Here is a 183028-nt window from a genome sequence, read left to right on the forward strand (position 1 = left end):
TATTTACACTGTAAGAAATTTTAGGAATACAGGATTAGTGCAACTACGCCTCTGCCTTCGCCTAAGAGCAGGGCTCGCCAATCGGCGAGCTACATCTTCTCATACATAGCGTAAAATAGGCTTTCGCGCCGCCTTCGTTTCGTCAAGACGCTTTACAACAGTCGTATGCGGCGCTTCCTGTACCATCTCTGGGTTTTCCTCTACTTCCTTCGCAATTTGGATCATCACATCAATAAACGCATCCAGTGTTTCCTTCGATTCCGTTTCCGTCGGTTCAATCATCATGCATTCCTCAACATTCAGCGGAAAATAGATTGTCGGCGGATGATAGCCGAAGTCTAATAAACGTTTGGCAATATCAAGCGTTCTTGCGCCAAGCTTCTTTTGCCGCCTTCCCGATAGCACGAATTCATGCTTGCAGTGCTGATCAAACGGCACATCATAATACGGGGCAAGCCGTCTCATCATGTAGTTAGCATTTAATACAGCATATTCTGTAACCTGACGCAAGCCTTCTGGCCCCATAGAGCGAATGTACGTATAAGCGCGAACGTTAATGCCAAAATTTCCGTAATACGGCTTCACGCGACCGATAGACGCTGGACGATCGTAATCAAATACATAGCCATCATCCGTTTTTTCTAATATCGGCTTCGGCAAAAACGGAATTAAGTCCGCCTTCACACCGACAGGTCCAGATCCAGGACCACCGCCTCCATGTGGACCTGTAAATGTTTTATGAAGGTTTAAATGCACAACATCAAAGCCCATATCTCCCGGGCGGGCCTTGCCCAGCACTGCATTTAAATTTGCGCCATCGTAATACAGCTTTCCGCCAGCTTCGTGTACAATGCTCGCCATTTCTAAAATATTCCGTTCAAATAATCCAAGTGTATTTGGATTTGTCAGCATTAAAGCTGCTGTATCCTGGCCGACATATCGCTTTAAATCGTCTAAGTCAACAAGACCGTTTTCATCAGATTTCACTGTAATGGTCTCAAACCCGGCTACTGTTGCAGAGGCAGGATTTGTCCCGTGCGCGGAATCTGGAACGAGCACCTTTGTGCGTGTATAATCGCCTCTTGCTTCATGATAGGCCCTTATTAACATGAGTCCTGTCCATTCCCCGTGGGCGCCGGCTGCTGGCTGCAGCGTCACCGCATCCATTCCTGTAATTTCCTTTAGACTCTCCTGAAGGTCATACATAAGCTCCATTGCGCCTTGCACTGTGCTTTCATCCTGAAGCGGATGGATATGAGAAAATCCTGCAAGACGAGCAACACTCTCGTTAATTTTTGGATTGTATTTCATCGTACAAGAGCCAAGAGGATAAAAGCCAGAATCTACACCGTGATTGCGCCGCGATAACGCTGTGTAATGACGCATAATATCAAGCTCCGATACTTCCGGCAGCTCAGCAGCTTCAGTGCGGACATATTCGGTGCCAAACAAAGCTGTCAAGTCCGCCTCCTCTACATCTAAAGGCGGCAGACTATATCCGATGCGTCCTCGCTTACTCATTTCAAAAATGAGCGATTGATCATGCGCTGTCATTGCATATCCCCCATTTCCTTTACAAGCGTGTCGATTTCCTCTTTCGTGCGAAGCTCTGTTATGGCAACGAGCATATGATTGGCAAACTCTTCCTCATATTTACCGAGATCATAGCCGCCGATGATCTTGCATTGCATGAGCGCCTTATTTACTTCCTCTACCGGACGCTTGCAATTAACAACAATTTCATTAAAAGCAGGTCCTGAAAACGCAACGGTAAAGCCGCTTTTTTCAAATTGTTTTTTCGTATACTGTGTTTTAGAAATATTCTGAAGAGCCATTTCCTTTACACCCTGTTTCCCGAGCGCTGTCATTGCGACTGCCGCTGCCAGCGCATTGAGCGCTTGATTCGAGCAAATATTCGATGTCGCTTTATCACGGCGAATATGCTGCTCACGTGCCTGTAAAGTTAATACAAAGCCTCTTTTCCCCTCTGAATCTGTCGTTTGTCCGACGAGGCGACCCGGAATTTTACGCATGAGCGCCTTTGTTGTAGCAAAATAACCGCAGTGCGGTCCGCCAAACTGAGTTGGAATACCAAATGGCTGCGCGTCACCTATGACAATATCTGCACCGAATTTGCCGGGAGGTGTTAACGCTCCGAGTGCCAGTGGATTAGCAGATACAATAAACAGCCCTTTATGCTGATGGGCGATTGTTTCAATGTCTGCCAATTTCTCTACTTGACCTAAAAAGTTGGGATATTGTACAACAACACAAGCAACGTCCTCAGTCATCGCGCTCTCAAGCGCCGCTAGGTCTGTTACGCCGTCCTTGCAGCCGATCTCTACCACCTCTAGGTTTTGGCCAGCGGCATATGTTTTAAGCACAGCCCTCGCTTCTGGATGAACAGCCTTTGATACAACAATTTTCTCCTTACGTGTATGCCCCGCTGCTAGCATAGCTGCTTCTGCAAGAGCTGTACCGCCGTCATACATAGAGGAATTGGCTACGTCCATTCCTGTTAATTCACAAATCATCGTCTGAAACTCGAAAATTGCCTGTAATTCACCTTGAGAAATCTCAGGCTGATATGGTGTATATGCTGTATAAAACTCCGAACGCGAGATAACATGGTCTACAATTACCGGAATATAATGATCGTACACACCAGCCCCAAGAAACGACGCATATTCCTTTGTGTTTGCATTTTTTCTTGCAAGCTCTGACAGTTCCTTTACCAATGCAGACTCAGCTTTTGCAGGCTTCACTCGCAAATCACCTTGAAATCTTACACGTTCAGGAACATCTGAAAACAATTCCTCAATCGACTCGACTCCAATTACTTCGAGCATTTGTTTTTTGTCGTCCTCTGTCATTGGCAGATAACGATGCAGCATCACGTATCCCCCCTATTTGGATCGTTTATAAAACGGGATAGGTACAACAACAGCCTTTACCCGTTTACCGCGAATTTCTACTTCAACGCCCGTACCAAGCGATACGAACGCTTCATCTAACAACGCCAAACCGATATTTTTCTTTAAGGTTGGTGATTGTGTCCCGCTTGTTACTTCACCGATTCTCTTCCCGTTTGCAAACACCGCGTAATGACTGCGCGGAATGCCCCGCTCTATCATCTCAATTCCTGCTAGCTTACGGGGGGCTCCCTGTTCCTTCTGCTCCTTTAGCACTTCTTTTCCTAGGAAATGCAGCTTCTTATTCGTTTTCACGGCAAAACCGATTCTAGCCTCAATAGGCGTAATCTCCTTTGTCAGTTCCTGGCCGTATAATGGAAGTGCAGCTTCAAAACGCAGAGTATCACGGGCTCCGAGACCACACGGCTTCAATCCATCAGCCTTCCCCGCCTGCATGATCAGTTCCCAAAGCCGGCATGCATCTTCGCTGTTACAATACAGCTCAAATCCGTCCTCTCCCGTATAGCCGGTTCGGGACACAAGAGTACGCACACCTTGTATTTCGACGTTATCTTTAAATGCAAAAAACGGAATAGCCTGCAAATTCTCCGCCGTTAAGGTTTGTAGGATATTTTCTGCCTTTGGCCCTTGCAGTGCAAGCTGTGCGGTGTTGGCCGAAACATTTTCAATTTGTACATCTTCTCTATCTGTGGCATGAGCAAGAAGCCACTCATAGTCTTTTTGAATATTGGCTGCATTTACAACAAGAAGATAATCCTGCTCTCCTTTTTTATACACAAGCAAATCATCTACTGTGCCGCCATCCTCATAACACATCGCTGTATATTGCGCACCGCCGCTTGACAACAAAGCAAGATCATTCGTCATCATAAATTGTAAAAAGTCAAAGCTGCCGCTTCCCTTTACTGTAATTTCTCCCATATGAGACACATCAAACAATCCTGCTGCTCTCCGCACTGCTTCATGCTCTTCCTTAATGCTGGAAAACTGAACGGGCAGCTCCCAGCCTCCGAAATCAATTGTTTTCGCTCCGTATGCTGCATACACGTCAAATAATGGTGTGCGATGTAATCCAACCATGTTTTCTCCCCCTCCTTACTATATTGGGCAAAACAACTGCAATACATTTTCACAAAAGTATACATAAAAATTACAAATTCAGGACAAAATACAAAAGATTTCATCCTCTTTATCCATATCCTAACATTTTTCATTTCATATCAGCAATATTGCTATTTAGAAATTGGATTCGTACTTTATAGAAAGGCAGGGCGCAGCACATGAATGTGGAAATGACGGCAAACCGGTCTTGGCAGGAAGAGTTTCTAAAGAAAATAGAAGACGACGGCCCGTGGTCTAATTGGGATTTATACAATCTTGCATACGAAACGGAAAAACAGCTGCTCATCCCTTCATTTGAAGGCTTGCAGGCGCCAAAATACTTGCCGCACTTAACACCACTGCCCCATCAGCTGGAAGCGGCAAAAACAGTCATTGAAGAAATGAACGGAAAAGCCATTTTAGCTGATGAAGTCGGACTTGGCAAAACGATTGAGGCTGGGCTGATTTTGAAGGAGTACATGATTCGCGGACTCGTTAAAAAGGTTCTTATTCTCGTTCCCGCCTCGCTCGTCTCCCAATGGGCATACGAGCTTAATACAAAGTTTTATATTCCTGCTACGGCCCAGCGAAAAAGCTATTCGTGGGAGCAGGCTGATGTAATCGTCTCTTCCATTGACACGGCAAAACGGACACCGCATCGGGATATTGTGCTTAATATGGAATACGATTTAATTATTATTGATGAAGCACACAAGCTAAAAAACAATAAGACAAAAAACTATGAGTTTGCACAACTACTAAAAAAGAAATTTTGCTTACTGTTGACGGCTACGCCTGTTCAAAATAAAATAGATGAAATCTTTAATCTCGTCTCGCTGTTAAAGCCGGGTCATCTTGGCAATCAATCCAACTTTGAGGAATATTACGCCTCTAAAAATAGAACGCTTGAGACCGACCAGCATTTAAAAGAGCTCATCAATAAAGTCATGGTTCGAAACCGCCGTCATAATACGGGCATCGAATGGCCAAAACGGCAGGTTCATACGGTGTTCATTGATTTGAACAAGCAAGAACGAGAGCTGTATGAAGCGATTCATAACTGGCGGACGGAAAATGCATTTACATCGGCCTTTTCTTCTTTAACCTTAAAACGGGAGGCATGCAGCAGCCGGGAGGCAGTTTATTTCTCGTTGAAGAAATACGTAGAAAAGCGGCAGCGGGACAATCCTAACTATATCATTGACCCCCACATTCACCGAATGATGGAGAAAATCAATGCAATTCCGTCTAACTCCAAAGCGACGAAAACACTGGAAATTATTAAAGGGATTAATGATAAAGTCATTATTTTTACAGAATACCGTGCCTCCCAGATGTATTTGCAGTGGTTTTTAAAGCAGCATGGCATTTCATCTGTTCCGTTTCGCGGGGGATTTAAACGCGGCAAAAAGGATTGGATGAAGGAATTATTCCAAAATCACGCACAAGTATTAATTGCGACAGAGGCCGGTGGCGAAGGAATTAACCTGCAGTTTTGCAACCATATGATTAACTATGATTTACCATGGAATCCAATGAGGCTCGAACAGCGCATCGGCCGTATCCACCGTCTCGGTCAGAAGCATGATGTTCATATTTACAATATGGCAACAAAAAACACGGTAGAAGAACATATTTTGAAATTGCTATATGAGAAAATCAATCTATTCGAGCGGGTAATCGGAGAATTGGATGATATTTTAACGCGAATTGATATGAAAAATATTGAGGATCATTTGCATGAAATTTTCGCCAGCTCTAAAAGTGAAGGCGAGATACGGATTAAAATGGATAATTTAACTTCTATCATCGAGCTTGCACAGCAAAGCGGAACAGGAGCGGATCATTATGCAGCAACATGAAATTCATAATTACCTGCACCGTTTTTTCACAGCAAATCAATGTGAAATTGGGACAGTTACAAACGCATTGCTAGATATACAGCTCACTGTTGAGATGGATAAATTACTTATGAACCGACCGTTTTATTGGCATTATCTAGAGAAAACAGGCGGCGTACCAAACCCGATGCGCATTACTTTTATTACAGACCCTCAGCGTGCGCCGGAAGATATAAAAGGGGAAGCGGTTCATTATGGATCTCCTCGCCTGCATCAAGTCTTCCGCGCGGCACAGGAGCTTGGCGCCTATATTCGTTTGTACGAGGGGGTTCATGCGAGCGGAAACGGAAATGTCCCTCTTCATCCATGGCTTGGCGTTAATTTGAAGGTATCTTATCAATGCGATCGAAAAAAAGAAACCTTGTATTCACTCGGTTTACATCTTATTACAGGAATGATGGTAAACAATTTCCATGAAACATTACAAACCATTCCGCTCACTCCGAAAATTCCTGACTTTTGCTTTACACTTACACCGATGATAAAGCCAAAAAGCGGATTAGTCCGAATTGAAGAAGCTGTAAAATCGCTTATTTCAAGAGAGGATCATACATGGGCAGAAGAAGCGCGCCTTAGATGGGCACATGACCTGCAACTTCTCGATCAATTTTATACAGATATGGAAGAAGTTCCTGATAACTACGAGATTGAAAAGCAAGCACTACAAGAACAATATGAACCAAAAATTGTGCTCGAAATCATTAATGGCGGATTGTTTTACTTAACGCCAAATCGCATCGAAACCTAAAAAAGCAGCGTCGCTCAAGGGACGCTGCTTTTTTAGGTTTGTTACTGCATATGGCCGTACGTTTCTGACCTAAATCTTGCCATTATACTTACGACCATCATTATGCTCTTCCTGCTGAATCTGCGTCATACGGCGCTGATGCGCTTTTGTACTCGCAGTCACCTGATTTGCATCGCTTTCTTGGTTCTTTTTAGAACCTCCAGATCCGTTACTCATATACTGCACCTCCTGCCAAAAGTGATTCCTTTGTAGCTTTTGTCAGAAGGATGAATTTATGCAATTGCCTGCGCTTTTAATGCTTTTCTACATATTTGCTAAACATATTATACAGACCTTGATTCACAAGATAAGAGATTTGCTCATCTGATTTCTCAGGATACATGTCCCTAAGGCGAATTGAAGCCTTCGCCATTAAGTTCTCCAACACAGAGCGACCTCCTGTTCCATAAATCACTTCCGCATACTCTACGAGCTTTACGTTTTCGATTTCAGCTGAATTTCGATCATAAAAAAATTTACTCATTTCTTCTTCCCTCCATTTTTGGCAACGTTTTCATTTCTATGAACAAGAATTATATGTTAGTCATTTCACAATTAATGTATGCTAAAGGTGTTGCATGGTTTCATTATAAAACAATATAAAAACCTTGCATACAATTATTTTACGAACATTTTGTGAACAAGTTTCATCTCTTAGACAAAGCTCGACTACTTCTCCCTTATTGTGCACATATTAAGAAAGAAATGCTTTAGAAAAGGAGTCTAATGCCAATGATCAATGAAGATTTCCATGCGGTTGTTCAAAACAATGATAGGGGCACTTATTTAGGATCTAACAAACAAAAGGTTAACGGAAATAACATTACGGCAGAGCGGAAACAGCAAGCGGAAGCCATTGCACCAAGATATAAGGACGGAGCCATTACTGAATAAAAAACGCTATCACTGTCAGGCCCCCTGCAGTATGAGGAAAAAGACCAAGCGCTGAAATAGCCACTCGGTCTTTTTCTTGTTCATTGTTCGTTTAATACACGACCAAGACGCTTACGAAGCATTTCCATGCCGCTTCCCCCTGCTTGGAAGTGACGAAGTACTCCTGTTTTCTCAAACACATAGTACGCTAGAACGTATTTGTTATCAAATGCATCCTTGACAATCCCACAGCTGAAGCAGCGGGATTCTAGACCCCACGCCGTTAGAAATAACGCTTTGTCGTACCGTAGTGGGCTTTCGCGTTCGGAAAGTCTGTAATTGTTAGCTTTATTGCTGTCCTTCCTTAAACCTATCAAGGCATTCTTTACATATACATGATTTTCTCAATTGATTAGCTGGTACTAAATCAAAAATGCCACTTGGAAAAACCTCTTTACTGCACCAGCATGAATGGCTGCCACAGTTATTGCTCTTACTACAGATTGGGCATTCAAATGATTTTTGAATTTCATTATTCAAGTTACTACACCCGCTTCCATATAAACGAAAAATTATATATTACTACTTTTTCTGTACAAAAAGACCCTCACCTTCTAACCATTCAGCTACAAACACATTTTTGTAATCAGAAATATCTTGAGATGTCAGTTGTGTTTTTAACCAAGATTCGTCAAAATTTAAATCTTTTAATTCATCCCATAAAACCTTGCCGTCACGTATAAGAGTGACAGGAACATAAACGGGTTTTGCAGGCATATTAAAATCTTCTTGGGTCGTTTTTTGATACTTTGTCTTTTTCAAAACACTGATCGAGCCGTTTGCTTCTAAATAACAAAAAGCAACCTCTCGAATAGAAAAGGTTTCACTTTGCCTAAGCAAGCTTTGCAATTGATTGATATTCATCCGGTTTTTTTTCAATTCTTCCCGATCGACTATCCCATTTTTAATAAGAGCAGATGGTTTTCCTTCAAAGATGCCACGAAACATTAAGTATTTTTGGCTAAGATATTCGACTATAAAAAGTAAGCTGCCCCATAATGTGATAGAGTAAATAACATAAAAAGTACCGATTTGATGGTCGTATACTGCGTTTCCTAATAATTCTCCCATCACTATAGAGGCAATAAAAGTAAAGGGCGTAATTTGATTAATGATTTTCTTTCCGACAAACTTAACGATTATAAACAGCAAAAAAAATCCGATAATAAGTTCAGTAGTTAAATACATGATTTTCATATGATGAATACTCCAATCTAATCATATATCATGGTGACATTACCATTTATAACCAATTATTATGCATTATATATCTTTATTTGCATTATCGGTGGTATATATTGATGAGGAAGGTATTTGAGCTATTACTTTTCATTGATGCTACTTGGGATTGTTCTCACTGTTACTGGTTTTAGTTTCTTCTCTGCGTCTGTGACAAAATCCAATGGGAGAGGAAAGAAGAACATTTTTGCATATATATTGGATGTTGTTGGGGTTTTTCTTAATATATGGAGTATATCCTTTAGCTTATTGCTTGTAGGGATTAGCAGGAGTAAGTTTGGTTATCTATTCTTTTCTGGAAATGATAGATATTTTATAGAGAAAGTATACATTTTCAGCTAGAAGCGAATTCGACGTATCGGGAAATTTTAAAAACAAAGTGTAAAGGTAAGAAAAAACGCCCATGAAAGCGGGCGCTTATGCATCCTTTTTCCTATTCTCCTGCTTCATCCGTAATTCCTTATACAGCAGTGCAAGACTAAGAGGCAAAATGCCAAACCATCTAACCAGAAAAGGATCCCTTACATTGCGGCGCTCTTCCCGCTTTTGCTTTCGCTCCTGCTTTGGACTATCCATATACGACACAAATTGCTGCGTCACAAACTTTACATAATCGTTAGTCGACATACTCTCACCACCTGTATGTTTCTAAATGGTTAGTATGCCCGCTCTCTTCATGTTTAATCACTACTGCTTGCTTTTTCATACTTTAATAAGGTATAAATCTCCGGACAGGAGCGACCTTGACGTATCAGGAAATTTTAGGAATAAAATGCAAGTGCAACTACGCCTCTGTCTTCGCCGAAGGGCATTACTTGCCAATCAGTAAGTTTTCTTTACCGCTCCTCCATCCAATTTGTTATCTGTTTGTTGTTCTTGTTATAGAGAAAACTGGCTGTATATGCTCTTCCCTCCTTCGTTACGCAATGAATCGAAACTTGCAGCAAACCTGATGAAGAAAAGGACTGCGCCAGACGTGCCGTTCCTTCCTCGTACTCATAGGCAGTTGGGATGCCGCTTGTCTGCACATCGCGCTGGAATTCCCGGATTGCATTTGTCATTATATTCTCCAGTAGAAAAAACTGCTCCGTCTCATGATAGAACCGCTTTTCTAGTAGAAGCAGATTTACCTGATGAAGAAACAACGCAAGAAATAAAAAGGTAAAGATAAGAACAGCCGGCATAGTTGCTCCTCGTTCATTCCGCATCTATGTTTCCTCCAACACGGACAAACGGGTTAAAATCCCTTTATGTATATTTCCATCTAGATCTTGTATATGGATCACAAGCTTGTTTGAGGATTGCTTGTAAAACACAGTCTTTACATTTTGTAATAAAATTTCGTTTCCACTGCCATTTACCTTTCGAATTAACTGTGCCCCGACCAGCGTATAAGTAACGAGAAGCCCGCTCGGATCCCTCATCATTAGTTTTTTATCAATAAACTGCACCGTTCCCGCCTCCCGATATTCCATTTGTGCTTGCTGCATAAAAATAATCCATTCAAATTCATTAAAGCTTCCTTGCTTAGGCAATCCAAAAAACAAAGGCTGCAGCCGCGGTGTGACCAGAAGCAGCGTTGACAGCAAACATATACAAAACATCACTTCAAGCAACGTGAAGCCATGTTCTCCGAGCGTGTTATTTCGCAACATAGCAACACTTGCTTTGCTGCTTATTGCGGGTATCCTTCCAAATTGCGCATACGCTGTAAGCATCCCCAACTTCGTTCCACATAGCTGTATACTGCGTACCCTTTATATTTTGAAGTGCCGAAGCCGGCGGATGTGCATCAAATTGGTACGATACAATCTGTTCGCGCAAAAATATATGCGCAGCCTGAGCCAAGCGGATGTTTTTTCTGTCTTGTATGACGATAATGCTATGCGGCAGCAAAAATGCAGCAATCATCAGCAAAACAGCAAGTGATATGAGCATTTCCAGCATAAGATACCCTCCTTCACTCCTCATGATAATACATCCTCCCTCTTCCTAGCTGAAACACAACGCGATATGTAACCTCTTGATGCTGAACATACATCGATCCCGCCTTGTTAATATTGCCGTCTTGACCATAGATAAGCGGATTAGGCATCGTATGGATATCAATTGATATTGCAGGATCATAGCTTCTCGACAGTACAATACCAACCTCCCCTGACTTTGTAATGACATATTTATGGTCTGTCGTATACATACGTAAGCTATAGCGGCTATTATTACTAATCGCAGCCTGCTGCATAAACGCAATATCCTGACGAAACTGTTCTACAAACTGCTCTGCTTTCCGGCTAGCGGAAAGCGGGAGCAAGGTAACGGAGGAAATCGAGATGAGGATCAATGTGATGAGCAAAACAAGCAAGGTTTCTAGAAAGGTAAAACCATTCTCCCCCCTTACAGTCTGTTGATTCATTGTACGTTAACCGAACCATCGTTTGCGGAAATCTGAATGATCTTTCCATTTGGGCATGTTTTTGAAGTAATGTATCCAGCTGTTTCTAATTCTTCCATAGTCGGTATTTTGTCATGCTCCAACTTATATGCCTGCACCTGTGCAGACACTGCCCGAAGCAACGCATCACAGCCTTTTCCTTCCACCATCTTTCGTTGATTAACAATGTTGGGCACAATCAATAGCAATAAAACAGAAATAATAAACATCACCAATAACATTTCAAGTAAGGTAAAGCCGTTTTCATTTTTCATATAAATTCTCCTCCTACATAGAACTCATCGTTTGAAACATAGGGAGTAAAATAGCTAAATACATCAAGACAACAATCAGGCCGATCACAGAAAATAACAGAGGCTGCATGATTAATACAAGCTTACTGACACGCGCTTCTAATTTCTCCACAACCATTTCGCTATAATCTGCCAGCTCGTTTGCCAAAGCTCCTTCCACCTGCCCATGCGTCACTACATAGGACAGCTCTCTCTCGTAGTACGGGCGCTCCTGTAAAATATGCTCAAGTGTATCACCTCCAACAAGCAAACGCTTCATAGCAGTAGCCTCACTTTGAAAGAATGGCTGATGACGCTGCTGCTCCATTAGTAAAAATGCCTCCAATACAGACAATCCACCTTGCAGCAAACTGCTCATTTGTACAGCAAAATAATGAGAGTTTAACGATAAACAAAAGGATTTGAGAATCGGGATCGAGAGAAGATAGTTCATTTTCGTGACCGGGTTCAGCTTTCGAAAGTACGTATAGTACAACACAATAGCGATTCCAACGAGGGAAAGGACAATTCCAAACATATAAGGGAGCAAGCGGATAAACAGTAAAATGGTATCCACCATCATAGAGGATTGAGAAGCGACAGAGCCATGAAGGCTTGCGAACTGAGGCAATAGCACGGTATTAAATAAGATAAGCATCCCGATTAAAAAGGAGAGTAAAAAGATGGGATAACGCAGCGTTTGCAGCAGCTTTCGATAATGCCTTTCCTTACGCTCTAGAAATATACTTCCTTGCCTTAAAGCAAAGGCAATATCGCCGTGCTGCTCTGCATAAAACAAATAGGCCAGCATATCACGATGGAATCTAAGGTCTGTAAATACACTGTACAAACTGCCGCCATTTTTCAGCTGCTCAACGGCTCGATGGAGCTGCTGTTGTTTTTCCTTTGTCGCATATAATTGAAGAAACTCGAGTGCATGCCAAAGCGAGTAGCCCTTTTCAAGCAAATTGCCCAGATGACGAAGCAACGTGACCTGCTCCCGCAACGTCCAACTTGTCATATTTCGCTTATACAAGAACATCCTCTTCTCCGATAAATCCGAGCGCATATCCTTTGTTCATCGCTTGCCGAAGCGTTGTGTAGTAATACGAAGCTGCTTCGCCCCTTGTCTCTCGAATGACTTCCTGCAAAGCTTGTCCATACAAAAGCTCATATACGCTAAGGCGCCGAAGACGACGCAGCTTTTTGCAAAGCGGTAAGCATTTTCCTTGGCAAAACGGACATTTCATTTCGACAAGCCTTTGCGCGGCAACCGCAAGCAGTGACTGTTCAATCTCTTCTAGAGTAATTCCATAATCAAGCAATCGCAGCACAGCTCCCTTTGCATCCTTTGTGTGAAGCGTTGTTAACACAAGATGGCCCGTTAAACTGGCACGAACTGCCACCTTTGCTGTTTGTGCATCACGAATTTCTCCTACCAAAATAATGTCAGGATCATGACGTAGCACGGCCTTTAACCCCGTTTCATACGTAATACCGGCGCGTTCGTTAATTTGAATTTGCAGCAAACCGTCATTGCGCTTTTCAATCGGATCCTCCAGCGTAACAATGCTCCGATTAAATGATGTTTTCGCTGTCTCTAGCAACGAATACATCGTGGTCGTTTTTCCTGAACCTGTTGGGCCTGTAAAAACAATAAGACCATGAGAATGATAAAGGAAGGAAAGCAGCGTTTTAGCGGAACTCGGGAAGAGGGACAATTCGGAAAGGGGCTGTACAGATGTTTGTAAATGAATTCGAATGACAAGACTTTCATTTTGAATGGTGGGCAAGGTTGACATACGCAAATGCATATCACCAAACTTCATTTGCAGTTCAAGTGAACCGTTTTGAGGCTTTCTTCTCTCACCAATATCCATTGCCGCCAAAAACTTAAAATGAGAAATCACTCGTTCACAAAAACCCTTAGAAATTCTATACTTTGTAACCAAATCCTTATCGACTCGCATCCGAAGTTCTGCTCCTTCTCTTGTTGGGACGAGATGAATATCCGATGCTTTTAGCTCATAGGCCTCCCTTAAAATTTTATCTGCAAATTGTTCTACACTTTGCATACCTACCACCTCCTCTCTTTTATATACCATAGAAGAGGCGGAAAGAAAAATGGCGATTTACGTCTTTTCCTTCTGCTAATTTCGCCTTTTCCCTTTCACATTTCGGACATATTCTAAGAGGAATATGAACAATTCATGAATAGTACTGCCATTCTGTTATTATGCAACATTGCCTATATTATAATGTTACTATCTTCCAATACAAGTAAAGGTGGCGACTAAAATGGAACAGGCATTAAAGATTACGAGCGTATTAGCAGATCCAACGAGATACTATATTTATCAATATATTTCTGAAAAACACAATCAGGTAACAGTGCAGGAGATTGCAGATAAATTCAGTATTCATCCTAACGTAGCCCGTCTCCATTTAACAAAGCTCGAAGACGTAAATATGCTTATTTCCGAAACACAAAAAACAGGCAAGGGCGGCAGACCGGGCCGTTTATACCGCCTCTCAGACGATGTTATTCAGCTGCAATTTCCGTTTCGTGACTATAAGATCCTATCTCAGATTGCCCTTGACGCATTGCTTCGCCTAGGCAGCATCGGTGAGCAGGCTCTCTTAGAAACAGGAAAACAGTTTGGTCGCGACTTGATGATGCGTCACGTAAAGCCGCTTGGCATTTCCGCCGAAGAGATCTCAAAACAGGATAAAGTCAAGATTGCCAAGGAAGCACTAACAGCAGCTGGGCTATCTCCTCAATTTGAATTAAGTAAAGATGAAACGAAGGTATTTTATCAAGTCCATAATTGTCCATTTAAGGAAATGCTGACAGAGCACCCACAGGTGATTTGCAATATGCACAATGCAATGATGCAAAGCATCTTTCAAGTTTTATTTTCGACTGTAGAGCTCATTCGGACAGAAAGTATGCTTACAGACTGCAACTCCTGCAATTATAAGGCTCATATTAGTTGATAAGAGAAGTGGAATAGGAGACAAGCTCTCAGAACCATAAGGTCGTTTTGCCCCCTGGTTCCGAGGTCTTTCCTCTACATCGGATAGACTGATGAAACTGCCCAAGTCCTTTTTCTATATTCAAGAAAACTTGCTGATTGACGAGCCCTGCCCCCCAGGCGAAGGCAGAGGCGTAGTGGCCTGTACTCCTAAAATTTCCGCCTACGTCGAATTTGCTTCTAGCTGGAAATTTATCCTTTCTTACAGTGGGACAAACAAATGATTTCTATATGTATTTTTGGAAACAATCAAGCCACAGCTCTTTTTCAACAAAACTCTTGTAAATGTTTACAATTCTGAGAACAGTCCTTTATAATGAAGATGGAGACACAAATTGTCCGAAGGGGAGGGATACGAATGGATCGTATGTTTCGCGTTTTAGGCTTTTGGACAGGAATTTTCGCTGTCATGTTTTATCTAGGTGATATGCCGCAAACAGCGCTACTGTTCTTTGGTCAAACTGGGTTCTTCGTCCTTTTAGGTTATTTGAAATTGTCGGAACGCATGTATATGTATGTTTTTGGTGCATATTTAGCAGTGTTCTTCATCGGCTTTACATACTACACAACGTTTCTGCTCGTTCCAAGCGTAGGTCATTAGAAAAGCTGGGGTTCCCTAGTTAGCCCAGACAGGCAAAAACCCACGCAAAAGAACGCGAGGGCTCAGTTCTGGAGTGGGCTAACACCCCGAAAAGTTATCCTTAAAGTATAGCAAAACGGCGGTTCCTCTGGGTCGCCTCTTTTTTCGTTTTCAGAAAATAGAAATTTTTAGCGGAAAGACCATTCGACACAGCGAGAAGTTGTAGGAATAAAGCGCAAGCTCGTAGATGCAAAGCTTGTCCGTTTCATCTGCCCTGTGTATGTTATATCATTATATGGCTGCGGGTACGCGCTAAAGAGGACATACTCCGTCCCCCTTAGATATATCCATTTCGTTCACACCAATCATGAAATTCTTTAAAATCAACGTCCACAAGCACTAAGTCTTGCAGCTCTACGTCCACATAAAGTTCTCCACCGATGATGAGGGTATATTCCGTTCCGCTCCCTGCGAAATTCCGTTTCACCATTCCAAGCTGATCCCGATGTGGACCATTTTTCATATAGGCCTTTTGCCCTGTAATGTCAAAATCCAAGCAATTCACCTCTTTTTCTTGTTCCATTTCTGTATGTATATGATGAAGTTTGAAAAATAGTCCCTTTCCTTCGTTGCACAATCTTAAAATTTATTACAATACCTTTACGATATTTCAATCTAATAAAAAGGACCTAAAAACCAGGCACAATTCCTTGAGTATTATCGCAAGGGACCTTACAATAAAGAAAGAACCAAGGTTCTAGAAAAAACTTCAAAAAGAGGGATTATTATGAAAAACCTGACGATTATGCAAATTGTACAGGCGTTGAAATCTTTCGGCTTTGAGGATGTTGAGTATTGCAAAAAAACAAAACAATTCACCTTCCATAATAACTCAGACATTATGAATAACTATGTGACGATTGTATACAGCAAAGCTTTTAAAAAATTCAATGTCTGCATGCATCCGATTGAAACCTCTAATGTTGTGGAATTGAAAGAGGTAGCAAGGCGATTGGAGATGTGTACATTACTTGTGGAAAGACTTAACCAGATTCTCAGCAAGCAGCTACAAATAGAAACAAAAAAACTCGTTATGCATCTATAACGAGTTTTTTGTTTCTAAATATCGAACACTTGCTGATTGGCGAAAATAGAAGCGTAGTTGCACCAGTTTCTTCTTCAAAATTCCCATTGCATCAAATCAACTTCTAGCTGGAACTTTATACTCTCTTACGGTATAACATTATCGAATCCTCACTGCTCCGTCCGTTACCCGCTCTAACAGCTCTATTGCTTCCCCAAACGTAACATCAAAAATGCTTGTTTCTCTATCGATGTATGGAAAGTGAGACAACCGCTTTTCCATTTTCTTCGTGGCCTCTCCTGTGAACTTTGTGCTGCTTACACCAAATTCTGTTTCCAGCAGTACAATCCAGTCAAGAAGATGAAAGCCTAAACCATTGATAAATGAAATGAGCTGCTGCCTTGGATGTTCAGCTGAAAAAACAGAGCGCTCTATGAGCTCCATCAGCTCCTCTCCTAATATATCCTCTAGCTCGTCATCATGTTCCCGCTCTAAAACAGCCTCGTAGCCATAGTCATCCATGAGCTCCTCTACTTCCTCACTATCCGGAAACAACAGCTGCTCTCGCGTCGCCCCACGCTTTAGCTCACTTTGACGGACAACATCCAAAAACTTTACGTCCCACTGATCTTGTATGTTCATTGACTTGTCTCCCTTATGTACATTCTTCGTGTATAGTGTAAACCATTTTTCCTTAATTATAAAGAAAACTCACCGATTGGCGAGCCCCGACCTTGGGCGAAGACAGAGGTGTAGTTGCACTTATACTGTATTCCTAAAATTTCCGGCTACGTCGAATGGACTTCCAGTTGGAAATTTATGCTTTCCTACAGTATAAAGAAAACTCACCGATTGGCGAGCCCCGACCTTGGGCGAAGACAGAGGTGTAGTTGCACTTATACTGTATTCCTAGAATTTCCAGCTACGTCGAATGGACTTCCAGTTGGAAATTTATGCTTTCCTACAGTATAAAGAAAACTCACCGATTGGCGAGCCCCGACCTTGGGCGAAGACAGAGGTGTAGTTGCACTTATACTGTATTCCTAAAATTTCCGGCTACGTCGAATGGACTTCCAGTTGGAAATTTATGCTTTCCTACAGTATAAAGAAAACTCACCGATTGGCGAGCCCCGACCTTGGGCGAAGACAGAGGTGTAGTTGCACTTATACTGTATTCCTAAAATTTCCGGCTACGTCGAATGGACTTCCAGTTGGAAATTTATGCTTTCCTACAGTATAAAGAAAACTCACCGATTGGCGAGCCCCGACCTTGGGCGAAGACAGAGGTGTAGTTGCACTTATACTGTATTCCTAGAATTTCCGGCTACGTCGAATGGACTTCCAGTTGGAAATTTATGCTTTCCTACAGTATAAAGAAAACTCACCGATTGGCGAGCCCCGACCTTGGGCGAAGACAGAGGTGTAGTTGCACTTATACTGTATTCCTAGAATTTCCGGCTACGTCGAATGGACTTCCAGTTGGAAATTTATGCTTTCCTACAGTATAAAGAAAACTCACCGATTGGCGAGCCCCGACCTTGGGCGAAGACAGAGGTGTAGTTGCACTTATACTGTATTCCTAGAATTTCCGGCTACGTCGAATGGACTTCCAGTTGGAAATTTATGCTTTCCTACAGTATAAAGAAAACTCACCGATTGGCGAGCCCCGACCTTGGGCGAAGACAGAGGTGTAGTTGCACTTATACTGTATTCCTAGAATTTCCGGCTACGTCGAATGGACTTCCAGTTGGAAATTTATGCTTTCCTACAGTATAAAGAAAACTCGCCGATTGGCGAGCCCTGCCCTTGGGCGAAGACAGAGGCGTAGTTGCCCTTACATTTTGTTCTTAAAATTTCCGACTACGTCGAATTTACTTCTAGCTGGAAATTTATACTTTCCTACAGCGCAAAACAAGGACTGATTCCAAAGGCGTAATATAATATGCCTTTGGAATCAGTCCTTTCATCACTTCGTTATTATTTTTTTAACTTCGCCCAAGTAGCGTCAAGAGCTTTTAGAGTATCTTCTTTAGATGCCTTTTTACCAACATATGTTTGCAAAGTTGCCCCGAATTGCTGACCTGCACCGTCTGGATATTTCGCGAACTGCCAAGAGAACGTTTTTCCTTCTTTAGAGTATTTCACAAGCTCCGCACCCAATGGTCCGATATCGGATTCTTTTGCCTCAATTGTTTTGAAGGCCGGGATGTATTTGAAGTCTTCAACCATTGCTTTCTTTCCTTCTTCAGATGTTACCAACCAATTTAAGAAATCCTTTGCTGCTTTTTTATCTGCGTCAGGTGCTCCATTGTAGACAACCCAGCTATTCGGTACATCAACTGCTAATTTATCCGCAGTTGCAGGGTCATCGCTAAGAGGCATTGGAATAAAGCCTACCTCCATATTTGGATTTAACTTATCAAGCATTGGTTGAATCCAGTTTCCTTGTTGAATCATTGCAGCCTCGCCGCCCGCAAAGAGTGTTACTTGCGTGTTGTAATCTGTTGTTAGCGGATTTGCATTGCCATACTTCACCGTCAAGTCTAATAGATCTAGATATTTTTGGAATTGTTCGTTTCCAGCAATTTTGGATGTTCCTGCATTTAATCCTTGCACGAATGCATCCGGGTCTTGTTGCGTTGCGAAAGCCATGTTCAGGCCGTGATTTCCTAGCACCCACCACTCTGCGTAGCCTACTGAGAATGGAGTGATTCCGGCAGCTTTAAGCTTTTTCGCTGCTTCCTCTAACTGTGTCATTGTTTTTGGTAATTCTGTAATACCGGCCTTTTTGAACAATTCTTTATTATAAGCAAAGCCATAGCCTTCAAGGTTAGCAGGCTGTCCGTAAATTTTCCCATCGAGTGTTGTTGGCTTTAATGCGCTCTCATATGCATCCTTCACCCACGGCTGATCTGATAAATCCTCTAGCTTGTCCTTCCATGTTACTGTGGATTGATAGCCTTCAATTGTAAAAAGATCTGGTGCGCTTCCAGAAGCAAATTTCGCCTTTAATGCCGCTGCACCATCTGCACCTCCGCCGACTGTTTGCAGATTAAAAGTTACATTTGGATGCTCTTTTGTATATTGGTCTGTTAATGCTTTCAATTGATCCGCAATTTCAACTTTTCCTTGGAAGATATCTACAACGACCTTACCGTTTTTATTGCCAGCTGTATCTGCTTTTTCCCCTGTTGTCTTATCGTTGGAACAACCTGCTGCTACAAGCAAAGATAATGATAATACACCTGCTGCCAATGGAAACTTTTTCATGTTTGTTTACCCCCTGTTAGATATCTTGCTAATTTATCTCTACCAGCTGTTCTTTCTCGTATAAAGAAACACATGGTATCAATTAGTTTAATATTAGAATTATTTGATAGATCCACTTGTAATGCCTTTGATAATGTGCTTCTGCATTGAGAAGAAGAAAATAAGTAACGGAATGATGCTAATCACGAGTGCTGCTAATGCTAAATCCCATTGCTTTGTATATTGACCGAAGAAGAAGAACGTCGCTAATGGTATTGTTCGTAATTCTGGATCCTGTAATACAAGCATTGGCAGTAAGAAGTCATTCCAAATCCATAAGCTGTTCAAGATCACAATCGTAACGGTAATCGGTTTTAGCAGCGGGAACACAATTCTCCAAAAGACGCCAAACGGTGAACAGCCGTCAATAATCGCCGCTTCTTCCAGCTCGACAGGAATTCCTTTCATAAAGCCGTGGTATAAGAAGATTGCCATCCCGGAACCGAATCCTAGATACATAAAGATCAATCCCCAAAGGCTATTAAGTAAGCCAAAATTCCCTGCCACCTTGACTAATGGAATCATAATCGATTGAAATGGAATTACCATCGCCGCTACAAACGTCATGAAGATGATATTGCTGATTTTCTTTTTTGTTCTCACAAGCATATAAGCTGCCATTGAACAAAACACGACAATCAGGATGTTGCTTGCCACTGTAATCATCAGTGAATTCATAAACACTTTTAGATAATCCATCTGCTGAAACGCATTTATATAGTTTTTAAACTGCAAGACGGATGGCAAAGCGGATGTATTCATCAAAATCTCAGAGAATGATTTTAAAGAGTTCGATACCACATAATAGAACGGAACAAGAAACACAAGACCGATCAAAATGGCAGCGATTTCGAGAATGAATAATTTTCCAGTATACTTATTTTCCATTATGATTCAATCTCCTTCCGTTTTGTATACGTAACCTGAATGATTGTAATTAATGCTACTACGATGAAGAACACTAATGCCTTTGCTTCCCCAAGACCATAGCGGTTGTTCACAAATGCTTCTGTATAAATATTAAGCGCTAACATTTCTGTTGATTTAAATGGACCACCGTTTGTCAACGATAGGTTCACATCAAAGATTTTAAATGATGATGAAATCGTTAAGAATAGACATACTGTCACAGCTGGAGCTACCATTGGCAATGTGATATGGCGCAATGTCTGCCATTTGTTTGCTCCATCGATTTTTGCTGCTTCAAGCAATTCCTGCGGTACGTTTTGCAGAGCCGCTGTGTAGATTAACATAATATACCCGGCACCTTGCCATACACTTACAATAACAATGCCCCAGAATGCTGTTTTCTCATCTCCAAGCCATGAAAGTTTGAAGAAAGAAAGACCTGTTAATTGTCCAATGGATGCGAAGCCTTTGATAAAAATAAACTGCCAAATGAATCCAAGTAACAAGCCGCCAATAAGGTTCGGCAAGAAAAAGACAGTTCGCAGTATGTTTCTTGTTTTTAACATTCTTGTCACAAGCAAAGCAAGCCCAAAGCCAACGCCATTCGTTAAGATAATAGCTACTACTGTATAGCGAAGCGTGAGCCAAAAGGATGCTTGGAACTGCTTGTCTTCTGTAAACAAATACGTAAAGTTATCGAGTCCGACCCACTTGATGTTACCTGTTACACCATTCCAATCGGTAAAGGCGTAATACATACCTGTAAAAAATGGAATCAATACGATGAGGGCAAAAGCTAAAAAGGCTGGTCCAACAAATAAGGCGAACAATCCTGCTTTTTTCAGCTTCCTTTGCTTGAGTAAGGTAGCTGCCTCAGAAGCCTTAGTATGCTTCTCGTTCTTCAAGGTTGTCACATTTACGTTTTCCAATTTACTTTGATTATTCATAAACTGCACCTCCGATATCTTTATTTTAAAGGATCACAAAAATAATGAAACGGCTTACATTGACCGATAGGGTGTAAAATATTGAACACACTACAAAATTGTTCTCTTGTTAGGTGTAATATGACCAAACTGTTTATTGTTAATGAAAAATATCATTCCGGTTTATGCTACAATGAAACAACATATGTATTCTGGAGATTGTTTAAAAAACTTACTAAGAAAGGGGGAGTGGTTAGTTTCGTATCATGTGTTATACAACGTAAACTAACTACAGTAGTATGGGATGGAGTATTCGTAAAAAGCTTATTATTTTTCTAATGATTGTAACGGTCCTTCCTTTTGGATCAGCTATTGCAATCACGTACTATCATACAAAGGAATCCCTTAAAGATCGCTTTGTTTCAACCAATCATGATGTGATTGAAAGTGGAAAACAAGATATTACAACTTATCTGACGGATATCTCACGAATCACATCAGCAATGTATACGTATAGTCCGCTTATGAATGCCTTAAAGGACGGAGTGTCAAGTGATTTAGAAAAAAACGAGCAGGAGGTAAAAAGGATACTCTTATACTTGTATGGTGCGCGTCCAGAAATTGAACAATTATATTTGTATATCCACGAAGGAAAGGACTCGTATACCAACTACCATTGGCATGTAAGCGGCCGTGGGAGAAATGAGGATATCTTCTCGAATCCGTACTATTTTCAGTTAATTACAGGTCGGAATTATACTGCCATTGAGCCGCCGCATGATATTTATAGCTATAACAACTTATCTTCTATTCCACAGTCAGAAAAGAAAAAAGTTATAAGTTTTCATAATATAATTAAAAACGTTCCAGCTGAAGATTTCTTAGGTTTTTTGTCTATTGATATTAATCTTTCGCAGCTCAGTGCGATTGCTGATCGTTTATATACAAAAGAAGCAGAAGATTTCTATATTATGAATGAAAATGGAGTTATCATGTACTCCTCTGAGGAAAAGCTAATCGGAACAGAAAATACTCAAACATGGTTTCAGCATGTGAAAAAGGCACCTTTGTCAAGTCATAGCTTGGAATGGAAAGATAAGCAGTTTTCTGGTGTGATTGTGTATGAGAGGTTTTCCGCACCATTTCAAGAATGGTATATTGTAAAAAGAATCCCTTATAATCTCCTATATCAAAGTGCTAGAGAAACAGCCTTTATTAATATTTTGATTGGTCTTGTTACATTGGTTATCGTTGTGTTGGCTACAATGTTCATTTCCTTCAAGTTCACTTCACCGATTAAAGTATTGATCGCAAATATGAAAAAGGTGGAAAAGGGTGAATTTCAAGCTGATTTTGATTCCTTAGGAAACGATGAATTTGGGATGCTAGGCAGGCATTTCAAATTAATGATTGCGACGATTAATGACTTGATTCAACGTGAGTATAAATTGGAGCTTGAAAATAAACGCTCACAATTACGGGTATTGCATTCACAAATTAATCCGCATTTTTTGTATAATGCCCTTCAGTCTATCGGTACGTTAGCTTTAAAGCATAAAGCAGTTCAAGTATACGCCTTGTTAACTTCTTTAGCGAAGATTATGAGATATAGCTTGAACATGAAAGACGATATTATGCCGCTCAAACAAGAAGTGCAGCATGTGAAGGATTACTTGGCTCTGCAAAAGCAGCGATTTGGTGAGCAGCTTCTATATGAACTGCATATACAGCCAGAATTAGAAGATGTTTTTGTGCCGAAAATGATATTGCAGCCAATTGTAGAGAATTGCTTCAAGCACGGATTTGATCAGCAAATAGAAACAGCTCTGATTCGTGTAGAAGCTCAGCTGCAAGATAATCAAATCGTTCATATCAATATAAGCGATAATGGAAAAGGAATGAACAACGAGCAGGTAATAAAGCTGCAACAAGAATTGCTGGAACAGCTTCCTGCTGATGCAAAGCAAGGTGAGTCTATTGGCTTAAAAAATATTTATGACCGATTGCAGATTTACTATAATTACGAAGCGAAAATGAGTATTACAAGCGATGAAAGCAGTGGATTTACGGTTACAATTGAACTGCCAAAAACCTTGAGCAAGGAGGTGCACTCTTCATGAAAGTATTAATTGTAGACGATGAACAACATGTACGAGAGGGGCTACGGTTGCTAGGAGATTGGGAGCGGTATGGCATTGATGAAATTTACGAAGCTGCAAATGGTGAAGAGGCACTCTCTCTCATTCAAACATATAAACCGGATATCATTTTTTCAGATATGAAGATGCCAAAGATGGATGGCATTGAGCTGCTAGAGAGAATCAAGAAACAGCACCCAACATGCAAGACCATTTTTGTAACTGGATATGATGACTATCACTATATGAGAAAAGCCATTCACTTTGGAAGCTTTGATTATATTTTGAAGCCCATTGACCCAGAAATTTTAAATCAAACGCTAGAACATGCAGTAATCGAATGGAAAAAAGAAGAGGCGGAGCGAAAGAAGCATCAAAGCAGTCATCAATTGATCAATGAAATGAAGCCAATATATCGGGATCGAATGCTTACTAAGTTTATAAACAACGATACAATTAAGGACAACCTGTATGAAGAGTTCGGATTTCATTTATCTCAGGACTATACGGCAGCTCTTGTTAGAGTCAGCGGCAAAAGCATCGCGAACTTTCAAGGAGATCGCGATTTAACCTACTTTACGATCTTGAATGTCATTAATGAAATCGTAACAAAATATGAATGCGGCATTGGTTTTCGTTACTTATCCAATAAAGGTGAAGCGGTTATTATATTTTGGGATAAATTTGCGCAAATAGACGAATTGCTCGTACATATCTATCAGACCTTAAAGACCGTACTTTCTGTGTCTTGTCCGATTGCTCTAGGAAACCAAGTAGATCAAAGCTCCAAATTGATTGATTCTTATCATCATGCCAAACAGCTTTTATTAAACAGTAATATCTTGAGTACAAATGAAGAAAAAATCTATATACACAAGCTTCCAGTTGATGCTGATGTAAAAAGTTTAATGGCGTATTCTTCTGATATTGAATTGGCGGTCCAAGCTGGCGAAATAAGTGCATTTCAGGAAGTCATTGAGCGCATTACAAAAGATTTTACGCAAGATGGTTTTTTATCATTCAAACAGCTTATCCATTTTGAAAAAGAATATCAAATTATCAGTAATACGTGGACTAAAAAATATGGACTTCCCTCCCCTGCAACAGATGATGTTGCCGAATACATTGATGTATTTTTCGACCAAAACGGTACCTTTCAATTAGAGAAGTATATTGCAAGGAAGACGCGGGAGGTTGCTCTCTTTTTAACTAGAGTAAAACGACGGTCAATCCCAAAAAACATCAACATTATTTACGACATTGAAAAATACCTTCAGGCTAACTTTGATCGAGATGTGAAGCTTCAGGAGATAGCTGAACGCTTTTACTTAAGCCGAGAGTATATCTCGAGGAAATTCAAGCAAGAATTCAAGGAAAATATTTCGGACTATATTGTAAAAATTCGAATGAATCGAGCAAAAGCCTTGTTAAAGAACAAGGACTTTAAAATTTATGAAATCGCCCATATGGTTGGATATCAAGACGATAAGTATTTCCGTAAAGTGTTTAAAAAGGTTGAGGGGATTACTCCAAACGACTATCGCTCACTTCTGTTTGAGTCCAAGTAACAGATACCACTAGAAAGAATAAAGAAAGCTTGCTGATTGGCAAGCTTTTATTCACAATTTGTTTCTAACTGGATGAAATATGAAAATGGACCATCATAGAAACGCTTCATGTTTGTCGCGTTCTCTATGGTGGTCCATTTTTTATGAGGCCGGCTTAAAGGGCCTTAGAACGGATTACTTCTTCAACTTAGCCCAAGTAGCGTCAAACGCTTTCAAAGTATCTTCCTTAGATGCTTTTCCAGCAATATATGTCTGCATGCTTGCAGCAAAGTCATGGTTTGCACCCTCTGGGAATTTTGCAAACTGCCAAGAGAATGTTTTTCCTTCCTTAGAGTATTTCACAAGCTCCGCACCTAATGGTCCGATATCAGATGCTTTTGCTTCAATTGTTTTAAATGCTGGGATATATTTAAAATCCTCCACCATTGCTTTCTTTCCTGCTTCAGATGATACTAACCAATTTAAAAATTCCTTGGCTGCTTTTTTATCTGCATCAGGTGCGCCTTTGTAAATTACCCAACTGTTTGGAACATCAACAGCCAATTTATCAGAAACTGCTGCGTCATCACTAAGAGGCATTGGAAGAATCCCTACATCCATATTTGGATTTAGCTTATCAAGCATTGGCTGAATCCAGTTTCCTTGTTGAATCATCGCAGTTTCGCCGCTCGCAAATGATGTAACTTCTGTGTTATAGTCTGTTGTTAATGGATTTACGTTTCCATATTTCACTGTTAGGTCTAGTAAATCCATAAATTTTAAGAACTGTTCGTTTCCGGCAATCTTAGCTGTACCTTCGTTTAATCCCTTAATGAAGGCATCAGGATCTTGTTGTGTTGCAAATGGAATATTCATACCGTGGTTCCCTAACACCCACCACTCCGCATATCCTACAGCGAATGGGGTAATCCCCGCAGCCTTCAGCTTCTTCGCCGCAGCCTCTAGCTGAGAATATGTTTTAGGTAATTCTGTAATACCGGCCTTTTTGAATAATTCTTTATTGTAAATAAAGCCATAGCCTTCTAGGCTCGCAGGCTGTCCATAAATTTTGCCGTCCATTGTCATGGGCTGCAATGCGCTTTCATACGCATCCTTTACCCACGGTTGATCGGAGAGGTCCTCTAATTTGTCCTTCCATGTTTGCGCTTGTTGATACCCTTCGTTCGTAAAAATATCCGGTGCGTTTCCGGAGGCAAATTTTGCTTTTAATGCCGCTGCCGCATCTGCGCCGCCGCCCACTGTTTGCAGATTGAACGTTACATTTGGATGCTCTTTTGTATATTGCTCTGTTAACGCTTTCAATTGATCAGCAATTTCAACCTTCCCCTGAAACAGGTCAATGACTACTTTATCACCTTTACTGCCTGCTGTATCTGCTTTCCCATTTGTTGTCTTACCGTTAGAACAACCTGCTGCTACAACCAAAGATAATGATAATACACCTGCTGCAAATGGAAACTTTTTCATAGTCATTCTCCCCCTATTTAGATATCTCTCTAATTTATCTCCACCCTATACCTAGATAGGCCAGGGTATCAACCAATGGAATGTGTTTGTTATTATTTAATGGAGCCACTTGTGATGCCTTTGATAATGTGCTTCTGCATGGAGAAGAAGAAAATCAGTAATGGAATAATGCTAATGACAAGTGCCGCCAGCGCCAAATCCCATTGCTTTGTATATTGACCGAAGAAGAAGAACGTCGCTAACGGTATTGTTCGTAATGCTGGGTCTTGCAGGACAAGCATTGGCAGTAAAAAGTCATTCCAAATCCATAAGCTGTTCAAAATGATGATTGTAACGGTAATCGGTTTTAATAACGGAAAGACAATTCTCCAAAAGACGCCAAACGGTGAACAGCCGTCAATAATCGCCGCTTCTTCCAACTCGACAGGAATTCCTTTCATAAAGCCGTGGTATAAGAAGATTGCCATCCCGGAACCGAATCCTAGATACATAAAGATTAATCCCCAAAGACTGTTAAGTAAGCCAAAACTCCCTGCTACCTTGACTAACGGAATCATAATCGATTGAAATGGAATTACCATCGCCGCTACAAACGTCATGAAGATGATATTGCTGATTTTCTTTTTTGTTCTCACAAGCATATAAGCTGCCATTGAACAAAACACGACAATCAGGATGTTGCTTGCCACTGTAATCAGAAGTGAATTCATAAACACTTTTAGATAATCCATCTGCTGAAACGCATTTACATAGTTTTTAAACTGCAAGACGGATGGCAAAGCAGATGTATTCATCAAAATCTCAGAGAATGATTTTAAAGAGTTTGATACTACATAATAGAACGGAACAAGAAAGACAAGACCAATCAAAATGGCAGCGATTTCAAGAATGAATAATTTTCCGGTATATTTATTTTCCATTATGATTCAATCTCCTTCCGTTTTGTATACGTAACCTGGATAACTGTAATTAATGCTACTACGATGAAGAATACTAATGCCTTTGCTTCCCCAAGACCATAGCGGTTGTTGACAAATGCTTCTGTGTAAATGTTAAGCGCTAACATTTCTGTCGATTTAAATGGCCCGCCGTTTGTTAACGATAGGTTAACATCAAAGATTTTGAATGATGATGAAATCGTTAGGAATAAGCATACTGTCACAGCCGGAGCTACCATTGGGAGTGTGATGTGGCGCAATGTCTGCCATCTGTTCGCTCCGTCAATGCGGGCTGCTTCAATCAGCTCCTGCGGTACGTTTTGCAGTGCCGCTGTGTAGATTAACATAATATAACCTGCACCCTGCCATACGCTTACAATGACAATGCCCCAGAACGCTGTTTTCTCATCTCCAAGCCATGGAAGTTTGAAGAAAGAAAGACCTGTTAATTGTCCAATGGATGCAAAGCCTTTGATGAAAATGAACTGCCAAATGAATCCAAGCAGCAAACCGCCGATCAAATTCGGTAAGAAAAAGACAGTCCGCAGTATGTTTCTTGTTTTCAACATTCTTGTCACAAGCAACGCAAGCCCAAAGCCAACTGCATTTGTTAAGATAATTGCTACTACTGTATAACGAAGAGTTAACCAGAAAGATGTTTGGAATTGCTTGTCTTCCGTAAACAAATACTTAAAGTTATCAAGTCCGACCCAATTGATAGTACCCGTTACACCATTCCAATCGGTAAAGGCGTAATACATACCTGTGAAAAATGGAATTAATACGATGAGAGCAAAAGCTAAAAAGGCTGGTCCAACAAATAAGGCAAACAATCCTGCATGTCTCATTTTTCTCTGCGTACTTGCGGTATTACGTAGTTCCGAGCTTTTCGCCTCCATTGGTTTTACACCATCAAACTTATTTTGGCTACTCACGAAGCATCCCCCCTATCACTTTATGAATCAACACTGAAATCTTTAGTTAGTCTTGTTGATTTTCGGATAACTAATTCCAAGGGGAACTGGATTTCATGCGGTGTGGATTCCTCTTTATGAGCAAGGCAACGGAGCATCTCCTCCATAGTATATTTTCCAATTTCATTGATAGGCTGCCTAATGGTGGTAAGGTCAACTACTTCAGCAATTTCTTGGTCATCAAAACCTATTACTGCAAGGTCCTTTGGAATATGTAAACCTTGTATCCTCGCTTCTAAAATAATGCCGGCTCCAACCTGATCACTTCCGGCAAAGATCGCATCTGGCCGATTTTCCATAGACACTATTCGTTTGACTACCTGCCTGCCATCCGCAATATCGAAAATATTTTGAAATACCCACTCTTCATATACAGGCAATCCAAATTCCTTCATAGCCCTTCGATATCCGATTTCCCTATCACTGGTTAACTCGCTGGCGCCTCCGCCTGAGCAGTATGCGATCCTTTTATAACCCTGCTCGATGAGATGGCGTGTTCCCGCGTAACTGCCGGCAATTTGATCGCCATATACTTTTGGAACCGATGCCGTTTTGACGTACTCATTGCATAATAAAATAGGACCAAACGATGTATAGGCTTTAATATCCTCCCAATCATTTTCTATCGCGGTTAAAATAACGCCATCCACTTGCTTGGTCTTTAACAAATCAAGAAATTGGAGTTCCTTTTTCTTATCGTTCCTTGTTTGGCAAACAAGAAGCTGCATATTATGTTCAGTTGCCGCTGTATCAATTCTTTCTAGAAGATGTGCGAAAAATGGGTTTGTTAATACCGGGATAAGCACGGCAATCATGTTTGTTTTTTGACTGCGTAACCGTTGTGCTGCAGAGTTAGGATAATAATTAAGTAGTTTCATAGCTTCATGTACACGTTTCTTCTTATCCTCTGATACATGAGGATAGTGATTTATCACTCTGGATACAGTTGATCTTGAGAGACCGGTCAATCGAGCAACATCTTCAATTGTAGCCAAGTTGTTCCCCTCCCTTCTTCTCGCATTCTCTAATTGAAATTATTTTTGAGATCGATTTCAATAAGATGCTTTTTATAATCGCTCCCGTTGAAAGCGATTACAAAAATATTGTAGTTGATTTTGAAATCAATTTCAAGATAATTATGTTAATAATTTTTTACTCTCTAAAAGATTTCTCTGTACGTGTATATCCTTACAATCTCCAATTGGATTCCAGTTGGAAATTTATCTTTCACTTTAAGAAAGTATAAATTCCCAGCAAGAAGTGAATTCGACGGAGTAGGGAGCTTTAGGAATACAGTATAAAAAATGCACCTCCAAGTACAGACTATGTTTATATTTGAATAGGGCTGTCTCAAAAGAGGAATACTATATCTTTTGAGACAGCCCTATTTGTTTTATTTTGCAATAGTTCGTTTATTTACGATGTTTCCATCACCTGTAATCTCAACATCATAGGAAATAGACTGTAAATATTGATACATCGCAGTCTTTTCTTGTCCATCAATTGGCTGAATCTGGTTGCCGCGAATGACGTACGGCGAGAACGACATTTTAATATCCTTCCCCTTAAGGGTAAGTGTTAACACACCTGTTTCAGCAGAATGTTCCTTTACATAATCTGGAAATAAGAAGTTTCCAAGCGAATACGCGACTGGAACCCCATTGTAGTATTCAAAGCCCTGCAGCCAGTGCGAATGGCTTCCCACAATTGCATTTGCCCCTGCTTCTGTCATCTTTGCGACATATTCCTTTTGATAAGCAGCTGGTGTATTTGTCCGCTCTACTCCCCAGTGCATATATACAATCAGATAATCCGCATCGCCTTTTTGTTCTTTAATTGTGTTTGTTACAACATTTAAATCGTAGCCGCCAGCCACGCCAGGAGTTGTGTCCGTTGCTGTCCAGTTTGCGAACGGCATAAAGCGGACAAACGAAAGAAACTTAATTTTCTTCCCCTTAATGGTAACTTCCTTCGCCGTATAGGCCTCCGCAGCATTCCGCCCTACTCCGACATACTGCAGACCAGCTCCTTCAACATTTGCAATAGAGTCAAGTAATCCTTCTCTGCCGTAGTCTAATGAATGGTTATTCCCTAAGGATACAATGTCATAACCTGTATTTTTAATGGCAGTAATGGTTGCTGGATCACTTTTAATCCAAAACTTTTGACCTGGTACTCTTTGATTGCGCGTAGTAAATGACGTTTCCAAGTTCACAAAAGCATAATCAGCACTTTCAATTTGCGGCTTGACATATTGAAAAGGAAAATCTGCTCCCTTTTGCGCTACAACAGAACGCAGTGCCCAATCAAACATCGTATCCCCTGAAAAGACGAGTTTAATTTCGGGCTCCTCTTGCACAACGGGGGGCTTAGGTACTGGTGCTTCTGTTTTTACTTCATTTACCACAGCTGTTGTACGCTCAACACCAGCCAGTTTCTTTCCGCCTGCACTATACCACCACGAAATTCCTCCTGCGGCAACAGCTATAGAAGTTAAAAAAATAGAAAGTAACAGCCCTATCTTCTTTTTCTTTCTCCTCTTCCTCGTTCTGCTTCGTCTCGGAATCATGTTCAATACCCCTTTTTTTATTCTTTAAAACTATTATTAGCATAACATAAAAGCGGGTAACAGAATACGAGCTTAATATTTCATATATGTAACAGAATATGGAAAAAACAAACTACTAACTGCATTTTCCGGCAGAAAATAGTAGAAGCGAAGAATACCATCTGAAAGGAACGATATGCAGCATATTGCGGCATATCGTTGAATGAGGAGGAATTCCACAAGCACTGATTAAAGCAGGGAAAAGCAAACTATTATAAACGATGTTCTCCTAGACTTTGCTTTCCATACAGCTTTTCTGATAAAATAGATAACTCTGCTGCAAGCTCTAATCTCTTTAGCTTTCTTTCATGTAAAAAAGGGCTGATTGTACAAAATAAAAAACTTCCAATATAAGTTAAAATGCATAAAACAACAATAATATTTTCAAAGAGATAAATTCCCATATCTTACACTCCTCTACACTCACCTAGGCCAGAAAACATTGAACAGACAAAAGGTGTCGATTCCATACTTTATTTATTCATGTATAGTACAATCGACTGTTCATCGCCCCTTGTCTCTGCATGATATCATGGTGAAATGAATCGGAATTCCCCATTAAATATCTTTATTGTAGCATACATCCTTGCACGGTTCGACTATTTTTTCCTTTTTACGACCCTTCCCTGTGCAGATGATATGAATTGGAACGGCTTATGAAATGTGAAATAAAAGAGCTAAAAACAGCGAAAACTCGCCAATTGGCGAGCCCTGCTCTTCGGCGAAGACAGAGGTGTAGTTGTACTTATAATATATTCCTAAAACTCCCATATATGTCGAACTCGCTTTCATCTGGAGTTTTATATCCTATCAAGGCACGAAAAAAATGACCTTTTAAAAGGTCATTTTTTTCGTGCTTTCTCCAGATAGCCCATAATCTCCTCTAGACAGTTTTCTGCAGAATAGCGGAGCATATTCTCTTTATAACGAAGTCGGTTTTTCTGAACATGCTGCACCGCTTCCAGTAGCGTATCCTTTTCCAGATTCTCCTCATACAGCACGTGGCAATATCCCATTTTCTCAAATGCCTGCGCATTTAAAATTTGATCTCCTCGGCTGGCCGCTTTTGAAAGAGGAATAAGGATCATCGGTTTCTTCAATGTGAGAAATTCAAAAATGGAGTTAGAGCCGGCGCGTGAAATCACGAGATCAGCTGCAGCCAATACGTCAGGGAGTTCGCTGCTTATGTATTCAAACTGCCGATAGCCCTCAGTTCCCTCTAAACTTTCATCCTTATTCCCTTTGCCGCATAAATGAACAACCTGATAGTGTTGTAATAAATCAGGCAAAGCCGCTCTAACTGCTTCATTGATTCGTTTTGCACCTAGGCTTCCGCCCATCACAATGATAATAGGCTTACGCATGGTAAAGCCAAGCAGCTCCAAGCCTGTTTCACGATGGCCTTTCAACAAATCCTCCCGAATAGGTGAGCCAGTGTAAATTACCTTTTCCTTTGGAAGATGCGCCTTCGCCTCCTCAAAAGTCACGAAAATTTTCGTCGCAAATCGAAGGGCAATTTTATTAGCTAACCCTGGTGTAATATCCGATTCATGCAAAAATACCGGCACCTTGTTAAGCCATGCACCAATTACGACCGGAACGGATACAAACCCGCCTTTCGAAAACACAACATCCGGCTTATGTTTTCGGATGAGGGCATATGATTCCATAACACCCATCATTACTTTAAATGGATCCTTAAAGTTCTTGAGATCAAAATATCTGCGCAGCTTTCCGCTTGAAATCCCTGTATACGGGATGCTCGCTCCTTCTACAATTCCTTTTTCAATGCCATCTTTTGAGCCGATATAATGAACGTCCCAGCTACGTTGCTGTAACTTCGGAATGAGCGCTAAATTTGGCGTTACATGCCCGGCAGACCCTCCGCCTGTAAACACGATTTTTTTCACGTTGGCAGCTCCTTTATGAACAGATTTCCTTCTCCATTATACTATATGGCGTCAACTTGCAAAGCTTTTATTCCTTCAAAGGACTTCCTTGAAGCGAAGACAGGAGCGCTTCTGCCTATTTTTTGCACTGTAGGAAAGGATAACTTTCCAGCTAGAAGTAAATTCGACGTAGTCGGAAATCCTAGGAATACAGTATAAGTAAGGCCCGCCAATCGGCGAGTTTTCTTTAATAAGATAAGAAAGTATAGCTTTTCGGGGAGATGTCTAGCTCCCAAGACCCAAAATGGCAGACCTCGGGCTGAACCTCTGCAAAAGGCAAAAAGCGCCTTTTACTCCGGCCCACCCCTACGCTGCCATAAAAGGCGGTCCTTGTCCGCTTTTCTTAATAAATGTACGATAAAACAAAAAGGCTTCGCAGGGGAAGCCTTTTTGTTTTATCTATGTTATAAATTGTATTCCGTTTAGATTACGCTGAAATAGCTAGCCTTCGGATGCGCAAATACCATCGCTGTAACAGATGCTTCTGGCTCCATCATATGTCCTTCCGTTAATTGAATTCCGATTTCCTCTGGTCGAATTAAGCGGAATAGCTTTTCTTGATCGGACAATTCTGGACAAGCCGGATAGCCGAATGATACACGAATACCTTGATATTTCGCACGGAAGCGCTCATCCATTGTCATGCTTGCCGGGTCTGGGAAGCCCCAACGGTCGCGAATAAGCATGTGCGTCCGTTCTGCCAGTCCTTCCGCTAGCTCAAGCGCCAATGATTGAATTGCATGGCTGCGTAAATAATCGCCTTTTTCCTTCCATTTGTCTGCCACTTCTCTTACTCCTGCTCCAACAGTTACAGAGAAAAATGCCACATAGTCCATTTCGTCTCCAACCGGGCGTAAATAATCGCCAAGCGTACGGTACGGTGCCTTCATTTGTCTTGGGAACGTAAATGTTTCAAGCACGCGAGACGTATCCTCTGGGTCATAAATAAGAATCTCCTGGCCGTTGCTTTGTGCTGGGAAGAATTGATACACAGCTTGCGGACGAAGCCAAGATTCGCCTTGCTGCAGCAATTCATCAATTAAATCGTTCAACTCATGCGTCCGCTTGTCGCCCTCTTTTAGCAGCTTTTTCACTTGGCCTTTCACACCAAGGTGGTGGCCAAGCAGCATTTGACGGTTCACAAACGGACCAACGTGAGATGCTGGAATATCACGAAGCACAACGCGCTTTGTAGAATCCGGAACCATCACTGGCGCTGGCGGAAGCTTCTCGATTTCCTTTGGAATTTCTACAACCTTTTCTTCCTTCACAACAATCGTCTGCAGCTTTTCCTGCTTTTGCTGCGCCATCTTCTCCCGCTCTTCCTCATGCTGCAGGCGATTCGCAAGATCCAAACCGTTCATCGCATCGCTTGCGTATAATACAAGACCTTCATAGGACGGAGAAATACGCGTTTCCGTAAATTTACGTGTAAGCGCCGCACCGCCTACTAAGATTGGGATATGAATATCAGCAGCCTTTAAGTCCTCCGCTGTTAATACCATCTGTTGTGCGGATTTTACGAGAAGCCCAGACAAGCCGATAATATCAGGCTTATGCTCCTTCGCCTGCTGCACAAGCTGATCAGAGCGGACGTTAATGCCAAGATTCACAATTTCAAAACCATTGTTAGCTAAAATAATTTCAACAAGGTTTTTACCGATATCATGAACGTCTCCCTTAACTGTTGCAAGCATGACCTTACCTTTTTTCGAAACCTCTGAAGTTTCCATATGCGGCTCTAAGTAGGAAACAGCTGCCTTCATGCTTTCCGCACTTTGCAATACCTCAGCAACAATCAGCTCGTTGTTATTGAATAAGCGGCCAACCTCGTCCATCCCTGTCATGAGCGGTCCGTTTACAATATCAAGCGGCTTACGGCCTTCATCAAGAGCGATTTGTAAATCATCATATAGACCTTGCTTCGTTCCTTCCACAATGTAGCCTGACAGACGCTCATCAAGCGTTAAGCTTTCACGAGAAACCTCTTCCTTTTTCTTAGCCACACGGTAGAATGCCGTAAACTCTTCTAGCGTTGGCGTGCTTGTTTCAAATAGAAGACGATCGCTTAGCACCTTTTCTTCATCTGGGATAGAAGCGAAACGCTCTAGCTTTTCGGTGTTAACAATCGCGTAGTCAAGTCCAGCCTTCGTACAATGATGCAAGAACACAGAGTTTAGTACTTCACGCCCAGCAGGAGGAAGACCGAAGGAGATATTACTTACACCGAGAATCGTTAAACATTCTGGCAAAGCTTCCTTAATGATGCGAACACCTTCTACTGTCGCATTTGCTGAACCAATATATTCCTCATCCCCTGTTCCAACTGGGAACACAAGCGGGTCAAAAATAATATCAGACGGACGGATGCCGTATTTAGTCGTTAATAAATCGTAGCTGCGCTTTGCAATTTCAAGCTTCCGCTCTGCGCTAACTGCCATCCCCTGCTCATCAATCGTACCGACAACAAGAGCAGCACCGTATCGTTTCGCAAGCGGCACAACCTTTTCAAAGCGTTCTTCCCCATTTTCTAGGTTAATAGAGTTGATAATCGCTTTTCCTTGTGAATACGTTAAGGCGCGTTCAATAACCGCTTCGTCAGTAGAATCGATCATAAGCGGGGCTTTGATCATTTTTGTGACATATTGCAAAAACGTCTCTATATCCTGCATTTCGTCACGGTCCGGGTCCGCCATACAAACATCGATTACGTGAGCATTTCGTTTCACTTGGGCGCGGGCAATTTCAGCTGCCTCCTCAAACTTTCCTTCCGCAATCATACGTTTAAATGCTCTAGATCCGATAACGTTTGTCCGTTCTCCAACAAATAAAGGACGCATAGAATCATCGTATTGCAATGACTCTAAGCCGCTGACAGCATGTCCGGGGCGAGTAGTTTTCTTGCGCGGCGCAGACTGCTCCAGCGCTTCCTTCATCGCACGAATATGGTCCGGCGTTGTACCGCAGCAGCCGCCAACAATATTTACCCAGCCTTCGTCCGCAAATGCTTTTACTTTATGAGCGAGTGATTGCGGCGACTCATGGTAATGTCCGTCCTCATCCGGCAAACCGGCGTTTGGATAACAAGAAATATAGCACTCGGAAAGCGTATCTAAGGAACGGATATGATCGCGCATGAATTCTGGTCCCGTTGCACAGTTCAATCCAACAGACAGCGGCTTTAAATGTTCAATGGAGAGATAAAACGCCTCAATCGTTTGACCCGCAAGCGTCGTTCCCATTGGCTCAATCGTTCCAGAAATCATAAGCGGAACTTTCACATCAAGCTCATCAAATGCTTTTTCAATACCGATGCAGGCAGCCTTTACGTTACGCATGTCCTGACATGTTTCAACTAAAAGCAGATCTACCCCGCCGCGCAATAAGCCGCGTGCTTGTCGATGATAGGCCTCGATTAGCTCATCAAATGTAACACCACCCGTTACGCTGATCGCCTTTGTTGTTGGGCCCATTGCACCGGCCACGTATGCTTCCTTGCCGCACTCTTCTACAGCTTGCTTTGCGAGCTTTGCTGCAATCACGTTCAGCTCTTCATCTAGGTGCTGCAGATTATAGTCGCTGAGTACGATATTTGTCGCACCAAATGTGTTTGTTTCAATGATGTCAGTGCCAGCTTCTATATATGCCTTATGAATATTGACAATCACATCAGGGCGCGTCATTACCAAATATTCGTTACATCCTTCATATTCCTCACCGCCGAAATCATCCGCGTTCAAGTCTGCGTCTTGAATCATTGTCCCCATCGCACCGTCTAATAGTAAAATGCGTTCTTCAAGCGCTTGTTCGATTGGTTTCATGCGTTCAATTCCTCTCTTTGCTCTTGTTTTTGTCTCACATAGCGGACGAGCGTTTCTGTCATTTCATATCGTAAGAAAGGCGTAATTAAATAAATGCCTTTAAACAGCTTCATTGCTTCCTCTACCAGCTCCTCTGAAAGACGGATGCCTTCCTTAGCAGCCTCCTGCGGCGTCGCATGACCATCCATGCGTTGTCGCACTTCCTCAGGTAATGTAATACCTGGTACTTCATAATGGAGAAAATCTGCATTTTTCTTGCTTACAAGCGGCATAATTCCAATATATATAGGCTGCTCGAGATGTTTTGTCGCTTCGTATGTTCGATGAAGCACATCCAGATCATAAACTGGCTGCGTTAAGAAATAATCCGCACCCGCTTCGATCTTCTTCTCCATTCTTCGTACAGCTGCATCCACATGACGTACATTTGGGTTAAAGGCAGCTGCTACTGAGAAGGTTGTCGCTTGTCCAATCGTTTTTCCTAACGGAGAACGTCCCTCGTTCATTTCCTTAATCATGCGAATCAGCTCAAAGGAAGAAACATCATATACAGATGTTGCTCCAGGAAAATCACCAACTCTCGCAGGATCACCTGTGAGCGCAAGCACTTCATTAAGGCCTAAAGCTGATAATCCAAGCAAATGGGATTGCAATCCGATTAAATTATGATCACGGCATGTTAAATGCGTCAGTACCGGGATATCGTTACGAGCCAAAAGCGCGCCCATCGCCATATTGGAAACACGCGGACTAGCTAGTGAATTATCAGCAAGCGTGACCGCATCCGCTCCTGCGCGTTTTAGTGCCTTCGCTCCTTCAAAAAAGGGCTGTGTATTCAGCGTTTTTGGCGGATCCAGCTCAACGATAATCGTCGTATCCTTTTTGGCCTTTTCTGCCAGTGTAGCCCTCTGGATTGAAGGCGCCTCTTTCACAACAACAGGAGCCGGACGAGCATGACGCTCTTTCTCAAGAACAGGCGCCGCAGTTGCAAGCACTTGCTTCATCGCTCTTATATGCTCAGGCGTTGTACCGCAGCAGCCTCCTAAAAGGCGCACTCCCTGCTTCACAAACTGCTCCGCTGTATCCTCAAAATATTTTACAGTTCCCTCGTAAGTGTAACGACCATCTGCATATTTCGGCAAGCCTGCATTTGGATATGCAGATAAATATCCTTTTTCTGGAATAGACATCAATTGAAGTGACTCGATCATATGAAGCGGGCCAAGGCGGCAGTTGAGACCTACCACATCTGCTCCTTGCTCAAGGAGCTCAGCTAGAATTGTTTCCGCATATGTTCCGCTTTGTGTAAGTCCCACTTCATGTAAAGCAAGTTGCGCGATAATCGGTACATTCGTTTCTTTTCGTAAAATACGAAGTGCGTGCAGCAGCTCTGTTTCATCGTAAAATGTTTCAAGCAGGAGGCCGTCTATACCTTCTCCAAGCAAGGCATTCGCCTGCTCCACAAGCATAAATTCACGCTCTACGTCATTAAGCGTAACGCCGCCGATATGCTTCATACCGCCGATCGTTCCAATAATCAACGTCTCTGCATTCGCTGCCCGTTTCGCATTTTGTACAGCTGCACGGTTGATGCGGGATACTTGATCTCCCAGACCATGCATACGAAGCTTGCCTTCGTTCGCTCCATACGTATTCGTTTGAATTACGTCCGCACCCGCTTCTACATATTGCCGATGAATATCGATAATACGCTCTGGATCTGTTACATTCAGCTCCTCAAAGCAGCTTTGCAGGCCACGCGAATATAAAAGTGTTCCCATCGCACCGTCACCAAGTACGACGCCTCCCTTTAATCTCTCTAACAACCTCATTCTCTTCCCCTTCTTTCTCTAATCAATGTATGTGTAGCTCCGTTCCCGGAAGGAAAATACTATAAGAAAAGCAGACGTGGTCCATCCCTGCTCCCGTAGCAAAACAGCCCAAGCGGTTCGGGTGGAGTTAACTGACGGAAATACTCCTTAAGCTCTTCTCTGCTACCAGTGCTTTTGTTCTTACTAGTAGAAGGATTATTTTGCAAAAAGAAGCAGACCGCAATAGCTTGAAAATACTCGAAACATATACTCTCGGATTTCAGTAAGAAACCCCCTCTTCAGACAGAAAGAGGGGGTTTGATGTCCCTCTTATCATCCAGAACAGATTCGTTCTGCAGGTGTTAGCACCGTTTCAAGCATACAAGCTTGAAGGTTGCCGGGCTTCATCGGGCCTTTCCCTCTGCCTCTCTCGATAAGAGCATTATATTTTCATCTAAGGTTATGATAACATAGAAACGGCATTATCGTCTTCATATAGCAAATCCCAATTTTCACTTAATTTAGCATGTGTACTGGAGTGAAGTCAATGGCATTTTTTGAAATCAAAGAATTTACGGAAGATTATAAAAAGGGAATTGATTTTTATGCTGTATTTAGTATAAATTATATAAGGGACTTACAATTTTATAATTTTTTCTCTTATCAAGAGAGGTCGAGGGAACTGGCCTGACGACGCCTCAGCAACCATTAACATGCAGTTAAAAAGGTGCTAACTCCAGCAAATTCTCACAGAATTTGAGAGATAAGAAGGTATTCGCGCCGAGCACAAAGCCTTCTTTTACAACAAAGAAGGCTTTTATTGTTTATTTAAGGAGGAACTGCACATGTATTCACAAGAAACGAAACTAGCTCAAATTGGAAACCGTAGCGAAACAGCTACAGGAGCGGTTAATCCGCCTGTTTATTTTTCTACTGCTTATCGTCATGAAGGAATTGGACAATCTACTGGCTTCGATTATATTCGCACAGGAAATCCAACAAGAAAAATTTTGGAGCGCGCCATCGCTGATCTAGAAGGCGGCGATCAAGGCTTTGCATGCAGCTCTGGTATGGCTGCGATTCTTGTTGTTCTCTCTCTGTTTAAAACAGGAGATGAAATGATTGTATCTAAGGATTTATACGGCGGAACGTACCGTTTATTTACAGAGCATGAAAACAAATGGGGTGTTCGCTTTAAGTATGTTGATACGCATAACCTAGCGGAAGTGGAAGCAGCAATTTCCGAGAACACAAAGGCTGTATTTGTGGAAACTCCTACCAATCCTTTAATGGAAGTAACTGATATCGCGGCTGTCGCGGAAATCACGAAAAAACACGATCTTCTTTTAATTGTAGATAACACATTCTATACGCCAGTGCTGCAACAGCCAATTTTACTTGGCGCAGATATTGTCATTCATAGCGGCACGAAGTATCTCGCTGGACATAACGATGTATTAAGCGGTTTGGTTGTAGCAAAAGGCGAGGAGCTATGTCAGCAAATTGGTTATTACCATAACGCCTCCGGTGCTGTATTAAGCCCGTTTGATGCTTGGCTTGTGATTCGCGGAATGAAAACATTGGCTCTTCGTATGAAGCAGCACGAAGCAAACGCAAAAGCGATTGCGGCATTTTTAGAAGATGCTGAAGGCATTACAGATGTCTTATATCCAGGACACGGCGGTATGCTTTCCTTCCGTGTAGCCGATGAAAGCTGGGTGAATCCACTCTTACAGTCCTTACAGCTTATTTCCTTTGCTGAAAGCTTAGGCGGTGTAGAAAGCTTGATGACCTATCCAGCTACACAAACACATGCGGAGATTCCAGAAGAAATTCGCTCTGCTCGCGGTGTTTGTAACCGCCTGCTTCGCTTCTCTGTCGGAATTGAAAGCGCAGAGGACCTCATTCAAGATTTAACGCAAGCTCTTGTCGCAGTGCGCGAAGGGGTGAAAGCATGACAAAGTACGAGCAAGATACACTGTTAATTCACAATGGCTTTAAATATGATGCAGGAACAGGGGCGGTCAGCGTCCCGATCTACAATTCCTCTACATTCCATCAGGTGGATGTAGACTCCTTTGGAAAATACGACTACAGCCGCTCCGGCAATCCGACGCGCGAAGTGCTAGAAGAAACAATCGCGCTTTTGGAAGGCGGCGTAAGAGGCTTTGCATTTGCATCCGGCATGGCGGCAATTTCGACTGCTTTTCTTCTCTTATCACAAGGAGACCATGTTGTGATTACTGAGGATGTATACGGCGGAACATTCCGTGTTGTAACAGAGGTGTTAACACGCTATGGCATCAGCCATACATTTGTTGATATGACTGATATAGCGCAGGTAGAGGCAGCAATCCAGCCGAATACAAAGGTCATCTATATGGAGACGCCTTCTAATCCGCTTTTGAAAATTACCGATATTCGCGCAATATGTGAACTTGCGAAAAAAGCCGGCGCGTTAACATTTGTAGATAATACCTTCTTAACGCCACTTTCGCAGAAGCCGCTTGAGCTAGGAGCCGATATTGTACTTCACAGCGCAACAAAGTTTCTTGCCGGACATAGTGACGTAATGGCAGGACTTGCAGTTGTAAAGGATGAAGAATTGGCAAAGCGCTTCTACTTTTTACAAAATGCGTTTGGCGCAATTCTTAGTCCACATGATTCCTGGCTTGTGCTGCGCGGCCTTAAAACACTTCATGTGCGTCTGCAGCACTCTGTTGCAGCAGCTGAGAAAATTGCCGAGTATTTACAAACTCATCCAAAAGTGAAGCGTGTCTACTATCCAGGTCTTGCTGACCATCCAGGGCGTGATATCCAGTTTGCGCAAGCAACGGATGGCGGTGCTGTTTTATCGTTTGAGCTTGAAAACGAAGAAGCGCTTCGTCAATTCCTGGCACACGTTAAGCTTCCTGTGTTCGCAGTCAGCCTTGGCGCTGTAGAATCAATTCTTTCCTATCCTGCTAAAATGTCGCACGCTGCGATGGGACAAGAGGAACGAGAAAAACGCGGTATCTCTGCTTCTCTTCTTCGCTTGTCTGCAGGACTTGAAAATCCAAATGATCTTATACGCGACATCGATCAAGCCCTTGTGGCAGTTGAAACTTCAGCTGTATCGCTTTAATCAAAAACCCGGGGAAACCCGGGTTTTTTTACGCACTTTAAGAAAGTATAAATTTCTAGCTGGAAGACAATTCGACGTAGTGAGAAATAAGTGCAACTACGCCTCTGTCTTCGCCTAACGGCTCGCCAATCGGCGAGTTTTCTTTATATTATCCTGCTTTAGGAATAGAGTAACAGGCAGAGAATACCCAACCTCTTTCCCGATATTCACAGCGGAAAGGTTAGAATGAGTAGATTTGGTTAGATTTATTTAAATTGTTTTTATATTCCTATTTTCCTAGTTTATATAAACTCTCTTTACAATTCTTTCTCTTTTTTTACTTTTTCTTTATTTTTAAATTTTTTTTTTGCAAAAACTATTTTTTTTATCGTAAAATTTTGTTATGTATATTCTATGCTGTACTTGCAGTATATCCGGAGGTGGACGAAATGTTAGAAATGTTTCAGGAAGAATTAGAAGTTTATGAAAATAATGCCGAGTTATTAAAGGTTCTTGCACATCCTGTACGTCTGTGCATCGTGAAGGGATTGATTGAGAGAGGTCCTAGCAATGTATCTACCATGTATACTTGTTTAAATATGCCGCAGTCTACAATTTCACAGCATTTAGCTAAGCTAAAAAGTGCTAAAATCGTGACAAGTGAACGAAAAGGGTTGGAAATTTACTATGATGTACAAAATGAAAAAGTACTTCAGCTCATTCAAGTAATGTTCCACTAAGAAAAACCAAAAAGACCATCTAGTTTTGTCTAGTCTTATTTTTTTATCTTAATGTACAGATGATTATAGTATAAAAGCGCAGAGCTCGTCTCTGCGCTTTTATTACGCTGTAAAAAAGTATAAATTCCCAGCTGGAAGTTCATTCGACGTAGTGGAGAATTTTAGGAATACAGTATAAGGGCAACTATGCCTCTTCTTTCGCTGGTTACACGATCAGAGAGAGGAGATTCTTGTACTTTAGCTACAACGATGCGGAGCAAACAGTAAAGTCCATATAACGCTCTAGCTCCAACTGCGGAATCCCCTTTTGCTGAATCATCACATCGAAGGCATCGCTCATTCCGCCGCTCAAAATTAAAGAACGAATGGCGCGATTTTGCTTGCTTGCTTCTGAAAAGGGATTTCTGTCCTGATGATTCACAAGATGCTGTAAAATCCCCGTGCTAAGGAGAAAGGAACGCTGTTTCATTCGCAGCATTGTATGCAATCCCGCTGTCTCCCCTGCAAGCTGCAACTCGTCCCAGTGAATATGAGCTGTCAAATCCATCTCTCCAGGACACTCAAGCGGATTGCGAACGAGCTGGTGTTCATAATATCCGCGTAAGCTGCCTTCTCTGCGGCTAGGATGCATCCATTCGTCATTTGTGTAACCATAATCAACAGTCACGAACACAGCCCGTTTTACGCGTCCGCTGAGCTCCTGTACAAATCGCCCCATCGCAAGTGGAATTTCAAAACGCTGCCCGTTTTTCAAATGCAAACGATGCCTCTCCAAATACTGAAGAATTTCTTTCTTCTGCAACGGATGGATGACCTCCTTCAAGTGTCGTTCCTTAAGGCTTACAGATACTTCGTACAGCATATCATTCTGCTGCTCTACCACATCTACAGGAAACGCATCATATAGCTCGTTGGCAAATACAACTCCTTCAAATTCCTTAGGTATATCGACAAAAGAAGCATACTGCGTTACATTCGCAAACTGTGACAGCATCTCTAGCTGTACCTTGCGATGATAAGGACTTGCTTCAATGATAAGATAGCGCAGCTTTGAAAAGGATTGAGGATCACTTGTCCTCCACTCGGTCAATACATCGCGGGCAAACCTGCCTGTGCCCGCTCCAATCTCGCAAATGATTGGCGGTACAACCCTATCTGATACAAGACGCATGAAAAACCGAGAAAACTGCTTAGCAAATAAAGAAGATACATTACTGCTTGTGAAAAAGTCTCCTGCTCTCCCTATCTTTTCCTTCTCTTTCATATAGTACCCGTATTCGGGATGATAAAGGGCAAGTTCGATAAACGTACTATAGGGAATCCTATTTCCTTCCTGCTCTCGTATCGCTTCCTTCAAAATCTCCTGCATCATGTCTCTCCTTATTTCAAAAACGGATTATTCGCTTTTTCAAAGCCAATGCTCGTCTTAGGACCATGGCCGCTCAGCACTGCTGTATCATCTGGTAATGAGAAAAGTTTATTTTCAATACTCATCATCAGTTCATTAAAGCTGCCTCCCGGTAAATCCGTTCGTCCAATACTCATTTGAAATAAAGCATCTCCGGAAAACACCGCACCGGCTTCTTTACAGTAGTACGAAACGCTTCCTGGAGAGTGTCCAGGTGTCTCTAGAATCGTAAACGTAAATGAGCCAATTGTGAGCTCTCCCTCCCTTTCAATCAGACGATCTGCGGGCTTTGCTGTAATCTCGCGGTTCGTCATAAATAGGTACGAGCCATTTAATTCGGGATCAGACAGCCAATATTGCTCTTCTTTATGTAAATAAACAGGAATCTTATAGGCGTCACGCACATCATCCACTGCGCCGATATGATCAAAATGGGCATGTGTTAATAAAACAGCAAGCGGTGTTAACCCCTCCTGCTGTAAGTAGCTAATAAGTTTTTCTCCTTCATGCCCTGGATCAAAGATAACGCACTCCTTTTTATCATTACGCAGCACATATGCATTTGTTTGCAGCGGTCCTAAGGGAAGCTGTCTCCATTTTAATTTCATGTATATTTCCTCCAAACCTATCTTTTACTCTCATGATACACCATTTTTTCTTTACATGGAACGACAGAGAAAAACGGAATTAATCCTGTTCGCTCATGTAGTAACAATAGTGCAGTTCGGACAGATTATTCCAGAAGGCTGTTTTTATATCACTTTAAGAGAGAGGATAAATTTCTAGCTGAAAGCCAATTCGACGTAGCGCAAAATTTTAGGAATACAGTATAAGTAGGGCTACTCCTCTGTCTTCGCCCAAAGGCAGGGCCCGCCAGTGACAATTACCAATTACCTCAAGGTCAAAAGTGCCCTGTGTGTAAGAGCTACATCATTGTTAACGGTTTCACCTCGACATTTTTTTGGAAACCATGTACAATGAAAAGAAAGGGAAGATTTTTACAGTTTTCATATGCAAAGAAGCGGAAGAGCAGAGGGGGATATATATGGGTCTCGTAGTGATTTTCGCGCTAGTAACATTACTGAGCGTGTTCTCGACGCTCAAAACCTTGAAAAACAAGAATATGCTGGGGATAGCATTCTCTGCGGCAACTCTTCTTGTTTTCGGCTGGTTTACTATCATGACTGTACTCAATAACGGTTACCCGCCGGCACATTAATGAGAAAGGCTCCCTGAAGCTGCCTATGAAAACCCTGCTTAGGAGCTGCACATTTCTTCAGCTATACGAAAAGGGCTCTGATTGAATCAGAGCCCTTTTCGTATAATGTTTTACGACTGCATGTTTGTTCCCTGTAAGAATGCCTCTATACATGATGTAAGTGTAACTACACATCCGTCTTCGCCAATCGGCGAGCGTTCGTTACAATTTTGCTATTTTTGTTTTTACTAACCAAGCGCCGCCAATCACACCCGCATCATTGCCAAGCGTAGCAATCGCTAACTTTGTACTTTTTGCAACGCGAGGAAATGCGTACTTTTCAAAGTATTTCTGTACCGGCTGCAGCAATACATCTCCAGCTTTTGATACGCCGCCGCCGATTACAACCTTTTCTGGATTTAAAGCATTGGAGAAGTTTGCAATAGCCAGTCCTAAGTAGAAGGCTACGTGGTCAAGGATGCTTTGCGCAAATGCATCTCCGTTCCGCGCAGCATCAAATACATCCTTTGCAGTGACTGTGCCCGCCTCATTCCATCTGTTGCGAAGCTCACCCTCTTCTTTGCTGTTTTGAAGCGCTTCCTTCGCTAAACGTACAATACCTGTTGCAGATGCGACTGTTTCTAAACAGCCAGTTTTTCCACAATTACATGGAGCCCCGCCTTCAGGAACAACAGTAATATGTCCAATCTCACCGCCTGCTCCGCTTACACCATGGACAACCTCTCCATTAGCGATTACACCGCCGCCGACTCCCGTACCAAGCGTCACACATACGATATCCTTCGCACCTTCTCCGGCACCTTTCCACATTTCACCGATAGCCGCAATATTTGCATCATTATCCACAACAACAGGAAGTCCTGTTTCTACTTCAAGCAAATCTTTGAGCGGATAATCCTTCCACCCTAAATTGATTGCCTCGTAAATCAAGCCTGTTGCCATATGTACTGGTCCTGGCGCTCCCATACCGAGACCTGCAAGTTTACTCTTTTGCTCTCCCAGTTCTTGCAGCTTTTCATCAATCGCCTTTGCGATATCAACAGTGATATACTTCCCCTTCTCGCTAATATTCGTCGGGATTTCCCATTTATGTAGAATCTCGCCATAGACGCTAATAAATGCTAACTTAATTGTTGTGCCCCCAAGGTCGACACCTACTAACCATTTCTCCTGCATAACGCACCCCTTAATGTAATTTGTCTTTTTGTTTTTGCATTTCCTGTCTGAGAACAAATGAAGCCGCTTCATAGATTGTTGCTTCAATAAGCTTCGCCTCATGCAGTTCATGTAATTCGTCCGCCATCAATTCTAAATCGGCAACACGGTCTCCGGTATAAATGATGGTCCCGAATTTCTTCAATAATTGTTGAATGTCGTAAATGGATGTCAACGCTTCACCTTCCTTCGTGCATCCTATTATAAGAAAACGTTCCCATACCCATTATAAAAAGAACAGCGGGAAGCGTCAATTTCCTCTATGTCCATTACGCACATTTATTTAAAATTCGACATTTTCTCTCTGTTTTCCTGCTTCCTTTACAGCACACCATTCCCTTTCAGGTGCAGACTATAAAACAGCAGAATGCTGACAAACAGAAGCGCAATGAGCATCGCGGCTGCTTTCTGAAGGAGCGATCCCTTTTTCCCTGGAACATGTACCATAACGGTTGCCAAAAATCCCCCGATTAAACCGCCGATATGCCCTGCATTATCAATGCCGGGAACAGCAAATCCAAATAACAGATTGATTCCAATGAGAGTTAGAACACTTTGCATCATTGTTCTAGAAAATACCTTAGCATACGATGCAGCAATATATAAGAGTGCCCCAAAACATCCAAAAATGGCTCCAGATGCTCCGGCAGCTACAGCGTTTGAAGATACAAAGCTCAAAAGACTGCCACAAAAGCCTGCAAATAAATACACAAATAAAAATCTTATATTTCCTAAAATCCGCTCAACCTGACTCCCCACATAATAAAGTGCCACTGTATTCATCAAAAGATGCAAGAGACCAATATGCAAAAACATCGGCGTAAAGAATCGCCACCATTCTCCTTGTAAAATAAGGGGATTATATTTGGCGCCAAACGCAATGAGCGTTGCTATATTTGTACTGCCGCCAGCATATTCCAATACTCCAAATAAAACAATTTGAATCGCTACAAATAGCTTGGTAATGAAGGGACGAGCATAATTTAAAATATACTGCTGCTTGTTCTTCAATTTCAAAAAGCCGTCTAGCTGAGACCGTAATGCCTCCGCCGGCTTCTCCTTCAAGGAATATATAATGGCAGCCTCTTCATCGCTCATTTTCAGTGACATCCGCATAAAATCAGCCTGGCGCTTTTCATTATATTCGGTAAAGAATACAGTTCTAATAAACACGCGGCTGTTTTCATCTGCAATTGCAGCCTGCCAATCATCCAATGGCTCAAATCGTGAAACATAAATGTTATATACCTTTTTCTTTCCTCGGAATCGTTGAGCCCTCATCCGCTCCAGATGTTTCAAATCCTCTCTCACCCAGCTGCTCCAATCCACATCATGGCGCTTCAAACGGACAATCACATTGCTTTTAAGCACTGGAGATTGCAGCCATGCTTCCCCTTGTTCCTCAGAGTTATGCAGGATTTCATACTTATGTAAACATACAAGACTATACAGAAGCGCCCAATATAAGGAATCCTGTTGTTGATGCAAGAAATCCCCTCCAATTCCTCTTTTTGTCCCACTATAGGAAAGTAGAAATTTCCAGCTAGAAGTAAATTCAACGTAGTCGGAAATTTTAAGAATACAGTATAAGGGCAACTACGCCTCTGTCTTCGCCTAACGGCTTGCCAATGGCGAGTTTTCTTTTCACTGTAGGAAAGATAAATTTCCAGCTAGAAGTAAATTCGACGTAGTCGGAAATTTTAAGAATACAGTATAAGGGCAACTACGCCTCTGTCTTCGCCTAACGGCTTGCCAATCGGCGAGTTTTCTTTAGTGTATTATAAAACGTATGCAAGATGTCTCTGAATCAGGCGCATGTGACAAAAAAAGACAAATCTCCTAGGTGATTTGTCTTTTTGAAATATTCTGTTGTAAAACAGGCACCATTGTCTAGTCCATGAGCAGCCCTTTTTCTAAAACATCTTTGGACCACTATCACCTACGCTGCACGAAATGGAAGTAGGGGTACTTTTTCAGCAGAAATCCTGCTTCGTTCTAAGTAAAGTAAGATATAGCTATTTCATATGATATTATAAGTGAATTAGAAGGGAGTCATACATTATAAGCTGCTGTATACTTGCGACTCTGTTACAATTTTCTGTACGCGTTTATCATGCTCATCCATTGGTATAGAAGGAACAAGCTGTGCAGAATAGGCAAGTGCGATCGTATGACCGCTGTAATGAGGTAAAAATCGGTCATAATAGCCTCCACCGTATCCTAAACGATCTCCTTTTTCCGTGAATGCGATGCCTGGCATAATGAGCAGTTCAATCTCATCAGCAGAGATTTCTTTCGTACGAGCTGGAATCGGCTCTCTTAGGTTCATATAGACTTTCTCCAAATCATCCCAGCTTCGTATTTCACGAAACGTCATTGTTCTAGAAAGCCGATCACATTTTGGTGCAGCAACTCTTTTTCCTTCCTGCCAAGCACGTTCAATCATCTCATATGTCGAAACCTCTTCATCCACAGAAATTGTAATCCCAATAGTGTGTGCATGCTGCCACTCATTCAGCTCATATAAACGACCGGAAATTTGCCCAGACCATCGCGCTCTCTCTTCTTCTGACATACACATGATGCGCTCCCTTATTTGCTTCCGAAGCTGTTGTTTAATCTCACTCATCTCGCACCTTCCTTTTGTAAAGAAAACTCGCCGACTGGCAAGCCCTGCTTTTGGGCGAAGACAGAGGCGTAGTTGCCCTTATACTGTATTCCTAAAATTCCCCGCTACGTCGAATGAACTTCTAGCTGGGAATTTATCTTTCCTACAGTGAAAAGAAAACTCGCCGACTGGCAAGCCCTGCCCTTGGGCGAAGACAGAGGCGTAGTTGCCCCTTATACTGTATTCCTAAAATTCCCCGCTACGTCGAATGAACTTCTAGCTGGGAATTTATCTTTCCTACAGTGAAAAGAAAACTCGCCGACTGGCAAGCCCTGCCCTTGGGCGAAGACAGAGGCGTAGTTGCCCCTTATACTGTATTCCTAAAATTCCCCGCTACGTCGAATGAACTTCTAGCTGGGAATTTATCTTTCCTACAGTGAAAAGAAAACTCGCCGACTGGCAAGCCCTGCCCTTGGGCGAAGACAGAGGCGTAGTTGCCCCTTATACTGTATTCCTAAAATTCCCCGCTACGTCGAATGAACTTCTAGCTGGGAATTTATCTTTCCTACAGTGAAAAGAAAACTCGCCGACTGGCAAGCCCTGCCCTTGGGCGAAGACAGAGGCGTAGTTGCCCCTTATACTGTATTCCTAAAATTCCCCGCTACGTCGAATGAACTTCTAGCTGGGAATTTATCTTTCCTACAGTGAAAAGAAAACTCGCCGACTGGCAAGCCCTGCCTTTGGCCGAAGACAGAGGCGTGTTGCCCTTATACTGTATTCCTAAAATTTTCCGCTATGTGGAACGATCTCCTAGCTAGAAATGTATACCAAAAGTGTAAAAAAAGAAGCAGTAGGAATCCCTACTGCTTACTTTGTTTCGCGGTGTACTGTCGCTTTTTTGTCTCTTGAACAATATTTTTTAAGCTCAAGACGCTCTGGATTGTTACGTTTGTTTTTCTTTGAGATATAGTTACGCTCGCCGCATTCTGTGCAAGCCAAAGTGATGTTTACGCGCATTCTTATTTCCCTCCAGTCATTGTGGCATAAATCAGACTTTACTATGATATCACCTTTTTTATAAAATTTCTAGACCTTTTGATATTGTCTTATTTTTTCAATTAAATGAGTATTTTTTTCCTTTGCCGCTTCTGGAGTGGAAGACTGGGAATACACGATGAGCTTCGGCTGACTGAGATCAGATACGATATAGGACCAGTCCCCATTTTCATACTGAAACCGAATTCCATCCATGACTTCCATCTCTTGATTCTGCATATCAGCTAGAAGCATACGCATGACTCTCCCTTTTTCTCCCCACGGACAAACGACCTCATCCCAAAATAAGTAGCATTGAGGATACGGCTCAAAAACTCCATGAAGCGGCTGTTTTCGAAAAGCGATAAGCTCCAATAGCTTTCCAATCCGGTATAAGGAATCGTGTTCAAACCTCTTATGCTTAAACTCTCCTTCTTGGCGTTCTTCTTTGACGGAGCAAATGACATAGCTTGCTCCATGTTTTAGTAATAAAGGATACAGTACTTCTTCTCCCTGGTGAAATAAAATATCCGGGATCGCAACATTCTCCTGCCCGATGCTTTTATATACGTTTCCAAATGAATCATATAGCTCAAACATTCTCCCTTGCTCATGAAATATAATACCGACATCTGCTTTGCTTGATTGCATGAGCGATTTAACATGACTCTCGTTCGCTTGTGAGTATACCCACGTAAGTGAGCAACCGAGAAGCTGCAGAAATGAAAGTACCATATTATGAAATGGATTCTCTGTTTTATTGACAAGAAGATGAAACTTCTCATTTCGGATGAGCGATCTATTTAAGGATTGCAGCAAAGAATATACATACTGCTCTTCGCTAATGTTTGCCTCGGCATTTATGCCAATGCTTGTTACGTTTACATGCCGATACAGCTCTGACATATATATAGATTCAATCTCTTTTTCCATCCGGACAGAAATAGGATAACCGTCTTGATCATAAAAACGAACAACCATTTTCTCTTCATCTTCATGCTGTAAGACAGATAGAAATACACCTCCTACCACATCTTCCATCAAGGCGGCGTAACGAAAGCAAGAATCGCTCACAGGCTGACATTCCATTGTATGAATACCTGCCGCATGCAGCCCGCTCATAAACGCTTGTTTCAGAAGCTGTGAATACGGGTTCCAATCGCCTCCGATTAAAATGGAGGAGTGAAGAGGGAAAATAGATCCATATGCCGCAGCCAACTTTACGATGAACTCAGGGGTAATATCTAAATTTGCGCGCCCAGCAACTGTGCCTCTTTGCAGCAGGGAGAGCGCGTTCTCCTGCTCGGACATAAGGGATGAGCTTAATACAGAGCTTCCTTCGATGACTTTTCCAGGTGCAACCTTTATCTTTGCCTTAACAACAGTGTTTTTCCCTAACTTACAGTGGTCCGCTACAATGCTTTTTTCAAACAATGTCGAGCCATCCTCGATCACCGTTCCGGATGCAATCGTCGTCCCTGTTAGTTCGCATTGCTTTCCAACATACACATCATTCCATAAAATTGTTTTTTGCACGTGCGTATTTTCGCCGATTATATTATTTTTTCCAATAATAGAATACGGCTCAATGAGTGCACCGCTTTTTACAACAGCACCATCTCCAATAAGAAGCGGTCCTTGTATTTTCGTTCCATCCTCAATTGTAACATCTGCCCCCATCCAGACCATTGGCAATACTTCCGTAAATGGAAGCTGCACACTCACCTTTTTCATCAATAAATCAAAATGCGCCTGTCTGTATTGGGGAAATGTCCCGATATCAAGCCAATACCCCTCACTTAAATAGCCATATATATTTTTCTTTTCCTTGAGCAATCTTGGAAAAATATCACGGCTGAAATCATAGAACATATGACGCTCCATATATGAAAAAATCTCTGGATTCATAATATAAATGCCTGTATTCACAGTATTAGAAACGACCTCATTCCAGCCTGGCTTTTCGATGTATTTCACAATGCGCCCATCTTCCTCTGTAACAGCAAGACCGAAGTCAAGCGGATGAGACACCTCTTTTAAAAAAATAGTTACCAAACGCTCTTCGCTTCGATGGAAATCCATCCCGCGAGATAATTGAAAATCCGTTAATGCATCACCGCTAATGACAACAAATGGTTCATCTAAAAAAGCTTCTGCCTGCTTTACACTGCCAGCGGTTCCAAGCGGGGGTGAATCTTCAAAATAATGAAGCTTCACTCCCCACTTGCTTCCATCCCCAAAATAATTTTGAATGGCATTGCCCATATATTGAACCGTAACAGCAATTTCTTCAATTCCATGCTGCTTTAGCAATTCTAGGCTGTATTCCATAACCGGCTTATTGAGCAGAGGCAGCATAGGCTTTGGGAGATTGCATGTTAATGGCCGTAAACGCGTTCCCTTTCCTCCTGCCAAAATGACTCCCTTCATTCCCCTCAACCCCCACTTTTAGAATGATGAACAGCTCCTCTATAAACACGAATTGTATTTTCTGCTATTGTTGTCCAATTGTATTTTTGCAAAACGTATTCCCTTCCATTTTCCGCTATTCTCGTTGCTTCCTTTGGATTTGTGACAATACGTTCAATCTGCTCTATTAAGCTCCCTACATCCCCAGGGTGCATCTTAAAGCCATTCTCACTATGAATGACAATCTCGCTTAAGCCCCCTACATCGGATACGATGGTTGGCTTTGCGGCCAGCATTCCTTCCAATGCTACGATGCCAAACGGCTCGTATAGGCTCGGAACGAGTACAATATCACTTTCCTGCAAAAACGCCCTTTGCTCCTCCTCGCTTATATGACCGACAAAGGAAATCACGTGTCCAAGCCCTCTTTCTGTAACGACTGAACGATAATAATCCAGCATAGGCCCTTTTCCCGCAACAATAAACATTAAACAAGAATAGCGTTTAGAAAGTTCAGGAGCGGCATCAATGACCGTTTGAAATCCTTTTTCATTTACAATGCGTCCAATTGAGAAAACAATGATCCGATCTTGCAGTGCATATGTGTTTCGTACACTTTGCCCCATGCTTAATTTAAAAAAGTTTGTATCAATTCCATTTGGAAATATGGCAATTTTAGACGGAGATGCATCTAAAATCAGCTCAATCTCATGCTTCATATATGTGCTGCATACGATTAAAACATCGGATTCTTTTACAAGTTCTTTTTCTGTCATATGTATTTCATATTGGAGTGATGTATGAATCCCATTATTGCGTCCATGCTCTGTCGCATGAATTGTAGTGAGAAGAGGGATGTGTTCCTGCCGCTTAATTGCTGTTGCGGCGCTGCATACGAGCCAATCATGTGCATGAATGAGGTCAAATGAAACTTCCTTACACAAAACCTGCGCATATTGCACAATTGCCTTGTTTAAGCCATCAATCCACGTATAAAAGTCTGCACGATTGTCATAGTGACTTTTCACACGATGTACATGTACATGATTAATTTGTTCATAAAACTTGAAGTCATCTACATGTGTAGTAATGACATGAACCGTATGACCTTTTGCAGCCACTGCCTTAGAAAGCTCATATACATGTCTTCCAAGACCGCCCACAAGCATTGGAGGATATTCCCACGCCAACAGAAGAATTTGCAACACTTTTCTACTTCCCTCCTGTCTCTACTAAAAGAGACTTATCTAATTATATAGACGTTGTAAGCACTTTCATGACAATAGTCAGAATAAATGGAATTCTCAATAAAATGATACCACCTGTGAATAAGAGTGACAACGTTGTAATTTGTCTAATTTTGGAACATAGCAAATAAAAAATCTGTATACCAGCAAAAAAACAAATTTCTGCTGATATACAGATTTTTTTGTTATATGATCACGGAGAATCTAAAGAGAGACCCATTCCTTCTTTTTACTCATTCAGTAAATAGTGCTTCCCTTTAACAAGATAAAACACATTTTCTGCAATATTTGTGATATGATCGGCAACACGTTCAATGTAGCGGGCAATCAAAGACATTTGTGTAATTTGTGCAATTTCCTGTGGATGCTCCGGAATATAGGCAATAAACTCCCGAATAGATTTTCCGTATAATTCGTCCACTGTATCGTCCATTTCTGCTACCTGCTTTGCTAATGTTAAATCTTCCTCTTTATAAGCTTGCATGACAGTAGATAACATTTCATAGGCATTTTGAAACATAGTCTCTAGATCTTCAAGTGTAACAGCCCGCTCTTTTTCGCCAAGACGAATTGTGGACTTCGCAATGTTCACTGCATGGTCGGCAATTCGTTCTAAATCTGTTGCAATTTTAATAGATACAAAAATCCGTCTTAAATCAACAGCAACGGGCTGCTGCTTTGTAATGAGCATTAATGCAAAATCGTTAATTTCTTCTTCCAAATCATCTGCCCGCTGATCATCATCGATAACTTGCAGCGCCAGTTCAATGTTTTTTGAACGTAAACCATTCATTGCTGTATTAAGAGCTTCCTTCGCTAATTCGCCCAGCTCCATAACTTTATCCTGTAGTGTATCTAAGTCGAAGTGAAACTGTCCACGTACCACCTTACCTGCCTCCTTGACGGTGAAAGTATCAACCGAAACGTCCTGTAATGTAATCCTCTGTTCTCTTGTCCTTTGGTGTTGTAAACAATTGATTTGTATTTGTATACTCGACAACTTCACCGCTTAAGAAAAATGCTGTACGATCAGAAACGCGAGCTGCCTGCTGCATATTATGTGTAACAATTACGATGCTAAAGTTCTTTTTCAGCTCTTGAATCAATTCTTCTACCTTTAACGTAGAAATAGGGTCTAACGCTGATGTTGGTTCATCCATCAAAATCACATCCGGCTCAATTGCCAAGCAGCGTGCAATACATACGCGCTGCTGCTGTCCGCCCGATAAACCATATGCGCTATCATGAAGACGATCCTTCAACTCATCCCAAATCGCTGCACCACGCAGGCTTTTTTCCACAATTTCATCGAGCTGCTTCTTATCACGAATACCATGAATCTTCGGACCGTATGCAATGTTCTCATAAATGGATTTTGGGAACGGATTCGGCTTTTGGAACACCATTCCTACGTGAGTACGCAGCTCTTCGACATGATAGGACTTATCGAAGATATTTCGTCCGCGATATTGAATCTCTCCCGTTGTACGAACAATCGGCACTAGCTCAACCATCCGGTTTAATGTTTTTAAATAAGTAGATTTTCCGCATCCGCTCGGTCCGATAATTGCTGTTACTTCATTTTCATAAATGCTGAAATCAATATCCTTTAGCGCATGATCTTCCCCATACCAAAGATTTAGTTTTTTCGTATCGAACACGATATTTTTCGGTGTCTCTATTTTTGTCGTCTCACCTTTTACTTTTACATTTATAGCAGTAGCTACCATTTTGAATTCCCCCTTCATCCATTTCTAACAGTCAATATCTTTTTTGCTTTCGGTTTCTTAGCAGTACAGCAATGGCGTTCATTGCGAGTAATAAAGCGAGCAGTACAAGAATTCCCGCGGCTGCTACAGAATGAAATTCCTCCTGCGGCCTGCTCATCCAATTAAAAATTTGAATAGGCAAAACGGTAAAGCCCTCCAGCGGATTAACAGGTATATAATGAATAAAAGCAAGCGCTCCAATTACGAGCAAAGGAGCCGCCTCTCCCACCGCGCGGGACAAGGACAGGATGCATCCTGTCAATATGCCCGGAAACGCTGCAGGGATTACAACAGATCGCAGCGTTCGCCACTTTGTAGCACCAAGCGCATAAGAGGCCTCCTGCAAGGAACGCGATACGGACCGCAATGCCTCCTGTGATGCTACTACGATGGTGGGAAGTACGAGTAAGCTCATCGTCAATCCGCCTGCTAACAGACTTTGCCCTAAACCCAGGCCATATACAAAAACGGTTAATCCGAGCAATCCAAAGACGATGGATGGAACACCAGCAAGAGTATGAATATTTAACTCAACAAACCTTGTAAATGCCGTTCTTGGAGCATATTCCTCCAAATATAATGCTGTTCCGACTCCGAGCAATAAGGAAACAGGGGTTACAATTGACATTAATGCTATTGTTCCCCAAAGAGCAGCAGCAATACCGGCATCCTCTGGTCTTCGTGACGAGAAATGTGTCACAAAGCCAAAATCTATATAAGAAATCCCTTGCTTCACAATTTGATATATCAGAAGCAGTAAAATCAGCAATGAGGCTACAGTAGCCAATACAAATAACAATCGCTGCAGCACATCGATTCGAAACCGTCTCTTCATCCGCTTCTGCATTGCTTTATGATCCAGCATATTCACGAATAGCCCCCCTTAAAGCGACGAGCGATGTGACGGGCAGCCATATTCATAAAGAATGTAAAGATAAACAGCACACTCCCCACCGCATACATGCTGTAATAAGCAATCGTGCCATGTGGTGCATCTCCAAGGCTGACCTGCACAATATATGCCGTTAAAGTCTGAATCGACTGCATCGGATTTATAGACAACACGGGTGTCGCTCCCCCAGCGATGACAACAATCATCGTCTCCCCCATTGCGCGGGAAACAGCGAGCACAATGGAAGCGAGAATGCCTGACAAAGCAGATGGCAGCACAACTCTAACAGTTGTTTCAAAGCGCGTAGCTCCCAGGCCGAGTGAACCTTCTCGAAAGGAAGACGGAACCGCATGGATCGCATCCTCTGAAAGAGAAGCAATTGTCGGAATAAGCATAATCCCAATGACAATGCCTGGACTTAGGGCATTAAAGAATTGCAGTTTTGGAATGATGGTTTGCAGCATAGGTGTAACGAATGTTAGTGCAAAAAATCCGTACACGATCGTCGGAATCCCTGCCAAAATCTCTAACAGAGGCTTAATAATCCTTCTGAGCCTATCCGAAGCATATTCGCTCAAATATACAGCACATCCCAGACCAATTGGAATAGCTACCATCATTGCGATAGCCGTCACGAGAAACGTACCGCATACAAGAGGAAGTATGCCGTATTGCGCATTTGTTCGAAAAAATGGCAGCCACTCTTTTCCTGTTACAAAATGGATAATCGATATGTGCTGAAAAAAAACTGTCGTTTCCGTTGCAAGCGTCCAGACAATCCCAATCGTTGTTAGGATCGATAGGCTTGCCGCGGTAAACAACAAAACTGGAACCGCTTTGCTGAGCAGCTGTTCTTTTCTGTGATGTTTGCGGTTACGCTGAATAAGCATACGAACCGAACCGACAGAACGACTGCGTTTGGACAAAGCCAAAGATGAAAACCCCTTTCCATCCTCCAGACAAGATTATGTTTTTTCTCTCTTTACACTGTAAGAAAGTATAAATTTCCAGCTAGAAGCTAACTCGACATAGTCGGAAATTTTAGGAATACAGTATAAGTGCAACTAGGCCTCTCTCTTCGCCTAACGGCTCGCCAATCAGCGAGTTTTCTTTATTTCATCCAATCGCCGCAGCTGCTGTTCATACTTTTGGCGCGGCAGCTGTACATAGCCAACCTCTTCCGCAAGCTGTCCGCCATACCGGAAAGCAAAACGCAGATAATCGTACACGCATTCCTTTTCACGGATCGATGCTTTGTTTACATACATGTAAAGCGGACGGGAAAGAGGTTTATATCGACCGGATTGAATCGTGTCCTTCGCAGGCAGCACTCCATTTACAGCCACCGCCCTCACCTTTTGCTCATTTAAGGAGTAGTATGCAAATCCTAAAAAAGCGATGGCATACGGATCACTCATGACTCCTCTGACAAGCACATTATCATCCTCTGAAAATGTAGCAAACCTTGTCATGTCGCGTTCTCCTAAAATGGTTTCCTGAAAGTAGTCGTATGTCCCGGAATCAATGCCTGGTGCGTAAAAGTGAATTGGCTGCTGCGGCCAGCTTGGATTAATATCAGACCATTTTTTTTGTTTGCCGCTTTCCGCCCAAAGCTGCTTCAGCTCGCTGTCTGTTATGTGCGTAAGCCAGGTATTGCGCTGATTGACAATAATGGTAAGCCCATCATACGCAATCGGAAACACAGCATATTGTATATCATTTTGTTTTGCAGCTTCCTGCTCTTCTCTTTTAATAGGGCGGGAGGCGTTAGTAATATCTATTTCTCCTTTGATAAATCGATTGAATCCTCCCCCTGTGCCAGAGATACTAATGGGTGTTTTCACATAGGACTGCTGATGCGCATATTCTTCTGATACGGCCTCCATAATCGGAAACACAGTAGAGGATCCGTCCATTGTCACACTTCCCCGTAAGTAGGGATTTGCATGCGCGTCGAACGCAAATACAGTACAAGCAAATAGCAAAGCAGCTATGCTTGTAAAGCCTGTTTTCATCGTTTCCTTCCTCCCATAAAAGTCCTGCGCACAGGACTACACGAATAAGGATAATACCTGACTATTAATGCGGTTTTAACCCTTTGTAAATCTTTTGTAAATGTCGACACCCTTCGATAAACACTGCACCTGTACAAGCAATCGGGCTATAGCTATATTATTATATGAAGCTTGTCCAAAAAAAAGCACACAATTCCTTCGATGGAATTGTGTGCTTTTTACTGTTTTTCGTCTAAAGTGAACTACAGAAGCGAAACAAGCGATGCCTGCTCTTTTTATTGGTTCTCAGCTTCTGCTCCTGTTCCTGTTTCTCCGTATAGAGACGGACTTACTTCCATTGCGACTTCTTCCTTTTTCAACTGAAAATAGGCATCTAAAATACGGCTTCCTATTTTTTTGTTTACAGCATTTGAGTCATTTTTCATCCAAGGTACAACAACAGAAAATGCCACTTCCGGGTTCTCATCCGGCGCATAGCCGATTAATGTTAAGTTATAGACAGGCGTTGTTCGTAATGAATCGATAGGACCATCATAGAAGGTTTCAGCCGTTCCCGTTTTTCCAGCCGCCTTATATGCTGCATATGGCGCCTTCATAAACAGGGAAGCCCCCGTTCCACTTGGTGTTTGCATAACCATACGGAAGCCCTCCTGCACAACCTTCAGATAGCTGTCATCCATATCAATACGGTTCAGCACAACCGGTTCAGTTGATTCTACTACTTTTCCGATTTCCCCAGTCGTTGTGCTTGGTTCACGAATTTCCTTCATGATTTGCGGCTTAATACGGTAGCCTCCATTCGCAATCGTAGATACATATTGCGCGAGCTGCAGCGGTGTATAGGTATCATACTGGCCAATCGCAAGGTCCAATAGGAGACCTGGCTGGTCAGCTGTCCCTTTAAAGCCGCTTGATTCATTTGGCAAATCAATGCCCGTCGGTACACCAAGACCAAACTGGCTAAAATATAAGCGCATTGTATCAAAGGCCTTTTGTTTAATATCAAGAGTCCCGCCCGGTACATATTGTACGCCTGCAATATTCATCGCTGTTTTAAACATAAATACGTTGGAGGATTGTTGCAGCGCCGTCTGAATTCCAATACGTCCCATGTTCTTCCATGATTTTTTGACAGGAGTTCCTTTAATTTTGATCGGCTCATCCACTAGCGTTGTATCCGGCTTAATGGCTCCTGTCTGCAAACCGGTCAGAACCGTCGCTCCTTTTACAGCAGATCCCATCGCATAGGAGCTTGTCATTGTGCCAAGCGCAAAGTCCTGTACTTCCTGCTTGCCGTCCTTGTTCACGAGCTGTTTGCCGGCCATGGATAATATCTCGCCATTTTTCGGGTTCATCATCACAACAAATGCACGGTCGAGCATTGTCTCGCCTGTAGCCTTTGCAGCCTTCAGCTCTTCCTCAATAATCTGCTCTACCCGCTTTTGCAGCTCCATGTCCATTGTTAAGATTAAATCTTTTCCTCGGGATCCTTTGGAAACATAGATTGTATCTAAAATATTCCCCTTTTGATCCGTAACATTCTTCACTTCCGCCTTGGTGCCATGCAGCATATCTTCATATTCTTGCTCAATATAGCTTTTTCCAACGCGGTCGTTGCGGTTATAATCGCGGACTAAATAGTAATTCAGCCGGTCTACTGGCAATCCTTCATCAGCGCTTGACACATTTCCAAGAACAGTCCGGAATAAATTGTCGTACGCATAATTTCGATCCCAATCTGTTGTTGTATCAACACCCGGCAGCTTGTCCAGATTTTCGCTGATTACCGCATACTCCTGAGGTGTCACATCTTTATTTTTAATAATTTGCGGTGTATTCGTATAGCCGCTATCCATTTGCCGTTTAATAGCTAAAACTTCTAACTGGGCCGGCGTCAACTCCTGCAGCTCGGCATCCGTAATTCGTGCCAGCTGCCGTTTATATACTTCAGCATCATCAATTTTTTTATCTTTAAGCTCTTGTCTATCTTTTGCTGTAATTTTCTTTTTAGCACGGTCCTCATTCAACAGCATCCAAAAATCTTTTTTATCACGCTCAGTGATTTTATCAGTCGGCATGTCGATGAGCTGTGCCAACTGCTGCGCCACTTTCAAACGCTCCTCACTTGTGGATCCGCTCATTCTTGTATACGTAATCGTTCGCAGAGGCGTATTATCAACAACAATGCGATGATAGCGGTCATAAATTTTCCCGCGCGGTACCGCTGTACTTACTGTTACGTTCTCGGTACGCTCTACTTCCTTTTTATAATCCTCTCCGTATACAATCTGCACAACACCTAAGCGCAGGATAAGCGCTGAAAACATAACAAACACGAGAAAGAATAATAGATTTAATCGGAGCGGCACAGGACTTTTTTTCTTTTTCTGCTTCTTTTTCATTCTTATAAGGGACATTCTTCTGAAAGAGCGATCTTCCCTTCTCCCTCCTTTCATTCAAACGCAGCGCGATAGCTTTTAGAAGCAAGCGCCGGAAAAAGGGACACCTTGTAAGCAAGGTGTCCTCACGTAGTTCTTATTTTACCATAAAGCATGCGAGAAGTTAACCTTCCCCTTCCGTAAGTTCCTGCCTTGTTCGCGATACTTGCAGTCCTGGTTTCGGCTGCACTGTTGTCCCATACGCTACATTGCGAACTGTAAAATATATAAGAAGATGTCCCATTCCTAAAATGCCAAGTAAAACGGGCAAGCTTTGCTGCGGCTGAAAAAAGCGAACAGCAATCAAAAAAGAGACGATAGAGCAAATTCTTCCAGCATTTAAGAATAGCTCGCGAACAACGATATACTCCACACGAAGCTCCTTTGCCTGACGAGCCTTGCCAATCACATCATATGTCATGGACATATACGGCACGAGCAAAATAGGATAGGCAACGGCAATGCAGGCCGCATAAATAAGGAGCTTCGGATAGGTGACATCAATGATAACAAGATACACTCCTACGTACAAAAGCAGGCCCCCAAGAAGAATTGCCTTTTTTCGATACGCATCCTTAATGAGGCGTGTTGCCAAATAGTAACAAAGAAATGAAATTGCTGAACTGACAAGCCCAAACTTCCCGATGGCAAGCTCACTTCCCGTTGTTATGTACACATAGACCGAGATGACAAATACGAAAGTCCCTTCTCGAAGTCCTTGGAAAAAGTGAGCCAGCGTCACTCGGTTCCAGTTTCGATTATGCCGTCGTTCTCGAATAATTTTCACAAGCTCATATTTCCCTTCACACTCCCTGCGTGACAAAAAAAAGCTCATGACAATCGCAATAGTAAATAAGGTTAATGAAAGAATGAAAATAAAAGTATATCCATTCCATCTTTTCATGTGAGAAATCACATATCCGGCCAAAATAGGACCGATCATGCCAGCAAGTGATGTTAGCAGCCCTAGAAAGCCATTGAAAAAATCTCTCGTTTCCGGCTCTGTAATTTCAAATGTAAGTAAATTAAATGCGAGCCAATAAAACCCATAGCCAATTCCAAGCATGCTTCCGATGAGTAAAATATATTGTGAGGCATTTGTTCCAGTCCATAAAACCGTAATAAAAAAAGCGGCAAGTGCGCTCATTCCTAAGCGCAAAATAATGATGCGATCCACATTTTTCGCCAGCTTCCCTGCACATGCGAACGTAATCGGCTGTGCTATCACAACAGCTAAATTATACAATCCAATGTTCAGAAAATCCTTCGTTTGCTTCCAAATGTAGATGTTCACGAACGTATTGGATAACGAAATAGCTAATGTGTACAACCCGCCGATTGTTAACAGCAACACGAGATCACGGTTGATTTCCACATCTCCAATTAAATGCTTTGTTTTCATCATTTAAAACTCCCCTTTACTTCAAAGCTTAGTCTTCCGAGTTAGGGGAGAATTATGTAAGAAAAAGGGGAGTTGATGCGGCGAAGACAGAGGCATAATTGTACTTATATTTAATCACTTAAATTACCAATTATGCAAGATTACCCTTTAACTAGAAATTTATACCTTCTTACAATAAAAAAACAGGCCGAATGAGCGGCCTGCTAAATCATTATTTTGCTTCTTGGTAACGTTTCTCAACAGCGTTCCAATCTACTACATTCCAGAATGCAGAAATGTAGTCAGGACGACGGTTTTGGTAGTTCAAGTAGTACGCATGCTCCCATACGTCTAATCCAAGAACAGGTGTTTTACCTTCCATTAATGGAGAGTCTTGGTTTGGAGTGCTTGTTACTTCGATTTCACCGTTGTTTACAACAAGCCATGCCCAACCAGAGCCGAAGCGAGTTGTAGCTGCTTTTGCAAACTCTTCTTTAAATGCAGCATAGCTGCCGAATTTTGCATTGATTGCTGCAGCAAGTTCGCCTACTGGCTCACCGCCGCCATTTGGAGAAAGAATTGTCCAGAATAAAGAGTGGTTTGCATGGCCGCCACCGTTGTTGCGAACTGCAGTACGGATTGCTTCTGGTACTTCTTCCATGTTAGAGATAAGTGCTTCTACACTTTTCGCTGCTAATTCTGGATAGCTTTCCAAAGCTGCGTTTACGTTTGTTACGTAAGTGTTGTGGTGCTTTGTGTGGTGGATGTTCATTGTTTCCTTATCGATATGAGGCTCTAATGCATCATAAGCGTAAGGTAATTGTGGTAATTCATATTTTGCCATTTTGTAATTCCTCCCGTATATATGTACTCGGACGTAAGCTCGTCTGCCTATAGCCCATACTTATTGTACACTATTTTTTCAAGATGGAAAATAAATCTGCTGCCGGTTTGTACAATTTGAAATACGAATCCCTCGTAAAAAGCATCTTGTACTAGGTAAAACAAAAACAGCTTTTATCGGCATCGCTGATTGGCGAAGACAGAGGCGCAGTTGCCCTTATACCGTACTCCTAAAATTTCTCGCTACGTCCAATGGTCTTCCAGCTAGAAATTATCCTTTCTTACAGTATAAAAAAGCCCCCAATTCGGGAGCTTGCGCTGTTAGATATATGTATGGCAGAACGGAAAAGGTAAGATTCGAACTCACGCACGCTTGCACGCCTACCACATTTCGAGTGTGATCCCTTGAAGCAATTGGATACTTTTCCAAAATGGACCCTGTAGGACTCGAACCTACGACCGGACGGTTATGAGCCGTCTGCTCTAACCAGCTGAGCTAAGGGTCCTTGATAGTAGCGGCGGAGGGGATCGAACCCCCGACCTTACGGGTATGAACCGTACGCTCTAGCCAGCTGAGCTACACCGCCATGAAAGCCTTCACACTTGAGACATATATAAATTTATCATATGTAAAACAATTGTGTCAATCGTAATTATTCCATATTCTTGTATATTTTTCCATAGCTATTCCTTGTTCTTCTTCTTCTTGCTGCGTTACAATAAAAGTGCTGAATTTTAAAATAATAAGGAAGTGAAATCATGTCAATATTCCAGCAGTTGTACAAAAGCTTATATTCTCCAAAAGTTATGGCACGCTATCGATTTCAAAAAATCGGAAAATCAATTTTATACATATTCCTCCTTTCTTTACTTATGCTTATTCCGGAAATGGTTCATTTGACAAATTTGGTACGTACAGAACTATCTCTTGTTGAACGAACTGTACAATCAGAAATTCCAGAATTTACAATCGAGCAAGGAGAACTAAAAGCGGATATACAGGAACCGATTCTAAAAAACGAAAATGATTTTGTATTCTTGTTTGACCCAAATAGCGAGGAACTTCCCTCTTCCCTCACACATCAGGATGGCTTATTTTTCTTAAAACATAAAGCCATTCTTGTCTCGGATACAAACAATGAAGCATATACATATTCGTTACTAAACGATACTACGATCTCGAAAACGGATGTAGAAGAATTTCTTAGCATGATTAGAAGCATTTATCCGATTGCCTTAGTCGTTTTAGGTGTGCTTTTGTATTTATTTGACAGTTTTATCATGTTATTTGGTGTGACCGCTCTTGCTTTCATTGGCAGGCTTATTGCTGCTCAAATGAATCGCAATGTTAACTATAAACAGGCATGGACGCTGACAGCTTACAGCTTTACAATCCCAATCGTATTTTTTATGGTTATGAAGTTTTTAAGTATAACGGTCCTACATTCGTTTTTAATCTTTGTCGTTGTTTCGTGTTTTGTTCTTTTCTTAACATTAAAAGAAATTCCTCCTATAAAAGAGAAAAAAAACTTGTAAAAATGCCGCCTATTGCGGCATTTTTTTATAGGACAAGCATATATTCTCTACAAAGAAGGAGGAGAATGCATGAAACGCATCGGCATAACACTGTTTGTTTTACTCATTGGATACTCTTTATTTTACGATATAACTGTTGGCACACTGCCGCTTCTCAAACCAAAAGCACAGGAAGCAACTGCAAAGCCTGCGATGGGTTCCAGCACAAGTGAACAAAAACAAGCCGATGCTGCATACAAAAAAATCGAGGTCAAAAGCGGCGATACCGTTCTGTCCATTGTAGAAGCCATTAGCAAAGAAGGAACGTTACCTTCTGTAGATATGATTACAAATGATTTTAAAAAGCTAAATACAAACGAATCCCCATCTAAGATAAGAATAGGAAAGACATATAAATTCCCATTATATAAATGAAGAACCTCTTACTTTTATCCTTTATGCCTAAAAAACAGACCTTTAAAGAAAACTCGCCGATTGGCGAGCCCTGCCCTTGGGCGAAGACAGAGGCGTAGTTGCACTTATACTGTATTGCTAAAATTTCCCGCTACGTCGAATTGGCTTTCAGCTGGAAATTTATACTTTCTTACAGTGCAAGAAATGTGAAAGGCGCAGCCTGATGAGCAGAAAGAGGCTGAGTCGCTCTTTTACGTAGCAAAACAGTTATTTCTATAGTAAAATTAACTAGAACGACTCTACTGTGGTAGTAGTTGCGTAAATAGCACTCGTCTGCTGGCTATCGTTCGCCTACAGCATACAAGAGTCGCAAAGGAAACCGCAAAAAACTGTGGCGCGAAACTAAAACAAGAGTACGGGCTAGAATTCTCTATCTTCAATCGAAGGAGCTTCCTTTGGGAAGGCAGAGAGCTTAAGACAGTATTCATATGATCAGGAAAGCAGCCATTACGGTTAACTCTTTTACAAGGAGAGCGATATGTTCGTGAATGAAATTACACATCGTACAAAAACCCGACCGGTGAAAGTCGGAAACTTAACAATCGGTGGAAATAATGAGTTAGTAATACAAAGTATGACAACAACGAAGACACATGATGTCGAGGCAACAGTGGCAGAAATTCTCCGTCTAGAGGAAGCAGGCTGCCAGGTTGTTCGTGTTGCCGTTCCAGATGAACGTGCTGCAAACGCCATCGCCGATATTAAAAAGCGCATTAATATTCCTCTTGTTGCAGACATTCACTTTGACTACCGCCTTGCTTTAAAGGCCATTGAGGGCGGCGTAGATAAAGTGCGTATCAACCCAGGAAATATCGGAAGACGCGAAAAGGTAGAAGCAGTGGTAAATGCCGCAAAAGCAAAAGGGATTCCAATTCGAATCGGTGTAAATGCTGGTTCTTTAGAGCGTCATATTCTCGAGAAATACGGTTATCCAACAGCGGACGGCATGGTAGAGAGCGCCCTTCATCACATTAAGATTTTAGAAGACCTCGACTTCCATGATATTATCGTATCCATGAAGGCATCTGATGTAAATCTGGCAATCGAAGCATATGAGAAAGCAGCGAAGGCCTTTCAATACCCGCTTCATCTTGGTATTACAGAATCAGGAACATTGTTTGCCGGAACGGTAAAAAGCGCAGCAGGTCTTGGTGCAATCTTAAGCAAGGGTATTGGCAATACATTGCGCATTTCCTTAAGTGCCGATCCAGTAGAAGAAGTAAAGGTTGCACGCGAATTACTGAAATCATTTGGCCTTTCTTCCAATGCTGCTACGTTAATTTCATGCCCAACGTGCGGCCGCATTGAAATTGATTTAATTAGCATTGCGAATGAAGTGGAAGAATATATCTCCAAAATAAAAGCACCGATTAAGGTAGCTGTATTAGGCTGCGCCGTAAACGGCCCGGGAGAAGCACGGGAAGCGGATATCGGTATTGCCGGCGCCCGCGGTGAAGGCCTCCTCTTCCGCAAAGGTGAAATTGTCCGTAAGGTACCGGAATCTGTAATGGTAGAGGAATTGAAAAAAGAAGTAGATAAGATTGCTGAGGAATACTACGCTGAAAAAGCAAAACAAGAAACAAAATAAACAGCGGACATCCAACATGATGTACAGACTAAACATAATCAATACAAGAAAAAGAGCTTGGAACGTCTTCCAAGCTCTTTTTCACACTTTAAGCAAAAGTCCCTTGTTTTATTTTACACAAACCGGACATTTCCCGTATATTTCGAATTTATGTCCTGTTACCTCAAAGCCTTCAAATCCCGACAAGGATACATCCATCGGGCAGAGGTGAACCTCCTTCGTTCGCCCACAGTCGAGACAAATAAAATGATGGTGGTGCTGTGTCGTTGAACATGTAAAGCGGAAATGCTTCTCCCCGTTCAATTCTGTTTGTTCTAAAATACCAAGCTTCACAAAAAGAGCTAAATTGCGATAGATGGTATCAAAACTTAAGCCCGGATAGGTATCCTTCATATTTTCCAACACGTCTTTTGCCGTTAAATATTTATTATGTGAAGAAAATAGATTCAGCATATCTTCACGCTTTCCCGTATGCTTGAAGCCTTTTTCCTTCATCAGCTTTAACGCTTCTGTCAGATTCATGTCCATCCCTACTTTACGCTGTTTTTTTCTTTTTCCACATGATCGCTCCTACCAAAATTGCAACAGCAATCATCACAATTGTCCCTCCTGGAGCCAAATCCAGTTGATATGAAGTGATAAGTCCTCCAACAACAGCCAGTTCTCCAAAAAGAATAGAAAAGAAGATAGTCTGTTTAAACCCTCTTGCAATGCGAATACTCGCCGCCACTGGTAAGGTCATGAGCGATGATACAAGTAAAATGCCGACAACTCTCATAGATGCAGCAATCACAAGAGCCACCAGTACAATAAAAATGAAATGAATCCATTTCCCACGCAGGCCCGTTGCAGTTGCATACTCCTCATCGAAGGAAAGTAAAAACAGCTCTTTATATAGGAGGAAAACTGTTGCAAGAACAAGAACAGCTATGCTGATAATAACCGTAAGATCTCCCTTGCTTACCGCACTGATGCTTCCGAATAAATAGGAGAATAAATCGGTATTAAATCCATTAGCCAACGAAATAAAAATCACACCAATACCGATGCCGCCCGATAAAATAATCGGCACTGCCAGCTCTTGGTAATGCTTATATACAGCCCGCAACTTTTCAATGAAAAGCGCTCCGCCAATCGAAAACACCATCCCCATATATAATGGATTGATAAATCCGCCTGGAAATAATGTTTTCTCCAAAAGTAAGCTTGCGGCAATACCAGAAAGCGTTACATGGCTAAGCGCATCGGCAATAAGCGACAATCGCCGAATGACAATAAACACGCCAAGTAGCGGGGCAACAAGACCAATAAGAACAGCGGCATATAGCGAATTACGCAAAAAATCATACTGCAAAAAATCTTGTATCATCTTGTCCCTCCGTGGTGCTCATGACTATGTTCAAGCAGATGAATATGATGTCCATAAAATGCCGACAAATCATGGTTCTTCCGCTCCTCAAACAGCTCCGTCTCTCCATGAAAATGCAAGTGCTTATTCAAACAAGCAACATGCGTTACCTTTTCTGTAATAGCTCCGATATCGTGTGTAACAAGAATTAGCGTAATTCCCAGCTCTGTATTTAAATGCTCCAGCATACTGTAGAAATTTTGCACATTCTCAGCGTCAACACCTACTGTCGGTTCATCCAAAATGAGCAGCTCCGGCTCACTTACAAGTGCTCTGGCAATAAAAACACGCTGCTGCTGTCCACCCGATAATTCTCCGATATTACGGTTCATAAATTCGCTCATCCCAACATCCGTAATGGCTTGTTTCACCTTTTTCTTTTGTGACTTATTCAAAAATCGAAACAAACCCGTCTTTGATACAAGCCCCATCGATACTACTTCAAATACAGTAGCTGGGAATCCAGAATTAAAGCTATTTGCCTTTTGTGATACATAGCCAATCTTATTCCAGTCTTTAAACTTACGGCTATCTATACCAAATAACCGAATCGTTCCCTGCTTTGGCTTTACAATCCCCAATATACATTTTAGAAGGGTGGATTTGCCGGATCCATTTGGGCCAACAAGCCCAAGAAAGGAACCCTTACGAACATGTAAATGAATATCCTCCAGCACCTTTTGATCCTCGTACTGAAACGATAAATGATCAATTTCTATAATATGATTCATCGTATCTCACCTTTATAATTCAGAATTCTTCCGATTTATATCTGTTCGAATTATAGTACAGTTCACACCAATTGTAAACTCATTTATCTTACACTAGACTAGATCTTTTCTATACTCCTGCCTGCCGCACGAAAAAACAAGAGATGGCACCATCTCTTGTTAATGAATTGCAGACTTAAACTTTGCACCTTTTGTTTCCTGCGTATTCATAATTGTAATAAATGCTTTTGGATCAATTTCGTGCACAATGCTTTTCAGCTTCGTTACCTCAAGGCGAGTAATAACCGCATAAATAACCTCTTTCTCTTTATCCGTGTATCCTCCCTTGCCAACAAGCTTCGTTGTACCGCGGCCAAGACGGTCCAAAATGGCATTTGACACATCCTCATAATAGTCTGAAACAATAATCACTGCCTTTGTTTCATCAAGACCTTGAATGACCGTATCAATGGTTTTAAATGCAATATAATATGTCATCACTGAATACATCGCCTGCTCAAGCCCAAACACAAATGCCGCCCAAGCAAAAATAAAGATATTCATAAACATCACGAACTCTCCAACAGAAAAGGGCAGCTTCTTTGTAAGCAGAATTCCTAAAATTTCCGTTCCATCCAAAGAACCCCCATGTCGAATGACAAGCCCAACGCCAACCCCAAGAGTTAAACCGCCAAATACAGTAGCTAAAATCGGATTTGTTGTGAATGGCTGAAAGTGATGAAGCACACCTTCAATAACAGCAAGGCAGATGACTGCAAAAATTGAAGAAAACATAAATGTTTTTCCGATTTGTTTGTACCCGGAGTACATAAAAGGTAAATTCAGGAGGATTACTAAAGTGGAAAAGTTAAGCCACCAGACACTTTGCGGTACAATAAAGTCCAAAATGAGGGAGATACCAATGATTCCGCCATCAATAATTTTATTCGGAATCAAAAATAGCTCAATCGCTACTGCTGCACAAGCCGCCCCAATCATAATCATCACTAAACGATATAAAATATGACCTAAGCTTTCTTTTTTATGTTGTTTATTCCCCATCGCTTCTCCTTTACAAGATTACTATTTTACGTCTACGTGTATACTGCTATTGTGACATTTTACACAAAGTTAGATAAACTTTATTATACCATACTTTTCTTCAAGTTGGGAAAACAAAGGAATATGAACAAGCTTCCTTTACATATATTCCGTTAGATAGCGGAAAAGGAGGAAGCGTATGAACTTCATTCAGCAAATTGTAAATAAAAAGCTAAACAACATCACAACGAATGAATTGCTGAAATTAAGCAAGGAGTATCAAATTCCCATTACGGAAGACCAAGCACAAAAAATTGTTTCCCTCATAAAAGGGAAGAATATTAACATTTATAGTCACATAGAGCGAATTGAACTTATCAAACAAATCGCACAGGTAACCTCACCATCAACAGCTCAACAAGTAAATACATTACTGCAAAATCTGCTAAACTAAAAAGGAGGAGTGAGCCCTCCCCCTTTTTAGTACATAAGGCTGTCTCCTCTTAAAAACTCGCCAATCGGCGAGTTTTCTTCACAACATGATTTTACTCAAAATCTCCGGGTCAAAGGTTCGGCTTTGCAGCATCTCAATTTCCTGCTTATATGGAGCTTTTTTATTATTTTTATCTTCTCCGACATAAGGTGTTTCAAGGATTTTGGGAATGTGCTGCAGCTGCGGGTGATGGACAATATAGCTAAGCGTTTCAAAGCCGATATGTCCAAATCCGATATTCTCATGACGGTCTTTATGCGTACCGCGTTCGTTTTTACTGTCATTAATATGCAGCACGCGGATGCGATCAATACCGATAATACGATCAAACTGCTCTAGTACCCCGTCAAAGTCATTTACAATATCATAACCGGCATCGTGTACGTGACATGTATCAAAACAAACAGACAGCTTCTCGTTATGCGTTACCCCTTCAATAATTTTAGCGATTTCCTCAAAACTTCTGCCGCACTCAGAGCCTTTTCCAGCCATTGTCTCCAAAGCAATTTGCACTGTTTGATCTGCAGTCAGCACTTCATTTAAACCTTCAATAATTTTAGCGATGCCAGCATCTGCTCCTGCTCCAACATGCGCTCCTGGGTGCAGGACAATTTGCTTCGCCGCTTGCAATGCCTCAGTCCGCTCAATTTCCAGACGTAAAAAATCAACCCCGAGCTGAAAGGTATCAGGATTTTGCGTATTGCCGATGTTAATAATATAAGGAGCGTGCACAACAATCTCCTCAATGCCATGCTCCTGCATATGAAGAAGCCCCGCCGCTATATTCAAGTCCGCAATTGGCTTGCGTCTCGTATTTTGCGGCGCGCCCGTATACACCATAAATGTCGTAGCTCCGTAAGAAACGGCTTCCTCACTAGATGCAAGCAGCATTTTTTTACCGCTCATTGATACGTGTGAACCTATTTTCAGCATATATATCACCTCATTTGTTTACTAAAGAAAACTCGCCGACTGGCGAGCCCTGCTCTTGGGCGAAGACAGAGGCGTAGCCCTACTTATACTGTATTCTTAAAATTTCTCGCTACGTCGAATTGTCTCTTAGCTAAAATTTACACTTTCTTACAGTATAAAAAACGAAACAAAGGAGCACGCCCCCTTATTTCGTTTTCTTACTGTATCTCCGTTTAATTTTCTCTCGTTCTTCATTTAATTTTTTCTTATATCCTGGCTTAACTTTAGTTGGCTTCTTGATAACCTTCTTCGCCATAACATCCATCTCATTTTCTTGCTTTTTGCGGCTTTGACGCTTTCTGCGCGGACCAAGGTCGACCCATTCACCGCTTCGTAAGTCAATATGACGGAATTCAATCTTGCGTTTCTCAAGCTTATCTAGTGCTTCTTCATCACTTGGTTCGTAAATTGTAATGGCGGTTCCAGAAAAACCAGCGCGTGCCGTACGGCCAACGCGGTGAATATAGAAATCCAGATCATCAGGCAGTTCATAGTTCACAACATGACTAACTCCTTCGATATCAATACCACGAGCCGCTAAGTCTGTCGCAACAATATATTGGTACTCTAATTCATGCACTTGCTTCATCATTTTCCGGCGTTCACGCGGTGCCAAATCACCGTGAATGCGGCCAACCTTTAATCCGCGCTCCGCTAGCGCCTGCGCAACTTCTTCTGCATTCTTTTTCGTATTTGTAAATATAATCGCCAAATACGGCTGATATTGCATCAGAATATCTTTCAATAGATCCTTCTTATTACGATGGCGCAGCGGTATAATCGCGTGCTCAATGTTTTGTGCGGCTGCCTGATTCGGATTGATATGTACATACTCTGGATTTTCCATATACTTTTTCAAAAACGGCTTAAGTTTTTCAGGAATCGTTGCTGAGAAAACGAGCATTTGTAATTTTTGCGGCATCCGCGCTGCAATTTTATCAACATCTTCAATAAATCCCATATCAAGCATTAAATCTGCCTCATCGACAACAATGGTCGAAGCTGTATGTACAAATAATGCCTGCTCCTCGACTAAATCGTGGATGCGTCCAGGTGTACCAACAACTATATGCGGCTGCTTTTTCAGCTTATCAATTGTACGCTGCTTGTCCGTTCCACCAACAAAGCAACGTGCGGTGATCAGCTGTTCCTCTTGGCAGAATTTCGTAAGCTTTAGAATTTCTTGATAAATTTGCTGCGCCAATTCACGTGTCGGCGCTGTAATTACAGCCTGCACTTCTTCCTGCTGTGGTTGAACTGCCTGTAAAATTGGAAGTAAGTACGCGTGTGTTTTACCGGAACCTGTTTGTGATTGACCGATAACACTATGTCCTTTTTTCGCAATCGGAAAAATTTTACACTGAATTTCAGTTGGCTCTAAAAAGCCCAGATCCTTCACAGCCTTTAATAAAAACGGCTGAAATGCAAACTGTTCAAATGATGCTGTCATCTGTTCCACCTTCTTTCTCCTTATTTAACGCACAAATCAGGCAAGTTATCATTATAACGAATTCTACATGGAAAAGCTATTATTAGTTTGATGCTATGCTTGGAAAACTAACCTCTTTTCTTGTTGCTGCATATGGTAGTGTATACACCAACAAGAAAGGAGTGCTTTTTATGAGCCAGCCACAAATACCTCCCCGCCAACCGATGATGTACATGCCGCAATCACACCCATATCCAGCTGGAGGAATGAGAAGGGATACGCAGCAAAGGCGAACGCAGCAAAGGCCGATGCAACAAATGCCGACGCAGCAAAGGCCGATGCAGCAAATGCCGATGCAGCAAATGCCGATGCAGCAAATGCCAATGCAGCAAAGGCCGATGCAGCAAATGCCAATGCAGCAAATGCCCATGCAGCAAATGCCGATGCAGCAAATGCCCATGCAGCAAATGCCAATGCAGCAAATGCCAATGCAGCAAATGCCCATGCAGCAAATGCCCATGCAGCAAATGCCAATGCAGCAAATGCCCATGCAGCAAATGCCCATGCAGCAAATGCCAATGCAACAAAAACGGCAAGGAGGAATTTTATCAAAGCTGTTTGGAAAGAAAAATAAAAATTCGCAAGATACCAGTTCACCCTTTATGCCAAACAACAACTACGGCTCCCAGACGCAGCAGCCTATGATGCATCCCCGTCAACAACCGGCAGCCCAGACGAATATCCGGATGATCCCGCAGGCTGCAGCAACAAGCGCTGCAACAGCAAGCAACACAGGAGGAATTGGCAGTTTTTTTTCTAACTTGGTCGCCAACCCTTCCGCTATCGTAGGAAATGTAGAAAAGATTGTGCAAGTTGCGCAAACTGTCACTCCCGTTGTGCAGCAATATGGCCCGCTTATGCAAAAATTCCCAAACTTGACGAAAATTTTAAGTGCACTTACCCCTAGCAGCAACAAGGAAACAACAACAGAGGCAGTAACAGAGGCAACAACAGAGAAAACAACAGAGAAAACAACAGAGAAAACAACAGAGAAAACAACAGAGGCGACAACATCGGCAGCACCAATAGCTGTACAAGAAGAAACGTCAAAACCAACAAAACCAACAGCTAAGAAAGAAGAGAAGAAACAGAATAATCCAACAGTAGAAGACACACAAACGCCGCCACAGCAGCCAGCTTCACCTGCTGCCACGAAAACATCATCACCAAAATTATATGTATAGCTTTGTCAAGGCTCCTCTCCTCCTTTATAATGAAGAAGACTAGCTGGTGAAAGTCCTTGCTAAAAAGGAGAGGAATACGATGAAGGTAATTAAAATTGCCCCACGCGGCTATTGCTATGGGGTGGTAGACGCGATGGTCATTGCGCGCAATGCGGCGCTTGATAAAGATTTACCACGACCAATTTATATATTAGGAATGATCGTCCACAACAAACATGTAACTGATGCATTTGAAGAAGAGGGCATTATTACATTGGATGGTCCAAACCGTCTTGAAATTTTAGAACAGGTAGAGTCTGGCACTGTAATTTTCACAGCGCATGGTGTATCCCCTGAAGTCAAAAGACGCGCGCAGGAGAAGGGGTTAACAACTATTGATGCTACATGCCCTGACGTCACAAAGACACATGATTTAATCCGCGATAAGAAGGAACATGGATACCATATTGTTTATATTGGCAAAAAAGGACATCCAGAGCCGGAGGGGGCAATTGGTATCGCACCTGATATTGTACATCTTGTCGAGAAGGAAGCGGACGTAACTGCTTTGAATCTGCCAACCGATCGAATTTTGGTTACAAATCAAACAACGATGAGCCAATGGGATGTACAAAATCTCATGAAAAAAATCCAAGAGCGTTATCCTACAGCAGAATTCCATAAGGAAATCTGTCTGGCAACACAAGTTCGTCAAGAAGCGGTGGCTGATCAAGCAAAAGAAGCAGACCTAACCCTTGTCGTAGGCGATCCAAAAAGCAATAATTCCAATCGGCTGGCTCAAGTTTCTATGGAAATTGCCGGAACAAATGCATACCGTATTTCAGATGTAAGCGAAATTCAGCTCGAGTGGCTTAAAGGTGTAGAAACTGTTGCGATTACAGCAGGTGCTTCTACTCCTACACCAATTACAAAGGAAGTCATTGCCTTCATTGAGCAATACGATCCATCCAATCCCGCAACATGGGAACGCAAGCGACAGGTACCGCTTTCTAAGATTTTACCCAAAGTGAAAACGAAGTGATCAGGAGCGCTAGCACACCTAGCCTTTGCTCTCGTAGTTGCCCTTATACTGTAGTCCTAAAATTTCTTGCTGCGTCGAATTGTCTTCCAGCTAGAAATTTATACTTTCTTACAGTGTAAAATAATCCACGTACAAAACGAGAGGTTCAGGAAAATTTGATTCATAGAAGCTTTCCATAGGGTTTTCACTGCTAACTGTTTTTTTCATAACACTGGAGAAGGGTATTCCGCGAAAGGGAATAGACCTTGGCTGTAGGGCGGCACCTAAAAAATTATATATAAAAAGCGGAAGAGAGGGCTCTTCCGCTTTTTAAGCTATTGAAAAACAAAATTGTTACAATTATGGTCGATAAAGCAATACGTAATCACCTGGACCTACTAACGCTACGCCAGCTGTCACCGCAATTAGGACCATGTTATACTCAAATCCATTATTTGTAAGCCAATAGCCATTGCGGCCATGCACTGTCACGATGGCATCAATCATAATGATAATGATAAGAATAGCCCCTAAGGAAGTGAGCTCTCCAGCAGCGAAAAGGATTCCTCCAACAAGCTCAAATGATCCAGCTAGAACAGCCCAAATCTTCCCTCCTGGCTTAATTCCGATAGATTCTAACCATTCTCCCGTATTGCTTACACCAGCCCCTCCAAACCATCCAAACAATTTTTGACAACCATGTCCAATAAATGTGATTCCCACTACTAATCGAATGATTAATAGTCCAAGATTTGCCATCGAATCGAAATGATCCATGCTAGCCCTTCTTTCCTTATTCTTTGGCAAGAATGCCCTCCCTGCGCTCGGCATCAATAAAAAGCAGGAACGGAGTATATCACTCGTTTTACTTCTTCCTAAAAAGGATTCTCTAGAGAAAAACCCCTACCCCCCTATCGAGAAAAGATTAGTCAACTTTATCTGTTTCTATAATGAGGGTACTTTTTGTTCATGGGTTCATTTTGCAACAGAGATTTGTTTTTTATGCATAACAAGAACTTTATATTGTAGTGATGAATGTAACAGCCCTGTCTATATAAATGTAAATGGCTCCGTATTAATCGTGGATGCGTGTACTGTAACAGCCAATTTCTTTTCTGTTGCTTTTTGCTGCAGCTGCTTCTGCACCCCTGCCTTCATAATTTTTTCTACATTATGTCCCGGATCCACAACATGTAACCCAAGCATCATGGCATCATGTGCGACGTGATAATACAAATCACCTGTAACATACACATCTGCGCCCTTAAACTTCGCTTGTTTGATGTATTTATTCCCATCTCCACCAACAACTGCCACCTTTTTCACTGTATCCTGCAGCGCTCCGACAACTCGAACAGCCGGGACGTCTAATCGTTCTTTTACATATCCGGAAAATTGCTCCAGTGTCATGGCCTCTGGTAAATATCCTATTTTTCCTAAGCCTAGCACATTTCCTTTATTCTCAAGCGGGTAGATATCGTACGCAACCTCTTCATATGGATGAGCCGCAAGCATGGCCCGTACCACTTTACGCTGCAGGGACGCTGGGAAAATGGTTTCGATCCGTACTTCCTCAACATGCTCAAGCTTCCCTGCTGTTCCAGTATATGGGTTGGTTCCCTCTAGAGGTAAAAAGGTTCCTGTTCCTTCCACATTAAAGGTGCAAGAGCTGTAGTTTCCAATATGTCCTGCACCGCTATCTCCCAAAGCTTGCTGCACTGATTCCCGATGCGAGACAGGGACAAAAACAACCAGCTTTTTCAAATTTTCCTCGTATGTCGGCACCAAAACCTCCGTTTGCATTAAACCGAGCGCTTCAGCTAATAAATCATTTACCCCGCCGCTTGCAATATCAACATTTGTATGAGCAGCATATACGGCAATATCATGCTTGATGCACTTTTCGATGATTCGGCCATAAGCGGTATCTGTGTGAATCGTTTTTAATGGGCGGTATACAAGCGGATGGTGCGCAATAATTAAACCTGCCTGTTTCTCAATCGCCTCATCCACAACCTCTTCTGTTACATCTAATGCGATTAGTACATTTGTAACAGGACGGTTTAAAGCACCGATATGCAAGCCAATAGGATCCCCTTCCATCGCAAAAGCTTTTGGATACATTGTTTCAAATAAGCTAATAATCTCATGACCGTTTGGAATTTTGCTCATCCTAACGCCTCCTCAATAAGAGCGATTTTCTCAAGCAGTTCCTGCCGCTTTCTTTCTGTTTCCTCTGTTTCAGCCGCTTTGTTCAGCTGTTCATAAATCATTTTAAGACTCTTTAACTCATGCTGCCACTTTTCTACAAACACGGTATTTTTCTCCGGCAATAAAAACGGCCCCATCAGTACTCCTGCTGTCTCTTGCTCCTCATAAGGCTGCATGGGATTTCCTTTTTCAGCACACAAAATTTCATAAATTTTTCCGTCCTCTTTTAAAATCTGTTCCTTTTTCAGCTCCCATCCATTTTCAATTAACCATTGGCGAATATTATGGGCTCCAATATTTGGCTGCAGCACGAGACGCTGCACCCCTTGCAGCTTCCCTTTCCCTCGCTCCAATATATCGCGAATGAGAGCACCCCCCATACCACAAATCGTAATCACATCTGCTTCCCCGCCAGCAAGAACTGACAGGCCGTCTCCTTTGCGTACGGAAATCTTATCTTCTAAATGAAGCTGTTCAACTGTCGTTTTTGCCGATTGATATGGTCCCTCTACCACCTCGCCAGCAATTGCAGAAACAATTCTGTTATGTAACACGCAATAACATGGCAAATATGCGTGATCCGATCCGATATCAGCTAAGACGGATTGCGGGATAATTTCTTCCGCAACGGCCTGCAGCCTCTTTGAAAGCTTTACCTCGTTCATTCTGTTCATCCTTTACTTGTTTTCTTCATCATAAGAATTTTTTTATACTGTTGCAAGCGACAGTAACGACTTATTTTAGCATAAGAAAGCCGGTTAGGTCATAATGAGGAAGGGAAATTAAACTCAACTGCTGCCCTTATACTGTATTTCTAAAATTTCTCGCTACGTCGAATTGTCCTTCAACTAGGAATTTATACTTAAAGTAAAAAAAAATCCCTTTGTAAACATGTACAAAGGGTCTAATATATTATTTTTTTTGTGACAGCCATTCTGCTACTTTGGAAGCCTGATCAGCCGGAAGTAACCCAGCTGGCATGTTTCCTCTACCATTTAGAATAACACCTTGAATATCCTCTTTAGACAGTTTGTCGCCAACCTTTTGCAAGTTTGGACCAATATTTCCTTGTAGCTGGTCCCCATGACAGCTTACACAAGTTTGCTTCACAATATCTTCTGGCTTCGCAGCAGCTGTTTGCGTTGTTGTGCCACCATTTTTCTCGGCATCCGCCAGTTGTTCCGCCTTGTATAACCCTTGGAATGAAAGCAGAAACGTTAAAGCAATCCCTAAAGCTGCAATCAATGCGAACGGAATTAACGGGTTGCGTTTCATTTCTTTTCTCCCCCTCTATGTACCCCATTAACTATTTTTGTATGAACAGTTCTATTGTACTTGAAAACGCTCTATCGGAAAAGCATAAACTCCAAAACGGGAGGAAAATCCCCTAATTTTTTTATTTTTTTCCATAATTTATAAAATATGTATTTTTATTTTGACAAATGAAAGAAATATCCTCTAAATTTTTTTGCTAAAAATCTTCGAGATGCAGCAAAAACTCCTACTATTCAACTTAAATATTGTAAACCAACACAGAATTTGCTCGAAAAATAATAAAATGAGCATTTGCAAATCAATAGACAATTCTGTAAAATAAATTACAAGAATTGTAACTGGTTAGCATTTCCTTTCTCTACAAAAGCATGAGAGAAGTTTTCGAGGCAACGACAGAGGCATAGCTGCACTTACACCTTATTCCTAGAATCCCCTGCCATGTCGAATGAACTCCTAACTGGAAATTTATCCTTTCTTAAGGCAGAAAAGAAAAAGTTTACTTCACCTGCAATGAAGTAAACTTTCTTAAACGGTTATTCTAAGAAATCCTTAAGACGTTTGCTGCGGCTAGGATGTCTTAATTTACGAAGTGCTTTTGCTTCAATTTGACGGATACGTTCTCGCGTAACACCAAATACTTTTCCTACTTCCTCTAGTGTGCGCGTACGCCCATCGTCTAATCCAAATCGAAGACGGAGCACATTTTCTTCCCGGTCTGTTAATGTATCAAGCACATCCTCAAGCTGCTCTTTTAGCAATTCGTATGCAGCATGATCAGCCGGTGAAGTAGCTTCTTGGTCTTCAATAAAATCACCTAAATGCGAATCATCTTCTTCGCCAATCGGTGTTTCTAATGAAACAGGTTCTTGTGCAATCTTTAAGATTTCGCGTACCTTTTCTGGTGCTAGATCCATCTCTTCACCAATCTCTTCTGGACTTGGCTCACGACCTAGATCTTGGAGTAATTGGCGTTGCACACGAATAAGCTTGTTAATCGTCTCAACCATATGCACAGGAATACGAATGGTTCTCGCTTGGTCTGCGATCGCACGTGTAATCGCTTGGCGAATCCACCATGTTGCATACGTACTGAACTTATAACCTTTGCGGTAATCAAACTTTTCGACCGCTTTAATTAATCCCATATTCCCTTCTTGAATTAAATCAAGAAACAGCATGCCGCGACCTACATAACGCTTTGCAATACTAACAACGAGACGTAAGTTTGCTTCAGCAAGACGGCGCTTTGCTTCTTCATCGCCCTCTTCAATACGTCTTGCCAATTGGATTTCATCTTCAGCGGAAAGCAAATCGACACGCCCGATTTCCTTTAAGTACATCCGAACCGGATCATTGATCTTCACGCCTGGAGGAACGCTTAAATCATTTAAATCGAATTCTTCTTCTTTTTCTAATTGATGAACATTTGGGTCTTCTTCAGCATCACCTATGAGTTCAATGCCTTGTTCCCCCAAGTATTCATAGTATTCATCCATTTGATCAGATTCGATTTCGAATCCGTTCATGCGTTCTGCAATCTCCTCGTATGTAAGAACGCCGCGTTTCTTGCCGAGCTCTGTAAGCTGTTCCTTTACCTGCTCGAAAGTCACATCAGTTTCCATTTCTTTAGAACGAGCTGATTTGTCAGCCATTTGTTCCCCTCCTTACGCGAGATACAAATAAAAATTATAACTTGTTATAATAGAAAAAGCTATTGTTTTGCTTTTCGCTTATTAATGATATGCTCTTGTGCGAACCTGGCTGCTGCTAAAGGATCTGTTCGTTCTAGGTTTCGCAGTTCAAAAACACGGTTCATTTGTTCTATCCTTTGCTTGTGCTTATAGAGAGAATCGAGATTCCCTTGAAGCAGCTCTTCGGAATACTCCGTATTAATCATTTCGTCTGTTGCGAGTTCTGCTACAATGTTTTTTAACGGCTCGTTCGAAAGCCAATTGAGAAAGTGACTGATGTCAGGTTCGCATCCTTTTTCATAATATGCATACAGTTCATATAAAATCCCTTTATGTTCCTCTGTATGAAAATATTCAATAAACGGTTGGACACGCTGAGTCACTTCTTCGCTTTGCAGCATATGGTAAATCAACTCTCGCTCAGCTCTTTCATAACCAGCAAACCTCGGCTTCGCCTTTACCGGCTGTGCGGCTTGCGCGATGGTATGGCGCTCCTTTTTTTGCTGCACTTGCTGCAGTTGGCGCAATTCATTTCGCAAGTCCTCAATATGGTATGGAAACTCTTTTGCAAGCAACTGTAAATAGGGCTGTGCTTGTACAAAAGTCGTTAACCTTCCAAGCTCTCGAACTGCGGCCTGTACATATTCTCCTTGCTCCTGCGGATCCTGCAAATTTCGTCCGAAGCGGAGATGCTGAAGCTTAAAGTCAATAAAGCTACCACTGTTCTCCACAAGATTCTGAAATGCAGCCTCACCGTGTGTTCGTACATATTCATCTGGATCAAGCTTGTCTGGAAGCATAACTACTCTTACTTGGCTACCAATGTTCAGCAAAACACGGCCGGCCTTTTCAGTTGCCTCTTGTCCAGCTTTATCTCCATCATAGCAAAGAACTACAGTTTCTGTATTACGGCGAAGAATCTTAGCCTGCTCTTCTGTTAATGCGGTTCCCATTGTCGCAACTGACTCCTCAAAGCCGCTGCGAATGGCAGCTAATACATCAGCATATCCTTCAAACAACAGCACTCGCTGCTGTTTCCGGATCGATGGACGCGCATAATGAAAATTGTAAAGCAGCTTGCTTTTTTGAAAAACAGGAGTTTCTGGACTATTCAAATATTTTGGATTATCTTGTCCGATTGCTCTTCCGCTAAACGCAACAGTCTTGCCTTGCATGTTCTGAATCGGGAACATGATGCGATTACGAAAGCGGTCATAATAGGAGCCGTCCTGTTCACTTTGTACGACAAGGCCGGCCTGTTCCATAAGAGGAAGTGAAAAGCCTCTTTTTTGCAGCACTTTAGCAGCATGATCTCGAGAAGAACTCGCATATCCGATTTCAAACCGAAGCATAATCTCTCTCGAAATCCCCCTGTCAAGCAAGTATTGAAAGGCTTCATTTCCTTCCCTTGTATTCACAAGAAGATGATGATAATATTTTTTGAGCAGTTCATGCGCTTCTACCATGCTGGAGGTGTAATCGGCTTGCGGCTGTTCTACCATACTGTCTTGTTCAGAAATATATTGTGTTACATCTACACCCGTTTTTTCTCCTAGCTTTTTCACTGCTTCTGTAAACGAAATACCATCCATCTTCATGAGAAATGATAAAGAATTTCCTCCTTCGCCACAGCCGAAACAGTGAAAAATTTGTTTATCAGCTGAGACGGAAAAAGAAGGTGTGCTTTCTCCATGAAAAGGACATAATCCAAAATAATTTCGTCCTTGCTTTCTTAATTGAACATATTCGCCTATAACGTCTACAATATCAACGGAACGACGAACTTGCTCTATTACTTCTTCAGGAATTCGGTTCGTCATAAGCTCCATCTCCGTATTGTATGTTGTATTCGATACAAATTAGTGAATTCCTTCATGATTCGACAATATTTTTTGTAAACTTTGTTGAAATTTCTTTTTGTCTTCTTTGGAAAATGCTTTTGGGCCTTTTAAAAAGGTTCCTTCTCTGCGCAATTTTGCAGATACATATCGGTTATATAAAATTGTATCCATCTGCTCATCCGTGATGATTGTTCCTCTTGGAGACAGAACATGTACACCTTTCTTCACGAGCAGGGATGCCAAACCCATATCCTGCGTTACGACAAGATCTCCTAGCTTCGCATGCTTGTAAATATGAAAGTCTGCTTCATCTTGAACAGAATCAACTTACATCCATGTTCCTCCGCCAAAGTTTGTTTGGTGGGCGTAAGATGCCACAAAGTAAATGGGAACATGAAATGCCTGACAGACTTGCACAATTTCCTCCTTAACGGGGCATGCATCCGCATCAACAAAAATCTTGCTGATTTTTGGCATATTTCTCTATTCTACATCCCTTCTTTGAATCCTTCCACAATCCATGTTTTCTTGTCTAGATTTTTGCTCAACTTCTTTAAAAAGATGCTTACATCATTCTACCCATAGTTTATTCGGAAAAAACAAAGTCTAAACGTAAAATATATTGTTTTTATCACAATTTTTTATTATAATACATTTCCCTCAATTTCGCTATAACCCTTTTTATTTTCCTTAAAATATTTTTATTAACCGAGAAACTTTTTTATTTTCTACTACCATCATTCCCATATTTGGGATTCGTTATGGCATCTTTATATTCCCACATCCAAAAACATCTCATTTTTTAGAAGATTTCATGCGCTAATCATTGCAAAACCTCAACAATATGACATTTGTCACCTGACATTCATGACATCCCTTACTAAAATTCACCAGCTTTGGATCATACAATGAAATCAAGAAAACCGGAGGTGATTTATACATGAACAAAGTTGTGAGCTTAAAAAATGTAACAAAGTCCTTTCAAAATAAAAAAGCCGTTAATGACGTCTCTTTTTCCATTAAAAAAGGAGAGGTAGTCGCGATTCTTGGTCCAAACGGAGCGGGAAAAATGACAACAATCTCAATGATTTTAGGACTCCTTACCCCAACAGCAGGTGAAATAAAGCTGTTCAATCACCAGCCTCGTGAAAAACAAGTGCGAGAGAAAATCGGTGTGATGCTGCAGGAAGTCAGCGTAATGCCTGGACTCATGGTACGAGAAATTCTTGAATTGATCCGAAGCTATTATCCCAATCCGCTATCGCTTCAGGAATTAGTGACCTTAACAGGACTCACAGAGAATGATTTAAAGACGATGGCTGAAAAATTATCTGGCGGACAGAAGCGACGACTGAGCTTCGCCTTAGCGCTTGCAGGGAATCCGGAGTTAATTATTTTTGATGAACCGACTGTCGGGATGGATATTACATCAAGAAATCGCTTTTGGCATACGGTCAAGGTACTTGCAGAGCAAGGAAAAACCATTATTTTCTCAACCCATTATCTGCAAGAAGCCGATGATGCGGCAGAGCGAATCTTACTTTTTAAAGATGGCGTAATTGTCGCTGATGGAACGCCTGAACAAATCAAATCGAGGATTTCGAAGCAGTCTGTCTCCTTTAAGGTCGATCCTGAAGTATCACTTGAAAATTTGTATCTCCATCCAGAAATCAATGATATCTTTCGGAAAAATGATCGTGTTTACATCCAAACCAATAATACAGATAAGGTACTGGAATTGCTGTTCCAAGAAAAAATTGGTACACGTGAGATTCAAATTGAAGGCGGTAAGCTAGAAGAGGCATTTAAGCAGCTGACGAGCGGACATAAGGAGGTCATATAAGATGAACACATTAAAATTGCAATGCAGGGCAGAAATTATCAAAGTGCTCCGAAATCGTTACTATGTCTTTTGGTCACTGTTAATGCCGATAATCTTTTACTATATTTTTACCAATGTGGTGAATACGAATGTCGAGGATCAGGCTCAGTGGCAGGCGCATTATTTAATGTCGATGACAACATTTAGTGTGATGGGCTCGGCGATTATGACACATGGGATTCGGATGGTTCAGGAACGTGCCCAGGGCTGGTCAACATTTATAAGAATCACGCCGCTCCAAGCAAGGTGATTATTTTAACTACCTTCGCCCGACCTGGTTATTTTGAACGGGCATTAAAAATCGGTGTCCATGGTTACCTCCTCAAGGATGGAGAGATTGACGAGCTGGCAGATGCGATTCGCAAGGTGATGACGGGAAAAAGGGTGTTCAGTCCCGAGCTAACCTTCGAAGTGATCCGCGAAGAAAATCCACTCACACCAAGAGAGCAAGAAATCTTGCGAGCAGCAGCCTTTGGAAAAACGACCAAAGAAATCACTGCTGAACTTTATTTATCCTCCGGCACTGTCCGCAACTACATCTCAGAAATCCTCCGCAAGCTTGACGCCAAAAACTGAATAGAAGCCGTCAGTATCGCTGAGAAAAAAGGCTGGATTTAATTGATGTGGTTCCCCTTTGGACAAATCACTCTTGTGAACATTTAGAGCGATTTGTCCAAAGGGAATAGACAGCTTGTTATTTCTTTTTCACCAATGCGTTCTATAGACTACGTTGATTTTGATATATATTTAAAATTACATTTGCCGATTCTTCAATTGCCTTATTAGATACATCAATTACCTTGCAGCCGATTCTATCAACGATTGCTTCGAAATGACGCAGCTCCTCTTTAATTCGCTCAATATTCGCATAGGTTGCTCCATCGCTTAAGCCCAATGTTTTTAAACGCTCTTTGCGAATATCATTTAGCTTTTCCGGATCGATTTTCAACCCAAAGCATTTTTCTTTCGGTACACGATACAGCTCCTCTGGAGGATCTACCTCGGGAACAAGCGGCACATTTGCTACCTTTAATCGTTTATGGGCCAAGTATTGAGACAATGGTGTTTTAGATGTACGCGATACACCAATCAGTACGATATCCGCTTTTAAAATACCACGCGGATCGCGGCCATCATCATATTTCACCGCAAATTCAATCGCTTCAATCTTTTTAAAATATTCCTCATCCAAAAGACGAACGAGACCCGGCTCGTAACGAGGCGTTGCCCCAGTCTGAGACTGAATTTGTTCAATTAGAGGGCCGATAATATCATATACTTGAACGCCCTCTCTAGCTGCCTCTTCCACTAAATAACTTCTCATCCACGGTTTCACTAGTGTAAAGCAAATCATCGCTTGGTTGCTTTTGGCGATCGAAATTACCTCTTTTAAAGTTCCTGTGTCCTCTACATACGGCACACGGCGAATATCCGGTACAAAAAGAAATTGCCCCATCGCAGCTCGAACAACTAACTCTGCTGTTTCGCCTACGGAATCCGAGACAACGTAGACTATTTGACTATTCATCCCATTCCCTCACTTCTGATATACTATTACAACAATTCATTATTTACTAAGTCGACAAATGCTCGTGAGATTGTTGTTTTTGTAATGCGTCCTATGACCTCAATACCCTTCTCCGATTCCTTCACGACTGGCATCGCGTCAATTTGCCTTTCAATGAGCTTTTTAGCAACCTCATAGAGGCTATCTTCTCTTCGGCACGTTGTAATATTAGGCATCCTTGTCATAATGATATTAACAGGTACAGCAGTTAATTCTTGTTTGCCCAGACTCGCACGAAGTAAGTCCTTCCTCGATAAAACACCGATAAGCAGTGCATCATGGTCGATTACAAATAAAGTGCCAACATCCTCTAGAAACATTGTGCAAATCGCATCATATACAGATACGTTTTTATCCACTACAACTGGCAGGGATTGATACTCTTTTACCACCAGCTTCTTAACTGCTTCTGAAAGCAGTTGTCCCCCTGTTTTCCCAGTGTAAAAATATCCGACACGCGGACGAGCATCCAGATAGCCAGCCATTGTCAAAATAGCCAAATCAGGCCGAAGCGTTGCTCTCGTTAAGTTTAGCTGATCCGCAATTGCCTCCCCTGTGATAGGACCGTTATCCTTCACAATTTGGATGATCTGTTCTTGTCTTTTATTTAGTTCTATGGTAATCACCACCTTCGCCACGCAGCATCCGAAATAAAATTATGTTGTCTTCTAAACATTATATACTAAATAGGGTGCCTGAAAAAGAACGCTATTTTGTAAAGGAGCATTTCTTTTTTTATACTGTAGGAAAGTATAAATTTCTAGCTAGAAGTGATTCGACGTAGTCAGAAATTTTAGGAATACAGTATAAGTAGGGCTGCGCCTCTGTTTGCGCCTAACAGCTCGTCCTTTACAGCTTTCTGCAAATACAAAAACAGAACCTATTTCCTATAGGCTCTGTTCTTATCTATGTATGAAATTTGTCAAGCTGACTCAAAAATCGTCTCGATTTCAAATAAATTCCACAGTATTCATCATAATATGCGTACAGGATGGTCTGAATTTGTTTTTTTGTTTCTTCTTTCACCGATACTTTTCCAAGACGAGCTAAATCAAAATGATAAAATAAACGGAGAAGCTTGCCAACAGCCTCATTTACAGGAATACAATAAGGATCCTGCTTAGCATGAAGCTGACATAGAAATCCGCCCTCTCTTACAGAGAAGGCGGTAAGCTGTTCGTCTTGACCGCATATCGAACAAGCATCCCACTGTGGATAAAACCCAAGAACCGGAAGCATTTTTGTTTGATAAATGAGCGCTAAAATCTCTGGATCCACTCCCTCGTCCAGATAATGCAGCGTTTGATATAACAATTCAAACAAAAATGCATTTGGCTGCTTGTCCTCCGTTGCTTTATCTGTTAACTCTATTACAAAAGAAGCGTACGCTGTCACAATTAAATCCTCACGCAAATCCCTCATCGTAGAAAGAATTTCTCCTTGCTGTACTGTGCCGAGACCAGAACCAATTTGAATGAGGAAATAGCCGTGTGTAAAAGGCTGCGAAATGGCCGCGAGCCTACTTTTTGGTTTTTTTGCTCCCCTTGCTACAACACCTATTTTGCCAAGCTCCCGGGAGAAAATTGTGATAATTTTATTTGTTTCTCCATAGTCTGTGGTCCGAATAACAATTCCCTCAATTTTTTGAAACATGTTCGTTACCTCCGCGGGCCGAACAGCTAAGATCAAGAAATCGAAGAATCGAGTTCTGCTAGCTCCTCATTTTGCTGGTTTGGTACCTCTTCCCCGTTACTCTCAAGCTCTTTTAGGAGAAGATATGTTTCAATGTTGCCCGTATTTGCAAAGACATTCCAGGTAAACTTCAACATAAGAACCCACCTTCCTCAGTCAAACTAGCATATGTTTCAATTTCTTGTTATTAAAATGACCTTAACTGTCCAATTTCATGTGAGAAAAATTTTTCTAATTTTGCTGCTTTCTCTACAGGTAAAGAAAACTCACCGATTGACGAAGGCAGAGGCATGGTTGCACGTATACTTTGTTCCTAAAATTTCCTGCTATGTTCAACTAACTTCTAGCTGGAAATGTATCTTTTAAGTGGAACAAGCTGCGGGAATGAAAGCTTTCTACAAATACTCATCTTCGCGGAAGCCGAGGTCTCGCAGCTGCGTCATTTTATTACGCCAATCCTTAATGACCTTCACCCAAACCTCCAGAAAAACTTTAGATCCCAAAAGCGCTTCAATATCCATGCGGGCCCGTTTCCCAATTTCCTTTAGCATAGCCCCTTGCTTGCCAATCACAATCCCCTTTTGAGACGGGCGCTCGACAACAATTGTCGCATTTACGTAAACGGCACCGCCTTCACGCTTTTGAATCGCATCAATCACAACAGCAACGGAATGAGGAATTTCCTCACGCGTTAAATGCAGCACCTTCTCCCGGATAAGCTCCTCCATAATGAAACGCTCCGGATGGTCTGTAATCTGATTAGATGGATAATACTGCGGCCCCTCAGGCAAATATTTTTTTACCGTTCTTGCAAGAGCATCCACATTATTTCCTTCTAAAGCAGAAATCGGGATAATCTCTGCGAACGGATACAATGTACGGTATTTGTCAATCAATGGAAGAAGTTCATCTGGATGAATTTGATCAATTTTATTGATAATCAAAAACACAGGCTGCTTCGTATGCTGCAGCTTCTCAATAATAAACTCATCACCGCGGCCTGGTCCCTCTTCAGCGTTGACCATAAATAAAACAATATCTACTTCTCTAAGCGTATTTTGCGCAATTTTCATCATAAAGTCGCCAAGCTTATGCTTTGGCTTATGTATGCCGGGAGTATCAATGAAAACGATTTGCGCGTCTTCCTCTGTATATACCCCTTGAATTTTATTGCGCGTTGTTTGCGGCTTGTCACTCATAATAGCAATTTTTTGACCAATCATTCGGTTAAGAAATGTTGATTTTCCAACGTTTGGTCTTCCGATAATCGAAACAAATCCTGATTTAAATCCTTCTTTATTCATGTAAATCCTCCGATGAAAATGCTCCTGGTAATAGCTCTGTGACACTCGTTTCCAATATATCTCCCCGTAAGTTTGACAAATATATCTTCGTGTCCGGCTTGCACAATTCTACCATAACTTGCCGGCATGCGCCACAAGGCGACACAGGACCGTTCGTATCCGCTACAACAGCGATAGCCGAAAACTCAGTATCCCCTTCTGAAACAGCTTTAAATAACGCAGTACGCTCTGCACAGTTCGTTAAGCCGTATGAAGCGTTTTCTACATTACAGCCCCTATATACCTTCCCATCCTTCGTAAGAAGCGCCGCTCCGACACTAAACTTTGAATAGGGTACATACGCCTTCTGCCGTGCCTCTATTGCTTGTTGAATAAGATCTTGAACACTCACAGCCCTCTTCCTCTCCATCGAAAATTATGTGCTACACTGCGGTCCAATGCAGCTGTAAGCTACCACAAATATGGAATAAAGATTACTAGCCCAATCACCACAGCAATACACGAGAAAACGAGTACGGCGCCAGCTGCAGCATCCTTTGCAATTTTAGCAAAAGGATGCCGCTCTGCTATTATCAAATCTACCGTCTTCTCAAGCGCTGTATTTACCATTTCTAAGGACCATACCCCACCTATCGTTAAAAGCAGCACGAGCCATTCCATTTTTGTTACTCGAACATAGGTCCCCATTAATAAAACAAGCACAGTAGCCGCTGCATGAATTTGCATATTCCGCTCTGAACGTAAGCAAAATGCAATTCCTAAAAACGCATATTGAAAGCTTTTTAGCAGCTTCCCCTTTTTCATCTGTGCAGTCCGTATTCAGCTAAAATTTCCTTTTGCTTTGTGAACATAACAGCTTCATCCTCTTCTGTCATATGATCGTAGCCAAGCAAATGCAAAAAGCCATGTACAGCTAAAAAGCCAAGCTCTCTCATAAAGGAATGACCGTACTCCGCAGCCTGCTCTTTCGTTTTTGGGATGGAGATAATAATATCCCCGAGAATGCGCGGCATATCCTCGCCAACAATTTCATGCTCTCCTTCCCCTAGCTCCTCCATTGCAAAAGAAATTACGTCAGTTGGCTGATTCTTACCACGGTATTCATAATTTATTTCTTGAATGCGCGCATTATCCACAAATGTTATAGACATTTCCGCTTCTTCTTCAATTCCTTCCCGCTTTGCGGCAAAGTAAATTAACTGCTGCAGCGTTTCAAGGTGCTCTGCAGCGATTTCCTTTGTTTCATCAAAAAAGTCAATTGTCACTCCCATATATGCCACCTGCTATCTTATAAGTTTGGATATTTAATGCGTGAATGAAAAATACCGTTCAATGTCTCGCAAATTGTCTTCTCAATTGTTTGCAGTTCCTTAAACGTTAAATTACATTCACTGAACTGCCCGTCCTTTAAACGATCAGCAATAATCCCTTGTACCAGTTGCGCGATTTGCTCGGGCGTCGGTGCGTTCATCGAGCGGACTGCCGCCTCTACACTGTCAGCAATGCCGACAACTGCAGATTCTTTTGAGGATGCCTTCGGACCAGGATAACGAAACATATTTTCTGTGTAACGCTGTTCGTCTTCCTTCACCGCTTTATAATAAAAATATTTCAACAAAGTCGTACCATGATGCTGCGCGGTAATATCAATAATCTCCTTTGGAATTCGATGCTCCTCCAGAACCGCTACGCCATCACTCACATGGGCAAAAATAATATCCCTGCTTACTTCTGGTTTTAGAGAATCATGCGGGTTCCCCATCCCCATCTGGTTTTCGATAAACAAATGCGGCTGCATCGTTTTGCCGATATCATGATAATACGCCCCAACCCGTGCCAGCAAACCATCGGCCCCAACCGCATCACATGCCGCCTCCGCTAAGTTAGCGACCATGATGCTATGATGGTATGTACCAGGCGCCTCAAGCAAGATTTTACGCAAGAGCGGAGAGTTTGGGCTTGAAAGCTCCATTAGTTTCATCGCTGATACAATCCCAAGACCGCTTTCTAGATACGGCAGAATCCCGAGTGTGAGCACGGAGGAAACGATACCCGAGACAGCAGCCAGCAGCAAGTGCAGAGCAGTTTCTGACAGTGAGAGACTGCCGTTGCGAAGCAGCAGCAAAGCAATTAGAACAATAACATTTAAAACAGCAACAAGCGTACCTGCATGCAAAATCATACTGCGCCGCTTCTTCTCACGTAAGAAGACAGTGACAGAAAGCGAGCTGATGAGCAGGTAAAAGCCTACATGATAATTCAAGGAGCTCGTGATGCCCTCATTAAACATAATGCTGCCGCTTATAGAGAAAATGAGGCTTGTGATAAAGACGAAGCGATCGCCGATCATCAGTTTTACAAGCATCGTACCCATCGCAACTGGAACAAGATAACCAAGACCGTTATACTCGATGCTTTGGAAGATGCTAATCATCTTCATCGTCAAAATAGTAATTGTTATAATAATAGTATAAGCAAACAGATACGGCTTATCGCTGCGCTGCTGTTTAGAAAATTGATCAAACTGCTTATAAATAAAATATAGGAGCACAGACAGAAGCAGAAACAGGCCAATGAAAGGCTGAAAGGCACGGTGATCAGCTAGCAGGCCGACAAGCTCTAATTGCTCATACACCTCTCTCGTAATGGTGTCCCCTTCCTTTACAAGAATTTGACCTTGCAAAATAAAAACCGGATCCACCGCATCCATTTCGAGTTTCCTTCTTTCTTTTGTCGCAACTGGATCATAAAAGTAGTTCGGCACAACAGCATATTGACCGAGTGCTACGATAGCCGTTTTTAATCCCCCGCTGACACTGACATCCTGAAGCTCCTTTGCAATACGCTCCCTTGACCGGTCAGCCTCATTCATATCAATTTGGTCACTCATCGCATAGTTCACTGCTGTAATTGTCGATTCCCTGGCAACGGACAATTGATCCGGCGGGGCGTTTAACAGTGCCAGCAAAACTTGGTCAGATAAACTCTTTACCAGCTCCGCTGGCAGCTTCTTTTTCAGCTTCTGCAGCTGCTCCTGTTCAGATACATCGGGTTGTTCTGTTGGGTCTGTTTGGTCCGCCTGTGCAGCTTTTGTCTCCTCTTGTACCTCTTTTACAGCGCTAAATACCGATTCCACCACATTTACACGATTGCTTTTATACTCACTATGATACGTGTATTGATCCGGTACCTTTTGGGCGGCTTCGCGCTTTCGTTTCTCTGTTGTCACCTTATCTTCAATCGTAACAGGTGAATGAATAGAGTTCTTGGCGATGGACAATAACTTAATATCAAGCTTATCCGGTCTCACATTACCGATGAGAGTAAAAAACAACACAGCTCCTAAGAAGAGGTATAGTAAAGCGATAAACAATCTGGAATATCGCATCCTTCGAAACCATTGGGACAGTTTGCTTGACTTGGACATGATAAAAATATAAGCTCCTCTCCAAAAATTCGTAGCGTAAAAGATTTTTCTGGAAGAACCAAAATTCAGAAATCCCCTGTTCTATCCAGATCCTGCAAGTTGTTTACTAAGAAGAAAAAGCAATACTGACAGGCAAAAAGGTTGTCTTCCTCTTTTATGATAGTAAAAAAATAAAGAAACGCCAACCTTTTCCGAATCGGAAGAAGAGAGAGCGATTGTCATTTCCCCTAATAGGAAGCTGTGTAGAACTTTCTGAAAGTAAAGAAAACTCGCCGATTGGCGAGCCCTGCCCTTGGGCGAAGACAGAGGCGTAGGTGCACTTATACTGTCTTCCTAGCTTTCCAACTACGCCGAATTTGCTTCTAGCTGGAAAGCTATACTTCTTTTCTATAGTGTGAAAAAAATGACCCAAACTGGGTCATTCTGCTTTATCGTACGCCGCAATAATTTTTTGAACGAGTGGATGACGAACAACATCTGCTTGCTCAAGGATAATAAAGGAAATTCCGGATACGTTGCGTAAAATAGCGGATGCAGCAGAAAGGCCGGGCTTTACCCCTTTCGGCAAGTCCACCTGTGACGGATCGCCAGTTACAACCATCTTGGAACTGAAACCAAGGCGAGTTAAAAACATTTTCATTTGTGCACTCGTCGTATTTTGTGCCTCATCCAAAATAACAAAGGAGTCATCGAGTGTACGTCCCCTCATATAGGCAAGCGGGGCAACCTCAATTGTACCACGCTCAATCATGCGCTGCGTATGCTCCTGTCCAAGCACATCATGAAGAGCATCATATAATGGACGCAAATACGGATCAACCTTTTCCTTTAAATCACCAGGCAGAAACCCAAGACTTTCTCCCGCCTCTACCGCTGGTCTCGTTAGAATGATGCGCTTAACTAGGCCATTTTTTAATGCTCGAACAGCCATGACAACTGCCAAATACGTCTTCCCTGTCCCAGCTGGCCCAATGCCAAAAACAATATCATTCTTTTTCATAGCATGTATATATTGCCTTTGCCCTATCGTTTTAACGTGAATCGGCTTTCCTTTTGCGTTTCGGAAGATTTCTTCTTCATACAGCTCCTCAAAATGCTGTAACCGTCCACTCTGTCCAAGCTGGACAGCGTAAGCAACGTCCCGTTCTGTAATCGTTACGCTCTTTCGGATTACCGCAAGCAGACGCTGCAAAATTTCTTCAACAAGCTGAACCTGCTCGTCTGTTCCAGAAACTCGCACCGAACCGCCTCTTGTAATAATAGAAACCTGCAATTCCTGTTCAATAAGCTTCAGATTGGCATCATTTACACCAAAAAGAGCGGCTGCTTCATTTTGATTTTCTACTTGTTGAGTTAGTTCCACTAATTGTTCGGTCATTCGTTACGCTGCTACTGAAAATGTATACAACTATCTAACGCATGAGAAGCTATTGAGCTCCATAAACATCTATTCCAATTTAACTTAGCGTATATATCTTTCAGTAGACTTCCTTTCTTTAAATTTGGATGCTTTGCTTGGGCTTCACTCACTTCACAATGCAGGTACCCTACCCCGCGCCTGAATTGTGATTGCGTTTAATCCCATTTCATGATGATTTTTGTTTCTTTTTAGATTCCTTTTGGGTATCCGGTTTCGAAATTGGCTGGGTAGCAACGATATCCTCGATTACCTTATAGTGTAATGATAACTTTAATTTACCATTCTCTAGCCGCTTCTGTAAAACCTTTTCCCCAACAATCGTGGCTTTCTCATCCAACTTTTTCTTAAGCTCCTGCTGCGCCATTTCTTTCCCGGCCTCAATCGCCTGTTTTTCTGTATATTGTCTGTCTGCAGCTTCTTCCTCTCGTACCGAAACCTTTTCATAAGCAATCGGCAATGACCAGCGGAAAAACTTTATATTGTACATCATAGCGTCTTCCTTAAAACGCTTATATTTATTTTCTTCAAATCCCCAAACTTTTATCTTAAAATTCCCCAATTTGATATAATGCTTCACAAAAAACGCTCCTGTATATACTTGAAAAGTTGTTTTTAAAGGGACTTCCACCTCTGACTTGTACCAAGTTTCGCCAAAAATTACTCCCTTAGCCGGGACAAGTGTCGGATTGTCTTCTTTGCCATACATACCAGACACGAGCAATTGCCCCTTTTCTACATGATCATGCACCGCCACAGCCGGCTTCCCCTTCTCTACAAACAGCCTTTCAATCACTGCTTCCTTTTTAGCGATTAAATTACGAGGGGATAATGCTTCTTCTTCTTCCGGCTCGCTCTTTTCTACAACCTGCAAGTGATAGGTCGTACCTCGCAGCTCCACACCTACCCAGGTAATAGAATGGACATTATTTGTTAACGAACGCTGAATAGCATCTACATCAGGCATTTGAAATTGCAGCTTTCCTTTTTCCACACCTAGACGGTTCAGCTCCTTAACCAATAAATATTCGGTTTCCGGCTTTGCTCCCTCGATTTTCACATTCCATACCATGTTAGATAGGATGATAATACTCACAAAAAAGAGAACAAAGCCAATTAAAAAGCCGCTGTTACGCAGAAGACGCTTTTGCCAAAACGGAAAGCCGTACCGCCCTATAAACGCAATATCACATTCATTTTTACGGCGCACCCCGCGGAGTCTGCGCACATCCTTCAGCAGCATATGGAAGGTAAGGGCTTCGTTTCCTATTCGCTTTACATTCCAAACAAATATCCCCCTACGTACGCACTCATTTACAAAGCGCTCGCTGCCGCGGCCTTTTAATCTCACCTTTACGTATCCCAAAAAGACGGTAACCCATTGATTCTTCATGACTCTCCTCCATTACTCGTTCAAAAATAGAACTTGTTCTATTGTTCCTTCAAGCAACAGTTCCTCCGGAAGAATCGTCTTGATGACAAACGAGTTGCCCCTTATAAGTAATTGCCCCTGCTTCAGCAGCAGACGCACCTCTGTGTCCGAGAATACTAACAGTCCTCGATGATTTTCTATATAAATGTGAATTTGTCCAACCAGTGTAATGCGAGGAAGATCCATGAGGACGTCAGCAGGCAGGTCCATCTTCTTAGTAATCCAACTTTTCATTTGTTGCTGAAGCTTTCTCACCGAAGAATCCCCCCTTCTCATCTCATATGTATGAGTTTTCTTACAGGTGGTTGTTATGCTGTAATGACTTCACTAACATAACTATATTCTGAAGGAGTTTGTATCATGTTAACTAAAACAGTCGCTATATACAATCGCATTTCTCGGGACAAGATGATGTTCTCCTTAATCACAGAACCGCTAATACAAGACTATGCGAATCAAAGGGATATCAGTACAAGTTACATGAAGAGAGAAAGGCTAATAAGGAATTGAAGGAAAAATTCAAATTGGATACAAGTAAAACTATCATTTATGAAAATTAAAGCAGCCATTCGGGCGTTTTCTTTTTGTCCACACAACAATAAAATTTTCTATTGTGGTGACAAAACTTAAAGGAGAGTATGCAACTAGGTGAAATTAAGAATGCTACCCTAATAATCAAGGTAGCATTCATTCTCAGACGTACTTAGCTAATTAAACATGAGCAAGCTCAGGTGTTTGTACATGAAGCGGGGGAGGGACTAACCACCCTTTTTCTTTGTTTATCCGTAACAATCTTCCACCAAATTGGACCTTAGTGGCATGGAACTGTCCAAACATCATCGCAACGTCTTCACGAATACTTTGACCAATCATTTGGCTACATGCAACTAACCCTGTAGCAATGTCCCTTCCTACACTAGCAGAAATCTCAGGGTCGTTAAATCTTGCCCCTGCAGGGATACTTTCTAACGCAGCGATTGGACGTTCAGGAGGAGAAGGCGGCAAGCCAATTCCATTTACTTTTAGTAAATTTTCGACCTGCTCGATTTCCTGTTTCATACTTCGCATCATATCTTCAAGGAAATTTTCTAAATCTCCATCGCCAGTATGGTTATAGAGCGTTTGATATCCAACCAGTAATCCACGAGTTGTTGCAAGGTAACCCCATACACCAAAAACTTCACCATAGTGCATTGGCTCATTTGTTGGATTTCCACTTAATATTCCCATGATTGTCCTCCTTATTTCAAAAACATTCATTGAGCGACCTCCCTTTCTCAACGTTCGGTCACGTTGTTATAATCTCTAAAAAAACTGATGCTATGCGTCATTCCTAATGATGGTTATTAGAGGTATATATCGCAATTTTAACCTAAGTAGTTCTGTCTACAACTTAATGAATAGCACCTAATGAAACTGGAGACATTAAGTATTGATGAAAGGAGAGAGAGCCATGAAGAAAAAGCTATCTTTAATAACTTGTACTTTAGCTTTAGCTGCAATGACTTTAGTAGCACCTGTTCATGCTGCAAATAATAACAATAACAACGTGGATAGAGTTAATTACAATGACAACTTAAACACTCGAAACGTCACTACAACAACAGACATTAATGATGATAATGATACAAACTGGGAATGGCTCGGTTTATTAGGATTAGTAGGTCTGCTTGGTCTTAGAAGAAGAAGAGAGGAAAACGTTCGTTAATACAGATAACTGTTTGTTTTTATTATTCAGTTACTTTAGTTTCACAACGAATGATAAAGAACTTGGAAACTCTCCAAGTTCTTTTTAATGTCAATTACAAAGTGATTACTTGAGTAATTTAATCTGCTGTTTTCCTCCCTGTTTCTGTTTTACACCTTAAACTGAATCCGATAAGCTGAAGCATAGTGCTTCCATTTTACTGTTTCTAAATTATGCTTAGTGAAATAAGGATTCCCAACAACCGTCTATAAAAAAATTCATATGCATGAAGAAAAGGCATGTTCTAGCACCGAAAAAGAAAAAGGGCTCTGTTTTACATATATGGCAGGAGAAGGTGAAAAATATATAGAGGAAAGGGGGAGCAACCATTGTCTATCTTTTTGGGACATAATCATCTTACTTTGCTGCAATGGCTTGAGCGCGGTGTAATCATTTATGTCTTCTTGGTACTTGTGGCCAAATTCATGGGCCAACGATCTATATCGCAATTACGTTTCCTTGATTTTGTGATAGCTCTTTTGCTTGGCGGGCTATTAGGAAATCCTCTTGCCGATCCCAGCCTTGATGTTTGGGATGGGATGATTACAAGCTCTGTGCTCGTCATTCTGCATGCTGGCAGTGCTTTTTTGGGCTTAAAATGGGAAAGATGGAGAAAATTCCTCGAACCACCTCCCCTAATTTTAATCCGAAATGGACGATTTCTCTTATCGAACTTAAAAAAAGCAAGAGTCTCTATCGATTATGTTTTATCAAGCCTTCGTCTTCAACAGATAGAGGACATCCAAAAGGTAGCAGTTGCCCTGTGGGAACCTGGCGGCACGATTTCCGTCTTCCTAAAAAGTGAATACGAGACCCCAACAAGGAATGATATGAATATAAAAAGTGAAGCATTTTCATTGCCGACAGTTGTTGTTAAGGAAGGAAAAATAAGAAAAGAGGCGCTCCTTTCCTTAGGAAAAGATGAAGCTTGGCTGCAGCAGCATATAAAGGAACCCATTCACATGATTTTGTTTGCAACTCTAGATGAACAACATCGCCTACAACTTATTTTTAAGGAATAAAGAAAACTCGCCGATTGGCGAGCCCTGCCCTTGGGCGAAGACAGAGGCGTAGCCCTACTTATACTTTAGTCCCAAAATCTCTCACTACGTCGAATTGTCTTCTAGCTAGACATCACCCCGAAAAGTTATATTTTCTTATCTTGTCAAATATCATAAAAAAACGTCTCGGTTATACCGAGACGTTTTTTTATGATAGCAATTGTGAAACAAGCTTATTCACTAAAGAGCCGTCAGCTTTCCCTTTTACTTTTGGAATGACTGCACCCATGACTTTGCCCATATCAGCTTTAGAAGCTGCACCCGTATCCGCAATTGCTTGCTTAATAACGGCTGTTAGCTCCTCTTCGCTCAACTGCTGTGGTAAATACTCTTCTAAAACTGCAATTTCGCCTTTTATTTTATCCACAAGGTCTTCACGACCCGCTTTTTCAAATTCAAGGAGGGAGTCTTTGCGCTGCTTTAATTCACGAGTCAATACTGTTAGCTCAGCCTCTTCAGACAAGGGTTGTTGCTGCAGCTTAATGCCTTCATTTTGTAAAGCAGACTTTACCATCCGAATGGTGGTAAGCTTTTCTTTTTCTTTATTCTTCATCGCTTGTTTCATATCATCGTTTAAACGATCGAGAAGACTCATAAATACACCCTCTCTTAGAATTTACGCTTTCTAGCTGCTTCAGACTTCTTCTTGCGTTTTACGCTTGGCTTTTCGTAAAACTCACGTTTTCTTGCTTCCGCAAGCGTACCAGTTTTAGAAACTGCTCTCTTAAAACGACGAAGCGCATCCTCCAAAGATTCGTTTTTGCGAACGACTGTTTTAGACATCCTTCTTTCCCTCCCTCCGAAACATCCACTTACATCTTAGATTCTAGGGCATGCAAAAAAGAAACACTTCTTCAGCATGTCTTTTAAGATTATAATACATTGCTTCCTTTCTGGTCAACCATATTGTAAAGAAATTTTGACTGACAGGCACCCATGCGTAAAGAAAACTCGCCGATTGGCGAGCCCTGCTCTTGGGCGAAGACAGAGGCGTAGTTGCACTTATACTGTATTCCTAAAATTCCCGACTACGTCGAATTTGCTTCTGGCTGGAAATTTATACTTTCTTACAGTGATCAATATCCCTAGCCTGTCGGGGCCTCTTAATAATCTGTTTTTGCTGCCTGTCCGCTAATCAGCGCTACACCAGAGCTTGTTCCAATCCTAGTTGCCCCTGCCTGTACCATCGCTTCCAGACCTGCAAAGTCGCGAACCCCTCCTGATGCTTTGACACCGATAGCAGGTCCAACCGTCTTTCTCATAAGAGCGATGTCCTCTACCGTCGCACCGCCCGTTGAGAATCCGGTTGACGTTTTTACAAAATCAGCTCCCGCTTTGACGGCCAATTTGCAAGCACGCACCTTCTCTTCTTCCGTTAACAGGGACGTTTCAATAATAACCTTTGTCAGCGCTTTCCCTTTTGCCGCCTCTGTAACCGCACGAATATCTCTTTCAACAAGTTCGTCATTTCCATCCCTTAACGCCCCAATATTGATAACCATATCCACCTCTGTTGCACCCTTGGCAATTGCATCGCTAGCTTCAAATGCTTTTGTTTCGGGTGTGTTTGCCCCTAGGGGAAACCCAATAACTGTACATACAGCCACATCTGTTCCGTGAAGAAGCTGCGCGGCCACCTCGACCCAAGTCGGATTCACACACACAGATGCAAAGTGATGCTGCTTTGCTTCCTCACATAGTGTTATGATGGCTTCCTTTTTTGCATCTGCCTTCAATAATGTATGATCAATCAATTTTGCATAATTCATTTGTTACCCCTTTCCGCACCGCCATGTACGAAGTTCATTATCTGACCACTGCAATTAATCGGATTATATCATAAGATATATGCCTTTCCTATTGTTAAGTTATCCGCGTTTTATGATTTCATTCCTTCGCTATCGCAACTTTATCCTGTACTTGGAACGTTAGGCGGCTTAGGTGGGGCAACTGCACGGACACTGCACGCCTAAAATTGCCGACAGTGCAAAAAAGCATGCAAACACCCCGTTTGCATGCTTTTTATCACGCGCTGGCAGCCTCTGTTTCAACTGCAGCCTCAACAACGCGGACAAATTGTCCTTCATTATATGGATAGCCAGCCTTTGTAATTTTCACTTTTACAAGCTTGCCGATCAAATCTTCCGTGCCTTCAAATACTACCTTTAGGTAATTATCTGTATATCCAACAAGTAATCCGGTTTGCTCTCCATCCTTGAATGCCTCTTCTGGGATGATTTCAAGCACTTCACCCTCAAACATAGAAGCATATTCCTTCGCGAGCTGATCAGATAACGCAATAAGCTTATGCACACGCTCATTTTTGACATCCTCAGCTACTTGATCATCCATACGAGCGGCAGGCGTACCTGTACGCTTGGAATACGGAAATACATGCAATTCAGAGAATTTATGTGCTTGGATGAAATTAAAGGTTTCCATGAACTCTTCTTCTGTTTCACCCGGGAAGCCAACGATAACATCCGATGTAATCGCAAGACCCGGAAGTGCTTCCTTCAAGCGATCAAGACGCTCTCCGAAAAACTCCATTGTATATTTGCGGCGCATCCGCTTTAGTACTGTATTCGATCCTGACTGAATCGGAATGTGCAGATGGCGCACTACAATTTTAGAATCGCGCAGTACCTCAATTACCTCATCTGTAATTTGGCTCGCTTCAATTGAAGAAATACGCAGACGCTTTAATCCTTTCACTTGCGCTTCCATGTCACGAAGCAGCATCGCAAGATTATAATCCTTTATATCTTCACCGTATCCGCCTGTATGAATACCGGTTAGGACGATTTCCTGATAGCCTGCATCCACAAGCTGCTGCGCTTGGCGAATAACCTCCTGCGGATCACGTGAACGCATTAAGCCGCGCGCCCATGGAATAATACAGAATGTACAGAAGTTGTTGCAGCCTTCTTGAATCTTTAATGATGCACGTGTACGATCTGTAAAATACGGAACATCCAGTTCCTCATACACACGAGTTTTCATAATATTGCGCACCGCATTGATCGGCTGACGCTCGTTTTTATATTGCTCAATATATCCAAGCATGCTGCTGCGATCTTGTGTTCCAACAACAATATCAACACCAGGAATAGCCATGATCTCGGCTGGAGATGTTTGTGCATAACAGCCTGTTACACAAATAACAGCGTCTGGATTTTGACGGACCGCGCGGCGAATGATTTGCCGGCTCTTTTTATCTCCTGTGTTTGTCACTGTACATGTATTAATCACATACACATCTGCCGCTCTTTCAAATTCGGTGCGCTCGTAGCCTGCTTCTTTAAACAGCTGCCAAATCGCTTCTGTTTCATAATGGTTGACTTTGCACCCTAACGTATGAAACGCAACTGTTGCCATATAATCACCTCATTAGTTCAAAATGATAGGAAACAGCAGACAACGCATAAAGCGGTGCTGTTTCTGTTCGTAAAATTCTCGGTCCTAAGCTGCAGGAAACGAAAGTATGTTCACACAAACGCTGCACTTCATCCTCTGTCAAGCCGCCTTCTGGACCAAATACAATTAGAAGACGCTGTCCAGGCTGAAGCTTCTCAAGTGTTTGCACAAAATTTGCTTTTTCACCTTTTCTTGCTTCTTCTTCATACGCTACGATACATGCATCATATTGCGCGCTTGCCGCAAGCAGCTCCTTAAAGGAAATTGGCGCTGTTACCGACGGCACAATGCTCCGATGAGCCTGCTCTGCCGCCTCCTTTGCGATTTTTGCCCAACGCTCTACCTTCTTCTCGCTCTTTTTGCTATCCCATTTTACAATCGAACGAGATGCCTGAAACGGCAAAAAAGCGGCTGCCCCAAGCTCGGTACCCTTTTGTAAAATGAGCTCAAGCTTATCTCCCTTTGGCAGGCCGCTTGCAATTGTAATCGCAACAGGCAGTTCGCTACGCTCCTCCACCCATTGTACAACAGCCACTTTCACAAATGTATTGGTAATTTCAGCAATCGTACAAAGCGCTGTTTTTCCGTTTAAGCAACAATACAATTCGTCCCCTGGCTCCATGCGCATCACTCTGGTAATATGATGCGCATCGTCACCTTCTATTGTAATATGATTGTTGTTTACCTGCTCCTCATGTACAAAATAACGCTGCATTTGCTCACACCCTTACGCCTTGTTGCGGGCAATGATTGCAACCCAGTCTTCCATCGTCATAACTTCCTCAATTGTAAAACCGGCTTGTTCCAGTCCTTCACTCACATCCTGCTGCTTCGCTGCAATAATGCCGGATGTAATGAATAATCCGCCTGGCTTTAACACTCTTGCCGCATCATGCGGGAATAATAAAATAATATCTGCAAGAAGATTTGCGACAATCAAATCAACCGGGCCTTCAATATTTTGCAGTAGATTGTTTTGTCCAACTGTGACAACATCGTCTGCTTTATTGAGCTCCACATTCATTTGGGCACTCTCCACCGCTACCTCATCCAAATCATACGCCTGTACAGCAGCAGCGCCAAGCTTGGCAGCCGCAATGCTCAATATGCCTGATCCAGTACCGACGTCAATCACGAGATCCTCCGGCTGCACTGCTTTTTCAAGTGCCCGGATGCACATAATTGTTGTTGGATGTGTACCCGTCCCAAACGCCATCCCAGGATCAAGTTCGATAATCCGCTCTGTTTCTACCTCAGGTGTATATTCCTCCCATGTTGGCACAATCGTAAACGTATCAGACACTTTAATCGGATGGTAATATTGCTTCCACGCCGTTGCCCAATCCTCTTCATCAACCTCTGACGCAGTTACAATGTTCGCGCCAATATCAAGCCCAAAGGCTGAAAGAGCACTAACAGATACGCGGATTTGCTCTAATAGCTGATCGAATGTGTCATTGAGCGCAAAGTACGCCTTAACTCGCACGCCTTCCTCTGGATACTGGTTCGCATCTACCTCGTAAATTTCACCGAAGCGGTTGTCACGCTCCTTTGTAAAGTCCATTTTATCTTCAATTGAAACACCACTTGCCCCTGCTTCATGCAAAATGTGAGAAACTGCCTCAACAGCCTCCTGTGATGTATGAACTGTAACCTCTGACCATTTCATAATCGATCTTGTCTCCTATGCTTTTTTAGCACTGTAAGAAAGTATAAATTCCCAGCTGAAAGTCAATTTGACGCAGTCGGAAATTCTAGAAATACAGTGTAAGTGCGACTACACCGCTGTCTTCGCCTAATGGTGAGTTTCTACAGCACACAAGCCCCCTGTCTATCAAGGAGGCTCATGTGCGCTAAAAACCAAATTCTCTTTGCTTCCCTCGTCTATTAGGAAATAAACGAAACGGGAAACTTTTCCATATTAACCAGTATTACCCTTTAAATGCTCTTTTAAGCTTAGCAAATAAGCTGTCGTCTTTATGCAAATCCTCATGCCCATCCTTCGCAAGCTCTGTTAATAGCTCCTTTTGGCGGGATGTAAGTTTTGTCGGTGTCACAACCCGTACAATGACATACTGATCACCTTGACCATAGCCCCTTACATTCGGTGCACCTTTTCCTTTTAAACGGAATTCTGTGCCCGTTTGCGTACCAGCTGGAATTTTCAGCTTCACCTTACCGTGAACGGTCGGTACCTCTACCTCATCGCCAAGCGCGGCCTGCGCAAAAGTGAGTGGCATTTCGCAAATGACATCATCACCATTACGCTCAAAAAATTCATGCTGCCTCACGCGCACAACAACATATAAATCTCCCGGAGGTCCACCGTTTATTCCGGCTTCTCCTTTGCCAGAGATGCGAATTTGCTGACCATCATCAATCCCGGCTGGAATTTTGATATTAATCTTTTTACGCTTACGCACCTTTCCTGCGCCATGACATGTCGTACATTTTTCTTTAATAATCTGACCTGTTCCACGGCAATGCTCACATGCACGGCGATTTACAATACGGCCAAACGGTGTATTTTGCTGCACACTCACCTGACCCGTTCCGCCGCAATGCGAACATGTATCCTTTGAAGTTCCTGGCTTTGCACCAGAGCCATGACATGTATCACAATTTTCGTCGCTCGCAAGTTCAACCTCAGTTTCTTTTCCAAAAATCGCTTCCTCGAAGCTGAGCATCATTGAATATTGAAGGTCTGCTCCTTGACGAGGCGCGTTCGGATCACGACGTCTGCCGCCACCGCCGCCAAAGAATGAACTGAAAATATCCTCAAAACCGAAGCCTCCAAAATCTCCACCATCAAACCCGCCGCCGCCAAAGCCCTGATTCGGACCTGCATGACCAAATTGATCATATTGCGCGCGCTTCGTATCATCACTGAGAACCTCATACGCTTCCTGTACTTCCTTAAACTTCTCTGTTGCATCCAGCTCTGTACTTACATCCGGATGATATTTTTTAGCCAAACGGCGGTATGCCTTTTTAATCTCATCTTTAGACGCTGTTTTACTAACACCCAGCACCTCATAGTAATCTCTCTTACTCATAATGTAACACCCCCGACTCCTTTCACATAAACGTAATTGTAACACCTAAAGAAATACCTTTGCAAATAGGAAAAGCGGACACGGCCCGGTTTTGCTCCCGTAGTAAAATGTTCTCCGCCACAGAAGGCGCTTTTTGCCTTTTGTGGCAGAGGTTATTTTATGGCAGGGAGCAGGCCGTGAGAGCTAGATCAGGAAAAGCGAACACGCCCCAGTTTTGCTTCCCCAAGTTACAATCTAAGAAAAAAGCCAAAGCCAAGGTATACTTGACTTTGACTTTTGTCATCTTACTTATCGTCTTGTACTTCTTCGTACTCAGCGTCTACGACGTTATCTTTTTTCGCACCTGCACCTGCTTCAGCTTCAGCTCCTTGTGCTTGCTGAGCTGCTTGCGCTGCTTGCTCATATAGCTTTACAGATAGCTGCTGCACGATTTCTTGCAACGCATCCTTTTTCTCGCGGATTTGCGCTAAATCATTCGCTTCAATCGCTGCTTTTAAAGCATCCTTCGCTTCGTTTGCTTTTGCTACTTCTGCAGCGTCTACTTTTCCTTCTAAATCTTTCACTACTTTGTCTGTTTGGAATACAAGCTGATCTGCTTCGTTGCGAATCTCTGCTTCTTCCTTACGCTGCTTATCTGCTTCCGCATTCGCCTCTGCCTCACGTACCATGCGATCGATTTCGTCGTCAGATAGGCTTGTAGAAGACGTAATTGTGATTGTTTGTTCTTTGTTTGTTCCTAAATCCTTTGCACGTACGTTTACGATACCATTTGCGTCAATATCAAAGCTAACTTCAATTTGCGGAATACCGCGTGGCGCTGGCGGAATATCACCTAATTGGAAGCGGCCTAGCGTTTTGTTATCAGCTGCCATTGGACGCTCACCTTGCAATACGTGAATATCTACTGCTGTTTGGCTATCAGCTGCAGTTGAGAATACCTGCGATTTACTTGTTGGAATTGTTGTATTACGATCAATTAGCTTTGTAAATACGCCGCCCATTGTTTCAATACCAAGGGAAAGCGGAGTTACGTCGAGCAATAGAACGCCTTTTACGTCACCTGTTAATACGCCGCCTTGAATCGCTGCGCCAAGAGCTACAACTTCATCAGGGTTTACACCTTTGAATGGTTCTTTTCCTGTTTCGCGCTTAATCGCTTCTTGTACCGCTGGGATACGTGTAGAACCGCCAACAAGGATAACTTTATCAATTTCGCTTGCAGAAAGGCCAGCATCCTGCATCGCACGGCGAGTTGGACCTAATGTTCTTTCTACAAGACCTGCAGAAATCTCTTCAAATTTCGCTCTTGTTAGCGTAACCTCTAAGTGAAGCGGGCCAGCCGCGCCTGCGCTAATAAACGGCAAGGAAATTTGTGTGCTTGTTACACCAGAAAGATCCTTTTTCGCTTTTTCTGCAGCATCCTTTAAACGTTGCAATGCCATTTTGTCTTGAGATAGATCAAGACCGTTTTCTTTTTTGAATTCGGCAACCAAATAGTCAATAATCACTTGGTCAAAGTCATCACCGCCAAGACGGTTGTCACCAGCTGTTGCCATTACCTCGAATGTACCTTCTGCAAGTTCAAGTACAGATACGTCAAATGTACCGCCGCCAAGATCGTATACGAGAATTTTTTGCTCTTCGTCTGTTTTATCTAGACCGTATGCAAGCGCTGCTGCTGTTGGCTCGTTGATAATACGCTCTACTTCAAGACCAGCAATACGGCCTGCATCCTTCGTTGCTTGACGCTCTGCATCGTTGAAGTAAGCCGGAACTGTAATAACAGCTTTTGTTACTTTTTCACCTAGGTATTCTTCCGCATAAGATTTTAAATGCTGCAGGATAATCGCAGATACTTCCTGCGGAGAATAATCCTTGCCCTCAACATTTACTTTGTAATCTGTACCCATATGACGCTTAACGGACATAATTGTGTTCGGGTTTGTGATGGATTGACGCTTTGCAACCTCACCTACTTGACGCTCCCCATTTTTAAACGCTACAACAGACGGTGTTGTGCGGTTTCCTTCTGCATTGGCGATTACCTTCGGCTCTCCGCCCTCCATGACAGCGACGCAGGAGTTTGTTGTACCTAAGTCGATACCGATAATTTTACTCATAGAGAATCCCTCCTATGTAATATTATTGATTTACTTTTACCATTGAAACACGAATAACCTTATCTTTCAGCTTGTAGCCTTTTTGGAACTCCTCTACAACTGTGTTAGGCTCATATTCGCTATCCTCTGTTTGCATTACAGCTTGATGCTGGTATGGATCAAACGGTTTGCCAACCGATTCAATTGCTTCTACTCCTTCTTTTTGAAGGGCTTCCATCATTTGACGGTACACCATTTCCATTCCTTGCAGCAGCGCCGCACCAGATTCATCCTTTATTTCTACCTTTAACGCTCTCTCAAAGCTATCAAGAGCCGGCAGTAAATCACTTACCAGACTTTGCGCTCTATATTTCTCAGCTGCTTCCTTGTCAAGCTGAACACGACGACGATAGTTATCAAAGTCCGCTTGCAGACGAAGCATACGATTTTCCGTATCAGTAAGTTTTGCTTGCAATTCATTGATAGCTTCCTCTAACGGAGATACCTCAGTGCTTGCTTGCTCCTCTACCTGCTCTTCCTGTTGTTCAATCGTTTCTTCAACTGTTTGCTCGTTACGTTCTTCCATTGCTTTCACCTCCCTCAAAGAGTGTTCTTCCTATTTGAGCTACGCGGAGAAGAATGTTCTCCCCGCAGCCTCACCTACCTTATTTTCCCATCATTCCTTCGTTTGATGCAAGCCTTGAAATACTTTGGTCAGTTGACCTGTAAATAGCTGCAGCAAGCTAATAACACGAGAATAGTGCATTCTAGTTGGTCCCAAAATCGCAATCGTGCCAAGCTGTTCTTCCCCTATCGAATACGTAGCTGTAATCAAGCTGCAATCCTCCATAGCGGATGAACCGTTCTCGCGGCCGATTCTTACTTGAATACCTGAATGCTTATCACGCAGCATGCTGTACAGCTCCTGTTCGTGCTCCATCATCATTAAAAGAGAACGAATTTTATTAATATCATGGAACTCCGGCTGCGATAGCATATTGGTTTTTCCGCCTAGATACATCTTTTCTGATAACGGAAACTTGAATGTGCCATCGAGCATTTTCACCACCGCATCGTAGCTTTGGATATGCTGACGAAGAACAGTGACAATTTCTTTAAAAATCTTATTGTGCAATTCGGAAATGGGAATACCTACGAGCTTGTCGTTTAAAATATTTACCATTTTCTCTAAATCACTGAGCTCAACGTTAGCTGGCACAGTAATCGTCTTGTTTTGCACATGGCCTGTATCGGTAACAATAATAGCTACAGCTGTTTGCGGACCAATTGGAACAATTTGCACGCTTTTCAGCCTATTCTCGCCCACCTTTGGTCCAAGCACAATCGAGGTATAGCTCGTTAGGTCAGACAAAATCTCTGCCGATTGCTGCGCAAGCTTTTCCATTTCAAAAATCTTCTCGGCGAACAATCCTTTGACCTGTACAATTTCCTGTTGCGGCAAGTGCTGCGGCGCAAGGAGGTGATCTACATAAAATCTGTATCCCTTCTCAGAAGGAACACGCCCAGAGGAGCTATGCGTTTTTTCAATAAATCCTAACTCCTCTAAATCAGCCATCTCATTTCGAATCGTCGCAGAGCTGAAGGTAATTTCCTCTTTCTTAGAAAGTGTGCGCGACCCGACAGGCTGTGCCGAACGAATAAAATCATCAATGATAATTTGCAAAATTAAGAGCTGCCGGTCGGTAAGCATGTACAATCACCTCTGTTAGCACTCTATTCTTTCGAGTGCTAATTCTAATACTAAATTACCAAAATTAGCGCTCCGTTGTCAATGCAAAAGCTATTAAGATTCATCAATAAGAAAAGACTGAAATACTTCATTTCCAAGCAGCTTGCCCTTCCGTGTCAATCGAATGGCCTCCGCTGTCTCCTCAATTAATCCAAGACGCGTCTGCTTTTCAATTTGCTTTTGAAATATAGCGTCTAGGCGCAGGCCAAACTTTTGCAGGAATGTATCCTTACTTACACCCTCTGTTTTCCGAAGGCCTAAAAATAATTCCTCCTCCATTTGCTCCTGCTTGGTCACCGGATGTGCGCTCACATACGGAAAACCTGTTTCATCAATTGCGGTGAAATATTTTTTTAACGGCCCTGCATTTTGTGTACGCTTTCCAGCCGTATACCCGTGCGCTCCTGCACCAAATCCATAATATTCCTCATTGTTCCAATACGTAAGATTATGACGGCTTTCATATCCCGCTTTTGAAAAATTGCTAATTTCATATTGATGATAACCATTTTTCTCCATCTCATCCATGACGATTTCATACATTTGGGCCTCATGCTCTTCGCTTGGCAACGGCAGCTTTCCTTTTTGCATCATGTTGTAAAATACCGTTTTTGGTTCAACAATTAAAGAGTAGGCTGAAAAATGCGGCACATCTAATGCATATGCTTCCTGAAGCGTTTCCCGAATGTCCTGGATAGTTTGTGTCGGCAACGCGTAAATCAAATCTAGATTTATGTTGAAAAATCCGGCAGCTTTTGCATCCTCTACCGATTTCACTACGTCCTGCCTCGTATGCGTGCGCCCAAGCTTTTTCAGCAGACTCTCCTGAAACGTTTGTACACCAAAACTTAGACGATTCACACCGCCTTCAATTAATAGCTTCAGCTTCTCCTTCGGTACATCACCGGGATTGGCTTCAAATGTCAGCTCATACTCGGTCGCTTTAGGTCGCAAATGCTTATCAATAATGGAAAGAAGGCGCTCGGTTTGCTTCATGTTAAGAGCAGTTGGTGTTCCGCCGCCAACAAAAATCGTTTGCAGCTGTCCAAACGGAACCTGCTGCACCGTATTTTCAATCTCTTTCTCCAAGTAATCCAAATATTGCTCCACCGGCTGTCGGTCAATAAACATTTTATTAAAATCGCAGTAATGACAGATATGCTGACAAAACGGAATGTGAATATAAGCGGATTGGATCATCAAATCTTCTCCTTCCTAATGGTTACGAGCAAAGCCAGCTGTACTCGTAACGAAAAGAAGCCGCAGCTCGTGCGGCTTCCCGATTTCTATTTACACTGTAGGAAAATATAAATTGCCAGCTAGAAGAAAACTCGACAAAGCAGAAAACTTTAGGAACACAGTGCAGGTGAAACTACGCCTGTGAATTCGCTAAAACGCTGATGAATTTTACTTCTCATCCATTCGTAAAACAGCCATGAACGCCTCCTGCGGCACCTCTACAGAGCCGACAGACTTCATGCGCTTTTTACCTTCTTTTTGCTTCTCTAACAGCTTACGCTTACGGGAAATATCACCGCCATAGCATTTTGCCAATACGTTTTTGCGCATCGCCTTAATGGTCGAACGAGCAACAATTTTATTTCCGATTGCCGCTTGAATCGGTACCTCGAATTGCTGCCGTGGAATAAGCTCCTTCAGCTTTTCAACGATTACCTTACCACGATCATACGCAGAGTCGCGATGCACGATAAAGGACAAGGCATCCACCGTCTCTCCATTCAATACGATATCCATCTTCACAAGCTTAGACGCCTTATAGCCAATAAGCTCATAGTCAAAAGATGCATAGCCTTTTGTGCTGGATTTCAGCTGATCAAAGAAATCATACACAATTTCTGAAAGCGGAATTTCATATGTCAGCGTCACACGCGTTTCATCCAAATATTGCATATCAATGAACGTGCCGCGTTTTCCCTGACAAATCTCCATCACCGCACCGACGAAGTCATTTGGCACCATAACAGTTGCTTTTACATACGGCTCTTCTACACGGTCAATGGCTTGTGGATCCGGCATATTAGACGGGTTATCTACTGTGAGCTGTTCTCCATTTGTCAGATGTACTGTATAAATAACGCTTGGTGCGGTTGTAATTAGATCAATCTTAAACTCGCGCTCAATGCGCTCTTGAATAATTTCCATATGAAGCAAGCCTAAGAAGCCGCAACGGAAACCAAAGCCAAGCGCTTGAGAAGTTTCTGGCTCAAATTGAAGGGCAGAGTCGTTCAGCTGCAGCTTTTCGAGCGCCTCGCGCAAGTCATTATAACGAGCTGTATCAATTGGATAAAGACCACAAAACACCATCGGGTTCAGTTTACGGTATCCTGGAAGCGGCTCCGCTGCTTGACGCTTCGCATGCGTAATCGTATCCCCAACGCGCGTATCGCCGACATTTCGAATAGATGCGGTTAAGAAGCCTACATCTCCAACTGATAATTCATCGCGTAAAACCGTTTTAGGTGTAAATACGCCCACCTCGGTTACTTCAAATTCGGCTCCTGTTGCCATCATGCGAACTTTATCGCCAACCTTCACCGTACCGTTTACAACGCGAATATACGCGACAACGCCGCGATACGCATCGTACAGGGAGTCAAAAATCAGCGCTTGCAGCGGTGCTTCTGGGTCACCGGCAGGAGCTGGTACCTTTTCTACAATTTGCTCCAAAATTTCTTCAATACCGATGCCAGCCTTTGCAGAAGCAAGCACCGCCTCGGACGCATCTAATCCAATGACATCCTCAACCTCTTGACGAACCCGCTCAGGATCAGCACTTGGTAAGTCAATTTTGTTAATAACAGGAAGGATTTCAAGATTGTTATCAAGCGCAAGATATACGTTCGCCAATGTTTGCGCCTCGATCCCTTGTGCCGCATCTACAACAAGAATCGCTCCTTCACACGCCGCCAAACTGCGTGATACCTCGTACGTAAAGTCGACGTGACCAGGCGTATCAATTAGATGCATAATATAATCTTGACCATCTTTTGCTTTATAGTTTAACTGCACCGCATTCAGCTTAATTGTGATTCCGCGTTCGCGCTCCAAATCCATAGAATCCAACAGCTGCGCCTTCATTTCACGCTGCGATAGCGCATTTGTTTTTTCTAAAATACGATCCGCTAACGTAGATTTCCCATGATCAATGTGGGCAATAATGGAAAAATTACGAATGCGGGATTGCCTATTTGCTCGTTCTTCTTGATTCATTGTTTCTCACTCCTACTAAAGTCGCCAACATACACTGCTTTTGATTATATCAATACGATTGTAAAGATTCAACGAAAAGTAATGGAAACGGTACCCCTACCTATATGATATGCTCGTTTCATGTAAAAAGAAAATGCGAAGAATTAAGATGTGATCGCCTTTTGGCTGTTACTTCCTGATTTCTTGAAAAATATCTTGAACCTTCTGAGCAAATGCATTCATAGAGACCTGCGCAGCTTTTTGTACCCCGGCCGTTACTCCCTCTCCTAGTCTGGAAAACACATTAAAGGTTTTTAAACGCTCCAGCTCCTTTTGCTTTTCTTCAATTATAAACGTATTGCCAAGAAGCGTAGCCTCTACATTCCCATTTTCTGTACCCGTAATATGGGCAACCTGTTCATAGGTTGGATCATTATAGCCTTTCATTCTCTTTAACCCGTCATTCGCAAGCTGCATGCCGGCGAGCACAGCTACGAATAAAATGCTTATTAAGATTAAGCATCTCATCAAAAATGTCTTCATCATCGCACCTCCTTAAGAAAAGCGGACAAGGCCCGCCTTTTATGGCAGTGGAAGTTCAGCCCTACGCTGCCATTTTGGGCCTTGGGAGCTAGACATCCCCCCGAAAAGTTATACTTCCTTATCTTGCTAAGAAAAAAATAGCCGATTGGCGATCCCTGCCTTTAGGCGAAGACAGAGGCGTAGTTGCCCTTATACTGTATACTTTCGTACAGTGTAAAAAAACCGTGTTGCTGCAACACGGTTTTAATGGGTATAGGCGCCCGCATTATCTTGATCAATTTGATGGTGCAGGGCAGCGTTTAAGCCGCTTGCAATCACATTAGCCATATCCTCAATAAAAGTATCCACTTCCTTCGGTGTTACCATCAAGTTATGTCCTAACGGAGAGAGCACCTCATGAATGAGTCGCCGTTTCTCCTCTTCTTCGAGCGTTCCAACGACACCTAGAAACATATTTCGCTCCTTTTCACCCGGCATATCGTCCTCTGTCAGCTTTTTTCGGCCACCGAAAGAAAAGCCTGCCGGAAGTAACGAACGTGACGGCTTATCGCCTTCCTTCATTTCACGCCCGAAATGCTTTAAAATAAAATCGATTGTATCACTTGTAATAGAAACCGCATCAACAACGGTCGGAACACCGATTGCAATCACCGGAATACCTAGCGTTTCTTTACTTAATTCCTTGCGTTTATTTCCAATGCCGGAACCGGGATGAATGCCAGTATCCGAAATTTGAATCGTACTATTTACCCGCTGAATCGAACGTGCCGCCAATGCATCAATCGCAATTATAAAATCCGGTTTTGTTTTCTCAACAACTCCAAAAATAATATCGCTCGTTTCAATACCGGTAATCCCCATTACGCCAGGACGAAGCGCACTCACTGGCCGAAAGCCCTCCTCGATCTGCTCAGGCTGAAGCTCGAACAAATGACGTGTGACAAGCGTATTTTCCACTACAATCGGTCCAAGTGCATCAGGGGTAACATTCCAATTACCAAGTCCAACAACCAAACAGCTCGCATTATCGCTAATCCCAATCTCTTTTAAAAAGTGCGCAAATTCCTTCGCAAATACTTGCTCCACCTTTTGCTGCAGTTCTGTGTCCTGCTGACGAATTCCTTGCACTTCCAACGTTAAATAGTTCCCCGGCTTTTTCCCCATTGCCTCAGTGCCATTTTCATCAATTGTTACCTTTGTGATGGTAATGCCGTCTTCGTCCCGCTCCTTTACGATGACACCATTAATAGAGCGTTGTGCTTCCTCCTGCTCCATCAGCATCTCATGTGCTTCCACCGCCAAATCAGTACGAACAGAATACTTGCTTAAATCGAGAGATTCACTCATTGCTAATTCCCCCCTAATATGAATAAAATTAGAATTTCCAAAAACAGCAAGAAACATTCTTTGAAAAAGTCTCTGTTTGTACAAAATTCATTTCGTTTCACTATTGCATTTATCCAATACGTTTGATAGAATGTTCCTTGTTCTATGTAAGAATCGAGTTACTCGATTGCACCAGGGAGGTGAAAGATATGGCAAACATTAAATCTGCTATCAAACGCGCTAAGATCAGTGAAGAGCGTCGTGCACAAAATGCTTCTCAAAAGTCTGAAGTTCGCACAGCGGTTAAGACTGTTGAAGCTGCACTTAACAATAATGACTTAGAAACTGCAAAAGCTGCTTTCGCAACTGCTGCGAAAAAGCTTGATAAAGCTGCTACTAAAGGTTTAATCCACAAAAACGCTGCTGCTCGTAAAAAATCTCGTCTAGCGAAGAGATTGAGCGTACAAAACGCGTAATGTACAAAACGACGACCTCATATAGGTCGTTTTTTTCTTTTTAACTATGAAAATCTAAAAATTTCCTGCTACATCGAATTCGCTTCTAGCTGGAAATTTATACTTTCGTACAGTGTAAAAAAGTTCATGCGGCAGCTCCGCATGAACTTTTTTTCTCTATTTATGACTCAAGCGCATTAAAAAGATTTCCAGTACAAGTCGCTTATTCAGCTTCCCTGTTTTCATATCATAATCTGCATCGGCCAAGTGATCTATAATACTTCGCAGCTCTTGAAATGAAAAGCGCTGCGCCTGGCCCATAGCCAGCTTTACCCTATACGGATGCACACCAAGATGGGACGCTGCTTGGTTTTGAGCATATCCCCTCTGTTGCAGCTCCTTTACTTGATACAGGAGCCGGAATTGATTTGCCAAAAGCGCCAATATTTTAATTGGCTCCTCTTGCTGCATAAGCAGCTCCTCCAGCATTCTCATTGCCCCGGCAATATCCCTCTGCACTACCCGCTCTACAAGTGAAAAAACGCTTTGCTCCGCCGATTTTGGAACAAGCTGCGCCACAATTTCCCGGTTAATTACACTGTCTACACCAGCGTATAAAAGGAGTTTTTGTATTTCCTGCGATAACAGCAGCATATTGTTGCCAACAAGCTCAAGCAGCAAATCTATCGCATCGCTATCTATTTGCACACGCTGCTCGGTTCCTTGATTCGCAATCCAAGCTCGTATATCTTGTCCTTGCAGGGCATTTGCTTCCAGCACTTCTGCTTCCTTTTTCAGCAGCTTTGTAATTTTTTTTCGTTCATCCAGCTTTTCAAACGGAGCAATAAACACCAAAATGGAAAATGGTGATGGCTCACTTATATATTTCTCAAGCACCTTCACATTTTGCTCTAGCTTTTCCTTTTGTGAAGTTAAAAAATAAGGCGACTTCACAAGAATAACCTTTCGTTCTCCAAAAAATGGAAGGGTATGAGCATCTTCAATAACATCTTCTAAATAGACTTCGTCTAAATCATATGTAACAGTATTTAGTTCGCGATCCTCTTCCTCAAGCGCTTCTGCTAATAGTACATTTATCGTTTCATTGATAAAATATATTTCTGTACCATACAGCAAATATATAGGTACAAATTGCTTTTTCTTGAAATTTTTATGTAAGTCGTTCATGTGCCTCTCCTCAACTTGTTACGTATATATGTATACTACCTATATATTTTTCCTTTTACAATAAGAAAGGCAAATACGTTCCATCTGTGCTTCCATAGCAAGTAAAGTCTATTTTACTGAAGCCCGCATTTGTTCCACTGCAAGAAAAGATAAATTTCCAGCTCGAATTGAATTCGACGTATCAGGGGATTTTAGGAACAAGCTATAAGGGCAACTACGCCTCTGTCTTCGTCCAAAGGCAGAGTTCGCTCATCGGCAAGTGTTTTCTTTATCCATCGTAGAAGACATTTTTTGTCCTGCAAAGAGAGGCTAGAAGCAAGTGATATACTCTTATAGTTGGATAAAGGAACGGGCGAAGCACCCGTTCCTGCATCTATATAAAAACGCTACCGAATAAGTCCCGGGCTTCTTATGCAGTAACGGTAATGATGTACTGTTATTGTTTACTCCTGCTTTATAAGTATAAGTGACAACAGTTTACAGGCATGGAAAGAAAAAGGTAAATTGTAGATTTTTTTCTGACAATATTTTATACTAAAATTGACAAGTTGGGAGGGGTCAAGATGAATGAATTTGAAAAGAACGTTCAAAGCAAACGGAATGACGCTACTGACTCAGGGGTAGGTTTTGTTGTCTCTTTCGGATTCTTTGCAACGGTATTTATCATCGCAACCGTTATTAAATTCATCGGCTCGTAAAAGACTGCTCCATGCAGTCTTTTTTTGTTTTAGGAATAAAGTGCAACTACGCCCCTGCCTTCGCCAATTGGCGTGTTTTCTCTATCTCCCACCTGCTGTGCTTTCATCATATGTAATCCTTGTGCGAAACGTTCCCTTCCCTTTTGAAAAAATATATGTGATTGCTCCGTCCTCATCCGTTCTCCAAATCGCCGCTCCATGCCGCCTAAGCCTTTGTAGCACCTCCTCATGCGGATGACCGTATCGATTTTTGCGCCCGACGGAAATAATCGCTACACGCGGCTGCACGGTCTCTAACAGCACATCTGACGTAGAGGTTTTACTTCCATGATGACCAACCTTTAGCACATCGGCACTTAGATTGTTATATGATGTGATTAACTGCTCTTCTCCCCTCTCCTCTAAGTCACCCGTAAACAGCCATGTAAGTCCGCCGACTCTTGCGCGCAGCACAACGGATTGATCATTCTCTTTCTCTTCCTCCCCAAAGGGGGATAGCGCCTCAAAATACGCATCGCTGTTCCTCCACTTCATTCCGTTTCCTGCCAATACAATCCGCACTCCTTTTTGCTGCGCGCCCTGCAAAATCTGCTGCTCCATATCGGAATAGCTGTTTTTTCTTCCAAGCACGACTTCTCCCACCCGTACAGAGGATAACACTTCCAAAGCAGCACCAACATGATCTGCATCGCCATGAGTCAAAATGAGCTTATCTATCCTGCGAATTCCCTTGCTTTGTAAATATGGAACGACAATATCATCTCCAACTGAGAATTCATTTTTCCGCTTTTGCCACGCTTGCTTCGGTAACGCAATGGTACCTCCTGTATCAATCATATATGTCCCTTTTGCATAAGGAAGCTGGATTAAAATCGCATCGCCTTGTCCCACATCCAAGAAAGTAATATTTCCATATGGATTGAAGTAGGGAAACAGATACTGCGCTGTTAAAAGCAATATCAAGCCTCCTCCAACTGGCAAAACGTATCTTTTCCTCCGCTTGTCCTCCCATGCTGTGAAAAGAACTAAAATAACGATGCAATAACATACTGTCAGCCACGCAGGTGCTTGGCCAAATATGAGCTTGTTGTATGGCAGCTTCTCAGAAAGAAATAGTACTTTATTAGAAATGGACAAGAGCAAGGAAAGCACCGTTTCAATCCATTGACTAACGAAAGGAAGGAACATAGACAAAAATAACGCACAAAGACAGAGGGGCAGGATAATAAATGACAAAAACGGAACGTAGATGAGGTTAAATATAATACTATACGGGGAAATTTGTCCGAAATAGTGAAGAGAAATCGGGAGAGAAGCAAGCTGAGCCGCTACAGCAACATTCCACATATTATGCAGCATAGATTTTTCCGATGATAAAATAGAGGTCGATGAAAGAAGCAGGACAAAGGTTGCGGAAAAAGAAAACTGAAAGCCGATATCGAACAACACATACGGATCGAACATAAGCATACAAATTGCAGAAAGACTAAGCGCATCTATACCTGATATGCGCGCAGAAAATAATAAACATGACAACACCACAACAGCTGTAACGGAAGCGCGCACAACAGAGGGCGATGCGCCCGCCATATACATATACAATGGAATGACGATAAGCAATAATACCGTTGCTGTCTCTCGTGTACTACCAAGACGAAGCAGCACATAATAGCATGCGGCAATCAGGACCGTAATATGGGATCCAGAAATGGCAAGTAAATGAATAAGACCGAGTTGTTGATAGCTTTCCTCTATCTCTGATGATATAGCCTGCCTATCACCGTATACAAGCGCGTTAATAAAGCTGGCTGCGTCCCCAGAGAAGTTGTCCTGCACATATTGTACAGCCTGTTGGCGGATGGAGAACAGCCATTGCCAAAAGGAAGGGTCTTCATAACAGGAGGAAAAAGCGGAGATGTTATAGATGGAATGAATATGTTGCCGATGTAAATACTCCTTATAGTCAAAGGAACCGAAATTTCGGGCAGGCTGCGGAGCATCCCGTTCTCCTGTAAACATACAAACCATTCCGGCTCGCATATCCTTTAATGCTTCCTTTTCTTCAGGCGATGAAATAGTATAAACCATGCGAAGCTTTTCCTGCTTCGTTGTTTTTGCAGTAAATGAGAGCTTGTCTCCATCTATTATGGGAGAAGATACAATAACAGCGGATAGCGGGGCCATAGATGAGGAGTGGGAAGGTTGATTATTTCTCTCAATTTCATTTGTATAAATAAAACATACACATAAGCTTATAAGACAGATAATAAAAGGTCCTTTTCTTAGCCTCCAAAAGCAATATACAACGTAAGCAGCGGCAGCTGTAACAGAAACCGCCGAAGCATGAGAGCAGGCTGCCGCAATGCCGAACATAGCAGCAATTGCGGCATACCCCCATTGATTGCGCAACTTGTTCACCTCTTTAGCAATTGTTTTGCTTCCTGTAGCAGCCTCCACAAGTCCTCCGGCTCTGTTTGTTCATCTACAGTAGATAGCAAGTCCCTAAGCTGTGAAGCCATATCCTTTTCCTCCAGCGTTGTAACTGTATATGCAAGCGGAACATGCCGCACCTTTACCCCCGCTTGCTGAAACAATTCAACCGCATATGGATGATTTTTATACTCCTGTGCATAGTATACCGCTGTAATCCCACTTTGAATAATCGCCTTGCAGCAATGTAAGCATGGGAAATGCGTAACATACATTTCCGCTCCCTCGGTTTTCGCACCAAATTTAGCACACTGCAACAGTGCATTCACCTCAGCATGCACAGTACGGACGCAATGGTTATCAATTACGTAGCATCCTTCATCTGCGCAATGTACCCCTCCGGCAATTGAACCATTGTAGCCGCCGGCAATAATACGTTTATCACGCACAATTGTTGCCCCAACGGCAAGACGGGTGCAGGTACTCCGTAATGAAAGTAAATGGCTTTGTGTCATAAAATACTGATCCCATGAAATTCTGTTCATCTTGCACACACCTTATAGTAGTTTGTTTCCTTTAGTGTACAGAGAGCATCTTAAGGCGTCAATCATTCACGGAACGATAATCTCGTCCTTCAGCTTCTCCAGCGATTTCTCACCAATCCCCTCCACTTCTAGCAAATCCTCAAATTTCTGAAATGAACCGTGCTCCTCACGATAGCGCAGAATGCTTTCTGCTTTTTTTGGTCCAATTCCTGGAATTTTCTCCAGCTCCTCCTTTGTCGCAATATTAATGGCCACCTTTCCTCCCTCGCTAGAAGGAGGAAAAAGCGGCTGCTCCCCTTTTTTTGGCACAACAATCATCATTTGGTCGTGCACTAGTTGTGATAAATTGATGCTTCCTGTTTCCGCATCCGGCAGCAGGCCGCCTGCTCTTTCAATTGCCTCCTTTACGCGCGAACCATTTGGCAGTTCATATACGCCTGCATTTTTTACCGCTCCTTTAATATCAGCAATAACGAAAGATGTCTCCGGCTCCGCTGCTTCTGTTTGTTGCTCCTGCTTTGAAACAATTGGAAGGGGATCCTTTTGTTTCCCCCGATCCGTTTGCCAATAAAACAAAAACAAAAGCAGAAGGATAACGGCAGCAAGTACACCCCATTTTGTATATCGTTCCATTTTTTCGTGCTCCTTTTCCGTTATTCGAAACTCATAAATCGTGAAAACAACTCATATTGTTTAGGAGAAAGCTATTGCAAAGGAGGGGATGGAGCAATGAACATAGGAATGATTGGGACCGGAAATATGGGGCGCATTCTCATTGACGCATTCATTGAAGCACGTATGGTCAAGCCTTCGTGTTTTACGATTATTAACCGAACACAAGCAAAAGCATTTCTCATAAAAGAAAAATATCCGACCATTAGAGTAGGGGAAACGGTAGAGGATGTAATTGAACAATCCGATATCATTTTCATTTGTGCAAGACCTCTTGAAATATATCCCATTTTAAAGGAGGCGGCTTCTTCCTTTACAAAGGATAAATGTCTTGTCTCCATTACAAGTCCCATTAGTACAGAGCAATTAGAATCCCTTGTCGACTGTCACGTGGCTCGCGTCATTCCAAGCATTACAAACCGGGCATTATCCGGCGTTTCACTTTGTACGTTCGGAGAACGATGCTCAAAGAAATGGAAGGATACCATCATCACCCTGTTCTCAGGTATCTCTGCTCCCACAATCATTGACGAGGATATTACACGCGTAGCCTCAGACATTGTCAGCTGCGGTCCAGCCTTTTTTAGCTATTTATTACAGAGGTTTGTCGATGCGGCAGTACAGGAAACAAACATTACGCAAGAGAAGGCAACTCTATTAGCTAGCGGGATGTTAATTGGGATGGGGAAGCTGCTCGAAAAGGAAATTTTCACACTCCCGACATTACAAAAGAAGGTTTGTGTTAAGGGCGGTATTACTGGAGAGGGAATTAAAGTGCTGGAGGAGGAACTAGGAGAAGTATTTGAGCATGTGTTTCAGCGCACCCATACGAAGTTCAAAGAGGATATAGAAATGGTAAGTGAGCAATTTGAGGACTGCTAATTATATGTACGACAAACCTGTCGCATTTCCTTCTACAAAATTTAAAAAAGACGAAAAATTTAATTCAAAGGGTCGACTGCATTCTCGTTACTGATGCACCGACCCTTTTTACTAACCATGAAATGTGCCTATTGCTACGCACGTTTTTTTTGCGCTGTAAAGAAGACGCGCTCAGTTGTATCAGTAACCGATCCTTTAACTTCAAAGTCTCCCGTGATGCCTATCAGCTGAAATCCAGCTTCCTCCAGCCAATGCTGCAGCTGCTCTAGCTCGTATGTACGCTGCATATGAAACTCCTCAAAACGCCGATAGATATCCCCATCATCCTTTACGAAAAAGGTAAGCTCGTGCTCCACACTGTTTGGTTTTTCACCCTCAAAACAATGCCAAATAAGTGCGACATCCTCTTCATTAATGGTATACGTTTCATTTAGAAAAATATGGTGCATTTTATAGAGAGAATGAACATCAAATAAAAACAAACCATTTTCCTTTACATGACGGTATACGCGAGAGAACGTTTCTTTCACGTCCTCTTCTTCTGTTATATAATTTAAGGAGTCACAAAAGATCGTCACAATGTCAAACGTCTGCGGAAGCTCCAGTTCTCTCATATCCTGCTGATAGAGCGAAAGGCTTACTTCTGCTGCAGCCAGCTTTTGCTGTGCGATTGTGAGCATATCATCCGATAAATCCACACCCGTTACTTGATAGCCAGCCTTGGCAAGCGGCAATGCAATATTGCCCGTGCCGCAAGCAAGATCCAACAAGGAAGTACCGGATACTCCTGCTTCTCTCCGCCTCGCGTCGACAAATGCAACCCACTTGTCATAAGGCATATCGCTCATCAGTTCGTCGTACAGCAGAGCAAATTGTCCATAGCTCATTGACTCAACGCTTCCGTTATATCCTCGCGCGGAACATCGCCCCAAAGTCTTTCTAAATTGTAATAGCTTCGTTCTTCCTTATGAAACACGTGTGCGATGACATCACCTAAATCAACAAGAATCCACTTTGCTTCATCAAATCCTTCAATACGCTTTACATGAAATCCATGTTCATGCGCTTTTTCCTTCATTTCGCGAGCAATTGCTTGTACTTGCTTGTCAGAGTTACCATGGCAGATTAAGAAATAATCCGCAACCGGCGAGACGCCTTGCATATTTAAAACAATAATGTCCTCTGCTTTTTTATCATCAGCTGCTCTAGCTGTTACTGTCAATAGTTGTTGTTCATTCATTCAACTTGTTCCTCCTTGAGCAATGCATTATACGTGTAGAACGTGAGCGGATAAATCGTTTGGTCTTTCTTCATTAGAAACCCAATCGTATTCTTTACCGCCTGCAGGAGTGCCGCCCGCAAATTTGTGCGAGCCAACACTCTCACGTCCTCAACCCCGGAAAATTTCCGGCCTGGCTCGATATAATCAGCCACGTAAATAATAGTATCTAGCAGCGTCATATTCTCGTGTCCGCTTGTATGATACGTAATAGCCTGTAAAATTTCATAGTCAGTTATGCCGACTTCTTTTTCCACCAGATAGGCACCGACAGGAGCATGCCATAATTCCTTATTATGCTCCAATAAATCTTGCGGCATATTCTGTTCCTTGATAATTTGTTCCATTTCCGCAATCGGCCTGCACTTTGCGTAATCATGAAAAATGGCAGCCAATTCCGCCTTTTTCACATCAGCCCCATATATTTCGGCAAGCTCAATGGCCGTTTCCATTACACCGATTGTATGAATGTAGCGCTTTTCATGCATTTGCTTGCGGACGATTTCCAACGCTTGCTGCCGCTCCATATACCCCATTCCTCTCAATATAATCCTGAACCTTTTCCGGAAGCAAATAACGAGTTGTTCTCCCCTTCATAAATCGTTCGCGGATTAACGAAGAGGACACGGAAAATTCCGGTATTTCCAGTGTAACTATATCATATGGAGACGACAATGTGTATCCAGGGCGCGTCACTCCGACGAAGGTGGCGAGCGCAAGCAGCCCTTCAACCCGATACCATTTCGGCAAATATTCCACCATATCGCCGCCAATGATAAAGTAAAAGCTAGTATCTGGATGTGCTTCCTTAAGCTCTAGCATTGTATCGTATGTGTAAGAAGGTCCTTGACGCTCTAATTCGACAAGACAAAGGGAGAAATACGGCTCCCCTTCAATCGCAAGCTTCAGCATCTCAACCCGATCATGTGTGCTTGTCACATGCTTCTCCAGCTTATGCGGCGGGGAAGCATTCGGCATAAACCACACTTCATCCAACCGCAAAGCATCGTACACCTCGTTAGCTATCAACAAATGCCCATTATGCGGCGGATCGAACGTACCGCCAATTATACCAATTCTCTTCATGGCAGAACGATTTGTTTATGATCCTGCGATTCTTTATATAACACAATCGTACTTCCAATTACCTGCACCAGTTCCGCTCCCGCGCCGCTAGACAATTCCTCCGCAACCTCGTGACGATCTTCCTCGCAGTTTTGCAACACACTTACCTTAATTAACTCTCGTGTTTCAATTGCCTCTTGAATATGCTTAATCAAATGCTCGTTCACGCCGCCTTTACCGACTTGGAAAATCGGTGTGAGATGGTGCGCCTGCGAGCGCAAATACCGTTTTTGTTTTCCTGTTAACATAAATTTATCCTCCAAGCTTTGTTATGACAATTTGTTTCATCCGCTCTACATCCGGCCATTGACTTGTCCACATTTCAAACGCCATCGCGCCTTGATATACAAACATATCAATGCCGTTTTGAATCACTGCTCCATGCTGCTGCGCAGCTTGAAGCAACGCTGTTTGGCGTGGATTATAGATAATATCTGAAACGATCGCGCCTTCTTTTAGCTGTTGCAGCTGTAAAGGAGTATCCTGTACATGCGGATACATCCCGAGAGTTGTCGTTTGAATAATAATATCATATTCATGATGACGTTCTTGCGCCTGCTGCATTGTAAGCGCCTCGGCTTGTATGCTGTAGCGGCACGACCCGATGAGCTCTGCAGCTTTTTCAAGCGTCCGATTCGCAATATCAACAGCTGCAACGCCCATTGATGCAAGCGTGAAAAAAATGGCACGGCTTGCTCCTCCCGCTCCGATAATTAAAATACGCTTTTGATGGAGCGGCTCCTTACTTATAGACTGCAACGAACGAACATACCCTATTCCGTCCGTATTATAGCCTATTAGCTTTCCATCGCGATTCACAACCGTGTTCACCGCACCAATTTGCCGCGCTAACTCATCAATTTCATCTAAATATTGCATAATATTCACTTTATGAGGAGTTGTCACATTGAAACCTGACAGCCCAATGGCTTTAAAGCCCTTCACTGCATCCCCAAGCTTTTCCTCCTCAATCGCAAACGCATGATAATGCGCATCAATTCCTAAAGCAGCAAATGCATCATTGTGCATATGCGGTGATAAAGAATGCCCAATTGGATTGCCAATTACACCGTATAGCTGTTTCATATTCTTCTCTCCATTTGCCTATTTGTATTTTTTGCAAGAAGATCATCAGAATTCTAACAGGTATTAAATCAAAGACCTCCGCAGTGAAGCACCCACACCTTTTGGCACATGTACAACAACCTTCGCGCCCGGTTCATTTACTGTCACCCAGCCTAATCCAGAGAATACAATATCCGTTTTTCTTTCATGAATTGTAAATTCATGCTTTACAAGCTCCGGAAACTCCTTCAATTCTTCTCCTGATGGAGGTGTTAGCAGTTCTCCAAGATGATTTTCATATAGATCGTTCGCTTTTTCCAGCTTCGTACGATGGATTTTTAGATGATTGGACATATAACAAACGAAAGAACGTCTGCCGCCGCTCACATAATCCAGACGCGCTAATCCGCCAAAAAAGAGCGTTTGCTGCTCATTCAATTGAAACACCATCGCCTTTACTTCCTTCGTTGGTGTAATCACCTTTAAGCTTTTCTTATCTACAAAATGGGCCATTTGATGATGGTTAATAATTCCCGGTGTATCATACATGGAGGATTCATCATCTAGCGGAATATCAATTAAATCGAGCGTTGTTCCTGGAAAATGCGATGTTGTAATCACGTTCTCTGTTTCATCACTAAACTGCTTGATCATACGGTTAATGAACGTTGATTTCCCAACATTCGTGCAGCCGACAACATAGACATCTCTTCCCTCGCGATAATGCTCAATTGCACCCGCCAATTCCTCAATACCGTTTCCCTTCGCGGCGCTAATTAAAAATACATCCTCAGGCTTGAGTCCAAGCTGCTTAGCACTATACTTCATCCAATGAATTACTTTTTCCGCCTTCACAGATTTCGGGATGAGATCCGCTTTGTTTCCAACAAGCAGCACTTTATTGCCCCCCACAAAACGATGCAAACCCGGCAGCCAGCTTCCGTTAAAATCAAAAATATCTACAATCTTTACAACAAGCGCATCCGTCTGACCAATACCATTCAAAATGCGAAGAAAATCATCATCTGTTAAGGATACATCTTGAATGTCGTTATAATGCTTTAGACGAAAACAACGCTGACATATAAGCGGCTCCTTCTCTAAAGCCGATGGCGGCGCATAGCCGATCCCTTGTTTATCCTCCGTTTGAACTAAAACGCCGCACCCGATACATTTCATTGCTTCTGTCAATCGTTATTCCTCCCATTGAATTAAACCTTTTTGTCTTAAATTCCGCATAATCTGCCGCTCAACCTTCCGATTAAACCGCGTCACGAAGCCATCTGTCTGCGCCACAGGCACAACAAGAATCGTATATAAACCGAGACGGTTGCCTCCAAGTACATCTGTAAGCAGCTGATCCCCGATTACAACAACATCCGACGCCTGAAGCTCCATCGTAGCTAATGCCTGTTTAAAGGCGCGGTTCATTGGCTTACGAGCGCTATGAATAAATGGAATGAGCAACGGGTCAGCGAAATCTTTTACTCGTTGTTCATTATTATTAGATACAACCGTAACCTTAATGCCGTTCTCCTTCATACTTTCGAGCCATCGTTCCAACTCTGGCGTAGCATTCGGTCTATCCCATTCGATAAGCGTATTATCAAGATCCGTAATGATGCCCTTTATACCGCGTTCTTTCAATGAATAGGGCGAAATTTCATATACATTCTTCACATATTCGCTCGGCAAAAATAATTTAAGCATACTTTCATCTCTTTCAAAGGAATTTTATGTAAAAATTTTTCGACAGCATTTTTCGCAAATCTCTCTGTGGATAAATATATACACAGTTTCCACTCAAACGCTTTCTTTCAATTCTAACATTACACACAATTTTTGCACAGATTGCCCACACCAAGGTGTGGATAACCGAGGCGTTGTGACACTGGAATATTTTTGATACAGTATACTCAACAAAACGATACAGACAGCTTCTCTATCATTTCTTAGGAGGTGGCATGGAACTATGGAAAAATTATCAGATGAATTGCTTGCTGAATCTTATTATAAAGCAAAAGAGCTGAAATTAAATCCTGAGTTCATCCTGCTGATTAAACAAGAAATTATTCGCCGTTCCTTAGAGGACAAGCTTGATCAAAAGCGTTCATCATAGATAAAGAAAACTCGTCGAATGGTCTCTCGGCTAGAAATTTATACTTTCTTAAAGTGTAAGAAAAGCGGACAAGGCCCACCATTGCTCCCGTAGTAACGCAACTGGCAAACGCCTAAAAAACTTTCTACTCTCATAAAGAAAACCGAAAAAGAGCCATCTAAAAAGAAGGCTCTTCTCTTTCTAACACAAAATCGGCATCTTTACAACCTTTTCTGCACTGCCAGCCGTTGTCCTACCCGGATTTGCTGTCCCCGTTGCAAAGCTGGATTCACTTCCACCATGTTGCGTTCGAATAAAAGGACAACGGTTGAGCCAAATGTGAAGTAAGCCATTTCTTCTCCTTTTTGCAAAGCATCATTTCTATGCAGTAATTCGATGCTGTTCACGAACATCGCACCAACCTTGACGATAGCAACTTGCTTCCCTTCACTCGCAACCTCTGTGACTACCCGATAATTTTTTGAGAGCGGCTCCCTTCCGTACGCAAGGCCAAGCCTGTTAACCGGATAGGATTTTCTCCCCAGCTCAAACCTCCTTAGCACAACGCCGCTAATCGGACTATGAATCCGGTGATAGTGACTCGGGCTTAAATATAGTACGATATATGTACCGCCTCGATATACAGAAGCCGCTGCCTCGCTGCCCAGCATGTCGCTAAGGGAATAACGCTTGCCTTTTACAACAAAGTCAGTTGATTCTTCAATTGGACCATAAGCCTCGAACACTCCATCAACCGGACTGCTAATCACCGACGGATCGGGATCAACAGGACGCACGCTCTCCTTTAGCTTTCTTGTAAACAGCTCATGCAGCGTGCGGTAGTCCTTTAATTCTTTTTCCATCTCACCATGTTGTATTTGGAATACTCTTGCATATGATGGTATTATCATGGCGCTTAGGCGGGACTGTGCAAACTTGCGTAGCAAATAGGATGTGATTCGCCCGTTTGTTAATTCAATCAAAAATCGATACAATGTACGCCGCAAATATGAAACCTCCCAAAATTTGTCTTTACGAATACGTGTTTCTTCTTTACAATATTGCTATTATATTCTAAAATCTATTCTCAATCTATAAGGAGTGAACAGCCTTTGTTTTTTCTAGAAAATCTAGATGCTACACTTAAGAAGCTCAAATCCCAGACCGCCAATATCTTCACTTTGCTTAACTTATCATTAGGAAGCGCTTCCATATTATTTACCGTCCGAAACGAACTGAATCTTGCTCTTATTTTTATTTTTTTGGCTGCTTTGTCAGATCGTTTTGATGGAATGATCGCTCGTAAATTAGGCATTGAATCAGAGCTTGGTAAGCAGCTCGATTCGCTGTGTGACCTCGTTTCCTTCGGTGTGGCCCCCGCCCTCTTGCTATATCAAGGAGCACTGCACGAATATAGTGCACCAGCTGTATTTTTCACTACATTATACATAGCATCCGGCGCCTTTCGCCTCGCGCGCTTTAATGTATCCGAATCAAATGGCTATTTTCAAGGAGTTCCGATTACTGTAGCTGGCTGTCTCGTGACGCTCGGCTATTTCCTGATTGGCTTTGTACCAGGCTGGGCTCTCCTATCTTTGCTGCTGCTTCTTTCCTTTTTAATGGTGAGCAGCTTTACAGTTAAAAAGGTATAAGGATTGGCGATCCCTGCCCTTGAGCGAAGACAGCGGCGTAGTTACGCTTATATTATTTTCCTGAAATTTCCTTCTGTATCGAATTGTCTTCCGGCTAGAAATTTATCTTTTCTGAAAGAGTAAAAAAGGCGCCCCCAACAAGCTCTGGGGAGCGCCTCTTTTTACTCTTTCGCCTTCTTTTCCTTCTCTGCCCTTACAAACTCATGAAACATCTTCATAAGCGCACGCTTTTCAATCCGTGATACATAGCTTCTTGAAATACCAAGTGCCTTGGCAATTTCCCGCTGCGTCTTCTCCTTCTCCATCCCAAGACCGAATCGGTTGACGACAACCTCTTTCTCACGCTCATCCAGCACATCAATATACTCCCTAATTTTCTCAAGCTCCATACTAAGCTGAATCGTATCAATTACATCCTCAGACTCTGATTTCAAAATATCAATTAAAGAAATTTCATTTCCTTCTTTGTCCTGGCCAATTGGATCATGAAGAGATACATCCTTCTTTGTTTTCTTTAACGCACGCAGGTGCATCAGAATCTCATTTTCAATACACCGTGCCGCATACGTTGCCAGCTTCGTTCCTTTTCCTTGTGAAAAGCTTTCGATCGCTTTAATTAAACCAATCGTTCCAATCGAGATCAAATCTTCTGCATCTTCCCCAGTGTTTTCAAACTTCTTGACAATATGCGCCACCAGCCGAAGATTATGTTCTATTAGCAAATTCCGGGCATTTGCATCACCTTGCTCCATCAATTCCAAGTATCTTCTTTCGTCATCAGGCGAGAGCGGTTGCGGAAACGCATTGTTCTTGACATAGGAAACGAACAGCAAAAGTTCTTTCAGCATATAAGCAATCGCTGCTAATAACCCCATCCCTTCACCTCCGCGAAAATAGTGTTCGTTATTATATGTATGCGGGGATAAGGGTGTTTTTGTTTGTACTAGGGGGATTTTAAGGAACTTGGTTATACATTCGTCCATTCATCCTACCAAGCACTGAAAAGGCATACAGGTCGCCCTGCATGCCTTTTCAGTGTAGGATTCTTCAAATGATAATAACATCTCCTGACAGGTCACGATACTTGCATTCTCCAGGAAATAAGCTTGTCCATTGATCACTAACTCCAAGCGGACATAGACATCTCCAAGATGTTTTCAACTCCTGATTTTTTTCCTTTTATGCCTCATTAGACTGCTTTCGGAGCATTAGCATAGTGATTGTAATGATAGTAAATGCACAAAATGCTAAAAATGGTATCGTAATAAATCCCAACCAATTTATATAATGCCCTGAACAAGGAACACCACTTGTACATATCTCGATTTTTTGAAGAAAAGGGATCTTTTGTAATCCATAATGATAACCGGATACAAGCATTCCAGTGATAGAAAGCGGAAGAACATACTTATAGATAGTTCGCTCTTTATTATAAAAAGCAATTCCAATAAAAACAGTCAATGGGTACATTAAAATCCGTTGATACCAACAGAGGGTGCAAGGAATAAAGTGCATAACCTCGCTAAAAAATAAACTCCCTAATGTAGCCACGATAGCTGTCAGCCAGGCTACGATGAATAATGGATTCATTGTTATTTCTTCTCCTTCGCCGCATCCTCTACCATCTGGTTGAACTCATCCCATGTATTCCCTTCAAATTTCTTTCCATTGATAAATAAAGTTGGTGTCCCATCCACTTTAAGATTTTTGACATGCAACAAATCCTGTTCTAAAGCGGATTTTGCTTTTTTCTGCTGAAATGCCTCCATAACCTTATTTGTATCATCATCATTAGCGACTTCTTTCAATGTGTCTTTGAGAAAAGATTCTGTATATAAGTCTATTGCTTCATATTTAGAATCCTCCGGCTGTTTGCTGTATAATTGGTCATGAAACTTCCAAAAGGTCTCGTTGCCAAGTTCCTGATAAACAGTTTCAGCAAATAGAGCAGAACGATTAGAGTCTGTATTGATAAACGGATCATTCATAAAATAGAAGGTCGCGATTCCAGTTTCAACATACTTTTCCTTAATTTGCGGGAAATTTGTAGCATTAAAATTCTTACAAACTGGACACTTATAATCTCCAAATTCAACAATTTTTACTGGAGCAGCCGCATCCCCTATATAAGGCTGGTTTTTATAGTTAATCACCGCCTCCGTCTTAGAGAAGTTCCCTATAAGCAGCAAGCCTAACACACATAGACTAAAAACCCCTACAATCCAAAAAAACCACTTAGGAGAAGCTTGTTTAGATGCAATCTTCGATTTTTTCTCTGCTTTCAACTATTCCCACTCCATTCTCGTAGATTTTATATAAAGAAAACTCACCGATTGGCGAGCCCTGCCCTTGAGCGAAGACAGAGGTGTAGTTGCACTTACACTTTGTTCCTAAAATTTCCGGCTACGTCGAATGATCCCCCAGCTAGAAATTTACACTTAAAGTGCAAGATAACTACCAGTGATAATTGAAGGGAAAAGATTCATTTTCCCTTGCTTTCTTCCTATTTGCACTACATAAGGTAGTGCGAAAGGTTAAAAGCTTCAGTCTAAATATTGCTTAGTTATTAGGTTACGTATGTATTTACCAAAAATACAGCTAAAAACAGTGCCCCCTATCAGTGTTAGATGACTGCTTTTAACTATTTTGATAGGTTACTAAGTCCGACGAACTCCCTCATTTATACATAGCATGTCTAACCCTAAACACTACAAATTGTAGTGTTTAATGAGGAATAAGTCAAATATTAAATACTCAATTTGTAATGGATGTTAAAAAGTTACTTTTCTCACTTGCTCCAAATGCAGCCATGGCAAGGAACACAAATCCCCTGCCATAGCTCTGCTACGACTTTACAAGCGGTAGTTTCGCTTCTTGCCCTGATAAATTTTTTAATGTTAGCTACTGCTGTTCAATGACATATATAAAATCTGCCACACGCTCAATAAACATTCGATCATGTGATACGAGAAGGACTGTATCTTCATATGCCTTTAAAAAGCGTTCTAACGCTTCAATACAAAAAACATCTAAAAAGCAGCCCGCCAAATACACTAAGGAGAATTGCAATACGGGATGCCTTACTCTTCTTGTTGAACCATTCCCATTTTTTTATAATTTTGTTTCAGAACACAAAATATGAGTTCATGTAAGAACATGGGAAAGGAATTAGCCGGATGCTAACTTTTCTCTATCAGCCGCTGCTGGTGGTTGTTCCAGCCACCCTTTCTCGATCATGAGTTCGGATGCATCCTTAACAAATCCTGAAATTTTCAGGAACGATTTACTATAAAGCAGCCCTATGTCCTGCCTGCCGTTTACAGCCACTGAATTTCCGAACGCTCTTATTTTCATTGAAAACATATCCATCTTATGAAATAACATGAGTTTATCTGAAAAGGGAGCAAATGTAGATGTCGTAACTAAATGATCAATAAAAGATGGCGAAGGTAAATGTTCATCATGTAGCTTTTGCATATAGTGTTCAACACTTAGAGCTGTGAGCTCTCTACCTTTCTCAAACAGTTCCCGAACCTTTTCATCCTTTGCTACTTGGGCAAATGCCATAATGAGTGCTTTACTTGTTACATTATTTTCAATATTATCATACAAATGGGCAATTTCTAATGCGTGTAGAGGTCTTACATGTCCAAGGAAGCCATTTAAAAAATTTTGATGCGCAAATTCCACTTGATCTGGTATGGGAATAAAAGGCGGTTTTATGATGAATCCTTTATTCATTAATATAGCCTTGATTTGTTCCATTAGAGCCATAGTAGCATCCATACAATACAAATAAAATTCTCTTATATCCTTCCTATAAACCAACGGTACTGCTACGTTATAGATACTCATTCCTGCTTTCGCGGCATATTTCAAATAATGAACATAGAATTCATCTTCGAATAATCTAGGAGCACCAAGATTTACGTCTTTTTCTGTAAAACCGTGAGGAATGGGGAAGTTTTCCTTTATGAAGATTTCTTTGGTTGTTTTCATGAATTCATTGGATAATTTTAATGAATTTTCCAATAAACGCTTAATATCAGCGTCCTCAACATGTTGAAGATAGTAGCTTAAAATACATTTTGACATACTGTTTCCCATATAGGTCGCCCAAAGCTTTCCCATTTCTGCTGATGTTAGCTTTTCTTTAGGACTTGATCTATCTAAACTTATGTCAGCTGGTTTAATCGTTTCCATAATCAAATCTCCTCTTAATCAAATCTCCTCTTAGTGTTTTCTTCTAATCAAAATATATTCTGAACTTACATGGTTGAATTATTATCAGAACTCAATAATTCTACTAACTGAAGAAATCCCTCCATACTTTGGCTGGAGGGATTTCTGTAATAATTCATAATGTAGGAATTATTACATGTTAAGCATTCATCTTTCAGTTATTCACTATGTAAAACAGGACATATGTTACAACTAGGACAACCAAGACTTGTATTTCAACATACTCTTTAAAAACACTCGCTACTGGGTCTGGAAGATATGGCGATTGCCCTGCAGACATTCCCAATCGTTTAGTGAAAGAATATTCCCTTGCCAAAACTCTTTTTATATCCGCTTTGTTTTATCAAAATAGGGAATGCTATAAAGCGGAGGTGCGGATAATGAACAATACAGAAAAGGTAGAAAAACTTCTTCGTGACTATGGTTATCCCGAAAAAGCTATTCCGCGGTTAATAAGGGAAATAGGGCCAATGAGCTATGAAAAGGTAGCGAAGCTCATCATGCCTTATCATGATATCACCGCTGGCAAATAAATCTGTCTCGAAAGCAGCGCTGCTTGAAAAGGAGGCGAAAATGGAAGAGTTCAACGAAAAAAAGCATAGTTTTAATATGGAAGACAGCACCGGTCGTTTAATTGTAAAAGGGGAAATTATCGGCGAATCAGAACTTGAATTTTATGATGATTTGAAGCTAAAAGCCGTTATCGCTCTCATAAATTCCGTCGATCAGCAAAACTTCGAGGCGGCGGGGAAAATGGACGTTTTCAATGACTATATGAGAGAAATTGAAGAAACACTTAGTGAAGTAAAGAAACATAGCCGTTTTCAGGGAGACATCATATAAAGATTCCGGTCTAGAAGCGGCTCTAAGCTGCCTTGAGCAGTGACAGTATTTTCTTCCAAAGGCGCTTTAGCATCATAGAAATGGTTGCCCTGAAAAAATAAATTTATTTTTAGGGCTATTTGTGTTTGAATCAATTTCGTAAAGAAAACTCGCTGATGTGGCGAGTTTTCTTTACGTGAAAAGGGCCTCTATCCATGAATCTTTCCATCTCCCCATTCTTTGTATAGGATCTTCATTTCAAACTTCTCTAACATTACTCTTCATCAAAAACATTAAAGCGAAGGAAATTCCAGATCTTGTCCAAATATATGCAGTAAAGTTCACCAGATATCCAAGATTGAACTACCCGTCACCTACTCGCTAATGCCCTTGAGGAAGGAGCGTTCTCGCCTATTTTTGATACAATCCGTTCTTGGCAGTTATGTATAGCAAATCATACAAGCTTATAACAAACTGCTATATTTTATTACCCTTACTCATAAAGAATAAGTAGGAATAAAATAAGGGGTTGGATTTAATGAGAACAAATTATCGGAGATGGTCAGCATATCCTTACCAAGGAGAACAAACTTTACCTAAACCTTATCCAGCACCAGCAGATTTTCCAATGTTTTTTATTTTTAGAGAAAGAAACAATGAATTCCTAGATCCCTTTCGGCAGCGGATTCATTGGAAAATTCAACATCCTATTGAGATTGAGTGGGGAATAGAGTTATCTATTGTAGAACAAACATTATTATCCATAACTTCTCAACAAATACGCAGCGCACAATACTGGGGGACAGTTGAAGCAACTCAGAATATGATTCCTATGATTTTTAATTTAGCTCAAAAATACAGCCTAGGATCACCGCGTATTGCCAGAATACTTGGATATTTTCACGCTGCTGTTAATGATGCTTTTGTGATGTCATGGTATTTTAAATATCTGTGGGATGTGGCACGCCCAAATCAATATGGCAGAAACTTAGCCACTGTGTTGACTACACCACGTTTTCCATCTTACCCTTCTGCACACGCCACTGTTGCAGGATGTGCAGAATCAGTGTTAAGTTACTTTTTTCCACCAGAAGCAGTAGGAATAAAAAATATAATGGAAGAGTGTGCTTTATCACGTTTGTACGCTGGCGTACACTTTAAAGTAGATAATGATGAAGGATTGAGATTAGGCAGGCAAATCGGAGATATGGTTGTAGGTGTATTGAAGGCACAAAATCTCAATGATTCTCAATAGGATAAAGAAAGCTCGCTGCTTGGCGAGCCCTGTCCTTGGGCGAAGACAGAGGCGTAGTTGCACTTACACTTTATTCCTAAAATTTCTCGCTACGTCGAATGATCTTCCAGCTAGAACTTTATACTTTCTTAAAGTGTAAAATGATTAAACTTCCTTTCACACACAATATAGGCTAAAAGTTGTGCAAGGAACGAGTAGTATTTTTTTCGTAAAGTCAGCGAAAAAATCTCCACCCTCAACAGTTTTTTCAGCCTGGTGTGATTCTCTCACCAAGCCGACAGACAAAAAGCAAGAGGATATATGATTCACTTGTAAGATACATGTAACAATACTTGAAACGAAATATGTTATTATAATACATGCAGGAAAATTTAGAAATACAGTATACTTTCATGGCTACCAAGTCCGAAGTGAACGAGCCATTTGTCATTTTTAGATCATCGCCCAGTTTACGTATATGTGCGATGGATCTGCGGAAGACAGCCTTTTCGCTTGCGATTCTAGAAACCTGAGCGCGGAAAATGGGAAATATCATTCAGTTTATATATCAAGAATCAACAAACAGCATATCCCTTGACCTGATTAAAAAAGAGTTACAAGTAGCATAGGGTATCTGTCATTTCCATTTGGATGGTAATATTTCCGATTTAGAATGCTCATTTTTAGTTATGTATAAAATAGTAACAGGAGGATTACTAATGTCTCACAGTTTGCAACATCGCTCTAAACGAAAAAAACGCAGGAGAAGAATCGCTGTATTCTTGATACTCCCCCTTCTCTGTATTCTCATTGGGGGAATAGGTTATGCAGCGTATTTATATATAAAAGCAGAACATGTCGCGCAAGCGGCCTACAAGGAATTAGATCGCGGTAGTAAATCTAGCAAACGCCTAGAAGCGGTAAAACCCTTAGAAGACAATATTTCTATCTTAATTATGGGTGTGGATGAAAGCGAAGCACGGAAAAAGGATACAGAAGATTTTGGAGGTTCTTTCCGAACAGATGCATTACTTTTAGCTACATTAAACAAAGATGATAAATCTATTAAATTAGTAAGTATTCCTCGTGACACATATGTCTACATTCCAAGTAAGGAACGAAAAAATAAAATCGCCCATGCCTATGCATATGGTGGTGCAAACGGTACGATTCAAACCGTAGAAGACTTTTTAGATGTACCGGTTGATTATTACGTAAAAGTAAACTTCGATTCCTTTATAAAAATTGTTGATACTTTAGGCGGCATTGACATGGATGTCCCGATTTCCGTTACCGATTTTAACAGTAAAAAAAGCGGTTTTGTGACAGTGGAAAAAGGGCAGCACAAGTTGAATGGAGAACAGGCACTTGTCTTAGCAAGAGCACGTCATATTGATAACGATTTTATGCGCGGACAGCGTCAGCAGCTTATCATTGAAGCAATTGCAAAAAAAGCTCTTTCCCTTAATTCTGTTACCAAAATGGCAGATTTAATCGAGGCAGCAGGAAGTGAAATGGAGACCAACTTGACTTTTGATGATATGATCGGCGTTGTAAAAACCATGCTTGGAACACAGTTAAACATGGAAAAACTGCAGGTTAAAGATATTGATGAGTATATTGACGGCATTTATTACGCGAAGCCTGATGAACAGAGCGTAAAGGAAATCAAAGAAACTTTAAAACAACATCTTGGATTAACATCCGCCACAGATGAAGATGAAGCGACCGATGAAGCAACAGATACAATTCAACATACAGATGAAGAAGAAAACCAATAATGGTTTAAGAAACAAAAGAGGCAAATGAGAGTGATTTCATTTGCCTCTTTTCCTCTGTAAATAGGGGAATCTCACTGTTTCTACGGTAAATAGTCTTCCATTTAGTTCTAATCGATCCATTCTATGTGGTGTAGTGGATTCCTCCTCGATAATGGCTGTCGAGCTATATTTATATCCCACAGTAACTGCAAGATGATCCATATTATTGAGACTGCTTGCAGTGCTTTATATAAAACTAATATTTCAATGAAATCTTTACGGCCTCATCACCAAATTTCACTTCAATATGTTGTTTGGAATCATTTAGCATTTCAAAACTAATGTGGTGAACAAGTACGTTTTCTCTAATTAGTCCTTCAAAACGTTTAATTTTTTCTTTGCTATCATCCGCTGCTAAAATATTGATTGAAATATACCTTTCAACTGGTAAATCTAATTTTTTACGAGTATCTTGTATAGACCTAATTAATTCTCTAACTTGACCTTCATCCACTAGTTGGGGTGTGAGTTTTAAATCTAATATCACCTTTAATTGCTGATCGCCAGCCATCTCAAAGCCGGATGTAACTAGATATTCAACATTTATGTGTTCTTTCTGTAATGTTACCGTGTGTCCCTTTACATCGATTTGTAGTTGCCCATTATATAATAATGACTTCTTCTCGGTATCAGGGATATGATCAATATATTCTTTTACTGCGTTGACCAACTTACCGAATGCAGCACCCGCAGTTTTAAAATTCAATTTAAAGACAGTTGATTCATACTGGGATAAATCTTGTGTATAAACAACATCCTTAACATTTAGTTCGTCTTTAATGATACCTGTATAAGCTTCTAAAAGACGTTCTCCTTCACTGCGCCATACAATTATTTGCTGTAAAGGCTGCTTAACTTTCAAGTTTTTAGCATTACGAATACTACGTCCGAGTTCCACTATCTTTAGAATTGTTTGCATGTCTGCCTCTAAATTAGGATTAACCATTGAATCATGACATCTTGGATAGTCTTGCAAATGAACACTATCTTGATGTAGCTTCAAATGGATATCTTCTGCCACATAGGGTACAAAAGGAGCTAACAAGTGACTGATCGTAGTAAGTGTCTCAAAAAGTGTTGAATAGGCAGCTCGTTTATCCTCTGAAAGTCCAGAAGCCCAAAAGCGGTTTCTAGATCTTCGTACATACCAATTGCTCAGTTCATCAATTAATGCGGCGATTTCGCGTGTTGCTTGAGTAAATTGATAGCGATCCATATAGCCAGTAACGAGCTTGATTGTACTATGCAGACGTGAAAGTATCCACTTATCTAAGAGTGTTCTCTTACCTGTTTGCTGCTTATCATAAACAAATCCATCAATTTTCGCATACATGGCATAAAACTTATAAGTGTTTTCTAATGTGTCGATTAATTTTGATTTGGCATCCTGCACAATCTTTTTTGAAAAACGTTTCGGATTCCATGGTGAACTATCAACTAAAAATGCCCAACGAAGTGCATCTGCACCATATTCTTTCATAAGTTCCATAGGGTCCAAAGCATTCCCCTTACTTTTAGACATTTTTTGACCATGTTCATCAAGCACGTGTCCAAGAGACAAAACGCTTTTATATGGTGGTTTACCTGTGAATAGGGTCGAAACAGCAAGCAGGCTGTAAAAAAAACCTCTTGTCTGGTCAATTCCCTCAATTATGACATCTGCGGGGAATTGTGATTCAAATTTATCTTTATTTTCCAATGGATAATGATATTGTGCAAATGGCATAGAGCCACTATCAAACCAAACATCAATGACTTCAGGTGTTCGTTGCATAACGCCCTTACATTCTGGACAAGTACACTGTACTTCATCAATATAGGGCTTGTGCAACTCTATATCCTTTGCTATCGGAGTTGTCGCTAATTTTTGTAGCTCCTGGATACTGCTAGGCGATTCTTCGTGATGACAATTAGAACATATCCAAACATTTAAAGGTGTACCCCAGTATCGGTTCCTACTTATATTCCAATCAATGAGATTTTCAAGAAAATTACCAAACCGGCCATCCTTAATATGATTTGGATACCAATCAACAGTTGCATTGTTTGCAAGCATTTTATCTTTTAAAGACACCATCTTAATAAACCAGCTATCTGTTGCGTAGTAAAGCAAAGGAGAGTCACATCTCCAGCAATGCGGGTAGCTATGCTCATATTTTTCTTTATAAAAAAGTGTGCCTTGTTCAGAAAGCATTTTAATAATGTCTACGTCACAATCCTTCACAAACCTTCCCGAAAGTTCGGTAACATCGGCTGTGTAACGTCCTTGTTGATCAACTACATTAATAAAGGATAAACCATTCTGTTGAACAGTTTTATAGTCATCCTCCCCGTAAGCAGGAGCAATATGAACAATACCTGTTCCACTATCTTCTGTAACATAGTCTGCTAATACTACATAATGTCCTTTCTCAACAGTCACATAATGGAATGGTGGGGAATAATGTACTCCTTCAAATTCATGACCACTATGTTCACTTAATACATTTACATTATCACCAAGTACTTTTTCTACTAAGGATTTTGCAACAATATAAACCTTATTCTGTTTTTGTACACGAACATACGTTAAAGTTGGATTCATAGCAAGGGCAACGTTGGCAGGCAATGTCCATGGTGTTGTTGTCCAACCTAAGAAATATTCTTCCTCTGCATCAAGACGTTTAAATTTTACAGTAGCCGATAAATCTTTTACATCTTTGTAGCCTTGTGCTACTTCGTGCGAGCTTAAAGTGGTTTGACAGCTAGGGCAGTATGGCGATACGCGGTGGCCTTTATACAATAGGTCATCTTTGTGAACCTTGCTCAAAATATTCCATACACTTTCAATATAATCATTACTTAACGTCAAATAAGGACTGTCCATATCTACCCAATAACCTAATTCTTCTGTAAATGAACGCCATTTCTTCTCGTAGGTAAATACGCTCTCCTTACATTTGTTGATAAAAGGCTCCACACCATAATGTTCAATGTCTTGTTTCCCCGAAATACCAAGTTGTTTCTCAACACCAAGCTCGACAGGAAGACCATGTGTATCCCAGCCAGCCTTTCTCTCCACTTGAAAGCCTCTCATGGTTTTATAGCGTGCTACAACATCCTTAATTGTTCGCCCAAAAGCATGGCCTACATGGGGTAGACCATTCGCAGTGGGTGGTCCTTCATAAAACACAAAAGGTGTCTTTCCTTCTCTTAATTGAACAGATTGTCTAAATGTTTTTTCTTCTGTCCAATAATTACGTATACGGTCCTCACGCTGCCCAACACTTTCCTTACTCTCGTTAACGTTCATAGATATCGCTCCCTATACAAAAATGTACAAAAACATACAAAAAACCCCGTCCCAAGCAAGGGACGGGGTTAACCGCGATACCACCCTAATTCTATTGATTCCATCAATAGCACTTAGCAACGTACAATCATACGTGTTCCTTGTAACGGTAGACACCCGGCTAGACTTACTCTAAGATTTATTCAGTCCAGCTTCTCAGAGAGGATTTTCACGTAACACTCGAACACTGACTTGCACCGGAATGTCAGCTCTCTGTGGATCAAGACGAAACGCTACTCTTTCTCATCAATGAATTTGTATGCTTTTATTGGAATTAATTGTAACAGTCATAAAAGTAACTGTCAAATAATTCCTTAAAGTGATAAACATTATAAAAACGTATTGAGGTCCTGACGCATGCCCATCAAGATAATCATGTGTCTCCTATACGAGGAATACGTTATTCTTTTCGTAGAATCATTGAAAAGGATGGCGTTTTTTCATGGATATTTCACTCTCAAAGGAATTACAGCTCCTTTCTCAAGAACTATATCGTCATTTATCTCCTCAGACTCTTGAAAAAGTGGCAAAAGACACAGATTTTGTCCGACAAACCAGTGTAAGTATGGCGGGCAAGATCTTGCTTGGTATCATTATGTGTCTGGCTCAGTCAAGATGTCGCATCTGCCCCTCTCAATGATTGCTGAATATCACTATTAAAACATGGTTATCAACATTTAAATGGGAACTTCAAGCAAAGCCCCCTTTCGTTGCGGAAGATATTACACTCCTCCTTAAGAAGGTACTTTCCCAGAAGTTTAATAAAACCACTATTTATAAAAATATCCAATTCAAAAAATGATATCGTACTGTATAATTGATACTAATCGTTCTTTAAGTACTATATTTGAATAAAAAATTAACACAAACAGGAGATTCATTATGCCATTATCATATATAAATCCATACGTTAGAAAGCCTGTTTCAACATCACCGCCACCACCGATTACTCCTTTAAACTCGCTTATATTTACAACAGATTAAGAATCTGCGAAATATAAGCTGTTTCGCAGGTTCGAAGGAGTAGACGATGAAATCTAACATTCAGTTTATATTATCAATGATTATTTTCGGTACAATTGGTTTAATTGTAAGATACATTGATTTATCTTCGAGCGAAACGGCTTTACTAAGTAGTTCAATCGGATGTCTATTTTTAGTGTTCGTATTTTTTGTAATGAAAAAATCCATCCCATGGAAATTAGTGAAAGCTAATGCTTTCGTCTTATTTCTCTCTGGTATTGCATTAGGAGGGAATTGGCTTTTTCTGTATCAATCCTACGATTATACAACAGTCACTAACGCAACATTAGCGTATTACTTTGCACCTGTGTTTGTCATGATTCTCTCACCAATTATCCTTAATGAACAATTATCTATCAAAAAGATTGTTTGTATTGGTGTAGCGATATTAGGTATGTTATTGATTGTTGGAAATGGCATACGTGCATCTGGAAAAGGTGATCTGCTTGGGATCTTTTTTGGATTAATTGCAGCTGCATTTTACGCTGCATTAATGCTATTAAATAAATTTATTCAAAACATGGCCAAGTTAGAGATTACCATCATCCAACTTGGAACAACCGCTTTACTTCTCTTGCCATATGTACTTTTTACGGAGGGATTCGGTATCTTGGAAGTATCAAGATCATCTATTCCCTTTATTGTGCTGTTAGGGGTTATTAACACTGGTATTGGATTTTGGTTATTTTTCTCGGGTATGCAAGGGCTAAAGGGACAGAGTATTGCTATGCTAAGCTATGTAGATCCATTTGTAGCTATACTGATTTCAGGAGTAATCTTACAAGAGCAAATGACTATTATTCAAATGCTAGGTGGTGTACTCCTTTTGGGCTCTACATTTGTTAGTGAAACTAACTTTATTAGGTTATCAAAACAGAACACAAAAATTTTATCAAAATAGGGAATAAGAGCAGTGGGTCATTGTTACCACTGCTCTTATTTTATGTTATCTAAAAAGCTACAGTTACCCTATGTGCAAATGAGGAAGCTAATCTCATTTAACCCGCTTAAAAAATGCTTCCTCTAAGCAAGAGAGTGCTTCGTCTCTTGTATAATATTGGGTTTGTTACTCCACTATATAATACAAAGATAACAAAATGAATGTTAGTTCTTATCGGCTTCATTGTGTATCTTACACACTTTAACAGGTTTGAGGAAGCATATATCGCAAACTGGTTGTTCAGAAAAGGCTAAGGAAAATAGAGGGATGTAGAAATGAATCAGTATTTTTATTATTTGATAATCGTAAACATGGTAGCAAATATTGTGGCATGCGTTCCGAAAATTTTATTAGAAGCTAGAACAAAGGGAGCAATTGTTTCCATGATTCTCGCCCTCATTATGGGTTCTATAGTTACTTATATAATAGCCTATTTTTTTAACAAATTCCCTGGTAAAGGACTGCCTGAACTACTAAAAGAGTACACTTCGAAATGGATTGCAATTCCACTTCTTATGCTGCTTACAGTTGGCTGGTTTTCAGCAGGATTAACAACTCTTATTAACTATTCCTTTTTACTAAAAAGATTTTTAACTCCAGATATGCCTTTACAATGGATCATTTCCATTTTTCTATGCTTTATTTCATTTGGCATATTAATGAGTTCCAAAAGTGTGTTATATACGGTTGAAGCCGTTCTGGTGTTCAACATTCCGCTGGTAGTCCTTATTATGACAAAAGCGTATACAAGCGAAGGCATGGAAAGAACGGAACCTTACGTCCTATCTATTTGTTAGTGTGCTCTGGTTAATTAGTTTGCAAGGAGCCGCCTACCTAACAGAATATCAGGTCACCTTGTATACAAGCTATTTTTTTAACCGCTTGCCGGCTTGTCTTATCGCTCTTGTTCTCGTATTATGGTTCATAAACAGAAGGGCAAAGGTATAAATTTACACTTTAAGAAAGTATAAATTTCTAGCTAGATGCCAATTCGACGTAGCGAGAAATTTTAGGAATAAAGTATAAGTAGGGCTACGCCTCTGTCTTCGCCCAAGAGCGGGGCTTGCCAATCGGCGAGTTTTCTTTATATATCGTCTTTTTGTTTGTCTTCCCATGGTTCAAAGGAAAATGGAATTCCAATCATTTTAGCAGTCAATTCATCATAAGACACTAAATCTTTTTTTGACAACTCTTTTAAAGAACGTTTTCCCATTGCTCTTAATGCCATTTTCATTTCTTCTATGCTTGCTGTTAAGAATTTCTCGGCTGATTTTACCCCTTCTTCAATCTTAAATTGATCCTTGAATTTCCCTTGATTCCAAACAACTTGTGTAGGCGGTTCAAACGGAAGGGAATTCAATGATTGAGAATGTGCGACGGTAAATAACATAGCAGAACCTACATACACTGCATCAGCCCCGAGTGCAAGCACTTTTAAAAAGTGTCCAGGTACTAGCAACCCGCCAGAGGCAATTAAACTAATTTGTCCCTTCATGTTTCTCTTTTCTAGATGATTAGCAGCCCTGACAATCGCATGCAGGGTTGGGATTCCAACGTCATCAGATAAAATAGGTGGTGCACCGAGTGTGGCAGCTTGTCCCCCGTCTACCGCAATATAATCAACACCAATATCAATTAAATGATCAATATCTTCTTCAATTTTCCCGCCAGCTCCTATTTTGGCCCCAATAGGAACTCCGCCAGACATCTCCCGAAGTGCTTCAACAAGTTCTTTCAAATCCGTTAAGGTTTGGTTCTCAAAAAAATTATCATAAATCACGGCATCCTCGTTTTCCTTTAGTCCCATCACTTCACGGGCACGGCCTGTTAAATTTTTAGGAGAAATTTTCCCTCCCGTTCCTGCCAATGCGCCTTGTCCAAGTTTAATTTCAATCATATCGGCCCGCTTAAATAATTCTTCCTCCCTTGACCAATCTGTTTTTGAAAACTGTAAAATATACTTTCCAGCTTGGTTTAATTCTTCAGGTAAGACTCCGCCTTCCCCAGAGTTAATCGCTGTTCCAACATTATGAGCTGCTTCTGCTAATGAAAGCCTAACTTCTTCACTGAGTGCAATCCCATAGGCCATCCCGCTAATCATAAGTGGAATTTTTATTTTCATTGGTTTTTTTGCCTTTGGCCCAATGGTAACGGCAACATCTACATCTTCCTCACCATCAATCGGAAATGGTGAGGTTTGCGCGGGAATAAAAGTAATTGGGTCCAAATGCGGCCATTTTTTGGAAGATCCCAGCGGACGATGAAGGACATCTCCTGTTTCTGCACGTAAGCTATTTTCCAGCATATTTTGGATGCCCATATGCCGAAGTCCTGGCATCAATTCCATCAAATTTTCCTGATAACTGTCAGTTAAAAGGATTTTCCCCATTTGTTTCACTATTCGTTTCATGATCCAACGCCAACCAAGAAGTATGAATAAAAACGAGGCAAATATAATTGCCATCATTATAAAGGTCAAATAATAAAAAATGTTCGACATATTTATTGCTCCATATTCAGCATATTTTCAATAAGGAATTCTACCTCTCTTATTTTATCCAAAAAAAGGTAAAACATATAAATATCAAGGTAATGCTTTGAAAATAGCTGAGCTTTTTTGTATTCCTAATCGTATTAAATTTTCATTTTCCACCAAACTATGGACATATAAAAACTGGGGGCTGATTTCATGAATATAATGAATGATATTGCTCATCGTTCTTGGCCATTACCTTCGAAATATTGGATTATGCGACAAACTTGGAGAAATTTATTATTTTTGCATTGGCCTATTCCACTTGAAAAACTACGGCCACATATTCCTTCTCCTTTACAAATTGACACCTTTAATGGCTCCGCATGGTTAGGCGTCATTTTATTCGTTTTAGAGGGGATCTATCCCCGTGGAATATCAGCTGTTTCCCTAACCCCTAAATTTCCAGAAATCAATGTAAGGACATATGTTACATACGAGGGCAAACCCGGTATTTATTTTATGTCTATTGATGTGGAGAACTGGGCTTCCTTAAAAATTGCAAAGAGATGGTATCGTTTGCCCTATCATTCAGCGCAAATTTCTTTTCAAAAAGAAGGACAAACCTTTCATTTCCATAGTACTCGAAAAGGAAACGCGAATACTCCTATATCATTTAAGGGCAAATATGCTCCCGTATCGGAAATTTATTTTCCGAAAAAAGGAACGGTGGACCATTGGCTTACTGAGCGATATTGTCTCTATAGTTCGAGTGACGGAGTCAACATCTATTGTGGGGAAATACACCATCGGCCTTGGCCGTTACAAAAAGCAGCGATAGAAATAGTTAGGAACACCCTTTTTACAGCTTTTCATTTTGACCTTTCTGAAGTAAAACCAATCGCTCATTTCTCCACAGGTGTGGATTCACTAATGTGGAACATTAAGAAGGAATTCAACTGAGGCACAAGCCCAAGGAAAGCATGCGATTCCAAATAGTGACGCTTATAATTATGCAGAAACCATTTGGTATTAATAGTGAAATAGATTTTATTGGCTGACCTTTATAAGAGGTCAGTTTTCTTTTTGAGAATTCACGTTATATTTATACACAAAATCCCCTAATAGCTTAAATTTAATATAGTATTGGAGCTCTCATTTTTTAAACTACGTCGTTTTCCATAAATAAACTTTTTTCCAGGTGGAATAATAATGATATGGATAAACAATGAGGTGTTATATGCGATTATTTATGTGGTTACTATGGGGCTTCGCTGCTTGGAAGTGGGGAGATTGGAGAAATTGGCAAAAGTACCAAGCTACCATCCTTTATATGATATACTTCAATGCGATCTACGGATTATTATGTTACAACCATCTTATGTGGAAGTTTGAATATGATAGATCTGTTCCCTTTCTTATCAATCATACATTGATTTCTATTGGAATGGGTCTACTTCTGTACCCATCCATTATTTTAATTTTCCTCGGAAGATACCCAAATGGGAATTGGAAAAAAAAGTTAAGCTGGCAACTCCTATTTGTTTTTTTGTTTTCACTTGCTGAATTTATTATGTTTAAAGCCGGTAAGATTACTTATTATAATGGTTGGTCTTTGGGCTGGAGTATCATTTTTAATCTAAATACTTTTTTCATGCTTATTCTTCACTATAAACGCCCGTTACTAACATGGATACTCTCTATATTTTGTGTTATTTTTTATGTTTATTATTTTAAAGTGCCATTGGGTCAATTGAAATAATAAAAAAACATCCCTTTAGATAACCATATCCAAAGGGGTAAAACAGTGGTTTTTAAGGTGTATGTATGAATATTAAGCAGCATCTGTTTTTTTATTGGTTTTGTTGGCAAATAGCTTTTCTTTAAGAATTGGCATAATCATACCATCTGCTCCATATCGTCCTGCATTCATCGCAGAAACGAGGATAAACACAGATAATAAAGCGAGTTGTGGATTCGTACTCGTCGTACCGCTAAACATATAAGAAAAATTCATCATCATTCCAAAAAAAACTGCTGTTTTTGTGAAACAACCAATTAACAGACCGATTCCGACGAGAAATTCTCCATAAGGAATTAAAGTATTGAATACATCCACATTAGGGATGGCTACATTTTTCAAAAATACAGCCCACCATCCTTGAACAAGTGGATGCTCTCCAGTTGCTTTTGCTACTGCTCCTTGTAAAAAGCCAGAAGCATCAAAGTTTCCACCTGCTATTTTCCCCCAACCAGCTACTAGCCACGTATACCCAACATATACCCGCAACACCGCCAAGAGTATAGAGATACGCTTATCCCGTCTTAAAAAATTAATAAACATAATATTCCTCCTAATTAGGTAAGATAATAAATTCCAATAGTTAGAATAACATTTATGATAATGATTTTCATTATCATAAATGTTAATTTTTTGTAAAAAAATATGAATATATAAAATAAAAATGAATATTGTACACAGAGCAAATTAATCTAGATTACTGAATTCAGCGTATTTTGGAAACTACCAAAAGCCCTCCAGTTAAGCTGATTTGGAGGGCTTTTGTGTCTCTATAATTTATCTTGCCAGTGTTTCATGTATTATAAGGCAAGTAACGCTATACCAATCTTTAATGTGGTTCTACATGAACATCATACACATCATGTTTGCGAGATAAGGCATTTTCCACTTGTGTAAAAATATCATGAGCATTCCGTATATCCAAATTAGGACTTACAAGGATAATAACATCTACGACATCACACCGGTAAGTCAATTTTTAAACCATCATAAGCAAATGACACACCTTCAGGCAGAAGCAGTTCATAATGAGGAATATCGATTTGATGTGAAAGATGAGTCAATATCATTTGCTTTGCCTTTAGTTTTTCTTTCAACTCCAATGCTTCTAAAACATCATAAACAGATCTTCTGGCTTTATCCTGCTTTTCTTCCCAATAAGACGTCCCTAAGATAAGTAAATCCAAATCATAAAAAGGACGCCATTGCTCTTCAGATACTTGAAAAGAATCTGGCATATACGCCCACTTCTTATTGTTTTCTCCTTTAAATAAAATCGCATAAGAGTAACCGTTGAAGCCATGGTTTACTTTATGAAAAGAAATGTTGGCATTGCCAGCATTCCATGTATCCGCTGATATGAATGAGAATCCTTTCCTATGGAATTGGTAAGAAAAGCGTTGTTCCAAAGCATCCATCACATCAGGTGGACTAACTATTTGGGCTGTTCCTTGCCCATTCCAGAAGCATAGGTCCGCAAAATCACCGAGACCGTCGACATGATCATGATGCGCATGTGTAATCAATACAAGAGGGGGAATTCTCTTGTTGTTATAGGTTATAAATTGCTCTTGGAAATCGGGGGAAATATCGATCAAGATTTCTTGTTCCTGCATCTGTAAATATACGCTTGGCCGCTTTCGTTTATTTTTGCTTTCAGTCTGTGCACAGACACTGCAGCTGCACAGCATTCTCGGTACGCCCTGAGCGTCGCTTGTCCCGTAAAAAACCAATGTTGACATCATCATCATCCTTTATTGCTTTATGAATTATCTACAGGTCTTGAAGTTGTGAATACTAAAAATTAATAGCATAAAAACTCATTTGCAAGTTATTATTGCAAATGAGTTTTCTATCACAGGCTGACATCTAGCTTTGTTTTAATTAAAAAAATGCCCCCGTTAGTATAACAATAATATCCTACATCAGAACATGCCATTCTCATTGGGAGAGTTCTCCGGTATAGGCTGACCCACATCCCAGAGTTCGACGATGAGGTCGTTATGAAAGCGGAAGACATGGAGCACAGCTCCCCCAAGGTCATCTTGCTTTTGCTTTACATGGGAGTGAACCGCAACGATATCCCCTTCTTCGATGACACGCTTTACTTCAAGGGTTTTGTAAGGATTCTTGGCGGCGTTCTCTTCCATTGCGAGCATAAGAGAGTCAGCATCTCCAGGGAAAAAGGGGTTATGATGGCGGAAATCTGGACCAATGTACCTACGGTATGCTTCACGCACTTCCCCTGACGCAACCAGTTGCAAAAATGACACTGCCATCTCTTTTAGAGAATTCTTCATTGCAAACCATCCTTTCTTCACCTCGTTATGTAATTAATCTAACTAGCTTTTTAAGCTACAAGCTTCTACTTTACGCAAAACTAATTGTTAGTTAACATTATATATCCAATTTGTTGATATCACTAACTTAAATGGTATCTATTTGTGTAACCAGCCATTAAACTAATTGTCCGTTGAAGAACAGACTACCTGAAAAAGAGAATTAGACAAATGAGACATATTTGGATTGTATCTCATTCAGTTGAATCTAAGAAATTGTAATTTAGAATTCCAACATAAAGAAAACTCGCCGATTGGCGAGCTTTGCTCTTGAGCGAAGACAAAGGTGTAGTTGCCCTTATACTGTATTCCTCTAAAATTTCCGACTACGTCGAATTCACTTCTAGCTGGAAATTTATCCTTTCCTACAGTGTAAACAAGCGATTGCTTTATCTAACAATCGTACTCTGTTGAAGAAAAACAAGAAAAGCACCCGCAATATTGTGTTTTATTTGCGGATTACGGTATTCCGCTTACGGTCTGGTAATATACTTTTTTATACCTCTTGACGTATAATCTCTAAACTTTAATTTTGTTAGCATAAAAATCTTCCAAAAAGGAAGATTTAAAATTAACAGATTTTCCGGAAAGAAGTCCCCTTGTGGGAAAAACCTGCTAACGTTTAAGTGGTGGGTGGTTGAAAATTAACTATTTAGTATACTACCCAACATGCATGTCTGATTCATTTTTAGATTTCCTGAGAAAGTTCGCTATACTTTTTAAAATTGTCTAGAAACGCCTGCCAGCCTGCTTGTTGCTGCTCAATGGAATGGGTGGCTTCTGCTTCAAAAGCTTCAATTACCTTAGTGTCGTTTTCTTGACTAATAAAAGTAACCGTAACTTTTCTTCCATCTCCAAGAGTGTAAGAAATCAATTCGTTTATTCTAACTTCATCATAAACTCCACCAAAATCAAATCCAAAGCTTCCATCCTTTGCTTCCATTCGTGTAAGGAATTTTCCGCCAACCCTTAAATCATTTTCGGCATTTGGTGCATGCCAATCATCAGAAGCAAAGGACCATTTCGTTATATGCTGTGGTTCTGTCCAATATTCCCACACTTTATTAACTGGTGCATGAACTGTGGTTTCTACCGTTATTGTTACTTTTTCACCTGTTTCCATTTCCAATACCACCTCGCTATATTTAATTTACATTTATCCCCGGGGTCTCGCCCGTTAATTAAACAAGATACACGCGTGTAAAACTTTTTTACTCTGATTCAACACATGATTCTGAGATCTCCTTCCAGCCATACGCAACATCCTCTACTACGGTTCCTCCAAACGTACTAGTCCTATGAATATATTCTTTTCCTGGTTCAAAAAACTTACCAAAAGTTATTGTTACGCACGAAACTAGAAGTTTTCTATCTTTTTTATTGCTTGTAGCCGTGTCCGTTTCACCCCCCTTCCATACAGAACGTATGTTCTGTCATAAGGTATATACTAACAAAAAAACAAGTTGAGTTCAATAGGGAATTTAACTCGTTTTGCATGTATTTTTACATGTAGGATTCAATCATTTTAAATAACTTTCGGTCATTTTTTAGAAGCTGTTATAACCTCCCATATGTTCATAAAAACCATGTCCAGATTTATTCTGTTTCATTATCCAAACTATCATAGAACAAATACCTTTTTCTTTAAAATGCTTAGCATTAGCTGAAACAAGCTACCTACCAACACCTAATCCTCTACATTCCTGTAAGAGATAAAGCGAATATAGTTCTCCAGCAAAATTCTTCTCATCCATACTTTTACCTGATGCAAAACCTATAAGAGACATAAGTTAAAAACCTTTCTAGGCTGAAGTAAATGCAACAATAAGGGTTTCTCCCATTTTGCCGTAATCTCCTCCTGCCCTTTTACATTACACTCGGTACTTATAAACTTTTTTCTCTGTTGTTAAACTGTTATTCTTCATTAACTAAACTGTAAACAAGTTATGATATGTTAGAACTACAAGGTGTTCTCCAGCAAAAAGGCGGCAATCCTTTATAAAAAAAGGGTAAAACGACACAACAATAAAACTATTTAAATTTAGCAATATATTGTTAAATTTTGTGTACTATATCTTCACCCATTGCAAGAAGAAAAAAATCAAACAATAACAATCTAGAAAATGTACTTGTTTAAGTGGAGGGAAACAATGATACTAAACGTAGAAAAGATAGCACAAATAGGAGATCATATTCTTTTTAAGGATGGAATCAAAGGGATCGTAGAGAAAATCAATAAAAATTCGGTTATTGTAAATGTAACCGAAAATAAGACAGAATGGGAGTTTGAGGGAAATAGAACAGTTGTAGCACATAAAAATTATAAGGTTATTGATTATGCGTGAAGTGAAAAAATGCCTCCGGTAAAGCGATTCGGAGGCATTTTTTTCTGTAGTAATAAAGATGATTTAAATGTGTGACATTGCCTTCTTGATGTAGTCAGAAAGCTGTTGATCTATCCCAAATTTCTCTCCTATTTCAGGATTCTCTCTATAATAACGTTCGGCTGCTTTGGATATCTCAGGATCCGCAAAAGTCAACTTATTGACGAATTCATTCCATTGTTTTGCCAATTGTGTTACATCTAGGTTTTCAGGTGGTGTCCCCTTCTCATATTCCACACGTATCTTTGCAGTTATTTCAGCCCATTTACTTACATACTGCTTTCTTTCCTCTAGTCCAAACTGTTCGAACATCTTTTCCTGTTGCTCTTGGGTAAAATATTTATCTTTATTCATATTAATCACCTCAATTAAATTTATAAATTGTTCAGGCGTCACTTCTTGTTGACTATTAAGCAATTCGTATATTTTCTCTAACCGGCTGCATAACAGTTCTTGTAGCCGAATGCGTTTTTTTACATCATCTAACTGTACTTTGATAATTTCAACCGGATTGAAATTTCGATTTTCCATTATCTCTTTAATCTCCTCCAAAGCAAAACCTAACTGCTTAAGTGACATAATTTGCTGTAGCCTGACTATGTCTGACTCTGTATAAAGTCTATGGCCCGTATCTGAATACTGCGAAGGAGAAAATAGGCTAATTTTATCGTAATGATGAAGCATTCGTACCGTAAGTCCGGTTTGTTTAGCTAATTCGCCAACCTTCCAAGTTTTTTTATTCAGAATCAACCCCTCATTTCGTACGAATTATTTTTGCCGGCAACATTACTATACATCCTGACATAGTGTTAGGTTCAAGTGCCCTTTTGAAACTTTTTTTGGTTGTTTAATTTTCAATAAAAAAGGGCGCCTTCTAATGTAAGAATAGCGCCCTTTTCTTGCAATGTAAGAAAGGATAAGTTTCTAGCTAGGAGACAATTCGATGTAGTAGGAACTTTTAGGAATACAGTATAAGTACAATGTCTAAAGAAGAGGTAAGAGACAAAAACACCTCCGCTTGATTCGTCTTTTTTAGTATGCGAATCAAGGGGGTGTTTTTGTCATGTTTCAAAAGAATGGGAGTTGTTTTTTCATTTTATTTACATATGTGTTCTCTGGTAAAGATAAGTTACAGCTTTAAAATATGTCCCTTTTATTTTCATCATCATTTTAGGCCACAAGCAGTTTTAAAAATAATGTAATTGGGACAGGGACTTACTGTTTGCTGTAGTACTTTTCAATTTTTAAAATTTATACGATATTGTGTAGCCACATGATAGATGAGCTATTCTAAACCTGTTGGATAGCTTTATTTGCATTCGCTATTCTCTCTAAGTATTGAATGACTTTTGCTGCAGATTCTTTTGTAACTTCTGGCTGTTCGCCTAAGCGAATGGCTCTAGCCATTTGTGTATAGAACATTAAATAATTTCCTTTGATGACGCGTCTTTTTTCCATTGTACCGTCTAATTTATAATAATCATATAAGGAATTGTCACCATAATCGGGATCAAGAGGGCGTACACCTTGGATTAATTGCGGCTCCTGTTCCCCCATTTTATGAAATTGATAGGTTCCTTGATTGGTCTGGATTGTATATCGAGGCTCTTCGATGAGAGCTGCGCAGCTATGTTTTATTCTTGCTACATAATCGCCGTAATCAAAGAGTACTTCAAACCAATCATCGACCTTCGAGTCTTCCCTTACTTTTTTCGAAATAGAATATAGATCTTTAGGCTCGCCAAATAAATGTAGGGCTTGATCAATAAAATGTGCACCTAAATCAAATACAAAGTTCGCTCCTTCATAATCCTGTTCACGCCAGTTTTCCTTTTGTACTGGATAATTAAAATCCCAAACCATGCTTACTTCATACAGCTTTTCAAACATACCCTGCTTCTTTAGTTCAGATAGAGTTAAAAAGTCTCCATCATATCGTCTATTCTGATATGCTGAAATAAATAAGTTCTTTTCATCTGCGATTCGATTTAATTCAACAGCCTGCTCATATGTTGCTGTATAAGGCTTTTCAATCAGAACATGCTTATTCTTCGCTAATGCTTGCTTTGCATGTTCAAAATGTAGATGACTTGGTGTCGTGATTACAACGAGCTCTATTTCTTCATCATCTAAAAGCTCTTGGTAATCTTTTGCTACATGAATATAGGGATAATCATCTTTTGCTGTATTTGCATGACGTTGTACGACCGTTTTTAGTTCAAAATGTTCATGAGCATCAATAAATGGACAATGAAAAATTCTCCCTGAAAATCCATATCCTAACACGCCAGTAACAATCGGTTTCATATATCCCTCTCCATATCATCTATTTATTTTTACACTTTAAGAAAGTATAAATTTCTAGCTGGATGCCAATTCGGCGTATCAAGAGCAGGGCTCGCCAACCAGCGAGTTTTCTACTAGACCTATCTCCTGAAAATATTCTAATGTTCGCTTTGCAATCTTAAAAGGAGCATCAGCAGGGGCAGGGTACATATCCTGTTCTACCACTGCTTCACCAGTAAATTGGATATCCCTTAGTACTTTTGTGAGTTGAATAAAATCAACATCCCCGGATTCAGGATCACACATTACCCCTTCTTGAACACCTTGGGCAAAGGAACAATTATTTTCTATCATTTTCTTGCGAATATGTGTATTACAGTCCTTTAAGTGTAAGTATTTAATCCGGTCTGCATGCTTTTTAATAAATGAAAGAGGTTCCCCTCCGGCATAGAGATGATGTCCTGTATCCAAACATAGATCGACATCAATGTCCTTTAACAGTCTTTCAATCTCTTCTTCCGTCTCCACATGTGTTTCCGCGTGCGGATGGAATACGACCTTAATGTCCGCTTTGCTTTTTACGTAGTCTACAATCTTTTGAATGTTTGTTATCATTTGCTGCCATTGAACATCACTAAGCTCTTTTTCCGCAATATGTTCTCCAGTAAATAGATCTGTATACATCCCATCAATCAATACTAAATATGATGCAGAAGAAAAATGCTGTTGTAAGGATAATATTTGGTCCAATGTTTCATAAATAGGCTGTAAATCCTGTACAAACACAATATCCGTCATTAATGTGGTTGCAACGAGCTCTAAACCTCGTTTAGACAGCTCTTCCTTCAACTGAACAGGATCCGTAGGGAGATATCCCCACGGCCCTAGCTCTAACGTTTTATAACCCGCTTCCTTCATTTCATCTAAGCATTGCTGCCAAGGAATTTGTTTTGGATCATTCGGAAACCATATTCCCCAGGAATCCGGAGCGGTTCCTATTCTTATAGACATATGGAAGTGCTCCCTTCCTTTACCTTTTCCCATTGTCCTGTTTCTGCAGATGCTAAGATCGCTTGAATACATGTATCGATTTTTGCACCAAATTCAAAATCACATACGTATTCAGCATGATTCGTAAATGCATCTAACACTTTGGCAGCTTCAATAACTTTCATATCATTAAAGCTTATATTAATACCTGAAGCAGGTTGGAATATTCCATAATCTCCATGCTCTGGCCCTAGTAATACATTTCTGAACCCGCGATGTGTACTTTCTTCATTGTGGAAATAGACATTTACTTCATTCAATCTCTCCAAATTAAATGTAGCAGTTCCTAACGTTCCTTGAATTTCAAACGCTAAGTAGTTCTTTCTTCCTGTTCCAACACGGCTCGTTGATAATTGACCGATGGCACCGGATTCATAAACAGCTGTGAATGCCATATAATCCTCGGTTTCAACCTGACCCATTTCGGTCGATCCTGCTTTTACAGGTCTCTCCGGAAGATAAATTTTTGAAACGGCGTTTACAGATTCAATGTCCCCCATAATATATTGGGACACACTTAAAAGATGTGAACCTAAGTCTCCTAAAGCCCCGCTGCCAGCCTGCTTTACGAGATGTCTCCACGTAATAGGAATAGATGGGTCAAGAAGCATGTCTTGGTCGTAACGTCCATCAAAACGCATGATTGTACCTAGTTTGCCGGATGCTACTAATTGTTTTATATATTCAGTAGCAGGGTTCATCACATTATTAAAGGCGACATAATTCAAGACACCTTTTTCTTTTGCAATTCTTGCTAATTCATTTGATTCTTCTGCACTTAAGGATAGCGGCTTTTCACAATAGACATTTTTGCCATGCAATAAAGCTGCTTTTGCTATTTCGTAATGAAATGCATTTGGTGTAACAATATCAACAATATCTACTTCATCTGATTGAATAATGTCGAGCCAATTTGTCGTCCATTCTTCAAACCCAAAGGTTTCAGCTGCCTTTTTGGAAACGTCCTCATTTACATCCATAATTATTTTAAAAACAGGTTCGCCTATTTGTTCTCCATATAAACGGTATGCAGTTGTATAGGCATTAACGTGTGATTTGCACATCCATCCGGCTCCAACCATACCAATTCTAACTTTTTTCTTCATTTCGATCCCAACCTTGTCAGTTATTTGCTATCATGTGGTTAGTATAGTATGTTTTCATATCAAGAGTCATCCGATAATATTGCTCATTAAATATCAAAATATTGCTATGGAGGCCATCATGAAAATCAATGAACCTGGGGTTCTGCCAACATCGGAATTTTTTATCCATACACCTAATGAATTTTCAAGAAAGCATTTATTTACAATTCATTTTGCAGGCCGGTATGATTGTGATACGGATTACCTTATTGAGAGAACTTTTCATGACTATTATTTAATTCTTAAAGTCATTCATGGACAGCTGCGGCTAGAGTATGACCAACAAACATTTCTTGTAAATGCCAATGAATTGCTTCTATTTGATTGTCGTATTCCTCATAAATACTATGCAACGACACAGATTACTTTTGAGTATATTCATTTTAAGGGAAATGCAAGCAAAGAATTATATGAGATGATTACTCAACTCTATAGTCCGGTCATCCCTCTGTTAAATGACATTGAAATAATGAAATCCATTGACACAATTTTGAGTATGCTAGAACATCAAAGAGTCAGTGATACAAAGGTTTCGTATGAAATCCATAAAATACTTAGTCTTTTACTGGAGCAAAATCAATCATCATCTTCAATATCAAATTTAAAGGAAGTAATTGCGTACATAGATGAAAACAGTGAAAAGCCTTTAAATATTCATGATTTGGCTCATTTAGCATCACTGAGCATCTATCACTTTTCGAGAAAGTTTAAGAAGTTTACGGGTTTATCACCACATGAATACGTCATTGTTAAACGATTAACACGTGCTAAATCCTTACTAAAAAATACGGAGTTTTCTATCAATAAAATCTCTGAAATGGTTGGTTTTAGTTCGCCATCCCATTTTATTGCTACTTTTAAAAAACACACGCATATGACTCCAAAAGAATTTAGGGATTTTCGTTTTTAGAAGAAGTATACAAAGCCAACGTACACACTGGCTCAGTTAAGGATATTTCTGTGTTCAACAATTTCTCCTTTTTATAGAAGATCAATATAGCCTCTATTAGCTGGTTAGTTAAAGAAGTTGCAAACATAAGCTTTGGAAGCTTGTACTCATACTTTTCAATTACGGAAGAAATATTTCTAAAAATTTTAGAATTCTCTCGTACAGAAGAAGATTTCAAAGAAAAGAAATTATTAGGGACAGCGTGAGAAAATATCGAATTGTGTTTAGACTCCTAAGCAGTAAATCTTGAAATGATTCAACATAGCATTGTCCCTTTTTGACTGATGAACCCCGAGTACGTTTGCTGAGATAGACTTGGGTAATTAACAAGTTAATAATGATGGAAAGATACACAGAAAGCAGGAAAGCCAAGGTGATTGTCTTCAACCATGCGTTTTGTTAGAGATAATTTCCTTGAATTTTTTCTGAGAGTGTTTTCGATAAATAACAGTAAAAACTATTGCAGCTCCTATAAATCCGTACATAACGAAGTTCGAAACAGCTAAGAATTGAGTGACAGATAATTTAAAGACAAGAATCGAACGTACTGCGGATTCTCCCAATAATGCTACCCCCCAAACAACGGTCATTAATCTTAAAACAAATCGAAAGTAAGCGTATTGCCAATTATCAGCAAAAGCTGATGTTTTATCTGGATCATTTCCAACCGTAAAACGAATAGCAAAATAGAAAATTAATGGTCTAGGGAATAATAGTGAGCCGAGGAAAATAATGCCCAAGATCCCCGTTACAAAAGATTCCCGAATTAAGAGCAAACGTTCACTTCCTCCAATACACATCATAATAATGCCTAGTAAGAAGCTGACTAACATAAAAACAGCAAACACATCCATTTTTCTTCTTTTAATAAAGCTGAACAAATTATCAATTAAGGGAATAACGGTAGCAATGGATAGAGCTGCTATGCTTGACATGTGCGATCTAAGTATTTCGTAAACAACAAATGGAACCGCGCCGTTAATAAGAAGTGTAATGACAATGCCTCTAATAATTTCTTTTCTTGAAATCGAACCTGTTTGGTTCATGTACAACCCCGCCTTTTATATTGGTGTTTTATTACTAAAATTGCGTATTACTTCAACAGTTAGTTAACTAGCTTATAAAATCTTTTCAAAGCACTGATAGGGATGCTTACGGAAAGGAAATCGTATTTGTCCTACTGGGTTATACCCTGCTCTTTCATACATCGTTATAGCAGCAGGGTTTGCCGTATAGGCATCTAATCGAATACTTGTGTATCCTTGGGATGTAGCCAAAGCCTCTGCATGCAGCAGAAGCTGTTTACCAATTCCTTTCCCCTGTGAATCAGGATGCACCGCTAAACGATGGATCACGGCAGGTCTTCCTTCTTTATCACTCCATGGAAGACCTGCATATTTGAAGCTTTGATCTTCATTCAAAACTACGACACCTATGCAAAATCCATCATTCAATATAGCATGGAGATGCCCACCTTTCAGGTCTTTACCGATGACAAATTCATTTAGGTAAAATCGATCCCATTGATCCACTCCATTGTTTCTCAAATGCTTGGTAACAGTAACGTATAAAGACTTTATAGATTTCAAGCTATTTATAGAAGCGATTTCTATGTTCACATTTTTACTCCCTTTTCATTTGTTTTATGAACTCAGGAACAAATCCTCAGTAAACATTCCTTGGAAACCAAATGGAATATGGTGCGACACCAATGCCCTTCCTATTTAAATCCCTTCTAATCAAACATAACAAACCGACTAGCGGTTTGTTATGTTTTAAAAAAATAACTGCCTAGAGTGTTCCCTGCTTCAATTGAAGTTCTCGTCAATACCTTTTTTCTTCTGCCTGTAGTGCTTCATAATTATTTCTCAAGATATTTCATAAATACCAACGGTCGACTTGTAATTTGATTATACATACCGCTGGTCGGTCCGTCAATGGGGTTTGAATTTTTTTCCAAATATTTGAGTTAGTAAAAAGGAAGGCTAAGCGGGAAGCAGCTACACATTGAAAGCCTAAAAAAAGAGATTTGTATGGAATAGGAGAAGTAACAAAAGGGGACTTCCAGTGGGTGAAAAAAGTATCTCAAGGAATCCAAGACTAGTATATGGAATTGGAAGCAGAAAAAGCAGTTTATGTGGCCCTGACGCATACCTAATTTCGTTCATGTTTATCCTTATAGTAGCACGGGGAGGGGAAGGTGATTATTTACTTTAAAATTCTCTCCTTCCCCTCAATAATAGCCTTATGAATTCAGTTGTTTAATAAACTCCTTCATAAAGCCCGGAAGATCCGGCCATGCATGACCGGAAATTAGATTCCCTTGAACGTGAAGGTGATTTTCAATATAGGTTGCACCACATGCCTCCACATCCGGCTTGCAGGCGATATAAGCAGTCAACTCACGGCCTTCTAAGTATTGACGAACCGTTGTTAACACAAGGCTGGCATGGCAGATGGCCCCAACAGGTTTATTCGCCTCAAAGAAATGGGCCACAATCCTTGGGACATTTTCATTTAAACGAATATATTCCGGAGCTCTTCCTCCTGGAATAATCAGACCATCATATTCTTCAGGATTTACATCCTCGAAGGCTAACTGTGATTCAATTAAGTATCCTTTGCTCTCCGTATAAGTATCCCAGCCGATAAAATCATGAACGACCGTTTGCAGCTTCTTTTTTGATGGAGCCGCTATTTGTACATCGAATCCTTCTTCTAAACAACGAAAATACGGGTAGTAAATTTCCAAAGCCTCAACAGCATCTCCTGCTATAATTAGAACTTTTTTTGACATAGAAATAATTCCCTTCTCTTCAAAATTAGGATTTACCTTCAAATATTATACATTCTCCATGTTACCATTAATTCCCTCCTCCGGGTCGCAATCCATCTTCATCAACTTAAAATAAGATATGGACATCGCTTGTTTTTTCACTAGGCTAATCAAGAGGTTCAAGCACGGAGTCTGCCATTTTGGGCCTTGGAGCTAGACATCACCCCAAAAATTATATTTTCTTACAGTGCAAGAAAAATTAATGCATTCCAAACTAAAAATAAACAGCTTGACGATTCAGATTTATCTACATATAATTCACTTGATTGGGCTATCCAACAGCCCAGGTGATTAACTAAACCTGGAGGTCGATTCATGAGTAATGAAATTTTCTCGGGCTTGCGTAATGAAAGACTATACGAAAAAATAGTGGTACAAATTAGACAATTGATACAGGATGGAAAGTTAAAGCCAGGAGATCGTTTACCAGGTGAACGTGAGCTAGCACAAACTTTAGGCTGCAGCCGCACCTCCTTACGTGAGGCTTGCCGCGTGTTAGAGTCAGAGGGGCTCATTATTTCCAAGCCTGGTGGCGGGCGATTTATTCAACATGTGGATCAGAATATGATGCCAGGGTATCGCTTTAATCCTATAGACATGCTTGAAAAGACAGCTATTATTTACTTCTTGGAGGCAAGAGAAACTCTTGAACCAAAAATCGCGGAGTTAGCTAGTCAAAGGGCAACTGTAGAAAATATAGAAAAGATGGAACAGATCTTATTAAAAATGGAAGATCAGCTGAAATATCCAGATCAAAAGGTAGAAGCAGATAGCAGCTTTCATTTAGCTTTAGCTGAAGCTACGCAAAACTTTGTTTTTGTATCCATGATGGAAACGAATTTAAACATGATTCGCCAGATTCGAAAACAAACTTTGAATTCAAAAGAACGCTATCCTCAATCTCTAGCAGAGCACCGAGCTATTTTAGAGGCAATCAAACATCGTAAGACGTCCGAGGCTGTTGAAGCCACTTATATCCATCTTCAACATCTGCGGGATAATATATTAAAAAATTATCCAGAACAAGAAGAGAATTAATTCAATTAGTAGGGAGAACACTTGTATTGGGAAAGTACCGAGAGATCGAAAGAAACGGAAACCAGACCTTGTCGTTCCAATACGGATGGACAAGGTCGCTTACTGTTGTTTTATGCGCCTTTCCCTATTGAATAAAAAACATTTAATAACCAATACTAAATTGATTAACTTTGGAAAGGTTGTGTTTTTATTGAATCAAGAAACAAAAGTAGCTAATGAGCTCCAAAAAATGATGACCTGGAACCTAGTTCCTGTATCAGCTCAAGAAGATATAAATGAGATTTGCGACAGTTTAATGAATGGATCTGTCACACTGACTGAGTTGGAAAATCGAGATCCCTTTGTGGTAGAAATCATTCATAATGCAATGCACCGAGTAGGAAAAGAACACTGATCGAACTGCTGGAAAGCGAAGAATGAAGCCCAATTTCCTAATTTAATGCTGAGAAATTGGGCTTTTTTCGTTACTTCAGAAAAGCGCCCTATTCCGGAATAGTCCTTTACTAATATTACCTTATGAAGTCCTTTTCACTTTTCTTGTGCTTTTTATCCCCAGAATAGTAGTTGAATACAGAACAGTTGGGGTAAGCATAACATAAATTGAGACAGCTGCCACTGCACAGATAATTGCTACGCCCTACAGTCAACTCAAGCCTCGGTGAACTGTGAATGCTGACAGCGAAGGTCACGCTTTTCTAGTCGAACTGAGAACCTCCAAATAGTGCTGATTGTACATAATGCCTAGGATGTTCCCAAAGGGATCGACCACGGAAGCAGTGATGAATCCTTCGCCGCGCTCTGTGGGTGCCTCGTACTCTTTCGCTCCCATAGACAGCAGCTTCTTGAAAGTTGCTGTTACATCATCGACGTGCCAGTACACTACAGCACCGGCCGGGCCGGTCGCGGAACCATCAGGCGCATAGCGGCTATCGATCAGGCCCAGCTCGTGCTGGTAGTCGCCGAGGCGAAACTCGACATATCCTGGACGTTCGAAGTATGGTTCGATGCCCAATAGCTCGGCGTACCACTTCTTTGCCGCTACTAGATCCTCCGTCCAAAAACTGACTGTGGTAAGTCCTCGCAAAGTCTGGCTGTCGCTCATAATGGATCTCCTCCTTAATGTTGAGTGGTACTAAACTAAAACCAACTAACATCTTCTAATTAACTTCGATTTACTTACGAATACTCCCTTCTCTTATTCAAGAAAATGGACGTTACGACTTTATTTCAAAGCAACACAAACTGAACGCTGATTAATCAGCGTCTTTTTGCTACCCCGATATTTCCTGAGCACGTCCACGCTAGCCCGTCAGGCTGGTAAAAACAGAAAGAAAGCAAAAGATTTAACGGTGGGAAGATGCTATTTCAGAAGTATTCGATTAACCTCCACTTGCATATTGCTTATGTCTAGAGGTAAAATAAGAACATAAGTTCTGTTTCGGAAGGTGGTTATCGTAATGAAGGAATGGCGGCCGACAACATTTATATCGGAGCAGATGGCCATGCTAGATGGTTTGCCTCTCACACAAACAAAGGTCAACCAACCACAAATAGATGACCAAGCGCTAGAACAATTTGATGCGATGGTAGACGATGCACTGGAGAATAACAACCTGCTGTACGTCGACTTCTGGCGAAATGGATATATAGCGCACGTTAGCGGACATGTGCATTACTACGATACACAACGAAATCAACTTCGCATAGTTGACATTAAAAGAAAGGTGCGTTACATAAACGTAAAGGACATCGTACATATATCTATGGATTAAGCGTTAGGAGGTGACGCCTTTGATATTGCATATCGTATATCAATTTTTACATTGTTATAGATTGATTTAAAAACAAACGGTAGGTTTCACTTGTACAATTCTATATCATTTATAACTAATGCAACTCTAGATGCGGCTGCTTATCCTATCAAATGAACTTTCTCTCCTAGTTCTTTCATAAGTAATACGACTATTTTTAGATAACTCTTCTAATATTTGCATGTCTGTGTAATCCAACATGAAATTAACTCCTTTCAAAAATAGGGAGTACCAACTTTTTATCATGTTTCCCACGCTAAGTCTGAACTCCTTGATGAATAAGCAATTCCCTAAAATGTTCATTTAGCGTGGATTTTACATCAAAATGTTAGTTGGCCCCCCTACTATTGGGGAGTGTATTGAAGTTTCAATCTTCATTGAATACATCTATATTGTTAAACTCTTCTTCTAATATAGCCAAAACCTTTTTATAGGCATCTGGTTCGAACCACTGTAATAAGTTCAATTGTTCATAAATTTTTCTTATGCCCATTCGTTCGGTTCTTCTACCTCTGCTTCCGTCACCCAAAAAAAAGTCATCTAATGCTACGTTATTTGTTACGTTTTTTAAAGTTTTCGCTATATGTTTGCTCAGAGGTAGCATCGGAGAAATTGATGCTCTCGTCGGCACGCCTGCTTCCGTAATTTCTTTTAATGCATTTAATCTCGCAGGAATGGGAGGGGCTGAAGGGGTGAAAATTTTTCTTATCTTTTCTAAGTCCGTTTCTATAGTCATGCTAATAATGATTTTATCATCAAACTTCTTAAATAAATCCAGATCCCTTGTTACCAAAGGTGAGCGTGTGTGCACTAGTAAGTTGTCAATATCATCTTTTAGCATCAACATCGTTTGAAGAAGTGAACGTGTTAATTTTGTCTTCGCTTCTATTCCTTGATAAGGGTCTGTTGCAGTGCTCATAAAAATAGATACAGGAGTACCTTTCTTCTTCGCTTTTTTTATTTCCTTTTCCAATAACTCCGCAGCATTCGTTTTTATATCTACGTATTTACCCCATTCTTGTTCTCTGTATTTAGCTGCTGGCATTTCTCTTACATAGCAATATTTACAACCAAATGAGCAACCCACATATGGATTCAATGTAAATGTAAATCCACTTCCGTCTAACAAACCATTTGCAGGTGTCAAAATCGACTTAGAGTGTATGTTTTTAAATTCAACCATAGTCTTTGTACTTCCATTTCGAATTCTATAATTGGCTTTGACTTCTTTTTAAACAATTTCTAAATAATTATAATCCTCAACTGTAATTGGACGCAATCCGGAAGTCTTTCGGTAATTTCTGAAGCATATTTTCTTCTCCCACGATATCAAGAAGCATTTCTTTCATAGTAATCTTGTTCTCAAGACTCATTATACCTATTCCCTAATCCACTATATCAACAGAACGATAAACTAACACCTCATAAAAAATGAATAGCAGCCTCGTTTGAGACTGCCCGTTCTCTTAACATAGTCTTCTTTTTTGTGAAATTACTTCACGCTGAATGCTGAGATAATTTCGTGTCGGCAGCTTCAATCGGTTCTAGATCCGTAAGCAGGAATGCATAGCTCAGAATCCCAATGACTAGAAACGCTGCTGCTATTAGGAATGCATACATAAAGGAGCCTGTGGCTTGAACAATAAATCCTGTCGTAATTGGTGCCACGATTGCCATTGCATTGTTTCCAAAGGTTAAAAGTCCTGTCAAAGTTCCCACACTTCCCTTAGGTGCAATAAATGTTGGGATGCTGTAGGCAACCGCCGAAGTAACTACAAGCCCACCAAGTGCCATTGAAATCCAAAATACAGCCATATTTGGGTTATGTGTAAACGCCGCGCCAATGATGGACAAACCGAGAAGCAGACCGCTCACTAAAAAGATTTTGCATACACGAGTTCTATTATAGCCTTTATGGATGAGACGATCGACGAGCCAGCCACCAATGACCAGTTCTGTAATCGTGCCCACAATCCACGGTATCGCCGAATACCACCCCGATTTCAGGATAGACATGTGCATCTCCGTCGCAAGGTAACCTGGAAGCCAGGTTAGAAATAAAAACCATGAATATCCATAGGCTGCAAATCCAATGAATACTGCCCATACTTTTCGTTTAGTTAATAGATAACGTATATTCTTGATGGCACTGCCTGATGCTTCCTCTGAACTTTGTGAACCGCCCTCGGTAATGTATTTATACTCTTCTTTCGTCAATCGTTTATCTTCATGAGGTTCACGGTACCATATCCAATACACAATGGCATAAAGAAAACTGAGAATCGCAGTTGCAAGAAAGCCGCCGCGCCATCCCCATTCGGTCACAATCAAAGCTAGTATCGGAGCACCAATTGCATTGGAAAGTTTAGACTGCGAATCATAGACAGCTACGGCTCTCCCTCGTTCATTTCGAGGAACCCAATGACTGACTGCTTTGGCTGCAGATGGGAAGAATGGAGCCTCCCCAACCCCCAATAAGACTCTAGACAAGATAATTAATCCCCATCCATTAGCTACTGCGGTTAAAAGGCAAGCTACTGTCCATATAACCGTCGCCACTCGTGTTACCCATTTAACTCCTATTTTATCCAGTAAAGGTCCAATGGGAAGTTGAAGAAGAGCGTACGACCATGCAAAGGCAGATAAAAAGATCCCCACCTGTCCCGGCGTCAAATTAAATTCCTTTTGTAATAACGGCATCGCGACTGACATATTGATGCGATCAAAATAGTTCACCACCACGCCAAATGCAATTAAGATTACAATTGACCAACGATGATTTTTCATACGTTCCCTCCATTCACCAAAATATTCATCTATTTATAGATACGCACTTTCATTTCTTGTGAATAATCTATAGTAGAGTTTTAATCATCAATGGTATACGCCCGCATGTAAGATCATCTGTCTGTAACTGATACACATTGACTCTAGGAGTAGTCATCTCCCTTTAAAAAATTGGCATCGCTTTCATTTTTCTAACTATTCCTTACATAGCAAACTCTATTTATTTTAACAGCTATGGCAAACTGAATGATGGAATACCTCTATCAAACGTAGAGCTCCATTCATGTACTTTCTTCAGTCATTAGATAATGGCAAACATCTCCTGACTTATGATAATCTCACCATTAAAGATTAAACGGATACGTGATGAACCTTCTTATTAGGCGAATAGATATCCATGATGTTCCAGTGTCCAGCAGTTGGAACCGGATTATTTAACATGGCCACATCAATAACAAACGGTTTGTTAGACTCAATAGCTCGTTTTAATACAGATTTAAATTCTTCTGCTGACTGAATCTTAACCCCTTCCACCCCGTATGCTTTTGCGATACTTGCAAAGTCTGGGGAATACGGTTCTCCATCAATTTGGAACACAGTACCAAGGGTTGTGCCGTAATGAGCTTTTTGTAATCCTGCAATTGTACCGAACGCATAGTTGTTCATAATAACCCAAACCACCGGGATATTTTCTTCGGCAGCTGTAGCAAGCAAAGCAGGATTTTGTCCAAAACCGCCATCTCCTACTAATGAAACGACCACTTTATCTGGTTGTGCGATCTTTGCCCCTAATGCAGCTGGAGCTCCGAATCCCATTGTGGCAAAACCGCCAGGAGTTAAGATGCTTCCTGCCTCGTAAATCGGGAATTGCTGCCCGACCCCATTTTTATTCCAGCCTACATCAGTGGTGATAATCGCATCTTTAGGAAGTACTTCACGAACTTCTTCCAAAATACGCTGCGGTTGCATCGGGAATGAATGATCCATGATATATTGTTTATTGCTGTTTTTAAATTCTTTCCGATAAGCTGCAATCTCTTGTGCGAGCTCCTCGTTTTGTAATCCATGCGGCAAAAGCTCTTTTGCTACACGGTTAAGAACTGCTAGAGCCTGTTTCAAGTCAGCAACAACCCCAATTTCCACTGGATAGTTCCTACCAATTTCACTCGGATCAATGTCAATTTGAATTAATTTGGTGGGCGGGAAATTAAACGTATATTCCGATTCCCAAGAACTGCAGTCCGCTTCAGCAAAACGAGTGCCTAATGCGAAAATATAATCTGCCGCTTTGCATTTATCATTAATAAACCTTGTTCCCCAGAACCCTGTCATTCCTAATGTTAACGGATGGTCATCGGAGACGGCACCTTTCCCCATCAGGGAATGAGCTACTGGAATACTCAAGTGCTCTACCAATTCTCTTAACTCTTTAGAAGCATCAGCTAACATAATTCCCCCGCCAACATAGAATAGCGGATTTTTAGCGTTTGCAAGCTTTTCAATAATGTTTCTAGCTGTTATATCGTCAATGGAAGGCTTGTGAAGTGTTTTCGTGTTATGATTTAATTTTTCAAATAGAGCTACATCAATTTCTTTAGAGAAAATATCCATCGGGACAGATACTAAAACCGGGCCAGGATTTCCGCTTTCAGCAAGTTGGAAGGCCTTTTCAATAATTTCCGGAAATAAATCTGGGCGATCTACACGCCAAGCGCGTTTTACAAAAGGACGATAAATTTCATGCTGTGAAGCATCGGCATGCAAATTGACTTCTTGATGTGGATGTTTTCCATAGTAATGACTCGGGACATCACCAGCAATAACAACCATTGGAATAGAATCTAGTGCTGCATTGGCAACTCCTGTAGCAGCATTTGTTAATCCAGGACCTAAATGGCTTAATACAACTGATGTTTGTTTTTTCGCTCTCGCATATCCGTCAGCTATATGGGCAGCGATTTGCTCGTGTCTGACGTTCATAAATTTGATGGAGCTGTTTTCCAAAGCTGTTAAAACCGCAATGTTTGTATGTCCACAAAGACCAAAGATGTGTTCTACTCCCCTGTTTTCAAGATATTTCACTAGTTGATGAGAAATCAGGCCTTTCATTGGTTATGCTCCTCCTTAAAATTTAAGATGATTTTTCCATACTGTCCTGAAATAGCCGCTTCATAAGCTCGTTGATAGTCTGTGAAATGGATAATCTCCGAAATGATCGGTTCTACATTAAAGTTATCCTGCATTAAATACTCTAAGGTCTGTAAAAAGTCCGATGGGAAGTTATAAATGATCGTTCCATGTATATTCAATTCCTTCCTTACAACCTGCGCAACAGGAAAGTTAGCTTCTGGTGCAAGGCCAACTAAAACCACAGAACCTCCAGGACTCGCTATTTGTATCGCTTGTTCAACCGACTGTTTTACTCCAGCTGCTTCTATGACAACATCAAAGGTCTCATCCTTAATGTCTTGTGGATGTGCTGTCCTTGTCACCCCAAAGCTGCTTGCCTTATCTAGTTTCGTTTGGCTAATATCAATTGCCGTTACCCGAGCTCCTAAATAAGTTGCTAAAGCCACAGCCAGCATCCCTTCGGTACCACAGCCAATGATTGCAACAGAGGTATCTTTCGTGATATTTATCTTTTTAAAAGCATGGACGATCACCGCAAAAGGTTCAATTAACACAGCTCTTTCATCAGACATTTCATCAGGGATTGGCAATACATATTTTGATGAAATAGTAAACTCCTCTGAAAATCCCCCATTCGTATTAATGCCTAACGATTGTTTATGACGACAAATATTTGTCTTTCCTTTTACACATAAATCACATTCGCCGCAAAATGAATTCGGTTGGACAACAATTCTTTTTCCCACTTCATATTTTGCAGCTTTACCTGTCTCAATAATTGTCCCTAGTAATTCGTGACCAGGTCTGATTGGATAAGAGGCATGATTAATCTTCCCTTTATAGACCCCAATATCTGACCCGCAAATCCCGCCATAAATTAATTTAACTTTTACTTCATCATCTTTTAGGGGAGGCGTAGATTGAACTTCTCTTAATTCTAAATCACCTGGTTTGCTTAAATATAATTCCAACATCTTCTTCATCACCAATCCTTCAGTTATTTTCTAATTCTCTTTAAATAATGGGATTGCAAATCAGCTGTTGCTGTCCCGTATTTTTCAACTGTTTTTGTCTTTGGGCTTCTGTATTTATTCATTAATAGGCAGCTGCAACACAATCATCTTAGTTTCCGTCATATCCTCAATTGCATAACGAGGACCCTCGCGTCCAATTCCACTATTCTTCACACCGCCATATGGCCAGTGATCCAATCTGAAATTCGATGTTCCGTTAATCACTACCCCACCAACTTCCAGTGAATGGGCTACTTTATAAGCTAAATCCATTTGATTCGTAAAAAGTCCTGCCTGAAGTCCAAAGGAAGAGTCATTTGTTTCTTCGATTGCTTCTTCAATGCTTTCATAAGGAATGATACTAACGATTGGTCCAAACACTTCTTGGCAAACAACTTTACTATTTTTGGGTGGATTTAACAGAATAGTCGGCTCCACTGTCGCACCATGCTGTTTCCCGCCACATATAAGTGTCGCACCTAAATTTACCGATTCGTGAATCCATTCCATAATCCGCTTTGCTGCGCTAGTGTCTACTAAGGTACCCACATCTGTATCCGGCAATAAAGGATCCCCGATTTTCAGCTTTAATACCTCTTCTTTTAAACGTTCCGTAAACGTCGGAACAACTGCTTGATGCACATAGATCCGTTGGACTGAAATACAACTTTGTCCTGAATTACTGAAGCCTGTTCTCGCACACATCGTGGCAGCTCGTTTTAAATCTGCATCTTCATGGACGATAGTAGCAGCGTTTCCACCTAATTCAAGAAGGACTTTTTTCATGCTGGCTAATTCGCATATATTTCTAGCGGCTACTACCCCACCAGTAAAGGAAATCACATGAATACGGTCATCTTTTACAATTTGCTGTCCGATTTCTACTCCGCCAAGAACCATATTGATAGCGCTTTCAGGAAGACCAGCCTCTAGTAATAACCTTAAAAGTTCAGTAGCAATCAGCGCTGTTTGCGGCGCCGGTTTTAAAATCACACTATTACCTGCTGCAAACGCTGGACCAACTTTATGGCAAACAAGATTAAGCGGAGCATTAAACGGTGTAACGGCTGCTACAACACCAACTGGTACACGGAAAGTAGCAGCAATTGCTTTTGTTCCTCTTTCAGAGGCATCACCAGGTAACGTTTCCCCCATTAATCGTTTGGCTTCTTCGCCTGACAGCTCTAATGTTTCGATGGAACGTGACACTTCATCAAGCGTGTTTTTTAATGGTTTTCCTAGTTCAAGAGAAATAAGCTGAGCGAATCTCTCTTTCTCTTGTTCTAGTAACGCAGCTGCTCGTTTTAAAATCTTGGCTCGTTCATAAGCCGGTATTTTAGCAATCTCCTTTTTAGCTGCATAAGCTGATGCCAAAGCGTTTTCGACATCGCTTGGTGTTGCCAACACTTGCTCACCGATTACTTCTCCTGAATAGGGACTCCTAATAGAAATGGTTTCACGTTCCTGAGAAATCCATTCTCCATTAATATAAGGTTGCGCCTTTTTAACTGTCATTTTTATCAATTCAATCACCTACTTTTTTAAATGTTGAAAGGAATACTCGGAAATAGCGGGTCTCGTTTAGAACTTAAGGATTGTACATCTGTTTATTAGATCGATCTATTGTAGCTTTTAGACAACGATTACCTCATGATTGGATCACTGAGCAGATGTAGGAGATCAAAAACAGTTTCATTCTCTTTGACTTTATCCATTTCTATTAGATCGATCTAATACTGAACTTCACACAACGATTACCCTATGATTCGATCACTGAGCAGGCATAGAGAATCAAAAATAGTTACATTTTCATTGATTTTATACATATCTATTAGATCGATCTAATACTGAACCTTAAACAACGATTGCCTCATGATTCGACCACTAAGCAGGCATAGAGGATCAAAAATAGTTATATTCTTATTGACCCCATACATACTAGAAAGTGTTTATAGTTCATACCCCAAATTTCCTTACGAACGCATCGTTTTTAGCTTATCTCTTCCTCCACATCAGTTTATAATACCCCAGTAGAGATACCGCTTTCAGAAAATAATATTTATTAGATCGATCTAATAAACTAACAAAATACTAATACTCCATGATTCAACCATGAGGAAGACTTTGGCTGATGTTTAGACTTTTTCATTTTTTTTACATTGATTCCGCTTACAAAATATTATATACGACCCAATAAAGATATTTCAACTCCTTACGAGAAAAAAAGAATATTTTATGCAAATTGGATCGATACTGCCCGCAAGGAATTCAGGTTTTTTGGCTCACCCCTATTCCTTAATAAAACTGTAAATCCAAATAGTTTCTAACCATTAGAACTATGCGTATACTTAATATGTTTTCATCATTTTACAACAAATTCCAAGGGTTCGCAACATTGTTTTTTTAAATATTCCAAATTTTTTAAGGGGGTGCGATTTCGTAGCTGCTCTTAAAAACTTTGAAATATTTCTTCTGATATTCTACTGTGTGTAGCTTTATGCTATGATTCGGTAAAATATGAAACGCATACTTAATAGGACAAATAGCCAAGTACTTTCTCAAAAAGGCCTTGATCATTTGTCCTATAAAGAAAACTCGCCGATTGGCGAGCCCTGCTCCCCTGGCGAAGACAGAGGCGTAGCCCTACTTATACTTTATTCCTAAAATTTCTGGCTACGTCGAATTGGCATCCAGCTAGAAATTTATAATCTCTTAAAGTGTTAAGAAAACTACTCCTTAATAGCATCCTACTTGCCAACAACCTGTTGAGAAGAATTTCGAACTGCCAGTTCAGGCTGTAGAATGACCCGCTGCTGTTCGTGGTCAAAATTTGCAATGCGTTCATGCAAGAGACTCGCTGCATGTTTTCCAATAAGTCGTGGAAATGAAGAGACAGTAGTTAGTGAGGGAGTAACTGTTTCTGCTTCCGGAACATTGTCGAATCCAACTATAGCCATATCTTGACCCGGAATCAACCCAGTATTTCTCAATTCCTGCATAACGCCAAATGCTACCAAATCGCTAAAACAGAAGATGGCAGTCGGCGGATCTGGATGATTAAGAACCTGTTGCACTGCAGCCACTCCACCCTCTCGTGTAGGCGGGCCATCTACAACTAGGGATGAGTCAACCTCTAGTCCGGCTTGATGAAGGGCATCGTAATACCCTTGCGCACGCTCTTTCCAAGTAGACGACTCAGAGCGTCCACCTAAAAATGCAATTCTGCGATGTCCCTTCTGAATTAGATGACTTACAGCCATTTCTGCTCCAACCTTGTAGTCAACACTAACGTAATCACAATTTGCCCCTGGAAGTTCCCTAACTGCAAGCACTATTGGAATATCCAACTGATTGATTCGGTCAATGGTTTCTTTTGAAGTTTCCGAAACAGGACATAAGATTACTCCACCAACTCTATGTTCCAGCATCGTTGAGAGAAGATGATTTTGCTTCGTATCCGAATCAAAGGTAGTCCCTAAGAGAACTGTATAACCTTCCTCTTCCAATGTCTGATGAACCCCTATTAGCAATTCGGAAAAGAATGTATTCGCTATATCTGTAATGATTAACCCTACAGTTGACGAACGCTGTGAACGCAGATTAGCGGCAACTCGATCGTAAACGTATCCTAATTCACGCATAGATTCTAAAACCTTTTTGCGCGTAGCTTCAGAAATATGAGGACTATTACGAACAATAAGTGAAGCGGTCGCGCGAGATACACCGGCATGCTCTGCTACCTGTTGCAAGGTAACGCGTGATTGCTTTTTTCGTTTCATATTTAACTCACCTGCTAACTGCATATTTTGGCTATTAATAAATATTCTTGCATCTTTAAATGTTTTGACCTAGCTTCATCACATGAGTTAAAGATAGGGAGAAATTATCAAATGATATAAGAGTTTAAAAAAATCTACATATATTTATCTGCTCCTAGCTTGTTTCTAAGTAGTAGAAAACTTTTGCATCGAAGCAATCACCGAGTTCTAATCATTGTGCAGCTTCTAATCTCCTTCTATTCCCCATGATCTTATCATTTCAGCTCAGATCACCCATATAAAGAGCGAGACCTAACTGTAAGGAAGAAATGATTGAGCTCATTCTTTCTGTTTCTCTTTACATCATTATACACAAGGACGGAGTTAGGAAATAGAAACACTACAAAATTCAAGAAGAATCCTAACTATTTCTTTATAATTTCTGAATATTTTATAAGTATAGCATGTATATAAACATCATTTAGTCTTTCAACATCTGAACTACGCCCATTCTTTGGAGCACCTCGTCTGGAAACGAGGTAAGATACTCTAAAAATGAGAGAACAGAAGCTTTCCAAGGTTCATGTTTTCTTTTTTTTATGTTATTGCCTATAACAACAAAAGGGGATAGCTGTACTCTTTGAAACAAAAATAAAATCACCTTTTAGCAAAACTAAAAAGGTGATTGTTTATGTAATCTTATTGTAAATTTACCAGTTTCTATCTAATGAATATTATGCTTTCTGAAATTACCACCCTTAACTTCTGCTACGTCATATACCGTAACAAAAGCACCTTCGTCAATTTCATTAATTATTTCTTTCATTTTGCTTTCTTCTAAGCGGTTAATAACACATGTGATTTCCCTAAATTTTTCATGGGAATAACCACCGTAAACTTCGTTATATGTCGCACTTCGACCTAAGCGATCACGTATGGTCTCTACCATTAATTTGGGTTGAGTTGTAATAATTTTAAAGGTTTTAGAGCCGCTTAAGCCTTCTTCAACGATGTGAATCACTTTAGAAGCAATAAAGTAAGCAATTGCCGAGAGAATTGCTCCTTGTAGACCGAATGCAGTTGAAACGACAATAAATACAAATGCGTTTAAGAAAAGAATGAAATCACTTGTCCCAAACGGTAATTTTCGAGAAAGCAGTACGGCTAGCATATCAATTCCATCTAATGCGCCGCCATTGCGCAATGCTAACCCCATCCCCAAACCGAGGATAATACCACCAACAACGGTAACTAATAAAGTATCTCCTTCAATAATTGCTGGAGTATGGTGCAGGAGGCTTGTACCAATCGCTAGTGAAGCTATTCCGATAATCGAATAAATCGCGAAATTTCTACCAATTTGTTGATAGCCTAACCAAATAAAAGGAATGTTTATAACCGCAATTAGAACCCCTAATGGTAATCCAAATAGCTCTGAACCAACGATACTAAGACCTGTTACACCACCATCAGATACGTTGTTTGGGATTAATACGGCCTCTAATCCATATGCTGCTATAAATCCTCCAATAATGACCATTAATCCTCGTAAGATCATTTTTAGTTTATTAGGTTTATTCTTTTTGACTGTACTCATTTAATTCCTCACCTTCAAATATGTTATCTTATTATAAGTTTATCATAAAACTTTTTCTTTCGTTATTCTGGTGATTGTATAAAGTCTCTCATTTCAAATGAAAATGGAAACGAGCAGTGGTGATATCGCAGCAAAAGATAACGAAGCTAAGATAATCGATTTATTTTCTAGCAGCGGTGATATTACTTCATACAATCAAGTTTTAGAAGATACTAAAATGGAGACATCTTCTGGTGATATCGATGTAAAACTGACAAAAGCACCAGCTTCATTAGTAGTTGATTACAAAGGTGGTTCAGGTGATGGCACAGCAAATATAGATGGAATGAACTTCTCTGAGAAATCAGAAGATCGAATTGTGGGTCAAACTGGAGACGGGAATTTTAAGTTAACAGCAAGAACAAGTTCAGGTGATTTTAAAATTAAAGACTGATCGTGTTCAAAAAGGAGTAACCTTAGGGTTTACTCCTTTTTTCACTTTAAGAAAGTATAAAAGGATGTCCCAAAAGCTAGGCTTTTGGGACATCCTCGAAATGACCATTAGAATGTATCATTTACGCAACTCACATTGTGCTGATATCAATCACGAATCGATACTTCACATCTGAAGCTAATACGCGTTTGTAGGCTTCGTCAATTTGGTCGGCTGAAATGACTTCAATCTGAGGAACAATGTCATGTTTCGCACAGAACTCCAACATTTCCTGAGTTTCACGAATCCCGCCAATCATGGAACCTGCAAATGAACGGCGATGACCGATGAGAGAAAACACATTTACTGACAATGGCTCTGCGGGCGCACCAACGTTTACTAGAGTACCATCTAGAGTTAACAGTGAGAAATAAGCATTAATGTCGATTGTTGCACTTACCGTGTTAATAATTAAGTCAAAGGTTCCGGCAAGTTTCTTGAATGTTTCTGGATTGCTTGTGGCATAGTAGTTGTCTGCGCCGAATTGCAAGCCATCGTCTTTTTTGTTCAATGTTTGTGACAGAACAGTGACCTCGGCACCCATCGCATGTGCAATTTTGACAGCCATATGACCAAGACCGCCCATACCAACAACCGCTACTTTCTTTCCTGGACCAGCCCCCCAATGATGTAGTGGCGAATATGTTGTAATACCTGCGCAAAGTAATGGTGCTGCGACATCAAGCTCAATGCCATCAGGAATTCTCACTACGAAGTCTTCAGTTACAACAATATGGGTAGAATAGCCACCTTGAGTAGGCTCACCGTATTTATCAACACCAGCGTAAGTTGGGACATTTCCTTTAAGACAGTATTGTTCTTCTCCTTTACGGCAGTTCTCACATTCGCCGCAGGAGTCAACCATACATCCAACCCCTACCCGGTCACCGACCTTGTACTTTGTGACCTCTGCTCCTACATCTGTGACAATTCCTGCAATCTCGTGTCCAGGTACGAGTGGATAGTTCACGGGACCCCATTCACCGTGAGCAGTATGGATATCAGAATGGCATATGCCTGCATATTTAATTTCAATTAGAACATCATGCGAATCAAGATCGCGTCGTTTAATTTCAGCTGCTCGAAATGCTTTGTCCGGACCGTCAACAGCTCGTGCTTTAGCAGTTATCATAAAAAGACCTCCGATAATTTATATTTTTCAAGAGAATGCGATTGTACCAGTGTAAATGAAAAGCCAGGTTAAAATTCCCCTTCCTTCATTTCCCTCAATCCTTTTTCCTCCTGCAAATCAATGTTAATCCTTATAGTTAACTCTAAGTCAAGCGATTAATTTATATTTCTTTTGAGATCGCTGCCCATACAGATTTTATTTCATCTATCAATATAGCCTACATTCTTTTTTTAGTAAGTACATCTCCGTTAAGCAGAGTCAATTTCTACTCTCCCTATAAGGTGACTTTGACATTCAGCAAATACCTTGATAAAATCCCCTTATAATATAGAGTTAACTCGAAGTCTATATCATTAAGAATAGGGGATAAATGATGAAGACATATTCTATCAGCGAAGTTGCAAAAGAATTGAATCTTACACCATATACCTTGCGTTACTATGACAAGGAGGGACTTATGCCTTTTGTAGAACGGACATCCAGCGGAACACGATTGTTTAAAGAATCCGATATCGGTGCTTTAAAAGTAATTGAATGTCTAAAAGCCACCGGGATGCCTATCAAGGAAATTAAAAAATTCATTGATTGGTGTTCTGATGGAGATTCCACATTGCAGCAAAGATATGACATGTTTATGGAACGAAAAGCTACTGTAGAAGCACAAATGGAAGAACTAAAAAAAACAATGGAAGTCATCGAGCATAAATGCTTATATTACCAGACTGCATTGGCTGCCGGAACGGAGGATATTCATAAAGAAAACTCGCCGATTGGCGAGCCACGCTCTTGGGCGAAGACAGAGGCGTAGTTGCACTTATACTGTATTCCTAAAATTTCCTCCTACGTCGAATCGACTTCTAGCTGGAAATTTATACTTTCCTACAGTGTAAAAAGAGTAAAATAGGAATTTCCATTACTAATTAACAGAAGGCCACCCATTTATTGAATAATGGAGCGCCACTGGATGTTATTCAGAACGAGAAAAGTGAAACCACTCGTATTTACGCCCAACTAAGCGGGAATATCAGATAGGACCTATACAGGAAATATTTTTAGACTATGGAAAGATGATGCTTCTTTAAGCATCGTCCCCGTTAGCGTAAGTACATATCTTTACAATTTAATCTGTATGCTATAATTTGAAGGGTAAAATAAAGATAGAGGTGACCATCCTTGGCAATACATGTTGTACTATATCAACCAGAAATTCCGGCTAATACTGCAAATATTGCACGTACTTGTGCCGCAACGGAAACAGCCTTGCATTTAATCCGACCACTTGGCTTTTCAACAGATGAAAAGATGATAAAACAAGCTGGTTTAGATTTCTGGCAACTTGTAAACATAACGTATTATGACTCATTAGATGACTTTTTTTCAAAAAATCAAGGTGAGTTTTACTATATTGAGACGTTTGGTGAAAAACCACATTCATCCTTTGATTTCAGTGATGTATCAAAGGAACATTATTTTATGTTTGGAAAAGAAACAACTGGTTTACCAACAGATTTACTAGAAAAAAATAAAGATCACTTTCTGAGAATACCAATGAATGATAACGCTCGATCACTGAACCTTTCGAATACAGCTGCTATATTGGTATATGAGGCTTTGCGCCAGCAAGGATTTCCCCATTTAAAATAAAAAAATCTTCCGTCTTGGAAGATTTTTTGCACTGTAAGAAAGTATAAATTTCTAGCTATATAAGTTGAATTTAATTCTTGCACCTTTTGAATTTAGTTGCTCAATCATCATTCAAATTGTCTTTGCAGGGCAATACATTCTGTATGAATCTGTGCTGCGATGGGGTTATGGGAAAATATTTAGCTCAACTTATATAGAAGCGAATTCGACGTAGTCGGAAATTTTAGGAATACAGTATAAGGGCAACTACGCCTCTGTCTTCGCCTCTGTCTTCGCCTAACGGCTCGCCAGTCGGCGATTTTTACGATTTGGTTACTGCACAACATACTTTAGTCTAAATGGTTACTTATGCTTCAATACCTGAGCAAGTTCATATAGGGACTGGTACTGTTTAATTTGATAGTTCCGCCCTTTCTTTTGCAAATACCTTTTATCGCAAAATTGTGTAAGTACATGCAATAAGTGCCGATAGGATACGCCTAAATAATCACAAACCGTTACGTGTTTCTCCTTATAGACCCCTTCATCTTCAGTTTCCAAAATAAAATCCGCAAGCCGGTTTTCAAGCGGGAAGGCAAGACTTTGAGAATACTTTGCAGCCATAAGTGTTGCCTTTACACTTAGAAACTTGGTTAATTCACGTAGAAATTTCGCATCTTCCAGTAATTGTGTGCGATAGTGATGAATAGGAAGCGCAAAACAAATCGTCTTAGTTGAGGCTTGAATCCCTTTTGTATAGTACACGTCATTTAATAATTCCATTTCCCCAATGTAGTCATTTGCGTTGATAAAATTAATTAAGGAAACTTTCCCATTTTGATGTGTCACATATATTTTTGCTTTTCCTTCCATAACATAAAATAGAAAATACGGTCTCATGCCTTCTTGAATAATCCATTCATCACGTTGATATTCGTGAACTTGTAAAAACTCTTCGATCGGAAATGAAAATAAATGTGCAATGGAGTATTCTTCCAGATAGCGTTGTCTTTTCCCATTTTTATAAATTTCCATAGATCACCTTTTAGATAAAATATGAGATATCTCATATTATTGTAAGTATCTCCGTGGTATTATACAACCAATGGAGGTAATAAAAATGAACACACAACGTTGGATGAGCAGTCGGTTTTTTAGTTTTTTTATAACTTGGGGCATTTTTCTACCATATTGGACCGGGTGGATGATTCATACAAAAGGGATTACCGTTTCACAAGCCAGTTTGATTATGAGCTTAGGATTGGTTGCTAGAGGTCTCTCTACTTTAGTCGCATTTCCTTATTTCGCGGAAAAATTCAGTAGTAAAACATTATTAAATGTAATGACCATTGGGACAATCATCAGCCTTTTGAGTTATATCCCGGCAACTTCCTTTACTGGCTTACTTTTGGCTACCTTGCTTTTACAGTTCTTTTATCCAGCATTAATGCCAGCTTTAGATAGTGCAGCCGGTACACTTGTGCAAAATAAACAATTAAGGGATTACGGCAAAAGCCGCTCATTTGGTTCAATCGGATTTGTTGTAGCTGGCATGATCTTAACTTTGTTTACAGGAGCAATGGGTGATAAAGTAATTTTATGGGCCCTGTTACTTGGGACACTGATATTCCTATTTCTAGGTTTTATGCATTCGCCCGTTGTTTTATCGGAAACACCGAAAATGGATCAAAATAAAAAACACGGAATGATGAGTTTATTCCGCATAAAACACTTTGGGTCAGTGCTTGTAATCGTGATTTTATTACAAGCAGCACACGCCTCTTATTACAGCTATGGCTATATCTTTTTACAGGAAATCCATGCACCAAAGTACTTGATTGGACTAATTCTTAACATTGCCGTAATCGCAGAGATCATTTTCTTTTCCATTGCCGACAAACACTTTCAGCGGTTTTCAGTTGGCTCCTTGTTGGCAATGGCGGCACTAGGTTCAACCATACGATGGTTACTAGTATTTTCTTTTCCGAATGTGATTGTATTCTGTATTGCACAAACCTTGCATGCATGCTCATTTGCAATGGGACATTATGCCTTTATGAAATATTTGATCAAAAATATTCCACCTGCGCAGATTCCGAAAGCACAAGGCATGTATTCAGCGCTTGCACTTAGCTGGAGCACGGCAATATTCACATTTTTTGGTGGCTATTTATACGAAATCGGACCAAGATATGCCTTTATCGGCATGATTGTTTGTACCATACCATCAATGGTGCTTGCGCTTGTATATCGAAAACTGGAACTTAAAAAGGAAGTTTTAATTTCTATTTAGACCTTTATCTAGAGCTTCAAAAGAAATGCCGGCAGCCATAATAGACTTGCCGGCATAATGATTATTTTTATTTACACTGTAAGAAAGTATAAATTCCCAGCTGAAAGTTCATTCGACGTAGTGGGGAATTTTAGGAATACAGTATAAGGGCAACTACGCCTCTGTCTTCGCCCAAGGGCAGGGCTCGCCAATCGGCGAGTTTTCTTTATAATTGCTCACCATTTGTGGCGATAACATTTTTATACCAGAAGAAGGACTTTTTCTTCTTACGCTCTAATGTGCCGCTGTCATCATCATGCTTGTCTACATAAATGTATCCATAACGCTTAGACATTTCACCAGTAGATGCACTTACTAAGTCGATACAACCCCAAGAAGTATATCCCATTAGCTCGACACCATCTTCAATTGCTTCTCCCATCGCTTGATATGATCGCGAAGGTAATCAATGCGATAATCATCATTGATTGAACCATCTTCTTCTATTTTGTCGTATGCTCCCAAACCGTTTTCAACAACAAACCATTGTTGCTTCTGCCCTTCCTTTTTTCGTACCGTTCTTAACTACTCACTATTCCTTCACATATTCTTAATTATTTTTCTGAAAATTTATAACATTTATAATATTTAGTATTTACAAATTTCGACCTATTGTGTATGATAGGAACAAGTAATACAGAGGAACCCAAACACACTAGAAAAGGAAGTGAGTCCAGTGCGATAGAGCAAGGCGAATGTACAATTCACGTACAGGGATACAACCAAACTCTATTTAAAAGAGGGTGAGTCCGCTGCGATAGGGAAAGGCGAAATGTGCAGAGATGTACATGGGGGATTACTAGAATCCATTCAAGGAAAGGTGATTCCAATGAAGTAAGTAAGGCGAAGGTTTAATTACATAAGCCGGGTAGCAACCTAGACATGAGTTTTGAAAAAATCTCGAGTCAAGAGGTGATTATCCTACAATCAAGAAATATTGAAAGGACTTCGAAAAAAAATGAATGAAGAAATAGTGTAAGCGACCTTGTCGTTCCAGTATGGATAGACGAGGTCGCTTACTGTTGTTTTAGATGATTCTTCAATTTAATTGACATAAGAGTCGAAAGATAAATCGCAACAATGGTTCCTCACCTGCCAAATACATTTTATGAAAATCTCCCCCTATCCCTTTAGTTCAAGAAAACTCGCTGATTGGCGAGCACTGCTCCCCTAGCGAAGACAGAGGCGTAGCCCTACTTATACTGTATTCCTAAAATTTCTCGCCAGGTCGAATTGTCTTTCAGCTAGAAATTTATACTTTCTTACAGTGCTAAATAATCCAGAGAGATTTTTTGCTCACAAAGCAGTAGGTTATAGCTATGCGAGGGGAGATTGATCTTCTAAGAAGCGAATAAATTGCTTGAGACTTTGTCGTTTTAGCTTTCTTTTTCTTATGACAAAATCAATTTGAATTACTTCTGGCAGTTCTTGATATTGAAACACTTGTAGCTCTTTTCGACTATACGCAACATCTGCTGGTACGATGCTGATCCCAAGTCCATCATGAACAGCTTGCAGAATAGATTCAAGTGAGTCAAATTCCATAATAATTGGTTGATCGAAGTTATTTTCCTGAGAAAACTTCAACAATTTATCCCTATATACGCAATGTGGATCACTATTGATAAGCAATGTTTGATTATTTTTCTCCTCAACCCCATGATATTCAGGAGAAATGAGCACCATTTTCTCCAAATAGCTATAAACAGTTTCAAACTGTGAGCGATTAGCTGTACTGATTAAAAAAAGTCCATCAATTTCTCCGTAGGAAAGCATTTCTTGTAACTTTCGGTTAGTAGCTGTCTTTACCTTGACATCTATATGTTTATTTTCCTCCAAAAAAGAAGAAAATAGCTGCGGGATTTTAATTGCAGAAATTGTTTGGGGAGCGCCAATAATTAAAGATTCTCTCCACTTACTAGGGTTAACTTTTGATTTGGCTTCATCCATTAAAAGCAAAATGTGATGTGTATACTCTAATAACACTTTCCCCTCATCAGTTAATGTTACTCCTCTATTAGTACGAGCAAGTAATTTAGTACCTAGTTCCTCTTCTAAACCTTTGATTCTCTGGCTAATATTCGGTTGGACATATCCTAATAATTCGGCAGCTTTGGATATCGACTGCAACTCTGCAACATGCTTAAAAATTCGTAAATCATGACTTTCCAAGGATCGATCCCTCCTTTGATATCATTTAAAATGATACCCCTCTCATTATCTAGTATTATATCCTTTACCTAAATAAAAATATAATAAAGCATATTAGATAAAACAAAATAAGGATGATGCAAAATGGAGCAATTAAGAGATAAGACATTCATTATAACTGGCGGCGGCACTGGCATAGGAAGGGCAACAGCTTTGAAGTTAGCGGATGCAGGAGCAAAAATTGTCGTAAATTATAGCCGCTCGGAAAAGGAAGCAGCAGAAGTCGTTAGGGAAATTATCCACCGGGGAAGCAAGGCATTTGCCTATAAGGCGAATGTAGCAATAGAAAAAGAAGTCAATGAAATGGTATCTCAAACTGTCACCTCTTTTGGGACAGTAGACGGTTTAGTAAACAATGCAAGCATTACAGCTCAGATACCAATGAATGATTTAGAATCTGTAACTAACCAAGTATGGGATTCTTTATTTGATGTAAATGTGAAAGGGATGTTCCACTGTATAAAAGCAGTTGTCCCGTATATGAAGAAACAAAAATCCGGTGTTATTGTTAACTTGGGCAGTGTAGCCGGAATGACAGGAATTGGTTCATCTATCCCATATGCAGCAACAAAAGCAGCCATTCACACTATGACAAGGTCATTAGCAATTGCATTGGCACCTGAGATTCGAGTGAACAGTATCTCTCCAGGCGCAGTGGATACAAGATGGTGGTCCGGCAACGAAGAAAAGATGTATCAACTTGCAGGAAGCTTACCCCTTCAAAAAATTTCAACACCTAACGATATCGCAGATGCTATTCTTTTTCAATTGATGCAGGAGTCTGTTACAGGGCAGGTATTTACAATTGATAATGGACAAACACTCTGACGCTATGGAGTTGCGTATCGTTTTTGTAAATTCAATATTTTGATTTTTATATGAACGCTCCTTGTAAATACAGTATAAAAAACAGGTCTTCTCGATGTAAGAAGACCTAGCTTTTCTTCATTTATTTTACTATCAATTCTCGTCATAATAATTCCTCTTATTAATAATATGGCTTCAACTCCCCTTCTCCATCGCCATCACTCCCGTACGTGACAATTGGGACATTCCATATGGCATCAATTGTTCTACTATCGCGTTAATTTTTTCTGTGTCTCCCACAGCTTGGATAATCATTGTCTTTGTACCGATATCTACCACGGTCGCTTGATATCTTTCCACTATACCTGCAAGTTCCTCATTCTTGCTTGGGTCTATATTCATCTTCATAAGGGCTAATTCGCGTGTAACTGTTTCTGCTGGTCGAAGAAGTGTTGCTTCGTAGACATCAACTAATTTTAATAGTTGATTTAGGATTTGCTTAACTAAGCTATCATCGCCAGTGGTAACAATAATAATTCGTGACGCGCCGGCTTCTTCTGAGGCACCAACTGTAATGCTTTCCATATTAAAGCCACGCCGAGTAAATAAACTTGTTACTCTCTGCATAACCCCTGGATGATCTTTGACTAATAGCGAGATGGTTTTTTGTTTTTCCATGACTTGTTATTCCTCCTCCATCATCATTTCACTAAGCGTTTTTCCTTGTAAAACCATTGGAAGAACAACCTCACTTGTCGGCACTACAAAGTCAATTACTACAGGACCTGGTGTCTCCAATGCTTCTTGCCACACACGGTGAGCTTCTTCTTTTGTTTGTGCTCGAAGCCCTTTTACTCCATATGCTTTAGCCAATTGAACAAAGTCTGGACTTCCTGATAAATCGATTTGGCTATAACGCTCTTCATAAATGAATTCCTGCCACTGACGAACCATGCCTAGCACTTGATTATTGATGATTACTACCTTAACGGGGATATTATGAATCGCACAAATAGCTAATTCCTGCGAACACATTTGCATACCGCCGTCACCATTGATGGAAATTACTAGACGGTCTGGGTTTCCCATTTGCGCTCCTATGGCCGCTGGGAACCCAAAACCCATCGTACCTAGCCCGCCGGAAGTAATTAAAGATCGAGGATGATTAAACTTATAAAATTGAGCTGCCCACATTTGATGTTGTCCTACATCTGTGGTTATAATGGCTTCCCCCTTGGTTGTTTCGTGAATCATCTCGATCACATACTGTGGCTTCAGTACCGCATCGTCATCTTTAAATTTAAGCGGGAACTTCTGTTTATTTTCCTTGATTTTGGAAACCCAAGATTCAGTTTGAGCAGGTTTTGCAGCTTCATTAGCTAATGCCAACACTGACTTTATATCACCAACGCACGGGATATGGGTCTCGACATTTTTTCCAATTTCGGCAGGATCAATATCAATGTGCGCAATGAGCCTTGCCTTTGGAGCAAAGCCCTCCAAGTTCATCGTCACTCGATCATCAAACCGTGCCCCTATACTAATCAGTAAGTCACACTCTTGTATAGCTGTATTTGCGGTATACGTCCCGTGCATCCCGGGCATCCCCATCCATAAAGAATGGGCACTTGGAAATCCGCCCAACCCAAGCAGTGTAGTAGTTACGGGTATTTGTGTTTTGTTAACAAATTCCAAAAGCTCGTGATGTGCCCCAGAATGAACAACACCAGCTCCAGCCAAAATGACAGGACGTTCCGCTTCTTCTATGGCCTTCAACAATTTTTCTACCTGTTGTTTGTTAGGGTGTTCGATTGGTTTATAGCCGCGTATTTGGATTTCCTCTGGATAAGTAAAGGTCGTTTTATCAGCCGATACATCCTTAGGAATATCAATCAATACAGGACCTTTTCTACCTGTAGAAGCAATATGAAATGCTTCACGAATAACTCCAGCCAAATCCTCAACCTTGCGAACTTGATAGCTGTGCTTTGTAATGGGCATGGTGATTCCCATGATATCCGCTTCTTGAAAGGCATCCGTACCAATGAGAGACGTAGCTACATTACCTGTGATAACAACAAGCGGAATGGAATCCATATGAGCCGTAGCAATCCCCGTGACAAGATTTGTAGCCCCCGGACCCGATGTAGCAATACACACACCTACCTTGCCTGTCGACCTCGCATATCCATCTGCTGCATGAATTGCCCCTTGCTCATGGCGTGTCAACAGGTGATGGAAATCCTCGTTTCCATACATGGCGTCATACATATACAATACGGCTCCCCCTGGATAACCGAAGACGCAATCTACTCCTTCTAATAACAAGCATCGAAGTAAAATTTCCGAACCTGATAGGTAATCAGGCTTTAATAACTTTTCTCGAAGACCTTCTTTTAGTAAAATAGCTGAACTTTGAGCACTCATTTGTAATCCTCCTTCACAAAATAGGTTGTGTTCATTTAAAGAAAACTCGCGATTGGCGGACTGTTAGACGAAGACAGAGGCGTAATTTCGCTTCCACTTTATCCCTAGGATTTTCTACCACAACGAATTCGCTTTTAGCTGGAACTTTCTTAAAGTGTAAAATAAAAAAACCTCTTTCATCCCAGTGCACGCACTTATTGCGTCACAGGGACGAAAGAGGTTGTCTTCCGCGGTACCACCCTAATTT

Annotated in this window: 178 protein-coding genes, 3 tRNA genes, 6 pseudogenes, 2 riboswitches and 1 other annotated feature; of the genes and pseudogenes, 48 read left to right on the plus strand and 139 right to left on the minus strand. The window is 41.0% G+C overall.

All coding sequences use genetic code 11. The features are described from left to right. Positions 1–99: 99 nt before the first annotated feature. The 3 genes from gcvPB to gcvT are packed head-to-tail and all read right to left on the minus strand — an operon-like array spanning position 100 to position 4013. Entirely contained in the window at positions 100–1554 is a 1455-nt protein-coding gene (gene gcvPB, locus EP737_RS06875) for an aminomethyl-transferring glycine dehydrogenase subunit GcvPB (RefSeq protein ID WP_129727196.1), read from the minus strand. After that, complete coding sequence (gene gcvPA / locus EP737_RS06880; protein ID WP_129727197.1) at positions 1551–2894, minus strand: aminomethyl-transferring glycine dehydrogenase subunit GcvPA; 1344 nt, start codon at positions 2892–2894, stop codon at positions 1551–1553. Before gcvPA ends, gcvPB begins: the two co-directional genes overlap by 4 nt. Positions 2895–2906: 12 nt before the next feature. Next, the gene (gene gcvT, locus EP737_RS06885) at positions 2907–4013 is read right to left on the minus strand and encodes a glycine cleavage system aminomethyltransferase GcvT (protein ID WP_129727198.1); all 1107 of its coding nucleotides are present in this window, start codon (positions 4011–4013) and stop codon (positions 2907–2909) included. A 200-nt stretch (positions 4014–4213) separates the two neighbouring features. On the opposite strand from gcvT, the gene EP737_RS06890 reads away from it, so the two are divergent. Beyond that, complete coding sequence (locus tag EP737_RS06890; RefSeq protein WP_129727199.1) at positions 4214–5896, plus strand: DEAD/DEAH box helicase; 1683 nt, start codon at positions 4214–4216, stop codon at positions 5894–5896. Next, positions 5883–6683, plus strand: coding sequence for a YqhG family protein (locus tag EP737_RS06895; protein ID WP_129727200.1), 801 nt, complete (start codon positions 5883–5885; stop codon positions 6681–6683). Before EP737_RS06890 ends, EP737_RS06895 begins: the two co-directional genes overlap by 14 nt. Positions 6684–6752: 69 nt before the next feature. Here EP737_RS06895 and EP737_RS25460 read toward each other — a convergent pair whose 3' ends face one another. Together EP737_RS25460 and EP737_RS06900 are read right to left on the minus strand one after the other, a co-directional pair. Then, positions 6753–6899, minus strand: coding sequence for a hypothetical protein (locus EP737_RS25460; protein WP_165350714.1), 147 nt, complete (start codon positions 6897–6899; stop codon positions 6753–6755). A 76-nt stretch (positions 6900–6975) separates the two neighbouring features. Continuing rightward, positions 6976–7206: a hypothetical protein gene (locus EP737_RS06900; protein ID WP_129727201.1), complete on the minus strand. Its 231-nt coding sequence runs from the start codon at positions 7204–7206 to the stop codon at positions 6976–6978. 248 nt (positions 7207–7454) lie between these two features. On the opposite strand from EP737_RS06900, the gene EP737_RS25465 reads away from it, so the two are divergent. Then, positions 7455–7616, plus strand: a complete 162-nt coding sequence (locus EP737_RS25465) for a hypothetical protein (RefSeq protein ID WP_165350715.1) — start codon at positions 7455–7457, stop codon at positions 7614–7616. 80 nt (positions 7617–7696) lie between these two features. On the opposite strand, the pseudogene EP737_RS06905 reads toward EP737_RS25465, so the two are convergent. The 11 genes and pseudogenes from EP737_RS06905 to comGA form a co-directional block, all read right to left on the minus strand. After that, positions 7697–7837, minus strand: a pseudogene (locus EP737_RS06905) (TlpA family protein disulfide reductase); the annotation flags it as partial. Between the two features lie 106 nt (positions 7838–7943). Further along, complete coding sequence (locus EP737_RS06910) at positions 7944–8135, minus strand: cysteine-rich CWC family protein (protein WP_129727202.1); 192 nt, start codon at positions 8133–8135, stop codon at positions 7944–7946. A gap of 42 nt (positions 8136–8177) precedes the next feature. Next, positions 8178–8852: a DUF421 domain-containing protein gene (locus EP737_RS06915; RefSeq protein ID WP_129727203.1), complete on the minus strand. Its 675-nt coding sequence runs from the start codon at positions 8850–8852 to the stop codon at positions 8178–8180. Positions 8853–9311: 459 nt separating this feature from the next. Then, complete coding sequence (locus EP737_RS06920; RefSeq protein WP_129727204.1) at positions 9312–9521, minus strand: YqzE family protein; 210 nt, start codon at positions 9519–9521, stop codon at positions 9312–9314. A gap of 209 nt (positions 9522–9730) precedes the next feature. After that, the gene (comGG, locus tag EP737_RS06925) at positions 9731–10102 is read right to left on the minus strand and encodes a competence type IV pilus minor pilin ComGG (protein WP_129727205.1); all 372 of its coding nucleotides are present in this window, start codon (positions 10100–10102) and stop codon (positions 9731–9733) included. Further along, positions 10103–10549 carry a competence type IV pilus minor pilin ComGF gene (gene comGF / locus EP737_RS06930; protein ID WP_165350716.1) on the minus strand — a complete coding sequence of 149 codons (447 nt, stop codon included), beginning with the start codon at positions 10547–10549 and terminating at the stop codon, positions 10103–10105. Beyond that, positions 10536–10841, minus strand: coding sequence for a type II secretion system protein (locus EP737_RS06935; RefSeq protein WP_165350717.1), 306 nt, complete (start codon positions 10839–10841; stop codon positions 10536–10538). Before EP737_RS06935 ends, comGF begins: the two co-directional genes overlap by 14 nt. Before the next feature lie 13 nt (positions 10842–10854). Next, positions 10855–11307: a competence type IV pilus minor pilin ComGD gene (gene comGD / locus EP737_RS06940; RefSeq protein WP_129727208.1), complete on the minus strand. Its 453-nt coding sequence runs from the start codon at positions 11305–11307 to the stop codon at positions 10855–10857. Beyond that, positions 11304–11600, minus strand: coding sequence for a competence type IV pilus major pilin ComGC (comGC, locus tag EP737_RS06945; RefSeq protein WP_129727209.1), 297 nt, complete (start codon positions 11598–11600; stop codon positions 11304–11306). Before comGC ends, comGD begins: the two co-directional genes overlap by 4 nt. A gap of 13 nt (positions 11601–11613) precedes the next feature. After that, positions 11614–12660 carry a competence type IV pilus assembly protein ComGB gene (comGB, locus tag EP737_RS06950; RefSeq protein ID WP_205650890.1) on the minus strand — a complete coding sequence of 349 codons (1047 nt, stop codon included), beginning with the start codon at positions 12658–12660 and terminating at the stop codon, positions 11614–11616. After that, a complete protein-coding gene (gene comGA / locus EP737_RS06955) occupies positions 12647–13693 on the minus strand; it encodes a competence type IV pilus ATPase ComGA (RefSeq protein WP_129727211.1) in 1047 nt (348 codons plus the stop codon). Before comGA ends, comGB begins: the two co-directional genes overlap by 14 nt. Positions 13694–13916: 223 nt before the next feature. Between comGA and EP737_RS06960 the strand changes: the two genes are divergently transcribed. After that, complete coding sequence (locus tag EP737_RS06960) at positions 13917–14615, plus strand: helix-turn-helix transcriptional regulator (protein WP_129727212.1); 699 nt, start codon at positions 13917–13919, stop codon at positions 14613–14615. Between the two features lie 396 nt (positions 14616–15011). Then, the gene (locus EP737_RS06965; protein WP_129727213.1) at positions 15012–15254 is read left to right on the plus strand and encodes a DUF2626 domain-containing protein; all 243 of its coding nucleotides are present in this window, start codon (positions 15012–15014) and stop codon (positions 15252–15254) included. A gap of 316 nt (positions 15255–15570) precedes the next feature. On the opposite strand, the gene EP737_RS06970 is transcribed toward EP737_RS06965, so the two are convergent. Next, positions 15571–15789: a DUF3912 family protein gene (locus EP737_RS06970; protein WP_129727214.1), complete on the minus strand. Its 219-nt coding sequence runs from the start codon at positions 15787–15789 to the stop codon at positions 15571–15573. Positions 15790–16020: 231 nt separating this feature from the next. On the opposite strand from EP737_RS06970, the gene EP737_RS06975 reads away from it, so the two are divergent. Then, entirely contained in the window at positions 16021–16338 is a 318-nt protein-coding gene (locus tag EP737_RS06975) for a hypothetical protein (protein ID WP_129727215.1), read from the plus strand. 138 nt (positions 16339–16476) lie between these two features. On the opposite strand, the gene EP737_RS06980 is transcribed toward EP737_RS06975, so the two are convergent. The 4 genes from EP737_RS06980 to EP737_RS06995 all read right to left on the minus strand — a co-directional run bounded on the left by EP737_RS06980 (position 16477) and on the right by EP737_RS06995 (position 21482). Then, positions 16477–16959 carry a hypothetical protein gene (locus tag EP737_RS06980; protein ID WP_129727216.1) on the minus strand — a complete coding sequence of 161 codons (483 nt, stop codon included), beginning with the start codon at positions 16957–16959 and terminating at the stop codon, positions 16477–16479. Between the two features lie 1335 nt (positions 16960–18294). After that, a complete protein-coding gene (locus EP737_RS06985) occupies positions 18295–19587 on the minus strand; it encodes an ABC transporter substrate-binding protein (RefSeq protein ID WP_129727217.1) in 1293 nt (430 codons plus the stop codon). A gap of 99 nt (positions 19588–19686) precedes the next feature. Continuing rightward, positions 19687–20514, minus strand: coding sequence for a carbohydrate ABC transporter permease (locus EP737_RS06990; RefSeq protein WP_129727218.1), 828 nt, complete (start codon positions 20512–20514; stop codon positions 19687–19689). After that, positions 20514–21482, minus strand: a complete 969-nt coding sequence (locus EP737_RS06995; RefSeq protein ID WP_129727219.1) for a carbohydrate ABC transporter permease — start codon at positions 21480–21482, stop codon at positions 20514–20516. The genes EP737_RS06990 and EP737_RS06995 overlap by 1 nt, the downstream gene beginning before the upstream one ends. A gap of 278 nt (positions 21483–21760) precedes the next feature. On the opposite strand from EP737_RS06995, the gene EP737_RS07000 reads away from it, so the two are divergent. Continuing rightward, a complete protein-coding gene (locus tag EP737_RS07000) occupies positions 21761–23581 on the plus strand; it encodes a sensor histidine kinase (protein ID WP_129727220.1) in 1821 nt (606 codons plus the stop codon). Further along, a complete protein-coding gene (locus EP737_RS07005; protein WP_129727221.1) occupies positions 23578–25167 on the plus strand; it encodes a response regulator transcription factor in 1590 nt (529 codons plus the stop codon). Before EP737_RS07000 ends, EP737_RS07005 begins: the two co-directional genes overlap by 4 nt. Positions 25168–25341: 174 nt before the next feature. On the opposite strand, the gene EP737_RS07010 is transcribed toward EP737_RS07005, so the two are convergent. The 9 genes from EP737_RS07010 to EP737_RS07050 all read right to left on the minus strand — a co-directional run bounded on the left by EP737_RS07010 (position 25342) and on the right by EP737_RS07050 (position 38756). Continuing rightward, entirely contained in the window at positions 25342–26640 is a 1299-nt protein-coding gene (locus tag EP737_RS07010; RefSeq protein WP_129727222.1) for an ABC transporter substrate-binding protein, read from the minus strand. Between the two features lie 86 nt (positions 26641–26726). Next, a complete protein-coding gene (locus tag EP737_RS07015) occupies positions 26727–27554 on the minus strand; it encodes a carbohydrate ABC transporter permease (RefSeq protein ID WP_129727223.1) in 828 nt (275 codons plus the stop codon). Continuing rightward, a complete protein-coding gene (locus tag EP737_RS07020; RefSeq protein ID WP_246040197.1) occupies positions 27554–28420 on the minus strand; it encodes a carbohydrate ABC transporter permease in 867 nt (288 codons plus the stop codon). The genes EP737_RS07015 and EP737_RS07020 overlap by 1 nt, the downstream gene beginning before the upstream one ends. 107 nt (positions 28421–28527) lie before the next feature. Continuing rightward, complete coding sequence (locus EP737_RS07025; RefSeq protein WP_129727224.1) at positions 28528–29541, minus strand: LacI family DNA-binding transcriptional regulator; 1014 nt, start codon at positions 29539–29541, stop codon at positions 28528–28530. A 398-nt stretch (positions 29542–29939) separates the two neighbouring features. Further along, complete coding sequence (locus EP737_RS07030) at positions 29940–31115, minus strand: CapA family protein (protein ID WP_129727225.1); 1176 nt, start codon at positions 31113–31115, stop codon at positions 29940–29942. A 251-nt stretch (positions 31116–31366) separates the two neighbouring features. Continuing rightward, entirely contained in the window at positions 31367–31558 is a 192-nt protein-coding gene (locus EP737_RS07035) for a hypothetical protein (protein ID WP_129727226.1), read from the minus strand. A gap of 438 nt (positions 31559–31996) precedes the next feature. Further along, a complete protein-coding gene (locus tag EP737_RS07040; RefSeq protein ID WP_129727227.1) occupies positions 31997–33064 on the minus strand; it encodes an undecaprenyldiphospho-muramoylpentapeptide beta-N-acetylglucosaminyltransferase in 1068 nt (355 codons plus the stop codon). Positions 33065–33525: 461 nt separating this feature from the next. Further along, entirely contained in the window at positions 33526–36924 is a 3399-nt protein-coding gene (metH, locus tag EP737_RS07045) for a methionine synthase (RefSeq protein WP_129727228.1), read from the minus strand. After that, positions 36921–38756: a bifunctional homocysteine S-methyltransferase/methylenetetrahydrofolate reductase gene (locus EP737_RS07050; protein ID WP_129727229.1), complete on the minus strand. Its 1836-nt coding sequence runs from the start codon at positions 38754–38756 to the stop codon at positions 36921–36923. Before EP737_RS07050 ends, metH begins: the two co-directional genes overlap by 4 nt. A gap of 306 nt (positions 38757–39062) precedes the next feature. After that, positions 39063–39175, minus strand: a riboswitch (SAM riboswitch). Between the two features lie 217 nt (positions 39176–39392). Further along, positions 39393–39505: riboswitch (SAM riboswitch) on the plus strand. A gap of 75 nt (positions 39506–39580) precedes the next feature. On the opposite strand from EP737_RS07050, the gene EP737_RS07055 reads away from it, so the two are divergent. The 3 genes from EP737_RS07055 (at position 39581) to EP737_RS07065 (ending at position 42578) form a co-directional block, all read left to right on the plus strand. Further along, positions 39581–40693 (plus strand): methionine biosynthesis PLP-dependent protein, encoded by a 1113-nt coding sequence (locus tag EP737_RS07055; protein WP_129727230.1) that lies wholly within the window; start codon positions 39581–39583, stop codon positions 40691–40693. Then, positions 40690–41859, plus strand: coding sequence for a cystathionine beta-lyase (gene metC, locus EP737_RS07060; RefSeq protein ID WP_129727231.1), 1170 nt, complete (start codon positions 40690–40692; stop codon positions 41857–41859). The genes EP737_RS07055 and metC overlap by 4 nt, the downstream gene beginning before the upstream one ends. A 428-nt stretch (positions 41860–42287) precedes the next feature. Further along, a complete protein-coding gene (locus tag EP737_RS07065; protein WP_129727232.1) occupies positions 42288–42578 on the plus strand; it encodes an ArsR/SmtB family transcription factor in 291 nt (96 codons plus the stop codon). A 241-nt stretch (positions 42579–42819) separates the two neighbouring features. Here EP737_RS07065 and EP737_RS07070 read toward each other — a convergent pair whose 3' ends face one another. Continuing rightward, positions 42820–43947: a class I SAM-dependent methyltransferase gene (locus EP737_RS07070; RefSeq protein ID WP_129727233.1), complete on the minus strand. Its 1128-nt coding sequence runs from the start codon at positions 43945–43947 to the stop codon at positions 42820–42822. 11 nt (positions 43948–43958) lie between these two features. Further along, entirely contained in the window at positions 43959–44594 is a 636-nt protein-coding gene (locus tag EP737_RS07075; RefSeq protein ID WP_129727234.1) for an MBL fold metallo-hydrolase, read from the minus strand. A gap of 437 nt (positions 44595–45031) precedes the next feature. On the opposite strand from EP737_RS07075, the gene EP737_RS07080 reads away from it, so the two are divergent. Continuing rightward, positions 45032–45205, plus strand: coding sequence for a DUF2759 domain-containing protein (locus tag EP737_RS07080; RefSeq protein ID WP_129727235.1), 174 nt, complete (start codon positions 45032–45034; stop codon positions 45203–45205). Positions 45206–45406: 201 nt separating this feature from the next. Here the strand turns inward: EP737_RS07080 and EP737_RS07085 are convergent, their stop codons facing one another. From EP737_RS07085 to EP737_RS07165, 18 genes are all read right to left on the minus strand, one after another. Beyond that, positions 45407–46381, minus strand: coding sequence for an ROK family glucokinase (locus tag EP737_RS07085; RefSeq protein ID WP_129727236.1), 975 nt, complete (start codon positions 46379–46381; stop codon positions 45407–45409). A 10-nt stretch (positions 46382–46391) separates the two neighbouring features. Then, complete coding sequence (locus EP737_RS07090; RefSeq protein WP_129727237.1) at positions 46392–46595, minus strand: YqgQ family protein; 204 nt, start codon at positions 46593–46595, stop codon at positions 46392–46394. A gap of 146 nt (positions 46596–46741) precedes the next feature. Beyond that, positions 46742–47908 (minus strand): rhomboid family intramembrane serine protease, encoded by a 1167-nt coding sequence (locus EP737_RS07095; protein ID WP_129727238.1) that lies wholly within the window; start codon positions 47906–47908, stop codon positions 46742–46744. Between the two features lie 571 nt (positions 47909–48479). Then, entirely contained in the window at positions 48480–49049 is a 570-nt protein-coding gene (locus EP737_RS07100; protein ID WP_129727239.1) for a 5-formyltetrahydrofolate cyclo-ligase, read from the minus strand. A gap of 846 nt (positions 49050–49895) precedes the next feature. Further along, positions 49896–50045, minus strand: a complete 150-nt coding sequence (rpmG, locus tag EP737_RS07105; protein ID WP_129727240.1) for a 50S ribosomal protein L33 — start codon at positions 50043–50045, stop codon at positions 49896–49898. A gap of 69 nt (positions 50046–50114) precedes the next feature. Next, entirely contained in the window at positions 50115–52493 is a 2379-nt protein-coding gene (locus EP737_RS07110; protein WP_129727241.1) for a sugar phosphate nucleotidyltransferase, read from the minus strand. A 5-nt stretch (positions 52494–52498) separates the two neighbouring features. Then, the gene (locus EP737_RS07115) at positions 52499–53680 is read right to left on the minus strand and encodes a glycosyltransferase family 4 protein (RefSeq protein ID WP_129727242.1); all 1182 of its coding nucleotides are present in this window, start codon (positions 53678–53680) and stop codon (positions 52499–52501) included. Between the two features lie 268 nt (positions 53681–53948). Further along, positions 53949–54605 carry a phosphate signaling complex protein PhoU gene (gene phoU / locus EP737_RS07120; protein WP_129727243.1) on the minus strand — a complete coding sequence of 219 codons (657 nt, stop codon included), beginning with the start codon at positions 54603–54605 and terminating at the stop codon, positions 53949–53951. Positions 54606–54633: 28 nt separating this feature from the next. Further along, positions 54634–55449 (minus strand): phosphate ABC transporter ATP-binding protein PstB, encoded by an 816-nt coding sequence (gene pstB, locus EP737_RS07125; RefSeq protein ID WP_129727244.1) that lies wholly within the window; start codon positions 55447–55449, stop codon positions 54634–54636. A gap of 31 nt (positions 55450–55480) precedes the next feature. Then, complete coding sequence (gene pstA / locus EP737_RS07130) at positions 55481–56359, minus strand: phosphate ABC transporter permease PstA (protein WP_129727245.1); 879 nt, start codon at positions 56357–56359, stop codon at positions 55481–55483. After that, positions 56356–57312, minus strand: coding sequence for a phosphate ABC transporter permease subunit PstC (gene pstC, locus EP737_RS07135; protein WP_129727246.1), 957 nt, complete (start codon positions 57310–57312; stop codon positions 56356–56358). Before pstC ends, pstA begins: the two co-directional genes overlap by 4 nt. Positions 57313–57477: 165 nt before the next feature. Beyond that, positions 57478–58395 carry a PstS family phosphate ABC transporter substrate-binding protein gene (locus tag EP737_RS07140; RefSeq protein WP_129727248.1) on the minus strand — a complete coding sequence of 306 codons (918 nt, stop codon included), beginning with the start codon at positions 58393–58395 and terminating at the stop codon, positions 57478–57480. A 275-nt stretch (positions 58396–58670) separates the two neighbouring features. Next, positions 58671–60797, minus strand: a complete 2127-nt coding sequence (locus EP737_RS07145; protein WP_129727250.1) for a peptidoglycan D,D-transpeptidase FtsI family protein — start codon at positions 60795–60797, stop codon at positions 58671–58673. Positions 60798–60957: 160 nt separating this feature from the next. After that, positions 60958–62235 carry an MFS transporter gene (locus EP737_RS07150; RefSeq protein ID WP_129727397.1) on the minus strand — a complete coding sequence of 426 codons (1278 nt, stop codon included), beginning with the start codon at positions 62233–62235 and terminating at the stop codon, positions 60958–60960. A gap of 211 nt (positions 62236–62446) precedes the next feature. Further along, positions 62447–63058, minus strand: a complete 612-nt coding sequence (sodA, locus tag EP737_RS07155) for a superoxide dismutase [Mn] (RefSeq protein WP_129727252.1) — start codon at positions 63056–63058, stop codon at positions 62447–62449. A 341-nt stretch (positions 63059–63399) separates the two neighbouring features. Beyond that, positions 63400–63485, minus strand: a tRNA-Ser gene (locus EP737_RS25470). A 4-nt stretch (positions 63486–63489) separates the two neighbouring features. Further along, a tRNA-Ile gene (locus EP737_RS07160) sits at positions 63490–63563 on the minus strand. A 7-nt stretch (positions 63564–63570) separates the two neighbouring features. After that, positions 63571–63644: transfer RNA gene (locus EP737_RS07165), tRNA-Met, on the minus strand. A 172-nt stretch (positions 63645–63816) separates the two neighbouring features. Between EP737_RS07165 and EP737_RS07170 the strand changes: the two genes are divergently transcribed. From EP737_RS07170 to ispG, 3 genes are all read left to right on the plus strand, one after another. After that, entirely contained in the window at positions 63817–64593 is a 777-nt protein-coding gene (locus tag EP737_RS07170; protein WP_129727254.1) for a DUF1189 domain-containing protein, read from the plus strand. Between the two features lie 69 nt (positions 64594–64662). After that, positions 64663–65007, plus strand: coding sequence for a hypothetical protein (locus tag EP737_RS07175; protein WP_129727256.1), 345 nt, complete (start codon positions 64663–64665; stop codon positions 65005–65007). A gap of 532 nt (positions 65008–65539) precedes the next feature. After that, on the plus strand, positions 65540–66634 hold the full coding sequence (gene ispG, locus EP737_RS07180; RefSeq protein WP_129727398.1) for a flavodoxin-dependent (E)-4-hydroxy-3-methylbut-2-enyl-diphosphate synthase: 1095 nt from the start codon (positions 65540–65542) through the stop codon (positions 66632–66634). 108 nt (positions 66635–66742) lie between these two features. On the opposite strand, the gene EP737_RS07185 is transcribed toward ispG, so the two are convergent. From EP737_RS07185 to EP737_RS07200, 4 genes are all read right to left on the minus strand, one after another. After that, the gene (locus tag EP737_RS07185; RefSeq protein WP_129727258.1) at positions 66743–67156 is read right to left on the minus strand and encodes a Fur family transcriptional regulator; all 414 of its coding nucleotides are present in this window, start codon (positions 67154–67156) and stop codon (positions 66743–66745) included. A 13-nt stretch (positions 67157–67169) separates the two neighbouring features. Next, positions 67170–68003: a metal ABC transporter permease gene (locus EP737_RS07190; RefSeq protein ID WP_129727260.1), complete on the minus strand. Its 834-nt coding sequence runs from the start codon at positions 68001–68003 to the stop codon at positions 67170–67172. Next, positions 68000–68773, minus strand: coding sequence for a metal ABC transporter ATP-binding protein (locus tag EP737_RS07195; RefSeq protein WP_129727262.1), 774 nt, complete (start codon positions 68771–68773; stop codon positions 68000–68002). Before EP737_RS07195 ends, EP737_RS07190 begins: the two co-directional genes overlap by 4 nt. A gap of 159 nt (positions 68774–68932) precedes the next feature. Beyond that, on the minus strand, positions 68933–69814 hold the full coding sequence (locus EP737_RS07200; protein WP_129727264.1) for a YitT family protein: 882 nt from the start codon (positions 69812–69814) through the stop codon (positions 68933–68935). 178 nt (positions 69815–69992) lie between these two features. Here EP737_RS07200 and EP737_RS07205 point away from each other — a divergent pair, with 178 nt between their 5' ends. After that, the gene (locus tag EP737_RS07205; RefSeq protein WP_129727266.1) at positions 69993–70247 is read left to right on the plus strand and encodes a DUF2624 domain-containing protein; all 255 of its coding nucleotides are present in this window, start codon (positions 69993–69995) and stop codon (positions 70245–70247) included. Positions 70248–70325: 78 nt separating this feature from the next. Here the strand turns inward: EP737_RS07205 and EP737_RS07210 are convergent, their stop codons facing one another. Together EP737_RS07210 and EP737_RS07215 are read right to left on the minus strand one after the other, a co-directional pair. Then, positions 70326–71219: a deoxyribonuclease IV gene (locus EP737_RS07210; RefSeq protein ID WP_129727268.1), complete on the minus strand. Its 894-nt coding sequence runs from the start codon at positions 71217–71219 to the stop codon at positions 70326–70328. 184 nt (positions 71220–71403) lie between these two features. Beyond that, positions 71404–72708 carry a DEAD/DEAH box helicase gene (locus tag EP737_RS07215; protein WP_129727399.1) on the minus strand — a complete coding sequence of 435 codons (1305 nt, stop codon included), beginning with the start codon at positions 72706–72708 and terminating at the stop codon, positions 71404–71406. 170 nt (positions 72709–72878) lie between these two features. On the opposite strand from EP737_RS07215, the gene vrrA reads away from it, so the two are divergent. Then, complete coding sequence (gene vrrA, locus EP737_RS07225; protein ID WP_165350719.1) at positions 72879–73931, plus strand: VrrA/YqfQ family protein; 1053 nt, start codon at positions 72879–72881, stop codon at positions 73929–73931. A gap of 79 nt (positions 73932–74010) precedes the next feature. Next, a complete protein-coding gene (locus tag EP737_RS07230; protein ID WP_129727274.1) occupies positions 74011–74952 on the plus strand; it encodes a 4-hydroxy-3-methylbut-2-enyl diphosphate reductase in 942 nt (313 codons plus the stop codon). A 339-nt stretch (positions 74953–75291) separates the two neighbouring features. Here the strand turns inward: EP737_RS07230 and EP737_RS07235 are convergent, their stop codons facing one another. The 8 genes from EP737_RS07235 to EP737_RS26850 form a co-directional block, all read right to left on the minus strand. Next, positions 75292–75690, minus strand: coding sequence for a DoxX family protein (locus EP737_RS07235; protein ID WP_129727400.1), 399 nt, complete (start codon positions 75688–75690; stop codon positions 75292–75294). A gap of 291 nt (positions 75691–75981) precedes the next feature. Continuing rightward, a complete protein-coding gene (locus EP737_RS07240; RefSeq protein ID WP_129727276.1) occupies positions 75982–77103 on the minus strand; it encodes a Nif3-like dinuclear metal center hexameric protein in 1122 nt (373 codons plus the stop codon). Continuing rightward, on the minus strand, positions 77100–77807 hold the full coding sequence (locus EP737_RS07245; RefSeq protein ID WP_129727278.1) for a tRNA (adenine(22)-N(1))-methyltransferase: 708 nt from the start codon (positions 77805–77807) through the stop codon (positions 77100–77102). Before EP737_RS07245 ends, EP737_RS07240 begins: the two co-directional genes overlap by 4 nt. A gap of 247 nt (positions 77808–78054) precedes the next feature. Then, entirely contained in the window at positions 78055–78417 is a 363-nt protein-coding gene (gene cccA, locus EP737_RS07250; RefSeq protein ID WP_129727280.1) for a cytochrome c550, read from the minus strand. A gap of 533 nt (positions 78418–78950) precedes the next feature. Next, positions 78951–80069 (minus strand): RNA polymerase sigma factor RpoD, encoded by a 1119-nt coding sequence (gene rpoD / locus EP737_RS07255; RefSeq protein WP_129727282.1) that lies wholly within the window; start codon positions 80067–80069, stop codon positions 78951–78953. 59 nt (positions 80070–80128) lie between these two features. Then, the gene (gene dnaG / locus EP737_RS07260; RefSeq protein WP_129727284.1) at positions 80129–81928 is read right to left on the minus strand and encodes a DNA primase; all 1800 of its coding nucleotides are present in this window, start codon (positions 81926–81928) and stop codon (positions 80129–80131) included. Between the two features lie 39 nt (positions 81929–81967). Then, entirely contained in the window at positions 81968–82243 is a 276-nt protein-coding gene (locus tag EP737_RS26845) for a DUF188 domain-containing protein (RefSeq protein ID WP_246040198.1), read from the minus strand. A gap of 33 nt (positions 82244–82276) precedes the next feature. Beyond that, complete coding sequence (locus EP737_RS26850) at positions 82277–82426, minus strand: hypothetical protein (protein ID WP_246040194.1); 150 nt, start codon at positions 82424–82426, stop codon at positions 82277–82279. A gap of 463 nt (positions 82427–82889) precedes the next feature. Between EP737_RS26850 and EP737_RS07270 the strand changes: the two genes are divergently transcribed. From EP737_RS07270 to EP737_RS07280, 3 genes and pseudogenes are all read left to right on the plus strand, one after another. Further along, positions 82890–83792: an ABC transporter ATP-binding protein gene (locus EP737_RS07270; RefSeq protein ID WP_129727286.1), complete on the plus strand. Its 903-nt coding sequence runs from the start codon at positions 82890–82892 to the stop codon at positions 83790–83792. Position 83793: 1 nt separating this feature from the next. Continuing rightward, a pseudogene (locus EP737_RS07275) lies at positions 83794–84069 on the plus strand (ABC transporter permease); the annotation flags it as partial. 2 nt (positions 84070–84071) lie between these two features. Then, positions 84072–84407 (plus strand): annotated as a pseudogene (locus EP737_RS07280) (LuxR C-terminal-related transcriptional regulator); the annotation flags it as partial. A gap of 142 nt (positions 84408–84549) precedes the next feature. Here EP737_RS07280 and EP737_RS07285 read toward each other — a convergent pair. The 13 genes from EP737_RS07285 to EP737_RS07345 all read right to left on the minus strand — a co-directional run bounded on the left by EP737_RS07285 (position 84550) and on the right by EP737_RS07345 (position 95900). Then, the gene (locus tag EP737_RS07285) at positions 84550–85359 is read right to left on the minus strand and encodes a pyruvate, water dikinase regulatory protein (RefSeq protein ID WP_129727288.1); all 810 of its coding nucleotides are present in this window, start codon (positions 85357–85359) and stop codon (positions 84550–84552) included. A gap of 26 nt (positions 85360–85385) precedes the next feature. Beyond that, positions 85386–86024, minus strand: a complete 639-nt coding sequence (gene ccpN / locus EP737_RS07290) for a transcriptional regulator CcpN (RefSeq protein WP_205650895.1) — start codon at positions 86022–86024, stop codon at positions 85386–85388. A 280-nt stretch (positions 86025–86304) separates the two neighbouring features. Then, entirely contained in the window at positions 86305–87051 is a 747-nt protein-coding gene (gene recO / locus EP737_RS07295) for a DNA repair protein RecO (RefSeq protein WP_129727290.1), read from the minus strand. Between the two features lie 32 nt (positions 87052–87083). Beyond that, complete coding sequence (locus tag EP737_RS07300) at positions 87084–87227, minus strand: YqzL family protein (RefSeq protein WP_129727292.1); 144 nt, start codon at positions 87225–87227, stop codon at positions 87084–87086. Positions 87228–87485: 258 nt separating this feature from the next. After that, positions 87486–88394: a GTPase Era gene (gene era, locus EP737_RS07305; RefSeq protein ID WP_129727294.1), complete on the minus strand. Its 909-nt coding sequence runs from the start codon at positions 88392–88394 to the stop codon at positions 87486–87488. Next, positions 88387–88803: a cytidine deaminase gene (locus tag EP737_RS07310; protein WP_410776139.1), complete on the minus strand. Its 417-nt coding sequence runs from the start codon at positions 88801–88803 to the stop codon at positions 88387–88389. The genes era and EP737_RS07310 overlap by 8 nt, the downstream gene beginning before the upstream one ends. A 41-nt stretch (positions 88804–88844) precedes the next feature. After that, complete coding sequence (locus EP737_RS07315) at positions 88845–89198, minus strand: diacylglycerol kinase family protein (protein ID WP_129727298.1); 354 nt, start codon at positions 89196–89198, stop codon at positions 88845–88847. After that, the gene (gene ybeY / locus EP737_RS07320; protein WP_129727300.1) at positions 89195–89665 is read right to left on the minus strand and encodes an rRNA maturation RNase YbeY; all 471 of its coding nucleotides are present in this window, start codon (positions 89663–89665) and stop codon (positions 89195–89197) included. Before ybeY ends, EP737_RS07315 begins: the two co-directional genes overlap by 4 nt. Before the next feature lie 17 nt (positions 89666–89682). Next, complete coding sequence (locus EP737_RS07325) at positions 89683–91821, minus strand: HD family phosphohydrolase (RefSeq protein WP_129727302.1); 2139 nt, start codon at positions 91819–91821, stop codon at positions 89683–89685. 418 nt (positions 91822–92239) lie between these two features. Then, a complete protein-coding gene (locus EP737_RS07330) occupies positions 92240–93199 on the minus strand; it encodes a PhoH family protein (RefSeq protein WP_129727304.1) in 960 nt (319 codons plus the stop codon). Positions 93200–93407: 208 nt separating this feature from the next. After that, positions 93408–94631: a sporulation protein YqfD gene (gene yqfD / locus EP737_RS07335; protein WP_129727306.1), complete on the minus strand. Its 1224-nt coding sequence runs from the start codon at positions 94629–94631 to the stop codon at positions 93408–93410. Positions 94632–94643: 12 nt separating this feature from the next. After that, positions 94644–94946 carry a sporulation protein YqfC gene (yqfC, locus tag EP737_RS07340; RefSeq protein ID WP_379952305.1) on the minus strand — a complete coding sequence of 101 codons (303 nt, stop codon included), beginning with the start codon at positions 94944–94946 and terminating at the stop codon, positions 94644–94646. Positions 94947–95381: 435 nt separating this feature from the next. After that, positions 95382–95900, minus strand: coding sequence for a DUF3231 family protein (locus EP737_RS07345; protein ID WP_129727310.1), 519 nt, complete (start codon positions 95898–95900; stop codon positions 95382–95384). Positions 95901–96123: 223 nt separating this feature from the next. Here EP737_RS07345 and EP737_RS07350 point away from each other — a divergent pair, with 223 nt between their 5' ends. Then, on the plus strand, positions 96124–96378 hold the full coding sequence (locus tag EP737_RS07350) for a WGxxGxxG family protein (RefSeq protein WP_129727311.1): 255 nt from the start codon (positions 96124–96126) through the stop codon (positions 96376–96378). A gap of 368 nt (positions 96379–96746) precedes the next feature. After that, positions 96747–97439: a DUF421 domain-containing protein gene (locus EP737_RS07355; RefSeq protein WP_246040195.1), complete on the plus strand. Its 693-nt coding sequence runs from the start codon at positions 96747–96749 to the stop codon at positions 97437–97439. A gap of 187 nt (positions 97440–97626) precedes the next feature. Here the strand turns inward: EP737_RS07355 and EP737_RS07360 are convergent, their stop codons facing one another. The 14 genes from EP737_RS07360 to gpr form a co-directional block, all read right to left on the minus strand. Further along, positions 97627–98073, minus strand: coding sequence for a GatB/YqeY domain-containing protein (locus tag EP737_RS07360; protein WP_129727312.1), 447 nt, complete (start codon positions 98071–98073; stop codon positions 97627–97629). 14 nt (positions 98074–98087) lie between these two features. After that, positions 98088–98261 carry a 30S ribosomal protein S21 gene (rpsU, locus tag EP737_RS07365; protein WP_129727313.1) on the minus strand — a complete coding sequence of 58 codons (174 nt, stop codon included), beginning with the start codon at positions 98259–98261 and terminating at the stop codon, positions 98088–98090. 320 nt (positions 98262–98581) lie between these two features. Next, the gene (gene deoC, locus EP737_RS07370; protein WP_129727314.1) at positions 98582–99247 is read right to left on the minus strand and encodes a deoxyribose-phosphate aldolase; all 666 of its coding nucleotides are present in this window, start codon (positions 99245–99247) and stop codon (positions 98582–98584) included. Between the two features lie 256 nt (positions 99248–99503). Further along, positions 99504–100856, minus strand: a complete 1353-nt coding sequence (gene mtaB / locus EP737_RS07375; protein ID WP_129727315.1) for a tRNA (N(6)-L-threonylcarbamoyladenosine(37)-C(2))-methylthiotransferase MtaB — start codon at positions 100854–100856, stop codon at positions 99504–99506. Positions 100857–100860: 4 nt separating this feature from the next. Continuing rightward, the gene (locus EP737_RS07380; protein WP_129727316.1) at positions 100861–101610 is read right to left on the minus strand and encodes a 16S rRNA (uracil(1498)-N(3))-methyltransferase; all 750 of its coding nucleotides are present in this window, start codon (positions 101608–101610) and stop codon (positions 100861–100863) included. A 12-nt stretch (positions 101611–101622) separates the two neighbouring features. Further along, the gene (prmA, locus tag EP737_RS07385; protein WP_129727317.1) at positions 101623–102564 is read right to left on the minus strand and encodes a 50S ribosomal protein L11 methyltransferase; all 942 of its coding nucleotides are present in this window, start codon (positions 102562–102564) and stop codon (positions 101623–101625) included. A 262-nt stretch (positions 102565–102826) separates the two neighbouring features. Continuing rightward, complete coding sequence (dnaJ, locus tag EP737_RS07390; protein WP_129727318.1) at positions 102827–103951, minus strand: molecular chaperone DnaJ; 1125 nt, start codon at positions 103949–103951, stop codon at positions 102827–102829. 284 nt (positions 103952–104235) lie between these two features. Next, positions 104236–106071: a molecular chaperone DnaK gene (gene dnaK, locus EP737_RS07395; RefSeq protein ID WP_129727319.1), complete on the minus strand. Its 1836-nt coding sequence runs from the start codon at positions 106069–106071 to the stop codon at positions 104236–104238. A gap of 22 nt (positions 106072–106093) precedes the next feature. Beyond that, complete coding sequence (gene grpE, locus EP737_RS07400; RefSeq protein WP_129727320.1) at positions 106094–106636, minus strand: nucleotide exchange factor GrpE; 543 nt, start codon at positions 106634–106636, stop codon at positions 106094–106096. A 90-nt stretch (positions 106637–106726) separates the two neighbouring features. Beyond that, positions 106727–107761, minus strand: coding sequence for a heat-inducible transcriptional repressor HrcA (gene hrcA, locus EP737_RS07405; protein ID WP_129727321.1), 1035 nt, complete (start codon positions 107759–107761; stop codon positions 106727–106729). 93 nt (positions 107762–107854) lie between these two features. Next, the gene (hemW, locus tag EP737_RS07410) at positions 107855–109000 is read right to left on the minus strand and encodes a radical SAM family heme chaperone HemW (protein ID WP_129727322.1); all 1146 of its coding nucleotides are present in this window, start codon (positions 108998–109000) and stop codon (positions 107855–107857) included. Between the two features lie 207 nt (positions 109001–109207). Then, entirely contained in the window at positions 109208–111031 is a 1824-nt protein-coding gene (gene lepA, locus EP737_RS07415; RefSeq protein ID WP_129727323.1) for a translation elongation factor 4, read from the minus strand. Between the two features lie 168 nt (positions 111032–111199). Further along, the gene (locus tag EP737_RS07420; RefSeq protein WP_205650891.1) at positions 111200–111553 is read right to left on the minus strand and encodes a YqxA family protein; all 354 of its coding nucleotides are present in this window, start codon (positions 111551–111553) and stop codon (positions 111200–111202) included. A 243-nt stretch (positions 111554–111796) separates the two neighbouring features. After that, a complete protein-coding gene (gene gpr, locus EP737_RS07425) occupies positions 111797–112900 on the minus strand; it encodes a GPR endopeptidase (protein ID WP_129727325.1) in 1104 nt (367 codons plus the stop codon). Positions 112901–113088: 188 nt separating this feature from the next. Here gpr and rpsT point away from each other — a divergent pair, with 188 nt between their 5' ends. Then, the gene (gene rpsT, locus EP737_RS07430; RefSeq protein ID WP_129727326.1) at positions 113089–113355 is read left to right on the plus strand and encodes a 30S ribosomal protein S20; all 267 of its coding nucleotides are present in this window, start codon (positions 113089–113091) and stop codon (positions 113353–113355) included. Between the two features lie 156 nt (positions 113356–113511). Here rpsT and holA read toward each other — a convergent pair whose 3' ends face one another. Further along, the gene (gene holA, locus EP737_RS07435; protein ID WP_129727327.1) at positions 113512–114522 is read right to left on the minus strand and encodes a DNA polymerase III subunit delta; all 1011 of its coding nucleotides are present in this window, start codon (positions 114520–114522) and stop codon (positions 113512–113514) included. A gap of 563 nt (positions 114523–115085) precedes the next feature. Between holA and EP737_RS07440 the strand changes: the two genes are divergently transcribed. Further along, complete coding sequence (locus EP737_RS07440) at positions 115086–115220, plus strand: YqzM family protein (protein ID WP_129727328.1); 135 nt, start codon at positions 115086–115088, stop codon at positions 115218–115220. 81 nt (positions 115221–115301) lie between these two features. Here the strand turns inward: EP737_RS07440 and EP737_RS07445 are convergent, their stop codons facing one another. From EP737_RS07445 to EP737_RS07455, 3 genes are all read right to left on the minus strand, one after another. Then, complete coding sequence (locus EP737_RS07445; protein WP_246040196.1) at positions 115302–117677, minus strand: DNA internalization-related competence protein ComEC/Rec2; 2376 nt, start codon at positions 117675–117677, stop codon at positions 115302–115304. Continuing rightward, complete coding sequence (locus EP737_RS07450; protein ID WP_129727329.1) at positions 117635–118195, minus strand: ComE operon protein 2; 561 nt, start codon at positions 118193–118195, stop codon at positions 117635–117637. The genes EP737_RS07445 and EP737_RS07450 overlap by 43 nt, the downstream gene beginning before the upstream one ends. A 66-nt stretch (positions 118196–118261) precedes the next feature. Then, complete coding sequence (locus EP737_RS07455) at positions 118262–118828, minus strand: helix-hairpin-helix domain-containing protein (RefSeq protein ID WP_129727330.1); 567 nt, start codon at positions 118826–118828, stop codon at positions 118262–118264. A gap of 96 nt (positions 118829–118924) precedes the next feature. On the opposite strand from EP737_RS07455, the gene comER reads away from it, so the two are divergent. Beyond that, positions 118925–119749, plus strand: a complete 825-nt coding sequence (gene comER / locus EP737_RS07460; RefSeq protein WP_129727331.1) for a late competence protein ComER — start codon at positions 118925–118927, stop codon at positions 119747–119749. A gap of 134 nt (positions 119750–119883) precedes the next feature. Here the strand turns inward: comER and EP737_RS07465 are convergent, their stop codons facing one another. The 8 genes from EP737_RS07465 to EP737_RS07500 form a co-directional block, all read right to left on the minus strand. Then, positions 119884–120636 carry a class I SAM-dependent DNA methyltransferase gene (locus EP737_RS07465; RefSeq protein WP_129727332.1) on the minus strand — a complete coding sequence of 251 codons (753 nt, stop codon included), beginning with the start codon at positions 120634–120636 and terminating at the stop codon, positions 119884–119886. After that, entirely contained in the window at positions 120633–120989 is a 357-nt protein-coding gene (rsfS, locus tag EP737_RS07470; protein ID WP_129727333.1) for a ribosome silencing factor, read from the minus strand. The genes EP737_RS07465 and rsfS overlap by 4 nt, the downstream gene beginning before the upstream one ends. Beyond that, positions 120986–121555, minus strand: a complete 570-nt coding sequence (gene yqeK / locus EP737_RS07475; RefSeq protein ID WP_129727334.1) for a bis(5'-nucleosyl)-tetraphosphatase (symmetrical) YqeK — start codon at positions 121553–121555, stop codon at positions 120986–120988. Before yqeK ends, rsfS begins: the two co-directional genes overlap by 4 nt. After that, positions 121509–122114 carry a nicotinate-nucleotide adenylyltransferase gene (locus EP737_RS07480; protein WP_129727335.1) on the minus strand — a complete coding sequence of 202 codons (606 nt, stop codon included), beginning with the start codon at positions 122112–122114 and terminating at the stop codon, positions 121509–121511. Before EP737_RS07480 ends, yqeK begins: the two co-directional genes overlap by 47 nt. After that, positions 122111–122401 carry a ribosome assembly RNA-binding protein YhbY gene (gene yhbY / locus EP737_RS07485; protein ID WP_129727336.1) on the minus strand — a complete coding sequence of 97 codons (291 nt, stop codon included), beginning with the start codon at positions 122399–122401 and terminating at the stop codon, positions 122111–122113. Before yhbY ends, EP737_RS07480 begins: the two co-directional genes overlap by 4 nt. A gap of 4 nt (positions 122402–122405) precedes the next feature. Next, positions 122406–123239 carry a shikimate dehydrogenase gene (aroE, locus tag EP737_RS07490; protein WP_129727337.1) on the minus strand — a complete coding sequence of 278 codons (834 nt, stop codon included), beginning with the start codon at positions 123237–123239 and terminating at the stop codon, positions 122406–122408. A gap of 63 nt (positions 123240–123302) precedes the next feature. Beyond that, complete coding sequence (gene yqeH, locus EP737_RS07495) at positions 123303–124409, minus strand: ribosome biogenesis GTPase YqeH (protein ID WP_129727338.1); 1107 nt, start codon at positions 124407–124409, stop codon at positions 123303–123305. Between the two features lie 3 nt (positions 124410–124412). Then, positions 124413–124928, minus strand: coding sequence for a YqeG family HAD IIIA-type phosphatase (locus EP737_RS07500; RefSeq protein WP_129727339.1), 516 nt, complete (start codon positions 124926–124928; stop codon positions 124413–124415). 262 nt (positions 124929–125190) lie between these two features. Here EP737_RS07500 and sda point away from each other — a divergent pair, with 262 nt between their 5' ends. After that, complete coding sequence (gene sda / locus EP737_RS07505) at positions 125191–125337, plus strand: sporulation histidine kinase inhibitor Sda (RefSeq protein ID WP_129727340.1); 147 nt, start codon at positions 125191–125193, stop codon at positions 125335–125337. Positions 125338–125537: 200 nt separating this feature from the next. Here the strand turns inward: sda and EP737_RS07510 are convergent, their stop codons facing one another. Then, entirely contained in the window at positions 125538–126323 is a 786-nt protein-coding gene (locus EP737_RS07510) for a phosphatidylserine decarboxylase (RefSeq protein WP_129727341.1), read from the minus strand. Positions 126324–126428: 105 nt separating this feature from the next. Between EP737_RS07510 and pssA the strand changes: the two genes are divergently transcribed. Then, a complete protein-coding gene (gene pssA / locus EP737_RS07515) occupies positions 126429–126968 on the plus strand; it encodes a CDP-diacylglycerol--serine O-phosphatidyltransferase (RefSeq protein ID WP_129727342.1) in 540 nt (179 codons plus the stop codon). Between the two features lie 161 nt (positions 126969–127129). Here the strand turns inward: pssA and sigK are convergent, their stop codons facing one another. The 5 genes from sigK to EP737_RS07535 all read right to left on the minus strand — a co-directional run bounded on the left by sigK (position 127130) and on the right by EP737_RS07535 (position 131171). After that, entirely contained in the window at positions 127130–127843 is a 714-nt protein-coding gene (gene sigK / locus EP737_RS07520; RefSeq protein ID WP_129727343.1) for an RNA polymerase sporulation sigma factor SigK, read from the minus strand. 304 nt (positions 127844–128147) lie between these two features. Then, positions 128148–128558 carry a disulfide oxidoreductase gene (locus tag EP737_RS07525; protein ID WP_129727344.1) on the minus strand — a complete coding sequence of 137 codons (411 nt, stop codon included), beginning with the start codon at positions 128556–128558 and terminating at the stop codon, positions 128148–128150. A 2-nt stretch (positions 128559–128560) separates the two neighbouring features. Then, on the minus strand, positions 128561–129253 hold the full coding sequence (locus EP737_RS07530; RefSeq protein WP_129727345.1) for a DsbA family protein: 693 nt from the start codon (positions 129251–129253) through the stop codon (positions 128561–128563). A gap of 616 nt (positions 129254–129869) precedes the next feature. Continuing rightward, on the minus strand, positions 129870–130016 hold the full coding sequence (locus EP737_RS25475; RefSeq protein ID WP_205650896.1) for a P-loop NTPase family protein: 147 nt from the start codon (positions 130014–130016) through the stop codon (positions 129870–129872). A 120-nt stretch (positions 130017–130136) separates the two neighbouring features. Beyond that, positions 130137–131171 (minus strand): DUF3231 family protein, encoded by a 1035-nt coding sequence (locus tag EP737_RS07535; protein WP_129727346.1) that lies wholly within the window; start codon positions 131169–131171, stop codon positions 130137–130139. Positions 131172–131590: 419 nt separating this feature from the next. On the opposite strand from EP737_RS07535, the gene EP737_RS25480 reads away from it, so the two are divergent. The 4 genes from EP737_RS25480 to EP737_RS07550 all read left to right on the plus strand — a co-directional run bounded on the left by EP737_RS25480 (position 131591) and on the right by EP737_RS07550 (position 135047). Beyond that, entirely contained in the window at positions 131591–131743 is a 153-nt protein-coding gene (locus EP737_RS25480) for a hypothetical protein (protein ID WP_165350721.1), read from the plus strand. Beyond that, complete coding sequence (locus EP737_RS07540) at positions 131721–132053, plus strand: hypothetical protein (protein WP_205650892.1); 333 nt, start codon at positions 131721–131723, stop codon at positions 132051–132053. The genes EP737_RS25480 and EP737_RS07540 overlap by 23 nt, the downstream gene beginning before the upstream one ends. 517 nt (positions 132054–132570) lie before the next feature. Next, complete coding sequence (locus EP737_RS07545; protein WP_129727348.1) at positions 132571–133287, plus strand: vanadium-dependent haloperoxidase; 717 nt, start codon at positions 132571–132573, stop codon at positions 133285–133287. A 698-nt stretch (positions 133288–133985) separates the two neighbouring features. Continuing rightward, positions 133986–135047 carry an LCP family protein gene (locus tag EP737_RS07550; RefSeq protein WP_129727349.1) on the plus strand — a complete coding sequence of 354 codons (1062 nt, stop codon included), beginning with the start codon at positions 133986–133988 and terminating at the stop codon, positions 135045–135047. Positions 135048–135282: 235 nt separating this feature from the next. Here the strand turns inward: EP737_RS07550 and ileS are convergent, their stop codons facing one another. Continuing rightward, positions 135283–138378 (minus strand): isoleucine--tRNA ligase, encoded by a 3096-nt coding sequence (ileS, locus tag EP737_RS07555; protein ID WP_129727350.1) that lies wholly within the window; start codon positions 138376–138378, stop codon positions 135283–135285. A 55-nt stretch (positions 138379–138433) separates the two neighbouring features. Next, positions 138434–138676: a binding site (T-box leader), on the minus strand. A gap of 771 nt (positions 138677–139447) precedes the next feature. Between ileS and EP737_RS07565 the strand changes: the two genes are divergently transcribed. Together EP737_RS07565 and EP737_RS07570 are read left to right on the plus strand one after the other, a co-directional pair. Next, positions 139448–140341 (plus strand): DMT family transporter, encoded by an 894-nt coding sequence (locus EP737_RS07565; protein ID WP_129727352.1) that lies wholly within the window; start codon positions 139448–139450, stop codon positions 140339–140341. A 314-nt stretch (positions 140342–140655) separates the two neighbouring features. Next, a complete protein-coding gene (locus EP737_RS07570; RefSeq protein ID WP_129727353.1) occupies positions 140656–141177 on the plus strand; it encodes a GerAB/ArcD/ProY family transporter in 522 nt (173 codons plus the stop codon). Between the two features lie 287 nt (positions 141178–141464). On the opposite strand, the gene EP737_RS07575 is transcribed toward EP737_RS07570, so the two are convergent. Then, a complete protein-coding gene (locus tag EP737_RS07575) occupies positions 141465–142880 on the minus strand; it encodes an FMN-binding glutamate synthase family protein (RefSeq protein WP_129727354.1) in 1416 nt (471 codons plus the stop codon). Between the two features lie 189 nt (positions 142881–143069). Between EP737_RS07575 and EP737_RS07580 the strand changes: the two genes are divergently transcribed. The 3 genes from EP737_RS07580 (at position 143070) to EP737_RS26855 (ending at position 144615) form a co-directional block, all read left to right on the plus strand. Beyond that, positions 143070–143816 carry a YqjF family protein gene (locus tag EP737_RS07580; protein WP_129727355.1) on the plus strand — a complete coding sequence of 249 codons (747 nt, stop codon included), beginning with the start codon at positions 143070–143072 and terminating at the stop codon, positions 143814–143816. A gap of 249 nt (positions 143817–144065) precedes the next feature. Continuing rightward, positions 144066–144248, plus strand: coding sequence for a hypothetical protein (locus tag EP737_RS07585; RefSeq protein ID WP_129727356.1), 183 nt, complete (start codon positions 144066–144068; stop codon positions 144246–144248). Continuing rightward, positions 144187–144615 (plus strand): CBO0543 family protein, encoded by a 429-nt coding sequence (locus EP737_RS26855; protein WP_425455865.1) that lies wholly within the window; start codon positions 144187–144189, stop codon positions 144613–144615. Before EP737_RS07585 ends, EP737_RS26855 begins: the two co-directional genes overlap by 62 nt. 72 nt (positions 144616–144687) lie before the next feature. Here the strand turns inward: EP737_RS26855 and EP737_RS07590 are convergent, their stop codons facing one another. The 6 genes from EP737_RS07590 to EP737_RS26730 all read right to left on the minus strand — a co-directional run bounded on the left by EP737_RS07590 (position 144688) and on the right by EP737_RS26730 (position 148780). Then, positions 144688–145197 carry a DoxX family protein gene (locus EP737_RS07590; protein ID WP_129727357.1) on the minus strand — a complete coding sequence of 170 codons (510 nt, stop codon included), beginning with the start codon at positions 145195–145197 and terminating at the stop codon, positions 144688–144690. Positions 145198–145483: 286 nt separating this feature from the next. After that, entirely contained in the window at positions 145484–145630 is a 147-nt protein-coding gene (locus tag EP737_RS07595; protein ID WP_129727358.1) for a cation transporter dimerization domain-containing protein, read from the minus strand. Next, entirely contained in the window at positions 145614–146396 is a 783-nt protein-coding gene (locus EP737_RS07600) for an MBL fold metallo-hydrolase (RefSeq protein ID WP_129727359.1), read from the minus strand. Before EP737_RS07600 ends, EP737_RS07595 begins: the two co-directional genes overlap by 17 nt. A 183-nt stretch (positions 146397–146579) precedes the next feature. After that, positions 146580–146954: a nuclear transport factor 2 family protein gene (locus tag EP737_RS07605; protein ID WP_129727360.1), complete on the minus strand. Its 375-nt coding sequence runs from the start codon at positions 146952–146954 to the stop codon at positions 146580–146582. Positions 146955–147681: 727 nt separating this feature from the next. Then, the gene (locus tag EP737_RS07610; RefSeq protein ID WP_129727361.1) at positions 147682–148116 is read right to left on the minus strand and encodes an SRPBCC family protein; all 435 of its coding nucleotides are present in this window, start codon (positions 148114–148116) and stop codon (positions 147682–147684) included. 550 nt (positions 148117–148666) lie between these two features. Beyond that, entirely contained in the window at positions 148667–148780 is a 114-nt protein-coding gene (locus EP737_RS26730; protein ID WP_342044939.1) for a GNAT family N-acetyltransferase, read from the minus strand. A gap of 363 nt (positions 148781–149143) precedes the next feature. Between EP737_RS26730 and EP737_RS07620 the strand changes: the two genes are divergently transcribed. Next, positions 149144–149338 (plus strand): DUF2187 family protein, encoded by a 195-nt coding sequence (locus tag EP737_RS07620; RefSeq protein ID WP_129727362.1) that lies wholly within the window; start codon positions 149144–149146, stop codon positions 149336–149338. Between the two features lie 63 nt (positions 149339–149401). Here EP737_RS07620 and EP737_RS07625 read toward each other — a convergent pair whose 3' ends face one another. The 4 genes from EP737_RS07625 to EP737_RS07640 form a co-directional block, all read right to left on the minus strand. Continuing rightward, positions 149402–150127 carry a MerR family transcriptional regulator gene (locus tag EP737_RS07625; RefSeq protein WP_129727363.1) on the minus strand — a complete coding sequence of 242 codons (726 nt, stop codon included), beginning with the start codon at positions 150125–150127 and terminating at the stop codon, positions 149402–149404. Between the two features lie 540 nt (positions 150128–150667). Beyond that, positions 150668–151684, minus strand: a complete 1017-nt coding sequence (locus tag EP737_RS07630; RefSeq protein ID WP_129727364.1) for a Gfo/Idh/MocA family oxidoreductase — start codon at positions 151682–151684, stop codon at positions 150668–150670. Between the two features lie 78 nt (positions 151685–151762). Next, positions 151763–152674 (minus strand): sugar phosphate isomerase/epimerase family protein, encoded by a 912-nt coding sequence (locus EP737_RS07635; protein ID WP_129727365.1) that lies wholly within the window; start codon positions 152672–152674, stop codon positions 151763–151765. Further along, positions 152665–153819 carry a Gfo/Idh/MocA family protein gene (locus tag EP737_RS07640; protein WP_129727366.1) on the minus strand — a complete coding sequence of 385 codons (1155 nt, stop codon included), beginning with the start codon at positions 153817–153819 and terminating at the stop codon, positions 152665–152667. Before EP737_RS07640 ends, EP737_RS07635 begins: the two co-directional genes overlap by 10 nt. A gap of 118 nt (positions 153820–153937) precedes the next feature. Here EP737_RS07640 and EP737_RS07645 point away from each other — a divergent pair, with 118 nt between their 5' ends. Next, the gene (locus EP737_RS07645) at positions 153938–154768 is read left to right on the plus strand and encodes a helix-turn-helix transcriptional regulator (RefSeq protein WP_165350722.1); all 831 of its coding nucleotides are present in this window, start codon (positions 153938–153940) and stop codon (positions 154766–154768) included. Positions 154769–155190: 422 nt separating this feature from the next. Here the strand turns inward: EP737_RS07645 and EP737_RS07650 are convergent, their stop codons facing one another. The 3 genes from EP737_RS07650 to EP737_RS07660 all read right to left on the minus strand — a co-directional run bounded on the left by EP737_RS07650 (position 155191) and on the right by EP737_RS07660 (position 157604). Beyond that, a complete protein-coding gene (locus tag EP737_RS07650) occupies positions 155191–155853 on the minus strand; it encodes a VC0807 family protein (RefSeq protein WP_129727368.1) in 663 nt (220 codons plus the stop codon). A gap of 72 nt (positions 155854–155925) precedes the next feature. Continuing rightward, the gene (locus tag EP737_RS07655; RefSeq protein WP_129727369.1) at positions 155926–156426 is read right to left on the minus strand and encodes a GNAT family N-acetyltransferase; all 501 of its coding nucleotides are present in this window, start codon (positions 156424–156426) and stop codon (positions 155926–155928) included. Positions 156427–157052: 626 nt separating this feature from the next. Then, positions 157053–157604 (minus strand): DJ-1/PfpI family protein, encoded by a 552-nt coding sequence (locus tag EP737_RS07660; protein WP_129727370.1) that lies wholly within the window; start codon positions 157602–157604, stop codon positions 157053–157055. Between the two features lie 354 nt (positions 157605–157958). Here EP737_RS07660 and EP737_RS07665 point away from each other — a divergent pair, with 354 nt between their 5' ends. Together EP737_RS07665 and EP737_RS07670 are read left to right on the plus strand one after the other, a co-directional pair. After that, entirely contained in the window at positions 157959–158681 is a 723-nt protein-coding gene (locus EP737_RS07665) for a FadR/GntR family transcriptional regulator (protein ID WP_129727371.1), read from the plus strand. A gap of 127 nt (positions 158682–158808) precedes the next feature. Then, a complete protein-coding gene (locus EP737_RS07670) occupies positions 158809–159075 on the plus strand; it encodes a hypothetical protein (protein WP_205650893.1) in 267 nt (88 codons plus the stop codon). A gap of 291 nt (positions 159076–159366) precedes the next feature. Here the strand turns inward: EP737_RS07670 and EP737_RS07675 are convergent, their stop codons facing one another. Further along, positions 159367–159783: a VOC family protein gene (locus tag EP737_RS07675; protein WP_129727373.1), complete on the minus strand. Its 417-nt coding sequence runs from the start codon at positions 159781–159783 to the stop codon at positions 159367–159369. 355 nt (positions 159784–160138) lie between these two features. Between EP737_RS07675 and EP737_RS07680 the strand changes: the two genes are divergently transcribed. Beyond that, positions 160139–160453, plus strand: coding sequence for a YolD-like family protein (locus tag EP737_RS07680; protein WP_129727374.1), 315 nt, complete (start codon positions 160139–160141; stop codon positions 160451–160453). A gap of 143 nt (positions 160454–160596) precedes the next feature. On the opposite strand, the pseudogene EP737_RS26735 reads toward EP737_RS07680, so the two are convergent. From EP737_RS26735 to EP737_RS07720, 8 genes and pseudogenes are all read right to left on the minus strand, one after another. After that, a pseudogene (locus tag EP737_RS26735) lies at positions 160597–160693 on the minus strand (winged helix-turn-helix transcriptional regulator); the annotation flags it as partial. Positions 160694–160859: 166 nt separating this feature from the next. Continuing rightward, entirely contained in the window at positions 160860–161675 is an 816-nt protein-coding gene (locus EP737_RS07690) for an SPL family radical SAM protein (RefSeq protein ID WP_129727375.1), read from the minus strand. A 314-nt stretch (positions 161676–161989) separates the two neighbouring features. Then, on the minus strand, positions 161990–163279 hold the full coding sequence (locus tag EP737_RS07695; protein WP_129727376.1) for an MFS transporter: 1290 nt from the start codon (positions 163277–163279) through the stop codon (positions 161990–161992). Between the two features lie 351 nt (positions 163280–163630). Next, positions 163631–165388 (minus strand): thiamine pyrophosphate-binding protein, encoded by a 1758-nt coding sequence (locus EP737_RS07700; RefSeq protein ID WP_129727377.1) that lies wholly within the window; start codon positions 165386–165388, stop codon positions 163631–163633. Then, entirely contained in the window at positions 165385–166383 is a 999-nt protein-coding gene (locus tag EP737_RS07705; RefSeq protein WP_129727404.1) for a zinc-dependent alcohol dehydrogenase, read from the minus strand. The genes EP737_RS07700 and EP737_RS07705 overlap by 4 nt, the downstream gene beginning before the upstream one ends. Positions 166384–166497: 114 nt before the next feature. Beyond that, a complete protein-coding gene (locus EP737_RS07710; protein ID WP_129727405.1) occupies positions 166498–167937 on the minus strand; it encodes an aldehyde dehydrogenase family protein in 1440 nt (479 codons plus the stop codon). Positions 167938–169169: 1232 nt separating this feature from the next. Continuing rightward, entirely contained in the window at positions 169170–170201 is a 1032-nt protein-coding gene (locus EP737_RS07715) for a LacI family DNA-binding transcriptional regulator (RefSeq protein ID WP_129727378.1), read from the minus strand. A 703-nt stretch (positions 170202–170904) separates the two neighbouring features. After that, positions 170905–171777 (minus strand): YitT family protein, encoded by an 873-nt coding sequence (locus tag EP737_RS07720; protein ID WP_129727379.1) that lies wholly within the window; start codon positions 171775–171777, stop codon positions 170905–170907. A gap of 97 nt (positions 171778–171874) precedes the next feature. On the opposite strand from EP737_RS07720, the gene EP737_RS07725 reads away from it, so the two are divergent. Further along, on the plus strand, positions 171875–172210 hold the full coding sequence (locus EP737_RS07725; protein WP_129727380.1) for a DUF4097 family beta strand repeat-containing protein: 336 nt from the start codon (positions 171875–171877) through the stop codon (positions 172208–172210). A gap of 130 nt (positions 172211–172340) precedes the next feature. Here the strand turns inward: EP737_RS07725 and EP737_RS07730 are convergent, their stop codons facing one another. After that, positions 172341–173381 (minus strand): NAD(P)-dependent alcohol dehydrogenase, encoded by a 1041-nt coding sequence (locus EP737_RS07730; protein WP_129727381.1) that lies wholly within the window; start codon positions 173379–173381, stop codon positions 172341–172343. Between the two features lie 373 nt (positions 173382–173754). Here EP737_RS07730 and EP737_RS07735 point away from each other — a divergent pair, with 373 nt between their 5' ends. From EP737_RS07735 to trmL, 3 genes and pseudogenes are all read left to right on the plus strand, one after another. Then, positions 173755–174189, plus strand: coding sequence for a MerR family transcriptional regulator (locus EP737_RS07735; protein WP_129727382.1), 435 nt, complete (start codon positions 173755–173757; stop codon positions 174187–174189). Between the two features lie 122 nt (positions 174190–174311). Next, positions 174312–174413 (plus strand): annotated as a pseudogene (locus tag EP737_RS26210) (integrase); the annotation flags it as partial. 141 nt (positions 174414–174554) lie between these two features. Continuing rightward, positions 174555–175025 carry a tRNA (uridine(34)/cytosine(34)/5-carboxymethylaminomethyluridine(34)-2'-O)-methyltransferase TrmL gene (gene trmL / locus EP737_RS07745; protein WP_129727383.1) on the plus strand — a complete coding sequence of 157 codons (471 nt, stop codon included), beginning with the start codon at positions 174555–174557 and terminating at the stop codon, positions 175023–175025. A 342-nt stretch (positions 175026–175367) separates the two neighbouring features. Here trmL and yeiL read toward each other — a convergent pair whose 3' ends face one another. Next, complete coding sequence (gene yeiL / locus EP737_RS07750; protein WP_129727384.1) at positions 175368–176039, minus strand: transcriptional regulator YeiL; 672 nt, start codon at positions 176037–176039, stop codon at positions 175368–175370. A gap of 85 nt (positions 176040–176124) precedes the next feature. On the opposite strand from yeiL, the gene EP737_RS07755 reads away from it, so the two are divergent. After that, entirely contained in the window at positions 176125–177297 is a 1173-nt protein-coding gene (locus EP737_RS07755) for an MFS transporter (RefSeq protein ID WP_129727385.1), read from the plus strand. Between the two features lie 205 nt (positions 177298–177502). Here the strand turns inward: EP737_RS07755 and EP737_RS07760 are convergent. Then, positions 177503–177819, minus strand: a pseudogene (locus EP737_RS07760) (family 1 glycosylhydrolase); the annotation flags it as partial. Between the two features lie 834 nt (positions 177820–178653). Continuing rightward, a complete protein-coding gene (locus tag EP737_RS07765; protein WP_129727386.1) occupies positions 178654–179508 on the minus strand; it encodes a LysR family transcriptional regulator in 855 nt (284 codons plus the stop codon). Positions 179509–179631: 123 nt separating this feature from the next. Here EP737_RS07765 and EP737_RS07770 point away from each other — a divergent pair, with 123 nt between their 5' ends. Then, positions 179632–180375 carry an SDR family NAD(P)-dependent oxidoreductase gene (locus tag EP737_RS07770; RefSeq protein ID WP_129727387.1) on the plus strand — a complete coding sequence of 248 codons (744 nt, stop codon included), beginning with the start codon at positions 179632–179634 and terminating at the stop codon, positions 180373–180375. Positions 180376–180549: 174 nt separating this feature from the next. On the opposite strand, the gene ilvN is transcribed toward EP737_RS07770, so the two are convergent. Further along, complete coding sequence (gene ilvN, locus EP737_RS07775) at positions 180550–181032, minus strand: acetolactate synthase small subunit (protein ID WP_129727388.1); 483 nt, start codon at positions 181030–181032, stop codon at positions 180550–180552. A 6-nt stretch (positions 181033–181038) separates the two neighbouring features. Continuing rightward, positions 181039–182781 carry a biosynthetic-type acetolactate synthase large subunit gene (gene ilvB / locus EP737_RS07780; RefSeq protein WP_129727389.1) on the minus strand — a complete coding sequence of 581 codons (1743 nt, stop codon included), beginning with the start codon at positions 182779–182781 and terminating at the stop codon, positions 181039–181041. Positions 182782–183028: the final 247 nt, after the last annotated feature.

It is taken from the genome of Ectobacillus funiculus, assembly GCF_004138295.1.
GTDB lineage: Bacteria > Bacillota > Bacilli > Bacillales > Bacillaceae_G > Ectobacillus > Ectobacillus funiculus.

Bases quoted from the DNA above. Each gene is read 5' to 3' on its own strand.
- gcvPB (WP_129727196.1), bottom strand. From the start codon at position 1,554: ATGACAGCGCATGATCAATCGCTCATTTTTGAAATGAGTAAGCGAGGA.
- gcvPA (WP_129727197.1), bottom strand. From the start codon at position 2,894: ATGCTGCATCGTTATCTGCCAATGACAGAGGACGACAAAAAACAAATG.
- gcvT (WP_129727198.1), bottom strand. From the start codon at position 4,013: ATGGTTGGATTACATCGCACACCATTATTTGACGTGTATGCAGCATAC.
- EP737_RS06890 (WP_129727199.1), top strand. From the start codon at position 4,214: ATGAATGTGGAAATGACGGCAAACCGGTCTTGGCAGGAAGAGTTTCTA.
- EP737_RS06895 (WP_129727200.1), top strand. From the start codon at position 5,883: ATGCAGCAACATGAAATTCATAATTACCTGCACCGTTTTTTCACAGCA.
- EP737_RS25460 (WP_165350714.1), bottom strand. From the start codon at position 6,899: ATGAGTAACGGATCTGGAGGTTCTAAAAAGAACCAAGAAAGCGATGCA.
- EP737_RS06900 (WP_129727201.1), bottom strand. From the start codon at position 7,206: ATGAGTAAATTTTTTTATGATCGAAATTCAGCTGAAATCGAAAACGTA.
- EP737_RS25465 (WP_165350715.1), top strand. From the start codon at position 7,455: ATGATCAATGAAGATTTCCATGCGGTTGTTCAAAACAATGATAGGGGC.
- EP737_RS06915 (WP_129727203.1), bottom strand. From the start codon at position 8,852: ATGAAAATCATGTATTTAACTACTGAACTTATTATCGGATTTTTTTTG.
- EP737_RS06920 (WP_129727204.1), bottom strand. From the start codon at position 9,521: ATGTCGACTAACGATTATGTAAAGTTTGTGACGCAGCAATTTGTGTCG.
- comGG (WP_129727205.1), bottom strand. From the start codon at position 10,102: ATGCGGAATGAACGAGGAGCAACTATGCCGGCTGTTCTTATCTTTACC.
- comGF (WP_165350716.1), bottom strand. From the start codon at position 10,549: ATGTTGCGAAATAACACGCTCGGAGAACATGGCTTCACGTTGCTTGAA.
- EP737_RS06935 (WP_165350717.1), bottom strand. From the start codon at position 10,841: ATGCTGGAAATGCTCATATCACTTGCTGTTTTGCTGATGATTGCTGCA.
- comGD (WP_129727208.1), bottom strand. From the start codon at position 11,307: ATGAATCAACAGACTGTAAGGGGGGAGAATGGTTTTACCTTTCTAGAA.
- comGC (WP_129727209.1), bottom strand. From the start codon at position 11,600: ATGAAAAATGAAAACGGCTTTACCTTACTTGAAATGTTATTGGTGATG.
- comGB (WP_205650890.1), bottom strand. From the start codon at position 12,660: ATGTTCTTGTATAAGCGAAATATGACAAGTTGGACGTTGCGGGAGCAG.
- comGA (WP_129727211.1), bottom strand. From the start codon at position 13,693: ATGCAAAGTGTAGAACAATTTGCAGATAAAATTTTAAGGGAGGCCTAT.
- EP737_RS06960 (WP_129727212.1), top strand. From the start codon at position 13,917: ATGGAACAGGCATTAAAGATTACGAGCGTATTAGCAGATCCAACGAGA.
- EP737_RS06965 (WP_129727213.1), top strand. From the start codon at position 15,012: ATGGATCGTATGTTTCGCGTTTTAGGCTTTTGGACAGGAATTTTCGCT.
- EP737_RS06975 (WP_129727215.1), top strand. From the start codon at position 16,021: ATGAAAAACCTGACGATTATGCAAATTGTACAGGCGTTGAAATCTTTC.
- EP737_RS06980 (WP_129727216.1), bottom strand. From the start codon at position 16,959: ATGAACATACAAGATCAGTGGGACGTAAAGTTTTTGGATGTTGTCCGT.
- EP737_RS06985 (WP_129727217.1), bottom strand. From the start codon at position 19,587: ATGAAAAAGTTTCCATTGGCAGCAGGTGTATTATCATTATCTTTGCTT.
- EP737_RS06990 (WP_129727218.1), bottom strand. From the start codon at position 20,514: ATGGAAAATAAGTATACTGGAAAATTATTCATTCTCGAAATCGCTGCC.
- EP737_RS06995 (WP_129727219.1), bottom strand. From the start codon at position 21,482: ATGAATAATCAAAGTAAATTGGAAAACGTAAATGTGACAACCTTGAAG.
- EP737_RS07000 (WP_129727220.1), top strand. From the start codon at position 21,761: ATGGGATGGAGTATTCGTAAAAAGCTTATTATTTTTCTAATGATTGTA.
- EP737_RS07005 (WP_129727221.1), top strand. From the start codon at position 23,578: ATGAAAGTATTAATTGTAGACGATGAACAACATGTACGAGAGGGGCTA.
- EP737_RS07010 (WP_129727222.1), bottom strand. From the start codon at position 26,640: ATGACTATGAAAAAGTTTCCATTTGCAGCAGGTGTATTATCATTATCT.
- EP737_RS07015 (WP_129727223.1), bottom strand. From the start codon at position 27,554: ATGGAAAATAAATATACCGGAAAATTATTCATTCTTGAAATCGCTGCC.
- EP737_RS07020 (WP_246040197.1), bottom strand. From the start codon at position 28,420: ATGAGACATGCAGGATTGTTTGCCTTATTTGTTGGACCAGCCTTTTTA.
- EP737_RS07030 (WP_129727225.1), bottom strand. From the start codon at position 31,115: ATGATTCCGAGACGAAGCAGAACGAGGAAGAGGAGAAAGAAAAAGAAG.
- EP737_RS07035 (WP_129727226.1), bottom strand. From the start codon at position 31,558: ATGGGAATTTATCTCTTTGAAAATATTATTGTTGTTTTATGCATTTTA.
- metH (WP_129727228.1), bottom strand. From the start codon at position 36,924: ATGAAACCAATCGAACAAGCGCTTGAAGAACGCATTTTACTATTAGAC.
- EP737_RS07050 (WP_129727229.1), bottom strand. From the start codon at position 38,756: ATGAGGTTGTTAGAGAGATTAAAGGGAGGCGTCGTACTTGGTGACGGT.
- EP737_RS07055 (WP_129727230.1), top strand. From the start codon at position 39,581: ATGTATTCACAAGAAACGAAACTAGCTCAAATTGGAAACCGTAGCGAA.
- metC (WP_129727231.1), top strand. From the start codon at position 40,690: ATGACAAAGTACGAGCAAGATACACTGTTAATTCACAATGGCTTTAAA.
- EP737_RS07065 (WP_129727232.1), top strand. From the start codon at position 42,288: ATGTTAGAAATGTTTCAGGAAGAATTAGAAGTTTATGAAAATAATGCC.
- EP737_RS07070 (WP_129727233.1), bottom strand. From the start codon at position 43,947: ATGCAGGAGATTTTGAAGGAAGCGATACGAGAGCAGGAAGGAAATAGG.
- EP737_RS07075 (WP_129727234.1), bottom strand. From the start codon at position 44,594: ATGAAATTAAAATGGAGACAGCTTCCCTTAGGACCGCTGCAAACAAAT.
- EP737_RS07080 (WP_129727235.1), top strand. From the start codon at position 45,032: ATGGGTCTCGTAGTGATTTTCGCGCTAGTAACATTACTGAGCGTGTTC.
- EP737_RS07085 (WP_129727236.1), bottom strand. From the start codon at position 46,381: ATGCAGGAGAAATGGTTAGTAGGTGTCGACCTTGGGGGCACAACAATT.
- EP737_RS07100 (WP_129727239.1), bottom strand. From the start codon at position 49,049: ATGAGTGAGATTAAACAACAGCTTCGGAAGCAAATAAGGGAGCGCATC.
- rpmG (WP_129727240.1), bottom strand. From the start codon at position 50,045: ATGCGCGTAAACATCACTTTGGCTTGCACAGAATGCGGCGAGCGTAAC.
- EP737_RS07110 (WP_129727241.1), bottom strand. From the start codon at position 52,493: ATGAAGGGAGTCATTTTGGCAGGAGGAAAGGGAACGCGTTTACGGCCA.
- pstB (WP_129727244.1), bottom strand. From the start codon at position 55,449: ATGGTAGCTACTGCTATAAATGTAAAAGTAAAAGGTGAGACGACAAAA.
- EP737_RS07140 (WP_129727248.1), bottom strand. From the start codon at position 58,395: ATGAAAACAGGCTTTACAAGCATAGCTGCTTTGCTATTTGCTTGTACT.
- EP737_RS07145 (WP_129727250.1), bottom strand. From the start codon at position 60,797: ATGAAAAAGAAGCAGAAAAAGAAAAAAAGTCCTGTGCCGCTCCGATTA.
- EP737_RS07150 (WP_129727397.1), bottom strand. From the start codon at position 62,235: ATGAAAACAAAGCATTTAATTGGAGATGTGGAAATCAACCGTGATCTC.
- sodA (WP_129727252.1), bottom strand. From the start codon at position 63,058: ATGGCAAAATATGAATTACCACAATTACCTTACGCTTATGATGCATTA.
- EP737_RS07170 (WP_129727254.1), top strand. From the start codon at position 63,817: ATGTCAATATTCCAGCAGTTGTACAAAAGCTTATATTCTCCAAAAGTT.
- EP737_RS07175 (WP_129727256.1), top strand. From the start codon at position 64,663: ATGAAACGCATCGGCATAACACTGTTTGTTTTACTCATTGGATACTCT.
- EP737_RS07185 (WP_129727258.1), bottom strand. From the start codon at position 67,156: ATGAATCTGACAGAAGCGTTAAAGCTGATGAAGGAAAAAGGCTTCAAG.
- EP737_RS07190 (WP_129727260.1), bottom strand. From the start codon at position 68,003: ATGATACAAGATTTTTTGCAGTATGATTTTTTGCGTAATTCGCTATAT.
- EP737_RS07195 (WP_129727262.1), bottom strand. From the start codon at position 68,773: ATGAATCATATTATAGAAATTGATCATTTATCGTTTCAGTACGAGGAT.
- EP737_RS07200 (WP_129727264.1), bottom strand. From the start codon at position 69,814: ATGGGGAATAAACAACATAAAAAAGAAAGCTTAGGTCATATTTTATAT.
- EP737_RS07205 (WP_129727266.1), top strand. From the start codon at position 69,993: ATGAACTTCATTCAGCAAATTGTAAATAAAAAGCTAAACAACATCACA.
- EP737_RS07210 (WP_129727268.1), bottom strand. From the start codon at position 71,219: ATGCTGAAAATAGGTTCACACGTATCAATGAGCGGTAAAAAAATGCTG.
- EP737_RS07215 (WP_129727399.1), bottom strand. From the start codon at position 72,708: ATGACAGCATCATTTGAACAGTTTGCATTTCAGCCGTTTTTATTAAAG.
- vrrA (WP_165350719.1), top strand. From the start codon at position 72,879: ATGAGCCAGCCACAAATACCTCCCCGCCAACCGATGATGTACATGCCG.
- EP737_RS07230 (WP_129727274.1), top strand. From the start codon at position 74,011: ATGAAGGTAATTAAAATTGCCCCACGCGGCTATTGCTATGGGGTGGTA.
- EP737_RS07235 (WP_129727400.1), bottom strand. From the start codon at position 75,690: ATGGCAAATCTTGGACTATTAATCATTCGATTAGTAGTGGGAATCACA.
- EP737_RS07240 (WP_129727276.1), bottom strand. From the start codon at position 77,103: ATGAGCAAAATTCCAAACGGTCATGAGATTATTAGCTTATTTGAAACA.
- EP737_RS07245 (WP_129727278.1), bottom strand. From the start codon at position 77,807: ATGAACGAGGTAAAGCTTTCAAAGAGGCTGCAGGCCGTTGCGGAAGAA.
- cccA (WP_129727280.1), bottom strand. From the start codon at position 78,417: ATGAAACGCAACCCGTTAATTCCGTTCGCATTGATTGCAGCTTTAGGG.
- rpoD (WP_129727282.1), bottom strand. From the start codon at position 80,069: ATGGCTGACAAATCAGCTCGTTCTAAAGAAATGGAAACTGATGTGACT.
- dnaG (WP_129727284.1), bottom strand. From the start codon at position 81,928: ATGACGAACCGAATTCCTGAAGAAGTAATAGAGCAAGTTCGTCGTTCC.
- EP737_RS26850 (WP_246040194.1), bottom strand. From the start codon at position 82,426: ATGCCAAAAATCAGCAAGATTTTTGTTGATGCGGATGCATGCCCCGTT.
- EP737_RS07270 (WP_129727286.1), top strand. From the start codon at position 82,890: ATGAACAAAGTTGTGAGCTTAAAAAATGTAACAAAGTCCTTTCAAAAT.
- EP737_RS07285 (WP_129727288.1), bottom strand. From the start codon at position 85,359: ATGAATAGTCAAATAGTCTACGTTGTCTCGGATTCCGTAGGCGAAACA.
- recO (WP_129727290.1), bottom strand. From the start codon at position 87,051: ATGTTTCAAAAAATTGAGGGAATTGTTATTCGGACCACAGACTATGGA.
- EP737_RS07300 (WP_129727292.1), bottom strand. From the start codon at position 87,227: ATGTTGAAGTTTACCTGGAATGTCTTTGCAAATACGGGCAACATTGAA.
- era (WP_129727294.1), bottom strand. From the start codon at position 88,394: ATGAATAAAGAAGGATTTAAATCAGGATTTGTTTCGATTATCGGAAGA.
- EP737_RS07310 (WP_410776139.1), bottom strand. From the start codon at position 88,803: ATGGAGAGGAAGAGGGCTGTGAGTGTTCAAGATCTTATTCAACAAGCA.
- EP737_RS07315 (WP_129727298.1), bottom strand. From the start codon at position 89,198: ATGAAAAAGGGGAAGCTGCTAAAAAGCTTTCAATATGCGTTTTTAGGA.
- ybeY (WP_129727300.1), bottom strand. From the start codon at position 89,665: ATGGGAGTGACAATTGACTTTTTTGATGAAACAAAGGAAATCGCTGCA.
- EP737_RS07325 (WP_129727302.1), bottom strand. From the start codon at position 91,821: ATGTCCAAGTCAAGCAAACTGTCCCAATGGTTTCGAAGGATGCGATAT.
- EP737_RS07330 (WP_129727304.1), bottom strand. From the start codon at position 93,199: ATGACCGAACAATTAGTGGAACTAACTCAACAAGTAGAAAATCAAAAT.
- yqfD (WP_129727306.1), bottom strand. From the start codon at position 94,631: ATGAAGAATCAATGGGTTACCGTCTTTTTGGGATACGTAAAGGTGAGA.
- yqfC (WP_379952305.1), bottom strand. From the start codon at position 94,946: ATGAGAAGGGGGGATTCTTCGGTGAGAAAGCTTCAGCAACAAATGAAA.
- EP737_RS07345 (WP_129727310.1), bottom strand. From the start codon at position 95,900: ATGGGAATATTAAGTGGAAATCCAACAAATGAGCCAATGCACTATGGT.
- EP737_RS07350 (WP_129727311.1), top strand. From the start codon at position 96,124: ATGAAGAAAAAGCTATCTTTAATAACTTGTACTTTAGCTTTAGCTGCA.
- EP737_RS07360 (WP_129727312.1), bottom strand. From the start codon at position 98,073: ATGAGTCTTCTCGATCGTTTAAACGATGATATGAAACAAGCGATGAAG.
- rpsU (WP_129727313.1), bottom strand. From the start codon at position 98,261: ATGTCTAAAACAGTCGTTCGCAAAAACGAATCTTTGGAGGATGCGCTT.
- deoC (WP_129727314.1), bottom strand. From the start codon at position 99,247: ATGAATTATGCAAAATTGATTGATCATACATTATTGAAGGCAGATGCA.
- mtaB (WP_129727315.1), bottom strand. From the start codon at position 100,856: ATGGCAACAGTTGCGTTTCATACGTTAGGGTGCAAAGTCAACCATTAT.
- EP737_RS07380 (WP_129727316.1), bottom strand. From the start codon at position 101,610: ATGCAGCGTTATTTTGTACATGAGGAGCAGGTAAACAACAATCATATT.
- prmA (WP_129727317.1), bottom strand. From the start codon at position 102,564: ATGAAATGGTCAGAGGTTACAGTTCATACATCACAGGAGGCTGTTGAG.
- dnaJ (WP_129727318.1), bottom strand. From the start codon at position 103,951: ATGAGTAAGAGAGATTACTATGAGGTGCTGGGTGTTAGTAAAACAGCG.
- dnaK (WP_129727319.1), bottom strand. From the start codon at position 106,071: ATGAGTAAAATTATCGGTATCGACTTAGGTACAACAAACTCCTGCGTC.
- grpE (WP_129727320.1), bottom strand. From the start codon at position 106,636: ATGGAAGAACGTAACGAGCAAACAGTTGAAGAAACGATTGAACAACAG.
- hrcA (WP_129727321.1), bottom strand. From the start codon at position 107,761: ATGCTTACCGACCGGCAGCTCTTAATTTTGCAAATTATCATTGATGAT.
- hemW (WP_129727322.1), bottom strand. From the start codon at position 109,000: ATGATCCAATCCGCTTATATTCACATTCCGTTTTGTCAGCATATCTGT.
- lepA (WP_129727323.1), bottom strand. From the start codon at position 111,031: ATGAATCAAGAAGAACGAGCAAATAGGCAATCCCGCATTCGTAATTTT.
- EP737_RS07420 (WP_205650891.1), bottom strand. From the start codon at position 111,553: ATGAAGACATTTTTGATGAGATGCTTAATCTTAATAAGCATTTTATTC.
- gpr (WP_129727325.1), bottom strand. From the start codon at position 112,900: ATGAGTGAATCTCTCGATTTAAGCAAGTATTCTGTTCGTACTGATTTG.
- rpsT (WP_129727326.1), top strand. From the start codon at position 113,089: ATGGCAAACATTAAATCTGCTATCAAACGCGCTAAGATCAGTGAAGAG.
- holA (WP_129727327.1), bottom strand. From the start codon at position 114,522: ATGAACGACTTACATAAAAATTTCAAGAAAAAGCAATTTGTACCTATA.
- EP737_RS07440 (WP_129727328.1), top strand. From the start codon at position 115,086: ATGAATGAATTTGAAAAGAACGTTCAAAGCAAACGGAATGACGCTACT.
- EP737_RS07450 (WP_129727329.1), bottom strand. From the start codon at position 118,195: ATGAACAGAATTTCATGGGATCAGTATTTTATGACACAAAGCCATTTA.
- EP737_RS07455 (WP_129727330.1), bottom strand. From the start codon at position 118,828: ATGGAACGATATACAAAATGGGGTGTACTTGCTGCCGTTATCCTTCTG.
- comER (WP_129727331.1), top strand. From the start codon at position 118,925: ATGAACATAGGAATGATTGGGACCGGAAATATGGGGCGCATTCTCATT.
- EP737_RS07465 (WP_129727332.1), bottom strand. From the start codon at position 120,636: ATGAGCTATGGACAATTTGCTCTGCTGTACGACGAACTGATGAGCGAT.
- rsfS (WP_129727333.1), bottom strand. From the start codon at position 120,989: ATGAATGAACAACAACTATTGACAGTAACAGCTAGAGCAGCTGATGAT.
- yqeK (WP_129727334.1), bottom strand. From the start codon at position 121,555: ATGGAGCGGCAGCAAGCGTTGGAAATCGTCCGCAAGCAAATGCATGAA.
- EP737_RS07480 (WP_129727335.1), bottom strand. From the start codon at position 122,114: ATGAAGAGAATTGGTATAATTGGCGGTACGTTCGATCCGCCGCATAAT.
- yhbY (WP_129727336.1), bottom strand. From the start codon at position 122,401: ATGTTAACAGGAAAACAAAAACGGTATTTGCGCTCGCAGGCGCACCAT.
- aroE (WP_129727337.1), bottom strand. From the start codon at position 123,239: ATGAAACAGCTATACGGTGTAATTGGCAATCCAATTGGGCATTCTTTA.
- EP737_RS07500 (WP_129727339.1), bottom strand. From the start codon at position 124,928: ATGCTTAAATTATTTTTGCCGAGCGAATATGTGAAGAATGTATATGAA.
- sda (WP_129727340.1), top strand. From the start codon at position 125,191: ATGGAAAAATTATCAGATGAATTGCTTGCTGAATCTTATTATAAAGCA.
- sigK (WP_129727343.1), bottom strand. From the start codon at position 127,843: ATGGGGTTATTAGCAGCGATTGCTTATATGCTGAAAGAACTTTTGCTG.
- EP737_RS07525 (WP_129727344.1), bottom strand. From the start codon at position 128,558: ATGAATCCATTATTCATCGTAGCCTGGCTGACAGCTATCGTGGCTACA.
- EP737_RS07535 (WP_129727346.1), bottom strand. From the start codon at position 131,171: ATGGAAACGATTAAACCAGCTGACATAAGTTTAGATAGATCAAGTCCT.
- EP737_RS25480 (WP_165350721.1), top strand. From the start codon at position 131,591: ATGAACAATACAGAAAAGGTAGAAAAACTTCTTCGTGACTATGGTTAT.
- EP737_RS07540 (WP_205650892.1), top strand. From the start codon at position 131,721: ATGATATCACCGCTGGCAAATAAATCTGTCTCGAAAGCAGCGCTGCTT.
- EP737_RS07545 (WP_129727348.1), top strand. From the start codon at position 132,571: ATGAGAACAAATTATCGGAGATGGTCAGCATATCCTTACCAAGGAGAA.
- EP737_RS07550 (WP_129727349.1), top strand. From the start codon at position 133,986: ATGTCTCACAGTTTGCAACATCGCTCTAAACGAAAAAAACGCAGGAGA.
- ileS (WP_129727350.1), bottom strand. From the start codon at position 138,378: ATGAACGTTAACGAGAGTAAGGAAAGTGTTGGGCAGCGTGAGGACCGT.
- EP737_RS07565 (WP_129727352.1), top strand. From the start codon at position 139,448: ATGAAATCTAACATTCAGTTTATATTATCAATGATTATTTTCGGTACA.
- EP737_RS07570 (WP_129727353.1), top strand. From the start codon at position 140,656: ATGAATCAGTATTTTTATTATTTGATAATCGTAAACATGGTAGCAAAT.
- EP737_RS07575 (WP_129727354.1), bottom strand. From the start codon at position 142,880: ATGTCGAACATTTTTTATTATTTGACCTTTATAATGATGGCAATTATA.
- EP737_RS07580 (WP_129727355.1), top strand. From the start codon at position 143,070: ATGAATATAATGAATGATATTGCTCATCGTTCTTGGCCATTACCTTCG.
- EP737_RS07585 (WP_129727356.1), top strand. From the start codon at position 144,066: ATGATATGGATAAACAATGAGGTGTTATATGCGATTATTTATGTGGTT.
- EP737_RS26855 (WP_425455865.1), top strand. From the start codon at position 144,187: ATGATATACTTCAATGCGATCTACGGATTATTATGTTACAACCATCTT.
- EP737_RS07590 (WP_129727357.1), bottom strand. From the start codon at position 145,197: ATGTTTATTAATTTTTTAAGACGGGATAAGCGTATCTCTATACTCTTG.
- EP737_RS07600 (WP_129727359.1), bottom strand. From the start codon at position 146,396: ATGTCAACATTGGTTTTTTACGGGACAAGCGACGCTCAGGGCGTACCG.
- EP737_RS07605 (WP_129727360.1), bottom strand. From the start codon at position 146,954: ATGAAGAATTCTCTAAAAGAGATGGCAGTGTCATTTTTGCAACTGGTT.
- EP737_RS07610 (WP_129727361.1), bottom strand. From the start codon at position 148,116: ATGGAAACAGGTGAAAAAGTAACAATAACGGTAGAAACCACAGTTCAT.
- EP737_RS26730 (WP_342044939.1), bottom strand. From the start codon at position 148,780: ATGTCTCTTATAGGTTTTGCATCAGGTAAAAGTATGGATGAGAAGAAT.
- EP737_RS07620 (WP_129727362.1), top strand. From the start codon at position 149,144: ATGATACTAAACGTAGAAAAGATAGCACAAATAGGAGATCATATTCTT.
- EP737_RS07630 (WP_129727364.1), bottom strand. From the start codon at position 151,684: ATGAAACCGATTGTTACTGGCGTGTTAGGATATGGATTTTCAGGGAGA.
- EP737_RS07635 (WP_129727365.1), bottom strand. From the start codon at position 152,674: ATGTCTATAAGAATAGGAACCGCTCCGGATTCCTGGGGAATATGGTTT.
- EP737_RS07640 (WP_129727366.1), bottom strand. From the start codon at position 153,819: ATGAAGAAAAAAGTTAGAATTGGTATGGTTGGAGCCGGATGGATGTGC.
- EP737_RS07645 (WP_165350722.1), top strand. From the start codon at position 153,938: ATGAAAATCAATGAACCTGGGGTTCTGCCAACATCGGAATTTTTTATC.
- EP737_RS07650 (WP_129727368.1), bottom strand. From the start codon at position 155,853: ATGAACCAAACAGGTTCGATTTCAAGAAAAGAAATTATTAGAGGCATT.
- EP737_RS07660 (WP_129727370.1), bottom strand. From the start codon at position 157,604: ATGTCAAAAAAAGTTCTAATTATAGCAGGAGATGCTGTTGAGGCTTTG.
- EP737_RS07665 (WP_129727371.1), top strand. From the start codon at position 157,959: ATGAGTAATGAAATTTTCTCGGGCTTGCGTAATGAAAGACTATACGAA.
- EP737_RS07675 (WP_129727373.1), bottom strand. From the start codon at position 159,783: ATGAGCGACAGCCAGACTTTGCGAGGACTTACCACAGTCAGTTTTTGG.
- EP737_RS07680 (WP_129727374.1), top strand. From the start codon at position 160,139: ATGAAGGAATGGCGGCCGACAACATTTATATCGGAGCAGATGGCCATG.
- EP737_RS07690 (WP_129727375.1), bottom strand. From the start codon at position 161,675: ATGGTTGAATTTAAAAACATACACTCTAAGTCGATTTTGACACCTGCA.
- EP737_RS07695 (WP_129727376.1), bottom strand. From the start codon at position 163,279: ATGAAAAATCATCGTTGGTCAATTGTAATCTTAATTGCATTTGGCGTG.
- EP737_RS07700 (WP_129727377.1), bottom strand. From the start codon at position 165,388: ATGAAAGGCCTGATTTCTCATCAACTAGTGAAATATCTTGAAAACAGG.
- EP737_RS07705 (WP_129727404.1), bottom strand. From the start codon at position 166,383: ATGTTGGAATTATATTTAAGCAAACCAGGTGATTTAGAATTAAGAGAA.
- EP737_RS07710 (WP_129727405.1), bottom strand. From the start codon at position 167,937: ATGACAGTTAAAAAGGCGCAACCTTATATTAATGGAGAATGGATTTCT.
- EP737_RS07715 (WP_129727378.1), bottom strand. From the start codon at position 170,201: ATGAAACGAAAAAAGCAATCACGCGTTACCTTGCAACAGGTAGCAGAG.
- EP737_RS07720 (WP_129727379.1), bottom strand. From the start codon at position 171,777: ATGAGTACAGTCAAAAAGAATAAACCTAATAAACTAAAAATGATCTTA.
- EP737_RS07725 (WP_129727380.1), top strand. From the start codon at position 171,875: ATGAAAATGGAAACGAGCAGTGGTGATATCGCAGCAAAAGATAACGAA.
- EP737_RS07730 (WP_129727381.1), bottom strand. From the start codon at position 173,381: ATGATAACTGCTAAAGCACGAGCTGTTGACGGTCCGGACAAAGCATTT.
- EP737_RS07735 (WP_129727382.1), top strand. From the start codon at position 173,755: ATGAAGACATATTCTATCAGCGAAGTTGCAAAAGAATTGAATCTTACA.
- yeiL (WP_129727384.1), bottom strand. From the start codon at position 176,039: ATGGAAATTTATAAAAATGGGAAAAGACAACGCTATCTGGAAGAATAC.
- EP737_RS07755 (WP_129727385.1), top strand. From the start codon at position 176,125: ATGAACACACAACGTTGGATGAGCAGTCGGTTTTTTAGTTTTTTTATA.
- EP737_RS07770 (WP_129727387.1), top strand. From the start codon at position 179,632: ATGGAGCAATTAAGAGATAAGACATTCATTATAACTGGCGGCGGCACT.
- ilvN (WP_129727388.1), bottom strand. From the start codon at position 181,032: ATGGAAAAACAAAAAACCATCTCGCTATTAGTCAAAGATCATCCAGGG.
- ilvB (WP_129727389.1), bottom strand. From the start codon at position 182,781: ATGAGTGCTCAAAGTTCAGCTATTTTACTAAAAGAAGGTCTTCGAGAA.